Raw genomic sequence first — 192,329 nt, 5'->3', positions numbered from 1 at the left:
CGTGGTACAACCGAATGGATTGGTCGACACTACATTGAACAGGTTCACCCCAGCACCTACACTTACTGCCGTAGGCGTACCCAGCAGGTTACCTAAGCCCAGCAGACCACCTTGACGGAAGACATTCGTCAGACCCGTCAGACCAGACAGGCTGGTCAGGTCAAGTGACGTACCTACGCACAAGCTTAGATTGATCGGTGCTACCACCGGCGCATCCACCCCACTCACCGAGATTGGTGTAGCTGTGGTGCAACCGAATGGGTTAGTAGACACCACGTTGAACAGATTCACACCAGTACCGATACTTACTGATGGGTTAGCTAACACATTACCCAGACCTAGGAGACCACCTTGACGGAACACATTCGTCAGACCAGTCAGACCAGACAGGCTAGTCAGGTCAAGTGACGTACCTACGCAGAGAGACAGAGCAATCGGGGCCACTACGGGCGGGTTAACACCCGTCACCGAAATCGGTGTGGCCGTGGTGCAACCAAACGGGTTAGTCGAGACCACATTAAAGAGGTTCACACCCGCCCCGACACTCACCGAAGCTGGTGTACCTAGTACATCACCCAGCCCCAACAATCCACCTGTACGGAAGACGTTAGTCAGACCCGTCAGACCAGTTAAGCTTGTTAAGTTCAAATTAGCCCCCACGCAGAGTGATAAGTTAATCGGACTTACGGCAGGAGCCGGAACGCCTGTTACAGAAATCGGCGTGGCAGCGGTACAACCAAACGGATTAGTCGATACGACATTGAAGAGGTTCACGCCGGCACCGATGCTTACCGCCGTAGGTGTACCCAGCAGGTTACCCAAGCCCAGCAGACCACCACTACGGAAGACATTGGTCACCTCTGTTAAAGCTGTCAGGCTGGTCAGATCAAGCGTAGACCCAACGCATACCGATAAGTTAATCGGCGCAAGAACAGGATTGGGAACGCCCGTGACTGAGATCGGCGTGGTGGCAGTACAACCCAGTGGATTGGTGCTCAGCACATTAAATAGATTCACTCCAGCCCCAACAGTCAAGTTAGTGGGTAAGCTAGCCCCGCCTGGCAACGTGTTTATAAGCCCGGTTAGTATATTATTCTGACCCAGTAAAGTGGTTAGGTTCAGCGGTGTACCAACGCACAATGAAACGTTTACCGGTGCCAGAACAGGTGGCTGATTCACAATCACTGTCACCGGACAACTGCTTACTAAACCGCCCAATATAGGCACCTGCGCCAAAAAGGTCGTTGTTGCCGTTGGACTGAGAATATTTGACGTGAGCGGAGTCAACGATCCCAGCGCACCTACCGTATTGAGAACAACAGAGCCAAGCGGAATAAGTCCCCCTAATGAAGTCGACAACGTAACTGCCTGACCCACACAAATAGCCGAAGCCGATGTGGTCAAACCCAACAACGAAGCCGGAGTAGACGTGACCGACACAACACTGGTTGTAAAACAGGTTGCACTGCTGACTGTCACGGTGAAGTTGTTGACACCCGAGTTCAGGTTGGTTACCGTGGCAGTCCCCGTAGAACCACCCGTTATATTTACGCCTGCCGGACCGGCAATGGTATAGGTATACGCGCCAACCGGGCTAACCGTTGTGGTCAATACCACTGGCTGCCCCTGGCAAACGGCATTACTACTGGCCGTAAACGTCACCGATGGAGGTAAACAAGGTTCAAAGCCAAAATCGAAAACGTGGTTGTTGTCGCCCGGAGCACCGGTTGTAAACGCTGTTTTCACGAAACTGCCGGTCAAAATCTCGCCGTCAGAGTCGCGCGTGTCTTTGGTATTGCTACTTACGTTAGCCTGTGCGGGTATTGCATTGAGCAACACGCCACCGGTAGCAAAATCAGACGCCCTATTTATGACCAACACATAGCGCGTATCATACTTTAACCCGTTCGCGGCTTGCGTAAAATAATACTGGCCGTTGGCATCTGTCAACGTGGTTGCACTGACGGGCTCGTTAGGTAACCCATCACCGTTGGTATCTTCTACCAGCGATACCCTGACCCCCGCAATGGGCGTATCAGAGGGGTCCTGTATTCCGTTTCGGTTTAAATCCCGAAAAACGTAGTTACCCACTTCCAGCGGAGCTGCTTCCAAAAGGGCCTCAGCCTCGCCCCACACGTTGGCTTTATAAATGTCTGTTCGGGCCACTTCACCCGTCACCAGATTTCCCAACAACAAAATATCACGGGTACGCGACCCGTTAACCCGGTTTAAAAAGGTAAGCCCGTTATTCCCCGCCGACCGAATGTTATCAACGGCCCCCATTGCCAGTTCCGTAAAGCCCGGTATGGCAATCAGGTTACCTGTACTGTAGGCCCCTTCTGTACCATTTGTGTTAAAGAATACGCCATTGCCGTTACGCACCGAGAACCAAGGCAATGTCAGGGTGTTGGCCGTTGTCCGGCTTCCCACCACGCCGTTGTTTTCCAGCGTGAACGAAGTACCGTTGCTAGACGCAATCCAGACACCCTGCCCCGTAGTTGTTCGGCTTCCTGAGTTGGCATCCATAAACCGGTTCCGGCCACCCACGATCATATACGTGGTGCCATTTGGCTCTATATCGAAGACAATATCAGCCAGCGACGCGTGCTCTACGTTGTTATTCGTCAGTTCGTTAGAAACAATACTGTTGTTGGCGCTGGTCGACCAGGGTATGTTTGGTTCATTACGATACACGCCTTCTGTGCCGGTACCGCCCGCCTGTAAAGTGAAGTTCAACGGTATTTGCACCTCCTGACGAAATGTAGTCGTGGCTGGAGCAGGATCAAACGAATAGATGGTTCCGGTTAGGTTGGCCGCTGCCGGACCAGTACAGGTAACGGTACAATATATACGTCCATTCTCTGGGTGAATGCCCAGGCCTAAAACAGCATTGTAAGGGCGGGCAGAAGGGGCAGGCGTTGCAGGATCGGTAAACGAGCCAGTACCACAGGGGTTGGTTGGCGTGTATGTGCGAATACCTGCCGTATTGGGGGTACCATCTGCGTTAACCGGAATACCATAAATCTGACGGGAAAACAAATTGACTACGTACACGGTCCGCCCATCAGCCGAGAACTCCAGATCACCCAGGCTCAAATGCCCGACTTTGTTGTGCTCGAAGCGTTGCACGGTAACGGGGTTGGCAACACCGGCTACCGTATTGGTAAACGATAAATTCGGCGTAATGGCGGGGTCAACACCAGCTACGTTGGCGCCAAGTGCCGTTTCCAGATCCAGCCAGAGCGCGGTAGCCGTGGCGTTGCCCGATGCATCGAGCGTAGTCACATAAATGCGGCCCTCTCCCCCACCTCCGTTGGCACCAATACCCGTATAGGCCCGCTCAAATGCACTTGTTAACAGTCGGTTACGACGTTTGTCATAAGCCAGCCCATAAACGGTTCCGGTTTGGCCGAAGGTAGTCAACACGGCTTTGCTGGTCACGGGCGGGTTCTGACCAGGCGCGTAATAGTTTTGACCAGTGCTCGTGGTTGTATTGGCTGCGGCCCGGGTAGCGTTAGTCAGCGGACCACCGTTGATGTATGGAAACCGAATGACCATTGGTTCGGCGCTACCAGGAGAACCAGTGGCATTACTGGGCTGAGGCAGGGCAAAACAGGCAAAAGCCACCTGAGGGCTATCCTGCGCATGCTGCGAACCAACGCCAAAGGTGAAGTCAACGCCGGTACTGTTTCGGGGTACAGTGATGACCGTAGTGCGGTTGTTGGCACCTCGCGGCCCAGGGGTTAGGGCCGACAGGCTCGTTGGCAACCGACATTCTACCAGTACCTGCGCGCCCGTGTAGGTACCAGGTACCGCTACCGACCAGGTCCCATTGGCCGCTGAGGTCGTGTTGCCCAACACCTGTTCATTGTCACCGTAGACCGTGATAAGCGCCCCCGTCAGACCGATTTCGGCAAAGCGAGTCTGTATGGCGGCAGAAACACCACCGGTGCTACTGAACGTATTCGTTACAGCAGCATCGGCCACACCGTTCATCTTGAACTCACGATATACTGTGCCAGATACCTGCGCCTGAGCTGAGGTACTCAACAAAAACAATACACCTGTTAATATGAACAGTACTTGAGTTAACAAGGAAGATACCTGTACTACTGTTGACCGGTATTTTCTTCCAAAAAATGTGGACGGGAAAATGTGTTTCATATGCAGCCGCTGAGATGATCGTGCGACTGACTGCTTACCAAAACTATGCCATGCTCATAAAATCTATATACTTACAGGATTAATACTTATTGTATACAAATACGTATAAGATAAAAACACTAATATTATAAAGCATAAACACAGTGTATATTTAGTATATATTGAAAACAATACGTACCCTACCTTAAATGTACATAGCCTACCGCTTTTAGGCATAGTTATTGTTCAGGTAGGCGATTTACCTAAAGCTATTCTGCCTTAATCCTCTTCTAATACGGCAGCGTTACACGCTCGGGTAGCGTTCTACCCTGACCACTTAATTGCCCTTTCAGGTGTTCAATCTGCTCAGGCACCTTTTTATGGCTTTTCTCAACGCGCTGTGCTGCCTGCACCAACTCCTGGGTATCAATTGGTTTCAGCAGCTAATCAACGGCACTATACCGGAAGAAGCGATGTAGTACAGGCTGAAAACTACACGTATCAGTGCCAATAAAATCAGAACAAAAGCTTTGACAATCTGACAATCTATTCCTCCGAATTAATTCGCTCAGACACAAAAAAGCCCACTGATGTGCGTCAGTGGGCTTTTAATTCATTCAGGACAGTGCTAAGCTGTCAAATCGGTATCTGGCTTTTTGCCCAGCACATCGTCGATTGCCTGTTCGGCATTGGGAAAGTTGGTTTTCAACAATTCCGCCAGTTGGGTTTTCAGTTTCTCAAAATATTCGGGGGCGTTGTCGATAGCGCCTTCGGCTTCTGATTTCAATTGGGTGCCTTTCTCTTTCAGGTCGGCCACCATTTTCTCGCCATCTTCGGTTTGCAGGTATTTATTGAGTGCTACGCCGGCAGCGGCACCCAAAACGAATGTGGCCAGGTGTTTTGCATTGACAGACATGGTATTGCGTTGTTTAGTGACCCACGAACGTACCGACAATTTTTGGGATTATCCCAAATTCTTATGTTGTGCGGTGCAGCAACCGGATAATTGAACGCGCAGGCTGACCGACGTAGAGTACTGGTCAACAACCCCATTTGTCTGTAGATTTGCCCCATGAAACGGCGACTATTCCTGGGTTTTCTACTTGTGCTGCTGGCGCTTGGTATCTGGCAACGTGAACTGATCAGCTACGGGTATATGCAGGCAAAAGGACAACTGCACATCATGCTCAACACCAAACCAGTCCCCGAGGTGCTGGCCGATCCAACCTACCCGGATTCGCTCAAAGCTAAAATCAGGCTTATTCAGGAGATCAAGCAGTTTGCCCAGGATTCACTTCAGCTGGAACCCTCTAAAAACTTCACCACCTTTTATGATCAGCAGGGACTACCCCTGATGTGGGTGTTAGTGGGGTCGTTGCGCTACGAGCTGACCCCGGCAGAGTATGTCTTTCCTATTCTGGGTACGTTCTCGTACAAAGGGTTTTTCGACCGGCAGAAGCTACTCAAAGCCGATTCGGTGATGAAACGAGAAGGCTACGACACTCGTATCAATGAAGTAGCCGCGTATTCTACACTGGGTTTTTTCAAAGACCCCATCTTATCAAGCATGTTGAGACGAAGCGATGGTAGCCTGGCCGAATTGATTATTCATGAGCTGACTCACGGCACGCTGTTTGTGAAAGATAATCTGGAATACAACGAAAATCTGGCCGATTTTGTGGGGGAATACGGTGCCGAGCGATTCATGGCGCAGAAATACGGCCGTGAATCAGTCGCTTACCAAAATTATCTGGCTACTAACCAATACTGGGAACGGTACGATGACCATATTCTTCGGGGAACTCAAAAACTCGACAGTGTTTATAGACTTCTTAAACCTTCAACCCCCGTGGCCGTCAAAGAGGCAACGAAGTGGAAAATGATCGAAGCTATCATGACATCATCCGATACGCTGACAGACGCACGGATAAACCGTTCAGGCAAAAGACGGGTCTGGACTAAAACTGACTTGCCCAACAATGCGTACTTTGTAGGGTTCCTAACGTATCGCAAGCAACAGAACCGGTTTAAAACCGAGTTTGTTACTCAATTTAAAGGTAACTTTCCACGTTATCTTACACATCTGAAACAAACCTATCCGTCTTTGTAACACACTGATTACTATGAGGAAAACGGGTATCACGCTGGCAATTCTGGCTATTCTGACGGCGGCTTTTACAACAGCAAATACTTACCGCCGCGTTGTCAATACAAGTTTTGGACCGGGCGAACATATTGAGTACAGAGTACATTACGGCATCATCAATGCAGCCGAAGCACGGGTTGATGTAGCCCATTCGCTTTACTCTGTAAACGGCCGTCCGTGCTATCAGGTGAACGTGTTCGGCCGCACTACCGGTGCTTTTGATTTGGTAACGAAAGTGCGCGATACCTGGCGCTCTTATATCGATACAGCGGCTATTCTACCCCAGAAGTTTTACACGAATATTCAGGAGAACAGCTACCGCAAAGAAGAAAACGTGACCTTCAACCATACCACCAATACAGTAAAGGCAGAAGAGAAAACAGAAAAAGACCTATTTAGAGTACCCGATAATGTACACGATGTGGTCAGCAGCTACTATTTTCTGCGTACCATCGATTTCAATAAAATTGGCATCGGTACCATCATCGAACTGCCTGCTTTCTACGACAATGCGGTGTATAACATGAAGGTGAAGTACCGGGGAAAAGAAACGATCAAGACCAAATTCGGTAAGATCAACACCATCAAGCTAAGCCCCATTATGTCGTCGAATGGCTTTTTTAAAGGCGAAGACGCGCTACTGATGTGGGTGTCTGACGATATCAATAAAGTACCCCTAAAAGTTGAAGTGGAACTCGCCATCGGCTCGCTCGACATGGATATCAAATCATACTCAGGCTTGAAGCAAAAGCTGGCGATTCAGAAATGAGAATTCAAATAAGTCTACTGTTTAATGTCTAAAGTTCAACGTTGCTTCGCTCATAGGCAACGTTGAACTTTAGACATTAAACAGTAGACTTATTTGCCCCCCACAACCGATTCCAACTAAGCACGCTATACGCCTGCGGTTGTGCGCCGAAGCTTTCGTAGAAGGCAACAACACTTTGCTTTTCTGGACTCTCGAAATCAAGCAATGTCGGTTCCGGCGTTGCTTTTTTTGGGTAAGTTTGAATCAGTTCATCAATCAACAGAGACCGCGCATTTAACCGGCGACCAGCCGCATTCGCCGCGTTGAACAGGTAAATAACGCGTTGGTGCTGCTCCACAAACAAGCCCCCGGCCACAATCTGCCCATCGGCCCAGGCATAGCGCAACGTACCCAATCCACGTTGTTGCAGGGAACTGAAAAGCGAACGAAACAGCCCGTAGGACCACTCAGCTACGCCAATCTCTCCGGCGTGATTCTCCCGGAAAAGACGGATCAACGGTTCGATATCAGTTGAATTCTCTACGCGCCAGTCAGGTACGTTGTCTATTCGGCGAGTGGCCCGGCGCAGGTTCATATTCCGGTCGGCCGTGTACCCAACCCTGGAATCATCAGCCAGCGGCAACACATGAGTATGCATAATCTGGCAACGTACCTGACGAGGCAACGCCACAAGTGGCTGATTGAGCAACAGATGCCACTTCGATGCATACCAGTACCGCTTGACAACAGCCTCCAGAAACGGAACAACATCAATTGGCTGAGCGGAAAAAAGTGCCAGAAACTGGCAGAAAAAAGGCTGATAAACCACCCAAAAACCCCACCGACGACGCAAAGGAACCGTCAACACAGCTACGTATTGGCCTGTCTCATCACTGAGAACAAGCCCTTCCCACTTCCAATCTGCCAGATCAGTTACAGCATCCAGATACCACGTATGACCATATATTAACGGGTTACTCGCCGTTGACACGCACAGATTCCAGGCATCATCATCGATTTGGAGGCGGGTCAGGAAGCGGAGCAAAAGTTAGTGTGAAAAAGAGATCAGAAATGCCCTAACCTGCTCGTGAAAATGACAGAAGCTACGCGACTGTTTGGCCAGTTCATCAAAATCAGCTTTCTTGGCAATTTCTTTGGCTATTTTTTCTATTGTGAACTGATCTTCTTTACCACGGTAAAGAACCTTTTTAAGCTCACTTTGAGGTCTACTCTCTACACCATTAGCCGTGATAGAGTCAATGAGATTTATTTTATATGCCTGATAAGCCAACCAATGCTCAATGGCTTGAACTGGCACGTATAAAACGATTATGTCGCCATAATCTATGTAGACCCTGCCCATTGCTTCCGACAGTTTTTTGCATTCTGCCTTATGTAGTAGCTGCTCTTTTTGATGATCGGCTCTGTCAAGATCGACCCCAACTAGTACCAGATTATGATCTTCGGTGATAGCTGCCGTACAGAATTTACCCGCTTCTGATAATACTCTAGACTTCCCAAGTCGCTTGTTCTTTGAGGCAATTTGACTTTGAACAGCCTGAACGTTATACCCTTCAGCGATAACTCTCAGATAAGTTGAAATAAACGCATACTCAGCAAACCCTTCCGCAATGAGTGTATAGTCCAGCCTTTTTATCTTTTTCATAGTACGTCAGCCGGTATACCACCTATCAAACCATACAGCCAATTATCCCCCAAGTTCTCCGTAAAATCGATAGGTTCTAACCCTTTCTGCCTACTTTTCTCGTGGGAGACATCAATAATATCTCGTTGAAGATTGCGCACATGCGTTGCTCCTTCTTCGTCTTTATCGAATACAAATACAGCCTCAGGCATTGAAGCGAACGCATTGACAACGTGCTCATTATGTGTTGTCAGAATAATCTGAATATCTTTCTCTTCAGCCAATTGAAAGATGAATTTCATCACCTCCCATATCCGGCGCGGATGAATTCCTTTCTCTGGTTCTTCCAGCAAAAGTAACTTTGGAGGATTCGGTTGATTTATGATGCAGAGAATCATTAAAAAGTAGATCACACCTTCCGATACTTCGGTAGTCGAATACCCAATATCATCTTTATCGAAAAAGCGTAAGCCTAACATGCTTTTACCTCCAACTAAAATTGGAGGTAATGTAAAATATTTAAATTCAGGTATGCACTGAGTCAATAACTCCTGAACTTCTTTAGCGTTATGCCTTTTATAAAATGAATCTAGATAATAATAAAATGATATAAGATTAGAACAGTTGAAATTTAAATATTGCTCTGTTGCAGATAGTTCTGCAAAGTGTACTAGTTTAGAAGGATCGGGTCTAAACGCAGTGGTACGTACATAATCAAAGAATTCACGTCGATGCCCTCCCTCTACTTGTCCGTCTATTTTTGCACCTAGACTATTTGTGAACCAATCGTTTATCAACTCTGCAACGCCTACATTAAAAGGTTCTGACGTAATTCGATACGACCTTTTAAAATGATATAAATTGTGTTGCTCCGTGTTGTAAGTTGTAGCCATAATCCCCATAGGGTCGGGCAAAAGCGTAAATTCAGCGGAAATATCTATTTGAAGATGCTTATGACTTATTTCTGTTAAGGCGTCAATAGTATAAGAATTTAACCCTGTATTAGTGAAAAACTCCAACGCCTTCAAGAAATTGCTTTTCCCTGAATTATTCGGACCGATCAGCAGATTTACTTTTTGTAAATCGAGCGTTACGTCTTTCAGGCTTTTGAAGTTTTGGATGGAGACGCGTTTAAGCATAACGAGCGGGAATCGGTTTACGCAATAGTACGAATTTTTAGCATAGCGTGGTCTGCGCTATCAACTCCGTTGCATGGTACTACAGACGCACACCGGAGAAGCAGCGCACCGCGGCGGCGGACCGCATCAAACCCAAAACCTCAAACCTGAAACGTCATTTAAAATACCCCTTCAATTTAGCTACCTGCTCTTTTGTTTCGGGGTTTTCTTTCAGCAGGTCGTTAACGAGCTGAATGGCGTGAATGACGGTGCTGTGATCGCGCCCGCCGAAATGGTAACCAATTGATTTCAAGGATAACTCGGTCAGCTCCTTGGCCAGATACATGGCGATCTGACGAGGATAGACGATCTCACGCTTGCGGCTTTTCGACTTCAGATCGGCAATCGTGGTGTTGTAGAAATCAGCCACTAGTTCCTGCACCGTATCGATGTTGATCTCTTTTTCGTCGTTGACAACGATGTTCCGCAAGGTGGCTTTGGCCAGATCAAGGTCGATTTCGCGTCGGTTCAACGAGGCCTGTGCCATCAGCGACACCACCACGCCTTCGAGTTCACGTACGTTGGTATTGATACTGTGGGCAAGGTATTCGATCACGCCATAATCGATATAAACGCCCTCGGCCTGTAGTTTTTTCTGAATAATCGCGATCCGCGTTTCCAGATCGGGCGTTTGCAGATCGGTAGTCAGCCCCCATTTGAAACGCGAGAGTAACCGATCTTCCAGACCATCGAGCGCACGCGGCGACCGGTCGGACGTCATGATGATCTGCTTGCCCGATTGGTGCAAATGGTTGAAGATGTGGAAGAAAATCTCCTGCGTCTTTTCCTTCTTCTGCAAAAACTGCACATCATCGATCACCAGCACATCGACCTGCATGTAGAACGACGTAAAATCCCGGATACCGTCGGTGCGAATGGCGTTCAAAAACTGATTTGTGAACTTCTCGGAGGTGACGTACAGGACAAATTTGTCCTGGTTATTATTCTTGATGAAGTTTCCGATTGCCTGCACCAGGTGCGTTTTCCCCAGCCCAACTCCGCCGTAGATCATCAACGGGTTAAAGGACGTTACCCCCGGCCGCGAGGCTACGGCGAAACCGGCATTCCGAGCCAGCCGGTTACAGTCACCTTCTACGTAGTTATCAAATGTGTAGGTGGGGTTCAGGTACGAATCGAGGGTAAGCGAATCGAGATCCTTGAGCGCGAAAGGTGAGCGAAGTACCGGGCTGACGTTATCGGGCTTGGCCGACTGCGGGCTTTTAGTGGTAGGCATGCTCACCGCAATGGGTCGGTTTTGCGCGTCGCCCTGATCGACCACAATCGAGTATTCAAGCTGACCGTCGCGACCGATTGCGTAATCGAGGGCCTTTCTGAGGGCGTGAATAAAATTCTCTTCCAGCCACTCGTAGAAGAATTCACTCGGTACCTGAATGGTGAGTACCTTCCCGTGGAGCCGTAGCGGAATGATCGGCTCGAACCAGGTTTTAAAGCTTGGTTCGGGCACTATTTCCTGAATAACACGCAGACAATTGTTCCAGACAATTTGTACTTCGCGTTGCATGGATCCGGGTGGTACGGGGGTGATCACTGATTGAACGTTAAGTGGTGCGGCGGTTACGGTCGCCAAAAGGGAGACAAAAGTAGCACAATTTACGAATTACGGACCGAGAAAAAACAGTGCGTATCTTTAGGCTGTTCTGTGACTTTGCCAACACCTATGCCGACCTCCTTCTCCCCCCCTTTTGCCCCCACCACACACGCCGACTGGTTGGCTCAGGTTCAAAAAGATCTGAAAGACAGCACCATATATGAAAGTCTCCGCTGGCATTCGCCCGAAGGATTCACTGTAGAACCGTACTATACGGCCGAAGACATGACGCCGGCAATGACTGTAATGTCACAAAACGGGCAAAAATCCATACCCGGCTGGTTGAATGCACCCGCCTATAATAGTGTGGCAGGCGACGAAAAACATCAGAATACAACCCTGCGCGAGGCCCTGTTGACCGGAGCAGATGCGTTGCTGCTTCAGATAACTGATGAATTGTCGTTGCCCCGACTACTCAACGGCATCAAGCTAAGCGATACGCCTGTTTTTTTTCAGCTGAATCCAGGCGTCGATGCTTCCCGGTTCATGGCAGACCTCCGTCAGATAGCTCCTTACCAATTACGGGGAGGTATGCTGACCGATGCTATACCCCCTGCCATACTGACCGACCTAATGGGTCAAAGTGTAACGTCGCCCAACTTCCGTACGATCGGCATCAGCAGCCATGAATTTCATTCGGCCGGAGCCACTGCCACACAGGAACTAGCGTTCACGCTGGCGCGACTAACCGAAACCTATGCGCAGTTACACGAAATGGGCTTCTCTGTTGAGCAGTTGCTGCCTAAAACAATGGTGTCTGTATCGGTTGGCACCAGCTATTTCGTAGAGATGGCCAAACTGAGAGCGTTGCGCGTGCTAATTGCCCGGATATGGCCTGCCGCTACGAGTTACCCTATGCTAATACACGGCCAAACCTCTACGTTTTACGAAGCCGCGGCCACCCCCTACACCAACCTGCTCAGAGCCACAACCGAGGCCATGGCAGCCGTTATAGGCGGGGCAGATGTGCTGACCGTCCGCCCCTACGACGCGGTGTTGAACCACTCCCCCGGCGAGTTCAGCCATCGTATTGCCCGCAACATCTCAACCATGCTGAAAGCAGAAAGCTACCTCGACAAAGTGGCCGACCCGGCGGCGGGCAGTTATTATATCGAGAACCTGACGTTTCAGTTAGCAGAAGCCGCCTGGGCCTTGTTTCAGAAAGTGCAGGAAATGGGTGGTTTCACAAAAGTGGTAGACAGTGGGTACGTTCATCAGGAATTAAACAAGGCCTATGCTGCCAAAGTTGATGCCGTTCAGAACGGGCGGGTACTCGTTGGCGTCACCAAATTTCGACACGACGAAGTGGGAGCAGAAGCTAAACCTGCGTTGAAACAAACAGATGTAGATGTAACTAATCGGCGATTAGCCTCGGAATTTGAATGAGCTATCTGTCTGGATTTTTCTTGTTAACCAGTCTATACCTGCTGGCTGGCATTCTTTATTTCAGCAAGCGCCGGGCAAACTATAACCCTATCCGTCACACGATCAGCGAGTTGGGTGAAATTGGCGCTTTGGATCAACGGTTGGTTAATTATGGTGTATTTCTGCCAGTAGGCGTACTCTTGATGCTGGCGGGTCTTTACACCCATCTGAAAACGCCAGCCGTTTACCCGGTTGGTTTGGCAGGATTGTCTGTTTCGGTTGGAATTGGGTACGTGATCGCTGCGTTTTTCCCCTGCGATGTTGGTTCGCCATTGAGTGGCAGCACCCGGCAACAGATTCATAATCTGGGTGGCTCTGTAGAATACCTCGGCGGAGCACTGTTTCTGTTCAACGTAACGAGCCAACTACCTGACCAGCCATTCGATACAGTCGGAAGCATTATTCTGATTGGATCGATACTTTTATCCGTCCGTAGTCTGTTTCCCTGGCGTGGACTCATTCAACGCTTCTTGGAAATTATGCTGTTCGGCTCCCTGATTTTTCTACCTTTTCGCTTCCTCTAAGCTATGCAACCGACCTCAACTCCTGCTGCTTCTACCAGTCAGCTTTTCACTACGTCTGAAGGCATTAAGCTTAAACCACGTTTTTCAATGGCTGACGTACCTGGCTCCGTAGCCAACTGGCAGGCTGGTATTCCGCCTTATTTACGCGGACCATACAGCAGCATGTACGTTCGGCAACCGTGGACGATTCGCCAGTATGCCGGTTTTTCAACGGCTGAAGCCTCGAATGCCTTCTACCGACGCAATCTGGCAGGAGGTCAAAAAGGGCTGTCTGTAGCTTTCGATCTGGCTACCCACCGGGGCTACGACTCCGACCATCCGCGCGTAGTGGGCGATGTGGGCAAGGCCGGGGTGGCCATTGATTCGGTTGAGGACATGAAAATCCTGTTCGATCAGATTCCGCTCGATCAGATGTCGGTGTCGATGACCATGAACGGGGCGGTGTTACCCATCATGGCGTTCTACATCGTGGCTGCTGAAGAACAGGGCGTTTCGCCGGAGAAACTGTCGGGCACCATTCAGAATGATATTCTGAAGGAGTTCATGGTTCGGAACACCTACATCTACCCACCAGCCCCGTCGATGCGGCTGATTGGTGATATTTTTTCGTACACCAGCCAGCACATGCCGAAGTTCAACTCGATCAGCATCAGCGGTTATCACATGCACGAAGCGGGCGCTCCGGCCCACCTGGAGCTAGCCTACACCCTGGCCGACGGGCTGGAATACATTCGTACCGGACTGGCCGCAGGCATGAGCATCGATCAGTTTGCCCCGCGCCTCTCTTTTTTCTGGGGAATCGGTATGAATCACTTTATGGAAATTGCCAAGCTGCGGGCGGGACGATTACTGTGGGCAACGCTGGTGAAGCAGTTTGATCCGCAGAATGCCAAATCGCTGGCGTTACGTACCCACTGCCAAACATCGGGCTACAGCCTCACCGAGCAAGATCCCTTTAACAATGTAGCCCGAACAGCCATAGAAGCTCTGGCGGCGGTGCTGGGCGGCACCCAAAGCCTGCACACTAACTCGCTCGACGAAGCCATTGCGCTCCCCACCGATTTTTCGGCCCGTATTGCCCGGAATACGCAGTTGTACCTGCAACACGAAACCGACATCACCCGCGCCGTTGATCCCTGGGGTGGCTCGTACTATGTGGAATACCTGACCAACGAACTTGTTGAAAAAGCATGGACGCTGATCGACGAAGTGGAACAACTCGGCGGCATGACCAAAGCCATTGAAACGGGATTACCTAAACTCCGCATCGAGGAAGCCGCTGCCCGCAAACAAGCCCGCATTGATGGCGGGAAAGACATTATCGTGGGCGTGAATCGCTACAAACCAGCCACTGACACTGTCATCGAACTACTGGATATTGATAATCAGGCGGTCCGTGAATCACAGTTGGCGCGGCTGGCGCAGGTACGTGCCGATCGGGATCAGGCGAAGGTAGATGAAGCGCTGGCCGCCTTGACAGCGGCAGCCGCCAACCCCACCCCTAGCCCCTCCCCGTTAGGGAGGGGTACCGCTTCGGCGTATTCCGTGGATGTTCCCCTCCCTAACGGGGAGGGGCTAGGGGCGGGGTCGATGGGGGCAAACCTGCTTGCACTGGCCATTGAAGCGGCACGGCACCGGGCTACGCTCGGCGAAATTTCAGATGCGCTCGAAACCGTATTTGGTCGGCATAAAGCCACCATTCGTTCCGTGTCGGGCGTGTATTCGGCAGAGGTATCAGATGATGAAAACTTCCGTATTGCGCGGGAAATGACCAATCAGTTCGCCACGGAAGAAGGCCGTCGCCCCCGGATTCTGGTCGCCAAAATGGGGCAGGATGGGCATGATCGAGGTGCCAAAATCATTGCCACCAGCTTTGCCGATCTGGGCTTCGACGTGGATATGGGGCCACTGTTTCAAACCCCGGCCGAAGTGGCTCGACAGGCGGCTGAAAACGATGTGCATCTCGTAGGTGTTTCCAGTCTGGCGGCGGGTCACAAAACGCTGGTGCCCCAACTCATCGACGAGCTAAAAGCCATTGGTCGCGACGATATCATGGTCATTGCTGGCGGCGTGATTCCGGCCGGTGATTACCAATTTCTGTACGACGCAGGCGTAAAAGGCGTTTTCGGACCCGGCACCATCATTTCCATCGCCGCCCAAAAAATCCTGGCCGAGTTAATGGGGTCGGCGGTGTAGGTAACGGTTTGATTCGAATAGCTGGCATCAATATCGCGACACTGCGCCGTCTCATTACGTTTGCCCTGATGTTGCGCAATTCTGCTTAACGCTCTTTACGTTTTTTTAAGAAAAGCCACTGCCAACCGATGGACAGTGGCTTTGGTCTTTGTAGTGACTTCAGACTTACTCAACCATGCGCTACTTTATTCTCTTTTGCTTAGCCGCCACCACGTCGCTGGCCCAACCAATAACTGAAAACCAGAAGTTAGCCTCGCTTTGTAAGGTTTGGGGGTTTCTGAAATACTATCATCCCAACGTAGCGTCAGGCAAGCAGGACTGGGATCAACAGCTCATTCGTTTGATCCCCGATGTTCAGCAGGCTCAGAATAAGCAACACCTTAACGACATCTATGCCCGTCTAATCGATAGTTTGGGAACGGTCAAGCGCTGTCGGAAATGCGTACAGACAGCTTCTCCCCCAGTCCTTGGCCAGCAGAATCTGGATTTATCTTTTTTGACCGATTCACTCCTGTTTACAGAAGACGTCCTGAACCGGTTAACGTACCTAAAAAACAATCGAAATCAGGGTGATAACTACTACGTGAAGCAAGATAAGCAGATTAGAAATACCAGCTTCGATAACGAGAAAAGCTATGCCGACATGTCAACGCCAGATCAATCTTACCGGTTACTGGCGCTGTTTCGGTACTGGAACATCATCCACTATTTCTTCCCCTATAAATACGCCCTTGATAGTAACTGGAACGAGGTGCTGCCTAAGCTGATTCCCGTTTTCCAACGGGCAAACAACCCTGAAACGTACCAGAAAGCTATTTATCAGTTAGTTGCCAGCATAAAAGACAGCCACGGATTCCTTGTTTCGACCGATAAAAATCGCTGCCTGCGTTGCGGCGATCTGGGTACGTTATGGCTCCCTTTTGAGCTCAAGCTCATTGATAACAAAGCCGTTGTAACCCGGATTTACAACGACTCGCTCATGAGTTCATCGGCCCTGACCGTTGGAACGGTAATCAGCGCCATCGACGGCCAATCTGTTCGGGGGCATATTGACCGAATCCAGCCTTATATCTCCGCTTCCAATGAGGCAGACGTACTCCGCGATGTTCGGGGGCTTATCGGCGTGAGCACACAAAAACAAGCAGCGCTTACCATTGATCGGCAAGGGAAAGATACAACGGTAATCGTTGCACGTTATACGTTTAGAGAGTTGGGGAGAAGCACGTCCAAATCGCTCAATTCACGGTATCCAATCAGCCAAATGCTGTCTGATAGTATCGGCTATGTAAACATGGGGCATCTGACACAACGAAAGATTGACAGCGTGATGAAGCCACTCATGAACACACGGGCCATCATTTTCGACTTGCGCAACTATCCACAAGCGACCTTATTGCTTGTGGGTTGGTATCTAACGGATAAACGACCAACATTTGCCCAGTTTACCCGGCCTAACCTGTCATTTCCGGGCGTTTTTGAGCAGATGGGCTCCTCAAAACTGCCGCCCGCCAGGGAAAAACCTTACGCAGGAAACGTTATTGTACTGGTGAATGAAGACACCCAAAGTCAGGCCGAGTTTACCGCTATGGCTTTCCGTACCGTTCCTACTGCCTTGCTTGTTGGAAGCCCGACCGCCGGAGCCGATGGCAACATATCGTGGGTGCCGTTACCGGGAGGCTACCGAACGGCCTTCAGCGGTATAGGCGTATTTTATCCTGATGGGCGGGAAACGCAGCGCGTTGGTATACTGCCCGACATCGTTGTAAAACCGACCATCGAGGGCATTCGGGCGGGTCGTGATGAGGTGCTGGAACGGGCCATCAAGCTTAGCCGGGGCAATTAGCTGACCTCCGCTTCTACAGGCCAGCGCATGATGAAAGTAGCTCCTTCGTTGGGTTTTCCGGCGGCCTCAATGGTGCCGCCGTGATTTTGCATCACGCGCTGGCAAATAGCAAGTCCTATACCTGTTCCAGCATACTGTTGCTGGCTGTGCAACCGCTGGAACAGCTTAAAAATACGATCACTATATCTTGGCTCGAAACCGATACCCTGATCGGCAATAGTTAACTGGTGCTGATCAGGTACGTTTCCTCCAACTAGCCGATTGTAAGTTATAGTAATGGTCGGCGCAGTATTGGGCAGATGATATTTAAGCGAATTACCAATGAGATTATCGAGCAATTGCCGGAACGAAAAGCGGATCAGCGGTACGGTTGGCAGTATCCCGATGTGCAGTATTGCGTTTTTCTCCACTATCGTCTCGCGTAGTTCGGTGCATACTTGTTCAACCAATTCGGCCAGATCAACGGACTCAACGGTACTTTCAACGGCGTTGATTCGCGAGTAGGCAGTCAGATCGCGAATGAGTTGCTGCATTCGTTCGGCGGCGGCTATAGAGCGTCTGAAAAACTCCTGTCCCTGCTCCGACAACGTACCTGCATCCTGCTCTAAAATGAGTTGGTTAAAACTCTTAATCTTTCGAAGAGGCTCCTGTAAGTCATGACTGGCAATGTAGGTAAAGGCGTTGGCTTCGGTCACCAGTTGCTCCAGTTCCTTGTTTTTCGATTCAAGCAACCGGTTTAGGTCAAGCAAACGTTGCTCCTGCTGTTTGCGTTTGGTGATGTTCATATCTATGCCAAACACCCCAATAGCTTCCCCAGCTTCGTTATGGATGATCTGCCCGATGGTATGAATGTATATCTCCCGCCCCAGCCTGTCGTACCGTCGGTACTCCATCTCCACGTCGTCGCCCTGCAATAAACGCCCTACCGCCGTTTCTAAAATAGGCAGATCATCAACGTGCGTCGATTGGGCGACACTATCGAGATCCACGCTGACTTCATCGGGCTCATACCCCCAAAACTGATACATTTCGGGACTCCATTGAATCTGAGTAGAGCCAAAATACCATTCCCAGCTCGCCATGCCAGCCATTCGCGTTGCCTGACTCAACTGAGCTTCTCGCAACAGTAACTTGTCCCGAAGCGTACGTTCCTGTTCAGGAAATGTCTCTTGTTCCGAGACTGATATATTAACCAGCGAAAGAGGATTTAGAGGAAACACAGGCATAATTTATGGGCTAAAGTAACTGGCAAACAACGCTCACTCTATGAAGGTACACAATCTATGAACCTATGACGTATATACTTTACAATAACGGCCAACAGGTAAGAGGTGTGCTTAAAAATTACTAATCGTTTTAAACAAAAAAAGCGTGATGCTGACATTGAGCCTGTTAACAGTATCAATATCAGCATCACGCTACCCTATGCCTGTGTACTCTCTTTAGTTTCGGGTAATCACCGAATCGGGTAGGAAACGAACATCCAAACCAGTTGCTTTTTTCAGGGCAGCGTAGTTGTTTTTGCCATCCTGATAAGCCGGGTTCACTTCCATCGATTTGTTGTAGTAATACGATGCCAGTTGGTACTTACCCTCGTTCTGGTAAATTACGCCAAGGTTATTATAGGCTGGCGCATACGACGAAGCCGCTTTGATTGTTTGCTTGTAATAATGCTTAGCCGAGTCGACGTTGGGGGTGATACGCTGGAAAACGTACGCCATCGAGAAGTACGACTCACCGAAATTTGGGTAAATCTTGCATGACTCCTGCAAGTGATCGAGCGCCAGACGAGCGTATTTACCCGTCTCTTTATTGTATTCGGGCAACATAGCCTGATACTTCTTCACCGAATCGGGTTTAGCCTGAAAGCGAGCCATCCGAACATTGGCGCTATCGATCTTGGCGCGCTCTTTCAGGCCTTTTTCAATCCACTCGTTGGCCACGTGGCGCTGTACCTGGCAACTTGTGGGCGCATAAGGAAGTGCCGAGTTGAAGAGGACAAAGTTGTTCTCCCAGTCTGGGTTGCGGGTGACGGTTTTGAACGAATACAACCCACAAGCTACAGCTATCACGATTGCCATCGGTATGTAATTGACGGCGTAAGCGGGCGTTTGTTTTGGCGTAAGGAAAGACTCAACGACCGACTGTCCGTCAACAGCCGGCCTTTCGTCAGGTACGTTGGCTTTCGCTTTATCCAGTCCGAATCGGGCAACGGCGGCCTGCACAGCCCAGACCAATACAAAAGCAAAACCCATCACGGCAGCATAGGTGAAACGTTCGGCCAGAATACCACCCCGACTAAAAATAAAGCCCAGGCCAGGCACCATGGTTACGAAGAACCAGAACAGACCAAAACCCCAGAGCGTCCGGCGACGGAAGCCAATCCAGGACAAGATTACCATACCCACCATGGAGAAGAAGCCCAGCCACGACATAATATCGCCTTTACCGCCCGTTGGAATCACGTTGAACGAGTAATCATATACCAGCGGATGCGGTAGCACCAGTAGCTTCAGGTAATACAGGAAGAACTTGAACATAGTCGACGTCTTCGTATTCAGAATGGCATACGGATAGTTAGCCCAGTCGACAGGTGGGTTACCGCTCAGGGTGCCAATCATTTTTTGCTTCTGGTAGAAGAACAACGCTGAAATGATCAGGAACGGCCACAGGCTAATCATAGACCGGTAGACGTTGCGACGGGCAAACCAGTATTGCATGGCCGGAATCAGCGCTAAGCTCACAATTGACGATTCCTTGGACAGAAACGCAAAGTAGAGCGAAGCACAAGCCAGGCCAACCCAGGTTGTAGAAAGCCCGCCCATAAGTACTACGCCGATAACGCCACCCGCCGTTGCACCAAACGAGTTGACCAGCAGACTGCTACCGATTACCCAACCAGCTACAACGTTGAAAATGGTGAGCAACGTACCCAGTGCAATATCAGCCGATGGCCCCTGATACCAAAACGACGTTTTGGCTTCCAACTGTTTCCAGGCGGTCAGCAGCATAAGGGCAATAAATAGAAAACTCAGCAGTTCGTCGCGGCCTTTAATGTTGGCCACAATCTCTGTATGAATAGGATGCGTGATAAAGACGAGGCCAATCAGAAACGCCACGATGGTTTTACCAGGCAACCATTTCTGCAACAACGCCCCAATGCTTAGGCCCGTCAGTCCGTACAACGCCGCATTGATCATATGACTGTATTCAGGGTGCTTATCGCCAAAAAACTCCTGCTCCAGCGCGAATGTGATCAGTGAGAGAGGCCGGTAGTAGCCCAGCGAAATGTTACTGAAGTGCCAGAACTCCGTGCGCATCAGATCGGGCAGGCCTTTTAGTCCCTGCTTCACAAACAGGTTTTGCCCAATGGCAGCAATATCGTCAAGGGCATACTGATGGCCGAACGTGTTGGCGTAGAGCAACACGCCAATGGCCGCCAGTACCAGCATGGGCCACCAGGCAACCGGACTACGGTCGATGGGAAGGTCAGATACAGAAGGGGTTGACGGACGGGGTGCGGCCGATGCTTGCGGTCGCGGAGGGGTAGCCACCGCCTGACGAGGCGCGGCAGCTTGTGGGGCTGTGTAGCCAGTACGTTGCGGTACGGCCGGTTTCTTTTTACTCATACGTATGGGTTGTGATACTAAAAATGCCCTAAAAACAGGCTAAATTGAGTTTTTACCGAGTTCAATGGCGATTGGCCACAAATTCGGCAAAAAAAGCAGGCTATTTAAAATCGTCTCGGTTATCCGTTTTCGACTCATCTGAGTTTACTGGTGGCTTAGTCAAGTAAAGTTCCGTAAGTATGCTAACAAAATCAACGTTCACACAAAATCGAGTGCTGAGAAACCTGTTCATCAGCACGTTCCTTTTCTCACTTGCCGGTTGCCTGCCTACCCCAAGCGCAACCAAACAAACCAGCCGATCGGTCCAGGTCATTAGTGAACACCTGACATTGGGCAATCCCAGTCAGGCTACAACCATCGACGCCGACAATTACCTGGTGTTGAAACCCCAGTTTGCGCTGAGTTTCAACCGCGGCCGGGGCATTGCCAATTGGGTAAGCTGGCACCTGAGTCCTGAATGGAAAGGCGACGCTGCCCGTACCAAAACTTTCCGCCCCGATCCTGATCTGCCCGCCGGGTATTCAACGGTTCGGTCGAGTGATTACGAACGTACAGGCTTTGATCGCGGCCACCTGTGCCCATCCGAAGACCGGGATAATAGCCCTGCCGATAATGCGGCTACATTCGTCCTATCAAACGTCGTGCCGCAAGCGCCGAAATTCAACCGGGAAACGTGGAAGTACCTGGAAGAATTTGCCAGAAAGCAGCTTGATACAGGCAATGAAGTGTATATAATGGCTGGAACAGGCGGGTCGGGCGGTACGGGTGAGCAGGGAGAAGCCAGCAGTTTGGCCAATGGCAAGATTACGGTTCCCGCCGCTCTTTGGAAAGTATTGCTGATTATGCCGAACGGAACCGACGATTTGAACCGCATTGGTCCTAATACGCAGGTCATTGCTGTTTATATGCCAAATCAGCAGGCAACGGCCGAGCGGCGGTGGGAGAGCTATCGATTGTCTGTCAACGAATTGGAAAAGCGCACCGGCCTTCGCTTCTTCACCAACCTACCCGCCGATATTCAGGTAGCCCTGAAAAAACAAACAAGCGGCGGGCTTTGACGTACCACGGACTTTAGTCCGTTTTTATAGAAAAGCTACAGTAAACGGACTGAAGTCCGTAGTACGTACCTAAAGTGATTTCCGCACGGTGAGTTGAAACGGATTTTTGATTTGTCCGGTCACTTTGCCCGTTACCAGTTGCGCGGCGGTGCGGCCCATTTGGGCGAAATCGGTGGAGATAACCGTGATCCCATCCAGCAGGAGTTCTTTCAGTGGTGTTTCGTTGTACGACAGAATACCCACTTCACGGCCAACCTGATACGGTGTTTCTTTAATCTTTTTAATCAGCGTTACCAGATCTTCCTCCATCAGGTTGATGTAGGCGCAGTCGGGTATAATATCGGCCGCCTCAATGTTGGGAGTGACCAGCCCCTGAAAACCATATTCGGCGCAGAACCGGTGAAACCCCGCCAGAATGCCTTCGGGATGATACGTGTAGTCGGGAAACAGAATAGTCAGCGTGGCGTATTTACGAAGCAGTGGTAAAGCACTGACAAGCGCCTGTACCAAATCATTTTCAAAATCCTGATACACCGCCGAATAACGCCCGGTTAGTCCATTGATAAGCTTGTCCATTACCACCAGCTTATGCTTGGGAAGGGTATTAATCAGGTCTACCGCTCGTTCGCCGCCTTCGTAGAAATGTGGAATAACGACGTAGTGCGTATAGCCATGCGCGTGGTTGGGCAGGATAGTTTTAAATAGCCGAAAATCGTTATTGTAGATAAAAAAATCGATGGGAACATCGGGGCCTAGTTCATCGATGAAGGCGTCGTAGATGATCTTCTTGTGGGCGCTGAGTTTGTTGAAGAACAAGAATACTTTCAACGCCCGGTTAATCTCCAGATCACTGATGTATGAGCCTTTCCCCTTGGTTGACTCGATCACTTTTTTCTCTTTCAGCAGATCATACGCCCGTTCCACCGTTCGCTTCGACACGTCGAATTCGGCACATACCTCGAAAATGGACGGTAGTTTATCCCCCGGCAAAATGTCCTTATTCCGAATACCTTCTGTAATGGAGTTGTAGATCTGAAGGTATTTGGGTGTACTCGAAAAGTCGTTGATCGCGATCTGCTGCAGCATTGGCTAATGCACCGAACCAGAGAGGTGCTACCACAAAAGTACCGCATTCACGGCCGCATCAGCCAATCAGCTTTATTCATTTAGGATAAATACGGTCAATCCGCGGGCACCGTGCGCACCTATTACCAGACTTTGCTCAATATCGGCGGTCTTTGACGGCCCGGAAATAAAGGTTCCAAAACCCGTAGCTGCTACGTCGATTCGGCGGTAAGCCTCGTGCATATTAGCCACTAAATCAGCTTGACGAATCACAATGGCGAGGTATTGTGTAATCATGGGCAACGCCCGCAAGGCGGTTGGGATTTGCCGTTCATCGACCCAGATAGCGGCATTTTCGGCCACCCCCAGCTGACCACCAATAATAGCCAGATTCAGGCCAGCCAGATCGTGTGGATCGGTGATGGTGCTTAGATCAACATCGGCCAAATCGGCCAGTTCAGGCAGGGATGTTCCGATATTGACCACGTCGGCATATACCTCGCGCAGGTACGTGGCAATGGCAGCATAGTTGGGTACGTTCACCGCCAGACCACCCACAAAGGTTAGCACCTCGGCAAACTGAGCCTCCAGATCCGGGTACGTTGTTTGAAAGGTAAACTGCTCAGGCAATGGTAATCTGTCGGGCTGGTTGGCGCGAATAGCGGCCAACATGGTGTCTCGGGAAGCCATTTTTCAGTTGTAGCACCGAAGCTCCAGCTTCGGTAGTGTAAAACTAGCCTTGACTACCGAAGCTGGAGCTTCGGCGTTACTCCCCTCTCTTCAAGTACCAATCCCGGAAACTCTCGGTTGGCGGGGCAGGCATTTCGCGTTGATTATACCAGGGATTCAGGCCATTTTCGGCTACGATTGGCGCGAAACGCAACACACCCCGGCCTACTTTCCCAGCCATTCGGTATAAGCGGGGCGATTCGAGCACATTAGCCATTGTTTTCATCGCCAATGTTTTAGCGGCGGGTCCGTGCCCTTCCTGCATCAGTACCTGCCGCCACTTATAGAGCTGTTCGTGAATATCAATTTTTACCGGACACACATTGCTGCACGACCCGCAGAGGGTACTGGCAAAAGGCAGATCAGCGTTTTTGCTCATATCCAGATTAGGGGCCAGAATAGAGCCGATTGGTCCGGCAATGGCCGTGTGGTAGCTATGCCCACCGCTACGCCGATACACTGGACAGGTGTTCAGGCAAGCCGCGCATCGGATACACTTCAGCGAATTCCGAAAATCGGGGCGGCCAAGTTGTCGGCTCCGGCCGTTATCGACAATAACCAAGTGAATTTGCTGTCCTTTCCGGGCTTTGTGAAAATGACTCGAAAATGTGGTGATCGGCTGACCAGTAGCCGAACGTGCCAATAGCCGAAGAAACACGCCAAGGTGTTCAGCCCGGGGAATGATTTTTTCAAAGCCCATACAGGCAATGTGCACGTCGGCCAGGTGTACGCCCATATCGGCGTTGCCTTCGTTGGTACACACCACAAACCCACCCGTTTCGGCTATGGCAAAATTCACTCCTGTCAAGGCTACGCGCCGGGTTAAAAAAGTGTCGCGCAGATGGAGCCGGGCGGCTTCGGTGAGGTATTGCGGATCGGTGGCGCCCGCTTCGGTGCCCAGGTGCTTGTGAAACGTGTCGCCCACGTCGGCCCGTTTCAGGTGAATGGCGGGCAACACAATATGGCTGGGTGCTTCGCCACGCATCTGCACAATTCGTTCGCCCAGATCTGAGTCAATAACGTCTACACCCTGCTCTTTCAGGTACTCGTTCAAATGGCATTCTTCCGTCAGCATCGACTTCGATTTCACCAGTTGATTGACCTTATTGTCTTGCAAGATCTGGTGAATGATGGCGTTATGCTCAGCAGCGTCGGCAGCCCAATGCACCGTAATTCCGTTTTTAACGGCGTTTTGCTCAAACTCTGTCAGCAAATCATGCATGTTCGACAACACATGATTCTTGATTTGCGAAGCGGCTTCCCGCAGGCCCTCCCACTCTGGAATCGACTGGGCGGCGCGGTCGCGTTTACTCCGGACAAACCAGAGCGTTTCATCGTGCCAGTCAACGCGGGCTTCGTCTTTATTAAAGATAACAGACGCTTCAGGGTGCGATTGAGTCGTTGACATACCTCTCTTTTTAGCTGAGTAACTCTGAAATATGCTTTACCGATACGTTGCTGTGCTGACGGCGAAGAATGCCTTCCATGTGCATCAGGCAAGAAACATCCACACCGGTGATCACATCGACCCGCTGCCGCAAATGGTCGGCAACGCGGTCTTTACCCATTTTGGCCGATACAGCCTCTTCAGTCACGCAGAAGGTACCGCCAAAACCACAACACTCATCGCGGCGGTCCAGATCCACTAGTTCCAACCCTTCAACCATTCGCAGCAACGTTTCGGGTTTAGAAATGCCTTGCTTACCCATTAACTCAGACATGGGCGAGAGATGGAGTCCCCGTTGTCCGTGGCAACTCTGATGTAGTCCAACCCGTAGTGAACGTACCTGATTTGGCGTGGGTAATGCTTGCACCTTCAACACGTCGACCAGAAATTCGGTGAGTTCGTAAACCCGGCTGCGAATGGCCAGCGCGTCGTTGTTGCTGGCGGCATCATGACCGTGCAAATGCTGTTTAATGTGGAGCGTGCAACTTCCGGACGGTGACACAATGTAGTCGTGACCGGCAAAGTTGCGAATAAAATTCTCGTCGCAGCCACCCGCCAAATGGGCATAACCTGAATTGGCCATGGGTTGTCCGCAACAGGTTTGGTTCAAGGGGAAATCGACGGTGCAACCCAGCTTTTCGAGCAGCATCAGTGTTGCTTTTGCTACCTGCGGATAAAACTGATCGACGTAACAGGGAATAAATAAGCCTATCTTCATGAATGGCGTAACCGAAAGGGTTTCTTATTTCCGCTAATCTGCCTGCGGAGCCGGATAATACGTTAAATCAATCAAATCAGAGGGAACTGGTCCCGCATTCCATTCGTCGTGAATAGCCAATGCCGCTCCCAGCGATGTAGCCTGCGCGACTGATGCCGCCCAGATATCGACGTCGGGGAAAGCTGCTGCCAGCAAATTCATGTAAATCGAATTATGGCTAAATCCTCCGTCAACGAAGATACGCGATATGGGCCCAACCGAATCGCCGGGAATCACCAGTGCCGTTGAAATGAGTTGCTGCGCCATCAGATCGAGCATCAACTGATGGTAGGCCGTTTCGTAATCGGGAAACAAAGTCAGGTCGCGCCGCACAAAAGCCGATTGGGTAAACGGCGGAATGGTGGCGGGTGGCGTCATGCCCAGCCACTCGTTGGCATGATCATTATTCGGTTCGGCTTCTATGGCGTGGGTACGTTGCAACTGATCAATGATGTCGGCATTGTAGCCCACCTGTTTGTAATACGACTCAGGTACGTTGAAATGGGCCGACAGCCGCTTTGTTTGCTGTTCGTGTTCGTTACCGGCAAATAGGCGCGATGCTTTTACCGGTTGGCCTTTATAAGTCAGGTAGCACAGGCAATCGTACTGCAACTCTTCAGCCGTTAGCGGATCGGTATTGAACGGGTTCATGCTGATACACCAGGTTCCGGTTGAAATAAGTACAAACGGCTCCCGGAACGACGCCAGATAGGGAATCAGCGCCGACGACGAATCGTGCAAGCCCACACCAACTTTCAGGGGTTTCCCGTCTACTAAAACCTTTTTAACGCTGTCGGAAGGTGCCAGAATCGACAGACAGGCATCCAGCCTCTCCTGTTTTACCCATTGATGATAATCGGCCTGCTGAAAATCCCAGAGCATAGTATGACAACCAATGCTGGTCACTTCGGCCACGGGCTCGCTGGTAATCAGGTAGCTCATATACTGGGGCAGGTGTAGCGCGTAGGCAACCTGCGAAAACAGATCGGCCCGTTCGTGCTTCAGCCGGTACAACTGAAGGCCCGAATTCAGGCTATCCAGAGCGGGCGAAGCCGTTTTGACCGATAACTGAGCGGTGGGGCCGTACTGTTCGTAAAATTGATCGCGAAGCTCGTCGGGGTAAGGCTTGAGGTAATTGGTCAGGCAACCTACCGTCTTGCCGTCTTTGTCTACGAAAACAAAGCTGGCTCCGTAGGTTGTGAAATTGAGGGCCTGTACATCGTATTCCGGCAGTTTCATCACGTCCTGCACGGCCTCTAATGCCCACCGGATCAGTTGCTCCAGATCTTCACAGGGATCACCGTCTTCATCAACCGTTTCGGTCAATTGCGTCGACCGCTCCCAGACAAGCTGGTACTGCCGATCAAAAAGGAATACCTTCTTGTTCGTCTTACCAACATCAATAACGGCGATTACGGGCGTTTGCATGATTTTTTTAGAAAGAAGAAGTAAGAGGTGAGAGTCGAGAAGCAAGACTTGCGTTGCTGATCAACCGTTTCTCAAGTAGCAGCGCAAGTCTTGCTTCTTGACTCTCACCTCTTACTTCTCAATTCTTGACTCTTAATTCTTAACTCTTAATTCTTAATTCCTTTAAAGTCCTGTGGCTACTGTTTTCAGGCCGCGTTCGCCGATGAGTTGGCCGCGCACGTCGAGTTGGCGAAATAAGGCGAGTGGATTCAGCGCTCCGCCTACCCGAAGCCGTGCTTCGGCTACCAGCGGACGAACATCGGTACGGAAGGCATCCTGCAACAATTCCTGCGCCCGCACCACGTCGTTGGCTTCACGAGCTTCTTCAAGCGCCGTGCGATCAACCAGAAGCGCCTGTGCGTAGGCCAGTTGAATGGCCTCTACCGACTGCAATAAGTCTTCGAGCGGATCTTTCACATTGTGACTGGCGTCGATCATCCAGCCGAGATCATCAGCGTGATTCATACCGCGCGCATCCATACCTTCTATCAGTTCGCAGAATATCAGGAACAGTTGGTACGGCCGAATGCTGCCCACCGTGAGGTCATCATCGCCGTATTTCGAATCGTTAAAATGGAAACCACCCAACTTTCCTTCCTGCAACAGAATCGCCACGATCTGCTCGATGTTGGCGTTAGGCAAATGGTGACCCAGATCAACCAGCGTCGATGCTTTTGGCCCCAGTTTGCTGGCGTATAGGTAGCTACTACCCCAATCGCCCACGGTCATTGAATAAAAGTTGGGTTCAAAAGCTTTGTATTCAACGAATACCTTCCAGTCTTCAGGCAGGGCGGCATAAATGGCGTGCAGGCTGTCGAGCGTTCGTGAGAATGCTTTGCGGAAGTTGAGCTGGCCAGGAAAACACGAGCCGTCTGACAGCCAAACCGTGAGCGATTTCGAGCCTAAGGCCACACCGTGCCTGATTACTTCGATATTGTGGTCGATGGCCTGCTGCCGAACCGCCGCATCGGCATGTTGCAGCGAACCGAACTTGTAGCTTAACGCCTGACCCGGCTGATCCTGAAACGTGTTGGAATTGACCGCATCGAAGCGCAGGCCAAGTTGCGCCGCCCGTTGCTGAATCGCGGCCACATCGCTGGGTACGTCCCAAGGAATATGCAGAGAAATGGCACCGCTACTTCGGTTCAAAGCGTGTAGCAAACCAACATCGTCCATTTTTTCTTCCAGCGAACGGGGTTCACCACCACCGGGAAAACGGCCAAAGCGGGTACCGCCCGTGCCGAGCGCCCAGCTTGGAATGGCGATCTGAAAATCGACAAGCTTCTGAATAACAGCCTCCGCGTTTTCGAGCTCCCCTGTCCACGGGGCCAGTTTACGTTGATGCCCGGCCAGCAAACCGGCGTTATGGTCTTGTAATTGAGTATGATTCAGGTTCATGGGCAGCTTGTAGCACCGAAGCTCCAGCTTCGGTAGATAAAGACAGTCGAAGAACTACCGAAGCTGGAGCTTCGGTGCTACTGGTCAACGTACAAACGCCATAGCAACGCCACCGTCGACGTTCAGCACGTTACCGGTTGATTTATTGAGCAGTCCACCAACGAAGGCGAAACAGGCGTTGGCAATATCGTCGGGTAGAATAACTTCGTTCAGCAACGTACGTTTGGCGTAATACGCGGGCAGTTCAGCCACTGTAATACCATACGCTTTGGCACGCCCTTCAGCCCAGCCACCAGCCCAAATGTTGGAGTCGGAGATGACCGCGTCGGGATTTACCGTATTGACCCGGATGTGGTCACCACCCAATTCGGCGGCATTCAACCGGCTCAGGTGCAGTTGTGCGGCTTTGGCCGAACCGTATCCTGCATTGTTTGGACCAGCTACCAGCGCATTTTTCGACACGATGTTCACAATATCGCCGCCCAATTTCTGCTTTCGCATAACGGCAACGGCTGCCTGAGTGACCATAAACTGGCCTTTTACCAGAATGTCATATAACCGATCCCACTCTTCGATGGTATGCTCGGCAATGGACCGTGAAATGCTGATACCGGCATTGTTCACCACAATATCGACCCCGCCAAACGCCAGACAAGCGGCATTGTAAGCCTGACCAATACTGCCTGCATTGGTTACGTTTAGCGTAGTTGTCGACACAACGTCGGCACCGAATGCCTTTACAAATTCGGCTTTCGAGGCGTCGAGGCGATCCTGATCGATGTCGTTCAGAATGACACAGGCTCCTTCCTGCGCGAATTTTTTAGCAATAGCTTTACCGATACCGCCGCCGCTACCCGTTACAAGCGCAATCTTGCCCGAGAGTGGTTTGGGCTTCGGCATCCGTTGCAGTTTTGCTTCTTCCAGCAACCAGTATTCGATATTGAACGCTTCCTGACGGGGCAACGACGTATACTCTGAAATGGCCTCGGCGCCACGCATTACATTGATAGCGTTGATATAAAATTCGGCGGCTACGCGAGCGGTTTGCTTGTCTTTGGCAAAGGTGAACATACCCACACCCGGCCACAGCAAGACCACCGGATTCCGATCACGAATGGCGGGACTATTCGGGTGTTTGCACGTGTCGTAATAGTTCTGATACATGGCCCGGTAGGCATCAAAAGCCGGTGTAAGCCGGGCCTGAATGGCGGCCGTATCGCTTACATCTTCATCGGGGGCCAGGTCAAGTACTAACGGGCTGATTTTTGTGCGCAGGAAGTGGTCAGGGCAGGACGTACCCAACGGAGCCAGCCGCGACAGGTCGTTCGAGTTTGTAAACTCCAGTACGCGCTCATCATCGGTGAAATGACCGATCATATGGCGTTCGCTGCTGCATAGACCACGCAGGATGGGGGCTAGTTGAGCGGCCTGTTGTTTCCGTGCCTCTGGAGTAGCACTCTCCATCCGTTGTCCGCCAAAAACAGGCCGGGATACCGTATCACCTTTTTTGCCCGTCTGTGATTTGATGTACTCGGCACAGCGCTCCACCACTTCCAGCGTATTTACATAGCTTTCATAGGCCGTATCGCCCCAGGTAAACAGGCCGTGCGAGCCCAGCATGATACCGCGAAGCTGAATGCCATTGGCGGCGTTTTCTTCCAGGCAGTTGCGGAGTTGAAGGCCCAGATCAAAACCTGGTTTTTGCCACTCGACCCAGCCAATCTGACCGTCGAACAGGTCATGAGTAATCTGTTTTCCGTCCTTAGCGGCGGCAATGGCAATAGCGGCGTCAGGGTGCAGGTGATCGATATGCGCAAAAGGCAGAAATCCATGCAGAGGTGTATCGATCGATGGTGCTTTAGAGGCCAGGTCGTACAGACAGTGATTGAAAAGTTCAACCATTTCGTCTTCCTGCTCAATGCCCCGGTAAATGCCTTCCAGACTCCGCAGCCGGTCAACATAAAGCGCCGCCAAACCAGAGCGGGTGAGGGTGCCAATATCGCCGCCTGAACCTTTTACCCACATGACTTCAGTGGCTTGTCCGGTCAGCGGGTCGTTGGCCATCGCTTTGCACGATGTATTGCCACCGCCATAATTGGTCAGCCGCAGGTCGGCACCCAACAGGTTTGAGCGGTAAATCAGCAGCGCAACTTCCCGGTCGTAAGAGGTACCATTGGCCGATGCGTTGTCAGCCAACTGGGCGGCTTTAGCCTCGTCCCAGAGGTAGCTAACGTGATTGAAGACGTGAGTGTGGTTAAGCATGCAGCTAACTCGATGTGTTACTTTGAAAGAAGATTCAACACAAACGTACCTACTGCCTTCACACTTAGTTTCCTCCTCCTCCCTACTGTAAAAATGCAAAAAGGTCTGCCTCCCGGTTAGGAAACAGACCTTTGCGCTAGTTATCTGACTGACTTACAGTTGCGGAATCCGTAGTACCTGACCAGGATATATCAGATCGGGGCTCTTCAGCATCGGCTTGTTCGCCTCGAAAATAACGCCGTATTTCATGGGGTCGCCATACACCTTCTTCGAGATAGCCGACAATGTATCGCCTTCCTCTACCGTGTGGAACTTGGCGTCTGGCTCTGGACTGTCAACAACCAACTGGTTGTCTACCACCGTTACACCTTCTACGTTACCAACAGCCAACGCAATTTTCTCAGCGTCTTCCTGCTTGGCTACCTGCCCTTCGATGGTTACCGTATCACCCTTTGTTTTGATAGTCAGCTTCTGGAAGGGAAGGCCCAGTTGCTTCACGTGGTTCAACAAAGCACTAGCCTTCAGCGGCTCCGGATCAGCAGCGGCGGGGGTTGCGGCAGGTGTTTCTTCGCTCTTACCGAAGACTTTCTCACCAACACCTTTGAAAAAACTTATCAGACCCATGTGTGTACAAAAAGATTAAGTGTGAAACATTAGTTTAATACAGCCGCAAACAACGCGTTTTCGCTACACAAACCAACACGTAGACGAGCTTATTGTTCTGACGTCACTCAGATAGGGCCAATAGATTCTCTTCCCAGCCCCGTTGAAACCTATTTAACGCGCCAAACGCCCCGAGAGAGTACATTACTTTTGCATGAACAATCATTATTATTTTCATACAATTTCTTAACGTTTATGAATTTCCGCTTTATTCATCCCATGCGCTGGCTCGCTCTGGCGGGTCTTCTGACCGGTACGGCCGGCTGTTACGAAGACGATCGGCCTCTGGTTCTCGATCCTGTATCGGCGGGAACGGCCAATTTTTCCAGGTACGTTGCCGTTGGCAATTCGCTCACCGCTGGCTTTGCCGACAACGGACTTTACCGGGAAGGGCAGCTTAACTCCTACCCTAACATTCTGGCCCAGCAATTCAGGTTGGTTGGTGGGGGCAGTGTGTTCAATCAACCATTGTTTACTGCCGACCAAGCCAACGGCACGGGTTATCTCAAACTGACCAGTCTCCCCACGGCGGCATCGGGCGGGTTGCCCGTGACGGCGCAGGTTGCTCCGCAGGCGGTGCGCGGTCTGGTCAACGGTCGGCCATTGCTGACCAAGTATGTGGGTCCACTCAACAATCTGGGCGTGCCCGGCATTCGCATGAGCGACACGCAAACGCCTGGTTACGGGTCGGCGGCGGGTAACCCCTATTTCGAGCGGTTACTTCCCGAAACAACTCCCCTACGTACCTATCAGCAGTTTGTAGGCGACAACCTCACCGACGCTACGTTTTTCTCGTGTTTCATGGGCAACAACGATGCGCTTGGTTATGCCACTTCCGGTGGCGTTACGCCCTTTACGCCTACGCCCCTGTTCACGGCAAATTATAACGCGTTGATGAACACACTCAACGCTAACGGCCGGCAGGGTGTGGTGATTGGTATTCCCAAGGTGACCACGGCCGCTTTCTTCCAAACCGTAACGCTGGCCCAGATTCTGGCGCGGGTCACTGCTGCCGTGCAAGCCGCTAATCCGGGTGCTCCGGCCGTACAAGCTCTAATTATTCAGTCTCCATTGGCCACGGGTGGCGTTCGGGCCACTAAAGCCGGTGATTTGCTCCTGCTGACTCAGCAAGCGGCTTATGGCACTATCGGACGCACCGACGTTGGTACCAGGGTGGGACCATACGGTTTATCGGCAACCAATCCGCTGGCAAACGAAGTAGTACTCGATGCTGAAGAGGTGGCGGCGTTAAACGCCAAAATCGACGAGTACAACGGCATTATGAAAGCCGAAGCAGATACCCGCAACCTGGCTTGGGTCGATATTACGCCCTTAACCAACCAGCTTTCGTCAACGGGTTTCGCGCAGAATGGAGTCACCTTCACCCTGGGCTACATTTCGGGCGGTGTCAGTAGTCTCGATGGCGTGCACTTCACACCCGCGGGCTATGCGCTTCTGGCCAATGAAATCATTAAAGGCATCAATACCAAATACGCTGCCTCTATCCCACTTGTAGACCCCACGCGTTACCGCAAAGTGCTGGTTCAACCATAAACCGGCATTCGGACATGTATCGCCAATAGCCATTAATCAACATGAAACTTCTTATTTCCAGCCTTTCTGCTGCCTTACTAACCACTACGGTTACCCTGGCACAGACCACGTTTTCGTCATCAATTCGATCTATTGAAGTTGGGTTGAAAGGTGGGCCAACCTTCGTACATGGCTACACAACCATTCCGGCTCAGCCAACAGGCATAGCCGGGGTCCAGATTCCGCAGATCGAAAATATTCGCAACGGAACGGGCGTGGGTTACACGGGTGGTGCCTTCGTGCGGTTCAACAATTACCGCCGTAAGGGGTACGTTCAGGTCGAGATGACCTACAACCGGTATGTACTGAAACAACGAACTAACCTTACGCTCGACGTAAACGCCAACCCAAGTCTGGCAGCGCGGTTACCTGTTAGCTTCGCGCCCGGCCTGCTCAACGCTACGGTAAACATCACGTCAGAATCGTCGATCGAATCATTCAACGTACCTGTGCTCTTCGGACGTAGGTTGCTGAAAGACCGTCTTCGGGCCTATATGGGGCCGACACTCCTATTTGTGAATAAATCTCAGGCCATTCGAAATACAGAGGGACAGGTCAATCCAAATACCACCATTGGGTTTGCCACGGCCGTTCCCATTCCTGTTACCACCGAAACCACCAACCTACTTAGCCCGCGCGAAGCCGCTAACCTGGAAGTGAAGCGATTTAGTTGGGCGCTGGAAGCTGGTCTGGGTGTATCGCCGCTCCGTTGGTTAGACATTGATGTTCGTTATGCAGTACCTGCCGGCGGCGTTTATCGCGATACAGCCATTGAGGGGTTTCTCGGAATAGCCACCGTAACGGCGGGCATCAAGCTTCCATAAGCAAGGCAAAACAGGGCTGACAACGTACCTGCACGTCAACAAAAAAGCCACTCCTGACTATCAGGAGCGGCTTTTTTTATAAACAATCTTATTCAATCAGGCTTATAGGCCTGAAAAATCGAATCCTTCCAGAAAGGCTGTTGTGAAGTTACCTGACTGAAAACCGGGATCGTCCATCAAGCGGATGTGGAATGGAATGGTGGTTTTTACGCCTTCGATCACAAATTCCTGCAAGGCACGCTTCATACGCGTCAGCACTTCGGCCCGCGACTGACCCGATACGATCAGTTTAGCGATCATAGAGTCATAGTTGGGCGGAATAACATACCCGGTATACACATGACTGTCAATACGGATACCGTGACCACCAGGGAAATGGAGGTTAGTAATTTTACCCGGCGACGGACGGAAGTTGTTGGCTGGGTCTTCGGCATTGATGCGGCACTCAAGCGCGAACAGCTTTGGCGTGTAGTTCGTACCCGAGATAGGCACACCGGCAGCCACCTTAATCTGCTCCTTGATAAGATCGAAATCGGTCACTTCTTCCGTAATCGGGTGTTCAACCTGAATACGGGTGTTCATTTCCATGAAATAGAATTCACCGTGCTTATCGACCAGAAACTCAACCGTACCGGCCCCTTCGTAACCAATCGATTGCGCCCCCTTAATAGCCGCTTCGCCCATACGCGCCCGCAGGTCGTCGGTCATAATAGGCGATGGTGTCTCTTCCAGTAATTTCTGGTGACGTCGCTGAATAGAACAGTCGCGCTCAGAGAGATGGCATACTTTTCCGTACTGATCGCCAATGATCTGAATTTCGATGTGGCGGGGTTCTTCAACGAATTTCTCGAGGTAAAGACCGTCGTTGCCAAAGGCGGCACCTGCCTCTGTGCGGGCGTCATTCCAGGCTTTCTCGAAATCGGCTTCGGCTTTGATAATCCGCATGCCCCGACCACCACCACCGGCCGTAGCTTTCACAATAACGGGGTAGCCCATACCGGCGGCCAATTGCTGTCCTTGCTCAATCGATTCGAGCAACCCTTCTGAACCCGGAATAACAGGAACCCCAGCCGCACGCATGGTTGCTTTGGCCGTGGCCTTATCACCCATACCATTGATTTGGTCCGCCGTAGCACCAATAAACTTGATGCCGTAATCGGCGCAAATTTGCGAAAACTCCGCGTTTTCTGATAGAAATCCGTAGCCTGGGTGAATGGCATCAGCACCGGTTACTTCGGCGGCCGAAATAATGCTCGGAATATTCAGGTACGACTGACGACTGGCGGGCGGGCCAATGCAAACGGCCTCATCGGCAAAGCGCACGTGTAGGCTATCGCGGTCGGCGGTCGAATAAACGGCCACGGTACGAATACCCATCTCGCGACAGGTACGTATGATCCGCAAGGCAATCTCGCCCCGGTTAGCTATTAAGATCTTTTTGAACATAAGCTTAAGTCGATAGTCAATAGTCGGTAGTCTATAGTGTGCTGACGCAGATATTGCTCCTGCGTTAGCACACTATAGACTACCGACTATTGACTATCGACCAATTATATTGGTTCCACAATAAACAACGGCTGATCGTACTCAACAGGCGTCGCATTTTCCACGAGCACTTTTACGATACGGCCTGAAATTTCGGCTTCGATTTCGTTAAAGAGTTTCATCGCTTCGATGATGCAGACTACTTTACCGGGCTTGATCTCTGTGCCTACTTCGGCAAACATCGGCGATTCGGGATTAGCCGACCGATAGAACGTACCAATCATCGGTGATTTGATGGTAACGTGGTTACTGGCTGGAGCTGCCTCAGCAACTGGCGCTACCGGAGCAGCAGGAGCCGCCGCAGGAGCGGGTGGTGCTACAGAGGCTGGTGCCGGTAACTGAGCTGTTGCCGAAGCCGCTACAACAGTTTGCGTAGCCGACCGCTTTACATTGATTTTCAGCTCGTTCGTTTCGATTTTCACCTCATCGAGGCCCGATTTCGCGATGAAATCAATTAGTTGTTGAATGTCTTGTGTGCTCATATGTATAGAGTTAAGAGTTAAGCATTAAGAGTTAAGAGTTGCTCTGCTGGAGTATCGTACATTCATCAGCAGAGCAACTCTTAACTCTTAATGCTTAATTCTTAATTACTTAACTCGTTCCTGGTATTCCCGCGTGCGGGTGTCAACGCGAATTCTGTCACCCTGATTAATAAACAGAGGTACGTTAATCATAGCGCCTGATTCTACTTCTACCCGTTTTTTAGCGCCACTCGACGTATCACCTTTCAGACCGGGTTCGGCATAAGTCACTTCAAGTTCAACCGAAACGGGCAGTTCACAAATCAGCGGCGTTTCATTTTCAGCATTGATGAGCACCTCTACTTCCTGCCCTTCGCGCATCAGGTCTGATTGATCAAGAATTTTTTCGCTGATGTTGATCTGATCAAACGTTTCCTGATCCATGAAGTTATAACCAGCCTCATCTTTGTAGAGGTACTGAAACTTCCGGCGTTCAACCCGTACCGGAATAATGGTTGCTCCCGAGTTGAAGGTATTGTCGATTACCCGCCCTGTGGTGAGGCTTTTCAGTTTTGTACGCACGAAAGCGGCTCCTTTGCCGGGCTTAACGTGTTGAAATTCAACAATCTGAAAAAGGTCGTAGTTGTGGTTGATAACTAAGCCGTTCCGAATATCTGCGGTCGTTGCCATTTTTTGAAATGTAATTAATTGTCATTGATAGTCATTAATAGTCATTAAGTGTGATCGTCAAAGTCAAGCTACAAATGACAACTAATGACCATTAATGACTACAAATTACCTTTTTAGTAGGCCCACTTCACGTATACCGCTGCCCAGGTAAAACCGCCGCCGAAAGCAGCCAAAATAAGGTTGTCGCCTTTCTTAAGCTGTGATTCATAATCGAACAGACAGAGCGGAATAGTGGCTGCGGTGGTATTGCCGTATTTATGGATATTGAGCATTACCTTATCTGATCCGATTCCCATGCGGTTGGCGGTAGCATCGATAATGCGTTTGTTGGCCTGATGCGGTACCAGCCATGCCACGTCTCCGCCATCGAGGTGGTTACGCTGCATAATTTCGGCAGACACATCGGCCATATTTTTTACTGCAAATTTAAAGACGGATGGGCCATCCTGATACACGTAGTGCCACCGCTTCTCAACGGTTTCATGTGTAGGCGGATAGCGGCTACCCCCTGCTTTCTGATACAGATGATACTGCCCCACACCATCTGAACGGATAATTGAGTCGAGAATACCCAATCCTTCTTCTGCCGCTTCGAGTAGTACGGCACCTGCACCGTCGCCAAAAAGCACGCAGGTGGTGCGGTCTGTGTAGTCGGTAATTGCCGACATTTTATCGGCACCTACTACAATCACTTTTTTGTATTTGCCACTTTCGATAAACTGCGTTCCTACCGTGAGCGCGTATAAAAAGCCCGAGCAAGCGGCCTGAATATCGAAGCTGCCTACGTTACGGATACCCACCATTTCGCAGATGAGCGTCGACGTAGATGGGAAGACGTAATCGGGCGTAACGGTGGCACAGATTAGCAAATCAATCTCTTCGGGCGCCGTGTTTGTTTTGGCCAGCAATCCGCGAACAGCTTCAGCCCCCATATGCGAACTACCCATACCCTCTCCCTTAAGGATATGCCGCTCTTTAATACCAGTGCGGGAGGTAATCCATTCATCGTTGGTATCGACCATTCGCTCCAGTTCGGCATTGGTCAAAACGTAGTCGGGTACGTAGCCGTGAACACCGGTAATTGCTGCTTTCATCATTGATTCTGTTACGGGGTACTCACTTAAGGGCCTGGGCAATTTTAGTGTGGGCATCGGCCTCTACCTGACGAACAGCCAGCTTTAGCATATTATGGATGGCCATTGCTGATGAGATCCCATGGGCGATAATTACGTTGCCATTGACACCGATGATTGGGCTACCACCCACAGAGGCATAGTTTGTTTTGTCCAGAAAATCATCCTGCAAGCCTCGCTGTTTAGCTACCTGATAGAACGATTCACCTAATTTAAAGAGGGCATTCCCCGTAAAACCGTCGGTAACGATCACATCAGCGCAGTTCATAAACATGTCTTTGCCTTCAATATTTCCAACAAAGTTAATGCGGCGTGAATCTTTTAGAAGTTGATGAGCAGCCTGCGCAACAAGCGAGCCTTTCTGTTCTTCTTCACCAATATTCATTAGCGCTACTCTGGGTGTTTCTATGCCAAACATATGTTTTGCATAGATAGAGCCGAGTTCACCAAACTGAGCCAGCATTTCGGGCTTACAGTCTGCATTGGCGCCAATATCAAGCATAATGGCAGTTTGCCCGTTCATTTGAGGCACAAACCCCGCAATGCAGGGCCGGATTACACCTTCAATAGCCTTAATGCTGAATAAAGCCCCCACATGCATAGCACCGGTGTTACCAGCACTACAAAAGGCATCGATCTGGCGTTCTTTTAGTAGCTTAAAGCCTATGCTAATCGTTGAGTTCGGTTTCTGAGAGAGAGCTTTTGTAGGGTGCTCGCCCATTCCGATCACTTCATCGGCCTGCACAAATTCAATGGCAGCGTGATTAGTTACGCCTTGTAATTCCAACTGCGTGGTCAGCGCCGCTACAGGGCCAATCAGTACAATAGTGACATTTTCGGGCAAACCGGCTTTTACAGCATCAGCAACGCCTTCGATAATCGCTTCTGGTGCAAAATCGCCACCCAGGGCATCCACGGCAATCTTCATTTTATCGAGCAGCTTAATGAGCCAACAACCCGTAGAGTCAGGTATCAGGCGCGTAAAATTAGTCGCCGGGGGGCAATAAAAAAGTATTCCGCGTTCATCTTAAATCCGATGTCGGCGAAATACTCTTTTACTTCATAGTATGAATGTACCGCAGAAAGATACGTTTCCTGGTAAAAAACTTCCCCCGGCAGAGTGGGTCACCAACCGGTTTCTAAACCGTAGGTCGGTAGCCTTCAATCACCATTTTGCCACGGTAAAAGAGGTTACCCTCAAATACATGGGCGTGGTGACGCTCGTGAACTTCACCCGTTGTTGCGTCGGTAGCCAACGTTACGGCTTCTACTTTGTAATGCGTCCGGCGTTTGTCGCGGCGGGTGGTCGAGTGGCGGCGTTTGGGGTGTGCCATTGTAAAAAATCAGTTTAATGTTTAAAGTTCAATGTTTAAAGACCTATACAACGTTGGACTTTAGACATTAAACGTTGAACGTTTCGTTAGTTATTACTCAATTTTCGCAGGGCCTCCCAACGGGGATCCACTGCGGTTTTTTCTTCTTTCTCTTCGTCGGTATCTGTTTCTGCAACATCTCCTGACGAATAAATCAGTTTGCCTTCAGCTAGGTCATCCTCCTCATCTTCCTCTCGGAATCGTGGGTGCAGCCCTCGCATCGGCATTGACAACACAATGTAATCGAATATGTAGCGGGCTACGTTGATCGTGGCAGTATTACGCTCGATCAGTTCAATTTCGTCTGTCAATTCTTCGTTTCGATCAGCGAACTTCAGGAACAGCGTTTGGCGCGTGTCCACCTCTTCGTCGTACATATCGAGGCTACGATCGCAGGTACGTTCCACACTACCGGTAATAGAGAAGTCGAGACGAATCATCGTTTCTGACTTATCGAGTACCAGATTCGTTTTCACGTCTCCTTTTGTAATCAACTGTTGCTCAAGAGATTTGAAAAACGATTTATCCGACTGAAAGTCAAATTCGTACCGTTTTTCTTCCAGGCCAACAATGTTGATGTCGTATTGTCGCAGTTCGTTCACCTCAGTCATTCGCTAACAAGGCCGCAAAGATACGGATAGTTTGCAAATAGGGAAAGATGAATAGTGGAATTTACAGCTATGCTGCGTTACGGCTCATTTTGCGTTTGAGAAACTGCGCCAGAATAGGCAACACGGATAAGCCAACAATGCCGAAGACAACGAGCTCAAAATTCTTCTGCACAAATGGAATATTACCAAAGAAGTAACCGACGAGTGTAATGCTCGTTACCCACAGAATGGCTCCGAGAATACAGTTCTTTATATAGGTACCGTATTCCATGCTACCTGCCCCGGCCACAAAAGGCGCAATCGTGCGCACAATGGGAATGAACCGGGCCATGATCACGGTACGTCCACCATGTTTAGCATAGAATTTCTCCGTCTCGGTGATGTATTCGCGTTTAAAAAACAGGATTCTTTCCCGCATCTTAATCTGCGTCCCTAATTTCTTACCCACAAAATAGTTGACATTATCGCCCATCAGTGCTGCCACAATGAGCAGGGGAATAATGACGGCAACGCTCAACTCGTTGGTATCGCGGGCTGCGAGAGCACCTGCAGCAAAGAGCAGCGAGTCGCCTGGCAGTAACGGCATCACGATCAGACCGGTTTCGGTAAATACGATCAGAAAGAGGATGGCATACAGCAAAACGCCGTATTCATTGGCCCACAGATCGAGAAACTTGTCAAGATGGAGCAGAAAGTCGAGCAGAGATTTGATGAGTTCCATATGTGTTGAAGTCTGGTAAGTCGTGCAGAAGGAGTCTTGTTAGTCTGGAGAGTCATTTTGTAGATTCAAATTAAAACTTTCCAGACCAGCAGGACTCCTTCTGCACGACTTACCAGACCAAAAAGGGTTTATTTATCCAGGAAGAAACTGAATGTGTCGCCGCGCAAGCCCAGGCGAATGGTTTCTAATGGTATGATCTCGTTTGGCGCAATGTTTCCTACGTTAACGTTTGCTCCGAGCAGTTTAACAAACCAAACTTGCTGTTCTTTCTGGGGTGCTTCCCAAATAATTTTCTCGGATGGAATCTGGGTTAGAATTTCCTCCACAAGTCCCTGCCGAACCTCGCCACTGGCTCTGAACAAGCCAACGGTTCCACCTTCGCGGGCTTCGCCGATTACTTTCCAGGCACCTGCTTCAAGCTCGGTCTTCATCAATTTAATCCACTTGTAGGGCGGAATGATCTTGGCTTCATCTTTCGAGCCTACTTCCGAGAGAACCGTTACCTGCTGTGCCAACGTGCGAATGTACTCGCATTTCTCATCGGGGTCCATTTCTAGTGAACCGTCAGAAACTTCAGCAAATTTCAGATCATACTTATCAAGCAACTTACGGTAATCCTCAAACTGATTGCGGACCACGAATGCTTCAAAAAGTGTTCCTCCGAAGTAAACGGGAACACCAGCCGCCTTGTAGGCATCGAGTTTTTGCTGCAGGTTGGGCGTAACAAAGGAGGTAGCCCAGCCAAGTTTAACTATATCGATGTATTCGGCCGACATAGACAGCATATCTTCAACCTCACGCAGGCTGAGGCCTTTGTCCATAACCATCGTAAAGCCGCTATGGCGAGGTTTTACAGTGCGGTCAGGAATCTGAGTTAACGTATAATTCATTCGATCTTGTACAGGTACATGTTATCGTATAATGGCCCAAAAGTAGCAAGAGTTATCAGAAACTCACAATTAAATACACAAATACAAGCCGTTTCAGGCGATATAGCTTAGTTAAGTGCTATTTTTGATCTATGGAGATAAAGAGCCGTCTTGCCTTGTTTCAATCGATGATTGGGCAACCAATGAACAGAACACCGTCGGGCATGGGTCGGTGGCTAGGTGGTACATTAGTACAAATTGAAGAAGGGCGAACCGTAATCAGGTACGTTGTTCGCGATGATATGGTAAACCCGATGCAGGTGCTACACGGGGGGGCGGCTTCCGCTATTCTTGACGACCTTTGCGGCCTGACCGTTTTCGCATTAGGTCGGGAATATGGGTACACATCCGTAAACCTGACCGTCGATTTCCTGAACGCCGCCCGGCTGGGTGAGATACTGACTGCCGAAGCCACTATTGTCCGGGCCGGCCGAAACATTATTCACGTAGAAGGCCGCATCGATAACGCCGACGGCAAACTGATTGCCAAATGCAGCACAAACCTGGTGCAGACAACGGTGAAGATTTAGTTTGTTATTTCAAGTGCTCTGCTGAATCAAAAAAGCTAGGTCAGCAGAGCACTTGAAACCTGAGACTTGAAACTTGGAACTAAATTCCCTACCTTTGCACCCTCATTTTCAATATAAACAAAGATCATGTACGCAATCGTAGAGATCGCAGGGCAGCAATTTAAAATCGAGAAGGGCCGTTTCATCTATACCCACAGGTTGGGCGGTGACGTGGACGCTGCACTTGCCTCCGACCAGATTAAAATTCTTCTGGTTGACAACGAAGGTTCGATCACCGTTGGTGCCCCTACAGTAGCAGGAGCAGCGGTGTCGGCCACAATCGTCGAGCACCTGAAAGGCGAAAAAGTTATCGTCTTCAAAAAGAAACGTCGGAAAGGCTATAAGAAGAAAAATGGCCACCGTCAGTACTTGACCAAGCTTCAAATCAACGACATCACCGTCTAAATTTAGTTTAATGTTTAAAGTCTAAAGTTTAAAGGCGCGCTGCTACCTAGCAAAGCAACTTTAAACCCTGAACGTTAAACGTTGAACCATTTCTAAAAATGGCACACAAGAAAGGCGTCGGTAGTTCTAGGAACGGCCGTGACAGCATCAGCAAGCGACTGGGCGTCAAATTATTCGGTGGTCAAAAGGCCATCGCTGGTAACATCATCATCCGTCAGCGTGGTACAAAACACCACCCCGGCAAAAACGTAGGTATGGGCAAAGACCACACTTTGTTCGCGCTCATCGACGGTACGGTTCTTTTCACCAAAGGACGGGCAGATCGCTCGATGGTGAACATCGTTCCTGCCGAGGTAGCTGCTCCAGTGGCCGTTGCTGCTGAGTAGTCTTAAACGAATCGACGAAAAAACCGCTTGTTCTACCAACAAGCGGTTTTTTCATGCCCATTTGGTTAACCCCCGTTGGTGTAGTCCCGAAAGGCTATTTGTACTTTCAGGCAGTGTTCTGCTTACTGCTCTTGTTTACTGCCACTACCATTATGCCCCTCACCGATCAACTACAGACCATCATAGACAGCCTTGGCAGCGTTGGCGCCGAAGGATGGTTGGCCTTGACTTTTTGCGGCCTGCTGCTGGCCGAACTATTCCTGATTCGCAGAGGTAATGAGCGACAGACACGTACCTGGCTAACCGGACTTACGGTGGCAGGGCTGTTGGTGGCAGGTGCATTGGCCGTCAGCGAAACCGATCGGGGTAGTTTCTTCCTCGACCTGATTTTTCTGGACAACCAGGCCATTCTGATCAAAGGCGTAATCGCATTTGGCGCTATTGCGGTGGTGTTGTGGGAAACCGGCGTTTGGTATCCGGCCAATCAGGAAAGGTTGGTTAACAGAAGACAACTACCAACCGAGTGGTATGCATTGCTGGTGGCTTTAGTATTGGGGCTATTTCTGATGTCGATGGCAGTCAACCTGCTTTCGATTTATCTTAGCCTTGAACTCGTGTCTATTAGTTCGTACCTGCTGACAGGGCTTGTTGCCGACAGGAAAGCGTCGGAAGGTGGGCTAAAATACTTGCTTTTCGGAGCTGTTAGTTCGGCAGTGATGCTCTATGGTATGTCTCTGCTCTACGGCCTGACCGGCACGCTCGATATTACCAGCACTGTCTTTGTTGTGGAGTTAGCCAAAAACGGTACTGTTGCCCTGGTGGCCGGCCTGCTAACAACAAGCGGATTACTCTTTAAACTCTCGGCGGTGCCCTTCCAGATCTGGACGCCCGATGCCTACGAAGCCGCCCCCATTCCAGTGGCTGCTTTTTTCTCTATTGGGCCCAAAGCAGCAGCGTTACTTGTGCTGATGCGGCTATTGTCGGCAATGCCGGTTGCGGGTATGCAAACCCCATTGGCCGTTATAGCCCTGGCCAGCATATTGATTGGTAATCTGTCGGCGCTACGGCAAACCGATGCCAAACGAATGCTGGCGTACTCGACCATTGCACAAGCTGGTTTTCTGTTGGTAGGCGTGACCGCCTTGTCTGACGCTGGCTTTCAGGCGGCGGTATTTTATGTGGCAACGTATCTGTTCATTTCGCTGGCCGCCTTCTTCCTCATCGATGCATTGGCCCCGAACGGGTCTCTTCGCATGGCTGATTTTGCCGGTCTTGGTTTTACCTCTCCCCTGCTGGCTGTTTGCCTGACGGTTGTGGCATGGGCTCTGACCGGATTACCGCCCACAGTTGGGTTCACCGCAAAACTGCTTTCGTTTTCGGCTCTTTTCAGTGCTTACCAGTTATCGGGTAATCCGTGGCTGATCTGGTTATTTGGTCTTGGCCTTGCCAACGCCGTTATCTCCCTTTTCTATTATCTCCGAATTCCTTTTCTGCTCTTCTTCCGACCACGCATCAACAACGTACCTGACAATCTACCCACTCGGTTAACCATTGCTCAATGGGTTGCGCTGACCATGACGGTACCACCCGTGGTAGTGCTGTTTCTTAAACCCGGCTGGCTTCTTAAGCTCATTACGGAATTCTAAATCCCGATTATGCTCCACTACCTCATAGAAACCCTAGGCTGGATTGCTTCTGTCCTGATCGTTGGGGCTTACTTCTTAAATATTCAGGGACGACTAGATGCCAAAGACCCCAGGTATGTATGGGCTAATCTGGTTGGTGGTCTGTTTTTCGTGGTCAACACTTATTACCACGGCGCATACCCCTCAGCGCTCGTCAATGTGGTCTGGGTACTAATTGCCGTTTTTTCGCTACTCAGAAGAGGAAGTAGAGTATAACGTTCAAGGTCCGAAAAGTATAACGTTCAAGGTCTAAAGTCTAAAGGGCTCCGCTGACTCACAATATGTGAATTGGCGGAGCCCTTTAGACCTTGAACGTTATACTCTTAGTGCGAATGCGAAACGCGATGATGACGAAGGTTAACCAGATGAGAGATCACCAGACCTGTTGATGCGGCGTAGGCTATGTATTCAAAAATAGGGTCAACATCTTCAAGAAGTAGCCCTACAGCGAATATAAACAGGAAGCTCCACAACGCTGTCCGGATGGCTGATGAGGTATGATGACGGGCGGCATAATAGACGGCCACGATATTAACGGCAATGAAAAAATAGTCCAGGCTAAGAAAACCGGCCCGTAATGCATCATTGCGAAAGAGACTCGAGGTCATTACCAGAACGGGCGCTGCCAGGCAATGAATGAGGCACAATACCGATCCGGTTATGCCAATATAATCGGCTTTCTTATCAACAACGTTATCCAACTTCATAACCAAACTTAATTCTGTCGTACAAAAGTAAAAGGTTAACTATTGCAAATGCAATAAGGTTGCAAATTAATTTGCAACAACGTTGCGTTTATGTAAGTTTGCAGTCTAAAACTCGACAGCACAATGATGCATCAACACCACAAAAGACACATGTTCTATGCAGGATGGGTTCTTGCCCTTGGTAGCCTTCTCTTTTTAAACGGTTGTAAGAAAGGAACCGACCCCTTACCAGCCGACGAAAATGAACTGATCACAACCGTAACGCTTCGTTTCACCGAACAGGGTACAACCAATACACAAACCTTCTCATATCAGGACAGAGATGGCGATGGTGGAGCCGCCCCAACACGCTTTGACTCCGTTACGCTGACTGCCAATAAGAGTTATAGTTTGACAGTTGATATACTCGACGAAAGTAAAACACCCACTGAGAGCATTACGGAAGAAATCAGAGAGGAAGCAGATGAACATTTGTTCGTTTTCGCAACTACCCCTGCTTCTTTATTAACCTATACCTATGGTGATCGCGACAGTCGTAACTTCCCTATTGGGCTGGCAGGCACAGTTAGCACCGGAGCGGCCGGCACAGGACAGCTCAACGTAAGGCTTCGCCATCAGCCACCGGTCAATGGTGTGGCCGTAAAGAATGGCACCGCAACGCCAGGCTCAGATGATGTCAACCTCAATTTTTCGTTAACTATCCGTTAACAGATTCGTATTTATCGTTTCTGGATAGAAAAAGGCCCACTGCTCTCATAGTGGGCCTTTTTCTATCCAGAGCTCTCCCTAGCTGGGCGCAAATCAGGATAAACGACTGATCAGTAAGTAGTGTAAAGAAGGAACAGCACGATTTAGGCAAAAATTTAGCTAGTGTCCACTATGAACGGCCGAAGAGACGTTACTTTTACATAGCCGACCCCAACTTCTTTACGCAGAAAATGGCCCAATCTACTACCGCCCAAAACCGTCAGAATACCCGACGCTCTGATAGTGCCGAAGGAGCCCGTCGTGGCTCTTCGAAGCGCGAAAAAGCGGCCGATCCCGCCAGCGCAGGGCAGGTGCGAGCCAGCCGAAACTGGACTTTGCCCTTCGAGCGTGTACGAATAGACGAACGGACTAATCTGGCCGTTGGTGTGTTGTTGATCCTGTTAAGCGTGGGTTTGCTGGTCTCTTTTGTATCCTACCTCTTCAGTGGCTCCGCTGATCAGAGTTTAATTAATACCGACGAAGCGGTTAAAGAAGTTGGTAAAGATGTACAGAATTGGGTGGGGCTGCTGGGCGCTCACGTAGCTCACGTCTTCATGTTCCGGTGGTTTGGCATTGGCGCCTTAGGCATTCCGGTGGTGGTTTTTCTCGCCGGTTTTAAACTTACCTCAGGCCGCGAACCCTTACCACTAGCCCGCACCACACAAGCCGTTCTGTTTCTAGCCGTTTGGCTGAGCCTAATACTTGGGTACGTAGTCATGGCTACGGGTGCCGTCAGCACGGGAAGTGTCTGGTGTGGCGGCTTGGGGTACGAAGTCAATCGACTGTTGTATGGGCTTCTGGGATTCGGGAGCATCGTGTTACTGGGCTTTCTAGGGTTCGTGTTTGCGTTATTTTTCTTCAACATCACCAGTCTGTCTTTTTTCAACCGCCCCACGGAAGATGAGTTGGCCGACGAACAGGAAACACCAAAAACATCAAGCGGAACCAGTTATGGCCACGAAACAGATGGTTATGACGAACCTGCTGAGCCAGCCAACGTACCTGAACCAAGAGTAGAGCCTGTTTTTTCTGACCCAACGTACCCAGACGTACCTAACTACGCGCTGACAGTTGAGCCAACGAAACCCGAGGTGCTGTCTCTATCTCCCAAACCAGTAGTTCCTCCCATTACCCAAAATGTAGAGTCAGGTGGACTGGTGCTCACGGTGGCCGAAGGAATTGCCCTTGCCGAGGCCGAACTGGCCGCCGCCCCTCCTGTAGTTACGCCCCCTTTTGAACCCGATATGTTTGCAGGTGATCTGGTTGCACAGCACGGCCTATACGACCCCACCCTCGACCTGCCGCACTACCAGTACCCGACGGTGGAGCTATTGACCAACTACCCTGAAAACAGTAAAGCACAGGTATCTGCTGATGAACTGGAGGCCAACAAAGACCGAATTGTGGATACGCTTGGCAAATTCAACATTGGCATTCAACGCATTCACGCTACTATTGGGCCAACGGTAACCCTCTATGAAATTGTGCCTGCCGACGGGGTTCGTATCTCTAAAATCAAGAGCCTGGAAGATGATATTGCCCTGAATCTGGCCGCGCTCGGCATTCGTATTATTGCCCCCATGCCCGGCAAAGGAACGATTGGTATCGAGGTACCGAACAAGAACCGCGAAATGGTGTCGATGCGGTCGATGATGATGTCCGAGAAGTTTCAGAAAGCGAGTATGGATTTGCCCGTCGTGCTGGGAAAGACTATCTCCAACGAAATTCTGGTCGTTGATCTGGCCAAAATGCCTCACCTGCTGATGGCAGGTGCCACTGGTCAAGGCAAATCAGTAGGCCTTAACGTACTATTAACCAGCCTTCTGTACAAGAAGCACCCGGCGCAGCTAAAATTTGTTCTCGTTGACCCTAAAAAGGTAGAACTGACCCTGTTCAACAAAATTGAACGCCACTTTCTGGCCAAACTGCCCGATGCCGAAGAGGCTATTATTACCGACACCAAGAAGGTAGTAAATACGCTCAATTCGTTGTGTATTGAGATGGATAACCGCTACGATTTGCTGAAAGATGCCGAAGTACGGAACATTAAAGAGTACAACGCCAAGTTTACCCACCGCCGCCTGAACCCGGAAAAAGGGCACCGCTATCTGCCTTATATCGTGCTAATCATCGATGAATTAGCCGACTTGATGATGACCGCCGGAAAAGAAGTAGAGCAACCCATTGCCCGGTTGGCCCAGTTAGCACGGGCCATTGGCATTCACCTGGTAGTAGCCACGCAACGGCCTTCGGTCAACGTGATTACGGGCCTCATTAAAGCGAACTTTCCGGCTCGCCTATCCTTTAAAGTAACCTCAAAAATAGACTCCCGAACCATTCTCGATACAGGTGGAGCCGAGCAACTCGTAGGCATGGGCGACATGCTGCTTTCGTCAAATTCTGACATTATCCGGCTACAGTGCCCCTTTGTGGATACCAACGAGATTGAAGAAATATGTGGTTTTGTGGGTGGTCAGCACGGGTATGACGACGCCTATCCCCTACCCGAGTTTTATGGCGAAGATGGCGGTGGCTCTGTGGAGGATAAAGACGTTGATTTGGCAAACCGCGATGCCATGTTCGATGAAGCAGCACGCCTGATTGTGACCCATCAACAGGGAAGCACCTCACTGATACAACGACGGTTGAAGCTCGGCTATAACCGCGCCGGACGGCTGATTGATCAGCTGGAAAAAGCAGGCATCGTTGGTCCGTTCGAAGGTAGTAAAGCCCGTGATGTTCTCGTCCACGACATGGTTCACCTCGAAGAGTTGCTCAAACACCTGGGTTAATTGCCAGCCAATCAATCAGTTTTCGGATTACCAGCGTGTTTATCTGACTACAACGTGTTTTACAACCGTTATTCCATTCTGGCTAACCGACATTAGGTAACTTCCGGCACTCATGTCAACTTTTGGCCTAACGATCAGACTGCTAGTTGCCGTTTGCTGACTTTCACAGGCTATCAAACGACCTAGTAAATCGGCTAGTACAACCGTTGCAGGTTCAGCGGCCGACAATTGCACCTCAAATTGATTACCTGTGCTTGGGTTAGGGAAAACAATAGCAAAGTCGCTGGGCACGTAAGCGATGGGCTGCCATCGAAACGTTCCAAAATCTCCCGTACGATCTACTTGTTTGAGACGGTAATACGCCAAACCAGGCAATGGTTTTTTGTCGTAGGCTACATAGGTCTGTCGGTTCTGACTGTTTTCCGATGCATCGATAGTAACTACGGCCTCCAGATTTATCAAATCCCGACTTCGTTCCACTACAAAGAAACGACTGTTCACCTCCGATGCTGTCTCCCACTGGAGACGTACCTGATTTTGTGAATCAAGTGCTGCGCCAAATGAAAGCAGCGTGACGGGCAACACAGGTGCAGACAGATTATAGGCGCAACTGTTCGCCGAGGCATTAGCGCTCGATACAGGATCCATGATTACCATCACTACCACATCGACGCTTAGAAAAGGGGTTGGGTAATATGAATAGCTTCCATCGGTAGCTCCTGCCGTTGCAATATTGATAAACCCCTCTGAAGCTGCCGAGCCATAATTGTTTTTAAACCCATAGAGCGGGTTGCTTGTGCCGAGGTCCATATTCTGAAGCAGACAAGCCTCCCGGTGACCCCATGATGGAGCATCGTCATATATCCAGCTGTAAACGGCTCGTTCAATGATTAACGGATTACCACTTGTGCCGGTACTGGCAAAAATGGCAATATTTTCGGCCCGTGACAGAAACTGACTACAGGCTACTCCTGTCGGCGACTGCGGGTAAATGGCTTTCACCCGGTCGAACGGAGATGTACCGCCAGCACCTGTATGGGTAAAAAGGTCATTATTTTTCAGGTAATCAGCATGTGTTTGAGCCACCGTACCCAAATTCACATCACTTCCCTCAAAAGGCAAACCCAGCACCGTTCCCGAAGCATATGCAACGCCCGCGCGGGCAGTGCGCTCGGCATTCAACAAGACGAAAGCTTTTTCGTTGTTAGTGTAGCCCGACCAGCCGGCTGGCAGAATCAGATTACCAAGCACATTGGCTGCGAGCCCGAGTTGAGTTTCTTCCTGCCGACGCGCATTGGTAAATGCATTCTGAATAGCAGTCACGCCAGAGAAAGTGGTTTGCGGACCACCCGTTACGGCATCCTCGTCCCAGAGTATATTCGCTGTCAGGTTCGATGGCGATTGGGCGTTCGCCACAAAAGTTGACAGCAGGGCAACAATAATTATAAAGAGTGGGGGAATACGTGTATAGGGTGTCATCATAGTGTACAATTGACTAATAAAAGCCAATAGTACGAAAACACCATCAAACTAAGTATATACACTCAATTAGACGCGGCTATTCGCTTGATTCGCAGGCAGATTTTCCCTCCAGAATTAAGGAGGCTAATTCATCAATAGAGGGTGGCTTCACCATGAAGGCACAGGCACCCATCGCTTCACTGCGTGTCTGATCATCAACGTTGCTTGATGTGCTCAAAATGGCAACAGGAACCTTTTTCCACTGATTATGCCGCTTGAGGATAGTAAGCGTTTCGTATCCGGTTAAGCGAGGCATATTCAGATCAAGAATGATCATATCAGGTAGTGGACTTTCCGGATGAGAAACAAAGTGGTCAATTAAAGCTTGCCCGTCATCAAAACTGGTTAACTTCCATTTGGGGAAGTGAGTAGCAAAAGTTAAACGGGCCAGATAAACATCGTCATCATCATCGTCGACCAGAAAAATAGCTGGCTCTTTCATCATAAAATCTTCAGGGTGTTACGGCTTGTATTAGCACTGCTAAGATACACATCATTTCTATCCCGGCGCAGAGATAAATTAGCTTAAGGAGCTAAGCGTAAACAAGACTTGCATTAAACTTTTAAGTAGGTTCGCACGTCTAATCAATGTAATTGATCATAAATTTTTCGATTTTCTTACCCAACCAGATGGAACTCACTCCTCGAATAGTCAGGCAGATAGCCTGCACTTGCGTTTTATTGTTCAGTATAACCGGCCCAATACTGGCTCAGAAAGATAAACGTGCAGAAATCATATTAGATGCCATGAGTGCCAGATACAAGGCACTGACCAGCTATCAGGCAGCTTTTAGTTACACGGCTGATCGCCAGGCTTACAAAGGTGACATCACGGTGAAAGGCAAAATGTTCAGGCTTAAAACCGCCGGGCAAGAGGTATTCACCGATGGCAAAACCATGTCTACCTACGTAAAGGAAGCCAACGAAGTGAATGTGCAGGACTACGATGCCAGCGCAACCGGCGATTTTAACCCTACCAAGATCTACTCGATGTATAAAAAGGGGTTTAACTACACGTATTTGCGCGAACAAAAAACAGCCGGACGTGTGCTTGATGTGATTGAGCTAAAGCCAGAGAAGAAGAATACCCAAATTGCCAATGTCCAGATCAGCGTAGACCGGGGCGACAAATCGGTGCGTAGCTGGCAGATCACCGACAAGACTGGCAAACGCACCCAATATACCATCAGCAAATTCACGCCCAACCCCACGCTGGCCGACGCTTATTTTGCGTTCGACAAGTCGAAATACCCCGGCGTTGAAGTGGTTGATCTACGGTAATCGAGAGTAATCTAGAAACCCCACTTTAACCGAAGCGCCACATTTCGCCCAAGGTCATCGGCATAGTATCGAAACCGATTTAGATAATCCCGATACTGCACGTCGAACAAATTAGTAACTGTCAGACTGATGTCAACAGATTGCCTGTCGGTAAATATCAGCGTACCACCCGCCGAGGCCGTCCATAGGCTGTAAGCGGGTGGCGGTGGGGCAAAATCGCTGTTTGCCGGCACTCTCGCTTGCCGGGCCACCGCTAAATTGCCCAATTCCAGGTAAGGTTCGCGCCAGCGGCTTACCTGGCCAGAGCGTATCAACGCATATCGAATCGTGTTATTCCAGCGGTTTGGTGGAATCATTACGATAGGCTGATCTGTACGAACATCCTGCACATAGAGGTACGACGGCTTGGTTGTCCACTGCCAGCGGTTGCTGATTGCTACGCCAACCGTAGCGTCTATACCCGTGTAGATAGCATCGGTCTGGGTGTATTTGAAGTAGGGAAAGGCTCCCCGTACGGTTAGAATTGGTTCGGGCTGAGGGCGCAGGTAGATGTAATTCCGAATGTAATTATAGAAAAAACTCACTTCGGCCTGTACCCGTCCGGTTTGCCATTCGGTGGCTAGGTTCATACTCCCATTTGTCTCCGGACGCAATTGAACATCGCCCTGCTCATAGGCGGCCGCACCATGATGCACCCCGTCACTAAAGAGCTCGCTGATGTTGGGCGGGCGCCAGGCGGTACCTATGTTTAGCCGGGTAATCCACTTATCGCTGTGGTAGTGGGTAGCCCCCAACGTACCTGACGGACTAGCATATACGAACGTCGGATCGTCGTAAACCCGGTTAACGTACCTGAAAATTTGAAGCCGCCGCCAGTCCATCCGTACGCCGAGTTCGTATTCCCATGACCCATTCCGCTGTTTGCCAATCCAGAACGTACCCAGGGTGGCCATCTGAAAATTAGGAATTAGGGGCCGCCCCGTCATGATGTTATACTGGTACAGCCCACTAACGCCAGCGGTACTGCTCCGGTGATTACGTGCCTGCGTTTCCCGTACCAGATCGGCGCTATAGGTAGTTAGCTGAAACCGTAACTCGGGCCGATTCAAAGCCGCCAGCGAATCGTTACGGGGACGATGCAAATCGTACTCCATCCGATCGTCAGACTGCCGGGCCAGCGTCAGGCTCCAGTTAGTACCCGAAGTCGTTTTATGAGACGTGCGCCACTTCAACAAATCGTGCGTGATGTCTTGCCGGGGGCGGTCAATGACGTAGCTGAAATCGGTAGTCTTTACCAGTGGCTCACCACTACGCAGCACTTCCTGTAAATCGGTCAGACTACCAATGTGTGCGCCAGAGAAGATACCAATTTTCGACGAGAAACGACTGTAAAATAGGTCCGATTGCCAGCCCTTAGCTCGATATGCCAATGCGGCGGACCCATTTCGCTCCTGTACACCCGTGTTGTTCAAAAAATAAGTTGGCGTTTTCAGGGTACCTCCTTCTTTCGCTGTTCCCTGCAATCGCCAGCCGAAGCGCGAAACACCATCAGAACCTGATTGACCAAAGCTACCCTCTGCCTGTGCCGACACAACCCCCTGCCGTCCGTTTGAAAAACCCGCTACGTTTACTTGCCCCCGTATACCACCCGACGATGGTAGTGCGGCGGGTTCAACCAGGATAACGCCACCTATGGCATCTGAGCCGTACCGAACACCGGCTGCCCCCTTTACAACCGATAATCGATTGGCCACAAACGGGTCTATTTCGGGGCCATGCTCTGAACCCCATTGCTGCCCTTCTTGCCGTATGCCATTGTTGAGAATCAACACCCGACTGCTGTGCATGCCATGAATCACCGGTTTCACCACCGATGCGCCTGTTTGCAGGGTGGTTACTCCCGTCAGGTTTCGAAGCGCGTCACCTAAAGTTGCCCCGCGCGTTTGGTCCAGTTCCCGCCCCTGCAAAGCCACAATAGCCTGACTGGTCAGGGCATCCATTTTTTGCGCTGTAACGGTCACATTCTTAAGATGTTGTATCTCTTCAGAGAGCAACACATCCTGCTTAGCCTCCTCTGGATCATGTTGCAATACAAGTTGTTGCTGCACCTCTCGATACCCCACAATATGAGCAACGAGCATGTAGGTACCTTCGCACAGGTTGTCGATTCTATAATTTCCCTGGGCATCACTCAACACTCCACGACCTGTTCCTTTCAAAAGCAACGTAGCACCTGGAACAGGTTGACGAGTCTCCCGGTCTAATACCTGACCCTTTACAAAACAGTGACAAGCATCCTGCCCTAAACTGGGGAAGGGATTGCCCACCATTCCAAAAAGTAAGGCCCATAGTAGCCAAATTGGTGGAGATATGAAGAAACGAACGAGTAGGCCAACCATTATCAAGTGATTACGCAACAAAGTTGCAACAAATTGGTAACGCTATTTTGAGCAAATAGGCCTGTTTCTATGAATATTTTTTTGTGACGACGCAACTTTGTTTAACGTTTCCGTGTAATCATTCAACAAAGCATGAAGATTGTTTCCACACTATGGGGAAAACATTACCCACAATCTATCGCAATAACTCATTACCCACCAATTGGCACGCTTACAAATCATTTCATAAATCATTGATATTCATGCTTTTGACTAAATTCTCGCAATGATTATTCAGTGTTCACCAAACTTGGTCAGGAATTTGTCTAAGTGTCATCAAGATTGATTCAACAAAACTTTTCGTACTCATGACTGCGCTCGAATTCACCTATCACATTGGCAAAGTTTCAAAATCACTGCGCCCGTTTGCGCTCCGTTTGACGAAAGATTCGGAAGACGCTAACGATCTCTTGCAAGACACGCTGCTGAAAGCCTATACCAATCGCGATAAGTACACTGATGGTACCAACCTGAAAGCGTGGTTATACACGATTATGAAAAACACGTTCATTACAAACTATCAGCGTATGGTTCGTAAGAATACGTTTATCGATACGACAGACAACCTGCATTACATAAATTCAACCGACAGCAGTACTGATAATCTGGCATACTCATCGTTTGCCCAGGAAGATATTGCTCGGGCAGTAAACAACCTTGACGACACGTACCGGACACCATTTATGATGCACTTTAGAGGCTTTAAGTACCACGAAATCGCCGCTAAACTCGACATCCCAATCGGGACTGTTAAGAACCGCATCCACATTGCCCGTAAAGAATTGAAAAGCAAGTTGCACGTGTACGCTCACTTCGCTTCATAGTCTTGAATGGCCATTAATAGCATTGAATTGGGTACATACCCGATCCTATGCCAGCTATAACCTGATTTTTCGGTTGGCAGGCTATACACACATCATTTCATCATAACTTTGTTTAACATTTCTTAAACAAACTCATTGATTGAGTAGTTTTTGGTTAAAAAGAGGAAGGTTCCGAAAAGTTAGATGCTTTGCATCTAACTTTTTTTGTGCTGCATACAAACCGTTCAAAGTTTAAGGTCTAATGCCTAAAGTTTTATCGCTTGTGGCTCGCCAATCTTTACGCGATGTACCTTTATATGTTGAACTTTACACTTTAGACCAGCTAAAATGCCCCCACGCGTACTTGTAATTGGTGCCGGCTTTTCCGGATTATCAGTGGCCACTAGCCTCGCCAGTAAAGGCTATGACGTTACCATTGTTGAAAAAAACGAAATGGCCGGTGGACGTGCCCGTGTTTTTCAGGCCGAAGGATTTACGTTCGATATGGGTCCAAGCTGGTACTGGATGCCCGACGTTTTCGAAACCTACTTTGCCCGATTCGGCAAGAAACCAGCCGATTACTATAACCTGATCAGACTTGACCCCTCCTATAAAGTAGTATTTGGGCCTGCCGAAGCCGTTGACTTACCTGCCAATCTGGATGAGTTGAAAGCTCTTTTCGACAGCATTGAGCCTGGTAGTGGTGCACAGTTAAGCGAGTTTTTACGGCAGGCTGCTTATAAATACGATGTGGGCATTCAGAATTTTGTGTGGAAACCCAGCCGGTCGGTGTCTGAATTTATGAGCATAAAACTGCTCTACGATGTAGCTCGGCTCGATGTATTTCAGTCGTTCGCCAGCCATGCCCGCAAGTTTTTTACGCATCCGCGTTTGCTTCAACTTATCGAGTTTCCAATTCTTTTCCTGGGCGCTACTCCACAGAATACGCCGGCCATGTACAGCCTGATGAACTATGCTGAGATGGCGTTGGGTACGTGGTACCCAATGGGCGGCATGCATCTGATTATCGAGGGCATGGTCAACCTGGCGAAAGAGAAAGGCGTAAAAATTCTGCTAAACCAAACGGTTGAACACATCGAAACCCATCAGGGAACAGCCAAGCGGGTGCGTACCGACAAAGGAATTTTCGAAGCTGACGTAGTGGTTGGAAGTGCCGATTATAACCACATTGAAACAGCACTTGTAAACCCTGCCGACCGGAATTATTCCGATGCCTATTGGGCCAAACGAGTAATGGCCCCCTCTTCGCTCCTATTCTACCTCGGTGTGAACAAACGGATTCCAAAGCTTGAGCACCACAACTTATTTTTCGACGAAGATTTTGGCCTGCACGCACAGGAAATTTACGAAACACCGAAGTGGCCCAGCAAGCCGCTATTCTACGCATCAGCCCCGTCGAAAACAGACCCCTCGGTAGCGCCTGAAGGATCGGAAAACCTATTTTTGCTCATTCCGGTAGCGCCCGATCTGGTGGATGACGACGCAACCCGCGAGCACTATTATCACCTTATTATGGATCGCTTGGAGGCCTACGTTGGGGAATCTGTTCGAGATTGTGTAGTTTACAAACGAAGTTACGCACATCGTGACTTCAAAGCTGACTATAATGCCTTCCGGGGAAATGCGTATGGATTGGCTAATACACTCATGCAGACAGCCATTTTGAAACCATCGCTTAAAAACAAAAAAGTGTGCAATTTGTTCTACACAGGACAGCTTACCGTTCCGGGCCCAGGCGTTCCCCCCTCATTGATCTCCGGCTTAGTTGTGGCCGACGAAGTTGCTAAAGAATACCCGGTGGCCTGATTGGGCCCCTTCCTAACCCCCAGATCGTATCTAAACCCTTTTGGTTATGATGTCCCTTTTCAACCAAACTGCGCTCGAGTGCAGTAAACTCATCACAGAGCGATATAGCACATCGTTTACGCTGGGGATTAAAACATTAGATAAAAAATATCACCTGCCGATCTACGCCATCTACGGCTTCGTTCGCTACGCCGACGAGATCGTGGATACGTTTCATGACTACGACAAGCAGGCGTTACTGGATCGTTTCCGGGCCGAGACGTACCTGGCCATTGAAGAGGGAATTAGTCTGAATCCCGTATTGCATTCATTTCAGATGATCGTTCGTCAGTACAACATTGAGCGCGAACTGATCGACGCTTTTTTGCGGAGCATGGAAATGGACTTGCATCAGCACGATTACGACGCCGCTGGTTATTCCGAATACATTTACGGCTCGGCCGAGGTAGTAGGCCTGATGTGTCTGCGCGTTTTCTGCGAAGGCGACTGCGCTGAATTTGACCGCCTGCGCGAACCTGCCCGTAAACTGGGTTCAGCCTTCCAAAAAGTAAACTTCCTGCGCGACATAAAAAGTGATTACCAGGAACGGGGACGTACCTACTTCCCCGGCGTTGACTTCACCGACTTTTCGCGCGATGCCAAGCAGTTGATCGAAGACGACATTCAACGCGACTTCGACGATGCTTATCAGGGCATTCTAAACCTGCCCAAAGGGGCTCGTATGGGGGTCCATCTAGCATATATTTATTACCTGAAGTTGTTCTGCAAGATCAAAAACCTACCCGCTTCCCGCATTCAGGAAGAGCGCATCCGGGTTCCCGATCCGCAAAAGCTGGTGCTACTCGCCAAAACCATGGTGCAGTATCGGTTTAATCTGATTTAACGAAACGCCCCGCCTGATCTATAAGGTGGGGCGTTTTGCTTTTGCTGCTTTCTCTAGCCCGAAACGAGTATACGGTATGTCTGTTTGGCCAAACAGCGTTACTTTAGCGAAACAGATATAGCGCATTCACGAACGATTTGACGCGGTGCCTGCGTTAGGCTGTTGTTACGCATACACTTCCAACCGCGCTGGTCTTGCCGGTGCTAACCTGGTAAACGCTGTTCATGAGCGACGCTATTAAACACGAGTGCGGCATTGTGCTGCTACGCCTTCGTAAGCCCTACCAATATTACATCGACAAGTACGGTACGCCCCTCTACGCCGCCAACAAGCTGTTTTTGTTGATGGAAAAGCAGGTAAACCGGGGTCAGGACGGGGCCGGGGTAGCCAACATTAAACTCGATGTACCACCCGGACATCGCTACATCAGCCGCTATCGGTCTGTTGAGCCACAGCCGGTTGCCGACGTTTTTGGCAAGATCAACAAGAAGTTTGCAAAGGCGCTGAAGAAAAACAAAGACAAAGCCCGCGATGCCAACTGGCTCCAGGAAAACGTAGCCTTCACCGGCGAAGTCTGGATGGGTCACCTGCGCTACGGCACCCACGGTAATAACGACATCGAAAATTGCCACCCCATGCTCCGCCAAAGCAACTGGCGCAGCCGGAATCTGGTCATGGCGGGCAACTTCAACATGACCAACGTTGATCAACTGTTCAACAAACTGGTTTCGCTGGGGCAGCACCCCAAAGATTTTGTGGATACGGTGACGGTGATGGAAAAAATCGGGCATTTCCTCGATGAAGAAAATCAGCGCGTATTCGACCGATTTAAAGGCATCTACGAAAACCCCGACCTATCGGACATTATCGAAGATAACCTCGACCTGCAACGCGTCCTTTATCGCTCATGCCGTGATTTCGATGGTGGCTACGCCATGGTAGGCATGACGGGCTTTGGCGCTTCATTTGTGGCCCGCGACCCCGCCGGTATTCGGCCCGCCTATTATTATGCTGACGATGAAGTGGTGGTAGTCGCCTCAGAAAAGCCAGCCATCAAAACAGCCTTCAACGTCGAATACAGTCAGATTCAGGAGGTGAAGCCGGGCCATGCGCTCATCATCGACAAGTACGGCGAATATGGCGAGTATGAATTCATTCAGCCGATCGAAAAACGGTCGTGCAGCTTCGAGCGTATCTATTTCTCGCGCGCTACCGACCCCGATATTTATAATGAGCGGAAAATGCTGGGCCGCCTGCTGGTACCGCAGATTTTGAAGGAAGTCGATTACGACCTCGAAAACACGGTATTCAGTTATATTCCCAACACCGCTGAAACTGCCTTCTTCGGCATGGTGGAAGGCCTGGAAGACTATCTGGCCAAGCAGCGTAAGAAAGCCATCATGGAGGGTATTCTCTTCGAGCAAGACCTCGAAAAGGTCTTATCTTTCCGGCCGCGCATTGAGAAATTGGTGTCGAAAGATGTTAAACTTCGCACCTTTATTACCGACGATGCCCACCGCGACGAAATGGTGGCCAACGTGTATGACACTACCTACGAGGTAATTCGGAAAGGCATTGACACGATTGTTGTAGTCGATGATTCGATTGTTCGGGGTACTACTTTGGAAAAGAGCATTTTACGAATGCTTGACCGGTTAGGGCCTAAAAAGATCGTGATCGTTTCGTCGGCGCCGCAAATTCGCTTCCCCGACTGCTACGGCATTGATATGTCGAAGGTGAAGGATTTTGTGGCGTTCCGCGCGGTGTTACAACTGCTTAATGAACGCGGCCTGAATCACATTGCCGACGAAGTTTACGCACAGGCAGTAGCGGCCATCGAGTCGGGTAATGCCGTCAATGAGAACTACGTCAAAGCTTTGTTTGCACCGTTTACCCACGACGAAATTTCGAGCAAGGTGGCTGATATCATTACGCCTCGTCGCAACGACGTGGTTGACCTTAACGCTGAGGTATCCGTTATTTACCAAACCGTCGAAAATCTACATCTTGCCTGCCCAAATCATTCGGGCGACTGGTATTTCACGGGGAATTATCCTACACCGGGCGGCAACAAAGTGGTCAATAAAGCTTTTGTCAATTTCATGGAAGGTAAGGTGGTACGGGCCTACTAACATCCTATATGCTGAATACAAAACGGCTTACCAACAGGTAGGCCGTTTTTTTGTGGGTTATTGTCCGGTTTTCATTAGTATGTCTGGTTCAAATGCTTTGAGTAATACAACATATTCACATAGGGCAGAAATATGATGTTTGATGATGAAGCACATCTTTGGAGCGCATTTCAGCGGGGCGACATCAACGCTTTCGAAGTCATCTATGAGCGACATTCCGCCTCACTATTGGCCTATGGAAAACGCCTGTGTGCCGATCACCATCTGATTAAGGATCTGGTTCAAGACATTTTCATCGATATCTGGACTAGCCGAAAAACCCTCCGTGACCTGCACACAATCCGGTATTACCTGTTCAAGATTATGCGGAACAGGTTGGCGAAGTTGCACCAGAGAACGCCATCGCTCGTCCACGATGATCAGTCAGCTCTTTATGAAAACCTCCTTTCGCCGTCTATCGAACACCTGATCACCCAACAGGAAACCGACACCCGGCAACTTTCCCAGCTTCAGCACGCGATTACGCAACTTCCGGAACGACAACGCGAAGCCATTATGCTGGCCTTTTACCACGATTTCAGCAACGATGAAATCGCTGGCATCATGAACATTAATCATCAGTCGGTTATCAACCACCTGAATCGAGCGTTGAGTAACCTGCGTGAGTTGGTACTACGCAGCCCGTTACTCGTTTTTTTTCTTAACTATTTCTTCTGATTATCAGCACTGTACTATTTCATTCGTTCAATTTTTAAAAAAATTTCATAATAAGGTGAGTTAATCGCGGCGATTCCCGCCTATTGTCTTCGATAAGACTGCGATTATGGATTACCGCTACTTCACGCCTGACGAGTTTGTTGCCGACGATTATTTTCGGCAGTGGGTGAAACAACCCAACGAAAGCTCGACACTTTTCTGGCACACATTCCTGGCCGAGCATCCCGAGCAAACCGAGGCAGTTCGGTTGGCGGCAGAAGCTGTTATTAACTTATCAGCCGCTACAGCAGGTTTAGTTGCTTTGCCCGACGGCGAAGAAGAAGCCGCCATCTGGCGCGCCATCCAGGCCAGAGCTTCATCAGTTGATGCGCCTTCCCCTTTTCTGACTAAGCACTGGGGAACGGGCTGGCGCTGGTTTCTGGCGGCGGCTTCCGTCATGATCATAGTGTGGCTGGGCTGGTGGACTCAGCGTAATCAGTTGATACAGAACCCGGAGCATATCAGCGTTGAAAAGACAAACAACAATGACAAGCCCTTTTTGGTCTCGCTACCCGATGGCAGTTCAGTTATTCTTCAGAAAGGCAGTCAGCTACGTTTTCCCAAACAGTTTAGTGCTGGAAAGCGCGTTGTGCATCTGACCGGAGAAGCCTTTTTTGAGGTTGCCAAAGACCCGAATAATCCTTTTTTCGTCTACGCCAATGAATTGGTGACCAAAGTATTAGGCACTAGTTTCAACATCAGAGCTTACGCTGATGATAAAGACGTAGTGGTTACGGTGCGCTCTGGGCGTGTGTCGGTATTTCATAAATCAGATGAAAAGCAACAGCAGGAAATTAATGCTTCTACGCTGGATGGCTTGGTCATAACCCCTAATCAACAACTCGTTTTCGTGCGGAATAACAGGCAACTACCTAAGCCCGAAGCCGTGAGCCCTACGATTGCCAGCCGGGTAGTTGCCTTCGACACCACCAGTTTTCAGTTCAACGCCACCCCCATTAGCGAGGTGTTTAACCAATTGGAAAAAGTGTATGGCATCAGTGTTTCCTATAACAAGGAAACACTTGGCAAATGCCGACTTACGGCCGACCTGACCGATGAAACACTGGCTAATAAGATGATCATTATTTGCAAAAGCATTGAAGCTTCCTATACCATTACCAATACGCAGCTTGCCGTTTCGGGGCCCGGTTGTGGCTTCTGACCTGCCTGCGTTGAGCCGGTCTTACTAACGCAAAACCTAGATTGAATGACCCAAAACTCCCTGTAAAAAAAGAGTCAGCCGTGCGCCAACACGACTGACTCGGTACTATTCCCAGTTGCGAAACACACATCTGCTCTTCAGCAGACGACGGGAAGATTTTGCCTTTATTTCTCTAACAAAACCCTCTCAAATGTATGAATAACCACTTATTTACCAAGGATCTTGGTAGAAGAGTTATGAGGTTAACCCTGCTTCAACTTCTATTGACCGTTCTTTTCGTCAATGTGTCGCTAGCCATAGACGGCAAAGCACAGGATGTTATGAACAGACGGATTACCCTACAGGTCATAAACCGGAATGTAGGCACCGTACTTTCTCGCATTGAGAAATTGGCCGACGTAAAATTTTCGTATAGTCCGGATCTGATTCAGGCCGACAAACGAATTTCTATGTCGACCGTCGACGAACCACTTAGCCAGGTGCTGACGGCTTTGCTGAGTCCGTTGCAGGTGAAATACGAAATGGTTGGGAATCGGTTGGTACTCACCCGTAGCCGTACCGCGCTCAAACCAACTACTTCAGCGCTCACACCGGATAATACTGATGAAGCCCCGCCAATTACCATTAGCGGACGAATCCTGGATGAGCTTGGCAAACCCATTCCGGGCACAACCATTCTGCTGAAAGGCACCTCGAGCACAGGTACAGTCACCGACGCCGAAGGGGCCTATACGCTGAACGTACCTGATGGTTCAGGTACGTTGGTGGTATCATCCATCGGTTACACGGCGCAGGAAGTGGCCATCAATAACCGGACGGCAATTGATGTGACGCTGAAGACCGATGTGAAGTCGCTAAGCGAAGTGGTAGTGGTTGGTTACGGTACGCAGCGCCGGGCGGAAGTTACGTCGGCGGTGGCGACAGTGAAGGCAGAGGATTTTAACCAGGGTGGAGTACGCAGTCCCCTCGACCTGATTCAGGGGAAAGTGGCTGGTCTGACGATTACCCGCACACAGGGCAACAACCCAAACGCCGGGGCTTCCATTCAATTGCGGGGTATTGTTTCAGTCAATGGAAGCCAGTCTCCCCTGATCGTAATTGACGGTATTCCGGGTGGTAACCTGGATCTGCTTCAACAGGATGATATTGCTTCGTTCGACGTACTGAAAGATGGATCGGCAGCGGCTATCTACGGCACGCGGGCCAACGCGGGGGTTATTCTGATCACGACAAAGAAAGGGCAATCGGGAGCCCCTCGCTTCGACTACTCGACCTACGTGCAGCATGAGGTTGTTAACCGTCGCCCACGCTTTTTAACAGCCGAGGAGTGGCGGGCCTACAAAGCCGACCCTACCAACCTGAAAGCGGCCCAAATGCAAGACCTGGGTGCATCAACGGATTGGTATAATCAATTGATAAACAAAGGCAACCTGAGCCAGTACCACAACATGGCGCTGTCGGGCGGAACTCAGTCGAGCAACTATCGGGCATCATTATATTTCAACGGGGCCGATCCTATTACGCTCCAGAACGATCGGAAGCAGTACGGGGGTCGCCTGAGCATGTTCCAGCGTGGCTTAAATGATCGGTTGTCGGCGCAGATCAATCTGGCAACCAACCTGAGCAAGGGTAACCTGCTCGGCGGTCAGGGCGGTGACTTTGAGAATGCGCTGGGTCGGAACCCAACGCAGCCGGTGTATAACCCCAATGGTACGTTCTACGAAGAAGGCTCAACGACCAACCCCATTGGTCGGCTGACGCAGGAACGTAACCGACGCGATCAAGTGACGACGTCGGCAGATGCCCGGGTCACGCTGGAACCCATCGACGGGCTGCGGCTTACGGCGTTTGGTTCATACGTTCGTGATAGCTGGAACGATAACGAGTACCGCCGTACCGATTCGCGTTTTTCGCAGATTGGTACACTGAACGGTACGTCTGTCAACGGAACCGGTTACGCCTATAAACGCAATTACATTACCAATTACTACGCCTTTGAACCAACGGCCGAATATAGCCGAACCATCGCCAATGACCACACAATACGGGCACTGGCAGGGTACAGCTATCAGTATGGCACAACAGAAGACTTCTCGGCAGGTAACAGCGGTTTCCTCAACAACATTTTTGAAGAGAATAACCTGGGCGCGGGTAACTTCCTGCAATTGGGTAAGTCATCGCTCTATAGCTTCAAGGAAGACAACACGCTGATTGCCTTCTTCGGCCGCCTGAACTATTCGTACAAAGACAAATACATTGCCCAGTTCATTCTGCGGCGTGAAGGGTCGAGCCGATTCGGGGCCAACAACAAGTATGGTAACTTCCCGGCAGCGTCGGTGGGCTGGACCATCAGCCAGGAATCGTTCATGCGTGACGTACGGTTTGTCAACACCCTGAAACTGCGGGCCGGTTACGGGGTCACGGGGAACCAGGGGATTCCGAACTACCAGTCGCTGGTACGGCTTAGCACGGGTAACCAGTACCTCAACGACGATGGCATCTGGCGGCAGACCTACGGTCCCAGCAACAACCCCAACCCCAACCTGCGCTGGGAACGGAAAGCCGAGTTTAACGTGGGTCTGGATTTCGGCCTCTTTGGAAACCGGCTCACCGGTGCCCTCGACGTGTACCGCCGCCGTACCACCGACCTGCTGGGTAACTTCAACACGCAGTTACCCCCATACATCCAGTCGACGCTGTACACCAACGTAGGCACCATCGATAATAACGGGATTGAACTCTCGCTGAGCGGCACGGTGCTGAAGAAAGACAACTTCAGCTGGAGTATGGATCTGATCGCCAGTACGCAATCGAACAAACTGGCGTCATTCTCGAACGACGTCTTCAAAGTAACCTTCCTGAACTTCGGCGATATTGGTGGTTTTGGTGCCCTCGGACCAGCCATTCGTACCATCGAAGGCGGGCCACTGGGCAGCTTCTATGGCAAACGCTTTGCCGGGTTTACTCCCGAAGGCAGGTGGTTATTCTATAAAGCCAATGGCGAGGCCGTTACAGCCGATAAGATTGTTCCGAACGATGATTTTGCCTACATCGGTAATGGTATTCCAAAATACTACGCCTCGTGGACTAACCGCTTTCAGTACAAGAACCTGGACCTGACGCTCTTCTTCCGGGGTAAGTTCAAGTATGATATCCTGAATCTGCAACAGGTGTTTTTCGGCAACAAAGTGTATTTGCCCAACAACGTGCTACTCGATGCCATCACGCGCAACAGCCAGATCAACGACGCCCTGCAATATTCGGATTATTACCTCGAACGGGGTGATTTTGTGAAGCTCGACAACGTGACGCTGGGCTACAATTTCAAGTTCAAAACCAAAGTCATTCGCAACCTGCGCCTGTATGCAACGGGCCGCAACCTACTGACAATCACAGGATACCGGGGTGTTGATCCAGAAGTTCCTGATACAGGGCTGAATAACCCTGCCCCTGGCATCGACGGGCGCGGTTTCTATCCACGTACCCAGTCATACACGGCAGGTCTTCAAATTGGCTTTTAATCTGACCAACCATGAATCGTTCTTATAAAGCCCTGTTGATCAGCGGCATCACCCTGACATTATCCGGCCTGAGTGGTTGCACCAACCTGACTGAAACCCTCTACAGCCAGATCAACGCCGAACAATACTATAACAACCGGCAGGAAGTACTCGCAGCCGTATTGCGGCCCTATACCCACGCCAACGCCTGGATTGCCCCTACCAGTCAGCAAAGTTACTGGCGGCTGAACGAGCTTACGGCCGACCAACTAGCCTGGCCGCAAAAAGGCCGTCACGGCTACGACGACGCCCAGTGGATTCGCCTGCATGGCCACAGCTGGTCATACACAGAGAACAATATCTGGAACCCCTGGAGTCTGCTGTTCACAGGAGTTGGTTTCTGCAACAGTGTACTGGGCGATTTCAATCGGCTCAACTTTGCGCAGATTGGCGTCAGTGATACAGACAAAGCAGCGTTCACGGCCGAACTGCGCGTGTTTCGGGCATTGCATTACATGAAGCTGATGGACCTTTACGGCAATGTACCCATTGTAACAACCGTTGGTACGCCGCTCAGCCCGCCCACAGCGCCCCGCGCCGAAGTGTTTGCCTTCATTGAGAAAGAGCTGAAAGAAAGCGTTGATCAACTGCCTAATTTGAGCAAATCCCTGATTGGCCGGATCACCAAAGCAGCCGGGTACGCTATGCTGGCAGAACTGTACCTGAACGCTGAAGTATGGACCGGAACGCCCCGTTGGGACGACTGCATTGCCGCCTGCGACAAAATCATAGGCGGACAGACGGGTGGCCTTAATGGTGCCCCCGCCCTCGATGCCAACCTGATCAGCACGTTCAACAATACGAATGACAATTCGCGGGAAGCGCTGTTTCAGTTGACCTATGACTTCCAGGCTACGCCCACCCGTTGCGGCTGGAACAGCGATTTCTATCACTTCGCCCAGCGGTTGATCTACAACGGAGATGCTAACGGAAACAATGGCGTAGTTGTCATTCCAAGCGCCTACGATGCGTACAACGATAAGGACCTGCGTAAATCGACGTGGTTCCTGATCGGGCCTCAGTTCCAAGCTGCCAACCCAACGCAGCCCGTGTTGGGTACGGAAGAGTACCGCGACAAGCAACTGGTATTTGTGAAGGAGATTCGCCGGGCCAGCGAAAATAAGACCTCATCAACGATGATTGATGGCGAAGAAAACAGCGGTGCCCGGTTCAACAAATACCGGCCTGGTCAGCAGTCGGAAGCCAAGTACTGGAGCAACGACTGGCTGATTTACCGCCTCACCGACATCTACTTCTACAAAGCAGAAGCCCTGATGCGGAAAAACAGTAACGTAGCTACGCCGGAAGCCCTCGAACTGGTCAATGCGGTACGGAGACGGGCGTTTGCCACAGCCGACTACGTGCCGTATACGGCCGCTACGCTTACCCCGGCAGAACTGCTGGCCGAGCGCGGTCGTGAGTTTGTATTTGAAGGGAAACGTCGCACCGACATGATCCGGTTTGGGGCCTTCACCACCAACACATGGTGGGATCACCAGCCCAGCGACCCGACCAAGACGCTGTTCCCGATTCCGCAACGACAACTGGCGGCTAATCCCAACCTAGTGCAGAACCCAGGTTATCCAGCGAAGTAAAGTGACAGGGGTAAATCAACCAGATTGATTTACCCCTTCTTTTTTTGATACCTTTCCGAATTACTTATAAAAGAACAAGAATGAAAAACGCATTGCTGCTTCTTGTAATTAGTAGCTTATCTATACACAGCTTCGCCCAATCGGCCAAAACGACCCGTGGTAACGCGGCTTTGGCAAGGTCTCCGCAATCTGACCTGGTCGAACTGGTGAACCCACTGATTGGCACCGACTCTAAGCCTAGCCTATCGAATGGTAATACGTACCCAGCCATTGCGCTGCCCTGGGGCATGAATTTCTGGTTACCCCAAACCGGTAAGATGGGCAACGGCTGGGCATACACGTATTCGGCCGACAAGATTCGGGGATTTAAGCAAACGCACCAGCCATCGCCCTGGATGAACGATTACGGTCAGTTTTCGCTCATGCCCATGACCGGTAAGCTACGCATCGACGAAGACGAACGGGCTAGTTGGTTTTCGCACAAGGCCGAAGTAGCTAAACCCTATTACTACAGCGTTTATCTGGCCGACCACGATGTAACGACCGAAATCGCCCCCACCGAGCGTGCGGCCATGTTCCGCTTCACGTTTCCTAAAACCGACAGTTCGTTTGTAGTACTCGATGCCTTTGATCGGGGCTCGTACGTGAAGATCATTCCCGGCCAGCGTAAAATCATTGGCTACACCACTCGCAACAGTGGCGGTGTACCGGCCAATTTTAAAAACTACTTTGTTGCCTACTTCGATAAACCATTTGCATTGGCACAAGCCTGGCATGGAAAAACGCTGGCCAAAGACACCATCGAGATTCAGGCGGCGCATGCGGGGGCCGTGGTGGGCTTCAAAACCACTAAAGGCGAGCAGGTGCACGTTCGGGTAGCCTCGTCATTTATTAGCTATGAACAGGCCGAACTGAACCTCAACGAGTTAGGTGACGACGCGTTTGATGCGGTGAAGCAAAAGGGTAAATCAGCCTGGAACAAGGAATTGAACCGTATTCGGGTTGAAGGTGGTTCGCTGGCACAACAGCAGACCTTTTATTCATGCCTATACCGGTCGCTGCTCTTTCCCCGGAAATTCTTCGAGTTCGATGCGGCCAAAAAAGTGGTGCATTACAGCCCCTATAACGGCAAAATCCTGCCCGGTTACATGTTTACCGACACCGGTTTCTGGGACACATTTCGGTCGATGTTTCCGTTCCTGAACCTGATGTACCCGTCGCTGAATGCGCAAATGCAGGAAGGGCTGGCCAATGCCTACAAAGAAGGCGGCTGGTTACCCGAATGGGGCAGTCCTGGCTTGCGCAACGTCATGGTTGGGTCTAACTCAGCCTCGGTCATTGCCGATGCGTATTTGAAAGCTGGTCCAACGGGCGGTCGCGGCTACGACATCAACACGTTGTATGAAGCGGTGCTGAAAAACTCAGAGAACGAAGGCCCGATGGACGCCGTTGGCCGGAAGGGCGTGGCGTATTACAATCAGCTTGGGTACGTTCCCTACGACGTGAAGGTGAACGAAAACGCCGCACGAACACTGGAATACGCCTACGACGATTTCGCCATTTATCAGCTAGCCAAAGCCCTAAAACGCCCGCAGGCAGAAATCGACCGTTTCGCTAAACGCAGCCAGAACTACCGCAACCTGTTCGATCCCCAAACCGGACTCATGCGAGGTAAAAACAAAGACGGTAAATTCCAGGCTCCCTTCAACCCATTTAAATGGGGCGATGCGTTCACGGAAGGGAACAGCTGGCATTATACCTGGTCGGTATTCCACGATGTACAGGGTCTGGTTGACCTGATGGGTGGTCGCGAGAAGTTCGTGGCCAAACTTGATTCGGTGTTTACCATTCCGCCCGTGTACGACGAAAGCTATTATGGCGGTGTCATCCACGAAATTCGGGAGATGCAGATTGCTAACATGGGTCAGTATGCCCACGGCAACCAACCCATTCAGCACATGATTTACCTGTACAACTACGCGGGTGAGCCCTGGAAAGCCCAATACTGGCTTCGGGAGGTGTTGAACCGTATGTACCTGCCCACGCCCGACGGCTACTGCGGCGACGAAGACAACGGCCAAACCTCGGCCTGGTACGTGTTTACGGCGATGGGTTTCTATCCGGTTTGCCCGGCTACAGATCAGTATGTGATTGGGGCGCCCCTCTTCAAGAAGGTAACGGCCACGCTGGAAAATGGCAAACAACTGGTAATTAATGCACCAACGAACAGCGAACAGAACCGATACATCAATGCTATGCAGGTGAATAAGAAGCCGTACGGCAAAAACTGGCTAAGCCATCAGGAGTTGCTCAAAGGAGCCACGATCGACGTTCAGATGTCGGCTACGCCCAACAAGCAACGCGGCACAGCAGCCGGTGATTTCCCGTATTCAATGTCGACGGATAAAGCGAAGTAGGGCCTAGAGCGCGAAGCAACTTTACACAAAAAAACCGACTCTACACGAGAGTCGGTTTTTTTATGACTAACACGTCAATTTATCACCTCCCGACAGGCGCCGAGATGGTAGTCTGGGTAGCTTTCAGTCGTTCAATTTCCTGCTCCAAGCTGTTTGCTTTGAAATATTGATACAAGCCGAACGCCAAGAAGACCTTTCCTAAAACAAAGACGGCGATAAACGCCGTACGCCAGTATTTATGTACGCGAATATGGGTAGCATCGCCTACCTCAACATCCACGTAAGGTGAATTCGATGGTTGCGTTTTCGGCTCTTCCCGATGGGGCTCAGTCTGTTCTTCCCACTTCTGAATCTCTCCACTAAACAATCGCTGTTGCAAAGCTGCCTTGATAGTTGGTGGTGGTGGAACCGCATTTTGCAAAAAGTATTGTTCCATCCCACTTTCAAGCTCCTCGAGCTGAAGGGCTATCTCTTGGTCAGTAGCAATAAGATGCGCTGCCTGTTCCCGCTCCGTTTTCGGTAATGTACCAAGAACGTATGATTCAAGCAGGCCATCTGTCAGGTACTGATAATTTTTCACGGTCAAGATGATTAAGACGGAAGAACACTCGCAAAAAATTCACGAACTGCACCAAACACAGCCGAGCGCTTGATTTGCAACCGATCAGCGATTGAATCAGGGCTTTGATTCTGATAAAATAAAAGAGAAAAGATAAGTTCAGACTGCGTAGTCGATTTTGGCATATCAAGGGCTGGCAATTGCTGTTTTTGCCTGTACTCCAATGCTTTACTCCGGGCCATATGCACTACAGCACAGGTGCTGTTCGATGAAGGCAATAAATTTTTCTGCCACACCGAAGAAGTAAAAAGATCGAGTAAAACCTCCTGCGCCTGATGGGGTTGCGGAACAATTTGCAGAATTACACCATAAGCAACCGCTCCATATTGCTCATAAAGCGAAAGCGGGCTCACAACAGGCGTATTAGATACCAGGGATTTCCTCACAGACTGGTCGATCACATTCATCATGATGTATCTACTAATTATAGCACCAGCATTTGTATCGTCTGTTTTACTCACTGTGAGGCTGATGAGCGTGCTTTGGCGGCAACATACGAGCAATAGCAGATCAAAAATAACACAGCAGAGGCATATAGTCATCACTCTACGTCATTATTATTCCCTTCCCATGGAGTAAGTAGCCCACAATGTAGCTGTTGAATAAGCAGGTCAGTTGATGGTTGATTCTGAAAAAGCTAATTCTCCCCCTATTCGGCGACGATCTTACCCCTTCTCATCGAATTTCATGCCGTAATGTTGCCTTTCCTGACTGGCGGCGGGTTAGTGCCGCTCAACCTGTTAATCCTCATTACTCATGATAAATCGTATTCGCTCACTCGTTATGCCATCCGTTCCTTTTCTGAAACTGCTGACCCTGGTCACCTGCATCGGCCTAACGTACCCAGCCACTGCCCAGACAACCTCAGCGGCCCGAGACATCAATAAACCAGTGGCGCTGCTGAGACCGATTGATACGCTGCGGGTACGAGAACTTGCCGCTGTGCTACCCGAAAAGCCGCGCGGCTTTGGCGAGCCCTACACCGATCGAACTGCCTGGAACAAGTTGTACAGTGACCCTAAGTACCGGGCAATTATCAACGAAGCCGCTCAGTTAATCAGCAAGCCCTTTCCGGCCTGGAGCGATAGCCTCTATCTCGTCTTTTTCCGGCAAGGCACCCGTCCCGAAGGCGAGAAAATGATCAGGGCACGCACCAATCAGCTACCAACGCTGGTCTGGGCAGAGTGCCTCGAAAACAAGGGCCGGTTTGTGCCCGCCCTGGAAACGGCGTTGACAGAACTGATTCACCAGAAATCGTGGGTACTACCTGCCCACGACCGAAACCGCCTCAATTTTGACCAGAAACGCTTTAACGTCGATCTGTCATCGTCAAAATTAAGTCATTCGATCGCTCAGGCCGTTTATTTACTGGGCGACAAACTAAAGTCCGAACTACGTGCCGACATTCTCAACGAACTCAACAGACGCACATTTCGGCCTATCCTGAACACCATTGCCACCAGAAACGGCGATCATTACTGGCTCACTGTCAACAACAACTGGAATGCCGTTTGCCTGGCGGGCGTGACCGGCGCGGCAATGGCCGTACTACCTAACCGGACAGACCGGGCCCGCTTTATCTCAATTGCCGAGCATTACGCCAAAAACAGCATTGCCGGTTTCACCGACGAAGGGTACTCGACCGAGGGGCTGGGCTATTTCGCCTACGGATTCGGGAACTATGCGCTTTTACGGGAAACAGTCTGGCAGGCTACCAGTGGTAAAGTCGATCTGTTTGCTGACCCCAAAGTGAAGCGAATCGGGATGCTTGTACCAAATCTGGAAATCATGAACGGTGTGTACCCCGCCATCGCCGACTGCCGGATGAGCCCCACCGCACCGGCCGACCTGCTGTGGTATTGCAACCGCACCATGAACCTGGGCTTACCCCAATACAATACGTACGATTTCTCCGGCCAAGCCGACGACCTGCTCGACGACATCATGCACGCCTTTCCAAACTCGGCCACCATCAAACGGAACGTACCTGATAGTAAAGCCGCTCCCAACCGCCTCCGCTCCTATTTTGCCGATGCGCAGTTGCTCATTACCCGCCCCGCCAACGGGTCTGGGGGCCGACTGGGAACGGCGCTTCAGGGTGGTAACAACAACGAGATGCACAACCATAATGACATTGGCTCGTTCAACGTGGTGGTTGGCGACGAATTGCTGATGGGTGATCCGGGCGGCCCATATGCCTATACCGCGAAAACATTCACCGCCGAACGGTACACCCTCTACAAATCGCTTGCTTCTTATGGTCACCCGGTTCCGCGAATAGCCGGTATTGAGCAACGCGACGGGGCTGCCGCCCAGGCGGTGATTCTGGCCACTGATTTCACCGATAAGCAGGATCGCTACGCGATGGACATTACGTCGGCTTATGCACAGCCTCACCTGAAGAAACTGGTGAGAACCTTTACGTATAACCGCGAAAAAGCCGGTTCATTAACCGTGGCCGACAATTTTCAGTTTACGGAGGCGCAACCCGTGGAGTTGGCCCTGATCACACGGGTAGACTGGAAACAGATTGCGCCCGACCAGATTGAGTTTACCGGGAAACGGGAGCGGATGATTGCCACTATCAGCGCATCGAACGGCCCTTTTACGGTCAGGTCAGAGCGCATCGAAGAAAATTCGCCCGCCTTCACCCGCGTCGGTCTGCTATTCGATCCGGTCAAAACCGGCACGATCACGATCACCTTCCGCCCGGCCAGCCCCAGGAAGTAGCCTTTATGCCTCCGGGCTAACGTAGTCGCTTGGGGCTTTGCCAAACTGCTTTTTAAACTCTTTGCTGAAGTACTTCCGGTCATTGAAACCCACCGCATAGGCCACTTCATTGACGGTCAGCCTGCGTTGCTGAAGCAGCAGAGTCGCTTTTTTTAATCGGGTTGATTTAACAAAATCATTGACCGACATACCTGTCAGGGCTTTTAGCTTTTTGTACAGCACCGACCGACTCATGCCCACCTCAACGGCCAGACTATCAACGTCGAAATCGGAGTCGTCCATGTGCTGTTCGATGATCTGCATGACCCGTCTCAGAAACTGCTCGTCAAGGGTATCTACCTCGACATTCTGCGGTTGGAGAATGAGGCTTCGACTGAACCGAATCCGCATTTTTTCACGGGAAGCCAGCAGATTCCGGATGTGCAGTTCGAGCACCTGCAGGCTGAACGGTTTGGTCAGGTAGCAATCGGCCCCCATGGCCAGCCCGCTTACCTGATTGGCCGTAGCGGTTCGGGCTGTAAGCAGGATAACCGGAATATGGCTGGTTCGTTCGTCGGTTTTCAGTTGGTTGCAGAGGGTAAAGCCGTCCATTTCCGGCATCATCACGTCGCTGATAATCAGATCGGGAATGAGGGTAATGGCGGCTTCCCAGCCCGCGCGCCCGTTGGTATGTTCGATCACCTGATACCGCCCCGCCAACGATTCGCTGACAAACGCCCGTACCGCCGGATTATCTTCGACCAGTAGAATCGTTTCAGTTTTCAAGGCTGGCACATCCGAAGTTTCCCGAACCATAGGTAAGTTATCGACCAGCAACGTACCTGCCATCAAAGGCGTAACAGCGGCGGCAGGATACATAGGCGGTTGACTGGTCGATGACGCAGGTACGTTCGGCAGGTCTATGAATTGCGCCAGATGCGACCGACCGGCAAGCAGGCAGACGGTGAAACAGGTACGGTTCTGCGGTGCATCCGGCATCAGTACGCTCTCCACGGTGAGGCTCCCTTTATGCAAATCAACGATTGCTTTCGACAGGGCAAGTCCAATACCATAGCCTGTATTCTGAATGCCGTGATCGTTGACCTGAAAATAATTGGTAAACAGTTTATCGACGTACGCCGGCGCAATGCCCTGCCCATTGTCGATCACCCGAATGAACAGGTTGGCGCCCTGCTGTTCGAGCGTCAACGTAATCTGACCGCCTTCGGGCGTAAACTTGTATGCATTCGACAGCAGGTTGAACACCACCTTTTCCAGTTGTTCCCGGTCGAAATACGCATTTAGGGAATCAACGTCCTGGATGAACGACACGTCGATCCGCTTCGACCGGGCCACTTCCCTGAAAAACAGATAGATCGCATCCAGAAACGGCACCAAGTCGTGTTCGGCAACGTGTAGCTTGACGTGGTTTGTCTCCGCTTTTCGGAAGTCCATCAGTTCGGTAACCAGTTTCAGCAACCGGTCGGCGTCTTTCTGTACATAGCCCAGCTGCTGCTGCACCAGCGGGTCTTCTTTCCGGGCCAGAATGAGGCGCTCGATCGGCCCGGCGATCAGGGTCAGGTGAGTGCGAATTTCATGCGAGATATTGGTAAAGAAAGCCAGTTTCACCTGATGCAACTCATGATCGCGCGCCAGCAGGGCACGGAGGACAAAAAACCGAATGGCAAACACGATCATACCAGCCACAACAGCCGCATAGAATAGATAGGCCCACCACGTTCGCCAAAAAGGCGGCAGCACCGTAATCTGTAAGCGGGCGGGATTACTCCAGACGGTATCATTGTTAGCTCCTTTCAGCCAGAAAGTGTACGAACCGGCCGGTAAATTGGTGTAGGTAACTGAATTAGCCGATACCTGCGTCCAGTCTTTATCGAAACCCTCCAGCTTGTAGGCGTACTTGTTCTTGCTCGATTTGATATAGTTCAGGAGGGCAAAATCAAGGCTGAACACGTTCTGGTCGTGGCGAAACGTGATCACGTCCGTCAGGCTGATATCCTGCGTCAGCAAGTTATCAGGGCCACCAATACTAACCGGTTTATTGAACAGCCTTAGGGCCGTAAAAACGATGGGCGTCGCGTTTTTCGTAACCTGAATACCGGCTGGTAAAAAAGACACCACACCCTGATAACCACCAAATAGCAACGTACCTGTGCTCGTCCGCAATGCGGCATTCACGTTGAACTCGTTGCCCGGCAGCCCATCGCTGGTGGTATAATTGATAAACGTTTTTGAGCGAGGGTTAAAGCGCGACAGTCCGTTGCCCGTGCTGACCCAGAGTTGTCCATTAACATCATCAACTATGGCGGTCACATCATTACTGAGTAACCCATGTTTCGTAGTGAAGGTCTCTATCGCCCCGGTCTGTTTGTTCAGCACACTCAGACCATTCTGCCACGTACCCACCCAGATTCGGCCCGCAGCATCTTCACGGATGCTGTTGATCAGCGGCGACCCCAATGGCGTGGTGTCGAACGATTGAAGCTTGTTCGTAGCAAATGTGTGTTTGAACAGCCCCGACGACGTACCTATCCAGACGTTTTTTTCGCTGTCTTCGATCAGCACCCGAATCGTTAGCGGACCCAGTCGATTTCGGGTTGCCGACGGAGCCATCTCTACAAGGGGAGGACGGGCATTCTTGAATTCGCGCAACCCCGATTGAGTACCGACCCAAAACTTCCCATTACTGTCTTCCAGCACCGACAAAATTTCGGCGCTAAGCGAGGCTGGGTCGTTGGGCGTGAATAGAAAGCGCCGAAACTGCTGACGAGCCGGATCGAACAGGTTGAGCCCTCCCCCATGCGTACCCGCCCAGATTGCCCCGCGCCGATCCTGATACACTACTTTGACCAGATTAGAGCCAAGACTACTCGCCGTGGCCGTATTGTGTTTATAAGCAGTGAACGTTTTCGTTACAGGATCAAACCGATTGAGCCCACCCCCTTCCGTAGCGATCCATAATTTGTGTAACTGGTCTTCGATGATCGAGCTGACCACATCGTCGCTGATACTGGATGAACTGGTTCCGTTTTGGTATACGGCAAACTCCGTTTGGTGTGCATAATTCACGTTGATACCGCCGTAGTAGGTTCCGATCCAGATGGTACCGTGTGCATCTTCAACGATGCTGTAGATCGAGTTTTTGTTCAGGCTTTTTTTGTTCGACGGATCATGTCTGTACGAACGAAACCTAAGCGTGTTGGGGTCAAGAATGCTCAGCCCCTCCTGAGTGCCAATCCAGAGCTTACCAAGCCGGTCGGTCGTGATTTTCCGGATATTGTTGTGAGTGAGACTGGCAGCATTACCATTTTGATGACTGAAGCGCGTGAAGGTGCCGGTAGCCTTATCGTAGCGATTCAACCCACCAGAAAGCGTTCCGACCCAAAGTGTATGCTGATGATCCTGGCTAATGGCCGACACGTAGCTGTCACTTAAACTGCCGGGTCTGGCGGGATCGTGTCGGAAGATAGTCACTGCATACGTGCCATTGCCAGGCGACATTCTTACTAGTCCGTTTGCCGTACCCACCCACAGATTTCCGTCGGCATCCTCGGCAATAGACCGGATATTACTGGTACCCCTGCCAGCATCGCCCTGCCCCAGAAAGTGTCGAAATGTCAACGTCGTCCGATCGGTAAGCAGGTTCAGCCCTTCGTTTGTACCCACCCATAGTTGGCCCCGTTTATCGCTGAACAGACACTGAATGGCATTGCTGCTTAGGCTGCTCATCCGCCCCGGCTGATGCACAACGCGCTCGAAGCAGTCCATAGCCGGGTTGTACCGGTTCAGACCGTATTGGGTACCAACCCAGAGTGTTTTATGAGTGTCGGCCACTAGCGAAATGACATAGTTGCTGGTGAGACTATTGTTGTCTGAGAGGTCGTGCTTATAGGTTTTAAAGCTGTGCCCATCATAGCGGTTAACGCCCAGCCGGGTACCGAACCACATGAATCCACGACTATCCTGGGCGATGGCCAGCACTGAATTTTGCGACAAACCCTGCTCGGCCGTCAGGTGCTCAAACGATACGGTCTGAGCGGCACAGGATATCAGGCTAAACAGGCTTACCAGCAACAATACTCCACCGACTCTATTCCACAACAGTTGATTGACCATTTTTCGACTTTCACAGACTGGAATAAAGCAGCCCTGAACCGATCTAAAGTTAAAGAAAATCTAAAATAACCCCTATTCGGCACCGATTTTACCCCCTCCATTCAGCGTAGCCAGACCACCTTTGTCGCTACCAGACAAGGGGGTTCACTGGCCCGCCTTCGTCTCGAAAACCACTACTCTTTATCACCATGAAGCAACGTTTACGTTCGCTGTTCACACAGCCACACCGATGCCTGGGTCTCCTGATTCCGCTGCTTAGCGTTAGCCTTGCGGGCGGAATAACGCAAGCCGCCACCGTGGGTACGGTCCCTCCCCTCACTCATCAGTCGACAGTCGACCAGACTATTACGGGTACCGTCACTGACGAAAGCGGGAAAGGACTACCGGGTGTCAGTATTCAGATCAAAGGCACCTCACGCGGTACATCCTCCGACGCCGACGGTAAGTTTCAGCTGGTCGTTGACCAGAACGCCACGCTTGTTTTCTCCTTTATTGGGTACGTGAAGCAGGAAGTGGCCGTAGGTAATCAGACGACCGTTACTGTAACGCTGGCTCCCGATGCCCAGGCCCTGAGCGAAGTGGTTGTGGTCGGTTACGGCACCCAGAAAAAAGTGAACCTGACCGGATCGGTAGCGACCATCACGGCCAAAAACATCGAAAGCCGCCCGGTCACCAACGTGTCATCTTCGCTGGCGGGTCTGGCACCGGGCGTGTTTGTTCGGCAGGGCTCAGGCAAACCCGGCTCCGATGGCGCTACCATCCGGATTCGGGGTACAGGTACGTTGAATAACAGCGATGCCCTGGTGATCATCGATGGCGTGCAGGGGTCGATGGATGCCGTTAACCCCAACGACATTGAAAGCATCTCGATCCTGAAAGATGCTGCGTCGGCCTCGATCTACGGCTCACTCGCGGCCAACGGCGTTATTCTGATCACCACCAAGAAAGGCTCGCCCCGGAAAACGAGCGTGACCTACACCGGGCTGGTCTCATCGGCCCGGCCCATGAACCTGCCTGATTTCGTGTCGGACTATGTCCGCTACATGCGGCTCTTCAACGAAAGCAACCGGAACGTGGGCGTGTCGGAAGTCTATTCAGCCAACACCATTAAAACGTGGGAAACGGCCAACCTGGACCCGAACGGCATTAGTCCAGGCGGTTTTCCCAATTACGTAGCCTACCCAAATACCGACTGGGCAAGCTGGGTATTCAAAAACGAAGTGGTGCAGAACCATAACGTGTCAGTCAACGGGGGTAGCGATAAAGTGCTCTACAACCTCTCGCTGGGTTATCTCGACAACAAGGGGGTGATGCAGAACACAGGCATCAAGCGCTATCAGTTGCGGGCCAATGTAGAATCGAAAGTGACCAAGTTCCTGACTTTGGGCATGCAGACCTTCGCCTCGACCCAATCGGCCGGGAAAGCCAATACCGACAACGCGTTTAACTTTCTCTGGCAGACCAACCCTGGCATTTATCCGTATTACGAAGGCAAATACGGCTTCCCCGTTGCTGTAGAAGAGCCAACGACGGTGAACAACATTTTGAGCTACCTGGATGGCACCGGCGGCCTCGATCGCACCACGCGTTTCAACACCACCTTGTATAGCGTACTGACGCTGGCAAAGGGCCTGACGCTGGAACCAAGGGTGAACTACCAAACGCGCTTCAACGAAGGCAACTCGTTTAGCCTGCCCGGCCCCGCCGAACGCTGGGACCTATCGACCAACACGCAAAAGGTTCAGTTGACCCCTAGCGACCAGTTGAGCACCGGCTACTCATTCAACCGCGATTACCTGCTGACCCTCGACAATGTACTGCGCTACTCGACCACGATTGGCCGCGATCATGATTTTGGGGCACTGGTCGGTTATAACCAGTTCTATTTCCGCTACTACGATTTCAACGCCTCGAAACGCGGCCTGATCGACTACGCCACCACAACGCTTGGCTCGGCCGGCGAAACATCGAATACGGCCGGTGGCCAGGAATTTGACCGGGCGTTACGCTCCTACTTTGGGCGGGTAAACTACGCGTACCAGTCGAAGTACCTCTTGGAAGCAAACCTGCGCTACGACGGCTCGTCGAAGTTTGCAACAGAAAGTCGGTGGGGTATCTTCCCGTCATTTTCCGCTGGCTGGCGTATCTCCGAGGAGTCGTTCATGCGCGGCCTGACGGATAAGATTCAGAACCTAAAGCTCCGGGCCTCGTGGGGTAAGCTGGGCAACAACGCCTCGGGCGATTACGATTACCAGGCAACCTACAGCAAAGTCCCCTACTCGTATAACGGCATTGCCACCACGGGACTGGTGCAGGCCAAATACGCCAACCCGCTGTTGCAATGGGAATCGACAACGGTTACCAACCTCGGTCTGGAGGGCTCGTTATTTAAAGGCCGGATGAACGTAGAACTCGATGTCTACCACAAACTAACCGACGGCATTCTGACTACACCCCCTATTTACCTGACGTCGGGCACGAAAGCAGCACCAACCCAAAACACGGCCGCCGTGCTGAACAAAGGGGTTGAACTCACCCTTGGCTGGCGCGACAAGATCGGTGAAGTCGATTTCTCGGTGAGCGGCAACATTGCCCGGAATTACAACGAGGTGACGGGCTTCCGGGGGCAACTGGTGGAAGGCTTCACCACCGACGCGGCAGGTAACAAGGTGTACACCTCCAACATCGGGCAGGTCTCGAGCGGAGGTGACACCCGTATTCTGGAAGGGCACAGCATCAGCGAATATTACCTGCTGGACGTGTACCGGGGCAATGGCAGTAGCCCAACCAATACAGACGGAACGGTGAACATCAACGGCGGTCCAACCGATGGCATGATTCGTACACCGGCCGACCTGGCCTGGGTGCAGGCTATGATTGCGCAGGGCTACCGATTCCAACCCGTTGGCACAGTGGGCAAAGGGCAGTTGCACTACGGTGACCTGATTTATGCTGACCTCAACGGCGATGGCATCTACGGCAACAACTTCGATAAGCGGTTTACGGGCGTGAACTCAGCGCCTAAATTCATTATGGGTCTCACGCTGAACGCCGCCTGGAAAGGGTTCGACTTCTCGATGTTGTGGGCGGGGGCTACGGGTATGCAGTACCTCTACAACCAGGCAGGTGTGAACAACACTCGCACCACGCTAACCAACTCGATTGGCACCCGCATTGCCGACGACCACTACTACTACAACGAAGCAAACCCAGGCGACCCGGCAAACAACATAAACGCTACGTTCCCCCGCCTAAAATCCGGTTCCGACAACCAGACTAACATTGCCAGTTCATTCTGGCTATACGACGCCTCGTATGTAAAGCTCAAAAACGTACAGTTGGGTTACACCCTGCCGGGCGTATGGACAAACAAAATTGGCATGAGCCGGGCACGGGTATTCCTCTCGGGCGAAAACGTGCTGATGATCACGTCGTATCCGGGTCTGGACCCCGAAGTGGGCGCGGGTCTTTCGTATCCGACCATGAAGCAGTACGCAGCGGGTATCAACGTAACGTTTTAATCGACAACCTCGAATCATGAAATTGACCAACATCATAGCGAATCCAGGGCGCTCAGGTATCAAAAAAGCTACCCTTTTCGTAGCCGCCGCCCTTAGCCTTGGCAGTTGCCAGAGCGACCTGCTCGATACTACACCCTACGGCTCCATCAGCTCGGCCAATATGTGGGTGAGCGATAACCTGACGGATCTGGGCGTAGCCGGGGTGTACAACACTCTACGACTGGGTATTCAGAATGGAGGCGCCTCAGACCGCGAACTATACCAGATGGACGGCATGGGCTTCACCTCCATGTCGCGCGGTGGTAACGACATGACCAACGGCACATCGACCACATCGAGCGGGCGGTTCAGCAACACTTGGCGGGAGATGTATGAAGGCATTCACCGGGCCAATGATGCCATTGCCAACATTGGCGCAAAATCACCGTCGACCGCCGAGAAAAAAGCGCGGCTAATTGGTGAATGTAAACTCCTGCGGGCCTATTTCTACCTGCGCCTGAACCAGCTATACAAGGGCGTACCCGTTTATCTGGAACCCGTAGCGGTGACGGAGATGAACCGGGCGCGCGAAACGGAAGCAGCCGTTTGGGATGTGGTTGTTAAAGACCTGACCGACGCCATCAACGAACCCGCCCTACCCGCCAAATACGCGGCTAAAACGCCCACCTACGGGCGCGTGACCAAAGGAGCGGCCTATGCCCTTCGCGGAAAGGCATACATGTACCAGAAAAAATACGCCGAAGCCGCCGCCGATTTTGCCAAAGTGAAAGAAGCCGGCTACAAACTGTTTGGCGACTATAGCAAGCTTTTCAAAGAAGCCAATGAGCAGAGCGATGAGATGATTTTCTCCCTTCAGCACACCGGTGTCGACACCTATGGGTCAACCACCCAGTGGTATTGCGGTACCCGTTCGTCGTTCGGCTCGTGCTGGAACAACTACTATGTGTCGCCCAAAGTAGTTGAGCTGTTCGAGAATAAAGATGGCAGTAAGTTCAACTGGGATGCCGTGCTTCCGGGCTACAGCACCATGTCGGCCAATCAGCGTGAGGTCTTCTTTTACCGGAATGGCCTGACCGCCGCCGAGATCAGCACCGGAACGAATAAAGGCCTCGACATGAAGTTGTACCTGCCAACGGGTAACGAACAGCGCCTGGCCAAAGCGTATGCAGATCGTGATCCCCGGTTAAACGTGAGCGTCATTGTTCCCTATGCAACGTACCTGGGTCGGCCACAAAACGGAGCCGATCAGGTGTATACAAACCGCTGGCCCTCACGGAGCGAAACGCCCCCTGTGCTCGACCTCTTCACCGACTCACGCAGCCAGTTCTTCTACCTGCACCGCAAGTTTGTCTACGAAGGCTCAACCGAATTACTCAACCGGCAGTTTGGCCCAATCGACTTCCCACTGATTCGGTATGCCGATGTATTGCTGATGTGGGCCGAAGCCCTGAACGAGCAGAACAAAACGGCAGAAGCCATTCCACTGGTCAATGAAGTACGGGCCAGGGCTGGCATTGCGCTGTTGAATTCATCGACCGCCACGACCGTAGCCGGGCAGGCTGATCTGCGCGAGCGCATCCGCAACGAACGCCGCGTCGAGTTCATTAACGAAGGCATCAACTACTTCGACGAGTTGCGCTGGGGTACGCTCAAAGACATGGTCTTTTCGGCTGGCAGCGGGGTTAATCAGATCTGGGGAAGCATTACCGCACCCTACACCTGGAAAGACAACATCACGACCTGGCCCATTCCGCAAACGGAAATCGAGCAGAACCCCAAGCTGGTCCAGAACCCGGGTTGGTAAGCGATTCCAGACACACATTCATTATAGGTTAGTAATCGAAAGGTTGGTGTGTTTTCTACTGCCAACCTTTTTTTTCGCCTTAACGCATACCCGTATGACTCATTTTTTGCTCAGACAGGCCCGCTGGTCTATTCTTTTCGCCCTTTGTTTGCTGATAGCCGCCCTCTCTCCCGCCCCAAGCGAGCGCGCATTCGTTCAGCAGTCGATCACCTACGCCGATCAGTCGCTAAAAAACATCCTGAACGAAGCCATCGGCGTCGCTTTTCCCCGCTCAATGACCGAAGCTGGCAAGCTCAGGTCGACCAATATGTATGACTGGACATCGGGCTTTTTCCCCGGTAGCCTCTGGTATGCCTACGAAGCAAGGCAGGAGCCAGCCATGAAACAGGCCGCCATTCAGTGGACCGAAAAGCTGGAACCGCTTAAGACTTTCACCGAGCACCACGACCTTGGTTTCATGATGTATTGCAGCTACGGAAACGCGTATCGGCTAACGAAAAACCCGGCCTATAAAGCCATTCTGGTTCAGTCGGCCAAATCACTCTGCACCCGGTTCAACCCAAAAACGGGCAGCATCAAGTCGTGGAACAAGTTTGTGTCCTGGCACGGTGAGCCAACCTACACGTACCCGGTTATCATCGACAATATGATGAACCTCGAGCTGCTGTTTTTTGCGTCGAAGGTTACGGGCAACCCAACCTACCGCAACGTGGCCATTACCCACGCCAACAATGTGCTAAAAAATCAGATCCGGCCCGATTACAGCACCTACCACGTTGTTTGTTACGACGATAAAACCGGCAAGGTGCTTGGCCGCGAAACAGCGCAGGGCTACGCCGACAACTCCACCTGGTCGCGGGGACAGGCCTGGGCTATTTACGGCTTCACGATCATGTACCGCGAAACAAAAGACCGAACGTACCTGACAGCAGCCCAGAAAATGGCCGACTACTACCTGACGCACAAAAACCTGCCCGCCGATAAGGTCCCTTATTGGGATTTTGATGTGAACGAGGCTGGTTACACGCCGGGAGTAAAGGCAAACACGCACCATAACAGGCCGCCCCTTCGCGATGCGTCGGCAGCGGCCATCACGGCATCGGCCCTGCTCGAGTTAAGTGGTTATCTGGGGAAAGCCGGAGCCAACTACCGCGATGATGCGGTAACCATGCTGCACTCACTAGCAAGCACCGAGTACCGGGCCAACCCCAACGAGAACGCTAACTTCCTGATAAAGCACTGTGTTGGCAGTATTCCGCATGGCGTTGAAAAAGACGTCCCGCTCGTTTACGCCGATTATTATTTCCTGGAAGCCCTCCTGCGGTACAAAAACCTGATCAAAGCGTAACACAGGCACCGGGCAAAATAGGATGGTTTGCGGCGAAATGGCTAAAAAATGGATGCTTTTGTTGACAGAAACAACGTACCTGGAACGTACCTGCCTTAACGAATTGCCACTCTGGTTATCCTTGCCTAATTTTGGGCGTTCTTCTGAACGGCTTATGCTAAGTGGCCGTTCGGTTTGTAAGAAGATTACAACGCACTGATCCATGAGAGAAATACAATTCCGCGAGGCCCTACGGGAAGCTATGGTGGAAGAAATGCGCCTTGACCCGACGGTTTACCTGATGGGCGAAGAAGTGGCCGAGTATAACGGAGCCTACAAAGTCAGTCAGGGAATGCTGGACGAATTCGGCGCGGAACGGGTGATCGATACGCCTATTGCCGAGCTTGGTTTTGCCGGTATCGGTGTGGGTTCGGCCATCAACGGGCTGCGTCCAATCATCGAGTTCATGACCTTTAACTTCTCGTTAGTAGCTATCGATCAGGTCATTAACTCGGCCGCCAAGATCATGTCGATGTCGGGCGGGCAGTATTCGTGTCCGATCGTATTCCGTGGTCCAACGGGTAACGCCGGTATGCTGTCGAGCCAGCACTCGCAGAACTTCGAGAACTGGTTTGCCAATACGCCGGGCCTGAAAGTGGTGGTTCCCTCGAACCCCTACGATGCCAAAGGCTTGTTGAAAAGCTCGATCCGCGACAATGACCCCGTTATCTTCATGGAGTCGGAGTTGATGTACGGCGACAAAGGACAGGTTCCCGAAGAGGAATACCTGATTCCGATTGGCAAGGCAAACGTAGTGCGCGAAGGCAACGACGTAACCATCGTATCGTTTGGCAAGATCATGAAAGTAGCCCTGGCTGCGGCTGATGAACTGGCGAAGAAAGGCATATCAGCCGAAGTGATCGACCTGCGCACGGTTCGTCCCATTGACTACGCTACGATTATCAACTCGGTGAAGAAAACCAATCGCTGCGTGATCGTTGAAGAAGCCTGGCCACTGGCGGCAATTTCGTCGGAGTTGACCTACAACATTCAACGGAACGCCTTCGATTACCTCGATTCGCCGGTTATTCGGGTTAATAGCCTCGACCTGCCTCTCCCCTACGCCCCAACCCTCATCGAAGCAATTCTGCCAAGTCTGAAGCGCACGCTGGAAGCCGTTGATGCGGTGATGTATAAGAAGTAATTGAGTCGATTTTACGTAAAAAGGCCAGCCTGTTCTGCACAGGCTGGCCTTTTTGTATTGGCTGGGTACGTTAATTGTTGTCTCTTGCCAGAAACGCATGCTACGCCCCTCTGGGGCTAGGTTTGTCAGCGTGGTCTATTAGTACTACCGATGCTGCGGCCCTCTGGGCCTACAAGTATGTCCCGCTCTAGCAAGAACGGCATCAGGTTGACACTTAATATCGTGCAAAGCAGACCGAACGCAGCATATGAATGAATCCTATAGGCCCGGCGGGCCGCAGCATCGGTAGAGGTTAGCACACAAGCAAAATCCTTAGGCCCAGCGGGCCGCAGCATGCGTTTTAGGCGTAACAACCGTACCGGCGGAGCAACGTCAAACACAAAACAGCAAACACGAAACCACTTACTCCTTCAAGCCTTTCAAATACGCGATACTCTTCGGCACCTGCGTGGTTTCGATATTGCTTTCGTCTTCGATGTAGTAGTGCTTGATGCCGACCTTTTTAGCCTCTTTCAAGACCTCAGGCATATTCACCTGACCATCGCCCAGGGCTACGTCGTTTTCGGGCGGAGTACCTCCTGTGAAATCGCCTTTGATGCCTTTCTTCAGGTCTTTCAGGTGCATTAGTTTCCAACGGCTACCGTACTTTTTCAATAAAGCCACTGGGTCGCCGCCGCCGTGCGTTACCCACAGAATATCCATCTCGAAGGAAACGTAGTCCGGGTTGGTGTTTTTTACCATGTAATCGAACAGCGTGCCATCTTCGTAGGGCTGAAACTCGAAGCCGTGCGTGTGGTAGCAGAACGTCAGGCCGTTTTCTTTCAGGGTTTTACCTACCCGGTTAAAATCGTCGACGGCTTTTTTGGCGTTGTCGAGCGTGAAATTGCCTTTCTCGTGCGGGATCCAGGCCACCATCACAAACGACGCGCCCAGCGCTTTCGCCTGCTTAATAGTAGGCTCAGGGTCTTTCACAAGCTGCTCATAGCCAGCTCCGGTTGACGTGACTTTGATATCCCGCTCATCAAGCATTTTTTTGAATTCCTCCGCCGTCAATCCTTTCGGCGGTCCGCCTTCAATTTCCCTGAAACCCAGCGACTTAATCATATCTAACGTGCCTGGCACATCCTTGGGAAGGCTATTGCGGTAGGTGTAAGTCTGAAGGCCCAGCGGAAACGTATAAACGGGCTTTCCTTTTTGTGCCGCCACTTCGCTCGTGGTGAAGCAAGTGAGGGCAAGTGACAGACTAGCGGCTGAAAACAGCCTGAACATGGTTTTGTTGTACATAAGCAGATTAAAGGTTCTTCTTTTTAAGTTCTTTCACAGCGAAATCGGCGGCACGGGCCGTAAGCGCCATATAGGTTAACGACGGATTTTGCGTAGACGTTGAGGTCATGCAGGCCCCATCGGTCACAAACACGTTTTTACAGTGATGCAGCTGATTCCACTTGTTGAGCAACGATGTTTTCGGGTCTTTGCCCATCCTGACGCCCCCCATTTCGTGAATATCCGAACCGGGATTGGCATGGGTGTCGGTAGCCCGAATATTCTTGAAGCCCGCCAGCGTAAACATCTCCGTCATCTGCGATAGATAATCAGCCACCATCTTATCGTCATTCTCTGTCCATACCGCCGACGTAATAAGCTGCGGAATACCGTATTTATCTTTCAGGGTAGGGTCGAGACGAACGTGGTTCCGCTCGATCGGAATGGTTTCGCCCATCATCCAGCCACTGATGTTCCAGGGGCCTAATTTCGGGTTCAACAGATGCTCTTTCAGCTCAAGCCCCACGCCGTCTCGGTTCTGTGCGTAGCCCCGTCCACCACCTACACCTGTTGCGTAGCCACGCAAAAACCCAGACGCCGGACCGGTCGTTTCCTGCTGATATACGTTTCTGAACCGGGGCATGTAGCCGTTGCTTGGGTTTTTACCATCGGTCATCTTATCCGGAAAACCGTCGTACTGCGCCGAAATTTTGCCCCGGTAATTGTGCCAGGCAATGAATTTACCCAGCAAACCACTATCGTTACCCAATCCATTCGGAAAACGGCTCGATATCGAGTTCAGCAGAATCTGGTTACTGTTTAAGGCCGAGCCATTCACAAAGATGATCTTCGCATAGTATTCCGTCATCTGTAGGGTGTTGGCATCGACCACACGCACGCCAGACGCCCTGCCGGAGGCGGCCCCGCCTTTCTTTTCGTCGTAAATGATCGAATGAACAACCGAGTGCGGCCGGAGCGTCATGTTACCGGTTCGTTCGGCCCAGGGCAACGTTGAGGCATTGCTACTGAAATAACCCCCGAACGGACAGCCACGCACGCACAGGGCCCGGTGCTGACACTGCGCCCGCCCCTGCGCCGTGTGGATAGGCTGCGGCTTGGTGATGTGCGCACAACGCCCCTGAATCAAGTGGCGGTCTTTATAATTTTGGGCAATAACGCTCTGTAAATGCGACTCGATGCAGCTCAGTTCCATAGGAGGCAGAAACTCACCGTCGGGCAAACTCGCCAAACCGTCTTTATTTCCGGAAATACCGGCAAATTTCTCGACGTAACTGTACCAGGGCGCCAGATCGGCGTAGCGAATGGGCCAGTCAACGGCAAATCCGTCGCGGGCGGGGCCGTCGAAATCAAATTCGCTCCAGCGCTGCGTTTGCCGCGCCCATAACAGCGACTTCCCGCCCACGTGATAGCCACGCGTCCAGGTGAACGGTTGCTCTTCCACAAAAGGCTGCTCATCGGGTTTGATGGCCCAGTGCAAGGTTTCTTCGCGCATGAACGAGCGAATGGGACTGTATTTTTCCTGCGTTGCCAGCGGGACCTGGCCCCGGTGTTCAAACTCCCAGGGATTGAGGTTGGCAGTCGGGTAATCAACCACGTGTTTTACATCCCGCCCCCGTTCGAGCACCAGCGTTTTCAACCCTTTACCCGTCAGCTCTTTGGCGGCCCAGCCTCCACTAATGCCCGACCCGATTACAATCGCGTCGAAGGTATGTTTGGGTACAGCATCAATCGTAAAATTTGCCATATCGGTTGTTGGGTTATTTGGCAGCTACAGGTGCGGGCACACAGCCATAGTAATGGCCGGGAATCATGGTGTGATTCAGGTACTTCGTCATCACATATTCTGATGTGGTATATCCCTGAATCGTCAGATTTTTGATCAACGAATAGAACTCCTTGCGTGTCGGATCGGGCGAGACCTGCAGTTGCCTGAGTACATCGAGCCGTTGCGGGGTATCACAAGCTGTAAATGATTTCGCGAAACTGGCGTTAGCCACGGCATCAGTCGCTGCCAGCCCTGCTTTGACGTTCTGCTGCACGGCCGATTCGTAACAGTCGGCAATCATTTTCTGCACGAAGTCAGGTACGTTCAGCGCTTTGGCGCCGGGTGTGTCGGAGGCCGGAATCAGGGTGTCGATCAGTTCCGTAAGCGTGTCTGCCTCTGTGGCAGTTAAGAGCGTATTGCTACCTGTTACCGATGCTTTCGTCCAGGCAGTAGCCCAGGCCGGTAACGTCATCAGCCCACTGGCAAGCAACGCCACTTGTTTCACCGCTGTTCGTCTTTCCATACCCATCTATCGGTTAAACAGAATTTTTCTGGCTTTTCCCGATAAAAGATAGCAATTCAGAAAGATTACTGTGTCTTGCGACACTAAACAGATAACTACAACTATCTGAACATGCTAGATCAATTGAACACGTTGATTAGGGTGCAGCAAGCAGCGCTTTTGTCATCCCTGATGCAAAAAGCCCGCCTCTCGTGTCGATAAGGCGGGCCTGGGTACGTTCTCTGGTTGCGGGTTACGAAACGGTTTAGTTACTTTTCGTAAAATTTATCTGTCAACGTTCAGCACCCGTCCATTACGCCATGCGCAGCCAGGCTCTTACGATTTATGAAGTGACCGTTTTACCGGTTGGTTCACTCAACTCAGTTCGTCAGCGTGAACCGACTATCGTGTATTTTTCCAACCTGCGTAAAGCTGTTGACGCCATTACGGGCGAGTTGGCCATGAATGGCTGGCCAGCGAAAGTAAACTACACCGCTGTGTATCGGGGTGTGAAAGAGCGAGGCTATTACAGTTGCGATTTTGAGGTGGGTGGCACCCGCGTTTTTCGGGTGAAAGTGCTTCCCAAGTTGCTGAACCCGCCCCTACCCCGGCTAGGCATGGACGAAAACCCGGTGCCAAATTGAGCTGGTGGTCATTGATTGCTAATACAATTAATCATCACAACAAATGACCACTAATGACAATCAATGACAACAAATAACCACCTATTTATTGCTCAGCCGGGCGGGTAGCAGCAACGGGGACGTCGGTCTTTTTAATAGCCGCCATGCCTCCTTCTACGTTAACGACCTGATCGAACCCACGGGCTTTCAGAATCGAGTTCGCTATCATTGATCGGTACCCGCCAGCACAGTGGACGTAGATCGCTTCTGTACGTGGAATCTGGGCCAAATGCTCGTTCAGCGTGTCCAGCGGCAGGTTTTCGGCACCTTCTACGTGCTCAGGATCGAATTCGACGGGTTTACGGACGTCCATCACAAACGCAGATGGTTGCTCGTTTAACCGTTCAGCGAAAGTCTCGGCCGAGATCGACTCGATGGTATCCAGTTCATTGCCTGCCTCCTGCCAGGCAGCAAAGCCACCTTCCAGATAGCCGATGCACTGATCGTAGCCAACGCGTGCCAGCCGGGCAATGGTTTCGCGCTCCAAACCGACTGGCGTTATCAGAGCAATCGACTGTTTCAGATCAGGAATCAATGCACCGACCCAGGGGGCAAACTGCCCGTTCAAGCCGATGTTGATGCTGTTCGGAATAAAGCCTTTGGCAAAATCAACGGCTTCGCGCACGTCGAGCATAACGGCACCCGTTTCGTTTACGGCCGCCTCGAATGCCGCCGGTGAAAGTGCCTGCGTACCCCGCTGCATCACCTTATCGATTGGCTCATACCCTTCTTTGTTGAGGCGGGCATTTTGCGCGAAATAAGCAGGTGCTTTGGTAAGCCCATCGAGTACCTGCTCAATAAACTCGTCTTTCGATTTAGCCCGAAGCGCATAGTTGAACATTTTCTGATTGCCGAGTGTATCGGTTGTCTCTTTGCTCATGTTCTTTCCGCAGGCCGAGCCCGCACCGTGAGCTGGATAAACGATAACATCATCGGCCAGAGGCATGATTTTCAGATGCAGACTGTCGTAGAGCATGCCAGCCAGATCACGTTCGGTCACATCGCCTTTAATAGCTAAATCAGGGCGACCCACATCACCGATGAAGAGCGTATCACCGGTAAAAATGGCATAGTCTTTTCCGTGCTCGTCAATCAGCAGGTACGTTGCCGATTCGAGCGTATGACCGGGTGTATGCAGCACTTTAATCCAGACATCGCCCAATTTAAATACTTCACCATCAGTGGCTTTATGTGCTTCATAACCGGTTTTAGCCGTAGGACCATATACGATAGTTGCCCCCGTCTTTTTGGCCAGATCAAGGTGACCGGATACGAAATCGGCGTGAAAATGGGTCTCAAAAATATACTTAATTGTAGCTCCAGCTTTCTCGGCTTTGCGCAAGTAGGGCGATGTTTCGCGTAGGGGATCGATGATAGCCGCTTCGCCTGCACTTTCGATGTAATACGCCCCCTGGGCCAGACAGCCCGTATACAGTTGTTCAACAATCATATGTTCTATTTCTTAACTACTTTTTAACTCTCCATTTACACCAACTCTCTGGCGATCATGTAGATTGCCACAGCCAATACAAACCACCCAAAGCCTTTTCGGAGGGCATTGGGCGGCACGTACCTGGCCAGATACATGCCAACAAAGATGCCAACAACAGACAAACCGGTAAATGGCAAGAGAAAATCCCAGGCTAGAGGAATCTGTTGCGCATCGCCCAGAAAACCGATAAACGAGTTGATCGCCACAATCAATACCGATGTGGCAACGGCGCGCTGAATGGGCAAACCAGCCAATAAAACCAGCATGGGCACAATCAGAAAACCACCGCCAGCGCCGATGATACCTGTTAACAATCCCACCGCCAGTCCGTCGAGTGCCAGTGTTCCGTAGCGCGGCTTTCCATCGGCGGCAATACCATCAGTAGACTGTTTGTCGCGAATCATAGCGCGGGCAGCCAACACCATGATGATCGCAAAAAAGAGAAGGATGGCCTCGTCTTTAGGTACGTTGAAGGTCCCAAGCCGAACTAATGGATCGGGAAGTGCAGGTACTATGTACCGGCGACTGAGATAGACGGAGATAAACGAGGGTACCGCGAAGGCTGCCGTTACTCGCAGATCTACCCGTTTTTTCCAGATATGGTTTACCGACCCAATCAACGAGGTAGTACCCACCACGAAGAGCGAATACGAGGTGGCCAGTAACATTGGGATACCAAAGATGTACACGAAAATGGGCACGGTAAGGATGCTCCCCCCACCCCCAGCCAGACCAATAACCAGTCCTACTAACACCGCCGCTGCATAGCCAACTAATTCCTGTGCTGTCATTTAAGCAATATAAGTCGTTTTCGACAAGCAGAATTCGCGGATGCCTGTTACGCCTAATTCACGACCAATTCCTGATTTTTTTACGCCGCCAATGGGCAATCGACTATCCGAGCGCACCACCGCGTTGACAAACACACTACCCACCGCCAACTGACGGGCCAGGTACGTTGCTCGCTCACTATCAGCCGTCCAGATAGCCGCGCTGAGGCCGTATTTAGAGTTATTGGCGTAGGTTATGGCGTCTTCTGCATTTTTCACCACTGTAAGAGCGGCTACCGGCCCAAACGTCTCTTCCCGAAAAACAAGGTTATCCAGACCAACATTGGTTAGTAAAGTGGGGGCAAAAGCGGTACCGTGACTATCGCCGCCAACGTGCAGTTCCGCCCCCTGTTGACGGGCCGTAGCTACTTGTTGGCGCAGTGTATCGGCCAGGTCGAGGCGGGCAATTGGCCCCATCTGCACATCATCCAGCAACGGGTTTCCCTGCCGGATGGCCCGGATCAATTCGGCTACCCGATGGGTAAATTCATCGGCGACCGGCGCTTCAACCAGCCATCGTTTAGCGGCAATACATACCTGACCGGCGTTGCTCATGCGAGAGGTGACAGCCGCCTGCGCCGCCGCTTCAAGATCGGCGTCGGCCAGAACGATTAACGGATCGGAGCCGCCAAGCTCCAGCACGCATTTCTTCACATTGGCTCCGGCAAGCGCAGCCATCGACGTGCCAGCCCGTTCGCTACCTGTCAGTGTGATCATGCCGATTCGATCATCGGCCACGATGGCTTTCAGTTCAGGTACGTCGACGAACAGGCAGGTCATTACGCCTTCGGGAAAACCGGCTTCCAGAAAAGCCTGTTCAATTGCCAAGCCACAGCCAGGTACGTTTGGGGCGGGCTTTAGTACGGTTACATTACCGGCCATCAGCGCTGGTGCAGCATAGCGAAATACCTGCCAGTACGGGAAATTCCAGGGCATGATGGCCAGTACAACACCTACAGGCTCGTAACTGACGCCACTGTAGGTAGCTTCAGTTGAAATCGTTTCGGGCCGAAGAATTGACTCGGCATGATCGGCGTAATACAGGCAATGTGCCGCACATTTCTCTATTTCGGCTCTGGATTCAGTCAGCGTTTTGCCCATCTCGTGGGTCATTAGCAAGGCCAGTTCATCCTGTTTAGTTCGCAACACCCCGGCAAGCCGCCGAAAGCAATCGGCCCGGTAGCCAAAAGACCGCATCGACCAGTCGGCAAAGGATCGGTGGGCTGTTTGCAACCGTTGGTCGATTTGCGCCTGTGTACACGCCGGATACTGGGCAAACACGTCGTTGGTGTATGGATTGAGGGAGGTGAAGTTCATACGTTCTATTGGCTTTTACCTCACCCCCGGCCCCGGAACGCCGGAACGCCGGACCGCTCTCCTGTTGAGAGGGGGGATGCTCTACCATAAACTATTCACAGAGCACTGCTCCCCTCTCAACAGGAGAGCGGTCCGGCGTTCCGGCGTTCCGGGGCCGGGGGTGAGGTAGTATAACCTATTTGAAATAGAAAAAGCGCAGGTTCCGGGCTAAAAACCCGAACCTGCGCTTTTCTAAGAGTCAACTATCTTTTACAGCTTATTCAGATTACTATTTGGACGACCATACAGGAAGTAAACACCCAGTCCCAATATCAGCCAGCCCAGCGCCAGTAGTTGCGCCAGCTCGCTCAGGTTGATAATGAGGTAGAAGTTGGTAAGGATTCCCAGCGGTGCAATAATATTCAGGAAAGGAGCGCGGAATGAGCGTTCACGGCCCGGATCGCTCCGACGCAACAGCCACACGGCCAGACAAACCATAGCAAAGGCGAACAGCGTACCAAACGAGCACATATCGCCCAGGATGCTGATTGGCGTGAAAGCCGCCACCAGTGACACAACAAGACCAACCAGAATCGTACTCTTGAATGGTGTTTTAAGGGTTGGATGAATGCTCCGGAAGAAGTTTGGCAACAGACCGTCTTTAGCCATACCGAGGAAAATCCGGGTTTGGCCCAGCATCATCACCAGCATTACCGAGACCAGGCCAGCTGTTGCAGCAGCGGTAATGATAAACACAGCCCAGGGCTGACCCACGTTATCAAAAGCGGCCGCTACAGGTGCTTTCAGCGCATCGCCAACAATGTCTTTGTAGTTGATCATACCGGTCAGTACGAGCGAAACAGCGATATACAGAACTGTGCATACCAGCAATGACGTAACAATAGCGAACGGAATGTCTTTCCGTGGGTTAATGGCCTCACCAGCCTGCGTCGATACAGCATCGAAACCGATATAGGCAAAGAAAATGGCCGATGCACCCGAGATGATACCACCCCAGCCATAGGCTTCGTGTGGTGCGCCGGTCTCGCCCTGAATCATTTCAGGAACAGGGATAAATGGAATCCAGTTGGCTGACTGTACGTAGAACGCACCAACAATAATTACGAACAGCACCGCCGCCACTTTCATGATCACGATGACGTTGTTGGCACCAGCGGCTTCTTTAATACCCCGTACCAATACGGCTGTTACTACCCAAACGATGAGGAAAGCGGGCAGATTAACCGAAAAACCAGGATCAGTTAACCCATTATCGGCGGCAAACTTAGCGGCAGAAACCGGATCGTTCCGTAACCAGAAGGGTATGTCTATGCCGAACAGATGAAGCAGTTTATTGAAATAACCCGACCAGCTAACGGCCACTGTCATGGCCCCCATGGCATATTCGAGAATCAGTCCCCAGCCGATAACCCAGGCAAACAGCTCACCCATGGTCCCATATGCATAGGCATAGGCTGACCCTTCAACGGGTAACATGGCGGCAAATTCGGCATAGCAGAGGGCAGCGAAAATACAGCCGATACCCGCCACAACGAAAGACAGGGCCAGTGCCGGACCAGCGTGGTAATGAGCGGCAGTACCCGTTAGTACGAAAATACCACCGCCAATGATTGCTCCGATACCAATGGCTGTAAGGCTCCATTTACCCAGTACTCGCTTCAATTCACTTTTCTGAATATCCTGCTCGTAGAGGTACATTGGCTTCTTGCGCCACACACTGGTTGTATCAGCCGGTTTGAGTTTTGCTTCCATGAAGGAAAATAAAGTTTGGTGATTTAAGCTTTCTGTGAAGTAATAATTGGCAATTGTAGCAGAAAGATACCGACTTTACACACACTATGTGTAAAAAGCCGAATGAGGCACGTCCTCATTCGGCTTTTCGGGTATTATTCAGCTTATTTCTGCGACGGCTTGATCAGCGTCGTCTTCACTTTTTTCTCTTTGGCGGCAGCGTTTTGCGCAAACTCTTCAGGCGTAGTCGCTTCCTTATCCGTAAAGTCGGCAGGAATAGCGCTGTAACCCGTTTTAGGAGCTAGCGAAGCAACTGGCTTATCTGCATCCAGAACGTCTTTGCTCAACGTATCGACCACGATTGGGGTGGCCACGAACAGCGATGAGTACGTACCTACGATTACACCGATCAGCATGGCGAACGAAAAGCCCCGGATGGTAGCACCACCGAAGAAGAACAGTACTACCAATACCAGCATCGTCGACAGACCCGTTACGGCCGTACGGCTCAGCGTGCTGTTCAAGGCGTTGTTGATAATGGTCGCGATGTCTTCTTTCTTACCCTTGTTTTCGGCCAGGTATTCGCGAACCCGGTCAAATACAACCACGGTGTCGTTCATCGAATAACCCATGATGGTCAGCAAAGCACCGATAAATGCCTGATCAATATCCAGCGAGAAAGGCAACCAACCGTTACCGATCGAGAAGATAGCCAGAATGATCAGCACGTCGTGGAACAGGGCCACTACGGCACCATACCCAAAGGCGAGCCGCTTAAACCGGATCAGGATGTAACCAAACACAACAGCAACGGCCAGCAGGATCGACCAGATGGCCGAATAGATCAAGTCTTTGGCGATGGTAGGTCCTACTTTCTGCGAACTCTCGATAGACGCTTTGTTGCCATTGATGCTCGCCAGGCCCTTCAACACCGCTTCTGACACCTGCTTATCAGCATTCGGGTCTGTGTTGTCGATATCGTAGCTTGTGGTCATCTTCACCTGATCGGTGCTGATACCATTGCCGCCATACGTTTTCACTTCCGGCTCAATACCACCCAGTGACGGAGTCACAGCGGCACGTACCTCATCGGTCGTGATCGATTTCTCGAACTTGATTACGTATGAACGACCGCCTTTGAAATCAACACCCAAACCAAATCCCTTGAACAATACCGAAACGATACCCAACGCGATAATGGTCGACGAGATGATGTAATACGTACGACGGTGCGATACGAAATCGAAGTTCGACCCTTTGAACAGGTTTTTAGACAGTGACGACGAGAAGCTCAGCGTACGGCCACTGCTTACGTACCACTCGATCATCAACCGGGTGATGAGCAGGGCAGCAAACAGCGAGGTCAGAATACCGATAATCAGCGTGGTAGCGAAACCTTTGATCAGACCCGTACCAAACAGGAACAGGATGATACCCGTCAGGAAAGTCGTTACGTTCGAGTCAAGAATCGAAGACAGGGCATTTTTGAAACCGTCGGAGATAGCCTGCCGCAGGGTCTTGCCCAGTTCAAGTTCTTCTTTAATCCGTTCGTAGATCAGTACGTTGGCATCAACTGCCATACCGATTGTAAGCACAATACCCGCAATACCCGGCATGGTCAGCACCGTCCCCGGTACCGCTGCCATTACCCCCATCAGGAAAAACAGGTTGACAAACAGCGTGATATCGGCAATCAGACCGGCGCGGCTGTAATACAGAGCCACAAAGATCAGGACGATGAGCAAACCAACCAACGATGAGACGATACCTGACTGAATAGCCTGTGAGCCCAGTGTAGCACCCACAATGTTTTCTTCAACAATATTGGCGGGGGCATCCAGCTTACCGGCTTTCAGCACGTTGGCCATATCCTTGGTTTCTTCAACAGTGAAGTTACCCGTGATGCTTGAGCTTCCGTTTGGAATTTCGTTCTGAACATTCGGAGCCGTGTAAACCAGCCCGTCGAGCAGAATCGCTACCGGACGGTTGATGTTAGAGGCGGTCAACGCACGCCATTTTTTGGCACCCTCGGCGTTCATACGCATGGTCACTTCAGGCCTTCCGCGTTCGTCGTAATCATTACCGGCATCAGAAATAACGCCACCTTCCAACGGAGCCTTACCGCTAGGTTTTTTCACGAAATACAGGGGCAGCAATTCGCGACGGGGGTTGGCACCCTGCGCGGCGATTTCAGTTGCTTTCCGGTCCCAGGCAAATACCATATCATTCGGGAATACGGCACGTACCTCAGGATCGTTGAAAATCGCGTTGGCACGGGCGGTGTCTTTCAGATCAACAGCCAGTTGATCTTGCGAGATCGGAATGAACAGGTTGGTCAAGGCCGCCTGAGTCTGAGCCGAATCGGCCTGTGTTTTGGCGGTGTCGGCCGTAGCGGCTTTCTGAGTACCACCCAACTGAGCCGCCAGATCGCCTGTGCTAGCTGTTCCAGATACGGTACCCGTTGTTTTGGCTTTAGCAGCAGTAGCTTTACGCTCAGCTTCGGCACGGGCCAGGTACGTACCCAGCGCTTCGAGACCCGGCGAAATTTCGTTCAGTTTATATACCTCCGTAAATTCCAGTTTGGCGGCCCCTGTCAACAGGCGACGAATCCGATCAGGATTATCTACGCCAGGCAACTCGATCAAAATGCGACCGCTACCGGGTAGGCGCTGTACGTTCGGGTTGGTTACCCCAAACTTGTCGACACGTGCCTGAATAACCCGGAATGACCGATCAATGGCACCGCTCACTTCTTCGTTCAAGAACCGCTTAACTTCGGCATCCGACGTTTGGTAGTTGATCCGGGCGCGGTTAGCGCTTGTAGCGAATACGCTGGCGAGTTTAGCGCCGGGCACTACTTCTTTGTAATTATTGACGAACAGATCAACAAAGCTCGACTGGCTGGTTTGCTGATCTTTAGTAGCCCGCTTGATGGCTTCATTGAATTGTGGGTCACGAGTGTTGCCAGCCAAACCGCGCAATACTTCGCCCGGCGACACTTCCAACACCACGTGCATACCACCCTGAAGGTCAAGGCCCAGTCCAAGCTCGCGCTCGGTTACTTCCTGAAGCGTGTTACCCAAATAAACGGGCCGCTTCCAGAGTGAGTCAATATAATGTTGCTTCTTCTTGATGTCTACCTCGCCTTTGCTGGTAGCATACTGCTCGGCGTCTTTTTTAATATTGCGCGAGACAAAGGTAAACGACAGGTAATAGAGGCAAAGCACCGCTATAATACCCGTCAGAACCAAAACGACGGTTCTGTTTTGCATGATGTTACGAATTGGAAAATTTGGATGGAAAAACTAAAAAAGAGTTTGTGGTTTGTCGTTTGACGTTCGTAGTTGCTATGCTGATCAACCAGTTTTCTGATTTAGCACCGCAACTACAAACTTCAAACGACAAACCTCAAACTCTTTATGGTGCATTCGGCGCAATAAGGTGGCCGAAGACCTGTCGGAGATACGACGAATAATACTGAGGAACATCGAAGACCCGACGCAGCAGAGGCCGGTCGAGGGTAAGTAGCCGACAGGCGTCGGCAAATAGCAGGTACGTTACCTGCGAAAAATCAAACGATAGCGCCGGGGCAACCACCGCTTCATCGAGGGCTGCTTTAACAACCGTCTGTTCTTTCTGATCGCCCGCGTCACGGGTTTTCTTGGTGGCCGCTGCTTTTACTGATTTCTCAACTACACGCAACGACGAGCCGATCCCGCTATGAAGCAGAAACAGCAACCCGGCCAGCGAGAGGATTAAGAAACGGTGTAACAGACGATTCGGCATGTGTATTGACAACTCGGATTACAAATTTCGCACCAATTTCAACTGTAAGCAAGAGAAAGTTGGGGCATGCCACGTAAATACTGTCGAAGAAAAAGAGACGGAGTCAAGGCCGGTTAGGCGAAAACACGCTTGTTTCGGCCCGGTTGATCAGTTTGGTTGCGACCTTTGTTAAATGGATTTTTCAAAAATAGCTTCCTTACTCTACACCGAATTGGCCGGTTGGGCCCGCTATGCCGTTCGGCTTCTTCCTCGATTAGCGCTTGCTCTGCTGATCTTGATGATCGCCATTATCGTGGCCCGTTGGGTTAGTCGTTGGGTTTGCGCGGGCCTCACGCGGGTGAGCAGTAATCAATCGCTGGTAGCGCTGACTAGTTCAGTAGTCCGGGTTATTGTTATCGCGGTAGGCGTGTTTATGGCTCTCGGCATTCTGGGGCTCGACAAAACGGTGACTTCACTATTGGCCGGGGCTGGTGTCATTGCTCTGGCCGTTGGTTTTGCGTTTCAGGACCTGACCGCCAATTTTATTTCAGGCACTATGATTGCACTGGCACGGCCTATTCAGGTGGGCGATACCATCGAAACCAATGGGTTCACGGGTAAGGTACTCAACGTGAAAGTCCGCTCTATCATGCTCGACAATGGACAAGGACAGACTGTAGAAATTCCCAGCAAAGACGTTTTTCAGAAACCGATTATCAATCACTCTCGGCACGGACTGCGACGGGTTGAAGTATCGGCGGGAGTATCTTACCTGGATGATCTGGATAGAGCAAAGCAGGTAGCGCAAGAGGCGGTACAGGCATTGCCTTTCATGGTAAAAGGAAGACACGTAGAGCTTCACTACCGCAGTTTTGCTGACAACAACATTCAGTTTGTTCTCTGGTTCTGGATCGATCCGCTGACAACCAATGCGGCGGCGGCCCAAAGTGAAGCCATCATAGCTATTCGAAATGCCTTCAATCGCCACCAGATATTGATGGTATTTGGCGGTCACACCTTCGATCTGAAACAAAAGCTATTCGGTGATCCCGAAGCAAAAGCATAGTTTCCAGGTACGTTACCACCTGCCGTCAACTAATTATTTTAGCTGACGGCAGGTAAGCACGTTGTTTAGGCCCGATAGGGTAACAGGGCCTGATAAACGCGGTGGGTGGGCAACCCCATCACGGTGTAGAAAGACCCTTCGAGCCGATGAACGCCCACTAAACCAATGAAATCCTGGGCACCGTATGCGCCAGCTTTATCGAATGGTTTACAGACCCGGATGTAATAGTCGATTTCCTCATCGGTAAGGTCAGCGAAATACACGGTGGCTTCGTCGGTAAAAGAGCTTATTCCTTCGGGTGTAAGCAGACAAACGCCGGTACGTACCCGGTGCGCCCGCCCGCTAAGGCTACGTAACATCCGGTGAGCGTCGGCAGCATCAGCGGGTTTATTCAAGATTTGATTATCCAGAATAACCACTGTATCGGCGCAAAGAACAAGGCGCTGACCCAGATCAGTGGTAAATTCAGCGGCTTTCTGCCGGGCCAAAAACTCGGCTACCTCCTCTACGGGCATATCGGCCGGGAAAGCTTCATCGGTAGGACGGGTTTCGATAGTGAAAGCAAAGCCAGCATCGGCCAACAGTTGCTTTCTACGGGGCGACCCCGACGCCAACACGATGGGGTATTTTAATGGGAACATAGTTGAAACTGGTCATAAACGACCGGCCCGGCCCAACATTTTGTTAAAAGCTGAACTCAATGCCGCCTTTTATGGCAAACCGGTCGGTTCGGGGACCAAGATAATTGAGGCGGTGGACAACCTGAATACGAAGTAGCTTGAAAATGTTACTAATGCCGTAGCCCGCTTCAATATAAGGAATGTTGGGGTCTAGTGAGCCGAAAACCGTTGGGCGAAGGCCCGGTTTTACGTCTTCCGGCGCATCTACCCGCCGGTTGGGTGCCTGCCGACTACCCCAGAGAACATCGGCGTTGGCCCAGAGACGCCAGTTCAGTTTTTTAATAAGCGGGAGCCGATTGAACAGAATCCCCTCGAAATTATGCTGCCAGTGAACAGCCACAAACCGATCACTAACAAATTCGTAGAACTGCATTCGATTGAATGTATTGGGCGCAAAAAAAATGGTAGGGTTACCGGTATGGGTAAACAGCAACGGAGCAGGTAACCGTGAAGGCGTAAAGCCAGCCTGTACTACATAAGACGACCGCCCTATTTTTCCGAGCTTTAAGGTCTGAAACGCCCGGAACGAGTAACGATTGTAGGTAAAACTTCCGCCAAATGCATGATGCCCGTGCGTGTATTTCAGCCAGATTACCGGCGTTCGCTTCGTAGATACCGGTATACGCTCGTTTCCGTCCATGATATATGTTTCTTTTCGTGAAAGCCGCGCTTCTACCGACCAGTACGAGTCGTTGAAATCAGGACGGGTAGGCGAGTTGTGATCCAGGTCGGGCTGAGTACGGTAGTGAAAAGGAAACGTAGGCATAAACGTTCGGTCTCCGATGGCGGCCGTCAGCATAACGCCTTTCAGCGGTTCGGTGCGGACAAATAATTCGCCATTGCTGCTGTAGTAACCGCCCCGATACTGCCCAAAACGGCTGAAGGCATAGAATACTTTGTTGCCATTGATCAATTCAGGCGTAAACCCGAGCCGTTCGAGGTCATACGCTATTCTGGCTCCGATTATGGTCCATTTCCGGCGCGAGAGGATATAATCGTATTCAAAGCCTCCCTTAAAGCGGGCATCGGCGGTTCCGTAGGCTGCATAGGCCCGAATGACCATGGTTTTGCTAAACGTGCCATTTGTTCGAAACCCGGCCCGTAGTCGAAGACCTTCAATATTATTGACGGCAATTGCATACGGATAAGGCCCCCAGTCTATAGGCCCGTGCCGATACCAGCCAGTGGTGGCAATCCGCGTCAGCACTTCCGTTGTCCGCACCAGCGGCACAGCCCGTAGCGTGTCAATCATTCCCTGCACTTTACGATCGGCTACACTAAGCGAATCGGCCGCACCCAGATTTTTGCGAATGGCAGCCCAGTATAGTTCTTCGGCAATAGCGTCCTCTTTCGATTCACCTTCCAATTCTTCGAGGGGAATAGCGTTGGTTTTGGCGGTGTCGGCTACCGACACCGGGCGATCGTAGAAACTGAGCGGCTTGGGTTTATTCAGAATAAACCCACCATTGCGGGTTACCTGTTGAGCAAGCGCCCCAATCGAGTTTTTGCCAACTCCATACAGTTCAACCGTAGTACGCATAGCTACCGGCATCCAGCCAATCATAGCCCCTGCCGAATCCAGAGCGGGTTCAAGTTCCTGCTCAAGTTCCATCCTGCGTACGTAATTAAGGTTGGCTTCGGCACCAACCTTTGCCTCGATCATGGTCAGGGCAAACGTGGTGGTATCGATCCACATTTTGCCAGTAAAAAGAAGGTCTTGTTTGTTCTTGGGGTCGAACTGAATTTCGTAACAGACAAAATCACCAATTCGGGTGGTATCGGCCAGATACATCGCGTACCAGCCTTTCCAATCGGCTCCCACTGGCGAAGCAAAATCTTTGCCCAGCACCCGAATGTAATTTTGGTAAAAGTTATAGCTAAGTGCATTGCCGCCCACAAACTGCGAGATAATTTCGGGCTCCACGATATCCATGCCTTTCAGGCGCGTTTTCAGGATTTCTTCATGGCGGCGTTCGGGCGATTCCCGGTAGTAATATTTGCTTACCGACTCAGTCATCATAAGCGGCATAATTTTTCGCCCCAGATCATCGACTACCGAGTCTTTCGTAGCCATTACTTGCAACACTTTCTTGATCAGTGGGTTACTACGAAGCTTGTCGGATATATGCGTTAGCGAGATACTCGTTTTCGCGTAGCTATCGTATTCGTAAGCCCTGATTCGGCTACGATCATTTTTCTCCAGATTCTTACGAACGTTGCGCAAAATGCCCCAGGCGGGGTTTTCGCCAGCTCGTACAATGACCTCCTGTAATACCTTTCCGGCCGGGGGCACTCTGAGTACAACTTGCTGGATCAACTTGTTTTTATCGATCCCAAAGCGTTTCACGCCAAAGCCCATCGAACTCACATACAGTGAATCGGTTAGGCGCGAAGTGCGTAACGTAAATAAGCCATTTTCGTCTGATGTGACCCCTGTATTGCGCCCTACCAGTGCCACACTCGCAAAAGGAATCCCTTCACCCGATCGGGCATCGATCACGGTGCCGCTGACGACGTAGGTTGTTTGTTGGGCTAATGCCGAAATACTTGTAGAACAGAAACAAATCAGTAAGCGTATAAACAGCCAGAAAGTAATGTAATATAATTTAGACATGTGCGAAGCAACTGCTTACTCAAACATACGGTGGAGTACTCTACGGCAAAGCCACTTTTTATCTAAATGATCAGTAAAAAAGCTCAAATTGATTAAGCGTATTACTCAACACAAAGAGCTTCCTCTGTTGATTGATGGCTGGAAAAATCGCTACCGGGACGATAAAGTTATAATTACTCTCCATTTAATGCCGTAAAAAATATCAACTATAAACAATTCGTTTGTTCTGATAACTAAAAGAGCGGACACAACGCAATGGCTGTCTCCGCTCCCGGCATCACATCTTGATGCTTTGTCTTATATAAATACCTGATACTGAAGAGTTAATTGACCTAACCTACCCGCAGGTACAATACGGTCATTTAGTAAAGCAGCCTGGTAATAAGGTCGGTTCTGATAATCGAGTGTTAGCTTACCGTTATGCCCTTTTATCAGATAATTCACGCCCACGCTGTATACGCCTAAGGTTTCACTTACCCGTTGATAACTGGCTATCTGTGCCTGTGCGTAGGGCATCAGTGTACCGTTACCTCCGCCAAACAAATCCTGTTTCATCAAGTAGCCCATTTGTGCATACACAACGCTACCGGTACCAAACATAGGAAAAGCATTTCCCTGCGTTCCGCCAATGCTACCGCCGCCCGGTGCCGCTGTGTTGGTGATGCCCGATGCCGGATTCATAATGCCATTAAAACGAAGATAATTGGTGCCATAATCGGTGTGAAAATAGCCCAGATACGCATTGATTGCTGTGCCTTTAGTGGTGTTCAGCGGCATATCAAGAAACGAAGCAATCGACCACAGATTCATGGCTTGGTAGGTTGTATCGACTGAACCAGCCTGCTTCAGCCAGGTTGCGTTTTTCTGATTGATAAACCCTGCTTCTAAATTGAGCACCCGCTTCTTACCCAGGTACGTTCCGGTCATGTAGCCCGGTACCTGATGCGGCTCTTTATCCAGAAACTGATAGGCAACAAACGCCTGATACTGTTTATGATGGCCTTTCAAGGCAAATGTGGCGTTAGGCCCTAATGCAGGTGGTACCGCCCCGTTGGTCTGAATCGGAAACGGATCACTTATAGCCACCCGGTAGTCAATTTTACCAACCTGACCGCGAGCATAAACCGTCAACTTACGGGCAAACTCGTCGGTTTGGTCAACGGTGGCTTGTGCAAACACAGGTACGTCCATGCTGGTAATGGTGCCAATACTGGGTTGTGTAAAGCGGGACAGGCCATTGACGATCGTTAGTCCACCGCCTATTTTGAGGTAATCCCGGTTTTTAACCACCTGGTATTCACCCAACGCGTCGTGAAAGAAAGCGGCTATTTTTCGGTTCGATGGCGTACCGTTTGTGTTAAATGCCGGAAAACCGTTGAGGTAATTGAAATTATTCATTCCGTACTGGAAGTACACGAATACCCGATCGCTGATTTGCCCGTACAACTGAATTCGGGTACGTCGTAACCCAAAATCAACGGTTTGTTTAGCGGGGTCTTGAATCGCGGTTGAACCGGGATTGCTTTGATTGAAACGTATCCAGGTTTGATTCAGGAAGGTAACCCTAAAGAAATTCGAACCAGACTGATTGAGATTATAACGCAGTTCGTTTCGGTCGGCAATTGGTTTTACCGGAATCTGGTCATCGGTCACATTTGGGCCGGCCGCAGGTGGTGGTATAGTCGAAACGGGTGATTGTCTACGGGATACCGTGTCTGTGACGGTGGGAGTTGGTTGTTGGACAGGTGTAGGTTGTGCGTAGCCAACGGTAGTCACCAACCAGCAAAGCCCAACAGCGATACTTGTTTTCATAACGAGTTATATCTATTCGACCGCAAAGCTACCTGCCGAATAACCTACAACTCGTTAAAACGAATTGAACAATACTTAAAAGATGATTAGAATAGCTTATTTCAGCGGCGCTGTTTGCCGGGTCAGCACCAACTCCTTGTTGATAAACCGGACACCTTTGTATACCGTTGCCACCAGCGTGTTGGCATTTGTCAAGCGCATCTCAACATCGAACTTAGTACCCGACGAAGGGTGTACCATGGTTCCACCCTTCCATTCATCTTTGGCGTAGGATAGGTTTGTTAGCACAACCTGATTGTTGATATCGCCATAATCGTTGGCACAACTGGCACTGATAGCCGCCATACGCCCATAATACCGGCCATTTTCCCGGTAAATCTCGACACATGTCTGTTTTTTCGGAAAAAGCCATCTTCCCAGAATACGATCTGCACTGGCATCAGTTGACTGACCAACTGTGGTAGCAACCAGACAAAGTAGTAGGCAAAGGCCAAGTTGGGTGACAGTACGCATAGGGACGGAGTTGTTGAATACCAACGCTTGAACAGCTAGCGAAAATACATAGTTTCGTTGATAACAACACAAAGTCTATAATAAATATGGATTTAATACTAATTTGATGGAACGGCACAAAAAAGCCGTCGGAGAAACTCCGCCGGCTTTCCGCTTCTATCCACACCATTACAGAGTAGGCACATCGCTGCACCAAACTCTGATATTCAACCTTCCCTTTGTAAAGGATCTTTATACAAAATCGGCGATTGCAAACAACAACTCACCTACTGTAAGACTTTGCTGACACGAGATTGCACGGGTTAATGCGCTCGTTTTATTGAGCAGAAGTTGTAGCGTACTAACTGTTAAAAGCCTGTTCCGCTTTAGTCTTCTATTCTACTGGATTAACGAATGACCGCTGGTAAAATTGTATGTTCCGGCTGGCGCATTTATTAGTATTACCCCAAAGTGAAGTAATATTCGATAATCGGCCAAGCGGTTATACTAAACGGTATCTGTAACCGATAGCTGTCTTTGCTTAGGCTGAAACAGGCAGGTTTAGTGAAAAAAGCTACCCAGGATTCCTGAATAGCTTTCCGACTATATCCACACCATTTAGGCCTAAGTCAATTGCTATCGTGCAATTCGACGGGCCCAGCTTATTAAAAATTAAGCTGAACAAAAGTAATCTGTGTTTAATACAATACAGAACTCAACGAACATTAAAATGAAATTAAAATCAGGACTGCAACCTGACAAAAAGGTTAGATCTCACTACCCTACTCTTCCCTGTCTTGTGGCCTTTTCGTAGATTATCTTTGCTGTTCATGATCATTCTGACCCTTATTGCCCGTCTGCCTTTTTTCTTGCTTTACCGCTTATCCGACGTTCTTTTCGTACTAACGGCTTACGTTATACGATATCGTCGCCGGGTCGTTCTCGATAATCTGCGTCATGCTTTTCCGGAGGCTTCTGATGACCGTATTCATCAGCTTGCCCGTGACTTTTACCGTAATTTCTGTGATGTGGTGGTTGAAACGATCAAACTACCCCACATGACAGCCGATGAGATGCGGAAACGGGTGGTCACAGTCAACACTGAGCTAGTGCAGCATTACATTAAAGAGGGCCAAACGCTGCTGGGTACAGCAGGGCATCAGTGCAATTGGGAATGGGTGCCGGCGGCAACCCTCGTTCATGACATTCCGGTCGACAGTGTGTATAAACCGTTGCACAACGAATTGTCCGAACGATTGATGCAACAGATTCGCAGTACGTTTGGCGCCCACCTGGTCCCAATGAACCGCCTCCCCCGCGAATTGGTGGCCCGACGGCCTATTCCACGCATTATTGCCCTGGTGGCCGACCAGATGCCCAACTTACCTGAAACTGCCTATTGGACCGATTTTCTTCACCGCGATACGCCCTTTTTTCCGGGCACCGAACGGCTGGCCCGTAGTCAGCAATTACCCGTGGTTTATCTGGATATGGTTCGAATACGGCGGGGCTATTACACGGCTACTTTTTCGCTACTGGCAGCCCCTCCCTACACCGACCTGCCGAATGGGGCTATTCTGGAAAGGTATCGCGACCGGCTTACGCAAACCATTATGGCCCAGCCTTCTAATTGGTTATGGTCGCACAAACGCTGGAAACATCACCGCGCCAAATACGCCAAAATTCATACAAGGCTGGACTAACAAAGCGGTCATTACGTTCGCTTCGTTTGGTTATAGTTCCTTACGTTTCATAGCAGTTACCGCATAGTTGGCGGCGCGGGCCGTTAAAGCCATAAACGTGATCGAGGGGTTTTGGGTGCCAGTGCTGGTCATGGCGGCCCCATCGGTTACGAATACATTTTTAACACTATGGAGCTGATTGTGAGCATTGAGCAATGACGTTTTGGGGTCTTTACCCATCCTGACGCCCCCCATCTCATGAATATCAAGGCCGGGATTACGCTTGTCATCACTCGGTCGAATGTTTATATGCCCCGATTTTTCGAGCATATACGTGCCCTGCTCCAGAAAATCGGCCAACAGTTTTTCGTCGTTGTCGGTATAGCTAATCGACGTTACCAGTTGGGGAACGCCCCACTGGTCTTTTAAATCGGTGCTCAATCGCACGTGATTCTCGTAGCGGGGAACGGTTTCGCCCTGCATCATCATGTAGGTGTGCCAGGGTCCCGGTTTGGTGAGGCTTTCTTTAAATGAGGCACCAAACGTCTCTTCGCTGGGTACACCTGTTGCGCGAGCGGCGCTGAAAGCGACCATATAGCCCCGTAAAAAGTCGGTTTCCTGCCGGTGTACATTTCGGAAGTTCGGCATAAAGGCCGTAGTAGGACGACGGCCGTAGTAATATCCATCTGGGAAACCTTCATACGTGGCGTTCAACGAACCTCTGTAATTATGAAAGGCAACGTACCTGCCCAATAAGCCGCTGTCGTTTCCTAACCCGTTCGGAAATCGACGCGATGTTGAGTTCAGCAGCACCAGGTTTGTGTTCAGCGCGGCGGCGTTGACGAAAATAATTCGGGCAAAATACTCGGTTACCTGTTTGGTGTTTGTATCTACTACCCGAACACCCGCAGCTTTCCCCTTTTTCTCGTCGTAGATAATTGATTCAACAACCGAGAACGGGCGCAGGGTTAGTTTCCCCGTTTTTGCCGCCCACGGTAAGGTCGATGCATTGCTGCTGAAGTAGCCTCCATACGGGCACCCCCGATAACACAAGTGCCGGGCCTGGCATTGCGCCCGGCCCTGATCGAAGTGAATCTGTTTGGGCTCGGTCAGGTGAGCGCAACGGCCAATAATTACGTGCCTGTCTTTGTAAAGCGAAGCCACTGTTTTCTGCACTTCTTTCTCGACACAGTTAAGCTCCCATGGTTTCAGGAACTCGCCATCTGGCAAAGTATCCAGACCATCTTTATTGCCGCTGATACCTGCAAAACGCTCAACATGGCTATACCAGGGAGCTATATCTTCATACCGAATGGGCCAGTCAACAGCGGCTCCATCACGGGCATTAGCTTCAAAATCGTATTTACTCCAGCGCTGCGTTTGCCGGGCCCAGATCAGCGATTTGCCACCTACCTGGTAGCCTTTTATCCAATCGAACGGTTTTTCCTGCACGTACGGATGTTCGTTGTCTTTCGCAAAGAAATGCTGCGTCCCTTCATCCAGCGCATAGCATTTAGTGGCAATCGGATTTTCTTCATCGAACGACATCGGCATCCGGTTACGATGCGGAAAGTCCCACGGGTTATTCATGGCTGTGGGGTAATCTTCAATGTGTTTAACATCGCGCCCCCGCTCCAGAACCAACGTGCGCAGGCCCTTTTCGCAAAGTTCTTTCGCCGCCCAGCCTCCACTGATTCCCGAACCAATGACAATAGCGTCGTACGTATGCTGTTCTTTTCCGGAGCCGGTGATGTTCATGAAGTAGTCTGTGGTTTGTAGTGTATTGTTTGTAGTTGCGATGCTAAATCACAAATATGTAAGTAAGCAGCGCAACTACAAACAACACACTACAAACCACAAACCCTTAATTACTTTCTATGTATGGTTGTAGCAGCAGACTGGGCGGCGGCCAGGATGGTGATGTCGGCGATGGTGACGTGGGCGGGGGCCGAGACGGCATAGGCTACGGTATCGGCAATATCGGCGGCTTGTAGCGGGGAAAAACCGGCATAAACCTGAGCGGCCCGATCTGTATCACCTTTGAATCGGACCGTTGAAAAGTCTGTCTGCACCGCTCCGGGAGCAATATTCGTGACTTTAATGCCGTGCTGCGTCAGATCGAGACGCATACCTGTGCTGAGGGCTTCTACGGCAGCTTTGCTGGCACAGTACACCGCTCCATTAGCGTAGGTCTGTTTGCCGGCAATACTGCTCATGTTGACAATGTGCCCGCGCTGACGAGCAACCATGCCCGGAATTACGGCCTTTGATACGTAGAGTAGACCCTTTACATTCCCGTCAATCATGGCATCCCAGTCAGGTACGTCGCCATCCTGAACAGGCGTCATTCCGTGGGCGTTTCCAGCATTATTTACCAGCACATCGATCGACTGCCAGACTTCAGGTAACGACTCGATAGCTGTAACCACTGACTCATTATCCCGCACGTCGAACGTCAGAATGTGAGTTTCAACCGGTAACTGAGCGGCGAGTTCATCTAATTTTTCCTGACGGCGACCACAAAGAATCAGCTTGTAATTGAGTTTGGCAAGCGCTTCGGCAGTGGCCCAGCCAATGCCCGACGAAGCGCCAGTGATGAGTGCAATCATGTTTGTATTTTTACAGTTTCAACGTACTTCGTTTACTATACCGGTCGATTTTACTACGTACCTGATTATGTCCATTCAGATTAGCCCCATCACGGCCCCAGCTACTTACCCGCTTCGTCATTCGGTTTTGTGGCCCGACAAACCATTGGATTATGTACGAATCGACGAGGATGAAGAGGGCTACCATTACGGAACGTACCTGGAAAATGAGTTGGTTGCCGTGATTTCGCTTTTTGTTGACGGAGAGAAGGCTCGGTTTCGCAAGTTTGCCACTCACCCCGATCACCAAAATAAAGGACTAGGTACGTTACTGCTTCAGCACGTTTTTGCCGAAGCGAAACGATTGGGAGCGAGTACCATCTATTGTGATGCCCGCCTAACTGCCGCCAACTTTTATAAGCGGTTTGATATGCAACCTACGGGCCCTGTTTTCTACAAAGGCCCGATTCCCTACCAGCGCTACGAAACCCGGACGTAACTGCCCAGGCATTTCAGGTCGGCGGCGTGGTTGGCCAGAATATCTTTTAGCGCCGGTTCCTGCGCATGGCCTTCACACTCGAGCAAAAACCAGTACTGGAACGTAGCTCCGTTACGAAGCGGCCGGCTCTCGATCTTGGTAATGTTGATACTGCGCTCGTTGAATTCCTGCAAAAAAGTAGCCAGCACACCCGGTTTCATGGTTTCGGGCAAACGGGCAATGAGCGTCGTTTTATCCTGACCACTGGGCTGATTCTGAAAGTTCTTGGCCAGAATCAGGAAGCGCGTTCGGTTCAGGTCGCTGTCTTCGATGTTGTCGAACAGCACCGGAACGCCAAAAAGCTTGGCCGCAATGTGCGAGCAGATGGCCGCTGAGTGGGGTTGCTGAGCAGCGAGTTTGGCGGCTTTCGACGTTGACTCAACCGGCACAAATTCCACTTTCATCCCGTCGAACGTGTCTTGCAGAAATTTGCTGCACTGGCGGAACGCGATGTCTTTTGAGTAGATGTATTTTAATTCAGAAAGGTCTTCGGTTTGGGTGGCGAAGGTAAAGTGCACGGGAATGTGCGCTTCTGCCGCAATACTGATGTCGCGCTCGTTGAGCAGATCGATGGTTTCATTGACTACCCCCTCCTGATTATTTTCAATAGGGACTACGCCAAACCGGGCGCGGCCTGTTTCTACGCTTTCAAACACCGACCGAATGGTGGGTAATGCTGTATAGGCACTCAACGCACCAAATCGACTTTCGGCGCATTGGTGCGTAAAACTCCCCTCCGGCCCCAGGTACGCTACCCGTTCGGGCAATTCCATGTTGCGGGCCACGGCAAATACTTCCAGAAAAATGGCTTCAATCGCCGATTCGTTGAGCGGGCCGTTGTTCTGTGCCACTAGTCGGTCAATGATCTGGCGTTCGCGTTCGGGACGATATATAATTGAGTTGGTTGATCGTTTCAGTTCGCCCACATGCCGCACCAGTTCCATCCGCTGATTCAGCAAAGCAAGAACCTGATCGTCGAGGGCGTCAATATCGTTACGCAGTGTTTCGAGAGTCATGGCGTAAAATTAAGCGTGAAGAATTAAGAATTAAGAGGAGATAGGCAAGAAGTGAGAGGTAAGAGGCAAGAATCAAGAGTGGCTCTGCTAGAAGACGTATCGTGCTACCAGCAGAGCCACTCTTGATTCTTGCCTCTTACCTCTCACTTCTTAATTCTCAATTCCCTACACCAGCGCTACATCCTCTACGTCTTTCTCAACGCGTAGGTTGTCGATAATGAAGCGTTGACGGTCGGGCGTATTTTTGCCCATGTAGTAGCTTAGCAGCTTGGGCACCGAGGCGTCTTTCTCCATAATCACGGGTTCCAGACGCATATCTTCTCCAATAAAGAGACCAAACTCGTCAGGCGAAATTTCACCCAGGCCTTTAAAACGCGTGATTTCCACTTTCTTACCGCCTTTAGTCAGTTTGTTGGTCGCTTTCTGCTTTTCATCTTCCGAATAACAATAGGCTGTTTCCTTATGATTTTTGGGGTTACGTACCCGGAAAAGCGGCGTTTCCAGAATATATAGGTGACCATTCCGAACCAGGTCGGGGAAGAATTGCAGGAAGAACGTCAGCATTAAGAGGCGAATGTGCATACCATCGACATCGGCGTCGGTAGCGATCACGATGCGGTTATAACGCAACGTTTCTAACCCCTCTTCGATATCGAGCGCATGTTGCAACAGGTTAAATTCTTCGTTTTCGTACACCACCTTTTTGGTCAGGCCATAGCAATTGAGTGGCTTTCCGCGAAGGCTAAACACCGCTTGTGTCTGAACGTTACGGCTTTTGGTGATAGACCCACTGGCCGAGTCGCCTTCCGTAATAAACAGCGTCGTGTTCAGGCGGTCGTCAGATTTTAGATCAGACAAGTGTACCCGGCAATCACGCAGTTTTTTATTGTGCAAACTGGCTTTTTTGGCCCGTTCGTTGGCTAGTTTCTTGATACCAGCCAGTTCTTTCCGTTCCCGCTCCGACTGCTCAATCCTACGTTTCAGCGCGTCTTTCACGCCTGGATTCATATGCAGAAAATCATCCAGACGATCCTTCAGAAAATCCATTACAAACGAACGGACCGATGGCGCACTCTCGTCGGGAGCCATGTTGACTGATCCCAGTTTGGTTTTTGTTTGCGATTCAAAAACGGGTTCCTGTACGCGAATACTAATGGCGGCCACAACGCTGGCCCGGATGTCGGCGGCGTCATAATCTTTTCCAAAGTGATCACGAATTGTGCGTACGAAGGCCTCTTTCAGCGCATTTTGGTGCGTACCTCCCTGAGTTGTGTACTGACCATTTACAAACGAATGGTATTCTTCGCCATACTGACTTCCGTGACTGACGGCCAATTCGATATCGTCTCCCTTCAGGTGAATGATCGGGTAGCGTAGGTCGTCTTCTTTGTGTTTGCTACGAAGCAGATCGAGCAGACCGTTTTGCGAAACAAACTTCTGCCCGTTGAAATTCATCACCAGGCCGGCGTTCAGGTAACAGTAATTCCAGAGCATGTCTGATACAAACTGCCCCCGATAGTGGTAATTCTTGAACACCGTGTCGTCGGGTTCAAACACAGACAGGGTGCCGTTTCGCTGACTGGTTACCTCCTCGCCCTGCCGTACCAGTACGCCACGCTCAAACTCAGCCCACACCGTTTTACCCTCCCGAAACGACTGAATGCGGAAGAAGCTGGCCAGTGCGTTCACCGCTTTTGTTCCAACCCCATTAAGGCCAACAGATTTTTGAAAAGCGCCGGAATCGTATTTACCACCCGTGTTTATTTTCGAGACTACTTCAACCACTTTCCCCAGCGGAATGCCCCGCCCGTAATCGCGGACCTCGATACGGTGATCTGTTACCTTAATATCTATTACTTTACCATTCCCCATAACATGTTCGTCGATGGAGTTATCGATGGTTTCTTTTAGAAGAACATAGATACCATCGTCGGCGGCGGCACCATCACCTAATTTACCAATATACATACCTGGCCTCAGCCGAATATGCTCCCGCCAATCGAGTGAGCGGATACTATCTTCATTGTATTGTACGGTTGGCTGTGCTTGTTCTGCCATATTGGACGTAATCGGAGGGTTTACTACAAAAAACGATCTATAAACAAAATTGAGTCGAGATACCGAAAATTAGAAAAATCATACCCAAGGTGCAGGGGGGCACTATACACCCGCTTGCTAGAAAACTGTTTAGAATCCGGCAAAAGTTCGTTTACTTTGCCCGCTGATTGTGCTGAAATATCATAAAAACAAGAAACGTCGTTAACTAATTACCATCCAGCTGACTTCATTTTCGATGAGGTTGACATCTTAAAAATATGCAAAAATTGCCCAATTTCCAACATTCCCGGGTTTCTTTCTTTGCCAGCCTTTCCGACCAGTATCTTCGTTCTACAACTCGCACAATCGCACTTCTCGGGTTAGTTTTCGGAACGGTCAACGCTACCACTGCTCAGATTACGCCCTCTGGCGGCACTACAGGCACAGGAGCACCTGCCACAACTGGCCGCCCGGGTCAGTCATCGCCTTCCAGTTCGCAAGGTGCCATTCAGTTACCTGCCGGTGTTAACATTCCGGCCGGTACACAATTGCCAAACGGCATGCGGGTTGGGCCAAACGGAACCATCCAGCAAGGTCAGACACCAGGCCGTAACACACAACAGGGCCGTACTGGACAACAGGGAGCCAATGTAAATCCGAATCAGCAACGCACCGGTCAGGGTCAGACTACACAGGGTGCTGTAGATGCGAATGGACGGACGCAAACAGGCGACGTTCAGAATGGAAATGGCCAGATCCAGCTCGATGCCAATGGTCAGCCCATCGAAGGTGACGTACCTCTGAATGCAAACGAAGAAGCGAACGAAAAGAAAGGCGAACTTTTAAGCGATCAGGAAGCGCTGAAAGCACAGGAGCGGGCTACTACCCGCCGCAAATTGTTTGGCTACGAAATTTTTAACAACCCGGCTCTGGCTACCACCTTTCAGCCCAATATTAATATCGCCACGCCAGCCAACTACATATTAGGAACCAACGACCAGTTGAATATTAACATTTACGGCTATTCACAAGACGCGATTAAGCAGGCTGTGACACCGGAAGGAAATATTTACCTGCCCAGTGGCATTGGCCCGGTCCACGTGGCCGGACTTACCATCGATGCGGCCAAAGCACGCATCAATGAGCGGCTGTCTAAAATTTACGTAGGCCTGAAAAATAGTTCTTACGGTCCCAGAAACACCTATCTGGAAGTAACCCTCGGCAATATCCGCAGTATTCGGGTATCTGTGCTGGGCGAGGCCGTGAAACCAGGTACGTATACTGTTTCGTCGTTATCGTCGGCCCTGAACGTAATCTATGCAGCGGGCGGACCAAGTGATTTAGGGTCTTTCCGGAACATTCAGCTGATTCGTAACAACCGGGTTGTAGCCAACCTCGACTTATACGAGTACCTGCTGACCGGTGTACTGCCCAGCAATGTTCGTGTACAGGACAACGACAACATCCGTATTCCCGCCTACATCTCGCATGTTGAGCTTCAAGGGACCACCCGTCGCAACAACATCTTTGAAATGCGGCCCAACGAAACAATGGAGAAGCTGCTGTTTTACGGGGGAGGTTTCACGGCCAATGCCTACAAAAGCCGCATAAAAGTAACCCGGCTTACCAACCGCGAACTGAAAGTGATCGATGTGTTGGCCGACCAGTATAGCTCGTTTGCGATGCAGGATGGCGACATTGCCGTAGTTGAACAGGTATTGAACCGGTACGAGAATCAGGTTACCATAAACGGAGCCGTTTTCCGGCCGGGTGTCTATTCACTCGATCAGAACAAGACCCTGAAAGAGTTAGTAACCAGTGCTGAAGGACCACGTGGCGAAGCCCTAATGGGTCGGGTAAACATTGTACGTACCCGCGAAGACATGACAACCGAGAATATCACGGTTGACCTGACAAAAATTCTGAATGGTACTGACGCTGACCTACCGCTTATGCGTGAAGATCTGGTGACGATAACCTCGAAATTTGAACTGGCTGAGTTTGGCGATATTCTGATTGAAGGCGAGGTAAACAAACCAGGTTCTATTGGGTACGTATCCAACATGACTCTGGAAGATGCACTGGTGAAAGTGGGTGGTCTTCGCGAATCGGCTGCGGTATCTCAGATCGAAGTTATCCGTCGCAAAAAAGACGTAGATCCTTCGTCAACGTCAGCTCAGATTGCCGACGTGCAACGGTTTAGCATTGATCGCAATTTGGAACTGAGCAACGAAAGTAAGTTCTTTTTACAGCCTTACGATCAGGTAATTGTTCGTCGCTCGCCTAATTACGAGATTCAGACATATGCACAGGTTGAAGGTGAAGTTATTCTTCCGGGGCTGTATCCTATCAGAACAAAAGATCAGAAAGTATCCGATCTGGTAACCGTTGCTGGTGGTCTTACCCCGCAAGCGTACGCCAAAGGAGCTACACTTGTTCGGCGGGTTAAGCTTAGCCCCGAAGAACTGGAACAACGTCAGCGTTCGGTTACTGAATTGGCTGATGATAACTTGAAAACAGATGTTCAGGTTGAAGAGGTAGTTGCCGACAAACAGGAATCTATTGGCATCAGCCTGGAGCGAATTATGGCTAATCCGGGTTCATCAGAAGATATTCTTCTGCAGGAGGGCGACGTGCTGAGGATCCCAAAAATGTTGGAAACAGTGCGTATCCAGGGTGAAGTGTTACTACCAACAACGGTGAAATATCGGCCTGGACAGACTTTCCAGGACTATATCTCGCAAGCGGGTGGTTTTACAGAGCGCTCTCAGCGTAAACGGGCCTTTGTCGTTTATGCAAATGGATCAGTTGATCGGACACGTCGTTTTATGTTCTTCAACGTCTATCCACGTGTAGAACCAGGAGCTGAAGTTATCATTCCGGTTCAGAAGACCAACCCACTAACACCGGCACAGGTCATTGGCACAGTGAGTGGAATTGCCAGCGGTCTGCTTGGCCTGATCTCTACTGTTCTCGCGATATCGGTAATCTCTGGACGATAAGTTAGCAAACAACATCACGTATGAACACGCCTAATCAGATCAATTCACCGGTTGTGTCAACAACTGGTTTGCCACCCGATCAGCTTTCGCCAAAAGAGGTGATTGCTCGGGCCAAGAAGTTTCAGCATATCGTGAAGCGTAACTGGATGTTACTGCTTGGCCTTATTGTGATCAGTGGTGCGATTGGCTATACAATTGACGCCACATCGACTAAAAAAACGGTGTACGCTGGTAAGATCATCTTCAACTTAGGTGGCGGTGGTAGCGGCGGTGGCGGTCAAATGGCCGAGTTAGGTGCACTCGCCAGTGCATTTGGCCTGGGGCAATCTGCGCCCGAAGCCAGCATTTTTACAGGTGACAACTTCATGTTGTACACCAAATCGCGGCCTGTTATTGAGACCACATTGATGAAAACAGTAGTTATCAATGATACATCGCACTTGCTGGTCAACTACTACATGCAACATAGCGGCATTCGGGATAAAGAATGGGAAGAAAGCGAGGAACTGCGCAACTTCACATTTAAAGAAGCCAAGTTGCGGAAAGACTTTACCAAGCTGGAAATTGCCGCTATGGCCGATATTCATACTAGGCTCGCCGATGAATTATCGATCAAACAGGTAGATCGCAAATCATCATTCATGTCGCTTATCGCCGAGATGGAGCATGTTGAGCTGGCTAAAGCTTTCGCCGAGAACCATATCGTCACGGTTGAGAAAGACTACAAAGACAAGCAGACGAAGAAGACGCAGGATATGAAAAAACTGCTTGAGCGTCGGGTCGATTCGTTATACGCCAAATTGACTGGTACGGAAGATAAACTAGCCAGTTACCTGAACCAGAACCAGCAAGTGGTCGTGGCTGAAGGGCAACTTCGGGAGAGCCGGCTTAGCCGTAGTTCGTCATTCCTGACGCAACAGTACTACGCAGCGGTCACCAGCTTAGATAACCTGCGCCTGTCGCTGATTCGTGAGCAACCACTGTTTACCATTATCGAACCGGTTATTTTACCGCTGTATGCTACCATCCCTGCCCGAATTGCCATGCAGGCTGGTTTGGCCATAGGGCTGGTACTTGGTATTGTGATTGTCTTTATCCGGGAGACATTGCGAAATATGTCAGCGAATAATTAAGGAATGAGAATCCACGAAGTAGTTATTGAGGCGGGCCGTCCCGAACGGTATTATTGGCGTGATTTATGGCAGAACCGGGAGTTGCTATACATTTTGTCGGTGCGCGACATATCAGTTCGCTATAAGCAAACTGCCCTTGGTGCGTCGTGGAGCTTAATTCGGCCGTTGGCTACAATGCTGGTGATGGCATTCGTCTTCAGTGTTGTAGCCAAACTACGGCCCGATCCGGGTGTACCCTATGCCCTGATGGTACTGGGCGGCATCACGATCTGGACCTTCTTTTCCAACGCTTTTACGCAGATCAGTTCGAGCATTACCACCAATGCCAATTTGGTCACAAAGGTTTATTTTCCGCGTTTGCTCATGCCCTTGAGTGCCGTGGCCGTCAGCCTGGTCGATTTTCTGATTGCGCTGGTTTTGTTTGTGGTCATTGCCATTTGGTATCAGTTTATCCCCGATTGGCACATTCTGCTAATGCCCTTTTTTGTGGCGTTGGCCTTGTTGGCAGCCTTCGCCTTCGGCTTATTTTTTGCGGTTATCAACGTGCGTTTTCGGGATGTGGCCCAGCTCATTCCATTTCTGGTGCAGGTTGGGTTTTACGTTTGCCCTATCGCCTACAGTAGCTCACAGGTTTCCGGCGAATGGTATGAGAAATACTACATCATGAATCCGATGGTGGGTATCATTGATGGATTCAGGTGGTCGCTGCTTGGCGGCAAAACGCACCTTAATCCGCAGAGTTTAGTATATTCGGTGGCCATTAGTCTGGTCTGCTTAGGTTTGTCGGTCGTGTTTTTCCGAAAGCGGGAAAGTACGTTCGTCGATGATATTTAACTATCAGCGTCATGTCCGTCATCACGGTAGAAAATATAAGTAAACACTACATCATTGACCATAAACGAAGCAAAGGTTCCAGTAGCCTGCGCGACGCTATTACTGGTACGGTAAAAGGTTGGTTTGGCTCTTCGGAAGCCGATGATGAAATGACGCACGAGGAGTTTTGGGCTCTGCGGGATGTTAATTTCTCGGTAGAACAGGGTGATCGCGTTGGCATTGTTGGCCACAACGGCGCCGGCAAGTCTACCCTCCTGAAAATTCTCAGTAAAATTGTTGAACCGACTAGCGGCTCGGTCCGAATCAAAGGGCGGGTAGCCAGTTTGCTCGAAGTAGGTACTGGTTTTCACCCCGAGCTAACCGGCCGCGAGAATATCTACCTGAACGGTTCACTGCTGGGAATGCGGCGCGACGAAATTCGGAGATCATTCGACGAGATCGTGGCCTTTGCCGGCGTAGAACGCTTCCTGGATACCCCCGTTAAACGCTACTCGTCGGGCATGTATGTTCGCCTTGGTTTTGCCATTTCGGCCCACCTGAATCCCGAAATTATGATCGTGGATGAAGTATTGGCCGTTGGTGATGCCGATTTCCAGAAGAAAAGCCTGGGTAAAATGCGCGACAACTCAGCAAGCGGACGCACGATCTTGTTCGTGAGCCACAACCTGACCGCTGTGCAGGCGCTGTGCAATAAAACGCTCTACTTCGAAAAAGGGCAGCTTATTGAACAGGGTGAAACCAATCAGGTGGTGGCTTCTTATCTGAGCAAAGTGTCACGTACCCGGCTGCGTCGCGAGTGGGAAACCCCCGAAGAAGCCCCCGGCAATGATCTGGTGCGGGTTCGGCGTATGGAACTACTCCCAGACTATCAGCCTGGAACAACGCACATCGACGTGAGAACGCCCATGCGGGTTCAGTTTGAGTTCTGGAACATGATGGACCGTGCCAACCTGAACCTGAGCCTACACCTGTATTCACTCACGGGCGAATGCATCTTCAACGTAGGTAGTGAGTCAACGGCCTATGGTAAAGGGCTCATTCAGGGCGAGTGTATCATTCCCGGTTATTTCCTGAACGATGGTACCTACACCATCTCCGTAATGATCGTGAAAGATACTGTTACCCCGCTCTACAACATGGAAGAAGGAATCACCTTCGATGTTGAAGATTTCCGGGAAGGAGTAGCCTGGTATGGCAAATGGCCTGGGTACGTCCGGCCTCAGTTTCCGTTCCGTGTTCATGCTCAGGAACCGATCATTGACATACGGTAGGCGTTTTCCCCGTATTGCACCGTATTTTTGACGGCGATACCGGTTGTTATTGTTGACAGCCTGTTTCCTAGCAACCACCGCCCATGATTAACGTCACCAAATCCTATTTACCAGATCTTACCGAATACACCCGCCTGCTGGAAGGAGTATGGGAGCGCGTTCACCTGACCAACAATGGCCCACTAGTCAGGCAGTTAGAAGGCGACATGAAGGCGTATCTGGGCATTAAAAACCTGCAATACGCCACCAATGGAACCGTGGTGTTGCAGTTGGCCCTCAAGGCGCTGAACATCACCAAAGAAGTCATTACTACGCCTTTTTCTTACTGTGCTACTACCAATGTGCTGCTTTGGGAAGGCTGTACCCCTGTTTTTGCCGACATTCGGGCCGACGATTTTTGCATTGATGCCGATCTTATTGAGCCGCTAATCACCGAAAACACCCAGGCTATTCTAGCTACACACGTATACGGAAACGCTTGCCGGGTAGAGCAGATAGAAGCGCTGGCTAAAAAGTATAATCTGAAAGTTATTTACGACGGGGCGCATGCTTTTGGAGCCGAATATAACGGACGGGCCGTACTCGATTATGGCGATGTGAGCACCTGTAGTTTCCACGCTACGAAGGTTTTTCATACGGTAGAAGGCGGTTGCCTGATTACCTCAGATGATGAGCTTGCCCAGAAGATGCAGCATTACGGCACTTTCGGTCATCACGGCGACGAGTACTACAGCATGGGTATCAATGCTAAAGCATCGGAGTTTCACGCAGCCATGGGTTTGTGTGTATTGCCCAAGGTAGATACGCTGATTGCTCTTCGCAAAACCATCTCTGAGCAATACGATAGCCTGCTCGATTTCACCCGAATCAGCCGGCCTATGCTGTCGCCAGGCATGACGCGCTACAATTATGCGTATTACCCTATTGTGCTCAGCTCTGAACAAGCACTCTTGACTGTAACAGACGCTTTAGCTGCTGAAGGTATTGTGCCCCGGCGTTATTTTTACCCCTCCCTTAACACGCTTCCGTTCGTCAAGAATGCCCAACCCTGCCCCGTTTCAGAAGACATCGCGCTTCGGGTGCTGAGCTTGCCGTTATACCCTAGCCTGGCCGAGGCTGACGTGAACCGGATTTGTCAGGTTGTTAATGAGGCCATAATGGCCGAAGCTGTATAGAATGACTATTTTTTTACTGCTTTTTGTCGCCTACATCGGCTGGCTTGCTGCACGCATCACCCGTCCTTCGCTGGTTGAGTGGTTGCTGGTTTCGTTTCTTCTCTATACCAGTAGTGTCATATTAACAGGCTTTTTATTGTCGGCACTGTACCAGACCAACCACGAATGGGTCTGGGCATTTTCGGTGTTCGGTACAGCCTCTATCATTGGGTTTGGCCTGAAAAGGTTAATTCAGCAAAAAACGACCATTAAACCGCTTTCGCTGATTGGCCAACGCTGGCAACTAAGCCAACAGTGGTTTGCAGGGTTGCCAACGTACCTGAAAATTCTGTTTTCTGTTCTCTTTCTGACCCTGCTCGTTCTTTCGGTCACCAACCTGGCCATTGTACTGTTTACGGTGCCCAACGAATGGGACAGCATGACCGGCCACCTGAACCGGGTAGTGCAGTATATGCAGCGCGGTACTATGCGGCACTTCGGCGGTACTAACTGGAACATCGACACATACCCGAAAAGCGTTTGTACTCTTCAGATTTACGGTTATCTGATCACCGGCCGGTTTGAAAACGGATTCAAGATCATTCATCACCTGTCGTATTGGGCTACCATTGTGGCCGTTTTTGGCATTGTACAGCGGATCGGACAGCTTCAGGCAAAAACAAACCCGACTACCATTTTGTCGGCCAGTTTTCTGGCCGCGTTGGGCATGAGCCTGCTGCCCGACTTCCTGATGCAGGCGGTTACCACTGAAACGGATATTGTACTGACCGCTTACCTCAGCGTGTTGCTCTACATGCTGTTTAGTTATCGGGCATCGGCTCAAACTGTAAATGGCCAAACCGACGCCCTGCGCGACAACCGTTACCTCTATCTGGCAGGCATTGCCTTTGGCGTAGCTTATGGGCATAAAGTGACTTTCACGCTGTTGTTGCCCTCGGTGTTTGTGATCATGATCTATACCGTGTTCTGGTCAAGATCAATCGGCGTAACGGCGGCCCGAACAGCGCGTTTAGCCGCTTCCATCGCTTTGGGCGTTTGCCTGTGGATGCTGCCAACGGGCTACCTGAAAAACATTGCCGTTTTCGGACATCCGATTGGCCCGCCAACGGCTCTCCGTCATCAATCTGTTGAACGGGCAGGACCGCTACGCAACCTCTTTGAGCAGGGATCGCGCAATGTGGTGCGCTATACCTACGACCACATCAACCTGGATGGGTTGCGTAATACCGCTACCGGTGAAACGATCAACCGGTCGATGCGGAAGCCCATTATCTGGCTGGAAGATAAGCTTCGTATGCGCCTTGACGAGGAGACCGACTTTTCGATCATCCCTTTCACCTTCGAGCGGAAGTTCGTTTTCTACAACGCCAATCCGTATTGGGGCATTCTGGGCTTTGGCCTCATCATTCCCCTGCTGGTGCTGACGCTGCTTTTCGTATTCCGCTCAACGCCGCACGTATACCTGGGCATAGCGGTGCTGCTTCATTTACTAGCCCTCTCCTACTCGGCTCCTTATGACCCGTTTAAAGGACGCTATTTTACCGAAACAGGACTATTCGGCATTCTTTTTCTGGCCCTGTTATTCCTGAATCCGCGCCTGAATCTTTCCGTTGCCGGTAAGCCACTCCTGAAAACGTACGCTGCTTTGGTCATGGTTGTCGGTGCCTTATCGGCGTTGGGCTGTGTTTTTCTAAACATCCGTGCCCTTCCTTTTGCCTGGACAACACCCGATGGATATCAATTCCCCTCCGTTTTTGAAGCCGATCGGGTTCGGGTCATGACCGTTGGACGTCCCGATACGTACCTGCCTTACAAACGGTTCGACGATATGGTGCCCGATACAGCTACGGTAGCCCTCGGTACCATTAACGACGACTATGAATACCCGCTATACGGTTCTAAGTTGACCCGGCGACTTATTCCGATCAACCCATTCGAGAAAGGCGTGCAACCTATTCCGAAAGAAGCCACGTACCTGTTCTTCTCGAAAAATGTGATCACGCCCCGCCCCGGCGATATCCGGCTGGGTACCGATACGGCTTCCCGTTCGCCGTATGTAGTAGTGCCCGGAGAAGACTATTACCTTCGTAAGCTTAACTAACCACATCATGACCCTCGCCATCATGCAGCCGTATGTGCTGCCCTATATCGGGTACATTCAGCTCATGAACGCCGTGGATACCTTCGTGTTTTACGACGATGTGGCGTTTATCAACCGGGGTTGGGTAAACCGGAACCGGCTTCTGCTGAACGGAAAAGACCACTTGTTTACCATTCCACTGAAAGAGGCAAGTCAGAACAAAGCCATTCGGGAAATAGAACTTGCTAATGACCCCAAATGGCGCAGCAAACTGCTCAAAACCATTGAGCAGAGCTACCGAAAAGCACCGCAATACACCGCTGTCATGCCAATGACAGAACGAATTATTAACTTCGGAGCCAACCTCGACGTCTCGGTTGCCGATTACATCTTTCACAGTTTCAGCGAGATCACGGCTTACCTCGGCATCACAACCCGTTTGGTCGCTTCTTCGACCGTTTACGAAAACGGACATCTAAAAGCACAGGAGCGCATCGTTGATATTTGTCGGCAGGAAGGAGCCGATCGCTATATCAATCCAATTGGAGGAACCGAGTTGTACAATCAGGCGGCTTTTGACCCAATCGGTTGCGAACTGCGTTTCATTCAGCCTCACCGGGTAACGTACCCACAAATGAACGCGATTGAGTTTGTGCCCTGGCTATCTATCTTAGATGTAATGATGAACCTCGACGCAGAAGCCATTCGCCCCTTACTCACTCAATTTGACCTTATTTCAACTACTGAACAGGCGAATGAGTGAACGGGCAAAATCGGCTTTGCCTGATGTCATTTTCAGGCTACAGTAGAGCAGCTTTCACTTACTCATCCATTCGGTCACTCACTCATTCATCCATGGCTAACATCATCATTTTCGGGGTACTCGATACGGCTGAACTGGCCCATTTTTACCTCACCAACGACTCTGAACATACCGTTGTGGCGTTTACCGTCGACCGCGAATACCTGAAAGAAGAGTCGTTTAAAGGATTGCCCGTTGTGGCGTTTGAGGATGTAGAAACCCTCTTCCCGCCAACCGATTATCAGTTCTTTGCGCCCATGACAGGCCGAAACATGAATCGCAATCGCGAAAAAGTGTACCTCGCCGCCAAAGCCAAAGGCTACGAGTTCATTTCGTACATCAGTTCGAAAGCCACCACATTCGGGAATCAGATTGGCGAGAACTGTTTTATTCTGGAAGACAATACCATTCAGCCATTTACTACCATTGGCAATAACGTGGTGATGTGGAGCGGTAACCATATTGGCCACCACGGCCGGATCGATGATCACGTATTTTTCACGTCACACGTCGTGATGTCGGGACATTGCCACATTCAATCCTACTGCTTTTTTGGCGTAAACAGCACCATTCGCGATTACCTGACGGTAGCCGAAGGAACCTTGCTTGGTATGGCTTCGGCGCTGTACAAAAACTCAGACCCCTGGGGTGTCTACATCGGCAATCCGCCCAAAAAACTTCCCCAGCCCAGTTACGATACGTATTAAGTGCTTCGCTGTCATTAAGTGGTCATTGATTGTCATTATAGTCATTCATTGCTTTTTACACTTAGTGACAATCTAATGACCACTTAATGACAGAAAAGCTTAATGATCACCTAATGACTATTCTCCTTATCGGTCACGACGCAAACCGGGCTGGTGCTCAGTTGGTCTTACTCCAGTTGATGCAACGGCTCGAAGCGCAGGGTTTTGCGCTTTTCCTGCTATTGGGTGAAGGAGGCCCGTTGCTGGCTGATTATGAAAAACTGGCATCCGTAACCATCTGGCCAAAGCCCGAAAAATATGTGGTTGGCCCCACTACCGACAAAATCCTGGGGAAGCTCGGCCTATGGCAACAACAAGCCGACCGACAACACCAACAACAGCGCGAAACCCTCCATACCGCCCTTCAACTCGACTCAATCGATCTGGTGGTGGTGAATACCGTCACGAGCGGACACTATTTCAAACAGTTGCCCGTCTCTGACAACGTACCTGTGCTGGCCTTCGTACACGAACTAGCCATGTCGGTGAATCAGTACACGAAGCCCGATGAGCTGCGTTATCTGCTCGAACGCGCCACCCGAATTTTGGCCGTGTCGAAAGCAACAGCGCGCTATTACGAGACGGTGTGGCACGTATCGCCCAACCGCATCACTCTGTTCACCCTGATCGACCTACCCGCTATTCAGCAGGCGCTTGATGCAGCCAAAACCCGAAAAGGAGCGCTGCCCGGTCTCGACAATCTACCCGAAAACGCTATTGTGGTGGGCGGCTGCGGCAATGCCGAGTGGCGCAAGGGAACCGACTTGTTTGTATCATTGGCCCGTATGCTGATCAACCAAATTCCGGCAGAGCAGCCACCCGTTTACTTCGTCTGGGTTGGCCTGCCGCCCGGACCATTGCACAACGACCTGACCCTCGATGTGGCTAAAGCCAACCTCACCAACCGCGTCCGGTTTGTAGCGCCCACGCCCGATGTGCTGCGGTATATGGAGCGGTTCGACCTGTTCCTTCTCTGCTCCCGCGAAGACCCCTACCCACTCGTGATGCTGGAAGCCGGCCTGTCGGGCGTACCCGTAGTCTGCTTCGACGGAGCTGGTGGCGCGGCTGAATTGGTAGAGACCGACGGCGGCGCGGTGGTTCCCTATCTCGATCTCTTGGCCATGACCCAGGCGCTTCAGGAGTTGGTTACAAGAGCCGATATTCGCCGTCAGAAGGGGCAAACCCTGCGGCAAAAAATTCGGCAGCGCCACAGTCTGCAACAAAGTACCGATCAGTTTCTGGCGCTGATTGCCAACCTTGTCCCGGCCGTTGAACAAGCCATTACGCGCAAAAAATGACGCTCGCTTTCACCATTTGCTCCGTGAATTACCTCGCACAGGCTCGTACCCTTGGCAATTCACTGAAACAGACTAATCCCGACTGGCAGTTTGTAATCGGTCTGGTCGATGACCTCAAAACGGCCAACTTACCCGCTCACCTGATACCCGAGTATCCGATGTTGGAGGTTGCCAAAATCGGCATTCCGGATTTTGCGGGTATGTGCGACCGCTACGACATCACCGAGCTGAACACGGCGGTAAAACCTTTCTTCATCGACTACTTTTTCAGGAGTGAACCTCGGCCTGATGCCGTTATCTATTTCGATCCCGACATCATTGTTTTTCAGCCCCTTACCCGCCTGGCCGCTGCTCTGGACAGCAACAGCCTGGTTATTACACCTCACACCATTGCCCCCACCCCCGACTGGGAAACACCCAACGAGCAACACCACCTCAACACCGGCATCTTCAACCTCGGCTTTATCGGACTGCGCAACGATGCTACCGCTCAGCAGTTTGTGGCCTGGTGGCAGCAACGGCTCACCTACGAATGCCGGAATGACCTCTGCGAAGGCCTTTTCGTCGATCAACACTGGGTCAATTTTGCGCCGATTTATTACGACAACGTACTCATCGAAAAGCACAAGGGATATAACGTCGCCTACTGGAATATCCACGAACGCCTGCTGACCGAACGGGACAACACCTGGCTGGTGCAGGATCCGGACACGAACGAAACCGCACCCCTTCAGTTTTTTCATTACAGTGGCTACGGCGTTCAAAAACCCCACGAGATCTCGAAATACCAAACCCGCTATACCTTTGAACAACGCCCCGATCTGGTACCACTTTTTCAACTGTATCATAATCGGCTGATTCAGAATGGGAACGATGAATACCGCGGTTACCCCTGCATCTATATCAAGCCCGCGCCCGTTCTCTATTATACCAGTATTCGTCAGCTGCTGAACGTACCTGTACAGAAGCTACTTGAACGAATTGGCTGAACGAGTAACCCTACTGTACCTTTGCAACTCGTCATGCTGACAGTCAGCCCAGTTCTTCTTTACCTATCTCCCTCTATTCGTGCGTGTTTGCATTGTTATTCCGGTTTATAAAGCAACGCTGACTCCTTACGAAAGCGTAGCTTTAACGCAGTGTATGCGCGTTCTGGGCCATTTTCCGGTCATTTTCGCCAAGCCGGCTTCACTCGACCTAACGCCGATCTTACAAACGCTACCCGCCTCGGTACAAACCCGATCATTCAGCGACCATTATTTTAAGTCGGTGCAGAGCTACAACCGGCTGATGTTGGCCCCCGCTTTCTACGAAGCATTTACCGATTTCGACTACATACTTATTCATCAGTTAGACGCCTTTGTTTTTCGCGACGAATTGCTCGACTGGTGCAAACGCGGATACGATTATGTGGGTGCTCCCTGGCTTCGCGATTGTGACTTTACCAGTTCCTGGGCCGAACACTGGTTCAACGCCAAAAAGCAAGTCGCCCTTTGGCTGAACCTTCGAAAAGAAGACGGCATAACACCGCGCGAAATCACCACCCTTAACGGAGTTGGTAACGGCGGACTATCCTTGCGACACGTGGCCCATTCGCTTAAAACGCTACGCCGCATGCAGAAGCGGCTGGCCAGTTACGAAGCCATACCCATGCATCAGTTCAATGAAGACGTGTTCTGGGGTGTGGAAGTGAACCGCTATTGGCCACACTTGAACGTACCTGACTTCCGAACGGCTATGCACTTTGCCGTTGAGTTTTATCCCGAACGGGCTATCTCGGTATACAACAAAGGAAAGCTACCCTTTGGCTGTCACGCCTGGGATATTCACGGTACCGACTATTGGCGACCTATCTTTGCACAGTATGGATACACCATCTGACCAGCGGCCCAGCCTCTCTGTAGCGCTCTGCACCTACAACGGTGCATCGTACCTGCGCGACCAATGGAATAGCCTGCTGGCACAGGAATGGATTCCCAACGAACTGATCGTCAGCGACGATGGTTCGACCGATGGCACGCTGGCTCTAGTCCGCGAACTGGCCCAAACAGCCCCTTTCCCGGTAACTATTCTGGCCAACGAAAAGCCCCTGGGCTACAACGGCAATTTCAGTCAGGCCATCGCTGCCTGCACCGGTGAACTTATTTTTTTGTGCGATCAGGACGATGTCTGGTTTCCGCACAAAACCCGCACCCTGGCCACGTACCTGATCAATACGCCCCAACACGATGTTGTTTTTGGAAACGCCACCGTCGCCGATCAGCACCTGACACCAACTGACCGGCAATTCTGGGATGTAGTTCGGTTCAGCACCAGCGATCAGCAGGGCTGGCAGGAGGGCGGGGCTATGCACGTGCTGCTTAATGGAAATCGGGTGATGGGCTGCGCTATGGCGTTTCGCCAATCGTTTCGGCAACGGGCGTTACCTGTTCCGGGCAACGTACCTGGCGGCTACGTCTATGATGGCTGGCTGGCGCTGGTAGCCGCCGCCACCAATCAGATCGGGTTCGTGGCCGAACCGCTTCAGCTCTATCGCACCCACCCTAAACAGCAAATTGGCGTGAAACCACCCGAAAACGGCCCACCCGTTCGTTTTCTAGATCGCTTCAACCGCGACCGGATGCTGAAACTAGCCCCGTTTCGGCAAAAGCAAGATAACTGGCAAACGCTTCTGTCGATGTTAATCGAACGGGTTGGCCCCAAAGCACAGGGATTAGCCCAGTTGCAACACCGGCTGAACCACACCGCAATGCGGGCTACCTTACCCAACAACCGGGTTGGGCGATTACTTCCTGTGTGCCGGGCTTTGCTGGCGGGACACTATCACCGGTATGCCGATGCCGACGCCAATCGGCTTGCACCTTTTATCGCCGCCGCTGGCGACCTTCTCGAATAATGCTGCTCACCGTCTGTACCATCGCTCAACTGCCGCAGGCCCTTGCCCTTGGCGAAAGCTTTACCCAACATCACCCAAATCGCCGATTTATCATTGGCCTAGCCGACGACCCTGCCCGGTTGCCTGCCAATTGGGTGTCGCCCTACCCACTATTGACCCTCAGCGAAGCGGGCTTGTCGGCAGGGGAAGTGGCTACGTTGTCGGCCCGATACACGCCAACGGCCTTTCGGGCGGCTTGTAAACCGGCATTCATCCAGGCAGCGTTTAAACAGACTGGCCCCGAAGGGTTACTCTACCTAGACCCATCGGCCATGGTTTACCATTCGCTGAATGAGCTGTTTGCGCAGATAAGCCAGCACAGTATTGTCTTGAATCCACACTGGCTAACCGCCCCCGCCGACGATCGACAACCCGACGAAAAGCACCTTCAGAACGTAGGATTATACAGCAGCGGACTCATTGGTTTCGGGCCCCATCCCGATACCGAAAAAATGCTGTCGTGGTGGAGAAGCCGCACCGCCGACCGGGCTCACCTGAATTTCTGCGAAGGGCAATGCCTGGATCAACTCTGGCTCATGCACGTACCTGCCTTGTTCGAACAAGTACGTATAGTGAAACAGGCAGGGCTACAAGTGGCTGTCTGGAACCTTCCCCAACGCCTCCTAACGACTACACCCACGGGCTGGCAAGTCGCGCAACAGCCAAATGCTGTTCCCCTGCTCACGGCCGATTTCCTGGGATTGATGCAGCCTGACCAGGGTTTATTTCAGCATCAGGATCGCCTCCGAATTAATAGAAGACCCGATGTTGAAAACCTGTTGAGCCTGTACAAAAAAACCCTTAAACCTCATCTTCTTCCCGACCTGAGCCAGGTAACGCCTGCCTACGGACAGCAACCAGAATCAATTGTGATACGCGGGTGGCAACGCTCGGCCAAACAGCGATTGCAACGCCTCAGCAACTGGATAGATAACGTGCCCGTGCCACCCATTCATCGCTGAGTAACAGGACCACTCGTTAGAAATTCTGGGAAAAACCGAGTGTTTTTGGCTAATTTGCGGCCGATTTCTCAGAAAAATACAAACACGCGTTCGTTACAAATGAAAGTACTGTATGACCATCAGGCCTTCACCGGCATGACCTATGGGGGTGTTACCCGGTACTTCTACGAACTAATGCAGGCGTATGCAGACCGGGATGATATTGACTTTGAGCTGTCGCTTCAGTTCTCAAACAACGAGTACCTCGACAAAGCTTCGTTCAGCAACCATCGTCGCTACGGCTTATCGCATTGGCGTAATGTTAGTCGATTAGCTTCAGCCGTAAATCGGTTATATAGCATCAAGCGGGTACGTACCGGCGATTTTAGCGTATTCCATCCCACTTACTACCACAATTATTTCCTGCGCAATCTGGGCAAAAAACCCCTGGTGGTCACGTTCCACGATGCCACCAGCGAACGCTACGGGAAGCAGTACCCTGATGTGGGTGAACATTTGACAGCCGCCAAGAAGATTCAGTTGGAACGCGCCGACAAAATCATTGCTGTCTCCGAATTTTCGAAACAGGAAATACTACGCTTTTTTTCGGTCGACGAACAGAAAATCGAAGTCATTCACCTGGCAACCGCATTCAGTCGCCAACGGTCGGCTATTCCACGCGTACCCGGTGCTTATCCGTATCTGCTTTACGTGGGTAAACGGGGGCTTTACAAAAACTTCGAGGCCTTTTTCCGCGCTCTGGCACCTGTTTTCAAGCAACACCCCGATTTGCACTTGATCTGCGCGGGCGGCGGGGCTTTCGACAATGCCGAGAAAAACAGCTTTCAGGCGTCAGGTTTCGGGAACCGGGTTCATTATAGATCCATCACCGACCTGTCGCTCTACGAACTTTACCATCAGGCCGAAGCCTTTGTCTTTCCCTCGCTCAACGAAGGGTTTGGTATTCCGGTATTAGAAGCTTTTAGCGCGGGCTGCCCGGCCATTTTGAGCAATCGTAGTTCGTTGCCCGAAGTAGGGGCCGACGCTGCCCTGTATTTTGACCCCGAGCAGGATGAATCGATAGCCCTTGCCGTTGAAAAAGTACTAACAGACAAGATACTACAGCAAGAGTTGCGCTTAAAAGGCACACAACGACTCGCTGATTTTTCGTGGGAAAAAACCGCCGCCAAAACGCAGTTTCTCTACAACCAGTTAAGCTGATTCTCTGACTTTTTAGACTAACCTGTGCCTACTTCATCACTCACCGATACACAACGTAAATCGCTTCATGGTTTCGTCACGGCTGCCCCCCAACCGCCCGGCCCGGCCCGGCTGTCGGGAGCGTTGCCCAGGCTTACGGTGGTGACTCCTTCCTACAACCAGGCAGAATACCTGGAACGGACCATTATCAGCGTGTTGAATCAGCAGTATCCGAATCTGGAGTTTTTTGTCATTGATGGCGGCTCTACCGATGGCACACGGGCCGTACTGGAAAAATATAGTGAGTACCTGACCGACTGGGTGATGGAAAAAGACAGCGGACAGACCAATGCCATCAATAAAGGGTTTCGCCGCGCCACCGGCGACTACGTTGCCTACCAGAACTCCGACGATGTATTTGCACCCAATGCCCTTTGGAAAGTAGCCGAAGCCTGGCAAAAATCGCCGGATACCGATGTTTTCTTCGGCGATATGTACATCATCGATGAGCAGGACGTTATTCTGGAAGAATTGCGCGTACCAACCTTCAGCGCGGGCTGTCAGGTATACGAAGGCATGCAGGTTTTTAACCAGTCGCTTTTTATCCGCCGTACTTTACTGTCCGAAAGTGGCTGGCTCGATGAATCGCTTCGGTTTGTGATGGATTACGAAATCGTAACCAGGCTAGGCGTTCAACCCGGTGTTCGGTTCCGGCACGTACCTGGCTTCTGGGGTGGATTTCGGATTCAGCCCGACGCTAAATCATCGCAGATTGCTGCTACCGTTGGTATCAGCGAACACAAGCAAATCAGCGAACGCTACCAACCCCAATTGGCCAGCCGACTAAGCGGAAACCTTTGGCGGCGTTACAGCCGGGTTCGTAAATTGCTTTGGTTTCTGGCCCGTGGGCAATTTCGTTACATCTACCACCGATTAACTCTACGTCAATCCAATGCGTAATTTCCTGCACAAATGGGCCATGATTCGAATATGCCTGGGCATGTTCATCGTGCTGGATGGCTCTCCTCTTTTTTTCTTCGTTAAGGAAACCCTGATGCTGGCGCCTGGAAATACCAACGTTACAGCCGCATTCCTCCTGATAGGGCTCGCAATGATGATTCCGAGTACAGTACTTAGGAAACTTTACATGCCCAATATGCCCGTTTTCAACGCTCTGATGGCTTTTGTTATCATGTGCGTACTGTATTCTTTCCTGTTCAACGAAATCGCGGTGGGAGAGCGTAGTAAAGATCTGATCTACTACGTGTTCGTCTTTATGTTCATGCTTCTGCTCATCAACGTACCCAATGAGATGACCCGGTATGTTATCGTTGTAGGCGTGTTTTTCACATTTATCTCCAATGTAGGTCTAGTTATCGCACTCATTACCGACCCCGACTGGACGCTGGGTCAACGGGCGGCTATCCAGTTCGGCGAACCCGGCGAACGCATGGGTAATCCGCACGTATTTTCCCGAAATGCACAGATCGGTTTATTGTGTTGCCTGATGTGGGGGAACCGGCGGGATCAATCGTTTTTCATCAAAATAATTGCCCTTTCACTCGTCATATTCAACATCATCATTCTGATGCTGACTTTCAGTAAATCGGCTATTCTATCCACCGTCGTCACGGCAGTTATCTACCTGCTGGTTAACCTGAGGCATTCTTCACCCCAAAAACTGTTTAAAACACTCACCAGCCCTATTTCGCTGATTGTCATTTCAATGCCTTTTATAGCGTTCATTGGCCTGGTTATCGTAAAACCAGAAATCTGGGAAATCATTACGCTGTATGGCGATATGATTTTCGGCAGGTTCAGCGAGAATATCCTGGCGCTGCTGGGTGCTGAAAACGAAAAAGGAGATCTGGCCGAATTTGATGGTTCATCGGTAAACCGCGTAATGAGCTGGACGTACGTGACCTATGCCGTGATGGGCGACCCCCTGGGGCTTATTATGGGCTATGGGTATAAGTTCTTCTTTATGGATATTCCTGTGCTGGAAACCCTGATCAATCAAGGCATTTTTGGCTTCCTGCTCTACGCTTTTATCTTTTATCAGTTAGGGAAAGAATCCCTTAAAGTGGCCTACTACGGAGGCAAAACCGAGGTTGAGGTGATGGCCGCTTACCTCTTTTTCCTGTTCCTGGTCAGCTATTTTACCAGTGGCCGACCCTACGAAATGGCAACGCTGCACCCACTTTGCCTGTTTACCCGATTCCTGGGCATCACTTATCCGCCCCAATTGTCGCGTGGGTACGTTGATGAAACTACCCCACCGGTCGACATTGATCAGGAGACACCACCAACTTTGCAACCTGCATAACTTAACCTATGCGGTTGCTTATCATTCACAACACGCTTTGGGCGCACTATAAGTCGTTGTTGTTCAGAAAACTAGCTGAACAAATGACGACTACAGATACCATGCTGGTCATTCAGATCGCCCTTACTGAAGGGCATCGGGCCGGGTTGGGCGTACCTGAAGCATCGGCGGTGGGGTATCCGTTCACGCTCCTCCATAATGGGCCACTCGAACAGGTTTCACTTCTGAGCCGCATTCGGGGTCTACTTAGCCACGGACTGGCTTTTAAACCGGATGTGGTCTTGCTGACTGGCTATTACGACCCAGCTCAACTCCTGCTTGGTCTGGTACTGAAAGCGAAAGGATGCCGAGTTGTTTTGCAGAGCGAATCGACCAGCCTCGATAATGCCCGAACGGGTTGGCGTGAACGAATCAAAAAAGCCTTCGTCAGCCTGTGCGACGGTTATTTCTGCTTCGGCACCCGCGCCGCCGACTACCTTGTGGAACTGGGCGCTAAACGGGATCGCATTCTGGTACAGAATAATGCCGTTGTCGATAACGCACAGCTACGGAAGATCTTCACCGAAGCTAAACCCAACCGACTGGATGTGCAGAGAGCCCTTCACCTGGCTCCCCACAACCTCATCTACGTAGGCCGCTTGATCGCCATTAAGAACCTGACCGCCCTCATCGATGCTTTTGCCACTGCCTGTCGGGTTAACTCGGCGGCTCAATGGGGGCTGATTTTGCTGGGCGAAGGCGATCTAAAAACGGCCCTTGAAGAACAGGTGCGTCAGCTTAATCTAACCCATAGAATTCACTTCTTACCTGGCTGCAACTGGCAGGAAGTCCCCCGATTTATGGCCCTGGCCGATGCACTGGTGTTGCCCAGCCAATCAGAACCCTGGGGTTTGGTTGTCAACGAAGCCATGGCCTGCGGACTGCCCGTACTGGTATCAGATCGCTGCGGGTGCATCGACGATCTGGTGCAGGATGGAGTCAACGGCTACCGCTTCGACCCTGACAAGACCGACCAACTGGCCGATCGAATTGGTCGCCTCATCACCGCCGCCCCCGACGATCTCGCTCAAATGGGTACCAAATCGGCTCGACTGGTAGAAGCCTTCAATCCTGACGTCGTTGGTAAAGCTATGTACAACGCCCTGCTTCGCCTTTCTACACATTAACCTCAATCGTCTGTTCCAGACAGTTTTATTATGCGAATTCTGAATATCTGCGCTTACACCTGGGCCATTGGTGGCCCCGCCCGCATCATCTATGATCATGCAGGTGTTGCTGTTCAGCGCGGTCATCAGGTCGATATTCTAAGCCCTATGTCGCCGGGCGATGAGCTTTATCCGGCTCCGGAAGGTGTTCGGATCATTCCGGTACTGCGTACGCCTCCTTTCAGCCGTGTATTCCGGGAGTATTCAACCCCGCTTTATCAGTACTTGAAAGCCCATATTCATGAGTACGACATCATTCACTGTCATGGAATCTGGCACTTCGGAAGCCTTGCCCCTTTTCTGATAGATAAGTCGGTTACGAAGGTGATCACCATTCACGGGTTGCTCGACAAATGGGCTGTCCGGCATAGCTATTGGAAGAAGAAACTGCTATCCATTGTGTTGCAAAAACGCCTGCTAAACCGGGCCGACCTGATTCAGATCAACAACACCGACGAACAGGGCGACCTAATCCGTTACCTGGGTCACCAGCATCCAAATGTGGTCATTATTCCGAACGGCATTCCCATGGCCGATTTCGAGACCTTACCCGCTACAGGTACGTTCAGAAAGCAGCACGGCATTCCTGACAAACAGCCACTCATTCTGTTCATGAGTCGCCTCAACATCAAAAAAGGCCTCGATCTACTGTTACCCGCTTTTCAGCAGTATGCCCAGCGCCACCCCGACGCGCTTCTGGTACTGGCAGGTCCCGACGATGGGTATCAGGCTACGGCTGAGGCTTTTATTCGTGACAATGGCTTAATAGGAAAGGTAAAGCTGGTGGGTATGCTGATGGATGACGACAAAAAAGCAGCCCTTGCCGATGCCAATGTATTTGTACTTCCCTCCTATTCTGAAGGCTTTTCAATGGCTGTGCTCGAAGCCATGGCCTCGGGCACACCGGCCATCGTATCAGACCGGGTTGGTTTTGGCGAAGTTATTCGCGAAACGGGTGCCGCCTGCCTCACCGACCTCACCCCCGAGAGTGTATTGGCTAGCTTGGAAAAAGTGATGCACGACGAAACATACCGGGAGCAGATACGCACGACCGGACAAAAGCTGGTTCGTCAACGGTACGACATTCAGGTTGTGGCCGATCAACTGCTCAACGCCTATCAATCGACCATAAACCGCCGCCTGACTAAGGATACAGCCGTAGTCTGAAACAACGCATAACCCTACCCGTTATCATCCCGACCGTCAGGGTCAATTAGTAACCAAGTCTATGTCTGCTCTCTTTCAGCCCAACCCAGTGCCCGAACCAATCATTGCTGCCGATATGCCTGCCCGGCAACAGCTGCAAACGATTCAGGCCGTGCGGGGGGTGGCAGCACTGACGGTTGTAGCTTTCCACCTCACTCAGTTTGTGGATGGTAAATATGGCGAAGCCTTATGGTTTGGCTTATTTGAACGGGGTTTCGCTGGCGTTGATCTGTTTTTCGTCATCAGCGGATTCGTGATCGTTTATACCAGTCAGGCCTATATTGGCCGCCCCGATACACTGCGAACGTACCTGACCAAACGGGCTATCCGCGTGTACCCGATCTATTGGCTCACCATTGCACTGATGACACTCTTGATGGCAATTAGCCTGTGGTTGCGCCCAGACGGAGTAGGCAAGGTAATCGCCGATCGCTGGCCCGGCCTCGATACCATTCTACTAACCCCCCATCACCATGCCCTGAACATTGTGAGCTGGAGCCTAAGCCACGAGTTGTTTTTTTACCTGCTCTTCGCCTGCCTGATCGTTTCGCGGAAACTGTGGGTGATTCCCGCCTTTTTTCTGGTTGGCACCCTCTATATGGCCCTAACCAAACAGGAATACATTGACGGACAAAGCACCGTATGGGCCTATTTCTGGTTCAATCCGTTAAATGCTGAATTTGCCCTTGGTGCCCTGATAGGCTACGGCTTTATCCACCATAAAGCCAGTAAATGGGAAGGTATCAGTGCCGCCCTGCTTGGTCTGGTATGGCTGTATAGTTTTGGTGATACACCCAACGAGTTTTTCGGCGAACGGCTACTGCATTACGGCGTAGCCAGCCTGCTGTTACTGATCGCCGTGCTCACTTACGAATACATACGTCATCCTAAACTTCCTCAGTGGATCATCAGTACCGGCGATGCCTCGTACCTGATTTACCTGATTCACACGCCTTTTCTGTTGCCGTTCACCCGTTTGTTAACGCGTGCTTTTCCTACCTATTCGGCCATAGGCGTACCGCTTGCCTGCTTTGCGTTGGTCATTGTGGTAACGTACCTGAGCATTCTAACGCACCGATTGGTCGAGAAACCACTAATGCGCTACCTCTCTGCTAGGCTACTGCCGAAAAGAAAAGCGGGGCCAACAGTGGCATAATATTTAAGTGTTGTTTCAGGTAACTTTACCACATGGAGGCCGGCGTTTATATTCCAATTATTTCCGATTATGGGTTCAAAGCTACCTTTGGCAACGAAGCCGACAGTTTGTTTCTTCGTACTGCGTTGCAGGCACTCATCAAGTCCGAAACACCTATTCGGGAGATACATTTTGACAAAAACTCTTTCGAAGCATTGACCGTTGACAGCCGAAGTGGCATTTTTGATTTGGCATGCACCGATGAAAACGGAAGTCAGTTTATTGTTGAAATGCAGTTAGGGCTAGCTCCGCATTTTGTGCAGCGCATGAAGTTCTACGCGCTCCACAAGTTTAACACCGTGGTGGAGCGTGGTGAGTTCGACTATGCTAATCTGCCTAAAATCTATGCTGTTGCCATTTTGGCGAAGAACATTCTGCCTATACCCTATTTTCATAATGTGTCTAATCTACGAAGTGAAAGAGGTGAAATCATTGATACCCAAATGACGTTTATCACGGTAGAACTGGCTAAGTTCAATAAGCAAGTAGCTGATATAGAGACTGATTTAGAAAAACTAGTTTACACCATGAAGACGATTCATACCACCCAACCTACGGAGTACCCGGCCTTCTGGAATGAGGAATGGCTCAAGCGAGCCATTGACGAATTGGATACGCGCAAGATGACCCCGGAGGAGCGGGCATATTTCGCTCGTGTGACAGCGGCTAACGCCGAAGCAGTGAAAGCTGAAAAGCAGAAAATTCAAGAAGCAAGAAACGCAGAGAACGTAGCAGTCAAAACTGAAGCAATAACCAGAGCATTAAAACGCGGAAAACTCACGATTCAGGAGATCGCTGAAGATAGTAGCGCTAGCATTGATTTCGTTCTTGAGATTCAGCGAAGACTTGCCTAACGTTCACGTTCAAGAAGACCCAACGTCCGTTCTGATAGTATGGACGCTTATGTTTTTGGCCTCTCAGGCTGATTCGTGTATGTTTTTGGCCTCTCAGGCTGATTCGTGCATTAAAAAGCAACCGGTTTAAGGCGTAGACCGGCATCTTCGGGAAGGCCAAACACGAGGTTCATGTTCTGCACCGCTTGCCCCGAAGCACCTTTTGTCAGATTGTCCATAACGCTTGTAATCAGCAGTTGACCATCGTGTACTTCCAGGCTTAACAGCACTTTGTTGGTATTGACCACCTGCTTCAGGTCTACCGGCGTATCGCTGACGTGCGTAAATGGGTGGGTGGTGTAGTAATTGCGGTACAGAGTCAGCGCTTCGGCCAACGTACCTGAGAATGGCGTGTACACATTGGCCATGATGCCCCGCGTGAAATCGCCGCGGTACGGAACAAAATTGATCGCTTCGCTAAAGCCCGGTTGCAGGTAGGTCAGGCTCTGCCTTATCTCGGCCAAATGCTGATGCGTAAATGCCTTGTAAACAGACAAGTTGTTATTACGCCAGGTGAAACCGGTAGTCGGCACCAGTGCCTGCCCTGCTCCGGTGCTTCCCGTTACGGCGCTGATATGAACAGCATCCACTAAACGACCCTCGCTAGCCAACGGAAGCAGCGCCAGTTGAATAGCCGTGGCAAAACAACCGGGATTGGCAATCCGGTCGGCCTGCTGAATACGTTCGCGCTGTAACTCAGGCAACCCATAGATAAACTCATTGGTCTCATCGCGGAAGTCGGTGCTGAGGTCAATGATCGTTACGTGTTCAGGTACGTCGTTGTCGGCCAAGAACTTAGCTGATTGGCCGTGTCCTGAGCAAAGAAACAACACATCCAGCTCATCCTGTTGCACGAGTGGCTCCGTTTCACCACCGCTGAATACCAGATCAGTATCGCCCAGCAGGTCGGTGTGCGTGGCCCAAACGGGTTTCCCGGCCTGACTTTGGCTGTGCACAAAAGCAAGGGTAACAAAGGGGTGATTGATTAATATACGGAGCAGTTCGCCGCCGGTGTAGCCTGCGCCACCAATAATACCTGCCTGAATGGTCATGAATTTGAAAGGTTACGATACACGTCGATGTGCTGACGGGTAAATTTTTCCCACGAAAACAGCTTGGCCCGCCGAAGGGCGTTGGCCCGAAGTTCCTGCTGAAGATCGGTAGAATTAATTACATTGATAATGGCCTGACAAAGTGCGTCGCCATCGGTAGGAGAAACGGTAATAGCCGCGTCGCCAACTACTTCGGGCAACGACGATACATCAGATGTAATGACGGGTAGCCCACATTGCATCGCCTCGAGTGGCGGCAAACCAAACCCTTCGTAGAGCGATGGAAACAGAAATGCCGTAGCTCCACTGTAGAGTGCCGCCAGTTCTTCGTCGGGCACGTAGCCCGTGAAAATCAGGCGCGAAAGTAACTGCTCACTAGCCCTGATTTCGGTGAGCCACTCGTCCATTTTCCATCCTTTCGTACCTACCAGCACCAGCCGCAACTCGGTCGGAATGGCATTTTCGGCCACGAGCCGGGCAAAACACTGCACCAGATGCCGAATGTTCTTTCGGGGTTCGAGGGTGGCAATACTCAGCAGATAAGGCTGGTCGTGGATGCCATACCGTACCTGTGTAAGGTGAAGACGATCGGGATCAGCAACAGGGTAAAACAACCGCCGCGAAGCCGCCAGATAAATGGGCGTAACCCGCTCGGGATCAAAACCCGTATACTCGCAGAAATCGTCTTTGGTTGCCTCCGATACAGTGATCACATGCGCATCGCTCGATAAGGTACGAATGGCCTGCTGCACCGCCTGCTCACCGGAAAGAAACCACTCGGGGTGGTGAATTGGAATTAAATCATTGACCGTCAATACCTTCTGAATTCGCCGATCACTGCCAATGTAATTCGGAATGGCAAAAAACGGGGAATGGTAAACCGTTTTATTGGGGTATCTATCCAGCGAAATGCGCGATGAATCAAGGCCGAAAGCTCTCCGACCCGTATAAAATACGTGGCGAAAAGCCTTCGACATAAAGCTACGGGTGTCCATGCCACGCAGCATATTTTTCTCCCACTCAGCCAATTGCAACTCACCAGCCCGGTTCGCAAAGGATAAATTGCGGTCCGGCATCACATCTTCGACCCAGCGTAGTGTTTCACTCAGATGGGTAGGCGCTGCCAGCGATAGCGACACATCGGGTGAGTCGGCCAACCCCCGCACCAGGTGCTCGGCAACCCGATTCACGCCGGTACGGGCTTGTGGGTGGAAATGACCCAAGCCCAACAGACTGGCATCAAAGACGATATCCAAAGTGGTAATGGATGGTGGATACTTAGTTTCCTGCTTTTACTTTTTCGTAAATCATCACCTGATTCGACGCTACTTTCGAGAAGCCACGCACATCATCACCGGTCCAGGCGTTGTTCATCTCCCCATACGAGCCAAACGTCGACGACATTAGATCGTATGTTGATTCGATGCCCAACACAGTGAAGCGGTATGGAGCCAATTGTACGTACACCTCACCGGTTACATGCCCCTGCGTATCAGACAGGAACGTTTCGATGTTGCGCATGACAGGGTCCATAAACTGACCTTCATGCAACATGGTACCGTAAAAATTGCCCAACTGCTCTTTCCAGGTTAGTTGATGCTTGGTCAATACGTGCTTCTCCAGCGTGTGGTGTGCTTTGATGATGATCAACGGTGCCGGCGCTTCAAAACCAACGCGGCCTTTGATACCAATAATGGTATCGCCCACGTGAATGTCGCGCCCAACACCGTAAGGACCCGACAATTCGGTCAGGCGTTGGATTGCCCCTACCGGATTATCAAATGTTTCACTGCCGAACGCTTCGCTCTTGATGCCTTTCAGCTCACCGTGCGTAAACGTAAGCGTAATCACCTCTTCGCCCGACTTAGTAATGGGTGTTGGCCAGGCCGATTCGGGCAGATAACCGTTGGATGTCAGCGTTTCTTTGCCGCCTACCGATGTGCCCCACAGCCCTTTATTGATTGAGTAAGCTGCTTTGTGCCACTCCTGATTAACGCCTTTGCTTTTCAGATACTCAATTTCGGCCTCGCGCGATAGCCGCAGGTCACGAATTGGTGTGATGATTTCGGCTTCGGGAATAATGATCCGAAAAGCCATATCGAAACGTACCTGATCATTACCCGCCCCGGTTGAACCGTGTGCAATAGCCGACGCACCAATTTCGCGGGCGTACTCGGCCGCCGCAATAGCCTGAAAAATACGCTCGGCCGACACACAAAGCGGGTACGTATTGTTTTTCAGCACGTTACCGTACACCAGAAACTTCAGACATTCCTGATAATACGCATCCGTTTTGGTTACTACAGCGTGTGAAACAACACCCAGCGAATAAGCCCGCGCCTCAATGGCAGCAAGTTCATCTGCCGAGAAACCGCCTGTATCGACCAGTACCGAATACACGTCCATACCCCGATCTTCAGTCAGGTATTTTACACAGAAAGAGGTGTCTAAACCCCCACTAAATGCTAATACAACTTTTTGTTTGTCAGCCATTTATCAAACTATTAATCGCAGCCACCTGAATGGACCGTTATACAATATACTCGCTAATGCGCCTACAAATATCGGCTACTTAGGCGGATTATTAGCCCTTACTATTAACAAATGCCTATCAGACAGCGTTGAAACCACACGAATTATCAAAGCCGCGCCATGCACCGCACCTTCAGCGTTTCTCTTCCATCCAATTGCACAGATGAACTCATCGGTCAACTTCATAACATGCCCAACGTGATTGGGATGAACGTTGAACGGGGCATCTCAATCAAACCCGTTGGTGATGTTTTGACCTTGCACGTGCTTAACCGGGGCACCGATGCTGTCCTTCAATGCATTGCTGTTGTTTGCGCAGAGAAACCCTACTCCATAGTCACGTCTGAACTAGCTTCACTGATCGACCCAGCCAATCATCAGCGGATAGAGAAAGACTATGATGAAGCAATTTGGGAGGAGATGGAAGCCAGCCTGCGCCACAATGGCCGCCTTACCACAAATTACATCATGTTGATGGGTATTGGTGGTATGATTGCCGCTGTTGGCCTTGTCTCTGAACCGGCACCGCAGGCGGTAAGTTTCATGGCAGCTTCTGTGCTTGCTCCCGGCTTTGACCCGCTGGCAAAAATAGCATTGGGAATAACCCACCGTCGGCTACACTTGATCGGTTATGGTCTTCGCAACACGTTGCTGGGCTATCTTACGTTGATCATCGCGGCTGGGCTGGCGTTTTGGCTTATGCAACTGACCGGAGCCACTACAGCCGCCGAGTTTACGAGCAACCCGGAGATCAAGAGCCTATCAGAACCTGGCACCAAGCAGATCCTGCTCTCTATAGGCGGAGCTATTGCGGGCGGCATCATCATTGCCTCCTACCGGGATAGTTTTATTCCCGGGGCACTCATGGCACTGGTTAGTATACACTCGGCCAGCATGATCGGTGTGAGTCTGGCTATAGCCGACTGGCCTAACGCCTGGCAGGGAGTTGAACGATTCAGCCTCGATGTGTTGCTGGTTATTGGGTGCTGTTACGTTGTCTTTAGTCTGAAACAATGGTTTGTCCATCGCCGACGGCCGATTGTGTAATTAAAAAGGCGGTGACCAGTTATGATCACCGCCTTTACTATATCCGCCTTTAAAGCTACGCTGCTTCCAGTTCGCGCTCCACTTTTTTGGCAGCCGGGCGATCGTGGAAACGGAGCAGTACACGCTCTTTCAACCGCTGCCAGCGTTCGTAAAATTTCGAGTCTTTAATAAAATCCCAGGGAGCTTTCTTATGATCTTTCTTCTCTTCAGGATCATACAGCATGCCCGTACACAGGCAATGCTTCCGTTCTGTACGCGTCAGAATATCGTAGTTAACGCATGTTTTACAGCCTTTCCAGAAGGCATCATCACCCGGCAACTGACTGAGCGTTACAGGCTGATAGCCCAGGTCGCTGTTAATTTTCATCACCGCGAGGCTGGTTGTCAGGCCAATGATTTTTGCATCCGGATAACGGGTACGTGACAGCTCAAATGCTTTTTGCTTAATATGAGTAGCCACGCCGCTTTTGCGATGGTCGGGGTGTACAATCAGGCCTGAATTGGCCACGAACTTGCCGTGTTCCCATGTTTCGATGTAGCAGAACCCCACCCACTCGCCGCCCAGTGTTTGGGCAACAATTGCTTTCCCTTCCAGCATTTTCTGCATCAGGTAAAGCGGTGAGCGTTTGGCGATGCCGGTTCCCCGCGCCTTCGCACTGTTTTCCATCTCGTTACAGATGGTATCAGCCAAATTGAGGTGAGCCTCACTGGCTACCTGAATGATGTACTGGTCGTTGATTACTTCTTGCGTGATCATCGTCATTTATTGAACGCTCGACCTCAACGGTCGATGGCGGCCTCAAACGGAGACGTTTTTTATCCGGATGGATGTGAAACCTGTAATTGAGAAAAAAGAAGGGGGCGAAATTGGCCTGCTACGTGGGCAGGACATAGTTATAGGGTCCTCACGGACCTGAACCGATAGGGCGTCGTGTGGCAAGAGGCCTGTATGTAAACGAGCTGGTTCATGTCTTGATTAAAACGAAGGCAATATTCGATAAATTACCCCATCTGTGCAATGCATAACAGAATTTTATCAGATTGGTTCGACCCTTTTTTTGTCTAACCTATTGTATAGACTCGAACGTACCTAAATAGTTTAAAACAGAAGACGAAATGTACTTCCTTTTTCTACGTTCGTACGCACGGTGAGTTGTCCGCCCATCTGCTGCATCATTTGCCGTGACAGACTCAATCCAATACCCGAACCTGTTTTCTTGGTAGTAAAGAAGGGAATAAAAATTTGGTCGAGCGCTTCGGGTTCAATGCCGGGGCCATTATCCGTCACATCAATCACAGATCGACCACCATCAGTTAACGCCTCAAAGCGAATACAGGGGTTATGCGTTTTTTCAAGTGCCTCGCCCGCATTCTTGAGCAGATTCAGCAAAATCATCTCCACCTGCGCCTCATCGGCCTGAATCGTGAGTGGTTCCTCCGGCAAGACAACTGTCATTGTAATAGATCTACCCTCAAATTCAGGCCGGACCAAGCCAACCACGCGCTGCATAATTGCCTGCACGGAGATGGTGCTTATCCGAGGTGCCGGAATAGTGGTGAAATTTCGGTAGGCGTCTACAAAGCGCATAATCCCTTCGCCACGCTGGGCAATGGTGCTTAGCGCGTCCCCCAAATCGTTGACCGCTTCGTGAACAACCTCGGCATTGGCTAAAACGGGTGGTATACTGTCGGCAGGTGGTAAATTGGCTACAATATCATGCTCCAGAATGGCCTGCATGGTTCCGGTGAGTGAGACCAGAGGCGTTACGGAGTTCATAATTTCATGGCGCAAGACCTTGGTCAGGTTTTGCCAGGCGTCCACTTCTTTCTGTTGCAACTCCGACCGGATATTTTGCAGCGAGACCAGGGTAACCAACCGCCCTCGTAACCGCACATCGGTAGTGCGAATGGCCAGATCATTGCCACTCGCGGTGGTATAGGCAAAGGCCGCCTGCCGGTCGGGGCCAGTGAGGCGGGCGGGCAAGTCGGGGTATTGTTCGGTGAGGTCGGTGAGTAGGCGGAGCCGGTACGTGTCGAGCAACCGCAACGCGGCCTGATTCACCAGTTCTACCTGACCGGCGGCGTCAAAAGCAAGTAAGCCCACGCTCACGTGCTGCACAATGGTGTTGAGGTATTGCAGGTTGGCCTCTTTTTCGGCCCGCGCCTGCCTGAACGCTTCCAGCACTTCGTTGAACTGCTGGTTTAGCTGTGCAAACGACGGCCCCAACTTACTGTCGGCGTTGAAACTAATCGCAAAATCGGAGTACCGCACCGATTCCAGAAAGTAGGTCAACTTACGGTTGATGCCCGTTACATACTGATACAGATTCACCGCTACCATCAGTAAGACCAGGCTGGTGACGATCAGTACAGGCACTAACCGGCTGGCGGGACCAATATACACAACTGCCCCGGCCAGTAACCCCAGCAGCGCCATTCGCCAGCCTATACCCCACGCAAAACGATTCATTTTCTATAAAGTCTGGATAGTCGTTAAAAAGGAGTCCTGAGTCTGGAAAGTATCGCTAAAAAGACTCTCCAGACTCAGGACTCCTCTTCAACGACTATCCAGACTCAGTTACAACCCATACTTCTCCATCCGCCGGTACAGAGCTTGCCGCGACAGGCCCAGTTCGCGGGCTACGTCGGTAATATTACCACCGTGCTTTTGCATCGCCTGCTGAATCATGCGCCGCTCCATATCTTCGATCTGAAGCGTATCGCTACCGGGTAAACCTCCGCCGCTTTGCATCGCCGCCGGTGAGGAGCCAAAGAAAAAATCGTCGGGCGTCAGCGTGTTTCCGCGAGCCAGAATAACAGCACGTTCAATGGCATGTTGCAGCTCGCGCACATTACCAGGCCAACTGTATTGTTTTAAGTGCTTGATCAATTCAGGGCTGATTTGCCCCACCGGCCGGTTATACTGCTTTCGGTAGATGCGCAGAAAATGCTCGGCCAGCGGACCAATATCGTCGGGGCGCTGACGTAGCGGCGGAATGTGCAGCTCAATGGTATTGATCCGGTACAGTAAATCCTGCCGGAACGAACGATCCATCACCCGGTTGTTCAGGTCGGCATTGGTGGCGCAGATCAATCGTACATCCACGTTGCGTGGTTTGTTACTGCCCACCCGTGTCACCTGCCGTTGCTGCAATACGGTTAGCAAACGAGCTTGTTGCGCCAGCCCTACGTTACCAATTTCGTCCAGGAAAATGGTGCCGCCCTGTGCCTCTTCAAAACGGCCGGCCCGGTCGTCGCGGGCATCGGTGAAAGCACCGCGAACATGGCCAAACAACTCGCTTTCAAACAAACTATCGGGCAATGCACCCAGATCAGCACTAACGAACGATTTATCTCTACGAGTCGAGAGGCGGTGAATTTCGCGGGCCAACACATCTTTACCGGTTCCGTTTTCGCCCAAAATCAGAATGTTCGCATCCGTGGGAGCTACCCGTTCTATCGTCTCGGCAATCTGCCGCATGGCCGCACTCTGCGCAATGAAGCGGTCCGCCGACGCGGCATTTCCCGACCCACTCTTTTTCAGGGCCGCATTGCCATCGCCAGCGGTGTGTTTCCCGGCAATGGCAGTCTTGATGCTGTCAACAAGCTTCTCATTCTCCCAGGGCTTCAAGACAAAGTCAACCGCCCCGGCCTTGATGGCCCGTACGGCCATCTCAACATCGCCATAGGCCGTAAACAAGACCACCCGCGCCGTTGGGTCGGCATCCAGAATACGATCGAGCCAGTCGAAACCTTCTTTACCCGAACTGACATCACGGGTAAAATTCATATCGAGCAACACGGCATCATAGCGTGTATTTCCCAATAAGAAAGGAAGCTTATCGGGGTTCTTCTCAATGTCGACCTGACCAATGTGCCGCTTCAGGAGCAGCTTGGCCGCCAGCAACACATCGGGATCGTCGTCGACGATAAGGAGTTTAGCGGTTTGCATGGGGTAAAGATACCACGTAGAGACGCAAGATTTTGCGTCTCCCCTGCGTCAGCAATGTCTAGAAGGCGGTTCTTACCGGACCCAAATCAACTTCTCCTGTAGGCTTGCCTGTGTTGCTGACGCGAGCCGAGACGCAAGATGTTGCGTCTCTACATAATATCTTTACCCCATGCTTACCCCTGCTCCCCTGTCTAACCGACTATTTTATACCTTACTCGGGTTCATCGTTACCATTAATTTTACGGCGCTCTGTTTGCCAATTATGGAGCCTGATAATGGGCTCTATGCTACGGTGGCCAAGCGCATGTTCCTCACCGGCGACTACATCAACCTGTATTCATGCGAAGTAGAGTGGCTCGACAAACCACGTTTACCCTTTCTGCTGAATGTGCTGTTCATGGAAATTCTGGGCGTAACCACGGCGGCCTATAAGTTGCCCGCGTTGCTGTGTTTTTGTGGCAGCCTGTTCTACACCTATCGTTTTGCCCGCCTCAATTACCCGAAAGTAGTGGCCCAGGTGGCTACGCTGATTTTCGGATCTGCCTACCACGTTATTCTCTCGAATACAGATGTACGTGCCGAGCCATTCCTAACGCTGTTTCTTATTGGTCCTGCCTACCATTTCATGCGCGTCGTACAGGGCGGAAAGAGCTATCATTTGGTGCTGGGGTCGTTATTGACTGCCTGCGCCATGATGACCAAAGGGCCGGTGGTGCCCATTGCCTCGGTTGGGGCCGGCCTGGTGGCTCATTGTGCGTTCACGGGCCAATGGCGCCAACTCTGGCATCCGCGCTGGTTGCTGGCTGCTGTATTAACGGCGGTGTTCGTTTCACCCGAATTGTATGCCCTGTATCTGCAATTCGACGCCCATCCCGAGAAAATCGTATATGGTCAGTCAGGTACGTCGGGATTACGATTCTTTTTCTGGGATAGTCAGATGGGGCGCTTTCTGAATAATGGGCCGTTGCGTGGCAGCGGCGACCCGTTATTTTTCACGCATACCCTGCTTTGGGCGCTGCTTCCATGGGCGTTTCTAGTCTATGCCGCCGCCGGACGGGCCATTTTGGGGTTGGTTCGCCGCCAGCATCAGACCGTTGCGCCACCGTTGCCCGAATACCTGTCGCTGGGAGCCGGTCTGTCACTATTCATTCTGTTTTCGGCATCCCGGTTTCAGCTACCCCATTACCTCAACATTGTCTTTCCATTCTACGCCGTACTGGCTGCCCATTACCTGAGTCAGTTGTCGGCAACCGGGCTGCGCCGCTGGACCATTGCGCAAACGGTGATTGGCGTTCTGGCAGGTACGTTGGTCACGGGCATTTTGCTAGTGTATCAACCCGATCGACTATTGAGCGGTCTGGTCTGGATTGGCCTGATTGCGCTCTTGACAACCTTTGTTTTCTGGCGGTATAAACTTGGCTTTGGCAACCCCGTGGCCATTCTGACCGGACGCATGGTGGGGCTGATGGTGATTGTTGGCGGCCTGATCAATCTGTTTCTGTATCCGTCCATTATGCAATATCAGGCCGGTATGGTTGCGGCCGATTATGCCAACAGCCGCCCTGAGTTGCAACGTACCACCTGGTTTTATGGCGGCACCACCTACGGCGAAAGTTCCTGGTCATACGAGTATTATACCAAACAGCCCACGCATTATATCTATGCCGACTCTACCCTACGGCGCATCACCCGCCAAGGCCCTGTACAGGTACTGACCACCCCCCTCTACGCCGACTCATTAACCCGGCAGGGATTCCAGGTACGTCGACTGGCTTTGTTTCCCTATTACCATATCAGCCGTCTTACAGGCACGTTCCTGAACCCGGCTACCCGAGCCAGCACGCTGAAGGCCTACATACTGACGGAAGTTCAGTAACGGGCTTCTGTGCTATATTTAGGGGTTAAAATCTACAGACACCTGACCAACGGCCACTAAAACGCCTGCTTTTTCTCCTTCATGAACGTCACAACGCCTGCCCCTGCTGCCCAAACCGGTCATTCCACGGGCCTTTATGTCCTGTTCTTCACCGAAATGTGGGAACGCTTCAGCTATTATGGCATGCGAGCCATTTTGCTGCTGTTTCTGATCGATAATGTTCGGGGCGGCATGGGCCTCAGCGAGGTAGAAGGAGCCGCTATCTATGGCCTATATACGTCATCAGTTTACCTGCTCTCGCTACCGGGCGGATGGGTGGCCGACAACCTGCTTGGTCAGCGTAAATCAATCTGGTACGGCGGCATCATCATCATGCTGGGGCACATTATACTGGCCTTCCCGGCTGGCACGGCGGTATTCTATATGGGCCTTGCCATTGTGGCTATGGGAACAGGTTTATTAAAGCCAAATATCAGCTCAATCGTAGGCGAACTATATCCCGAAGGTGGTGCCCGGCGCGATGCTGCGTTCTCTATCTTCTACATGGGTATCAACCTTGGTTCACTGCTGGGCATCACAACGGTGGGTTATCTAGGTCAGAAAGTAGGCTGGCATTACGGTTTTGGCGCGGCCGCGGTGGGCATGGGTCTAGGCCTGATCACGTTCCGTACGTTAGGACAAAAGCACCTGGGGCACCTGGGCAACGTACCTGAACGCCCCGAAACCGCCACCCGAAAAGAAGGCGGAAATCGGCCATTAATCGCTTTTCTGATCGTACTGGTGGTCATGCTGGGCACGCTTCAGTTCACCGGTGTGCTGGATCTGACCACCGCTATTGGCCTGGCTCAGGCTATGGGTACCATTATTTCGCTGATTGCCGTCAGCTACTTCCTGTTCATTCTGCTGGCGGGCGGACTGACCACCGAAGAGAAAAAACGGGTGGTTGTTCTGTTCGTATTCTTTATTGCAGCGGCGCTGTACTGGGCTGGAAATGAGCAACAAGGCACATCGTTACAAATTTTCGCCGAACGCTATACCAACCTGAATTTCTTTGGTTTCGAACTTCCCTCAAGCTGGTTTCAGAACTTCAATCCGGCGTTTATCCTAAGCTTTTCGCCATTGCTGGCCATGCTGTGGGTTTTTCTGGCCAATCGTAACATTGATTATCCGGCTCCGGCCAAATTGGCTACGGGCCTGGTGCTGTTGGGATTAGCGTACCTGATTATGGTCGTTGCGGCCAAAATAGCGCTGACTGGTGTGCGTACATCGGCCTTGTACCTCACCTTTACGTACCTGTTTTTCACCCTGGGCGAGCTCTTTCTTAGCCCGGTTGGCCTGAGCGCGTTCTCGAAACTGGCCCCCAAGCGGTTTGCCAGTCAACTGATGGGTGTCTGGTTTGTGGGTACGTCGTTGGGCAACCTCATCGCCGGTTTATTTGCCGGTGGATTCGACGAAGAGAATGTATCGCAAATGCCCGCCCTGTTCCAAAGCGTAGCCTATTTTGGCATAGGAGCCGGCCTGCTGATGCTGCTCTTCACCAAACCCCTGAAACGCTGGATGGGCGGTATTGCATAAGCAGCTTATAATTAAACGCGTAAAGCCCGCCTGTGAGTTTGCAGGCGGGCTTTACGCGTTTGATACACTATTCGGCGGGCAAAAAATGCTTACCGATTTCTTTGATCTGTAGAAGTATAGGCATTACTGCTACACCACGTTCCGAGAGCCGATACTCGACCCGTGGAGGCACCTCATTATAGGATTTCTTCTCCAGCACCCCCAGCAACACAAGCGCCTTCAGTTCCTGGATGAGGACTTTCTCACTAACATCGGGAAGCAGTCGCCGTAGTTCACTGTAACGACGCGTTTTCTGGCCCAAATGCAACAGAATAAACAACCGCCACTTACCACAAACAACCTCCAATGCTTTCTTCACAATAAGCCGTTCTTCTTCGGCCATCAACTCCGGTTGAATTCTCTCGTTCATTTTGGTTGTGTAATCGCCACCCATTCTGGCAACGATTTCAGATTAGTAAAAAATTAGAGGACGTAACAAAGCTAAGGGTTGTTCGTTACGTTGTTCATAAAAAAGCAGAAACATTAACAAAAATACCCTTAAATATAAACAAAAGTAAATATTTCAATATGAGCGTACTACAAAAAAATCCCGGTTGGTTACACCACCATCATAGCCGGTTAACGGCAGGAAGTATTTCGAGTCCCTACCAAATCTATCATCGCTCTGTTGCGTTCTTAAATCAGTGAGTGACTGAATTATAACCTGAAGCCAGTAGTTTAGTAGCCAGTTTCTATTATTGATAATTTCCCTGTGAGTAAGACGGTTGTTGTAATCGCCGGCCCTACGGCTGTCGGCAAAACGGATATCTGTGTTCGGTTGGCAAAACGGCTCAACACCGTCGTTGTGTCCGCCGATTCCCGGCAACTTTATCGTGAACTGACAATAGGTACAGCCAAACCCTCGGCGGTTGAACTGGATAACGTACCTCATTATTTCATTGATTCTCACAGTATTACAGCACCCATAAGCGCCGGTCAGTATGAACGGGAAGCACTGGCTCTGCTCGATACACTCTTCAAAACCCTCGACCTGGTGATTCTGACGGGAGGAACAGGCCTCTATATAAACGCAGTTCTCAGGGGTTTGGATGAGATGCCGGAAGGTGACCCAGTCCTGCGTGGTCAATTACAGCTTCAATTTGAAGCCGAAGGCATTGCTCCGTTACAAGCCCGACTCCTTCAGCTCGACCCCGCCTATGCTGCCCTGGCTGATCTGAACAATACACAACGGGTAATGAGGGCGCTCGAGGTGTGTCTCACCACCGGTAAACCGTACTCGTTGTTCCGGCAACGGACTGCTACAGACCGCCCTTTCGAGACGAAACTGATTGCCTTGCAACGACCCCGTGAAGAACTATACGCCCGCATTGACCAACGGATGGATTCCATGTTGGCCAACGGACTGATTGATGAAGTGAAGGGGCTGGCTGATTTCCGACATACGCCCGCTTTGCAGACGGTAGGCTATAAAGAGGTGTTTCCCTTCCTCGACGGCGATTGCGATCACAGCACAATGGTGGAGACACTCAAACGCAACTCGCGCCGCTATGCCAAACGGCAGCTAACCTGGTTTCGGCATCAGAACCAATTTCAGTGGTTCAGCCCCGATGAGGAGGAAGGCATCCTGAAAGCGATAAACGTCTAACGTTCAGGGTCTAATGTTTCAAGTTGCGTTGCTGTTATCATTTGTTCGATGTAAAGCAGCGTAACTTTAAACATTAGACCTTGAACGTTGAACCCTAATTAACAACCAGTTTCTGAACCAGCGTATCGGCTCCACGGCGGATACGAATGAGATACATGCCGGTTGGGTAACCGGTCAGACTTACAGGAACCTGCGTGGCATTCACCAGCTGCTGTTCCAGCTTCACACTACCCTGCACATCCAACACTTGCAACAACCCACTGGTAGGGCTGGAAAGATGCACCGAAAACTGACCACCAGGAGCCGGGTTCGGCCACAGACTAACCGTTGTGGTAGGCTCAGAATCAACCGATAAGAGCACAAGTGTTGTTGCTTCAGCCAGCGCAGCCTCCGACTGTGTTTTGTTGCCGTAAGCTGTCAGCCGATACTGGTACGCCGTACTGGGAGTCAGTAAGGTATCGCGATAGGCGCTTTGTAATGCCTCCAGCCTAACGGTGTTTTCATAGCTGGTTGCCGTGGCCAGTTTACGCTCCAGCAAATAATGGGTCGCTTCGGGAACAGGAGCCCAGGACAGGGTCATCACATCGAATGAAGCAGGAGTCAGTAGCAGGTTAGGTGTAGCAAGTCGATTGGGTGTAACGGCGCTGACGCTGACAATGGGCGACTCGGTTTTATCACCAATGGCAATTATTCGGTACGTGTAGGTAGTACCGGGCGTTAGATTCGTATCACTGAACGCCACCACCTGAGCAGTAAACGTACCTACTTCCGTAGGCTCCTGGTTAGGCGAAACCCGCTCCAACTGGTAGGCAGTAGCATTCGATACAGGCGTCCACTTTATTTCCAGCGCATTGTTATACACCACAGTTAACGAGATAGTGGGCGTGTCCAGCAACGATGGCGTGGTAGCTGTAACGGTGGCAAACGGCGATTCGGTTCGGTCACCAACCGCCTTGATCTGGTACGTATAGGTGGTGCCGATCAGCAGATTGGTGTCTCGCAACATCATTACATCAGGCCCGAACGTACCTAATTTCTGAAAATCACCATCGGCCGTTTTGCGCGCCAATTCGTAGCTGACGGCGTTAGCAACAGCCTCCCATTTTACCGACAACGCATTATTGTAAAGCACATCCACGTCAATTTTCGGCAGGGCCAGAAAAGCAGGCGTCTGCACATTGGCCGTTGTATAGGGCGAATCAGCATACCGACCGGTAGCCTTTATGCGGTACACATACGAGCGGTTGTCACTTACCAGCCTGTCGATGAAGTTCAGCGTAGTTGCGCCCACACTCGTAACCGAAGTAAACGCTGTTTCGGTAGCCAAACGACGGTCAATTACGTACCCAAGCGCCTCGGCTACCGGTTGCCACGCGAGCGAAACCACATTGGCAAAGGTGGCCGCACCCTGCAAAACGGGCGCACTTGGTACCGCCGGAGTTTGGCCATCAACCTGATACCAGGCCGATTCGGTATTTTTGCCCAACGCTCTGATACGGAATGTATAGGCATTGTTAGTCAATAGCCCTTCGGCCAGGTATGTTAGTGTGCCGGCGGGAAGTTGCTTCAATGCCGTGAACGTACCCGACTTCGCTTCTTTCACTTCCAGCACATAGGCCGTTGCTTCAGCAACGGCATTCCAGCTAAGTTGCAGCGAGGAGGCCGACACAACGCCTACGGAAAGGATTGGTGCAGGTAATGGAGTAGGCTCATCCGGCCCGACAATGGTTTCTGTAATAGACAATTCGTAAAAAGACAGCGCCCGCATACCCCGCTTATTGGTGATATATGGTCCCCGATACGGAAAATTAGGGCCACCCGGATCAACCTTGGGGGGAAGATAAGTCAGTTTAGTCGCTGAAGATGGGTTTTTCAGCGTCAGTATAATCCGATTCCCCGCTGCTCTGCCACCCGTAACTTCCCCTTCGCGTCCGTCGATGTAAAAGACGTTTTTCAACAATACATTCTCAAACTGATCTGTCCAGGTCAACACCTGCCCGTCGTTGAATCGGAGGGTAATTTCAGTGCCGTCTTTTTTCGAAAAATAAGCCTGTTTAATAATGGGCGTATCAATATTGTCGGTGTCGGTTGCGCCATAGAAATCGCGGCCAACCAGGCGGGCTACTTCCTGCGCATTTTGTGCATAGCCTTCGTCGGAATAATGCAATCCATCGAAGCCAGCTGTCCCAATTGACGGAAGTACCTGAATATCTTGATACCGATTAGCCAACGATCGTTGTGCTTCGCGCACTAGTGGAGCCGCCGCTACAGCTGGATCTATGATATCGATCTGGTAAACGTAGAGTTGCTTTACGGATGGCAAATCTGTTTTCAGGTTTTTATAATAGGTGTCAAAGTTTCCGGGCCAGTTCACTCCTTCTCCATACGCCTCCGACTCGCCTTGCCTGTAAATCAAGGCCTTAACATGCTTATCGAGGCCACCTTTTTGCAATCTATACAACATTCGCCCGTATCCGTTGGTCAAATCAGCCGGATTACCGGGCGTGCGGGTAGCGTGGTGCGCCATCATCGACCAGTGAAAGGCAGCGTTGATAAGGCAGGTGGGAATACCGTATGTTGACAGAATAAACTCTTGAAATTCAAAACCAAACGTACCCACGTTCTGCTCCAGTAATGTCTGATTAGACAGGGCCCAGGCTGTATCTGCCGGATTAGAAGCCTCAACACCATACGTGCCGCTGGTTTTTCCGAACGTGCGACAAAATTCGTTGGTGCGCTTTTCCCGAAAAAAAGCCGACGCATTAGACTGGCCCGTCAGCACGTATACATCGCCCGATACTATGCTTGTTCGACTGACAACGTGTATGGAATCAGCTCCTTTTACCAGGTGAACGCTGACATCATACTGGGCTTTTTCGGCTCTGATCGTGATTGGGTCAACTGTAAATCGACCCTGTGCGCCTGCGTATTGAATGATGGCCCGCCTATAGCCAATGGCCTGCTTATTTCGGAATACCTGCACAGAAACGTACTGCCATCCCGCCTCGTTAACCCGACCGGCAATCGGAATCTGTGCTTCACTTTGCTCATTACGGGGGTACAGTTGGTAGTTCTGCGGCAATTTATCGAAGGCTATTACATTGATCTGCTGCGCCCATCCTGATGTACCAACGAAACAAAACAGAACAATACGAACCAACTGAACAACCGCAATACGTAGTTGTGCGGTCATTGATTGAGGAAGAATGAAGTAAAAGGATATGTCATAGTTGAGTGCATCATTTGTGAAAAAATGCTATAATTCGTTGCATTGACGGTAAGTACGGCATTTGGTTTCACCCGGATTACTACTAAGTACATCAACATTTCACCAGCCATTCACCCAACCAGCCAAAAATTAGCGAACGGTCCACAAATAGGCTCAATTAGTCCCGGTGGGCCTGTACTGATAACAAAAGACGGCTTCTCCAGTGATGAAGAAGCCGCCTGATGATGCCGATTTACGAATCAGCTACGTAGATCGTAAACTCGCTTTTGTACTACTTTAACAAACCTCTGTTACGCCCGGTAGGCCAACATACCACCCGTTACATTGCGTACATTGTTGAACCCGTTTTCTTCCAGAAACTGCTGAGCGCGCGCCGAACGGGCACCTGACCGGCAATGAACAATCACTTCTTCATCCTGTAAGCCATCGAGTTCATCGATACGGTAAGGCAGTTCGCCCAACGGGATAAGGGTAGCGCCTATATTATCTTCAGCGTACTCTTCGGGCTGCCGAACGTCAATGAGGTTGAGGGTTTCGCCTTTGTCGAGGCGTTCGCGGAGTTCCTGAACGGTAATATCCATAGCTTATGTGCGGGTTGCGTTTAATGTCTGATAATCAGTTTTCGGGTTTGCGGACGAGCCTGCGCATTGGTGAAACGAAGCAGGTAAAAACCGTCGGGTAAATGAGCCAGATCCGTGTGGGTCTGGGTAGGCAACAAAGGTAATGTCTGTACTGTTCGGCCGCTTATATCGAGCACATCGAGTTGTACCGCTCCGGCCAGCGAGCCCCCCCAATTGATAGGCCCCGGTGTTGGGTTTGGAAACAGCAGCGCGGCTACAGTCGGTTCGGTGGCGGTAATAACGGCCGGGCCGTTGTTCATGACCGGTCGTACCATCAGCGCCCCATCCTGATCGGTAACCCGATCCCACCGAGTGCCCAGGTTAACGAATAGCTTATCCCGAAACGGGCTGTTTCGGTCAAATCCCACCGGTATGGCCGGATCGTCGAGTTGCGAGAAGGCTACGTAAAACACCGTATCAGGTACGTTGACCGGGTTGGCGAAGATAAATTCGGTGAAACCATTGCGCTGAGCGGCATACGAAACTGAGAAAGGCTGTTGCAGAATGGGCTGATCGGCGGGTTGTCCGTTATTGTCGGCATACACGCCCAACAAAACGGTTTGCCCCTGCTGATTGCGTCGGGTAGGCGCAATATTCATACGTACTCCGCGCACGGCATCGGGCTGATTCAGCACAAACTTCACCGCTACCCGCCCCAATCGCTGATTGATCTGCTTCACGGTTTCGGCGGTTCCGTCGTCGTAGGCGTAATAATCGTCGAGCACGGTTGTGGCCGATAGGGTATCGTTGAGGGTCAGGTCCAGACCGGGTACGTCGGGGCTGCTGGCATCGGTGGTAATGAGGCTAAATGTTGTTCGCAACACGGCCCGGCCCGACAAACCGCCGGGCAAGCGAACGGGGAAGGCAAGCGGATTGCGCGATAACCCCAGCGCGTTGATTGGATTGGCTAGAATCGACTCCTGAAGCAATCGTCCCGACACCTGATCCCGAACACTGAATCGGCTGTTAATGGGGATGAACTCGGTGAAGAGGTTTGTAAAATCGCTTCTGACCGTATCGGTTACTTCGCGTGCCTGATTGGCCAGAAACTGCCCCAATGGCATGGCTGTATAACGGCGCAACAGAGGCGTAACAGGCTGACGCATCGCCCGATCACGCAGGGGAATATTGATGGCCGTACGGTTTTGATTCAGATACACATAATCGATATGCCACGAATCGAACATACCCGACTGCCTGCCCCGGCTCCGAAATCGAAACTGAAAGGCTGGATGAAAAAAGACCGGATTAGTAAGTTGGGTTAATTGAAAGGCATAATTATTATCAATCACGCCGCCCCCCTGCGTCCATACCTTTCGCCAGTTGCCGTCATTTCCCAAAAACTCAAGACTGAGCGAATCGGTAGCATCCGGCAGTTCACCCAAACCGCGCCGCTGCCAGTAAAAGCTTAGATATACCCCATTGCCAACGGTCAGCCCACCCAAATTGATAGGCAGCGACGTCAGTGTGTCTGTGCCACCCTCCGCATTTTCGTCGGTCAGATTGTAGGGCATTCCGCTGGCACGAAGACCATCGAACGTGGCGATGTTGACTGATGGCTGATTGATAGTCAGCGTATTGTTAATGTACACGCCACTCCCAGCCACCCAACGGGTTGGCGAAGGCGTTTGCCGGGCGGTTGAGAAATCGTCGAAGAAAGGTAGTGTCAGCGACTGCGCCAGCGCTATTTGCCCCGACAGCAGGCTCATCACCACAAGAAATAACTTACTGATTTTCATCAACATCGCTTGATACCGGCCCCACGACCCACACGTCGACAGATTGCCCTACGCGGATACGCTCACCTGCTTTGGGTTTCTGTTTAATCACCGTGCCTACTTCCTGCTCAGGATCATCGACCGGTACGCGAACGCCTACCCGCAAACCTGAGCCCTGAATGGCAGTTACCGCTTCGTCGAAAGGTTGCCCCACCACATCAGGTGCCGGGAAAAATACATTCCCTTCGCCATCGCCAATGATCAGATCAACTTTCGTGCCTTTGGCAATGGGCGAACCCGCTTTAATTTCCTGTCCGTTGGCATACTGCCGCAACACCTTGTTTTTGCCCAGATCCGGCTCATACGTCAAATCGCCCATCACCAGGCCCATCGACCGCATCAGCAGTTCGGCCGTACGCAGTGTCTGATCAACAAGATTGGGCATCACCACCGTTGGCGCGGTTCGTTTGATCACCGTCAGGTAGATCTTACGCCCCTCTTTCACGTTGGAACCCGGCGTTGGATACTGCGCAAAAACCGATAGGGGTACTCCCCCGGCCACGAACGTGCAATCGCTCACCTCGTAGCGTAGCTTGCGGTCTTCGAGGTAGTTTTCAAGCTCGTCCAGGCTCATATGCTTCAGGTCTGGCACCGTAATGGTCTGACCGTGATTGGTCGAGAAGGGCAGGTAAACAAAGAAGAAGGTCAGCACCAACACAGCCGTAAAGGCTATAATGAGGCCAATATGAACATACAGGTCGGTGCGGGAACGGGTACTCAGTTTCGTCATGCGGTAAAAATAAGGGAAAGTAGTTTAGTGTTTGACGTTTCGGGTTTGATCGGTCCGCCGGTGCGGTTGCGCCGCTAACTAACGTAACAGTGAATCTGCAACGCAACCGCACCGGCGGACCGATCAAACCCAAAACAGCAAACACTAAACTACTTGTACGCGGCCAGCATCTTTTTGATGTATTTGCCTACAACGTCGAACTCCAGATTAACGACATCGCCGGGCTTCAAATTGCGGAAGGTCGTGTGTTCGTACGTGTACGGAATGATGGTGACCCGAAAACCATCATCGTGCGAATCAAAAACGGTGAGACTCACGCCATTAATGCAGATGGATCCTTTTTCGACAGTGATGTTCCCTACGCCGGGATCATACTGAAAATCATACAGCCAGCTTCCGTTCTGATCCTGTACGCTGATGCATGTACCGGTTTGGTCAACGTGACCCTGCACAATGTGACCGTCGAAGCGGCCTGTGGCGGGCATACACCGTTCGAGGTTTACCGAATCGCCCACAGTAAGGTGGCCCAGATTGGTTTTTTTCAGCGTCTCATCGACTGCCGTTACGCTATACGCATCTCCGGATAAGCCGGTCACCGTCAGGCAAACGCCGTTGTGGCTCACACTCTGATCAATCTTCAGTTCGTTGGTAAGCGATGATTCAATATGAAACGTCAGGTTGGTTCCTTCGGCGTCGATGGCGGTTACCCGGCCGGTAGTTTCTACAATGCCCGTAAACATGGGGAGGGGGATGATTGGATTGGTTGACTTAACTACCAGATCAACACCCCTGCCCATAGTAGGCGTTCACTCCGTGTTTCCGTTCATAATGCTTCATGCGAAGCGTGTCTTTCAGGCGGGGCGTGTTGGGATTGATCTGAAGGGTAAGGTACGCCATGCGCGCCAATTCTTCGAGCACAGCAGCGTTATACACCGCCTTTTCAGCGTTTTTCCCCCAGGTGAACGGACCGTGGTTCTGCAACAGCACCATCTCCATCTCCTTGTGAGTCAGCCCTTTTTCGGCAAACACGCCAAAAATCTGATTGCCGGTTTCGTGCTCGTAATCACCCTCGATCATCTCGTCGGTGAGGGCAGGGGCGCAGGGAATATCGCGGTGCGTGTGATCGGCGTGGGTGGTTCCAAAGATCGGAATATCCATACCAGCTTGTGCCCAGGCTACGGCGTGGGTGCTGTGTGTGTGTACAATACCGCCAATATCGTCCCAGGTTTTGTAGAGCAACGCGTGCGTTTTCGTATCCGACGACGGGCGGAACGTACCTGACACCACCTTCGCGTCGTAATCGCAGATCACGATATCGGCAGGCGTTAGCTTGGCGTAATCAACGCCGCTTGGTTTGATGGCGAACACCGCCCGGTCACGATCGACCGCGCTGACGTTACCAAACGTGAAGAGCACCAACCCCAGCTTCGGCAGCTGCATGTTGGCCTCGTAACATTCTTCTTGTAGGGATTTGTACATGATTTTAGAGGGAGGAAAGGGAAGAAAGGGAGGAGGGGGAAGAAAGGGAAGAGAGGATAGTATTTTATGCGTACATCCCTTTATTCCCTTTCCTCCCCCTCTTCCCCTTCCTCCCCCTTCTTTTACATTTCTAACACAACCACCGACACCGCTGGCAGGGTGACGGTTAATTCGTCGCCGTTTAGTTTGGCTCCGTTAAAAGCAACGGGCTTCACTTTTGTCGAATTCTCAAACGTGTTGTGATCCTGCACTTTAGCCGACGTCAATACGCGCCCGGTTACGGCTTTGGCAGTCAGGCCCTTCAGGCTTACCGTCACTTCCTGTGGCTTGTTCGGGTTCAGGTTCACCAGCGATATGTGAATTTTACCTGCTTTGTCGCGAGAAGCTGAGGCCGATACCGCGGGCAGTTTGTCTTTACCCACTTCGTAGTCATCTGACTTAATATCGATTGGCAACAGCGTGGCGTCCTGGTGTACGTTATACATTTCCAGTACGTGATAGGTCGGCGTCAAAATGAGCTTCTCTCCTTTCGTCAAAATCACGGCCTGGAGCACGTTGATTGCCTGCGCCAGGTTCGCCATACGTACCCGCTCGGCGTGTTTGTGGAAGATATTCAGCGTAGCCCCCGCCAGAATCGCGTCGCGCATGGTGTTTTGCTGGTACAGGAAACCCGGATTAGTACCCGGCTCTACTTCGTACCACGAGCCCCATTCGTCAACCACCAGCGCTACTTTTTTCTGGGGATCGTACTTGTCCATGATGGCCGAGTGCTTCTGGATGTATTCATCCATTTTCATAGCCTGCTGCATGGTACGGAAATACGTCGCTTCGTTAAAATCGGTAGCAGATCCTTTCACGCCAGGATCCCAGCCAAATGTCGAGTAGTGGTGCATGGCCAACCCTTCCACCATATTGACCGGAATGTTTTTCATCAGCGTTTCCGTCCAGTTGAAGTCGTCGGAGCTGGCTCCCGAGGCAATGCGGAAGATCTTTTCCTTGCCCACCTGCGGGTTCATGAACGTGCTGTACTGCCGATAAATGTTGGCGTAGTACTCTGGTTTCATGTTACCGCCGCAACCCCAGGCTTCGTTACCAACACCCCAGTATTTCACGTTCCAGGGGGTAGCGCGGCCGTTCTGCTGCCGCAGGTTAGACATCGGACTGTTTTTCTCGAAGTTGACGTACTGCACCCATTCGGTCAGGTCCTGCACGGTGCCGCTGCCTACGTTACCGGCCAGATAGGGTTCGGTGCCCAGCAATTCGCACATGTTCAGGAAATCGTGCGTACCGAAGCTGTTGTTCTCCGTTACGCCGCCCCACCAGGTGTTCACAATCGATGGCCGTTTGGCTTTCGGACCAATGCCATCTTTCCAGTGATAAGTATCGGCAAAGCAACCGCCCGGCCAGCGCAGGTTCGGGATTTTCATCTTCTTCAAGGCATTGACCACATCGAGACGTACCCCGTTCTTGTTCGGGATCGTCTTGTTGTTTTCGCCTACGTAGAAGCCATCGTAGATACAACGGCCCAAATGCTCAGCAAAGTGGCCATAAATGTGCTTGTTGATGATCGTCTTGCCATCACCGGCATTGACCGTCACCTTGTTCTGCGCCGCTAAAAGTATGGGCAGGCACAAGGCAGAAAGGGTAAAGAGTTGTTTTTTCATGTAATGTTTGGGGAATAGCTTCGTTGTGTTGCTTCGCGCTGTAGTGGGCTTACGCCTAGTCGAAGGGCTATGCGTAAGCCCACTACAGCGCGAAGCAACACAAAGCAACGTACCTACCGGAAATAGCTTTCGCTCCAGCGGAGTTCGTTTTTGAGTTGACGTAGGTTTGTATCACCGTCGATAACCACGAGTTCGACGCCGAAGATGTCGGCGAAGTCTTCGATCTGTTCAGTGCTCAGGTTCTGGCTGAATACCGTATGGTGAGCCCCCCCGGCCAGAATCCAGGCGGCACAGCCGGTGGCCATATCGGGCTTGGGTTTCCAGAGCGCACGGGCAACGGGCAGTTTAGGCAACGCCTCGGTAACTTCCACGGCGTCTACTTCATTGACCAGCATTCGGAACCGATTTCCCATGTCGATCAGCGACACGTTGATAGCGGGGCCAGCGGGTGCGTTGAACACCAGACGAACTGGATCAGCTTTACCACCGATGCCCAGCGGATGAATCTCGCAGGTAGGCTTACCTACCGCAATACTGGGGCAGATTTCGAGCATGTGTGAACCTAACACCAGCGGATTCGACGGATCGAAATGGTAGGTGTAATCTTCCATGAACGAGTTACCTCCTGGCAAACCGGCGGCCATTACTTTCATCACCCGCACCATCGCCGACGTTTTCCAGTCGCCCTCGCCACCAAAACCGTACCCCTCGGCCATCAAACGCTGCGACGCAATACCGGGAAGCTGTTTCATGCCGTGCAAATCTTCGAACGTATCGGTGTAAGCGCCGAAACCACCATCCTGCAAAAACGCGCGCAATCCAATCTCGATTTTGGCCGCGTCGCGCAGTGACTCGTGCTGAGCACCACCTTTCAACAGCGAGTTCATCAGCGTGTAGCTGTCGGCGTACTCAGTGACCAACTGATCAATTTCGGCATCGGTCACTTGATTGGTCACCGCCACCAGATCGCCAATACCGTGTGTGTTGACCGACATACCAAACGTCATTTCGGCCGACACTTTATCGCCATCGGTTACGGCTACCTGCCGCATGTTGTCGCCAAAACGAACTACTTTCAGCGTCTTCAGTTCATGCGCACCAACGGCTACCCGAGCCCATGATCCGATTTTCTGAACCACGGCGTCTTCCTGCCAGAAACCAACCACGATTTTACGGTTCAACCGCATCCGAGACATGATGAAGCCAAACTCCCGGTCGCCATGCGCCGATTGATTGAGGTTCATAAAGTCCATGTCGATGTTACCCCACGGAATATCGCGGTTGAACTGCGTGTGCAGGTGCAACAGCGGTTTTTTCAGGATGGTCAAACCCCGAATCCACATTTTAGCGGGCGAGAACGTGTGCATCCAGGTCACGATGCCTACGCAGTTTGGCGCGACATTGGCCTCCTGACAAATGGCGTAAATCTCGTCGGGCGTTTTCACTACGGGTTTGAACACGACACGCACCGGCATAGCCGCGGCTCTGTCGAGAAATTCGGCGATGACCTGCGAATGGGCATCTACCTGCCGCAGGGTTTCTTCCCCGTATAAATGTTGGCTACCAGTAACGAACCAAACTTCGAACTGTTTCAGATTAAGCATTGATAATGAGTATTGTAGAATGAAAAATTCTTAAACGTAACACAGGCTTCAGCCTGTTTAGTCGTGCGTCAGCAATAGCGTAATGAATAGTCTCTTATTGCTGACGCATCACTAAACAGGCTGAAGCCTGTGTTACACAGGTACGTTCTCGACGAACGCGCCGAGGGTCAGGTATTTCTGATAAAGGGCTTCGTAGATAGCGACCTTATCGGGGCGGGGAGCATACGACGCGTCGAAACCAGAGCCCATCGCCTGTTGCGCTTCCGATAACGTTGGATGCACACCCGCTGCTACGGCCGCACACATAGCCGCACCAAGGGCACAGGCCTGGTCAGACTGCGCGACCTGAATGGGTTTGTTCAGTACGTCGGCCAGGGTTTGCATCACGAACGGTGATTTCTTGGCCACACCACCGATAGCGATTACTTTTTTGATCTGAACGCCCTCCTGAATAAACCGATCGACGATGCTGCGCGACCCGAAAGCCGTGGCCTCAACCAGCGCTTTGAACACCTGTGCGGCGTCGGTACCCAGGTTCAGTCCCGAAATAGCGGCTTTCAGCGTGTGGTTCGCATCCGGCGTGCGGCGGCCGTTAATCCAGTCTAGAGCGATGATATCGTTTGGTGTGACGGGCAGCTGAGCCGCCTGATCTGACAGGTGCGGAATCAGCTTGCTCATCATCGTGTCGGCGGCTTCATTGCCCAGCAGATCGCGAACCGGTCCGGTCAGTAAACGAGCGAACCAGGCGTAGAGGTCACCAAAAGCCGACTGCCCCGCTTCCATGCCGAGCATCCCCGGCGCTACCGAGCCATCGACCTGACCGCAGATACCCCGGATTAAGCGATGGCCGATTTCGTCGTTCGGAGCCATCAGAATATCGCAGGTCGACGTACCCATGATGCGCACAAACGTGTACGGCTCAATCTCGGCACCGACAGCGCCCATGTGTGCATCGAAGGCGCCAACGCCAATTACGACGTCAGTTGACAGGCCCAGCTTTTCCGCCCACTCAGCCGACAAATTACCCATGGCTTCATCAGCGGTGTAGGTATCGGTGAACAGACGGTCGCGAAGACCTGCCAGTAAAGGATCAAGTTTAGTTAGGAATTCATCAGACGGAAGCCCGTCAAATTCACTGTGCCAGAGCGCTTTGTGGCCCGCCGCGCAACGTGACCGGCGCAGGGTCAGCGGATCGGTATTGCCCGTCAAGACTGCCGATGCCCAATCGCAGTGTTCGACCCACGAGAAGGCGTGCTCACGTACCTGCTCGTCGACGCGCAACGTCCGCAGCATCTTGGCCCAATACCATTCCGACGAGTAAATGCCGCCGACGTATTTGGTGTAATCGGTGTCCCAGTGATGAGCCAGGTTATTAATTTCTTCGGCTTCAGCGTTGGCAGTATGGTCTTTCCAGAGAATGAACATCCCGTTGGGGTTTTCCGAAAAATCTGGACGAAGGGCCAATGGCAGGCCGGTTTTATCAACGGCAACGGGCGTCGAGCCGGTGGTATCAACCGAGATACCAACCACCTGCGCACGTACCTCGTCGGGTGCCTGCGCTAACGCGCCCTTGATCGATGCTTCTAACCCTTCGAGGTAATCGAGCGGGTGCTGCCGAAACTGCGACTGAGCGGGGTTGCAATATAGGCCCTGCTTCCAGCGGACATACTCATGCACGTGGGTGCCAGCGGCTTCCCCTGTCTGGGCATTGACCAGTAACGCACGTACCGAATCGGTACCAAAATCGACGCCAATGACGTACTGACTTTTCATATTGAGTTTATTCGTTCTGAACGAGTTAAGGGGGTAAATTTTCGGTCAACATACTGTTTTACGAGCTGTGTTGCTGACGCGTTGTGAGCTTCGCGAGTCGTGCCCTTCGACAGGCTCAGGGTGACAATACACATCCTGCATTTGAATGACGAACTTGAGTGAGATTGTCACCCTGAGCCTGTCGAAGGGCACGACTCGCGAAGCTCACAACTGTACTACACTCTTCAAAGAACCCCGCTCCATCCTTCTAACCATAACGTGTAGTTCATACACGATTAAAGGCAATAAGAGGCAGTTCTTAAAAAGTGTCAATTTGACACAATATTACAAACGATCAATTTATCCCCGATACGGTCGGGTCAATTATTCTTCCAGAATCGGCCAGCCTTTGCGGAATTTGAGCTGACGGAATGCCAGTTTTGAACGGCCTTTATCCTCCGCGTCATAGTAGTGGATCGACACTATATTCTTCCCCCCTTCGCGAAGTAGACCAACGTGACCGGGGCCAATGTATTTCCCGTCGGTACGCAGTACAATTGTGCCTCCCCCAGCGGTCAGATCCCGGCCAGTTTGGTCAACAAATGGCCCTAACGGGTTTTCTGATCGACCAACCACAATGTAATAGGTACTATTTAACCCCTTGCAGCACAGCCCGTTGTTCACGAATAGATAGTAGTAATTTCCTTCTTTAACGATCGTGGCGGCTTCCCAGTCTGACTCGCGCCCACCGGCTACACGCTTTATTGGGGTTTTAGTTTTCCCGGTCAGCGTGTCGATTTCAGCGGCGCCGATGCCGCCGTGAAACGAGCCATATACGAAGTAAACCCGTCCGTCAGTATCGCGCATCAGACCGGGGTCGATGGCGTTGAAATCGGCGCGTACCTTCGATTTAACCACCATTCCCTGATCGTCCCACTTGTAATTTGGCGAAGCAGGGTCGAGTGTGGGCGACGTGGTTACACCGATGGCCGAGGTAGGCGCGCCAAACGACGAGCAGGAATAATAGAGGTAGTATTTGCCGTTCATCCGAATGCAATCGGGTGCCCAGAAGTGACCTTTGAAATTGGTGACCGTAGAATCAATCCACTTCGGCCAGGTACCCCGCTCGAAAATCGGCTTCTCCACATTCCAGGTTTTGAGGTCGGGGGAGCTGACCGCCTGAATGCCGTTTCCTGTGGCGAAGTACCAGTACTTCCCGTTCTCTCTTTGCACCGTACTGGGGTCATGGGTAGCGATGCCAGTTCCCGAAGTTGGGCCTTGACCCTGAGCGTAGCTGGGTACGTTGCTGGCAAGGGCTAGTAGTAGGCTAACAAGCGCTTTTTTGTTGAGCATGGGGTTGAAGAGTACGTTGGTTGAGATCTGGTATTGCGGCTTCGCGAGCTAGGTTGCTGACGCTTGGCCCTTCGACTAGGCGTCAGCAACCTTAAGCATTAAGCCAATCGTCGACGTTTACTGCATCGCCTTGATGCGCACCACCGAAAACGACTTTGGTCCCAACGTCATGGTTACGTTTTTCTTCTTCGCGTCCACAGCAATTGTCTGCTCCACAGGGCTGACGTTGGTGGCGTTTTCGAAGGAGTTCACGGCGTTCAGGTTGTCGTTTTTCAGCAGAAAAAGCGTGCCTTTGGCGTCCAGTTTCTTCGTGCCGTCGAGCTGAATCTGACGTATTTGTGCTTTATCGGATACATTCGCCACTTTCAGAATGATCTCGTTCGTGGCCTTGTCCCAGGCGGCTGAGGCGTAGAGGCTATCCTGACCAGCCAGCGGTTCGTTATTCTGCGTCATGTTCAAAACGTGCGTGCCTTTGTTGACCGAATAGAGCTTTTGTACGAAGTAATTCGGCGTTCCGTATACGCGCAGATTATCGACCCAGATCAGGTCGGGGGTCCACTGCCAGGCGTCGGCGTTGGCGAAGAGGGGCGCGTACGAGGCCATTTGCACTACCTGCGCATTCCGTTCCAGACCCGTCATGAAAGCAGCTTCGTTGAGGGCGCAGAGCCAGTTGTTTTTGTTGTTAACACTCACCGTTTTGTCGCTCTGCGCGGCCCATTCGCCCGCAAAAATCTTCGATCCATTTCGTGGGTACGTGTCGTAGCGTTTTGCATTTTGCAGAAACCACTCTGGCCGACGATAGTAATGCTCGTCGATTAGGTCGGCGTTCATAGCGCGGAGTTTTCCGTTTAGGAAGTCGAATCGTTCGCCGTCGGGGTCGGTACCGGAGCTGCATACCAGCCGGATATTCGGATATTTCGCTTTAATCGCTTTCTGGAAAACGGCTAACCGCTCAATGTACTGCGGCCCCCAGTTTTCATTGCCCACACCCAACACTTTCAGGTTAAACGGTTTCGGATGGCCCAGCTCGGCCCGCACTTTTCCCCATTTCGTGTTCACATCGGCATTGGCAAACTCGATCAGGTCAATGGCATCCTGTACATACGGATCAATCTGGTCCATGGGCACCAGTTCGGCGGTGTTGAACTGGCAGGCCATGCCACAGTTCAGAATGGGCAGGGGCTCGGCACCAATGTCTTCACAGAGCTGGAAATATTCGAGGAAACCCAGGCCGAACGTCTGGAAATAGTCGGGTGTTGGGCGATGGCCAAACTCAAAATTCCAGCGATTAATAACCAGTTGACGGTCTTCGGGTGGGCCCAGCGTTTTCTTCCACTGATACCGCTGCGTGAGGTCGTGCCCTTCTACAATGCATCCACCGGGAAACCGCACGAAACCGGGCTTCATGTCTGCCAGCATTTGAATCATGTCGGCACGCATACCACCGGGGCGACCTTTCCAGGTATCTTCCGGAAAGAGCGAAATCATGTCGAGGTCAACCACGCCGGTGCCTTCAAACCAAACCTTCAGTTTGCCCTTGGGCTCGGTAGCAGTCGATTTAAAACTGATCTGCTGTTTGTGCCATTGACCATCCGTTTTTTCGGGCGCCAACGTACCTGAACCAACCGGTTCGCCTTTAGCATTCAGCAGGTCGGCATGAATTTTTACATTGCCCGACTGCACCCGGTACATCAGGGCAAAATCGTAGCGCAGACCGTTTTTGATACCCATACCCCGAAACCCTTCGTTGATCATTTCCAGATCACCGCTGTTGGCCCCGTTGGCAGCTATCCGGATATAACGCGGATTACTGCTCTGCGTCTCCGACAACGTACCTGGCGCGGCCCGGTTCTGCACCAGAACGTCGCCTTCGGTGCGCTTCTTACCCCGTACATTCCAGCCCATCAGCGGCTTAAAAAACTCGAACGAGCGGTTTTTAACCATTTCGGCGTAGATACCGCCGTCGGCCCCAAAGTTGATATCTTCAAAGAAAACGCCCCACATCGTGGGTTGAATCTCGGCCACTGGTTGGCCCACATTCACGCGTACAACGGGCGCAGGTTGGGCGTGAGCAAGGCTGGCAGTGAGTACGAGTAAGCTGGTGGTTCTGGTAAAAAAATTCATAGGTTGGAAAGTTGTGTTTTGGGGGAGGGCCTAGCTCGCGAAGCAATATAGCACCACACATACACCCCATAAATAAACCGGGCAACAGAGGTTAATTACCCTATTGCCCGGTTTGCATGCATGGACTCGTTATAACGTAATCTTCTGCACCGGTGCGTATAGCATCTCGGCTACACCCACCGTCTTGACCCCAATTCGGGCGAAGAAATAGGGTCTGTTGGCTACAGCAGTTGGTAAGGCCAAGGAGAGAGCTACGGGCTTACTCAGATCAGTCAGCGCGGCAGCAGCAACAGTAGAAGAACCTACGTTGTTTGTCACATCTACAAACTGTGTGGTACCCACATAGACCGTTACCCGTTCAATAGCCCGGCCGGCCGCTACCTGAGCCACCGTACAGTTGGCCGATAAGTTGGCTCCGCTGCGCGTAATGGCCGGATTACGAATAACGAAGTAAGGCTGTACCGGCACATCGATCGTGGTTCCGCCACGTACCTGTACGGCGATCGTATCCGTATTGTCGACCCAAGGGCCGTTGCCCCGCAGCCGTACCAGCTTGTAGTCACCGTCGAACAAAGTGGCCGAGAACGAACCATCCTGCCCTACCAGCAACGGAATCTTTGAAAACAGCTGATAACCCCGCTGCCACAGCTCAAGCTGAACGCCGTTGGAACGTACCCCTACCGGCTGATTATCGTAGATCACGCGGCCCGTCAGGGTTGACTTGGGCGGCTCGTAATTATCTTTTTCGCAGCTGGTTAACAGAATAGTGCCCGCCAGCAGACTAAATAGGATTGCTTTCATGATTAATGCTTACTGGAAAGGATTGCGAACAATCTTCGGGTTGTTATTAATAATGTTCTGCTCGATCGACGAGTAGTAGTTCCCGAACTGGAACAGGCGCGGTGCCCGGAAGCGCGGTGCCACCAGTTTCACGAAGATGTATTTACCATCCTGCGCACTGCCAGGACGTACTACCCGGTATGGGTACAGCGCATACATCATAGCCGTAGGGCTGTTTGGGTTACCATTCCATAGCTCGTGCGCAATACGCCACCGTTTCAGATCCCAAACGCGGTGATCTTCAAAAGCCAGTTCAACCCGCCGCTCGTTTTGCAACCGTGCCAGCGTCAGCGTTGTCAGGCTATTAGCCGGGAAACCAGCCCGTGCCCGCACCTGATTCACGTAAAGAAGCGCGTCGGCGGTGTTACCCAACTCAAGAGCAGCCTCCGAGGCGTTCAACAATACTTCGCCTAAGCGGAAACGTACCCACCACATATCGCTCCGGATACCGCGTGTACTCGACAGCGGGGCGGGATCAATGTATTTACGCAGATAGAAGCCTGTGTTCGACACCTCCGTCTGCGACCTTTGTGGCCCAGAACCGCCGGTCAACAATTTACCATCAGTATAGTTGGTGCCCAGCGCATTGCCTTCTACCAATTGATAGGTGCTGGTACCGGCATTCCAAACGGCTACACCGGCCTGAATTTGCACTTCCTGCCCTTTGAACGTAGTGCCCGGATAAATGACCGTGCCATATAACCGCGCATCTTTATTGGCAAACGGGCCGCTCAGGTTATCGTAGTAAATGTAGTCGCTGTTGTTGGCCGTGCGGGTTTTCAGTTCGCCCGATGTGCCATCCAGATACTCATACGCCTCCACCAGGTTCAGAACCGGCGTAACGTTCGACGACGACAGGTTATCTTCCCGAATGTTACGGGCAATGTTGTCGTAGCTGAATCCGTGCCGCTTGTCTTTCGTCACCAGAAAATCTTTGGCCATAATCACCTCGTTGTTATTCAACTTCTTGGTGATGGCTTCGTAGAAATTCTCGCCTGTATTTGGGTTGGCACGGTAGAGCGAATACGGCCCAGAAATCACTTCCTTGGCGGCTTCCAGCGCTTTGGTGTAATACTCAGTGGCGCGGTTGGCCGGAATACCCACTTCGCCACCCGCCGTTTGAATCGGCGCGCCCAACTGGTTGTTGTATTTCGCGATCGAACCGGCGTAGAGCATAGCCCGGCTTTTCAGCGCCATGGCCGTGAACCGGTTAGCCCGTGTGTTGCTGCCCGCATTGCCCAGATCGTTCTTGATGGCATCGAGTTCACTGGCTACAAAATCGTACACCTCCGATTCTTTGTTGCGCGCAAACTGGAGCGACGATGGATCACCACTGAAATCATAAACCAACTGTTTGGTGATGATGGGTACACCACCCATCCGTTTCACCATTTCGAAGTACACATAGGCTCTCAGAAACCGAAACTCGGCCGAAAACTGGGCTTTCTGCGCCGCATTGAGCGCCGTGCTTTTAGTTTCGATGTTTTCAAGTGCCAGGTTGATATCCCGAATCAGGCCATAATCCCACAGGCGCCAGCGCTCGAAACCGTAGTTAACGATATTGTTGGGTCCATCATTGTTGCCCGACCACATAGCCTCATCGTAGGCCGCAAACTGATCCCAGCCAATATCGATTTGGGTATGGGCTGGTAGCCGGTCGTAATAGTTAGCCAGCAGACTCGTGATCAGACGGCTATCGTTCCAGACCTGGCTTTCCAGGATAATGTTGGGTGGCTGACGTTCCAGGAAATCCTCCTGGCAGGCAGTAGCACTAACGGTCAGCAAACCAATGGTCAAATATGTTTTAAAACGATTCATTGTTCTTGTCGTTTTGGCGATTAAAAACTGAGAGCGAAACCGGCATTGTACAAGCGCTGCGGCGGATAAACCAACGCACCGTTCGACGAAATTTCGGGGTCTACCTGAATAGATTTCAGGTTGTCGAACGAAATCAGGTTGGTTCCGTTGATGTATACCCGCATGGCCGAGGCCCCCACTTTGCTCAGGAATGTTTTCGGAATGTTGTAGCCTATTTCGAGGTTACGCAGGCGGAGATACTGCACGTTGGTTACCCAGAAATCGCTCCGGCGGCTGTAGTTCACATGGCTGGGCTGATCTTTCCGAATGGCTGGGTACGTTCCTTCTACCCACGGACTATCGGGATTGAACGGATCGGACCGGTGCCAGCGATCTTCCAGAATGTAGTCAGGCGATGTACCGTTGTTCTGGAACGGAATTTTCTGTTCTACCTCGCGGCGGAAAGTCTGTAATCCGGCACCGACCACATCGAAGCGGAGCGAGAAGTTCCGGTAGCCAAATGTACCGTTGAAGGCGTAGTTTACGTAGGGCGTAGCGCCTTCGGCGTAACCGATCGGCCGCTCGTCGAGACCCGTGATCAGACCGTCGCCGTTCACGTCTTTGTAGATGAAGTCGCCCGGTAATTGGGTGCGGTTACCCTGACCATCATTGTCTACGCGGTGCTCATCAATCTGCTGCTGCGACTGGAACCGGCCTTCGACCTGATAGCCCCAGTTGATGCTCGACCAGCGATCGACGCCTGAGTTGCGGTACTCATCCCATGAGTTACCAAAGCGTGGCTTATAAATGCTCAGGCTGCGCATCCGGGCCAGGGTGGCGTTGGCGCCTATGGTGTAGGTTACGTCACCCGCTTTTCCTGAATAACTCAGCGCACCTTCCAGTCCGCGAATGGCATCAGAGTTCAGGTTGGCGTTGGGCAGGCTATAGCCTACTTCGCTCGGCAGTAACACGTCGTACTGAGCAGCGGGAAGACCCGACCGGCGGCGTTCAAACAGATCGAACTGTCCCGACAGGCGGCCATTGAACAGGCCAAAGTCAACACCAATGTTCGACGATGCGTTGCTTACCCACGACAGCGTAGTGATGGGCAAACCCCGTGGCCGAACCCCTATCACGTACCCACCGTTGAAGATGGCGCTGCCTTGCAGAAAGTCGTAACCAGGCAGGTAGCTATAGGGTGGTACAATGAAGCTGTTGTTGAGCAGATCGCTACCCGTACGGCCATAGCTGGCCCGCAGTTTCAGCTCGCTAACGACCTTACCTACGCCACTGTTCTTGAAGAAGGGTTCTTCAGACGCCCGCCATCCAAGCGAAGCACCGGGGAAGAAACCGTAGCGACGACCGGGAGCAAACAGGAACGACCCGTCATATCGACCCAGCACTTCGGCCAGATACCGCTGTTTGTAATTGTAGTTTACCCGACCGATGTAGCCCGCCCGCGCCGTCACGTTCCACTCGTCGAGCAGGTAATCCTGGTTGGCGAATGACATCAGCGGAATGTAGTTATTAGGCGGCACCGTGTGTACAATCATGTACTTGTTGTCGGTATCATAGCGCTCGTAAGCCAGTACCGTCGATAATCCGTGGTCGCCAAACTGCTTGTTATACGTAGCCTGAAGCTGGCTGAACCGGTCGGCTACGTTACGTTTACGCCGCTCGCGCCAGGGGTTCTGGTTACCACCGCCCGGCACCACATTGTAGGTATCGGTGTTTGCGTCGTAGTTGTAGGCATCGTAGGTGTACTCGAACCCATCGAAATCGAAGTTGGTGAAGTTGTACGAATACGTTCCTTTGAGGCTAACGCCGAAATCGAAATCATACTGCGCCGTAAAGTTGGCTTTCACCGCCCGCCACAGTTCATCGATGTAGCCCGTAATCTCTTTCCGATACGTAGCCGGGTTAACGTTTACGTTATGGGTCTGGTTGATGTAGAGCGGGTTGTCATTGGCATAGGGCCGCTCAGTAGGCCACATCGAGAAGATACTCAGGAACGGGTTAAAGTAATCATCAAGACCTGGAACACCCACCTGAGAGCGGTTCTCGAACCGGCCGCTGATTTGGGTACCAATCCTGAGTTTTTTGCTCAATCCAGCTTCTACGTTTGCCTGGAAGTTGCTGCGCTGGAAGTTATAATCTTTGATCAGTGCATCCTGATTCAGGTGACTGGCCGATACGTAATACGAAACGCTTTCAGAGCCACCCGATACGCTGCCGTTCAGGTATGACTGAGGTACGTTGGGCCGCATCACCATGTCGTAGTAGTCGAAGCTCTGGAAGCCTTTCTCGGTACCTACCCGCCACTTCTCTAAATCGGTGGGCGTAATGTTCGGGGCAATTCCCCGGTTTTGATCCGACTCGGCCAGGCCGCGCACATGCTGATAGGCATTAGCGGGCTTAGGGTAGCGGGTGAAATTCTGCAAGCCGTAATAACCCGCCAGACTGACAACTGGTTTTTGTCCGGCTTTCCCTTTTTTGGTGGTCACCAGTACAACCCCATTGGCAGCCCGTAAGCCGTAAATAGCCGCCGATCCATCTTTCAGAATCGAAATATTCTCGATATCGTTAATGCCCAAATTGTTGAACTGACCTTCGTCAGACACAATGTTATCGATGACATAAAGCGGAGCGCCCATGTTCCGAATCTGGATGGTGGTACCGCCACCCGGACGGGCATCGGCCTGACGAGCTGTGATACCCGGAACCCGACCTACCAACGCACTCGACGTAGCCACGGCGGGTGTTCTGATGATATCTTCTGACTTCACGGCGGCCACCGCACCCGTTACCGTTCCCCGCGACTGCGTGCCATAGCCTACTACCACCACTTCATCGAGCGCCTGCTCATCAGCCAGCAGTTTGATGTTCAGCTGCGTTTGGCCACCCACCGTAATTTCCTGCGACTTATACCCAACAAACGACACAACCAACACCGTTGACGCGCCAGGTACGTTGATTGAAAACCGTCCCTGTACATCGGTGGTAGCGCCTTTAGTGGTGCCTTTGATAACCACGTTTACGCCGGGTAACCCTTCGCCTTTATCGTCGGTAACGATTCCCGAAACCTGAACATCGCTTTTTCGCGCCTTGAGGCCACTTGCCGCAATCAATGGCTCCCCTTTAATGGACAGCCGATCGGTTGTTGGCGAAGCAGCCATCGTATTGAGTGATACGCTGAGCGCGATCGGAACCAATGCATGCCTGATTGCTGCATACACCCGCTCAGTTTGTACTGGTTTTTTCATATTCCTGTGCGTTTTATTCAAATGGAAGAAACAGGTAGTGGTAGAAAACTCTTCAGACATATTCTATATTATGCATATAGGACCTATCAATTAAATTCTACAATTCAAACCTAAAATGCTATTCTATTAAAAACTAATTAATGACAAAATAGAGTCATCATTGGCAAATAGCTAGCTTAGATCTAGAACTATTCACATACTATCTAGCCCTTTACCTTGTATCTTGACTTTATTTTACCTTTTATCTCTTATTTATTGCGCACTGTATTTGTACTAAATTTTAACAATAAACTATACTATTTTTCATCAAAAATACACCTGTTGTAATCTGATTTCAGGGTTAGATAACTCAATAAGCCAGCATGTCAGCCCGCACGCTTCCTTTCCTCTGCGAGTAACGATGCAGACGGTGGGCAGGAGACCGAAAAAGGGGGAGTTATTGGGCTGTCAGTTCAGCCAGTTCGGGCAGGAAGGTATAGTAGCCGTCGAGATACTTCTGGTATTTCTCGGTATTGAGGCTGTAGAGTTGTGCCTTCTTAGTAACCGAATTCGTGTCTTTTTCGCCAGTGCCTGTCAGCAAGTTCGTAGCCAGAATCTTACGACTAAAATTGCGCCGATCGAGTTGCGTGTTGTAAATCGCTTCGTAGAGTTTCTGCAACTGAGGAAGCGTAAATTTTTGGGGGAGCAGTTCAAACCCGATCGGGTGCATAGCAGCTTTGTATCGCAACCGCTGAAGGGCAAGATCAACCATATTATCATGGTCGAAAATGAGTGGTGGTTTATCGTCCAGGTTAATCCAGGCAGCGTTGTGCGACTGAATGGCCTTCACATCCTGATCGGCAATGTTGACGAGTGAGTAATACACCACCGAAATGGTTCGCTCAACCGGGTCACGGTCAACGGTGCCGAACGTTTTGAGCTGCTCCAGGTAATTATTGTGGAGGCCCGTGAGGTCGTACAAAATTCGCCCGGCGGCGTGTTCCAGGTCTTCACCCTCATCGAGAAAACCGCCCATCAATGACCATCTCCCAAACTCAGGCTCAAAATTTCGCTTGATCAACAGCAACTTCAATTGCTCACCGTCGAAGCCAAAGATGATACAATCAAGCGCAACCAGAATTCGGGTATTGTGTTGATAAGCTGATTTCATTGAAAGGAGGGTATATGGCATTTTGTAAGGGAGAAAGCACGCTTGGAGTCCCATCAGGACGACCAATTTTATAGCCTCCGGTTTCAACCGGGGGTTATCTGTACAAAATCTTCCCGCATGGGGGTAAACACATCGACCAATGTACCTGCCTCGTGGCAAACGGCACCGTGCAACACATTGGGCGCAATAAAATACGCGTCGCCAGCTTTCAGCACGCGCTCTTCGTCGGCAATGGTAATAGCGAATACACCGCGTTGAACGTAGCTGATCTGGGTATGATAATGCTTATGAATCGCCCCAACCCCACCCTGCTCGAAGTCAACGACAACCATCATCAGGTTGGCATCATAGGTCAGGATCTTGCGGCGAACGCCTTCGCCTACAATTTCCCAGGCAATGGCTTCGGCGTCTACAAACTGCTGTTCAAATGGAAAGGTGGTCATCAGGTAATTAAGGTAAGGTGACTGCTAAGAAGTCTTTCACGATCAGTTGACTTCGCTCATTATGAAGACAATATTACTAGCAACGTACCCAACTAGCCATCAAAAAGTCGCAAATAAACCTAATTTGACACCCCGTTACGCTGCACGAAAATGCGCCCCTTAAAGAATCAATCAATATAACCCGCATGACCCTTCTCCGACTCGCGCTGATTTGCACTTGTTTCTTGTTCGCCAAGCTTTCCTATTCGCAATCCGTAAAAAGTAAGCCCGACACCCAACTGGAGAGGAAGCTGACCGAAGCATTGCGCGGTTTTCGGGGAGAAGTTGGCATTTACGTGCAACATCTGAAAACCGGCAAAACGGTCGCCATTAATGCCGATTCGACCTTTCCAACGGCAAGCACCATCAAAATCCCGATCATGATCGGCCTGTTCGACCAGATTCAGCAGGGAAAAATCAGTTACCAGCAGGAAGTAGTGTATCGCGATTCACTACACTACGACGATGGTATTGTAGGCTCCCTGAAAGATGGCGCTAAACTCCCGCTGAGCGAAGTAGTCATGCTGATGGAAACCGTATCTGACAATACGGGTAGCCTGTGGTGCCAGAAACTGGCGGGCGGCGGCCAAACCATCAATGCCTGGCTCGACGCCAATGCGTTCCCGCAGACACGGGTAAACTCCCGCACACCGGGCCGCGAACCCTTCCAAAAGCGCTACGGTTGGGGCCAAACCACACCCCGTGAACTGGCCAGTTTATTAACGTACCTGAGGCAGGGCAAAGCCATCAGTCCCGACGCCAGCGACCGGATGTACCGCAACCTGTGCCGCCAATACTGGGATAACGATGGCCTTTCGCAACTGCCCGTTGACGTAAAGGCAGCCTGTAAAAACGGGGCGGTCAACCAGTCGCGCTCGGAAGTGGTACTGGTACATGCCCCCCACGGCGAGTATGTGTATTGCATTATGACCAAAAATCAGACCGATCAAAGCTGGACCCGCACCAACGAAGGCTTCACCCTCCTCCGCACCGTAGCCGCCCTACTCTGGCAACACTTCGAACCCAAATCACCTTTTAAGCCCGTAGCGGGTTACGAGAAATGGTGGTAACTCTTTAAAGAATTAAGAGTTAAGAATTGAGAATTAAGAGTTGCTCCGCTTAGTCCTCCAACTGATGTCTAAGCGGAGCAACTCTTAATTCTCAATTCTTAACTCTTAATTCTTCATGTCCCCCATCGCTATCATGTGGCATCGGCGCGATTTGCGTCTCCACGACAATGCCGCTCTGTACCACGCCCTTAAAGCCGGTCGGCCGGTGATGCCGCTGTTCATCTTCGACAAAGACATTCTGGATCACCTTGACGATAAACGCGACCGACGGGTGGAGTTTATCTATAAAGAGGTGCTGAAGATGCAGGATGAACTCCAGAAAATGGGCTCAACCCTGCTGGTGCGCTACGGTCATCCGCTGGAAATTTTCAAGGAACTAGCCAATGAATACACCATCGCCAACGTTTTTACGAACTACGACTACGAAACCTACGGCAAAGGCCGCGATGCTGAGGTGGCAACGTACCTGAAAACGGTGAACAGCGGCTTTCACAGCTATAAAGACCAAGCCATTTTCGACCGCGACGAGGTGCTGACCGGCACCGGCAAACCGTACACCGTGTTTGGGCCGTATAGCCGCAACTGGCTGGGCAAGCTTGCCGACCCGTTTTACCTGAAAGCTTACCCCACCGAGAAGTACTTCGACCGGCTCTACCAAACCCCACCGACGCCCATGGTTACGCTCGACGATATGGGTTTTGAGCCACTGGGCGAAAACTTCCCAAAGCCAACCGTATCGGCAAAACTGCTGTCGGAGTACCAGAAAATGCGCGATTACCCGGCCGAACGGGGCACCAGTGAGTTGGGCATTCACCTCCGCTTTGGCACCATCAGCATCCGCGACCTGGCCCGACAGGCACAGGAAACCAGCCCGACGTTTCTGAGCGAACTCTGCTGGCGCGACTTCTATTTTCAGGTGCTCGACCATTTTCCGCACGTAGAACATCACGCTTTCCGCCGCGAATACGACAACATCAAGTTCCTGAACCGCCCCGAAGATATTGAGCGCTGGAAGACCGGCACAACCGGCTACCCGCTGGTCGATGCCGGTATGCGCCAACTGAACGAAACCGGCTGGATGCATAATCGGGTACGGATGGTAGTGGCCAGTTTCTGCATCAAGCACCTGCTCATCGACTGGCGCATTGGCGAGGCCTACTTCGCCCAAAAGCTCCGCGACTTCGACCTCTCGGCCAATAACGGTGGCTGGCAATGGGCCGCTGGCTCCGGCACCGACGCCGCGCCCTACTTCCGCGTGTTTAACCCCACCGCCCAGGCCGAAAAATTCGACCCGAAAGGCGTCTACATCCGCCGATGGGTCCCTGAGTACAACAGCTTGTCTTATCCCGCCCCCATGATCGACCACGCCTTCGCCCGACAACGTGTGGTGGAAGTGTATAAAGAAGGGTTGAAGAGTTAAGAATTAAGAGTGAAGAATTAAGAATTGGCTCTGCTGAGGCACATATGATTAGTCTAGCAAAGCCAATTCTTAATTCTTCACTCTTAATTCTTAATTCATTCCGTGCAACGTTCGCGAATCATCCTACGTCATTACCCCGATTGATGACCTAAACCCGGTTGCTTATGCGCCGGCGGCCTAGACCTTTTGGCGACGTACCCAAACCCCGCCCTGATCACTGACCTGGTTGATCGCTCGAAAACGGGCGACCGACGGGCACAGTATGACCTGTATAATCGCTACTCGAAAGCGATGTACAACGTCTGTTTGCGGATTGTAGGGCACGGCGCTGAAGCCGAAGATGTGTTGCAGGAAGCCTTTCTCGACGCCTTCAGCAATCTGGATAAGTTTCGTGCCGAAAGCACCTTCGGCGCGTGGCTGAAACAGATTGTGGTAAATCGGGCCATTGGTCATTTGCGGAGTCGGCGGCTGGCCCTGGTCAGCACCGACGAACTAGGCGACGGATTCGATGCGCCCGACCTTACCGACGGGGGGATCGACGAAGAAAGCCTGAGCTGGGATGTGGAGCGGGTACGTCGCGCCATGCAATGCTTGCCCGAAGGATACCGCGTGGTGCTGACGCTGCATCTGTTTGAAGGCTATGACCATGAAGAAATCGGTCAGGTGCTCTGCATTGGGGAATCAACCTCCCGATCGCAATACCTCCGGGCCAAACGAAAATTAATTGAACACTTAAAGAAATAGTCATTACGCTTCGCGTCATTAAGTTGTCATTACGCTTCGCTGTCATTAAGTGGCCATTGGTTGTTCAAACCATGAATGACTACCTAATGACAGCGAGGCAAATGACAGCGAAGCATAATGACAACTTAATGACCATTAACTATGTCCCTCGAAAAATTCATCCGCGATAACCGCGACTCCTTTGAGCAGGACGGTCCGTCGGCTGGGTTGTGGGCGCGTATTGCTGACCAACTCCCCGACCAGCCCGCCCCCGCCAAAGCGGCCGAGCCATTCCGGGCCATTCACCGGCAGCCAACCTGGACCCGTTCCTACTGGACCTGGGCTGCTTCTATTGCCTTACTGCTACTGGCCGGTAGCCTGTGGTGGATCAACGACCGCTACGCCCTGACCGACCAGCCCGACGTGGTAGCCATTAGCCCTAGCTACGCCAAGGAGGTGGCCCAGTACGCTAGCCTGATCGACATAAAACGGTCTGAATTAAAGCAGCTTAAAGAAAGTAACCCCGACCTGTACGCCGACTTTTCGCAGGACCTTGAGCGACTCGAAACTAGCTATAAGGGATTGAAGAAAGAGCTGCCCAATACCCCCAATCAGGAAGTACTGATTCAGGCCATGATTCAGAACCTGCAACTCCAGATTGACCTGCTTAACGAACAATTGCGTGTTATTCAACGCATTAAACAACAAACAACAACCAATGAACCTGTTTAATCCATACCTGGTATTTGCCACGGCCAGCCTGCTGACAGCCCGTGCCTTTTCCCAGACAACGGTTGGCGATGCCGTAGCGGTAGCTCCCCAACCTGCCCCGACTCTTTACCTGGAAGCCAGTCAGGAAGCCGTCGACCGCACTGAATTTACCCGCACCATCACAAAATCGATTCCCGTTGATAGCAAAGCCGCTTTATCGATCGAAAACCGGTTTGGTGATGTGTCGGTGTCGCTCTGGGATCGCAACGAGTTTCGGTTACAGATCATGGTTACTGCGTCGTCGCCCGATGCTGGAGAAGCCAAAAAAGCGCTCAATGCCGTGCAGATCGACGAACGCCGGGAGGGTCCTCTTTACGCGTTTAAAACGCTAATCGATAAAGAATTTGAATCATCTCAGGCAAACGGCAAAGAGTCTGAAACACAGTCGATAGGTGATGAGCGTACCTATCCGAACGGGCTAAAGACAAGCTGGAAAGTGAGCCGCAAAGAGTCGGGCACTATTCTGCGAATCAGTTACCGGATTTCGATGCCCAAGGAAAATAGCCTGACCATCAAGAACAGCTTTGGCAATACGATCATCCCCGACTTCTGGGCCCCGCTTTCGGTCAGTTCTAAGTTTGGCGATGTAACAGGAGCAGCGCTGAACAGCGCAAATACTAAAATAAAAGCCTCTTTTGGCAACGTAACCATCCGTGAGCTTCAGAACGGTAATCTGGATATGGCCTTCGGTGACCTAGACATTAACTGGGGCAACGTGTTACAGATTGAGCAAAAACATGGCAAATTGACCATTGGCGAAACCAACAAAGTAGACGCTAAAACCAGCTATGGCCGCACCCTGATTGGTGCCATTAAGCAATCAGGCACGTTCAAAACGAAATACGCCGAGCAGTTTCGGGTGGCCAAACTCGGCTCTGCTACAACTCGCATAAACGTGGAATCGAACTACTCGTCGGTATCGCTACCCATGCAGTCGACTCCCAATTGCGATTTCGACGTGACCGTAACCAACGGCGGATTCTCATACCCCAACGTACCCAATCTGCAGTTGCTTGCTCAGCCCGGCCCACCACCTACTCCGTCTACCGGCGTATTGTCGATAGCACCCGTTCGGCCTGTGCGCCCCAACCAGCCCCGGCAATATGTGGGGCGTGTAGGCAATGGTGAAGGACCAACCATCAAAGTAGTGGCTACCTACGGCGATGTCCGTTTCAATAAATAGGTTGCTTTCAAGACACTGGACTTTGGATGCTGGATACTAGACTTAACCTACCTGAGAAGAACCTACTTCCTGTCTACTATCCAGCGTCCAACATTCAGCGTCTACTATCAATAAATAGTTTGTCTTTAGGGATGAACGGATAGGGTTTAGCGCCGGGTCAATTTATCTTTGTAGCCAGCGAAAGCTGTTTACAAGATCTAATCACGTGGCTTTAATTAAATCGATCTCGGGCATCCGGGGAACCATCGGCGGGCGTTCAGGCGAAGGCCTTACCCCACTCGATGTAGTGAAATTTACGGCGGCGTTTGGCCAGTGGCTTTTATCGCGTCAGGCCGACAAGAAAGGGCCGCACACGGTAGTTATTGGTCGCGACGGCCGTTTGTCGGGACCAATGGTTTCGCAACTTGTTGCCGCTACCTTACAGGGTCTGGGTATCAATGTGCTGGATCTGGGTCTGTCAACGACTCCCACGGTCGAATTGGCCGTTCCAGGAACAGGTGCTATTGGTGGTATCATTCTTACCGCCAGCCACAACCCCATTCAGTGGAATGCCCTAAAGTTGCTGAATGAAGCCGGCGAGTTCATCTCTGGCGAAGACGGCAACGAACTGCTGGCTTTGGCCGATGATGAGGCGTTTACATTTGCCGAAGTAAAGAAACTGGGACAATACCAAACAGACGACACCTGGCTTCAGAAACACGTTGATGCTGTTTTGGCCTTGCCTCTGGTTGATCGCGAAGCCATTGCCAAACGTAATTTCCGCGTCGTTGTCGATGCGGTAAACTCTACGGGCGGTCTGGCCGTGCCTATGTTGCTGGAAGCCCTGGGCGTTACCAACATCACGAAGCTTCATTGCGAACCTACCGGCCTTTTTGCGCATAATCCCGAACCGCTGCCCGAAAACCTGACCGACATTATCAACATTGCCAAACGCGATAATCAGGACCTGGGCATCGTGGTTGACCCCGATGTGGATCGTCTCGCGCTGATTTGCGAAGACGGCTCTCCCTTTGGCGAAGAATACACGCTGGTGGCTGTGGCCGATTACGTGCTGAAGAATAGCCCGGAAGGGTCTTCCAAAAACACGGTCTCCAACATGTCAAGCACGGTAGCGCTACGCGACGTAACCCAAAAGCACGGCGGTCAGCATTTTGCTTCGGCCGTGGGCGAGGTAAACGTGGTGGAGATGATGAAAGCACAGGGTGCCTTGATCGGTGGGGAAGGCAACGGCGGTATCATTTTCCCCGAACTGCACTACGGACGCGATGCACTGGTAGGCATTGCTCTATTTTTGAGCCATTTGGCCCGTTTTGGCAAGTCAGCCTCTATGTTGCGCCGGACGTACCCAAACTACTACATCTCGAAAAACAAAATTGAACTGACGCCCGACATCGATGTTGACGCCGTACTGGAGCGTATTCGGGCCAAGTACGCTAAAAACCCGGTGAGCACCATCGATGGCGTTAAGATCGAATTTGACAAAGAGTGGGTTCACCTCCGCAAATCGAACACCGAGCCCATTATCCGTATCTATTCGGAGTCAGACACGTTATCAACGGCTGACTATCTGGCCAATAAAATCATCTCCGACATCCGCGAAGTGATTGCCGATAAAAACTAGAAGAATATCAACAAAAAGTGGCCGCAACGTCAGGTACGTTGCGGCCACTTTTTGTTGAGCTTTACTTTGACCTCGGTGGCTTCATGACCAACGCATAGACCTTTCCGATGAAGCGAAAAAAGAGCCAAATCGCGATTAATCCGCCAAAAACGACCAGCGATTCATAGTTGAGAATACCCGATAACGGATTTTTTGTTACGGCCCGCGTACTGAGTTGGAGCAACACGACCACGCAAGTTACGTACACGACGACCAGCGACAGCAAAACGCCTACCACATTCAGCACGAGGCTAATCACCCATTTTCTAACGTGTTTCGGCATATCAGGTTAGTTACAACAATGCATGTAGCCGACCAGTAAATACTGCCTGGATTAATAGAAAGCAGCTATCAGCCCTCAAAAATACCAATCATAGAGAACTTCTTGATTACTGGCGCTAATTTGCCACCCGGAACGTACCTGACTGTTTTTATGAAAAACCGTGCTCTTTTTCTGCTTTGCCTCTGCCTGTTTCTGGCCGCTTATCGCCCCGTACCACCTTCTGCCTCGTCAGGGAAACCAGCCCCCTCCATTCTGACGGGTGCCGACCAGACCAATCAGTATGTGCCTTACCTGATAGGCAAACGCGTAGGTATGGTGGTTAATCAGACGTCGATCATTGGCAATAAACCCAGCGTCGACAGTCTGCTGAGCCGGGGTGTTAAGGTTGTACGAATATTCGGGCCTGAACATGGTTTTCGGGGTAATGCCAGCAATGGTGATAAAGTGGCTGACGAGGTAGACGCCAAAACCGGCGTTTCCGTGATTTCGCTCTACGGCAAAAACAACAAGCCAACCGCCCAGCAACTCGCCGATATCGACGTCCTGATTTTCGATATTCAGGACGTAGGCTGTCGCTTCTACACCTACATCAACACGCTAACGCACGTGATGGAGGCCTGCGCGGCAAACAACAAAGAGCTGATGATTCTGGACCGACCCAATCCGAATGGGTACGTTGTCGACGGCCCTATGCTGGAAGATCACCTTCATTCGGGCATTGGTATGCACCCTGTTCCCATCACCCATGGCATGACCATGGGCGAGTTCGCGCAAATGGCCAACGGTGAAGGCTGGTTACCTAATAAGGCCAAGTGCAAACTGCGTATTGTAAAAGTAGCCAATTACAATCACGATAAACCGTATACGTTACCCGTTTTGCCCTCGCCCAACCTTAACACCCAACAATCGATTCTGCTATACCCCAGCATCTGTTTGTTTGAAGGCACCATTGTCAGTCAGGGCCGGGGTACGTACATGCCATTTACAGTGCTGGGTGCGCCCACGCTTAAAGGAAAATACCCCTTCTCCTTCAAACCGATTAGCCTCAAGGGCATGAGCGAAACGCCCTTGCACCAGAATATGGACTGTTACGGCCTGGACCTGCGGAAATACGACACGGACAAACTTCGCAAATCGAAACAGATTAACCTGGGCTGGCTCATCGAGATGTACAACGCCTATCCCGATAAAGATCGCTTTTTCGACCGCAGCCAGAGCAAGCAAATGGGCGACATCAACAAGTTGGCCGGTACCGAAAACCTCAAAAAACAGATCATCGCCGGCACCCCGGAAGCTGAGATCCGCAAAAGCTGGGAGCCTGGATTGTCGACCTATAAGAAGATGCGCAAGCAGTATTTGCTGTATCCGTGAAGGATTAATGTACAATGAATAATGTATAATGAACAATGGCTCTGCTAACGAATCGATTTGATCAGTAGCAGAGCCATTGTTCATTATACATTATTCATTGTACATTATTTAACCCTTCCACCTGACGAATGCCTCCATAGCTTCGTATTCGGCGAGGCCGAGGCGGTTATAGAGGTCGGCGGTGGCGCGGTTACGCTCTTTGGCCCGTTATCGGATTTACTCTGGCGGCATAGCAGGATTGTTGTATTCCCACATTGCTGTAAAGATCTTGAGCGCAATATCGCGCACTTCGGCGGCGACCTCTGTTTTCAGGTAATCTTGCGAATTGAGGGTTAACGCTTTGATAGCCTCATAGAAAGGACGCCACATCAGTTGGTGCCCCGTTTCCCGGAAGATAGTTAGCACCATCTCACCATACCCAGCCCGAACAGCAATCGCCATCGTTTGCTGCCAATCGTCAGCCTCCATATGCTCAAGTTGCTTATCGCCTTTCTCCGCTAACGCTTCGCGCAGTAATTGTTGAAAAGCAGGCTTATCACCATCCCAAACGCTCAGTAAGACACGAAGAAATTGCTTTTCGCTTTTATAGGATGATTCATCATCAATCGACTGCCAAACCGCTTTAGCCTCCTCTATTCTATCCAGCCGATTTCCCAATAGAAAGATTAGATCTTTTTGGGTGTAGTAAGAAACAAATCTGCTATCTGCGTCTATCGAATCTCTATACGCCTTTTCAGCAAGTGAATAGCGATGCATATCTTGATCATATAATTGGCCAAGAGAGTGCAAACTACTGCTTACATTCCAAGATGATTTATTTTTTCGTCCTATACTTATTGCTTTCTTGTACATCCTCTCCGCTTCTTGATAACGTTCCTGAGAGGTTAAGAAATCAGCGTAGTAGTCGTACAGAGAATCGTCCTTTTCATTTTGTTTTATAGAAGCAACAAACAGTGGTTCTATATCTTTATATCGTCTTTGCTTTATTAAAAAATGGCGGTATCGAATCACTTCACTAGAGTGAAAATTACTCGCTTTAATCGCCTTCCAGTACATTTCGTCCGCCTCTTCTGCTCTACCAACCTTTGCTAGTGCATCGGCAAAATTGGTGGCGAAGATTGTTTTCTCTGGCAAAGCTATGTATGCTCTTTCGCAAACGGAAAGTCGTTGCTCTTTTGTGAGTTTTTCGTAAATCCAGTCCGTATATAATTCCCAAATACTTGAGGATTTAGGGTTAGAGCGTAAAGCCGTCTCTACTATATCAATTGCTTTCTCGAGGTTTGAATCCAAATATATAAACACCCTGCCCGCCCAAGCCCATTCATTTTGACTGTTTAGCTCAATGGCCTTTTCGTAACATTCATCAGCCTCTAATTTTCTATCCAGCTCGCTCAATATACCTCCTAGCTTTTCCCAAGCATCATCACTTTTAGGGTTTAACTCAATAGCTTTACGACACAGTTTTTCAGCTTCTGGAAATTTTTTTTTCACTTCATAATCGCTGTAGATATCATCCGCCTCTTCAACAAGGCGAACACTCTCCTCAACTTTATATGTCTCGACCATAGTCTCGTCAACTTCATCGATGTTGACGCCAGCCATGTCTTCGAGTTTCGTTAAATCGCCTTCAACTTTCCGTAATAGATGGTGATAGATTCTAGCCTTTAGTTTTGCCCCGGTTTGGTTGGGTAAGGCTCGCGACAGGGCAAGTCCGTAGCCTAATTCATGCTCGTTCTCTCGGTCGTAAACGCTTCGCATGAAATCTCTGGCGTGTTGCGTGAGTTCAGGGCGGGTAAAGAACACCTGCATGAAGCGAGTCAGCCATACCATTTCCTGCCGTTGTCGCCGTACCGCCCGCCGCATCAGATACCATACGTTGAAAAACCGCTCGTTGATCTCGTAACGCACCGCTTTGCGCTTACCCAACCGGCTGATCCAGCCCGATTTACTTAGCCGGTCTAATTGGACCGAAAGCTGATTATTTTCCAGCGAGGTACGTTCGCGTAGGGTTTCCAGATTACAGGGATGCCAGTTGAGCGCAACGGCATCGACTACCACTTGTGCCTGCGCAGCAAGCTCCTCGAAGCGCGATTTGTAAAGCGGCGTCATCTGATCAATCAGCGCTTCCAAATCCTGAAATACATCTGACGATAATCCCTGGGCAATCAGTGAAAACAGGATAACCACCGTTCGGATATTACCACCTGTCAGGGCATGTAACGTTTCAAGTCGGGATCGGTTTTCGGGCGTTAGTTGGCTGAGAAGCTTAATTTGTCCCGTCAGTTCGCTTAAGTGCCTGAGCATCGTGAGCATTTGCCGGAAACTGAGTTTCTCCAAGTAATGAACAGCAAAAGCATCATAGAAGGGCGCATCATACCCCATGTTTTCATCAAACGTTTCGGGGCTTGCGCTGATGATAATCGGTGCACCTGGCTCACTAATCAGCTTCCTTAGCTTCGATTGCGCTGTTTCGCCCAATCGATCAAAAATCAGGTTGAGGTTATCCAGCAGCAAGACAGGCCTCCGGTTTAAGGCCTGCGTAACACGTTTAAACGTATCATATGCCTGCTGGCTTAGCTCCTGCTCGTTTTTTATGGCGGCCAAAGCAGCAATATCGGCATCTAATGCGAAGGCTTTTTGCTCATCACCTTCCGCCTGAAGCGTATCGGCAATTGCATCGAGACTATTCAGCCAAAATTTAGAGAGACGGTCAATATTATATTGCTCTTCGGGAAACGAAAGTGGGATGAATGTGCGCTGGAGCGGTTGCTTTTTCAGCTCAACATCAACTCGCTTTAACAGCGTGGTTTTGCCCATTCCTCGCTGCCCAATCAGCAGGTGATGTTGGGGAATACCGTCAAGACCTTCCGACTGTATCGAGTCAATGATTGTCTGAAAAAGCTCGGCACGCATGATAAACAATCGTTCAACCTCATCGTCGCTAAGGCGTTGGGGCATAAATACGCTGATGCGTTGAAGCGGTAGTGGTTCTTGTTTGTTCATTGAATGCGCGAGTTAAACCAGAACATACGGAGTAACGGAGAGCGAAAAGCATAGATACCAGCTTCAGTTACGAGATAGCCATCACGTTCCAACATCTTTAGTAGCTTAGCCGCACTGTCTTTAGCCAAATCGATAGGTATGTGCAACGATCCAATCAGGTATTGCTCAATGTGTGCTCGCTTTCGACCCTTCTCCTGGCGGCACAGCATATCGAGCAGGCCTTTGGCCAGCCGGGCATCGTCAAGTGATAATTGCTCATCAAGGCGTTCCAGCCAGGTACTTAATTTGGAATAATTCGCTGCCTGAGTAAATGCGCTGGATACGTCGGCGATAGTAGCCGCTTGTTGTGAACCTTTCGACCGAGCAATAATTTTCAGTTTAGAAAAAATGAGTTGAAGGTAGTAAGGCAAAGGCCAGCCAACCTGACGTATTATTTCTTGACGTACATCGGGCGATAACTGTATCTGTTCGGCTTTGCCTAGTTCATCCAGAAACAAATCGGCAGTGGTAGAGCTAAATGCTCCCAGTGGAAAATCATAGAGGTCATTTATCGTCTTCACAACGCCTAAGCGTTCAGTAAATGAGTCTAGTCCTATTGATCCACAAAAAACCCAACGTACCTGTATACCTGGCAGTTGACGGAAAGCTCGAAGCCAATGTAGAAATGATTCCGTCCGGCTTTTACCGTTTTCGGCATTCGCCATCCGGTTTAACATAACGGGCAACTCATCAATAACAATTAGTCCGTCACCCATCTGGCGTAGCAGTTCTGCTAGCTGTACTTTAAGATCAGTGGCTTTGGTCTGACTCCAATTGACCTTTACGCTACCGATATCGTCAGCTTTTACTTCTACTTCAAGCGACTGTAGCAAATTCGTAACTGCTTTGACTGTACTGTCTTTGGCTTTACCAATCCAGTTTTTTTGCTCTTTAAGGCCTTCTACTAGCTGCCTGACGAACCCAATCTCGCTATCTTCACCCTCAACGTTCACAAACAGTGCTTTCCATCCGCGTACTTCGGCATCTTTTACTAAGTGACGAACTAAGGACGTCTTCCCTACTCGGCGCGGGGCAGATATAAGCAGATGGTTTTCTGCTTCAAGTAGCTCCCAAGCTGTTATCAATTCAACCTCTCTACCGAAAAAATCCTCGCCTTCTACAGGCGAACCTACTCTATTCCGCACTGCTATATCGTTACTTAAATAAGACAGCGCAAGTTATATACAAAAAATTATATATACAAAAACGTATAAATAAATTGTCTTACAAATTAGACAATCACATTTTCCTCTACACATGATAAAGGGCTGACACTTTTACAGTATCAGCCCCTTCAATTAACTCGCTTTGTCTGCTTAATACTACCCTTTCCAGCGCACGAACGCCTCCATGGCTTCGTATTCGGCGAGGCCGAGGCGGTTATAGAGGGCGGCGGTGGCGCGGTTGCGCTCTTCGGCCCGCTGCCAGAACTCCCGTGAATCGGTGCCCTGATACACCACACCATCTTTCTGCGACTGGTGCTTGAAGATGCCTAACCGTTTCTTTGTCACCTGATCGGGCGACATCGGAACGGCCATTTCAATTTCGTGAATATCCCACTCGGCCCAGGCTCCGCGGTAGAGCCACACCCAGCAATCTTTCATGAAATTCTTGTGGCTCAGGCGCTTAACGGCTTCTAAGACGGCATCCAGACAAACCTTGTGCGTTCCGTGCGGATCGGCCAGATCACCGGCGGCGTAGATCTGATGCGGCTTGATCTTCTCGATCAACTCCATTGTGATTCGAACATCATCTTCGCCCAGCGGTTTCTTTTCAACCTTACCCGTTTCGTAGAACGGCAGGTTCATAAAGTGCGCATGCTCGACGGGTATGCCTACAAACCGGCAGGTTGATTTGGCCTCACCCATACGAATCAGACCCTTCACCTGACGGACTTCGGGGGTATCCATCTCGGAGTCTTTCTTACTGCGAAGGAATGCCGCGGCATCCTGGAAAATGCGCGTTGCATCGGGGCTTTTGATGCCAAACTTCGTGTTGAAATCGACCACGTAGTCGGCAAAGCGGAGGGCTTCATCATCGGCCACGGCAATGTTGCCGGATGTCTGATAGCCTACATGCACTTCATGCCCCTGATCGACCAAGCGCTGGAAAGTGCCCCCCATCGAAATAATGTCATCGTCGGGGTGCGGGCTGAACAGCAACACACGCTTCTGAGCAGGTAAGGCGCGCTCAGGCCGGTTGGTATCGTCGGCGTTGGGTTTACCACCGGGCCAGCCGGTAATGGTGTGTTGTAACTGATTGAAAACGTCGATATTAATATCGTAAGCCTGACCGTATTGCGCCAGCAGATCGCTCACACCATTGTCGTTGTAGTCGCGGTCGGTAAGTTTCAGGATCGGCTTTTTCAGCGTCAGCGACAGGTACGTTACCGCCTTTTTCTTCATCGGATTATCCCACACCACTGAGTCGACGAGCCAGGGGGTTTTCATCCGGGTTAGTTCATAGGCCGCCGCCGTGTCGATCACGAACAGGGCATTGCGGTGCGTTTGCAGGTACGAGGCTGGGTTTGTCTCCGTCACAGTGCCTTCTACCGCGCCGCGAATTACGGGTGCTTTGCGTTCGCCCCAGGCCAGCAATACTACCCGCTTGGCCGACAGAATACTGGCAATACCCATAGTAATGGCTTTGCGCGGCGTGCGCGGCAGGCCCCCAAAATCAACAGAGGCAGCGGCCCGCGTCGAGTGGTCAAGCATCATCAGTCGCGTATGCGAGTTGATGAGTGAACCGGGTTCGTTGAAACCAATGTGGCCGTTACCGCCAATACCGAGCAACTGAAAATCCAGCCCGCCCGCTTCGGCAATCTGCTGATCATAGTGCTTGGCAAATTCCGCTACTTTGTCGGGGCGCAGGGTTCCGTCGGGTACGTAGTAGTTGCCTTCGGGAATGTCGACGTGATCGAATAACTGTTCCCGCATGAACCGCCAGTAGCTTTGCAGCGAATCGGGCTCCATGGGGTAATACTCATCGAGGTTGAACGACACCACGTTGTGGAAGCTCAGTCCCTCTTCACGGTGCATCCGAATCAGTTCGGCGTAAACCGTTTTGGGAGATGACCCGGTGGCAAGTCCCAGAATACACGGCTTTTTTTCTTCCTGCTTCTGACGAATCAGGGCCGCGATTTCATGCGCTACAGCCCGCGAAGCGGCCTTGGCATCGGCATAAATGTGGGTTGGAATTTTCTCATACGTGATAGCCGACTGAAGCGGCCCACTAAACGCGGCATCAGATGAGGTAGGTTCTGCAAGCATACGTTGACCAGCAATTAGGATGGAGCAGCAAAGGTAAGAAATCAGTTATCAATGAACAGTGATCAGTTATCAATGAACAGTGATCAGTTATCAATGAACAGTTATCAACGTACCCAGCTACCCAATGCTTCACTGCTTGTTTGTATGGCTGGTTACGTTGATAACTGATAACTGTTAATTGATAACTGATCACTGATTCCGGGCCATCTGATCAGCGGCAAAAGCTAGTTCAAGCGATGTGAGGCCGTTTTCTTCCGAAATAATTCGCTTTATATCGGGCTGAATGAGAACGGCCACCTGATCGCGGAACATCGATCGGAGTAATTCACTGTATCGGTGTTGTTTTTCCACCTCGAAACCAAATTTTAGCTCGATCTGCTGGTAGGCGTAGAACGTTTTGTGCCGTCCGCCGATCGGTTTCGACGGATCAATATTGGCTGTTACGTTGAGTTGCGCACCGGGAAAGAGGTCCATCAATGCTTTTGTGTCTGCTTCATTGGCAACGCAGCGGAGCACCATTCGGGTGGGCACCCATTCGTGCAGGGTAATATCGCCGCGTTCGAAAACGAGCCGCATCTCCTGCCGGTCCATGCGCCCGGTTTGGGTGAAGCCGTGGTAAAAATTAACGAATTGATAACCCCTTTCAGCATCGCCATACTTCACCGTAGCCTGTACCTGATCTTCTATGTCGTTGCTATCTGGCCGCTTCGACAGTTGCGACGCCACAACCTCACCTTCACCTAGCCAGCCAGCAAATAAATCGAAGAAGTGAACAGCGTGTTCAATGAATATACCGCCCGATTTGGTCCGGTCCCAGAACCAGTGTTCCGGGCTGAGGCCTTCGTCGCCCGCGTAGTTCTCGAAATAGCCGTGCAGGAAATCGCCCAGCAGCTTATCATCGATCAATTTTTTCACCCGGGCAAACAGCGGATTGTAACGTTGCATCAGGTTGGTTACCATCAGCAGGCCTTTCTCTTTTGCTTTGGCAATCATCTGACGACCCTCTTCGGGGTTCATCGCCAGTGGCTTCTCGCAGATAACGTGTTTACCGGCCTCCAAGGCCAGCATAGCCTGTTCGAAGTGCAGAAACGGCGGGGTAGCAATGTAGATAATATCAACGTCGGGATGTTGTACCAGTTCTTCAAGGGTAGCGAGTTGCTCTGCTCCAAACCGTTCAGCGGTGCGGCGGGCTTCTTCGCGTTTCGACCCGGCAATGGCCACCAGCCGTGTATTAGGGTGTTGTAAAAATTGCTGAATGGCAAATAGGCCAAAGCCTCCCATGCCAATCACGCCGATTCCAAGTTGTTTCATAACAGACAGGTGCCTACAGAGCACCCTTGTCTAACCTGAAATGGGGGAAGGCTGTTTTTAACAGTTTACTGTTGCTCCGCTAAACTACAGTCAGGTACTTTAGCGGAGCAACAGTAAACGGCAAACTGCAAACAGTAAACTTTTTAAAGAATCATGGCAGGTTTCGGTCGTGGAATCTGACCGTAGCGGTCGTTACGGAGCAGCATCTCAAAGAGTTTGACCGTAGCGGCGGCATCACCATAAGCGCGGTGACGGCCCTGCAACGGAATATCCAGCGACCGGCAAAGTTTGCCCAGGCTATATGATGGATGCCCCGGCAGGATCTTGCGGCTCAGGCGCACAGTGCAGAGTGTACGACGCAAGAATTCCCGATCTACCCAATTCATTTCCTTTTGCAGGAAACCAAAATCGAATGACACATTGTGGGCTACGAAGATAGCCCCTTCGGTGATTTCGTGTACCCGGTCGGCCACCTGATCGAAGGTAGGGGCTGCAGCCACCATCTCGTCGGTAATACGGGTTAACTGACTGATAAAAGGCGGAATGGGATGGCCCGGATTAAGGAGCGTCTGAAATTCGTCGACGATTCGGTGCCCGTCGTGACGAATCAGGGCAATTTCAGTAAGGCGAGAGGGACCTTTCACGCCCCCGGTCGTTTCAACGTCGACGATACAATACACGTACAAAAGGCGTGGTTCTTAACAGCCACCAGCAGGCCGAATGGTTTATTAAAGGTACAGGTGCCAGTTCAATCTAACAAACACTGATGACAAACCGGTCATTTGCTCGAGCGCTTTCATTGTAGCCATTACCTTTGCGACTATGACACGCTACGGACTCATCGGGCATCCGCTCACTCATTCGTTTTCCCAAACGTACTTCACCGAGAAGTTTGCCCGCGAAGGTATTACAAATGCCCGCTACGATTTGTTCGATATGCCTGATGTTCAGGCAGCATTACCCGAATTGTTTGCATTTCCGGGGCTACGCGGTCTGAACGTGACGATTCCGCATAAGACCAACGTCTTACCCTTCCTGGATCGGCTCGACGCCTCTGCTGAAAAGGTCGGTGCCGTCAACGTCATTCGCCTCGAAGCTGATGGCACAAAAACCGGTTTCAATTCCGACTATTACGGTTTCAGGCAATCGCTGACCGAATGGATTGGCGACACCGTCCGCGAACAGTCCGACGACCCGGATATTCTATCAATTCTCCCGGCCAATGCACTCGTCCTGGGCACTGGCGGGGCCTCAAAAGCTGTAATAGCTGCTCTGACGGATTTGGGAATCGACTATAAAATGGTATCGCGGAGCCCATCGGCCAACGGACTTACATACGCCGACGTACCCAGCGTATTAGCCGAATACCAGCTTATTGTCAACTGCTCTCCTGTGGGTACGTACCCAAACATAAGTGAGGCTCCAGACCTGCCCTATGACCAGTTGACGAACGAACACTGGCTCTACGACCTGGTCTATAACCCTGCCGAAACCGAATTCATGCGCCTAGGCCGCCAACAAGGTGCCGCCGTCATGAATGGCTACCAGATGCTGGTACTACAAGCCGAAAAAGCGTGGTCGATTTGGCAGTAAAGAGTTTGTGGTTCGTCGTTTGAGGTTTGTAGTTACGCTGCTAATCACGAACTGAATAATTAGGCAGCGTAACTACAAACCTCAAACGACAAACGCAAAAAATGTCTCTCCTCGTATTTGCTACCATTACTGCCAAGCCTGGCTTGGGGGCTGAACT

146 protein-coding genes and 1 pseudogene (1 of these 147 only partly in view) are annotated in these 192,329 nt (G+C 51.1%); 68 read left to right on the top strand and 79 right to left on the bottom strand.

Annotation, left to right across the window (positions count from 1 at the left end; translation table 11 throughout):
* A partial coding sequence (locus ACAW87_RS03980) for an SdrD B-like domain-containing protein (RefSeq protein WP_370721851.1) occupies positions 1-4,053 on the bottom strand: 4,053 nt, incomplete at its 3' end.
* A gap of 718 nt (positions 4,054-4,771) precedes the next feature.
* Positions 4,772-5,059, bottom strand: coding sequence for a YtxH domain-containing protein (locus ACAW87_RS03975; protein WP_370721850.1), 288 nt, complete (start codon positions 5,057-5,059; stop codon positions 4,772-4,774).
* 156 nt (positions 5,060-5,215) lie between these two features.
* On the opposite strand from ACAW87_RS03975, the gene ACAW87_RS03970 reads away from it, so the two are divergent.
* Together ACAW87_RS03970 and ACAW87_RS03965 are read left to right on the top strand one after the other, a co-directional pair.
* Positions 5,216-6,253 (top strand): aminopeptidase, encoded by a 1,038-nt coding sequence (locus ACAW87_RS03970; protein WP_370721849.1) that lies wholly within the window; start codon positions 5,216-5,218, stop codon positions 6,251-6,253.
* Between the two features lie 13 nt (positions 6,254-6,266).
* Complete coding sequence (locus ACAW87_RS03965; RefSeq protein ID WP_370721848.1) at positions 6,267-7,058, top strand: DUF3108 domain-containing protein; 792 nt, start codon at positions 6,267-6,269, stop codon at positions 7,056-7,058.
* 76 nt (positions 7,059-7,134) lie between these two features.
* Here ACAW87_RS03965 and ACAW87_RS03960 read toward each other — a convergent pair whose 3' ends face one another.
* The 4 genes from ACAW87_RS03960 to dnaA form a co-directional block, all read right to left on the bottom strand.
* Positions 7,135-8,082 (bottom strand): GNAT family N-acetyltransferase, encoded by a 948-nt coding sequence (locus ACAW87_RS03960; protein WP_370721847.1) that lies wholly within the window; start codon positions 8,080-8,082, stop codon positions 7,135-7,137.
* Positions 8,083-8,085: 3 nt separating this feature from the next.
* The gene (locus ACAW87_RS03955; RefSeq protein WP_370721846.1) at positions 8,086-8,703 is read right to left on the bottom strand and encodes a hypothetical protein; all 618 of its coding nucleotides are present in this window, start codon (positions 8,701-8,703) and stop codon (positions 8,086-8,088) included.
* Entirely contained in the window at positions 8,700-9,821 is a 1,122-nt protein-coding gene (locus tag ACAW87_RS03950; protein WP_370721845.1) for an AAA family ATPase, read from the bottom strand. Before ACAW87_RS03950 ends, ACAW87_RS03955 begins: the two co-directional genes overlap by 4 nt.
* 154 nt (positions 9,822-9,975) lie before the next feature.
* Positions 9,976-11,382 carry a chromosomal replication initiator protein DnaA gene (dnaA, locus tag ACAW87_RS03945; RefSeq protein WP_370721844.1) on the bottom strand — a complete coding sequence of 469 codons (1,407 nt, stop codon included), beginning with the start codon at positions 11,380-11,382 and terminating at the stop codon, positions 9,976-9,978.
* Between the two features lie 156 nt (positions 11,383-11,538).
* On the opposite strand from dnaA, the gene ACAW87_RS03940 reads away from it, so the two are divergent.
* The 4 genes from ACAW87_RS03940 (at position 11,539) to ACAW87_RS03925 (ending at position 17,457) form a co-directional block, all read left to right on the top strand.
* Entirely contained in the window at positions 11,539-12,855 is a 1,317-nt protein-coding gene (locus ACAW87_RS03940; protein ID WP_370721843.1) for a methylmalonyl-CoA mutase family protein, read from the top strand.
* Entirely contained in the window at positions 12,852-13,418 is a 567-nt protein-coding gene (locus ACAW87_RS03935; RefSeq protein WP_370721842.1) for a DUF998 domain-containing protein, read from the top strand. Before ACAW87_RS03940 ends, ACAW87_RS03935 begins: the two co-directional genes overlap by 4 nt.
* A gap of 3 nt (positions 13,419-13,421) precedes the next feature.
* Positions 13,422-15,614 (top strand): methylmalonyl-CoA mutase, encoded by a 2,193-nt coding sequence (gene scpA / locus ACAW87_RS03930; RefSeq protein ID WP_370721841.1) that lies wholly within the window; start codon positions 13,422-13,424, stop codon positions 15,612-15,614.
* A 175-nt stretch (positions 15,615-15,789) separates the two neighbouring features.
* The gene (locus tag ACAW87_RS03925) at positions 15,790-17,457 is read left to right on the top strand and encodes a S41 family peptidase (protein WP_370721840.1); all 1,668 of its coding nucleotides are present in this window, start codon (positions 15,790-15,792) and stop codon (positions 17,455-17,457) included.
* Here the strand turns inward: ACAW87_RS03925 and ACAW87_RS03920 are convergent.
* Together ACAW87_RS03920 and ACAW87_RS03915 are read right to left on the bottom strand one after the other, a co-directional pair.
* The gene (locus ACAW87_RS03920) at positions 17,454-18,683 is read right to left on the bottom strand and encodes a sensor histidine kinase (protein WP_370721839.1); all 1,230 of its coding nucleotides are present in this window, start codon (positions 18,681-18,683) and stop codon (positions 17,454-17,456) included. The genes ACAW87_RS03925 and ACAW87_RS03920 overlap by 4 nt on opposite strands.
* Before the next feature lie 216 nt (positions 18,684-18,899).
* Positions 18,900-21,086 carry a tetratricopeptide repeat protein gene (locus tag ACAW87_RS03915; RefSeq protein WP_370721838.1) on the bottom strand — a complete coding sequence of 729 codons (2,187 nt, stop codon included), beginning with the start codon at positions 21,084-21,086 and terminating at the stop codon, positions 18,900-18,902.
* Positions 21,087-21,265: 179 nt separating this feature from the next.
* Here ACAW87_RS03915 and ACAW87_RS03910 point away from each other — a divergent pair, with 179 nt between their 5' ends.
* Positions 21,266-22,144, top strand: a complete 879-nt coding sequence (locus tag ACAW87_RS03910; RefSeq protein WP_370721837.1) for a DNA/RNA non-specific endonuclease — start codon at positions 21,266-21,268, stop codon at positions 22,142-22,144.
* 69 nt (positions 22,145-22,213) lie between these two features.
* On the opposite strand, the gene ACAW87_RS03905 is transcribed toward ACAW87_RS03910, so the two are convergent.
* From ACAW87_RS03905 to lysM, 8 genes are all read right to left on the bottom strand, one after another.
* Entirely contained in the window at positions 22,214-23,230 is a 1,017-nt protein-coding gene (locus ACAW87_RS03905) for a GntR family transcriptional regulator (RefSeq protein ID WP_370721836.1), read from the bottom strand.
* A 72-nt stretch (positions 23,231-23,302) separates the two neighbouring features.
* On the bottom strand, positions 23,303-23,899 hold the full coding sequence (locus tag ACAW87_RS03900; RefSeq protein ID WP_370721835.1) for a LutC/YkgG family protein: 597 nt from the start codon (positions 23,897-23,899) through the stop codon (positions 23,303-23,305).
* Positions 23,900-23,975: 76 nt separating this feature from the next.
* Positions 23,976-25,346, bottom strand: coding sequence for a lactate utilization protein B (locus ACAW87_RS03895; protein ID WP_370721834.1), 1,371 nt, complete (start codon positions 25,344-25,346; stop codon positions 23,976-23,978).
* A gap of 10 nt (positions 25,347-25,356) precedes the next feature.
* Positions 25,357-26,103 (bottom strand): (Fe-S)-binding protein, encoded by a 747-nt coding sequence (locus tag ACAW87_RS03890; protein WP_370721833.1) that lies wholly within the window; start codon positions 26,101-26,103, stop codon positions 25,357-25,359.
* 33 nt (positions 26,104-26,136) lie between these two features.
* On the bottom strand, positions 26,137-27,570 hold the full coding sequence (locus tag ACAW87_RS03885) for an FGGY-family carbohydrate kinase (RefSeq protein WP_370721832.1): 1,434 nt from the start codon (positions 27,568-27,570) through the stop codon (positions 26,137-26,139).
* Between the two features lie 162 nt (positions 27,571-27,732).
* The gene (locus tag ACAW87_RS03880) at positions 27,733-29,007 is read right to left on the bottom strand and encodes a sugar isomerase (RefSeq protein WP_370721831.1); all 1,275 of its coding nucleotides are present in this window, start codon (positions 29,005-29,007) and stop codon (positions 27,733-27,735) included.
* A gap of 84 nt (positions 29,008-29,091) precedes the next feature.
* Entirely contained in the window at positions 29,092-31,269 is a 2,178-nt protein-coding gene (locus tag ACAW87_RS03875; RefSeq protein ID WP_370721830.1) for a bifunctional aldolase/short-chain dehydrogenase, read from the bottom strand.
* A gap of 153 nt (positions 31,270-31,422) precedes the next feature.
* Positions 31,423-31,893 carry a peptidoglycan-binding protein LysM gene (gene lysM / locus ACAW87_RS03870; RefSeq protein WP_370721829.1) on the bottom strand — a complete coding sequence of 157 codons (471 nt, stop codon included), beginning with the start codon at positions 31,891-31,893 and terminating at the stop codon, positions 31,423-31,425.
* A gap of 234 nt (positions 31,894-32,127) precedes the next feature.
* On the opposite strand from lysM, the gene ACAW87_RS03865 reads away from it, so the two are divergent.
* A complete protein-coding gene (locus ACAW87_RS03865) occupies positions 32,128-33,486 on the top strand; it encodes an SGNH/GDSL hydrolase family protein (protein WP_370721828.1) in 1,359 nt (452 codons plus the stop codon).
* A gap of 41 nt (positions 33,487-33,527) precedes the next feature.
* Positions 33,528-34,349 (top strand): outer membrane beta-barrel protein, encoded by an 822-nt coding sequence (locus ACAW87_RS03860; protein ID WP_370721827.1) that lies wholly within the window; start codon positions 33,528-33,530, stop codon positions 34,347-34,349.
* A gap of 102 nt (positions 34,350-34,451) precedes the next feature.
* Here the strand turns inward: ACAW87_RS03860 and accC are convergent, their stop codons facing one another.
* The 9 genes from accC to ACAW87_RS03815 all read right to left on the bottom strand — a co-directional run bounded on the left by accC (position 34,452) and on the right by ACAW87_RS03815 (position 41,773).
* On the bottom strand, positions 34,452-35,795 hold the full coding sequence (accC, locus tag ACAW87_RS03855; RefSeq protein ID WP_370721826.1) for an acetyl-CoA carboxylase biotin carboxylase subunit: 1,344 nt from the start codon (positions 35,793-35,795) through the stop codon (positions 34,452-34,454).
* A 104-nt stretch (positions 35,796-35,899) separates the two neighbouring features.
* On the bottom strand, positions 35,900-36,376 hold the full coding sequence (accB, locus tag ACAW87_RS03850) for an acetyl-CoA carboxylase biotin carboxyl carrier protein (RefSeq protein ID WP_370721825.1): 477 nt from the start codon (positions 36,374-36,376) through the stop codon (positions 35,900-35,902).
* Between the two features lie 105 nt (positions 36,377-36,481).
* A complete protein-coding gene (efp, locus tag ACAW87_RS03845; protein ID WP_370721824.1) occupies positions 36,482-37,045 on the bottom strand; it encodes an elongation factor P in 564 nt (187 codons plus the stop codon).
* A 113-nt stretch (positions 37,046-37,158) separates the two neighbouring features.
* A complete protein-coding gene (locus ACAW87_RS03840; RefSeq protein ID WP_370721823.1) occupies positions 37,159-38,142 on the bottom strand; it encodes a beta-ketoacyl-ACP synthase III in 984 nt (327 codons plus the stop codon).
* Positions 38,143-38,161: 19 nt separating this feature from the next.
* Positions 38,162-39,106 (bottom strand): phosphate acyltransferase PlsX, encoded by a 945-nt coding sequence (plsX, locus tag ACAW87_RS03835; RefSeq protein WP_370721822.1) that lies wholly within the window; start codon positions 39,104-39,106, stop codon positions 38,162-38,164.
* Positions 39,107-39,317: 211 nt separating this feature from the next.
* Positions 39,318-39,512, bottom strand: a complete 195-nt coding sequence (gene rpmF, locus ACAW87_RS03830) for a 50S ribosomal protein L32 (protein ID WP_370721821.1) — start codon at positions 39,510-39,512, stop codon at positions 39,318-39,320.
* An 86-nt stretch (positions 39,513-39,598) separates the two neighbouring features.
* Positions 39,599-40,153, bottom strand: coding sequence for a YceD family protein (locus ACAW87_RS03825; protein WP_370721865.1), 555 nt, complete (start codon positions 40,151-40,153; stop codon positions 39,599-39,601).
* A gap of 76 nt (positions 40,154-40,229) precedes the next feature.
* Complete coding sequence (locus ACAW87_RS03820; protein ID WP_370721820.1) at positions 40,230-40,883, bottom strand: DedA family protein; 654 nt, start codon at positions 40,881-40,883, stop codon at positions 40,230-40,232.
* Between the two features lie 128 nt (positions 40,884-41,011).
* On the bottom strand, positions 41,012-41,773 hold the full coding sequence (locus ACAW87_RS03815; RefSeq protein WP_370721819.1) for a phosphosulfolactate synthase: 762 nt from the start codon (positions 41,771-41,773) through the stop codon (positions 41,012-41,014).
* 131 nt (positions 41,774-41,904) lie between these two features.
* On the opposite strand from ACAW87_RS03815, the gene ACAW87_RS03810 reads away from it, so the two are divergent.
* The 5 genes from ACAW87_RS03810 to ACAW87_RS03790 all read left to right on the top strand — a co-directional run bounded on the left by ACAW87_RS03810 (position 41,905) and on the right by ACAW87_RS03790 (position 45,073).
* On the top strand, positions 41,905-42,342 hold the full coding sequence (locus ACAW87_RS03810) for a PaaI family thioesterase (RefSeq protein ID WP_370721818.1): 438 nt from the start codon (positions 41,905-41,907) through the stop codon (positions 42,340-42,342).
* Positions 42,343-42,468: 126 nt separating this feature from the next.
* Positions 42,469-42,786, top strand: a complete 318-nt coding sequence (rplU, locus tag ACAW87_RS03805) for a 50S ribosomal protein L21 (RefSeq protein WP_370721817.1) — start codon at positions 42,469-42,471, stop codon at positions 42,784-42,786.
* Positions 42,787-42,884: 98 nt separating this feature from the next.
* Positions 42,885-43,172, top strand: a complete 288-nt coding sequence (rpmA, locus tag ACAW87_RS03800; RefSeq protein ID WP_370721816.1) for a 50S ribosomal protein L27 — start codon at positions 42,885-42,887, stop codon at positions 43,170-43,172.
* Between the two features lie 53 nt (positions 43,173-43,225).
* Positions 43,226-44,818 carry an NADH-quinone oxidoreductase subunit N gene (locus ACAW87_RS03795; protein WP_370721815.1) on the top strand — a complete coding sequence of 531 codons (1,593 nt, stop codon included), beginning with the start codon at positions 43,226-43,228 and terminating at the stop codon, positions 44,816-44,818.
* A gap of 9 nt (positions 44,819-44,827) precedes the next feature.
* Entirely contained in the window at positions 44,828-45,073 is a 246-nt protein-coding gene (locus tag ACAW87_RS03790) for a CBU_0592 family membrane protein (RefSeq protein WP_370721814.1), read from the top strand.
* A gap of 107 nt (positions 45,074-45,180) precedes the next feature.
* On the opposite strand, the gene ACAW87_RS03785 is transcribed toward ACAW87_RS03790, so the two are convergent.
* Positions 45,181-45,564 carry a MerC domain-containing protein gene (locus ACAW87_RS03785; protein WP_370721813.1) on the bottom strand — a complete coding sequence of 128 codons (384 nt, stop codon included), beginning with the start codon at positions 45,562-45,564 and terminating at the stop codon, positions 45,181-45,183.
* Between the two features lie 150 nt (positions 45,565-45,714).
* Between ACAW87_RS03785 and ACAW87_RS03780 the strand changes: the two genes are divergently transcribed.
* Positions 45,715-46,272, top strand: a complete 558-nt coding sequence (locus ACAW87_RS03780; RefSeq protein ID WP_370721812.1) for a hypothetical protein — start codon at positions 45,715-45,717, stop codon at positions 46,270-46,272.
* Positions 46,273-46,502: 230 nt separating this feature from the next.
* On the top strand, positions 46,503-49,103 hold the full coding sequence (locus ACAW87_RS03775; RefSeq protein WP_370721811.1) for an FtsK/SpoIIIE family DNA translocase: 2,601 nt from the start codon (positions 46,503-46,505) through the stop codon (positions 49,101-49,103).
* 39 nt (positions 49,104-49,142) lie between these two features.
* Here the strand turns inward: ACAW87_RS03775 and ACAW87_RS03770 are convergent, their stop codons facing one another.
* Positions 49,143-50,585, bottom strand: coding sequence for a T9SS type A sorting domain-containing protein (locus tag ACAW87_RS03770; protein WP_370721810.1), 1,443 nt, complete (start codon positions 50,583-50,585; stop codon positions 49,143-49,145).
* Between the two features lie 76 nt (positions 50,586-50,661).
* Positions 50,662-51,069 carry a response regulator gene (locus ACAW87_RS03765; protein WP_370721809.1) on the bottom strand — a complete coding sequence of 136 codons (408 nt, stop codon included), beginning with the start codon at positions 51,067-51,069 and terminating at the stop codon, positions 50,662-50,664.
* 185 nt (positions 51,070-51,254) lie between these two features.
* Between ACAW87_RS03765 and lolA1 the strand changes: the two genes are divergently transcribed.
* Positions 51,255-51,905: an outer membrane lipoprotein periplasmic chaperone LolA1 gene (lolA1, locus tag ACAW87_RS03760; RefSeq protein WP_370721808.1), complete on the top strand. Its 651-nt coding sequence runs from the start codon at positions 51,255-51,257 to the stop codon at positions 51,903-51,905.
* An 11-nt stretch (positions 51,906-51,916) separates the two neighbouring features.
* Here lolA1 and ACAW87_RS03755 read toward each other — a convergent pair whose 3' ends face one another.
* Positions 51,917-54,235: a TonB-dependent receptor gene (locus tag ACAW87_RS03755; protein WP_370721807.1), complete on the bottom strand. Its 2,319-nt coding sequence runs from the start codon at positions 54,233-54,235 to the stop codon at positions 51,917-51,919.
* 416 nt (positions 54,236-54,651) lie between these two features.
* On the opposite strand from ACAW87_RS03755, the gene ACAW87_RS03750 reads away from it, so the two are divergent.
* From ACAW87_RS03750 to ACAW87_RS03710, 9 genes are all read left to right on the top strand, one after another.
* The gene (locus tag ACAW87_RS03750) at positions 54,652-55,167 is read left to right on the top strand and encodes an RNA polymerase sigma factor (protein ID WP_085412864.1); all 516 of its coding nucleotides are present in this window, start codon (positions 54,652-54,654) and stop codon (positions 55,165-55,167) included.
* Positions 55,168-55,494: 327 nt separating this feature from the next.
* Positions 55,495-56,973, top strand: coding sequence for a bifunctional phytoene desaturase/3,4-desaturase (crtID, locus tag ACAW87_RS03745; protein WP_370721806.1), 1,479 nt, complete (start codon positions 55,495-55,497; stop codon positions 56,971-56,973).
* Positions 56,974-57,019: 46 nt separating this feature from the next.
* On the top strand, positions 57,020-57,856 hold the full coding sequence (locus tag ACAW87_RS03740; RefSeq protein WP_370721805.1) for a phytoene/squalene synthase family protein: 837 nt from the start codon (positions 57,020-57,022) through the stop codon (positions 57,854-57,856).
* A gap of 224 nt (positions 57,857-58,080) precedes the next feature.
* Positions 58,081-59,988: an amidophosphoribosyltransferase gene (locus tag ACAW87_RS03735; protein ID WP_370721804.1), complete on the top strand. Its 1,908-nt coding sequence runs from the start codon at positions 58,081-58,083 to the stop codon at positions 59,986-59,988.
* Between the two features lie 132 nt (positions 59,989-60,120).
* Positions 60,121-60,705, top strand: a complete 585-nt coding sequence (locus tag ACAW87_RS03730; protein WP_370721803.1) for an RNA polymerase sigma factor — start codon at positions 60,121-60,123, stop codon at positions 60,703-60,705.
* Between the two features lie 106 nt (positions 60,706-60,811).
* Positions 60,812-61,906: a FecR domain-containing protein gene (locus ACAW87_RS03725; RefSeq protein WP_370721802.1), complete on the top strand. Its 1,095-nt coding sequence runs from the start codon at positions 60,812-60,814 to the stop codon at positions 61,904-61,906.
* A gap of 263 nt (positions 61,907-62,169) precedes the next feature.
* Positions 62,170-65,427 (top strand): SusC/RagA family TonB-linked outer membrane protein, encoded by a 3,258-nt coding sequence (locus tag ACAW87_RS03720; protein WP_370721801.1) that lies wholly within the window; start codon positions 62,170-62,172, stop codon positions 65,425-65,427.
* A gap of 11 nt (positions 65,428-65,438) precedes the next feature.
* Entirely contained in the window at positions 65,439-67,061 is a 1,623-nt protein-coding gene (locus tag ACAW87_RS03715; protein ID WP_370721800.1) for a RagB/SusD family nutrient uptake outer membrane protein, read from the top strand.
* An 80-nt stretch (positions 67,062-67,141) separates the two neighbouring features.
* Complete coding sequence (locus ACAW87_RS03710; RefSeq protein ID WP_370721799.1) at positions 67,142-69,478, top strand: GH92 family glycosyl hydrolase; 2,337 nt, start codon at positions 67,142-67,144, stop codon at positions 69,476-69,478.
* 82 nt (positions 69,479-69,560) lie between these two features.
* On the opposite strand, the gene ACAW87_RS03705 is transcribed toward ACAW87_RS03710, so the two are convergent.
* Both ACAW87_RS03705 and ACAW87_RS03700 read right to left on the bottom strand, forming a co-directional pair.
* Positions 69,561-70,058 carry a hypothetical protein gene (locus ACAW87_RS03705; protein WP_370721798.1) on the bottom strand — a complete coding sequence of 166 codons (498 nt, stop codon included), beginning with the start codon at positions 70,056-70,058 and terminating at the stop codon, positions 69,561-69,563.
* Positions 70,059-70,069: 11 nt separating this feature from the next.
* Positions 70,070-70,507: a hypothetical protein gene (locus ACAW87_RS03700; RefSeq protein ID WP_370721797.1), complete on the bottom strand. Its 438-nt coding sequence runs from the start codon at positions 70,505-70,507 to the stop codon at positions 70,070-70,072.
* A 346-nt stretch (positions 70,508-70,853) separates the two neighbouring features.
* On the opposite strand from ACAW87_RS03700, the gene ACAW87_RS03695 reads away from it, so the two are divergent.
* On the top strand, positions 70,854-72,827 hold the full coding sequence (locus tag ACAW87_RS03695; RefSeq protein ID WP_370721796.1) for a heparinase II/III family protein: 1,974 nt from the start codon (positions 70,854-70,856) through the stop codon (positions 72,825-72,827).
* A 3-nt stretch (positions 72,828-72,830) separates the two neighbouring features.
* Here ACAW87_RS03695 and ACAW87_RS03690 read toward each other — a convergent pair whose 3' ends face one another.
* Positions 72,831-76,940: a hybrid sensor histidine kinase/response regulator transcription factor gene (locus ACAW87_RS03690; protein ID WP_370721795.1), complete on the bottom strand. Its 4,110-nt coding sequence runs from the start codon at positions 76,938-76,940 to the stop codon at positions 72,831-72,833.
* Between the two features lie 188 nt (positions 76,941-77,128).
* Here ACAW87_RS03690 and ACAW87_RS03685 point away from each other — a divergent pair, with 188 nt between their 5' ends.
* The 4 genes from ACAW87_RS03685 to ACAW87_RS03670 all read left to right on the top strand — a co-directional run bounded on the left by ACAW87_RS03685 (position 77,129) and on the right by ACAW87_RS03670 (position 84,796).
* Positions 77,129-80,461: a SusC/RagA family TonB-linked outer membrane protein gene (locus tag ACAW87_RS03685; protein ID WP_370721794.1), complete on the top strand. Its 3,333-nt coding sequence runs from the start codon at positions 77,129-77,131 to the stop codon at positions 80,459-80,461.
* Between the two features lie 16 nt (positions 80,462-80,477).
* On the top strand, positions 80,478-82,265 hold the full coding sequence (locus tag ACAW87_RS03680; RefSeq protein ID WP_370721793.1) for a RagB/SusD family nutrient uptake outer membrane protein: 1,788 nt from the start codon (positions 80,478-80,480) through the stop codon (positions 82,263-82,265).
* 94 nt (positions 82,266-82,359) lie between these two features.
* On the top strand, positions 82,360-83,613 hold the full coding sequence (locus ACAW87_RS03675) for a glycoside hydrolase family 88 protein (RefSeq protein WP_370721792.1): 1,254 nt from the start codon (positions 82,360-82,362) through the stop codon (positions 83,611-83,613).
* Between the two features lie 202 nt (positions 83,614-83,815).
* A complete protein-coding gene (locus ACAW87_RS03670) occupies positions 83,816-84,796 on the top strand; it encodes a pyruvate dehydrogenase complex E1 component subunit beta (RefSeq protein WP_370721791.1) in 981 nt (326 codons plus the stop codon).
* A 402-nt stretch (positions 84,797-85,198) separates the two neighbouring features.
* On the opposite strand, the gene ACAW87_RS03665 is transcribed toward ACAW87_RS03670, so the two are convergent.
* The 3 genes from ACAW87_RS03665 to ACAW87_RS03655 are packed head-to-tail and all read right to left on the bottom strand — an operon-like array spanning position 85,199 to position 88,368.
* Positions 85,199-86,080, bottom strand: coding sequence for a sugar phosphate isomerase/epimerase family protein (locus ACAW87_RS03665; RefSeq protein ID WP_370721790.1), 882 nt, complete (start codon positions 86,078-86,080; stop codon positions 85,199-85,201).
* 7 nt (positions 86,081-86,087) lie between these two features.
* Positions 86,088-87,824: a GMC oxidoreductase gene (locus ACAW87_RS03660; protein ID WP_370721789.1), complete on the bottom strand. Its 1,737-nt coding sequence runs from the start codon at positions 87,822-87,824 to the stop codon at positions 86,088-86,090.
* Positions 87,825-87,837: 13 nt separating this feature from the next.
* Complete coding sequence (locus ACAW87_RS03655; RefSeq protein WP_370721788.1) at positions 87,838-88,368, bottom strand: gluconate 2-dehydrogenase subunit 3 family protein; 531 nt, start codon at positions 88,366-88,368, stop codon at positions 87,838-87,840.
* A 299-nt stretch (positions 88,369-88,667) separates the two neighbouring features.
* Here ACAW87_RS03655 and ACAW87_RS03650 point away from each other — a divergent pair, with 299 nt between their 5' ends.
* Entirely contained in the window at positions 88,668-88,991 is a 324-nt protein-coding gene (locus ACAW87_RS03650) for a hypothetical protein (protein WP_370721787.1), read from the top strand.
* Positions 88,992-89,076: 85 nt separating this feature from the next.
* On the opposite strand, the gene ACAW87_RS03645 is transcribed toward ACAW87_RS03650, so the two are convergent.
* The 6 genes from ACAW87_RS03645 to ACAW87_RS03620 form a co-directional block, all read right to left on the bottom strand.
* Positions 89,077-90,480: an MBL fold metallo-hydrolase gene (locus tag ACAW87_RS03645; RefSeq protein WP_370721786.1), complete on the bottom strand. Its 1,404-nt coding sequence runs from the start codon at positions 90,478-90,480 to the stop codon at positions 89,077-89,079.
* A gap of 35 nt (positions 90,481-90,515) precedes the next feature.
* Entirely contained in the window at positions 90,516-91,313 is a 798-nt protein-coding gene (locus tag ACAW87_RS03640) for a sulfite exporter TauE/SafE family protein (protein ID WP_370721785.1), read from the bottom strand.
* The gene (locus tag ACAW87_RS03635) at positions 91,314-92,669 is read right to left on the bottom strand and encodes an NAD-dependent succinate-semialdehyde dehydrogenase (RefSeq protein WP_370721784.1); all 1,356 of its coding nucleotides are present in this window, start codon (positions 92,667-92,669) and stop codon (positions 91,314-91,316) included.
* Between the two features lie 249 nt (positions 92,670-92,918).
* Positions 92,919-94,421, bottom strand: a complete 1,503-nt coding sequence (locus ACAW87_RS03630; RefSeq protein WP_370721783.1) for an APC family permease — start codon at positions 94,419-94,421, stop codon at positions 92,919-92,921.
* A gap of 143 nt (positions 94,422-94,564) precedes the next feature.
* Positions 94,565-97,672 carry a protein translocase subunit SecDF gene (secDF, locus tag ACAW87_RS03625; RefSeq protein ID WP_370721782.1) on the bottom strand — a complete coding sequence of 1,036 codons (3,108 nt, stop codon included), beginning with the start codon at positions 97,670-97,672 and terminating at the stop codon, positions 94,565-94,567.
* A 145-nt stretch (positions 97,673-97,817) separates the two neighbouring features.
* Entirely contained in the window at positions 97,818-98,186 is a 369-nt protein-coding gene (locus tag ACAW87_RS03620) for a hypothetical protein (protein WP_370721781.1), read from the bottom strand.
* A 172-nt stretch (positions 98,187-98,358) separates the two neighbouring features.
* Between ACAW87_RS03620 and ACAW87_RS03615 the strand changes: the two genes are divergently transcribed.
* A complete protein-coding gene (locus ACAW87_RS03615) occupies positions 98,359-99,231 on the top strand; it encodes a mechanosensitive ion channel family protein (protein ID WP_370721780.1) in 873 nt (290 codons plus the stop codon).
* 65 nt (positions 99,232-99,296) lie between these two features.
* On the opposite strand, the gene ACAW87_RS03610 is transcribed toward ACAW87_RS03615, so the two are convergent.
* From ACAW87_RS03610 to ACAW87_RS03595, 4 genes are all read right to left on the bottom strand, one after another.
* Positions 99,297-99,872 carry a Maf family protein gene (locus ACAW87_RS03610; RefSeq protein WP_370721779.1) on the bottom strand — a complete coding sequence of 192 codons (576 nt, stop codon included), beginning with the start codon at positions 99,870-99,872 and terminating at the stop codon, positions 99,297-99,299.
* A 43-nt stretch (positions 99,873-99,915) separates the two neighbouring features.
* The gene (locus ACAW87_RS03605) at positions 99,916-102,525 is read right to left on the bottom strand and encodes a DUF5686 and carboxypeptidase-like regulatory domain-containing protein (protein ID WP_370721778.1); all 2,610 of its coding nucleotides are present in this window, start codon (positions 102,523-102,525) and stop codon (positions 99,916-99,918) included.
* Positions 102,526-102,822: 297 nt separating this feature from the next.
* Entirely contained in the window at positions 102,823-104,337 is a 1,515-nt protein-coding gene (locus tag ACAW87_RS03600) for a hypothetical protein (protein ID WP_370721777.1), read from the bottom strand.
* 96 nt (positions 104,338-104,433) lie between these two features.
* Positions 104,434-104,850: a DUF2147 domain-containing protein gene (locus tag ACAW87_RS03595; protein WP_370721776.1), complete on the bottom strand. Its 417-nt coding sequence runs from the start codon at positions 104,848-104,850 to the stop codon at positions 104,434-104,436.
* Positions 104,851-105,626: 776 nt separating this feature from the next.
* Between ACAW87_RS03595 and ACAW87_RS03590 the strand changes: the two genes are divergently transcribed.
* A complete protein-coding gene (locus ACAW87_RS03590) occupies positions 105,627-106,532 on the top strand; it encodes a lysophospholipid acyltransferase family protein (protein WP_370721775.1) in 906 nt (301 codons plus the stop codon).
* Positions 106,533-106,562: 30 nt separating this feature from the next.
* Here ACAW87_RS03590 and ACAW87_RS03585 read toward each other — a convergent pair whose 3' ends face one another.
* Together ACAW87_RS03585 and ACAW87_RS03580 are read right to left on the bottom strand one after the other, a co-directional pair.
* Positions 106,563-108,269: a GMC oxidoreductase gene (locus ACAW87_RS03585; protein ID WP_370721774.1), complete on the bottom strand. Its 1,707-nt coding sequence runs from the start codon at positions 108,267-108,269 to the stop codon at positions 106,563-106,565.
* 110 nt (positions 108,270-108,379) lie between these two features.
* Entirely contained in the window at positions 108,380-109,120 is a 741-nt protein-coding gene (locus ACAW87_RS03580; protein WP_370721773.1) for an SDR family NAD(P)-dependent oxidoreductase, read from the bottom strand.
* Between ACAW87_RS03580 and ACAW87_RS03575 the strand changes: the two genes are divergently transcribed.
* A complete protein-coding gene (locus ACAW87_RS03575; RefSeq protein ID WP_370721772.1) occupies positions 109,119-109,598 on the top strand; it encodes a GNAT family N-acetyltransferase in 480 nt (159 codons plus the stop codon). The two genes, ACAW87_RS03580 and ACAW87_RS03575, sit on opposite strands and share 2 nt — an antisense overlap.
* Here ACAW87_RS03575 and pheA read toward each other — a convergent pair.
* Both pheA and ACAW87_RS03565 read right to left on the bottom strand, forming a co-directional pair.
* On the bottom strand, positions 109,580-110,653 hold the full coding sequence (pheA, locus tag ACAW87_RS03570; protein WP_370721771.1) for a prephenate dehydratase: 1,074 nt from the start codon (positions 110,651-110,653) through the stop codon (positions 109,580-109,582). The two genes, ACAW87_RS03575 and pheA, sit on opposite strands and share 19 nt — an antisense overlap.
* Before the next feature lie 165 nt (positions 110,654-110,818).
* Positions 110,819-112,711, bottom strand: coding sequence for a DNA topoisomerase IV subunit B (locus ACAW87_RS03565; protein WP_370721770.1), 1,893 nt, complete (start codon positions 112,709-112,711; stop codon positions 110,819-110,821).
* Positions 112,712-112,968: 257 nt separating this feature from the next.
* On the opposite strand from ACAW87_RS03565, the gene ACAW87_RS03560 reads away from it, so the two are divergent.
* The 20 genes from ACAW87_RS03560 to ACAW87_RS03465 all read left to right on the top strand — a co-directional run bounded on the left by ACAW87_RS03560 (position 112,969) and on the right by ACAW87_RS03465 (position 136,893).
* Entirely contained in the window at positions 112,969-115,692 is a 2,724-nt protein-coding gene (locus tag ACAW87_RS03560) for a polysaccharide biosynthesis/export family protein (protein ID WP_370721769.1), read from the top strand.
* 20 nt (positions 115,693-115,712) lie between these two features.
* Positions 115,713-116,825 (top strand): GumC domain-containing protein, encoded by a 1,113-nt coding sequence (locus ACAW87_RS03555; RefSeq protein ID WP_370721768.1) that lies wholly within the window; start codon positions 115,713-115,715, stop codon positions 116,823-116,825.
* 3 nt (positions 116,826-116,828) lie between these two features.
* Positions 116,829-117,659 carry an ABC transporter permease gene (locus ACAW87_RS03550; protein ID WP_370721767.1) on the top strand — a complete coding sequence of 277 codons (831 nt, stop codon included), beginning with the start codon at positions 116,829-116,831 and terminating at the stop codon, positions 117,657-117,659.
* Between the two features lie 11 nt (positions 117,660-117,670).
* Positions 117,671-118,930, top strand: coding sequence for an ABC transporter ATP-binding protein (locus ACAW87_RS03545; protein WP_370721766.1), 1,260 nt, complete (start codon positions 117,671-117,673; stop codon positions 118,928-118,930).
* Between the two features lie 83 nt (positions 118,931-119,013).
* Positions 119,014-120,105, top strand: a complete 1,092-nt coding sequence (locus tag ACAW87_RS03540; protein WP_370721765.1) for a DegT/DnrJ/EryC1/StrS family aminotransferase — start codon at positions 119,014-119,016, stop codon at positions 120,103-120,105.
* A 1-nt stretch (position 120,106) separates the two neighbouring features.
* Positions 120,107-122,206 carry a protein O-mannosyl-transferase family gene (locus tag ACAW87_RS03535; protein WP_370721764.1) on the top strand — a complete coding sequence of 700 codons (2,100 nt, stop codon included), beginning with the start codon at positions 120,107-120,109 and terminating at the stop codon, positions 122,204-122,206.
* Positions 122,207-122,213: 7 nt separating this feature from the next.
* On the top strand, positions 122,214-122,948 hold the full coding sequence (locus ACAW87_RS03530; protein ID WP_370721763.1) for a WbqC family protein: 735 nt from the start codon (positions 122,214-122,216) through the stop codon (positions 122,946-122,948).
* Between the two features lie 92 nt (positions 122,949-123,040).
* Positions 123,041-123,694: an acetyltransferase gene (locus ACAW87_RS03525; RefSeq protein WP_370721762.1), complete on the top strand. Its 654-nt coding sequence runs from the start codon at positions 123,041-123,043 to the stop codon at positions 123,692-123,694.
* Between the two features lie 113 nt (positions 123,695-123,807).
* Positions 123,808-125,031: a glycosyltransferase family 4 protein gene (locus tag ACAW87_RS03520; RefSeq protein WP_370721761.1), complete on the top strand. Its 1,224-nt coding sequence runs from the start codon at positions 123,808-123,810 to the stop codon at positions 125,029-125,031.
* Positions 125,028-126,020, top strand: a complete 993-nt coding sequence (locus ACAW87_RS03515) for a glycosyltransferase family protein (RefSeq protein ID WP_370721760.1) — start codon at positions 125,028-125,030, stop codon at positions 126,018-126,020. Before ACAW87_RS03520 ends, ACAW87_RS03515 begins: the two co-directional genes overlap by 4 nt.
* 79 nt (positions 126,021-126,099) lie before the next feature.
* Entirely contained in the window at positions 126,100-126,912 is an 813-nt protein-coding gene (locus ACAW87_RS03510) for a DUF5672 family protein (protein ID WP_370721759.1), read from the top strand.
* Positions 126,896-127,927, top strand: coding sequence for a glycosyltransferase family 2 protein (locus ACAW87_RS03505; RefSeq protein WP_370721758.1), 1,032 nt, complete (start codon positions 126,896-126,898; stop codon positions 127,925-127,927). The genes ACAW87_RS03510 and ACAW87_RS03505 overlap by 17 nt, the downstream gene beginning before the upstream one ends.
* Entirely contained in the window at positions 127,927-128,928 is a 1,002-nt protein-coding gene (locus ACAW87_RS03500; protein ID WP_370721757.1) for a hypothetical protein, read from the top strand. The genes ACAW87_RS03505 and ACAW87_RS03500 overlap by 1 nt, the downstream gene beginning before the upstream one ends.
* Positions 128,929-129,027: 99 nt before the next feature.
* A complete protein-coding gene (locus tag ACAW87_RS03495) occupies positions 129,028-130,128 on the top strand; it encodes a glycosyltransferase family 4 protein (protein ID WP_370721756.1) in 1,101 nt (366 codons plus the stop codon).
* A gap of 24 nt (positions 130,129-130,152) precedes the next feature.
* Entirely contained in the window at positions 130,153-131,067 is a 915-nt protein-coding gene (locus ACAW87_RS03490) for a glycosyltransferase family 2 protein (protein ID WP_370721755.1), read from the top strand.
* Positions 131,060-132,433, top strand: a complete 1,374-nt coding sequence (locus ACAW87_RS03485) for an O-antigen ligase family protein (protein ID WP_370721754.1) — start codon at positions 131,060-131,062, stop codon at positions 132,431-132,433. The genes ACAW87_RS03490 and ACAW87_RS03485 overlap by 8 nt, the downstream gene beginning before the upstream one ends.
* Before the next feature lie 8 nt (positions 132,434-132,441).
* Positions 132,442-133,599 (top strand): glycosyltransferase family 4 protein, encoded by a 1,158-nt coding sequence (locus ACAW87_RS03480; protein WP_370721753.1) that lies wholly within the window; start codon positions 132,442-132,444, stop codon positions 133,597-133,599.
* Positions 133,600-133,629: 30 nt separating this feature from the next.
* A complete protein-coding gene (locus ACAW87_RS03475) occupies positions 133,630-134,805 on the top strand; it encodes a glycosyltransferase (RefSeq protein WP_370721752.1) in 1,176 nt (391 codons plus the stop codon).
* Between the two features lie 61 nt (positions 134,806-134,866).
* Positions 134,867-136,000, top strand: coding sequence for an acyltransferase family protein (locus ACAW87_RS03470; protein ID WP_370721751.1), 1,134 nt, complete (start codon positions 134,867-134,869; stop codon positions 135,998-136,000).
* Positions 136,001-136,032: 32 nt separating this feature from the next.
* On the top strand, positions 136,033-136,893 hold the full coding sequence (locus ACAW87_RS03465; protein WP_370721750.1) for an Rpn family recombination-promoting nuclease/putative transposase: 861 nt from the start codon (positions 136,033-136,035) through the stop codon (positions 136,891-136,893).
* A gap of 110 nt (positions 136,894-137,003) precedes the next feature.
* Here the strand turns inward: ACAW87_RS03465 and argC are convergent, their stop codons facing one another.
* The 3 genes from argC to ACAW87_RS03450 are packed head-to-tail and all read right to left on the bottom strand — an operon-like array spanning position 137,004 to position 140,477.
* Complete coding sequence (argC, locus tag ACAW87_RS03460) at positions 137,004-137,984, bottom strand: N-acetyl-gamma-glutamyl-phosphate reductase (protein ID WP_370721749.1); 981 nt, start codon at positions 137,982-137,984, stop codon at positions 137,004-137,006.
* Positions 137,981-139,240: a glycosyltransferase family 4 protein gene (locus ACAW87_RS03455; RefSeq protein WP_370721748.1), complete on the bottom strand. Its 1,260-nt coding sequence runs from the start codon at positions 139,238-139,240 to the stop codon at positions 137,981-137,983. Before ACAW87_RS03455 ends, argC begins: the two co-directional genes overlap by 4 nt.
* Before the next feature lie 22 nt (positions 139,241-139,262).
* A complete protein-coding gene (locus ACAW87_RS03450; RefSeq protein ID WP_370721747.1) occupies positions 139,263-140,477 on the bottom strand; it encodes an argininosuccinate synthase in 1,215 nt (404 codons plus the stop codon).
* Positions 140,478-140,636: 159 nt separating this feature from the next.
* On the opposite strand from ACAW87_RS03450, the gene ACAW87_RS03445 reads away from it, so the two are divergent.
* Positions 140,637-141,563 carry a DUF389 domain-containing protein gene (locus ACAW87_RS03445; RefSeq protein ID WP_370721746.1) on the top strand — a complete coding sequence of 309 codons (927 nt, stop codon included), beginning with the start codon at positions 140,637-140,639 and terminating at the stop codon, positions 141,561-141,563.
* Positions 141,564-141,618: 55 nt separating this feature from the next.
* Here ACAW87_RS03445 and ACAW87_RS03440 read toward each other — a convergent pair whose 3' ends face one another.
* From ACAW87_RS03440 to ACAW87_RS03430, 3 genes are all read right to left on the bottom strand, one after another.
* Positions 141,619-142,320, bottom strand: coding sequence for a GNAT family N-acetyltransferase (locus ACAW87_RS03440; RefSeq protein ID WP_370721745.1), 702 nt, complete (start codon positions 142,318-142,320; stop codon positions 141,619-141,621).
* Between the two features lie 342 nt (positions 142,321-142,662).
* Entirely contained in the window at positions 142,663-144,033 is a 1,371-nt protein-coding gene (locus ACAW87_RS03435) for a sensor histidine kinase (RefSeq protein WP_370721744.1), read from the bottom strand.
* 108 nt (positions 144,034-144,141) lie between these two features.
* On the bottom strand, positions 144,142-145,515 hold the full coding sequence (locus ACAW87_RS03430) for a sigma-54-dependent transcriptional regulator (RefSeq protein ID WP_370721743.1): 1,374 nt from the start codon (positions 145,513-145,515) through the stop codon (positions 144,142-144,144).
* A 169-nt stretch (positions 145,516-145,684) separates the two neighbouring features.
* Between ACAW87_RS03430 and ACAW87_RS03425 the strand changes: the two genes are divergently transcribed.
* Positions 145,685-147,391 carry an ArnT family glycosyltransferase gene (locus tag ACAW87_RS03425; protein ID WP_370721742.1) on the top strand — a complete coding sequence of 569 codons (1,707 nt, stop codon included), beginning with the start codon at positions 145,685-145,687 and terminating at the stop codon, positions 147,389-147,391.
* An 81-nt stretch (positions 147,392-147,472) separates the two neighbouring features.
* Positions 147,473-148,966: a peptide MFS transporter gene (locus tag ACAW87_RS03420; RefSeq protein WP_370721741.1), complete on the top strand. Its 1,494-nt coding sequence runs from the start codon at positions 147,473-147,475 to the stop codon at positions 148,964-148,966.
* 67 nt (positions 148,967-149,033) lie between these two features.
* Here ACAW87_RS03420 and ACAW87_RS03415 read toward each other — a convergent pair whose 3' ends face one another.
* Positions 149,034-149,375: a winged helix-turn-helix transcriptional regulator gene (locus ACAW87_RS03415; protein ID WP_370721740.1), complete on the bottom strand. Its 342-nt coding sequence runs from the start codon at positions 149,373-149,375 to the stop codon at positions 149,034-149,036.
* A gap of 342 nt (positions 149,376-149,717) precedes the next feature.
* Between ACAW87_RS03415 and miaA the strand changes: the two genes are divergently transcribed.
* Positions 149,718-150,611: a tRNA (adenosine(37)-N6)-dimethylallyltransferase MiaA gene (gene miaA, locus ACAW87_RS03410; RefSeq protein ID WP_370721739.1), complete on the top strand. Its 894-nt coding sequence runs from the start codon at positions 149,718-149,720 to the stop codon at positions 150,609-150,611.
* A 94-nt stretch (positions 150,612-150,705) separates the two neighbouring features.
* On the opposite strand, the gene ACAW87_RS03405 is transcribed toward miaA, so the two are convergent.
* From ACAW87_RS03405 to ACAW87_RS03330, 16 genes are all read right to left on the bottom strand, one after another.
* Positions 150,706-153,804, bottom strand: a complete 3,099-nt coding sequence (locus ACAW87_RS03405) for a sialate O-acetylesterase (RefSeq protein ID WP_370721738.1) — start codon at positions 153,802-153,804, stop codon at positions 150,706-150,708.
* A gap of 326 nt (positions 153,805-154,130) precedes the next feature.
* Positions 154,131-154,421, bottom strand: a complete 291-nt coding sequence (locus ACAW87_RS03400; RefSeq protein WP_370721737.1) for a rhodanese-like domain-containing protein — start codon at positions 154,419-154,421, stop codon at positions 154,131-154,133.
* A 20-nt stretch (positions 154,422-154,441) separates the two neighbouring features.
* Entirely contained in the window at positions 154,442-156,199 is a 1,758-nt protein-coding gene (locus tag ACAW87_RS03395; RefSeq protein WP_370721736.1) for a T9SS type A sorting domain-containing protein, read from the bottom strand.
* Positions 156,186-156,968 (bottom strand): PASTA domain-containing protein, encoded by a 783-nt coding sequence (locus ACAW87_RS03390; protein ID WP_370721735.1) that lies wholly within the window; start codon positions 156,966-156,968, stop codon positions 156,186-156,188. Before ACAW87_RS03390 ends, ACAW87_RS03395 begins: the two co-directional genes overlap by 14 nt.
* Before the next feature lie 149 nt (positions 156,969-157,117).
* Positions 157,118-157,708, bottom strand: coding sequence for a riboflavin synthase (locus ACAW87_RS03385; protein WP_370721734.1), 591 nt, complete (start codon positions 157,706-157,708; stop codon positions 157,118-157,120).
* Positions 157,709-157,748: 40 nt separating this feature from the next.
* Positions 157,749-158,447 (bottom strand): L-ribulose-5-phosphate 4-epimerase, encoded by a 699-nt coding sequence (locus tag ACAW87_RS03380; RefSeq protein ID WP_370721733.1) that lies wholly within the window; start codon positions 158,445-158,447, stop codon positions 157,749-157,751.
* A 122-nt stretch (positions 158,448-158,569) separates the two neighbouring features.
* Positions 158,570-160,111, bottom strand: coding sequence for an alpha-N-arabinofuranosidase (locus tag ACAW87_RS03375; protein WP_370721732.1), 1,542 nt, complete (start codon positions 160,109-160,111; stop codon positions 158,570-158,572).
* A 113-nt stretch (positions 160,112-160,224) separates the two neighbouring features.
* Positions 160,225-161,715 (bottom strand): L-arabinose isomerase, encoded by a 1,491-nt coding sequence (gene araA, locus ACAW87_RS03370; RefSeq protein ID WP_370721731.1) that lies wholly within the window; start codon positions 161,713-161,715, stop codon positions 160,225-160,227.
* A 132-nt stretch (positions 161,716-161,847) separates the two neighbouring features.
* Positions 161,848-163,488, bottom strand: a complete 1,641-nt coding sequence (locus ACAW87_RS03365; protein WP_370721730.1) for a ribulokinase — start codon at positions 163,486-163,488, stop codon at positions 161,848-161,850.
* A 363-nt stretch (positions 163,489-163,851) separates the two neighbouring features.
* On the bottom strand, positions 163,852-164,820 hold the full coding sequence (locus ACAW87_RS03360) for an arabinan endo-1,5-alpha-L-arabinosidase (RefSeq protein ID WP_370721729.1): 969 nt from the start codon (positions 164,818-164,820) through the stop codon (positions 163,852-163,854).
* A gap of 117 nt (positions 164,821-164,937) precedes the next feature.
* On the bottom strand, positions 164,938-166,944 hold the full coding sequence (locus ACAW87_RS03355; protein WP_370721728.1) for an alpha-L-arabinofuranosidase family protein: 2,007 nt from the start codon (positions 166,942-166,944) through the stop codon (positions 164,938-164,940).
* A 129-nt stretch (positions 166,945-167,073) separates the two neighbouring features.
* Positions 167,074-167,745 carry a DUF3823 domain-containing protein gene (locus ACAW87_RS03350; RefSeq protein ID WP_370721727.1) on the bottom strand — a complete coding sequence of 224 codons (672 nt, stop codon included), beginning with the start codon at positions 167,743-167,745 and terminating at the stop codon, positions 167,074-167,076.
* Between the two features lie 9 nt (positions 167,746-167,754).
* A complete protein-coding gene (locus tag ACAW87_RS03345) occupies positions 167,755-169,602 on the bottom strand; it encodes a RagB/SusD family nutrient uptake outer membrane protein (RefSeq protein ID WP_370721726.1) in 1,848 nt (615 codons plus the stop codon).
* 20 nt (positions 169,603-169,622) lie between these two features.
* Complete coding sequence (locus tag ACAW87_RS03340) at positions 169,623-172,844, bottom strand: SusC/RagA family TonB-linked outer membrane protein (RefSeq protein WP_370721725.1); 3,222 nt, start codon at positions 172,842-172,844, stop codon at positions 169,623-169,625.
* A gap of 436 nt (positions 172,845-173,280) precedes the next feature.
* On the bottom strand, positions 173,281-173,994 hold the full coding sequence (locus ACAW87_RS03335; protein ID WP_370721724.1) for an NUDIX hydrolase: 714 nt from the start codon (positions 173,992-173,994) through the stop codon (positions 173,281-173,283).
* An 83-nt stretch (positions 173,995-174,077) separates the two neighbouring features.
* Entirely contained in the window at positions 174,078-174,437 is a 360-nt protein-coding gene (locus ACAW87_RS03330; protein ID WP_370721723.1) for a cupin domain-containing protein, read from the bottom strand.
* Positions 174,438-174,622: 185 nt separating this feature from the next.
* On the opposite strand from ACAW87_RS03330, the gene ACAW87_RS03325 reads away from it, so the two are divergent.
* From ACAW87_RS03325 to glmM, 6 genes are all read left to right on the top strand, one after another.
* A complete protein-coding gene (locus tag ACAW87_RS03325; protein WP_370721722.1) occupies positions 174,623-175,546 on the top strand; it encodes a serine hydrolase in 924 nt (307 codons plus the stop codon).
* Positions 175,547-175,661: 115 nt separating this feature from the next.
* Positions 175,662-176,966, top strand: a complete 1,305-nt coding sequence (locus ACAW87_RS03320) for a cryptochrome/photolyase family protein (protein ID WP_370721721.1) — start codon at positions 175,662-175,664, stop codon at positions 176,964-176,966.
* Between the two features lie 186 nt (positions 176,967-177,152).
* Positions 177,153-177,710 carry an RNA polymerase sigma factor gene (locus tag ACAW87_RS03315; protein WP_370721720.1) on the top strand — a complete coding sequence of 186 codons (558 nt, stop codon included), beginning with the start codon at positions 177,153-177,155 and terminating at the stop codon, positions 177,708-177,710.
* Positions 177,711-177,851: 141 nt separating this feature from the next.
* Positions 177,852-178,421: an anti-sigma factor gene (locus ACAW87_RS03310; protein WP_370721719.1), complete on the top strand. Its 570-nt coding sequence runs from the start codon at positions 177,852-177,854 to the stop codon at positions 178,419-178,421.
* Positions 178,408-179,643 (top strand): DUF4097 family beta strand repeat-containing protein, encoded by a 1,236-nt coding sequence (locus tag ACAW87_RS03305; RefSeq protein WP_370721718.1) that lies wholly within the window; start codon positions 178,408-178,410, stop codon positions 179,641-179,643. The genes ACAW87_RS03310 and ACAW87_RS03305 overlap by 14 nt, the downstream gene beginning before the upstream one ends.
* 205 nt (positions 179,644-179,848) lie before the next feature.
* Positions 179,849-181,264, top strand: a complete 1,416-nt coding sequence (gene glmM, locus ACAW87_RS03300) for a phosphoglucosamine mutase (RefSeq protein WP_370721717.1) — start codon at positions 179,849-179,851, stop codon at positions 181,262-181,264.
* A gap of 61 nt (positions 181,265-181,325) precedes the next feature.
* Here the strand turns inward: glmM and ACAW87_RS03295 are convergent, their stop codons facing one another.
* Positions 181,326-181,586, bottom strand: coding sequence for a hypothetical protein (locus ACAW87_RS03295; protein WP_370721716.1), 261 nt, complete (start codon positions 181,584-181,586; stop codon positions 181,326-181,328).
* Positions 181,587-181,736: 150 nt separating this feature from the next.
* Here ACAW87_RS03295 and ACAW87_RS03290 point away from each other — a divergent pair, with 150 nt between their 5' ends.
* Positions 181,737-182,957: an exo-beta-N-acetylmuramidase NamZ family protein gene (locus ACAW87_RS03290; RefSeq protein ID WP_370721715.1), complete on the top strand. Its 1,221-nt coding sequence runs from the start codon at positions 181,737-181,739 to the stop codon at positions 182,955-182,957.
* Positions 182,958-183,065: 108 nt separating this feature from the next.
* Here the strand turns inward: ACAW87_RS03290 and ACAW87_RS03285 are convergent.
* From ACAW87_RS03285 to ACAW87_RS03260, 6 genes and pseudogenes are all read right to left on the bottom strand, one after another.
* Positions 183,066-183,164: pseudogene (locus ACAW87_RS03285) on the bottom strand (PIG-L family deacetylase); the annotation flags it as partial.
* 9 nt (positions 183,165-183,173) lie between these two features.
* Positions 183,174-185,960: a tetratricopeptide repeat protein gene (locus tag ACAW87_RS03280; protein WP_370721714.1), complete on the bottom strand. Its 2,787-nt coding sequence runs from the start codon at positions 185,958-185,960 to the stop codon at positions 183,174-183,176.
* Positions 185,957-187,144: an AAA family ATPase gene (locus ACAW87_RS03275; protein ID WP_370721713.1), complete on the bottom strand. Its 1,188-nt coding sequence runs from the start codon at positions 187,142-187,144 to the stop codon at positions 185,957-185,959. The genes ACAW87_RS03280 and ACAW87_RS03275 overlap by 4 nt, the downstream gene beginning before the upstream one ends.
* Positions 187,145-187,321: 177 nt before the next feature.
* Entirely contained in the window at positions 187,322-189,268 is a 1,947-nt protein-coding gene (gene nagB, locus ACAW87_RS03270) for a glucosamine-6-phosphate deaminase (RefSeq protein WP_370721712.1), read from the bottom strand.
* A gap of 189 nt (positions 189,269-189,457) precedes the next feature.
* Positions 189,458-190,579 (bottom strand): Gfo/Idh/MocA family protein, encoded by a 1,122-nt coding sequence (locus ACAW87_RS03265; RefSeq protein WP_370721711.1) that lies wholly within the window; start codon positions 190,577-190,579, stop codon positions 189,458-189,460.
* Between the two features lie 143 nt (positions 190,580-190,722).
* Positions 190,723-191,259: a 3'-5' exonuclease gene (locus ACAW87_RS03260; RefSeq protein ID WP_370721864.1), complete on the bottom strand. Its 537-nt coding sequence runs from the start codon at positions 191,257-191,259 to the stop codon at positions 190,723-190,725.
* Positions 191,260-191,401: 142 nt separating this feature from the next.
* Between ACAW87_RS03260 and ACAW87_RS03255 the strand changes: the two genes are divergently transcribed.
* On the top strand, positions 191,402-192,172 hold the full coding sequence (locus ACAW87_RS03255; RefSeq protein WP_370721710.1) for a shikimate dehydrogenase family protein: 771 nt from the start codon (positions 191,402-191,404) through the stop codon (positions 192,170-192,172).
* A 101-nt stretch (positions 192,173-192,273) separates the two neighbouring features.
* A protein-coding gene (locus ACAW87_RS03250; protein WP_370721709.1) for a putative quinol monooxygenase crosses the window boundary here: on the top strand, positions 192,274-192,329 show its 5' portion. The gene runs 229 nt beyond the window's last position; 56 of the gene's 285 nt are visible here — the first part of the coding sequence; its start codon is at positions 192,274-192,276; its stop codon lies beyond the right edge, outside the window.

Origin of the sequence: Fibrella aquatica, from assembly GCF_041321135.1 — a bacterium.
Lineage (GTDB): Bacteria > Bacteroidota > Bacteroidia > Cytophagales > Spirosomataceae > Fibrella > Fibrella aquatica.
Note: the sequence above shows the minus strand (reverse complement) of the source record. Positions and strands in the feature narration are given on the sequence as shown.

Excerpts from the sequence above, each read along its gene's own strand:
- ACAW87_RS03975 (WP_370721850.1), bottom strand. The coding sequence starts at position 5,059 with ATGTCTGTCAATGCAAAACACCTGGCCACATTCGTTTTGGGTGCCGCT.
- ACAW87_RS03970 (WP_370721849.1), top strand. The coding sequence starts at position 5,216 with ATGAAACGGCGACTATTCCTGGGTTTTCTACTTGTGCTGCTGGCGCTT.
- ACAW87_RS03965 (WP_370721848.1), top strand. The coding sequence starts at position 6,267 with ATGAGGAAAACGGGTATCACGCTGGCAATTCTGGCTATTCTGACGGCG.
- ACAW87_RS03955 (WP_370721846.1), bottom strand. The coding sequence starts at position 8,703 with ATGAAAAAGATAAAAAGGCTGGACTATACACTCATTGCGGAAGGGTTT.
- ACAW87_RS03950 (WP_370721845.1), bottom strand. The coding sequence starts at position 9,821 with ATGCTTAAACGCGTCTCCATCCAAAACTTCAAAAGCCTGAAAGACGTA.
- dnaA (WP_370721844.1), bottom strand. The coding sequence starts at position 11,382 with ATGCAACGCGAAGTACAAATTGTCTGGAACAATTGTCTGCGTGTTATT.
- ACAW87_RS03940 (WP_370721843.1), top strand. The coding sequence starts at position 11,539 with ATGCCGACCTCCTTCTCCCCCCCTTTTGCCCCCACCACACACGCCGAC.
- ACAW87_RS03935 (WP_370721842.1), top strand. The coding sequence starts at position 12,852 with ATGAGCTATCTGTCTGGATTTTTCTTGTTAACCAGTCTATACCTGCTG.
- scpA (WP_370721841.1), top strand. The coding sequence starts at position 13,422 with ATGCAACCGACCTCAACTCCTGCTGCTTCTACCAGTCAGCTTTTCACT.
- ACAW87_RS03925 (WP_370721840.1), top strand. The coding sequence starts at position 15,790 with ATGCGCTACTTTATTCTCTTTTGCTTAGCCGCCACCACGTCGCTGGCC.
- ACAW87_RS03920 (WP_370721839.1), bottom strand. The coding sequence starts at position 18,683 with ATGCCTGTGTTTCCTCTAAATCCTCTTTCGCTGGTTAATATATCAGTC.
- ACAW87_RS03915 (WP_370721838.1), bottom strand. The coding sequence starts at position 21,086 with ATGAGTAAAAAGAAACCGGCCGTACCGCAACGTACTGGCTACACAGCC.
- ACAW87_RS03910 (WP_370721837.1), top strand. The coding sequence starts at position 21,266 with ATGCTAACAAAATCAACGTTCACACAAAATCGAGTGCTGAGAAACCTG.
- ACAW87_RS03905 (WP_370721836.1), bottom strand. The coding sequence starts at position 23,230 with ATGCTGCAGCAGATCGCGATCAACGACTTTTCGAGTACACCCAAATAC.
- ACAW87_RS03900 (WP_370721835.1), bottom strand. The coding sequence starts at position 23,899 with ATGGCTTCCCGAGACACCATGTTGGCCGCTATTCGCGCCAACCAGCCC.
- ACAW87_RS03895 (WP_370721834.1), bottom strand. The coding sequence starts at position 25,346 with ATGTCAACGACTCAATCGCACCCTGAAGCGTCTGTTATCTTTAATAAA.
- ACAW87_RS03890 (WP_370721833.1), bottom strand. The coding sequence starts at position 26,103 with ATGAAGATAGGCTTATTTATTCCCTGTTACGTCGATCAGTTTTATCCG.
- ACAW87_RS03885 (WP_370721832.1), bottom strand. The coding sequence starts at position 27,570 with ATGCAAACGCCCGTAATCGCCGTTATTGATGTTGGTAAGACGAACAAG.
- ACAW87_RS03880 (WP_370721831.1), bottom strand. The coding sequence starts at position 29,007 with ATGAACCTGAATCATACTCAATTACAAGACCATAACGCCGGTTTGCTG.
- ACAW87_RS03875 (WP_370721830.1), bottom strand. The coding sequence starts at position 31,269 with ATGCTTAACCACACTCACGTCTTCAATCACGTTAGCTACCTCTGGGAC.
- lysM (WP_370721829.1), bottom strand. The coding sequence starts at position 31,893 with ATGGGTCTGATAAGTTTTTTCAAAGGTGTTGGTGAGAAAGTCTTCGGT.
- ACAW87_RS03865 (WP_370721828.1), top strand. The coding sequence starts at position 32,128 with ATGAATTTCCGCTTTATTCATCCCATGCGCTGGCTCGCTCTGGCGGGT.
- ACAW87_RS03860 (WP_370721827.1), top strand. The coding sequence starts at position 33,528 with ATGAAACTTCTTATTTCCAGCCTTTCTGCTGCCTTACTAACCACTACG.
- accC (WP_370721826.1), bottom strand. The coding sequence starts at position 35,795 with ATGTTCAAAAAGATCTTAATAGCTAACCGGGGCGAGATTGCCTTGCGG.
- accB (WP_370721825.1), bottom strand. The coding sequence starts at position 36,376 with ATGAGCACACAAGACATTCAACAACTAATTGATTTCATCGCGAAATCG.
- efp (WP_370721824.1), bottom strand. The coding sequence starts at position 37,045 with ATGGCAACGACCGCAGATATTCGGAACGGCTTAGTTATCAACCACAAC.
- ACAW87_RS03840 (WP_370721823.1), bottom strand. The coding sequence starts at position 38,142 with ATGATGAAAGCAGCAATTACCGGTGTTCACGGCTACGTACCCGACTAC.
- plsX (WP_370721822.1), bottom strand. The coding sequence starts at position 39,106 with ATGAAGATTGCCGTGGATGCCCTGGGTGGCGATTTTGCACCAGAAGCG.
- rpmF (WP_370721821.1), bottom strand. The coding sequence starts at position 39,512 with ATGGCACACCCCAAACGCCGCCACTCGACCACCCGCCGCGACAAACGC.
- ACAW87_RS03820 (WP_370721820.1), bottom strand. The coding sequence starts at position 40,883 with ATGGAACTCATCAAATCTCTGCTCGACTTTCTGCTCCATCTTGACAAG.
- ACAW87_RS03815 (WP_370721819.1), bottom strand. The coding sequence starts at position 41,773 with ATGAATTATACGTTAACTCAGATTCCTGACCGCACTGTAAAACCTCGC.
- ACAW87_RS03810 (WP_370721818.1), top strand. The coding sequence starts at position 41,905 with ATGGAGATAAAGAGCCGTCTTGCCTTGTTTCAATCGATGATTGGGCAA.
- rplU (WP_370721817.1), top strand. The coding sequence starts at position 42,469 with ATGTACGCAATCGTAGAGATCGCAGGGCAGCAATTTAAAATCGAGAAG.
- rpmA (WP_370721816.1), top strand. The coding sequence starts at position 42,885 with ATGGCACACAAGAAAGGCGTCGGTAGTTCTAGGAACGGCCGTGACAGC.
- ACAW87_RS03795 (WP_370721815.1), top strand. The coding sequence starts at position 43,226 with ATGCCCATTTGGTTAACCCCCGTTGGTGTAGTCCCGAAAGGCTATTTG.
- ACAW87_RS03790 (WP_370721814.1), top strand. The coding sequence starts at position 44,828 with ATGCTCCACTACCTCATAGAAACCCTAGGCTGGATTGCTTCTGTCCTG.
- ACAW87_RS03785 (WP_370721813.1), bottom strand. The coding sequence starts at position 45,564 with ATGAAGTTGGATAACGTTGTTGATAAGAAAGCCGATTATATTGGCATA.
- ACAW87_RS03780 (WP_370721812.1), top strand. The coding sequence starts at position 45,715 with ATGTTCTATGCAGGATGGGTTCTTGCCCTTGGTAGCCTTCTCTTTTTA.
- ACAW87_RS03775 (WP_370721811.1), top strand. The coding sequence starts at position 46,503 with ATGGCCCAATCTACTACCGCCCAAAACCGTCAGAATACCCGACGCTCT.
- ACAW87_RS03770 (WP_370721810.1), bottom strand. The coding sequence starts at position 50,585 with ATGATGACACCCTATACACGTATTCCCCCACTCTTTATAATTATTGTT.
- ACAW87_RS03765 (WP_370721809.1), bottom strand. The coding sequence starts at position 51,069 with ATGATGAAAGAGCCAGCTATTTTTCTGGTCGACGATGATGATGACGAT.
- lolA1 (WP_370721808.1), top strand. The coding sequence starts at position 51,255 with ATGGAACTCACTCCTCGAATAGTCAGGCAGATAGCCTGCACTTGCGTT.
- ACAW87_RS03755 (WP_370721807.1), bottom strand. The coding sequence starts at position 54,235 with ATGGTGGGCAATCCCTTCCCCAGTTTAGGGCAGGATGCTTGTCACTGT.
- ACAW87_RS03750 (WP_085412864.1), top strand. The coding sequence starts at position 54,652 with ATGACTGCGCTCGAATTCACCTATCACATTGGCAAAGTTTCAAAATCA.
- crtID (WP_370721806.1), top strand. The coding sequence starts at position 55,495 with ATGCCCCCACGCGTACTTGTAATTGGTGCCGGCTTTTCCGGATTATCA.
- ACAW87_RS03740 (WP_370721805.1), top strand. The coding sequence starts at position 57,020 with ATGATGTCCCTTTTCAACCAAACTGCGCTCGAGTGCAGTAAACTCATC.
- ACAW87_RS03735 (WP_370721804.1), top strand. The coding sequence starts at position 58,081 with ATGAGCGACGCTATTAAACACGAGTGCGGCATTGTGCTGCTACGCCTT.
- ACAW87_RS03730 (WP_370721803.1), top strand. The coding sequence starts at position 60,121 with ATGATGTTTGATGATGAAGCACATCTTTGGAGCGCATTTCAGCGGGGC.
- ACAW87_RS03725 (WP_370721802.1), top strand. The coding sequence starts at position 60,812 with ATGGATTACCGCTACTTCACGCCTGACGAGTTTGTTGCCGACGATTAT.
- ACAW87_RS03715 (WP_370721800.1), top strand. The coding sequence starts at position 65,439 with ATGAATCGTTCTTATAAAGCCCTGTTGATCAGCGGCATCACCCTGACA.
- ACAW87_RS03710 (WP_370721799.1), top strand. The coding sequence starts at position 67,142 with ATGAAAAACGCATTGCTGCTTCTTGTAATTAGTAGCTTATCTATACAC.
- ACAW87_RS03700 (WP_370721797.1), bottom strand. The coding sequence starts at position 70,507 with ATGATGAATGTGATCGACCAGTCTGTGAGGAAATCCCTGGTATCTAAT.
- ACAW87_RS03695 (WP_370721796.1), top strand. The coding sequence starts at position 70,854 with ATGATAAATCGTATTCGCTCACTCGTTATGCCATCCGTTCCTTTTCTG.
- ACAW87_RS03690 (WP_370721795.1), bottom strand. The coding sequence starts at position 76,940 with ATGGTCAATCAACTGTTGTGGAATAGAGTCGGTGGAGTATTGTTGCTG.
- ACAW87_RS03685 (WP_370721794.1), top strand. The coding sequence starts at position 77,129 with ATGAAGCAACGTTTACGTTCGCTGTTCACACAGCCACACCGATGCCTG.
- ACAW87_RS03680 (WP_370721793.1), top strand. The coding sequence starts at position 80,478 with ATGAAATTGACCAACATCATAGCGAATCCAGGGCGCTCAGGTATCAAA.
- ACAW87_RS03675 (WP_370721792.1), top strand. The coding sequence starts at position 82,360 with ATGACTCATTTTTTGCTCAGACAGGCCCGCTGGTCTATTCTTTTCGCC.
- ACAW87_RS03670 (WP_370721791.1), top strand. The coding sequence starts at position 83,816 with ATGAGAGAAATACAATTCCGCGAGGCCCTACGGGAAGCTATGGTGGAA.
- ACAW87_RS03665 (WP_370721790.1), bottom strand. The coding sequence starts at position 86,080 with ATGTACAACAAAACCATGTTCAGGCTGTTTTCAGCCGCTAGTCTGTCA.
- ACAW87_RS03660 (WP_370721789.1), bottom strand. The coding sequence starts at position 87,824 with ATGGCAAATTTTACGATTGATGCTGTACCCAAACATACCTTCGACGCG.
- ACAW87_RS03655 (WP_370721788.1), bottom strand. The coding sequence starts at position 88,368 with ATGGAAAGACGAACAGCGGTGAAACAAGTGGCGTTGCTTGCCAGTGGG.
- ACAW87_RS03650 (WP_370721787.1), top strand. The coding sequence starts at position 88,668 with ATGCGCAGCCAGGCTCTTACGATTTATGAAGTGACCGTTTTACCGGTT.
- ACAW87_RS03645 (WP_370721786.1), bottom strand. The coding sequence starts at position 90,480 with ATGATTGTTGAACAACTGTATACGGGCTGTCTGGCCCAGGGGGCGTAT.
- ACAW87_RS03640 (WP_370721785.1), bottom strand. The coding sequence starts at position 91,313 with ATGACAGCACAGGAATTAGTTGGCTATGCAGCGGCGGTGTTAGTAGGA.
- ACAW87_RS03635 (WP_370721784.1), bottom strand. The coding sequence starts at position 92,669 with ATGAACTTCACCTCCCTCAATCCATACACCAACGACGTGTTTGCCCAG.
- ACAW87_RS03630 (WP_370721783.1), bottom strand. The coding sequence starts at position 94,421 with ATGGAAGCAAAACTCAAACCGGCTGATACAACCAGTGTGTGGCGCAAG.
- secDF (WP_370721782.1), bottom strand. The coding sequence starts at position 97,672 with ATGCAAAACAGAACCGTCGTTTTGGTTCTGACGGGTATTATAGCGGTG.
- ACAW87_RS03620 (WP_370721781.1), bottom strand. The coding sequence starts at position 98,186 with ATGCCGAATCGTCTGTTACACCGTTTCTTAATCCTCTCGCTGGCCGGG.
- ACAW87_RS03615 (WP_370721780.1), top strand. The coding sequence starts at position 98,359 with ATGGATTTTTCAAAAATAGCTTCCTTACTCTACACCGAATTGGCCGGT.
- ACAW87_RS03610 (WP_370721779.1), bottom strand. The coding sequence starts at position 99,872 with ATGTTCCCATTAAAATACCCCATCGTGTTGGCGTCGGGGTCGCCCCGT.
- ACAW87_RS03605 (WP_370721778.1), bottom strand. The coding sequence starts at position 102,525 with ATGTCTAAATTATATTACATTACTTTCTGGCTGTTTATACGCTTACTG.
- ACAW87_RS03600 (WP_370721777.1), bottom strand. The coding sequence starts at position 104,337 with ATGAAAACAAGTATCGCTGTTGGGCTTTGCTGGTTGGTGACTACCGTT.
- ACAW87_RS03595 (WP_370721776.1), bottom strand. The coding sequence starts at position 104,850 with ATGCGTACTGTCACCCAACTTGGCCTTTGCCTACTACTTTGTCTGGTT.
- ACAW87_RS03585 (WP_370721774.1), bottom strand. The coding sequence starts at position 108,269 with ATGAACATCACCGGCTCCGGAAAAGAACAGCATACGTACGACGCTATT.
- ACAW87_RS03575 (WP_370721772.1), top strand. The coding sequence starts at position 109,119 with ATGTTTGTATTTTTACAGTTTCAACGTACTTCGTTTACTATACCGGTC.
- ACAW87_RS03580 (WP_370721773.1), bottom strand. The coding sequence starts at position 109,120 with ATGATTGCACTCATCACTGGCGCTTCGTCGGGCATTGGCTGGGCCACT.
- pheA (WP_370721771.1), bottom strand. The coding sequence starts at position 110,653 with ATGACTCTCGAAACACTGCGTAACGATATTGACGCCCTCGACGATCAG.
- ACAW87_RS03565 (WP_370721770.1), bottom strand. The coding sequence starts at position 112,711 with ATGGCAGAACAAGCACAGCCAACCGTACAATACAATGAAGATAGTATC.
- ACAW87_RS03560 (WP_370721769.1), top strand. The coding sequence starts at position 112,969 with ATGCAAAAATTGCCCAATTTCCAACATTCCCGGGTTTCTTTCTTTGCC.
- ACAW87_RS03555 (WP_370721768.1), top strand. The coding sequence starts at position 115,713 with ATGAACACGCCTAATCAGATCAATTCACCGGTTGTGTCAACAACTGGT.
- ACAW87_RS03550 (WP_370721767.1), top strand. The coding sequence starts at position 116,829 with ATGAGAATCCACGAAGTAGTTATTGAGGCGGGCCGTCCCGAACGGTAT.
- ACAW87_RS03545 (WP_370721766.1), top strand. The coding sequence starts at position 117,671 with ATGTCCGTCATCACGGTAGAAAATATAAGTAAACACTACATCATTGAC.
- ACAW87_RS03540 (WP_370721765.1), top strand. The coding sequence starts at position 119,014 with ATGATTAACGTCACCAAATCCTATTTACCAGATCTTACCGAATACACC.
- ACAW87_RS03535 (WP_370721764.1), top strand. The coding sequence starts at position 120,107 with ATGACTATTTTTTTACTGCTTTTTGTCGCCTACATCGGCTGGCTTGCT.
- ACAW87_RS03530 (WP_370721763.1), top strand. The coding sequence starts at position 122,214 with ATGACCCTCGCCATCATGCAGCCGTATGTGCTGCCCTATATCGGGTAC.
- ACAW87_RS03525 (WP_370721762.1), top strand. The coding sequence starts at position 123,041 with ATGGCTAACATCATCATTTTCGGGGTACTCGATACGGCTGAACTGGCC.
- ACAW87_RS03520 (WP_370721761.1), top strand. The coding sequence starts at position 123,808 with ATGACTATTCTCCTTATCGGTCACGACGCAAACCGGGCTGGTGCTCAG.
- ACAW87_RS03515 (WP_370721760.1), top strand. The coding sequence starts at position 125,028 with ATGACGCTCGCTTTCACCATTTGCTCCGTGAATTACCTCGCACAGGCT.
- ACAW87_RS03505 (WP_370721758.1), top strand. The coding sequence starts at position 126,896 with ATGGATACACCATCTGACCAGCGGCCCAGCCTCTCTGTAGCGCTCTGC.
- ACAW87_RS03500 (WP_370721757.1), top strand. The coding sequence starts at position 127,927 with ATGCTGCTCACCGTCTGTACCATCGCTCAACTGCCGCAGGCCCTTGCC.
- ACAW87_RS03495 (WP_370721756.1), top strand. The coding sequence starts at position 129,028 with ATGAAAGTACTGTATGACCATCAGGCCTTCACCGGCATGACCTATGGG.
- ACAW87_RS03485 (WP_370721754.1), top strand. The coding sequence starts at position 131,060 with ATGCGTAATTTCCTGCACAAATGGGCCATGATTCGAATATGCCTGGGC.
- ACAW87_RS03480 (WP_370721753.1), top strand. The coding sequence starts at position 132,442 with ATGCGGTTGCTTATCATTCACAACACGCTTTGGGCGCACTATAAGTCG.
- ACAW87_RS03475 (WP_370721752.1), top strand. The coding sequence starts at position 133,630 with ATGCGAATTCTGAATATCTGCGCTTACACCTGGGCCATTGGTGGCCCC.
- ACAW87_RS03470 (WP_370721751.1), top strand. The coding sequence starts at position 134,867 with ATGTCTGCTCTCTTTCAGCCCAACCCAGTGCCCGAACCAATCATTGCT.
- ACAW87_RS03465 (WP_370721750.1), top strand. The coding sequence starts at position 136,033 with ATGGAGGCCGGCGTTTATATTCCAATTATTTCCGATTATGGGTTCAAA.
- argC (WP_370721749.1), bottom strand. The coding sequence starts at position 137,984 with ATGACCATTCAGGCAGGTATTATTGGTGGCGCAGGCTACACCGGCGGC.
- ACAW87_RS03450 (WP_370721747.1), bottom strand. The coding sequence starts at position 140,477 with ATGGCTGACAAACAAAAAGTTGTATTAGCATTTAGTGGGGGTTTAGAC.
- ACAW87_RS03445 (WP_370721746.1), top strand. The coding sequence starts at position 140,637 with ATGCACCGCACCTTCAGCGTTTCTCTTCCATCCAATTGCACAGATGAA.
- ACAW87_RS03440 (WP_370721745.1), bottom strand. The coding sequence starts at position 142,320 with ATGATCACGCAAGAAGTAATCAACGACCAGTACATCATTCAGGTAGCC.
- ACAW87_RS03435 (WP_370721744.1), bottom strand. The coding sequence starts at position 144,033 with ATGAATCGTTTTGCGTGGGGTATAGGCTGGCGAATGGCGCTGCTGGGG.
- ACAW87_RS03430 (WP_370721743.1), bottom strand. The coding sequence starts at position 145,515 with ATGCAAACCGCTAAACTCCTTATCGTCGACGACGATCCCGATGTGTTG.
- ACAW87_RS03425 (WP_370721742.1), top strand. The coding sequence starts at position 145,685 with ATGCTTACCCCTGCTCCCCTGTCTAACCGACTATTTTATACCTTACTC.
- ACAW87_RS03420 (WP_370721741.1), top strand. The coding sequence starts at position 147,473 with ATGAACGTCACAACGCCTGCCCCTGCTGCCCAAACCGGTCATTCCACG.
- ACAW87_RS03415 (WP_370721740.1), bottom strand. The coding sequence starts at position 149,375 with ATGAACGAGAGAATTCAACCGGAGTTGATGGCCGAAGAAGAACGGCTT.
- ACAW87_RS03405 (WP_370721738.1), bottom strand. The coding sequence starts at position 153,804 with ATGACCGCACAACTACGTATTGCGGTTGTTCAGTTGGTTCGTATTGTT.
- ACAW87_RS03400 (WP_370721737.1), bottom strand. The coding sequence starts at position 154,421 with ATGGATATTACCGTTCAGGAACTCCGCGAACGCCTCGACAAAGGCGAA.
- ACAW87_RS03395 (WP_370721736.1), bottom strand. The coding sequence starts at position 156,199 with ATGAAAATCAGTAAGTTATTTCTTGTGGTGATGAGCCTGCTGTCGGGG.
- ACAW87_RS03390 (WP_370721735.1), bottom strand. The coding sequence starts at position 156,968 with ATGACGAAACTGAGTACCCGTTCCCGCACCGACCTGTATGTTCATATT.
- ACAW87_RS03385 (WP_370721734.1), bottom strand. The coding sequence starts at position 157,708 with ATGTTTACGGGCATTGTAGAAACTACCGGCCGGGTAACCGCCATCGAC.
- ACAW87_RS03380 (WP_370721733.1), bottom strand. The coding sequence starts at position 158,447 with ATGTACAAATCCCTACAAGAAGAATGTTACGAGGCCAACATGCAGCTG.
- ACAW87_RS03375 (WP_370721732.1), bottom strand. The coding sequence starts at position 160,111 with ATGAAAAAACAACTCTTTACCCTTTCTGCCTTGTGCCTGCCCATACTT.
- araA (WP_370721731.1), bottom strand. The coding sequence starts at position 161,715 with ATGCTTAATCTGAAACAGTTCGAAGTTTGGTTCGTTACTGGTAGCCAA.
- ACAW87_RS03365 (WP_370721730.1), bottom strand. The coding sequence starts at position 163,488 with ATGAAAAGTCAGTACGTCATTGGCGTCGATTTTGGTACCGATTCGGTA.
- ACAW87_RS03360 (WP_370721729.1), bottom strand. The coding sequence starts at position 164,820 with ATGCTCAACAAAAAAGCGCTTGTTAGCCTACTACTAGCCCTTGCCAGC.
- ACAW87_RS03355 (WP_370721728.1), bottom strand. The coding sequence starts at position 166,944 with ATGAATTTTTTTACCAGAACCACCAGCTTACTCGTACTCACTGCCAGC.
- ACAW87_RS03350 (WP_370721727.1), bottom strand. The coding sequence starts at position 167,745 with ATGAAAGCAATCCTATTTAGTCTGCTGGCGGGCACTATTCTGTTAACC.
- ACAW87_RS03345 (WP_370721726.1), bottom strand. The coding sequence starts at position 169,602 with ATGAATCGTTTTAAAACATATTTGACCATTGGTTTGCTGACCGTTAGT.
- ACAW87_RS03340 (WP_370721725.1), bottom strand. The coding sequence starts at position 172,844 with ATGAAAAAACCAGTACAAACTGAGCGGGTGTATGCAGCAATCAGGCAT.
- ACAW87_RS03335 (WP_370721724.1), bottom strand. The coding sequence starts at position 173,994 with ATGAAATCAGCTTATCAACACAATACCCGAATTCTGGTTGCGCTTGAT.
- ACAW87_RS03330 (WP_370721723.1), bottom strand. The coding sequence starts at position 174,437 with ATGACCACCTTTCCATTTGAACAGCAGTTTGTAGACGCCGAAGCCATT.
- ACAW87_RS03325 (WP_370721722.1), top strand. The coding sequence starts at position 174,623 with ATGACCCTTCTCCGACTCGCGCTGATTTGCACTTGTTTCTTGTTCGCC.
- ACAW87_RS03320 (WP_370721721.1), top strand. The coding sequence starts at position 175,662 with ATGTCCCCCATCGCTATCATGTGGCATCGGCGCGATTTGCGTCTCCAC.
- ACAW87_RS03310 (WP_370721719.1), top strand. The coding sequence starts at position 177,852 with ATGTCCCTCGAAAAATTCATCCGCGATAACCGCGACTCCTTTGAGCAG.
- ACAW87_RS03305 (WP_370721718.1), top strand. The coding sequence starts at position 178,408 with ATGAACCTGTTTAATCCATACCTGGTATTTGCCACGGCCAGCCTGCTG.
- ACAW87_RS03295 (WP_370721716.1), bottom strand. The coding sequence starts at position 181,586 with ATGCCGAAACACGTTAGAAAATGGGTGATTAGCCTCGTGCTGAATGTG.
- ACAW87_RS03290 (WP_370721715.1), top strand. The coding sequence starts at position 181,737 with ATGAAAAACCGTGCTCTTTTTCTGCTTTGCCTCTGCCTGTTTCTGGCC.
- ACAW87_RS03280 (WP_370721714.1), bottom strand. The coding sequence starts at position 185,960 with ATGAACAAACAAGAACCACTACCGCTTCAACGCATCAGCGTATTTATG.
- nagB (WP_370721712.1), bottom strand. The coding sequence starts at position 189,268 with ATGCTTGCAGAACCTACCTCATCTGATGCCGCGTTTAGTGGGCCGCTT.
- ACAW87_RS03265 (WP_370721711.1), bottom strand. The coding sequence starts at position 190,579 with ATGAAACAACTTGGAATCGGCGTGATTGGCATGGGAGGCTTTGGCCTA.
- ACAW87_RS03255 (WP_370721710.1), top strand. The coding sequence starts at position 191,402 with ATGACACGCTACGGACTCATCGGGCATCCGCTCACTCATTCGTTTTCC.